Origin of the sequence: Streptomyces natalensis ATCC 27448, assembly GCF_000935125.1 — a bacterium.
Classification (GTDB): Bacteria; Actinomycetota; Actinomycetes; order Streptomycetales; family Streptomycetaceae; genus Streptomyces; species Streptomyces natalensis.
In genome coordinates this window covers 1-190114 of record NZ_JRKI01000002.1, presented here as the reverse complement: position 1 = coordinate 190114, position 190114 = coordinate 1, and the positions used below count along the sequence as shown (strand labels likewise).

174 protein-coding genes, 2 tRNA genes and 1 pseudogene are annotated in these 190114 nt (G+C 71.1%); 71 read left to right on the top strand and 106 right to left on the bottom strand.

The genetic code is table 11. The features are described from left to right. The first annotated feature begins 363 nt into the window (after positions 1 to 363). The gene (gene trpS / locus SNA_RS01005; protein ID WP_044362552.1) at positions 364 to 1398 is read left to right on the top strand and encodes a tryptophan--tRNA ligase; all 1035 of its coding nucleotides are present in this window, start codon (positions 364 to 366) and stop codon (positions 1396 to 1398) included. 72 nt (positions 1399 to 1470) lie between these two features. Here the strand turns inward: trpS and proC are convergent, their stop codons facing one another. The 3 genes from proC to SNA_RS00990 all read right to left on the bottom strand — a co-directional run bounded on the left by proC (position 1471) and on the right by SNA_RS00990 (position 4222). Next, a complete protein-coding gene (gene proC / locus SNA_RS01000) occupies positions 1471 to 2280 on the bottom strand; it encodes a pyrroline-5-carboxylate reductase (protein WP_044362550.1) in 810 nt (269 codons plus the stop codon). Between the two features lie 116 nt (positions 2281 to 2396). Further along, positions 2397 to 3182, bottom strand: coding sequence for an ABC transporter permease (locus SNA_RS00995; protein ID WP_030073979.1), 786 nt, complete (start codon positions 3180 to 3182; stop codon positions 2397 to 2399). A 221-nt stretch (positions 3183 to 3403) separates the two neighbouring features. Then, positions 3404 to 4222, bottom strand: a complete 819-nt coding sequence (locus tag SNA_RS00990; RefSeq protein WP_030066221.1) for an ABC transporter ATP-binding protein — start codon at positions 4220 to 4222, stop codon at positions 3404 to 3406. 397 nt (positions 4223 to 4619) lie between these two features. Between SNA_RS00990 and SNA_RS00985 the strand changes: the two genes are divergently transcribed. After that, positions 4620 to 6182 (top strand): SulP family inorganic anion transporter, encoded by a 1563-nt coding sequence (locus tag SNA_RS00985; RefSeq protein ID WP_078969591.1) that lies wholly within the window; start codon positions 4620 to 4622, stop codon positions 6180 to 6182. A 186-nt stretch (positions 6183 to 6368) separates the two neighbouring features. Continuing rightward, complete coding sequence (locus SNA_RS00980; RefSeq protein ID WP_030066218.1) at positions 6369 to 7781, top strand: M1 family metallopeptidase; 1413 nt, start codon at positions 6369 to 6371, stop codon at positions 7779 to 7781. Positions 7782 to 7848: 67 nt separating this feature from the next. Here SNA_RS00980 and sigJ read toward each other — a convergent pair whose 3' ends face one another. From sigJ to SNA_RS00960, 4 genes are all read right to left on the bottom strand, one after another. Further along, the gene (gene sigJ, locus SNA_RS00975) at positions 7849 to 8811 is read right to left on the bottom strand and encodes an RNA polymerase sigma factor SigJ (protein ID WP_078969590.1); all 963 of its coding nucleotides are present in this window, start codon (positions 8809 to 8811) and stop codon (positions 7849 to 7851) included. A gap of 37 nt (positions 8812 to 8848) precedes the next feature. Continuing rightward, positions 8849 to 9742 (bottom strand): class I SAM-dependent methyltransferase, encoded by an 894-nt coding sequence (locus tag SNA_RS00970; protein WP_063752602.1) that lies wholly within the window; start codon positions 9740 to 9742, stop codon positions 8849 to 8851. A 100-nt stretch (positions 9743 to 9842) separates the two neighbouring features. Then, on the bottom strand, positions 9843 to 10358 hold the full coding sequence (locus SNA_RS00965) for a hypothetical protein (protein ID WP_030066215.1): 516 nt from the start codon (positions 10356 to 10358) through the stop codon (positions 9843 to 9845). 48 nt (positions 10359 to 10406) lie between these two features. Next, entirely contained in the window at positions 10407 to 10742 is a 336-nt protein-coding gene (locus SNA_RS00960) for a hypothetical protein (protein WP_030066214.1), read from the bottom strand. Between the two features lie 232 nt (positions 10743 to 10974). Between SNA_RS00960 and SNA_RS00955 the strand changes: the two genes are divergently transcribed. Then, positions 10975 to 13389 carry a serine/threonine-protein kinase gene (locus tag SNA_RS00955; protein WP_044362544.1) on the top strand — a complete coding sequence of 805 codons (2415 nt, stop codon included), beginning with the start codon at positions 10975 to 10977 and terminating at the stop codon, positions 13387 to 13389. Here the strand turns inward: SNA_RS00955 and SNA_RS00950 are convergent. Together SNA_RS00950 and SNA_RS00945 are read right to left on the bottom strand one after the other, a co-directional pair. Beyond that, positions 13326 to 13739 carry a hypothetical protein gene (locus tag SNA_RS00950; RefSeq protein WP_030066212.1) on the bottom strand — a complete coding sequence of 138 codons (414 nt, stop codon included), beginning with the start codon at positions 13737 to 13739 and terminating at the stop codon, positions 13326 to 13328. The two genes, SNA_RS00955 and SNA_RS00950, sit on opposite strands and share 64 nt — an antisense overlap. Then, complete coding sequence (locus tag SNA_RS00945) at positions 13736 to 13951, bottom strand: hypothetical protein (RefSeq protein WP_030066211.1); 216 nt, start codon at positions 13949 to 13951, stop codon at positions 13736 to 13738. Before SNA_RS00945 ends, SNA_RS00950 begins: the two co-directional genes overlap by 4 nt. 170 nt (positions 13952 to 14121) lie before the next feature. Between SNA_RS00945 and SNA_RS00940 the strand changes: the two genes are divergently transcribed. After that, positions 14122 to 14964 carry a helix-turn-helix domain-containing protein gene (locus SNA_RS00940; protein ID WP_030066210.1) on the top strand — a complete coding sequence of 281 codons (843 nt, stop codon included), beginning with the start codon at positions 14122 to 14124 and terminating at the stop codon, positions 14962 to 14964. Beyond that, positions 14946 to 15158: a DUF397 domain-containing protein gene (locus SNA_RS00935; RefSeq protein WP_030066209.1), complete on the top strand. Its 213-nt coding sequence runs from the start codon at positions 14946 to 14948 to the stop codon at positions 15156 to 15158. The genes SNA_RS00940 and SNA_RS00935 overlap by 19 nt, the downstream gene beginning before the upstream one ends. Positions 15159 to 15216: 58 nt before the next feature. On the opposite strand, the gene ilvD is transcribed toward SNA_RS00935, so the two are convergent. The 4 genes from ilvD to SNA_RS00915 form a co-directional block, all read right to left on the bottom strand. Beyond that, complete coding sequence (gene ilvD, locus SNA_RS00930; RefSeq protein WP_030066208.1) at positions 15217 to 17067, bottom strand: dihydroxy-acid dehydratase; 1851 nt, start codon at positions 17065 to 17067, stop codon at positions 15217 to 15219. A gap of 209 nt (positions 17068 to 17276) precedes the next feature. After that, positions 17277 to 17930: a TetR/AcrR family transcriptional regulator gene (locus tag SNA_RS00925; RefSeq protein WP_030066207.1), complete on the bottom strand. Its 654-nt coding sequence runs from the start codon at positions 17928 to 17930 to the stop codon at positions 17277 to 17279. After that, positions 17927 to 18751: a sugar phosphate isomerase/epimerase family protein gene (locus SNA_RS00920; RefSeq protein ID WP_198534958.1), complete on the bottom strand. Its 825-nt coding sequence runs from the start codon at positions 18749 to 18751 to the stop codon at positions 17927 to 17929. The genes SNA_RS00925 and SNA_RS00920 overlap by 4 nt, the downstream gene beginning before the upstream one ends. 146 nt (positions 18752 to 18897) lie before the next feature. Then, the gene (locus SNA_RS00915) at positions 18898 to 19839 is read right to left on the bottom strand and encodes a Ppx/GppA family phosphatase (RefSeq protein ID WP_044362539.1); all 942 of its coding nucleotides are present in this window, start codon (positions 19837 to 19839) and stop codon (positions 18898 to 18900) included. A 57-nt stretch (positions 19840 to 19896) separates the two neighbouring features. Here SNA_RS00915 and SNA_RS00910 point away from each other — a divergent pair, with 57 nt between their 5' ends. Continuing rightward, positions 19897 to 20775, top strand: coding sequence for a DUF3109 family protein (locus SNA_RS00910; protein ID WP_044362537.1), 879 nt, complete (start codon positions 19897 to 19899; stop codon positions 20773 to 20775). Between the two features lie 60 nt (positions 20776 to 20835). On the opposite strand, the gene SNA_RS00905 is transcribed toward SNA_RS00910, so the two are convergent. Next, positions 20836 to 22572 (bottom strand): BACON domain-containing protein, encoded by a 1737-nt coding sequence (locus SNA_RS00905; protein WP_044362536.1) that lies wholly within the window; start codon positions 22570 to 22572, stop codon positions 20836 to 20838. Between the two features lie 183 nt (positions 22573 to 22755). Between SNA_RS00905 and radA the strand changes: the two genes are divergently transcribed. Together radA and disA are read left to right on the top strand one after the other, a co-directional pair. Continuing rightward, positions 22756 to 24168: a DNA repair protein RadA gene (radA, locus tag SNA_RS00900; RefSeq protein WP_030066201.1), complete on the top strand. Its 1413-nt coding sequence runs from the start codon at positions 22756 to 22758 to the stop codon at positions 24166 to 24168. Between the two features lie 130 nt (positions 24169 to 24298). Beyond that, the gene (disA, locus tag SNA_RS00895; protein ID WP_044362535.1) at positions 24299 to 25420 is read left to right on the top strand and encodes a DNA integrity scanning diadenylate cyclase DisA; all 1122 of its coding nucleotides are present in this window, start codon (positions 24299 to 24301) and stop codon (positions 25418 to 25420) included. A gap of 21 nt (positions 25421 to 25441) precedes the next feature. Here disA and SNA_RS00890 read toward each other — a convergent pair whose 3' ends face one another. The 3 genes from SNA_RS00890 to SNA_RS00880 form a co-directional block, all read right to left on the bottom strand. Further along, positions 25442 to 26434: an NAD-dependent epimerase/dehydratase family protein gene (locus SNA_RS00890; RefSeq protein WP_030066199.1), complete on the bottom strand. Its 993-nt coding sequence runs from the start codon at positions 26432 to 26434 to the stop codon at positions 25442 to 25444. A gap of 89 nt (positions 26435 to 26523) precedes the next feature. Beyond that, the gene (locus SNA_RS00885; protein ID WP_030066198.1) at positions 26524 to 27330 is read right to left on the bottom strand and encodes a hypothetical protein; all 807 of its coding nucleotides are present in this window, start codon (positions 27328 to 27330) and stop codon (positions 26524 to 26526) included. Between the two features lie 174 nt (positions 27331 to 27504). Beyond that, on the bottom strand, positions 27505 to 28104 hold the full coding sequence (locus SNA_RS00880; protein ID WP_037790083.1) for a pyridoxamine 5'-phosphate oxidase: 600 nt from the start codon (positions 28102 to 28104) through the stop codon (positions 27505 to 27507). Positions 28105 to 28271: 167 nt separating this feature from the next. Between SNA_RS00880 and SNA_RS00875 the strand changes: the two genes are divergently transcribed. From SNA_RS00875 to SNA_RS00845, 7 genes are all read left to right on the top strand, one after another. Continuing rightward, positions 28272 to 29225, top strand: coding sequence for an HhH-GPD family protein (locus tag SNA_RS00875; RefSeq protein WP_044362534.1), 954 nt, complete (start codon positions 28272 to 28274; stop codon positions 29223 to 29225). Positions 29226 to 29548: 323 nt separating this feature from the next. Continuing rightward, the gene (locus SNA_RS00870) at positions 29549 to 30100 is read left to right on the top strand and encodes a SigE family RNA polymerase sigma factor (RefSeq protein ID WP_030066194.1); all 552 of its coding nucleotides are present in this window, start codon (positions 29549 to 29551) and stop codon (positions 30098 to 30100) included. A gap of 248 nt (positions 30101 to 30348) precedes the next feature. Next, the gene (locus SNA_RS00865; protein ID WP_420823446.1) at positions 30349 to 31023 is read left to right on the top strand and encodes a hypothetical protein; all 675 of its coding nucleotides are present in this window, start codon (positions 30349 to 30351) and stop codon (positions 31021 to 31023) included. Positions 31024 to 31030: 7 nt separating this feature from the next. Further along, on the top strand, positions 31031 to 31741 hold the full coding sequence (gene cseB, locus SNA_RS00860) for a two-component system response regulator CseB (RefSeq protein WP_044362533.1): 711 nt from the start codon (positions 31031 to 31033) through the stop codon (positions 31739 to 31741). A gap of 8 nt (positions 31742 to 31749) precedes the next feature. Then, positions 31750 to 33051 (top strand): two-component system sensor histidine kinase CseC, encoded by a 1302-nt coding sequence (gene cseC, locus SNA_RS00855; protein WP_044362532.1) that lies wholly within the window; start codon positions 31750 to 31752, stop codon positions 33049 to 33051. A 141-nt stretch (positions 33052 to 33192) separates the two neighbouring features. Continuing rightward, on the top strand, positions 33193 to 34017 hold the full coding sequence (locus SNA_RS00850; protein ID WP_338059793.1) for a helix-turn-helix domain-containing protein: 825 nt from the start codon (positions 33193 to 33195) through the stop codon (positions 34015 to 34017). Next, a complete protein-coding gene (locus tag SNA_RS00845; RefSeq protein ID WP_030066188.1) occupies positions 33995 to 34216 on the top strand; it encodes a DUF397 domain-containing protein in 222 nt (73 codons plus the stop codon). The genes SNA_RS00850 and SNA_RS00845 overlap by 23 nt, the downstream gene beginning before the upstream one ends. Before the next feature lie 106 nt (positions 34217 to 34322). On the opposite strand, the gene SNA_RS00840 is transcribed toward SNA_RS00845, so the two are convergent. Further along, the gene (locus SNA_RS00840) at positions 34323 to 35954 is read right to left on the bottom strand and encodes an MDR family MFS transporter (protein ID WP_030066187.1); all 1632 of its coding nucleotides are present in this window, start codon (positions 35952 to 35954) and stop codon (positions 34323 to 34325) included. A 227-nt stretch (positions 35955 to 36181) separates the two neighbouring features. Between SNA_RS00840 and SNA_RS00835 the strand changes: the two genes are divergently transcribed. Further along, positions 36182 to 36799 carry a TetR/AcrR family transcriptional regulator gene (locus SNA_RS00835; protein WP_030066186.1) on the top strand — a complete coding sequence of 206 codons (618 nt, stop codon included), beginning with the start codon at positions 36182 to 36184 and terminating at the stop codon, positions 36797 to 36799. Here SNA_RS00835 and SNA_RS00830 read toward each other — a convergent pair. Beyond that, positions 36781 to 37509 carry a M23 family metallopeptidase gene (locus tag SNA_RS00830; RefSeq protein ID WP_030066185.1) on the bottom strand — a complete coding sequence of 243 codons (729 nt, stop codon included), beginning with the start codon at positions 37507 to 37509 and terminating at the stop codon, positions 36781 to 36783. The two genes, SNA_RS00835 and SNA_RS00830, sit on opposite strands and share 19 nt — an antisense overlap. A 520-nt stretch (positions 37510 to 38029) precedes the next feature. On the opposite strand from SNA_RS00830, the gene SNA_RS00825 reads away from it, so the two are divergent. Continuing rightward, the gene (locus SNA_RS00825; protein ID WP_044362529.1) at positions 38030 to 41284 is read left to right on the top strand and encodes an NACHT domain-containing protein; all 3255 of its coding nucleotides are present in this window, start codon (positions 38030 to 38032) and stop codon (positions 41282 to 41284) included. 28 nt (positions 41285 to 41312) lie between these two features. Then, complete coding sequence (locus SNA_RS00820) at positions 41313 to 43391, top strand: NACHT domain-containing protein (RefSeq protein ID WP_275041975.1); 2079 nt, start codon at positions 41313 to 41315, stop codon at positions 43389 to 43391. A 93-nt stretch (positions 43392 to 43484) separates the two neighbouring features. Here SNA_RS00820 and SNA_RS00815 read toward each other — a convergent pair whose 3' ends face one another. Then, a complete protein-coding gene (locus SNA_RS00815) occupies positions 43485 to 46010 on the bottom strand; it encodes an ATP-dependent Clp protease ATP-binding subunit (RefSeq protein ID WP_030066181.1) in 2526 nt (841 codons plus the stop codon). A 508-nt stretch (positions 46011 to 46518) separates the two neighbouring features. Between SNA_RS00815 and SNA_RS39045 the strand changes: the two genes are divergently transcribed. Continuing rightward, positions 46519 to 47217, top strand: a complete 699-nt coding sequence (locus SNA_RS39045) for an SCO3374 family protein (protein ID WP_078969589.1) — start codon at positions 46519 to 46521, stop codon at positions 47215 to 47217. On the opposite strand, the gene SNA_RS00810 is transcribed toward SNA_RS39045, so the two are convergent. From SNA_RS00810 to SNA_RS00765, 10 genes are all read right to left on the bottom strand, one after another. After that, positions 47148 to 47480: a histone-like nucleoid-structuring protein Lsr2 gene (locus SNA_RS00810; RefSeq protein ID WP_030066180.1), complete on the bottom strand. Its 333-nt coding sequence runs from the start codon at positions 47478 to 47480 to the stop codon at positions 47148 to 47150. The genes SNA_RS39045 and SNA_RS00810 overlap by 70 nt on opposite strands. 187 nt (positions 47481 to 47667) lie before the next feature. Then, positions 47668 to 48186, bottom strand: a complete 519-nt coding sequence (locus tag SNA_RS00805; protein ID WP_030066179.1) for an amino-acid N-acetyltransferase — start codon at positions 48184 to 48186, stop codon at positions 47668 to 47670. Between the two features lie 9 nt (positions 48187 to 48195). Then, a complete protein-coding gene (locus SNA_RS00800) occupies positions 48196 to 48657 on the bottom strand; it encodes a BlaI/MecI/CopY family transcriptional regulator (RefSeq protein ID WP_030066178.1) in 462 nt (153 codons plus the stop codon). A gap of 192 nt (positions 48658 to 48849) precedes the next feature. After that, a complete protein-coding gene (locus SNA_RS43055; RefSeq protein ID WP_030066177.1) occupies positions 48850 to 49026 on the bottom strand; it encodes a hypothetical protein in 177 nt (58 codons plus the stop codon). A gap of 49 nt (positions 49027 to 49075) precedes the next feature. Next, positions 49076 to 49750, bottom strand: a complete 675-nt coding sequence (locus SNA_RS00790) for a hypothetical protein (RefSeq protein ID WP_241779504.1) — start codon at positions 49748 to 49750, stop codon at positions 49076 to 49078. Positions 49751 to 49875: 125 nt separating this feature from the next. After that, positions 49876 to 50673: a type III pantothenate kinase gene (locus SNA_RS00785; protein ID WP_044362525.1), complete on the bottom strand. Its 798-nt coding sequence runs from the start codon at positions 50671 to 50673 to the stop codon at positions 49876 to 49878. A 5-nt stretch (positions 50674 to 50678) separates the two neighbouring features. Further along, positions 50679 to 51752, bottom strand: a complete 1074-nt coding sequence (gene nadC, locus SNA_RS00780; protein WP_044362523.1) for a carboxylating nicotinate-nucleotide diphosphorylase — start codon at positions 51750 to 51752, stop codon at positions 50679 to 50681. After that, on the bottom strand, positions 51749 to 53521 hold the full coding sequence (locus SNA_RS00775; protein WP_044362521.1) for an L-aspartate oxidase: 1773 nt from the start codon (positions 53519 to 53521) through the stop codon (positions 51749 to 51751). Before SNA_RS00775 ends, nadC begins: the two co-directional genes overlap by 4 nt. Beyond that, complete coding sequence (gene panC / locus SNA_RS00770; RefSeq protein ID WP_044362520.1) at positions 53518 to 54687, bottom strand: pantoate--beta-alanine ligase; 1170 nt, start codon at positions 54685 to 54687, stop codon at positions 53518 to 53520. The genes SNA_RS00775 and panC overlap by 4 nt, the downstream gene beginning before the upstream one ends. Next, the gene (locus SNA_RS00765; RefSeq protein WP_338059792.1) at positions 54684 to 55796 is read right to left on the bottom strand and encodes a Rossmann-like and DUF2520 domain-containing protein; all 1113 of its coding nucleotides are present in this window, start codon (positions 55794 to 55796) and stop codon (positions 54684 to 54686) included. Before SNA_RS00765 ends, panC begins: the two co-directional genes overlap by 4 nt. A gap of 303 nt (positions 55797 to 56099) precedes the next feature. Here SNA_RS00765 and SNA_RS00760 point away from each other — a divergent pair, with 303 nt between their 5' ends. Then, positions 56100 to 57377: a threonine aldolase family protein gene (locus SNA_RS00760; RefSeq protein ID WP_078969595.1), complete on the top strand. Its 1278-nt coding sequence runs from the start codon at positions 56100 to 56102 to the stop codon at positions 57375 to 57377. Between the two features lie 76 nt (positions 57378 to 57453). Here SNA_RS00760 and SNA_RS00755 read toward each other — a convergent pair whose 3' ends face one another. Beyond that, positions 57454 to 57648 carry a hypothetical protein gene (locus SNA_RS00755; RefSeq protein ID WP_030066168.1) on the bottom strand — a complete coding sequence of 65 codons (195 nt, stop codon included), beginning with the start codon at positions 57646 to 57648 and terminating at the stop codon, positions 57454 to 57456. A 441-nt stretch (positions 57649 to 58089) separates the two neighbouring features. Here SNA_RS00755 and SNA_RS00745 point away from each other — a divergent pair, with 441 nt between their 5' ends. Together SNA_RS00745 and SNA_RS43560 are read left to right on the top strand one after the other, a co-directional pair. After that, the gene (locus tag SNA_RS00745) at positions 58090 to 59031 is read left to right on the top strand and encodes a helix-turn-helix domain-containing protein (protein ID WP_044362519.1); all 942 of its coding nucleotides are present in this window, start codon (positions 58090 to 58092) and stop codon (positions 59029 to 59031) included. After that, on the top strand, positions 58988 to 59128 hold the full coding sequence (locus tag SNA_RS43560) for a DUF397 domain-containing protein (protein ID WP_241779506.1): 141 nt from the start codon (positions 58988 to 58990) through the stop codon (positions 59126 to 59128). Before SNA_RS00745 ends, SNA_RS43560 begins: the two co-directional genes overlap by 44 nt. Positions 59129 to 59131: 3 nt before the next feature. Here the strand turns inward: SNA_RS43560 and SNA_RS00740 are convergent, their stop codons facing one another. Beyond that, positions 59132 to 59371: a hypothetical protein gene (locus SNA_RS00740; protein ID WP_044362518.1), complete on the bottom strand. Its 240-nt coding sequence runs from the start codon at positions 59369 to 59371 to the stop codon at positions 59132 to 59134. Positions 59372 to 59517: 146 nt separating this feature from the next. On the opposite strand from SNA_RS00740, the gene SNA_RS00735 reads away from it, so the two are divergent. Beyond that, a complete protein-coding gene (locus SNA_RS00735; RefSeq protein ID WP_030066164.1) occupies positions 59518 to 60636 on the top strand; it encodes a DUF5937 family protein in 1119 nt (372 codons plus the stop codon). Between the two features lie 62 nt (positions 60637 to 60698). Here SNA_RS00735 and SNA_RS00730 read toward each other — a convergent pair whose 3' ends face one another. Together SNA_RS00730 and SNA_RS00725 are read right to left on the bottom strand one after the other, a co-directional pair. Next, positions 60699 to 61394 (bottom strand): response regulator, encoded by a 696-nt coding sequence (locus tag SNA_RS00730; protein WP_030066163.1) that lies wholly within the window; start codon positions 61392 to 61394, stop codon positions 60699 to 60701. Positions 61395 to 61455: 61 nt separating this feature from the next. After that, positions 61456 to 62661 (bottom strand): sensor histidine kinase, encoded by a 1206-nt coding sequence (locus SNA_RS00725; RefSeq protein ID WP_030066162.1) that lies wholly within the window; start codon positions 62659 to 62661, stop codon positions 61456 to 61458. Positions 62662 to 62844: 183 nt separating this feature from the next. Here SNA_RS00725 and SNA_RS00720 point away from each other — a divergent pair, with 183 nt between their 5' ends. Together SNA_RS00720 and SNA_RS00715 are read left to right on the top strand one after the other, a co-directional pair. Further along, positions 62845 to 63855 (top strand): SAM-dependent methyltransferase, encoded by a 1011-nt coding sequence (locus SNA_RS00720; protein WP_044362517.1) that lies wholly within the window; start codon positions 62845 to 62847, stop codon positions 63853 to 63855. 66 nt (positions 63856 to 63921) lie between these two features. Further along, complete coding sequence (locus tag SNA_RS00715) at positions 63922 to 65064, top strand: NADH-quinone oxidoreductase subunit D (RefSeq protein WP_044362516.1); 1143 nt, start codon at positions 63922 to 63924, stop codon at positions 65062 to 65064. Positions 65065 to 65118: 54 nt separating this feature from the next. Here the strand turns inward: SNA_RS00715 and SNA_RS00710 are convergent, their stop codons facing one another. The 5 genes from SNA_RS00710 to SNA_RS00690 form a co-directional block, all read right to left on the bottom strand. Further along, positions 65119 to 66006, bottom strand: coding sequence for a D-alanyl-D-alanine carboxypeptidase family protein (locus SNA_RS00710; protein ID WP_044362514.1), 888 nt, complete (start codon positions 66004 to 66006; stop codon positions 65119 to 65121). 253 nt (positions 66007 to 66259) lie between these two features. Beyond that, positions 66260 to 67480, bottom strand: coding sequence for a hypothetical protein (locus SNA_RS00705; RefSeq protein WP_104531872.1), 1221 nt, complete (start codon positions 67478 to 67480; stop codon positions 66260 to 66262). Between the two features lie 64 nt (positions 67481 to 67544). After that, a complete protein-coding gene (locus tag SNA_RS00700; protein ID WP_030066158.1) occupies positions 67545 to 68501 on the bottom strand; it encodes an ABC transporter substrate-binding protein in 957 nt (318 codons plus the stop codon). A gap of 21 nt (positions 68502 to 68522) precedes the next feature. Continuing rightward, entirely contained in the window at positions 68523 to 69362 is an 840-nt protein-coding gene (locus tag SNA_RS00695) for an ABC transporter permease (RefSeq protein WP_078969585.1), read from the bottom strand. Then, on the bottom strand, positions 69362 to 70096 hold the full coding sequence (locus SNA_RS00690) for an ABC transporter permease (protein WP_420823447.1): 735 nt from the start codon (positions 70094 to 70096) through the stop codon (positions 69362 to 69364). The genes SNA_RS00695 and SNA_RS00690 overlap by 1 nt, the downstream gene beginning before the upstream one ends. A gap of 196 nt (positions 70097 to 70292) precedes the next feature. Between SNA_RS00690 and SNA_RS00685 the strand changes: the two genes are divergently transcribed. Continuing rightward, positions 70293 to 71456 carry an ABC transporter ATP-binding protein gene (locus tag SNA_RS00685; RefSeq protein WP_044362510.1) on the top strand — a complete coding sequence of 388 codons (1164 nt, stop codon included), beginning with the start codon at positions 70293 to 70295 and terminating at the stop codon, positions 71454 to 71456. 57 nt (positions 71457 to 71513) lie between these two features. On the opposite strand, the gene SNA_RS00680 is transcribed toward SNA_RS00685, so the two are convergent. From SNA_RS00680 to SNA_RS00655, 6 genes are all read right to left on the bottom strand, one after another. Continuing rightward, positions 71514 to 72005 (bottom strand): DUF3180 domain-containing protein, encoded by a 492-nt coding sequence (locus SNA_RS00680; RefSeq protein ID WP_030066153.1) that lies wholly within the window; start codon positions 72003 to 72005, stop codon positions 71514 to 71516. A 130-nt stretch (positions 72006 to 72135) separates the two neighbouring features. Continuing rightward, positions 72136 to 72732, bottom strand: coding sequence for a 2-amino-4-hydroxy-6-hydroxymethyldihydropteridine diphosphokinase (gene folK, locus SNA_RS00675; protein ID WP_030066152.1), 597 nt, complete (start codon positions 72730 to 72732; stop codon positions 72136 to 72138). Then, positions 72729 to 73088, bottom strand: coding sequence for a dihydroneopterin aldolase (gene folB, locus SNA_RS00670; RefSeq protein WP_044362508.1), 360 nt, complete (start codon positions 73086 to 73088; stop codon positions 72729 to 72731). Before folB ends, folK begins: the two co-directional genes overlap by 4 nt. 322 nt (positions 73089 to 73410) lie before the next feature. Continuing rightward, complete coding sequence (locus SNA_RS00665; RefSeq protein ID WP_037790051.1) at positions 73411 to 73896, bottom strand: nuclear transport factor 2 family protein; 486 nt, start codon at positions 73894 to 73896, stop codon at positions 73411 to 73413. Positions 73897 to 73901: 5 nt separating this feature from the next. Next, a complete protein-coding gene (folP, locus tag SNA_RS00660) occupies positions 73902 to 74801 on the bottom strand; it encodes a dihydropteroate synthase (RefSeq protein ID WP_044362505.1) in 900 nt (299 codons plus the stop codon). Between the two features lie 76 nt (positions 74802 to 74877). After that, positions 74878 to 76725 (bottom strand): phosphatidylglycerol lysyltransferase domain-containing protein, encoded by a 1848-nt coding sequence (locus tag SNA_RS00655; protein ID WP_030066150.1) that lies wholly within the window; start codon positions 76723 to 76725, stop codon positions 74878 to 74880. A 141-nt stretch (positions 76726 to 76866) separates the two neighbouring features. Here SNA_RS00655 and SNA_RS00650 point away from each other — a divergent pair, with 141 nt between their 5' ends. Continuing rightward, positions 76867 to 78075, top strand: a complete 1209-nt coding sequence (locus SNA_RS00650; RefSeq protein WP_078969582.1) for an alpha/beta hydrolase — start codon at positions 76867 to 76869, stop codon at positions 78073 to 78075. A gap of 188 nt (positions 78076 to 78263) precedes the next feature. Here the strand turns inward: SNA_RS00650 and folE are convergent, their stop codons facing one another. The 6 genes from folE to dacB all read right to left on the bottom strand — a co-directional run bounded on the left by folE (position 78264) and on the right by dacB (position 86163). Then, complete coding sequence (gene folE / locus SNA_RS00645; protein ID WP_030066148.1) at positions 78264 to 78869, bottom strand: GTP cyclohydrolase I FolE; 606 nt, start codon at positions 78867 to 78869, stop codon at positions 78264 to 78266. A gap of 128 nt (positions 78870 to 78997) precedes the next feature. Continuing rightward, complete coding sequence (ftsH, locus tag SNA_RS00640; protein ID WP_030066147.1) at positions 78998 to 81013, bottom strand: ATP-dependent zinc metalloprotease FtsH; 2016 nt, start codon at positions 81011 to 81013, stop codon at positions 78998 to 79000. 260 nt (positions 81014 to 81273) lie between these two features. After that, positions 81274 to 81813 carry a hypoxanthine phosphoribosyltransferase gene (gene hpt / locus SNA_RS00635; RefSeq protein ID WP_030066146.1) on the bottom strand — a complete coding sequence of 180 codons (540 nt, stop codon included), beginning with the start codon at positions 81811 to 81813 and terminating at the stop codon, positions 81274 to 81276. 135 nt (positions 81814 to 81948) lie between these two features. Next, positions 81949 to 82956, bottom strand: coding sequence for a tRNA lysidine(34) synthetase TilS (gene tilS, locus SNA_RS00630; RefSeq protein ID WP_044362502.1), 1008 nt, complete (start codon positions 82954 to 82956; stop codon positions 81949 to 81951). Between the two features lie 216 nt (positions 82957 to 83172). Beyond that, positions 83173 to 84318: a zinc-dependent metalloprotease gene (locus SNA_RS00625; RefSeq protein ID WP_030066143.1), complete on the bottom strand. Its 1146-nt coding sequence runs from the start codon at positions 84316 to 84318 to the stop codon at positions 83173 to 83175. Between the two features lie 408 nt (positions 84319 to 84726). Next, entirely contained in the window at positions 84727 to 86163 is a 1437-nt protein-coding gene (gene dacB, locus SNA_RS00620; protein WP_078969594.1) for a D-alanyl-D-alanine carboxypeptidase/D-alanyl-D-alanine endopeptidase, read from the bottom strand. A 224-nt stretch (positions 86164 to 86387) separates the two neighbouring features. On the opposite strand from dacB, the gene SNA_RS00615 reads away from it, so the two are divergent. Then, complete coding sequence (locus SNA_RS00615; RefSeq protein WP_030065640.1) at positions 86388 to 86879, top strand: inorganic diphosphatase; 492 nt, start codon at positions 86388 to 86390, stop codon at positions 86877 to 86879. 199 nt (positions 86880 to 87078) lie between these two features. Here the strand turns inward: SNA_RS00615 and SNA_RS00610 are convergent, their stop codons facing one another. Together SNA_RS00610 and SNA_RS00605 are read right to left on the bottom strand one after the other, a co-directional pair. Beyond that, positions 87079 to 88827: a threonine/serine exporter family protein gene (locus tag SNA_RS00610; protein ID WP_044362500.1), complete on the bottom strand. Its 1749-nt coding sequence runs from the start codon at positions 88825 to 88827 to the stop codon at positions 87079 to 87081. Positions 88828 to 88960: 133 nt separating this feature from the next. Further along, positions 88961 to 89680, bottom strand: coding sequence for a DedA family protein (locus SNA_RS00605; protein WP_030065642.1), 720 nt, complete (start codon positions 89678 to 89680; stop codon positions 88961 to 88963). 239 nt (positions 89681 to 89919) lie between these two features. Here SNA_RS00605 and SNA_RS00600 point away from each other — a divergent pair, with 239 nt between their 5' ends. Continuing rightward, positions 89920 to 90288 carry a YbjQ family protein gene (locus SNA_RS00600; RefSeq protein ID WP_030065643.1) on the top strand — a complete coding sequence of 123 codons (369 nt, stop codon included), beginning with the start codon at positions 89920 to 89922 and terminating at the stop codon, positions 90286 to 90288. Positions 90289 to 90318: 30 nt separating this feature from the next. Here the strand turns inward: SNA_RS00600 and SNA_RS00595 are convergent, their stop codons facing one another. Beyond that, the gene (locus SNA_RS00595) at positions 90319 to 91077 is read right to left on the bottom strand and encodes a MerR family transcriptional regulator (RefSeq protein ID WP_030065644.1); all 759 of its coding nucleotides are present in this window, start codon (positions 91075 to 91077) and stop codon (positions 90319 to 90321) included. A 115-nt stretch (positions 91078 to 91192) separates the two neighbouring features. Here SNA_RS00595 and leuE point away from each other — a divergent pair, with 115 nt between their 5' ends. Further along, positions 91193 to 91858, top strand: coding sequence for a leucine efflux protein LeuE (leuE, locus tag SNA_RS00590; protein ID WP_030065645.1), 666 nt, complete (start codon positions 91193 to 91195; stop codon positions 91856 to 91858). Positions 91859 to 91941: 83 nt separating this feature from the next. Here leuE and SNA_RS42040 read toward each other — a convergent pair whose 3' ends face one another. Next, positions 91942 to 92172: a hypothetical protein gene (locus SNA_RS42040; protein ID WP_157879846.1), complete on the bottom strand. Its 231-nt coding sequence runs from the start codon at positions 92170 to 92172 to the stop codon at positions 91942 to 91944. A gap of 4 nt (positions 92173 to 92176) precedes the next feature. Continuing rightward, complete coding sequence (locus SNA_RS00585; RefSeq protein WP_030065646.1) at positions 92177 to 92392, bottom strand: hypothetical protein; 216 nt, start codon at positions 92390 to 92392, stop codon at positions 92177 to 92179. A 116-nt stretch (positions 92393 to 92508) separates the two neighbouring features. Here SNA_RS00585 and SNA_RS00580 point away from each other — a divergent pair, with 116 nt between their 5' ends. Beyond that, a complete protein-coding gene (locus tag SNA_RS00580; RefSeq protein ID WP_030065647.1) occupies positions 92509 to 93366 on the top strand; it encodes a helix-turn-helix domain-containing protein in 858 nt (285 codons plus the stop codon). Beyond that, positions 93344 to 93565 (top strand): DUF397 domain-containing protein, encoded by a 222-nt coding sequence (locus SNA_RS00575; protein WP_030065648.1) that lies wholly within the window; start codon positions 93344 to 93346, stop codon positions 93563 to 93565. Before SNA_RS00580 ends, SNA_RS00575 begins: the two co-directional genes overlap by 23 nt. Before the next feature lie 58 nt (positions 93566 to 93623). Here the strand turns inward: SNA_RS00575 and SNA_RS00570 are convergent, their stop codons facing one another. Then, entirely contained in the window at positions 93624 to 93983 is a 360-nt protein-coding gene (locus SNA_RS00570) for a MerR family transcriptional regulator (protein WP_338059791.1), read from the bottom strand. A 164-nt stretch (positions 93984 to 94147) separates the two neighbouring features. Here SNA_RS00570 and SNA_RS00565 point away from each other — a divergent pair, with 164 nt between their 5' ends. Next, positions 94148 to 94933 carry an amidohydrolase family protein gene (locus SNA_RS00565; protein WP_044362498.1) on the top strand — a complete coding sequence of 262 codons (786 nt, stop codon included), beginning with the start codon at positions 94148 to 94150 and terminating at the stop codon, positions 94931 to 94933. An 82-nt stretch (positions 94934 to 95015) separates the two neighbouring features. Here SNA_RS00565 and SNA_RS00560 read toward each other — a convergent pair whose 3' ends face one another. Continuing rightward, entirely contained in the window at positions 95016 to 95957 is a 942-nt protein-coding gene (locus SNA_RS00560; protein WP_030065650.1) for an RNA polymerase sigma-70 factor, read from the bottom strand. 183 nt (positions 95958 to 96140) lie between these two features. On the opposite strand from SNA_RS00560, the gene SNA_RS00555 reads away from it, so the two are divergent. The 4 genes from SNA_RS00555 (at position 96141) to gad (ending at position 99907) form a co-directional block, all read left to right on the top strand. Then, positions 96141 to 96626 (top strand): carboxymuconolactone decarboxylase family protein, encoded by a 486-nt coding sequence (locus SNA_RS00555; protein WP_030065651.1) that lies wholly within the window; start codon positions 96141 to 96143, stop codon positions 96624 to 96626. Between the two features lie 165 nt (positions 96627 to 96791). Continuing rightward, positions 96792 to 97625 carry an SDR family NAD(P)-dependent oxidoreductase gene (locus tag SNA_RS00550; protein ID WP_030065652.1) on the top strand — a complete coding sequence of 278 codons (834 nt, stop codon included), beginning with the start codon at positions 96792 to 96794 and terminating at the stop codon, positions 97623 to 97625. A gap of 132 nt (positions 97626 to 97757) precedes the next feature. Beyond that, complete coding sequence (gene wrbA / locus SNA_RS00545) at positions 97758 to 98390, top strand: NAD(P)H:quinone oxidoreductase (protein WP_037789428.1); 633 nt, start codon at positions 97758 to 97760, stop codon at positions 98388 to 98390. 98 nt (positions 98391 to 98488) lie between these two features. Beyond that, complete coding sequence (gene gad / locus SNA_RS00540) at positions 98489 to 99907, top strand: glutamate decarboxylase (RefSeq protein ID WP_030065654.1); 1419 nt, start codon at positions 98489 to 98491, stop codon at positions 99905 to 99907. Positions 99908 to 99961: 54 nt separating this feature from the next. Here the strand turns inward: gad and SNA_RS00535 are convergent, their stop codons facing one another. From SNA_RS00535 to SNA_RS00520, 4 genes are all read right to left on the bottom strand, one after another. Beyond that, positions 99962 to 100603 carry a PadR family transcriptional regulator gene (locus SNA_RS00535; protein WP_030065655.1) on the bottom strand — a complete coding sequence of 214 codons (642 nt, stop codon included), beginning with the start codon at positions 100601 to 100603 and terminating at the stop codon, positions 99962 to 99964. Between the two features lie 131 nt (positions 100604 to 100734). Continuing rightward, positions 100735 to 101283 (bottom strand): DinB family protein, encoded by a 549-nt coding sequence (locus tag SNA_RS00530; protein WP_030065656.1) that lies wholly within the window; start codon positions 101281 to 101283, stop codon positions 100735 to 100737. Positions 101284 to 101410: 127 nt separating this feature from the next. Next, positions 101411 to 102868 (bottom strand): aldehyde dehydrogenase family protein, encoded by a 1458-nt coding sequence (locus tag SNA_RS00525; RefSeq protein WP_030065657.1) that lies wholly within the window; start codon positions 102866 to 102868, stop codon positions 101411 to 101413. Positions 102869 to 102951: 83 nt separating this feature from the next. After that, a complete protein-coding gene (locus tag SNA_RS00520; RefSeq protein WP_078969581.1) occupies positions 102952 to 103827 on the bottom strand; it encodes a helix-turn-helix domain-containing protein in 876 nt (291 codons plus the stop codon). 399 nt (positions 103828 to 104226) lie between these two features. On the opposite strand from SNA_RS00520, the gene SNA_RS00510 reads away from it, so the two are divergent. Then, the gene (locus SNA_RS00510) at positions 104227 to 104754 is read left to right on the top strand and encodes an ATP-binding protein (RefSeq protein ID WP_078969580.1); all 528 of its coding nucleotides are present in this window, start codon (positions 104227 to 104229) and stop codon (positions 104752 to 104754) included. Positions 104755 to 104849: 95 nt separating this feature from the next. On the opposite strand, the gene SNA_RS00505 is transcribed toward SNA_RS00510, so the two are convergent. The 4 genes from SNA_RS00505 to rpmG form a co-directional block, all read right to left on the bottom strand. Continuing rightward, on the bottom strand, positions 104850 to 105140 hold the full coding sequence (locus tag SNA_RS00505) for a DUF397 domain-containing protein (RefSeq protein ID WP_044362491.1): 291 nt from the start codon (positions 105138 to 105140) through the stop codon (positions 104850 to 104852). A gap of 252 nt (positions 105141 to 105392) precedes the next feature. After that, positions 105393 to 106541: a CobW family GTP-binding protein gene (locus SNA_RS00500; protein WP_044362488.1), complete on the bottom strand. Its 1149-nt coding sequence runs from the start codon at positions 106539 to 106541 to the stop codon at positions 105393 to 105395. Continuing rightward, positions 106541 to 106792, bottom strand: coding sequence for a type B 50S ribosomal protein L31 (locus SNA_RS00495; protein ID WP_030065662.1), 252 nt, complete (start codon positions 106790 to 106792; stop codon positions 106541 to 106543). The genes SNA_RS00500 and SNA_RS00495 overlap by 1 nt, the downstream gene beginning before the upstream one ends. A gap of 6 nt (positions 106793 to 106798) precedes the next feature. After that, positions 106799 to 106963: a 50S ribosomal protein L33 gene (gene rpmG / locus SNA_RS00490; RefSeq protein WP_030065663.1), complete on the bottom strand. Its 165-nt coding sequence runs from the start codon at positions 106961 to 106963 to the stop codon at positions 106799 to 106801. Between the two features lie 77 nt (positions 106964 to 107040). Here rpmG and rpmB point away from each other — a divergent pair, with 77 nt between their 5' ends. The 3 genes from rpmB to tatA all read left to right on the top strand — a co-directional run bounded on the left by rpmB (position 107041) and on the right by tatA (position 107885). Beyond that, positions 107041 to 107277, top strand: a complete 237-nt coding sequence (gene rpmB, locus SNA_RS00485) for a 50S ribosomal protein L28 (RefSeq protein WP_030065664.1) — start codon at positions 107041 to 107043, stop codon at positions 107275 to 107277. After that, a complete protein-coding gene (rpsN, locus tag SNA_RS00480) occupies positions 107277 to 107582 on the top strand; it encodes a 30S ribosomal protein S14 (protein WP_030065665.1) in 306 nt (101 codons plus the stop codon). Before rpmB ends, rpsN begins: the two co-directional genes overlap by 1 nt. 123 nt (positions 107583 to 107705) lie before the next feature. Next, on the top strand, positions 107706 to 107885 hold the full coding sequence (tatA, locus tag SNA_RS00475) for a Sec-independent protein translocase subunit TatA (RefSeq protein ID WP_037789430.1): 180 nt from the start codon (positions 107706 to 107708) through the stop codon (positions 107883 to 107885). Positions 107886 to 107958: 73 nt separating this feature from the next. On the opposite strand, the gene SNA_RS00470 is transcribed toward tatA, so the two are convergent. Next, a complete protein-coding gene (locus tag SNA_RS00470; RefSeq protein WP_030065667.1) occupies positions 107959 to 108804 on the bottom strand; it encodes a nitrilase-related carbon-nitrogen hydrolase in 846 nt (281 codons plus the stop codon). Positions 108805 to 109487: 683 nt separating this feature from the next. On the opposite strand from SNA_RS00470, the gene SNA_RS00465 reads away from it, so the two are divergent. Further along, positions 109488 to 110108, top strand: coding sequence for a hypothetical protein (locus tag SNA_RS00465; RefSeq protein ID WP_051877247.1), 621 nt, complete (start codon positions 109488 to 109490; stop codon positions 110106 to 110108). A 335-nt stretch (positions 110109 to 110443) separates the two neighbouring features. Here the strand turns inward: SNA_RS00465 and SNA_RS00460 are convergent, their stop codons facing one another. The 3 genes from SNA_RS00460 to SNA_RS00450 form a co-directional block, all read right to left on the bottom strand. Continuing rightward, the gene (locus tag SNA_RS00460) at positions 110444 to 110746 is read right to left on the bottom strand and encodes a hypothetical protein (protein WP_030065669.1); all 303 of its coding nucleotides are present in this window, start codon (positions 110744 to 110746) and stop codon (positions 110444 to 110446) included. 282 nt (positions 110747 to 111028) lie between these two features. Next, on the bottom strand, positions 111029 to 111262 hold the full coding sequence (locus SNA_RS00455; protein WP_030065670.1) for a chaplin: 234 nt from the start codon (positions 111260 to 111262) through the stop codon (positions 111029 to 111031). A gap of 725 nt (positions 111263 to 111987) precedes the next feature. Further along, positions 111988 to 112242 carry a chaplin gene (locus tag SNA_RS00450; RefSeq protein WP_044362480.1) on the bottom strand — a complete coding sequence of 85 codons (255 nt, stop codon included), beginning with the start codon at positions 112240 to 112242 and terminating at the stop codon, positions 111988 to 111990. A gap of 368 nt (positions 112243 to 112610) precedes the next feature. On the opposite strand from SNA_RS00450, the gene SNA_RS00445 reads away from it, so the two are divergent. Together SNA_RS00445 and SNA_RS00440 are read left to right on the top strand one after the other, a co-directional pair. Beyond that, a complete protein-coding gene (locus SNA_RS00445; RefSeq protein ID WP_044362478.1) occupies positions 112611 to 114287 on the top strand; it encodes a bifunctional 3'-5' exonuclease/DNA polymerase in 1677 nt (558 codons plus the stop codon). 99 nt (positions 114288 to 114386) lie between these two features. Continuing rightward, entirely contained in the window at positions 114387 to 114863 is a 477-nt protein-coding gene (locus SNA_RS00440; RefSeq protein ID WP_241779502.1) for a RidA family protein, read from the top strand. Between the two features lie 62 nt (positions 114864 to 114925). On the opposite strand, the gene SNA_RS00435 is transcribed toward SNA_RS00440, so the two are convergent. The 4 genes from SNA_RS00435 to SNA_RS00415 all read right to left on the bottom strand — a co-directional run bounded on the left by SNA_RS00435 (position 114926) and on the right by SNA_RS00415 (position 119387). Then, complete coding sequence (locus tag SNA_RS00435) at positions 114926 to 115780, bottom strand: arylamine N-acetyltransferase family protein (protein ID WP_044362476.1); 855 nt, start codon at positions 115778 to 115780, stop codon at positions 114926 to 114928. Positions 115781 to 115924: 144 nt separating this feature from the next. Beyond that, complete coding sequence (locus SNA_RS00430; protein WP_044362474.1) at positions 115925 to 117244, bottom strand: acyltransferase family protein; 1320 nt, start codon at positions 117242 to 117244, stop codon at positions 115925 to 115927. Between the two features lie 304 nt (positions 117245 to 117548). Beyond that, a complete protein-coding gene (locus SNA_RS00425) occupies positions 117549 to 118346 on the bottom strand; it encodes a glycerophosphodiester phosphodiesterase (RefSeq protein ID WP_044362470.1) in 798 nt (265 codons plus the stop codon). Between the two features lie 567 nt (positions 118347 to 118913). Continuing rightward, positions 118914 to 119387, bottom strand: coding sequence for a hypothetical protein (locus tag SNA_RS00415; RefSeq protein ID WP_241779501.1), 474 nt, complete (start codon positions 119385 to 119387; stop codon positions 118914 to 118916). 225 nt (positions 119388 to 119612) lie between these two features. On the opposite strand from SNA_RS00415, the gene SNA_RS00410 reads away from it, so the two are divergent. Beyond that, on the top strand, positions 119613 to 121349 hold the full coding sequence (locus SNA_RS00410; RefSeq protein ID WP_241779500.1) for a CDP-glycerol glycerophosphotransferase family protein: 1737 nt from the start codon (positions 119613 to 119615) through the stop codon (positions 121347 to 121349). A 31-nt stretch (positions 121350 to 121380) separates the two neighbouring features. Here SNA_RS00410 and SNA_RS00405 read toward each other — a convergent pair whose 3' ends face one another. The 6 genes from SNA_RS00405 to topA form a co-directional block, all read right to left on the bottom strand. Further along, entirely contained in the window at positions 121381 to 123396 is a 2016-nt protein-coding gene (locus SNA_RS00405) for a tetratricopeptide repeat protein (protein WP_030065682.1), read from the bottom strand. A 385-nt stretch (positions 123397 to 123781) separates the two neighbouring features. Then, positions 123782 to 123855 (bottom strand) — tRNA-Thr (locus SNA_RS00400). Between the two features lie 82 nt (positions 123856 to 123937). Further along, positions 123938 to 125545 carry an alpha/beta hydrolase gene (locus SNA_RS00395; protein WP_030065683.1) on the bottom strand — a complete coding sequence of 536 codons (1608 nt, stop codon included), beginning with the start codon at positions 125543 to 125545 and terminating at the stop codon, positions 123938 to 123940. Between the two features lie 668 nt (positions 125546 to 126213). Beyond that, positions 126214 to 127464, bottom strand: a complete 1251-nt coding sequence (locus SNA_RS00390; protein ID WP_044362466.1) for a DNA polymerase III subunit delta' — start codon at positions 127462 to 127464, stop codon at positions 126214 to 126216. 245 nt (positions 127465 to 127709) lie between these two features. Next, positions 127710 to 130919 carry a dTMP kinase gene (tmk, locus tag SNA_RS00385; protein ID WP_044362464.1) on the bottom strand — a complete coding sequence of 1070 codons (3210 nt, stop codon included), beginning with the start codon at positions 130917 to 130919 and terminating at the stop codon, positions 127710 to 127712. A gap of 112 nt (positions 130920 to 131031) precedes the next feature. Then, on the bottom strand, positions 131032 to 133890 hold the full coding sequence (topA, locus tag SNA_RS00380; RefSeq protein ID WP_044362462.1) for a type I DNA topoisomerase: 2859 nt from the start codon (positions 133888 to 133890) through the stop codon (positions 131032 to 131034). 580 nt (positions 133891 to 134470) lie between these two features. Between topA and SNA_RS43050 the strand changes: the two genes are divergently transcribed. After that, a complete protein-coding gene (locus SNA_RS43050) occupies positions 134471 to 135019 on the top strand; it encodes a membrane protein (protein WP_030065685.1) in 549 nt (182 codons plus the stop codon). Further along, positions 135016 to 135456 carry a DUF2752 domain-containing protein gene (locus SNA_RS00370; protein WP_030065686.1) on the top strand — a complete coding sequence of 147 codons (441 nt, stop codon included), beginning with the start codon at positions 135016 to 135018 and terminating at the stop codon, positions 135454 to 135456. The genes SNA_RS43050 and SNA_RS00370 overlap by 4 nt, the downstream gene beginning before the upstream one ends. A gap of 2 nt (positions 135457 to 135458) precedes the next feature. Here the strand turns inward: SNA_RS00370 and SNA_RS00365 are convergent, their stop codons facing one another. From SNA_RS00365 to bldG, 7 genes are all read right to left on the bottom strand, one after another. After that, positions 135459 to 135863, bottom strand: coding sequence for a hypothetical protein (locus SNA_RS00365; protein WP_030065687.1), 405 nt, complete (start codon positions 135861 to 135863; stop codon positions 135459 to 135461). Positions 135864 to 136120: 257 nt separating this feature from the next. Then, positions 136121 to 136318 carry a hypothetical protein gene (locus SNA_RS00360; protein ID WP_030065688.1) on the bottom strand — a complete coding sequence of 66 codons (198 nt, stop codon included), beginning with the start codon at positions 136316 to 136318 and terminating at the stop codon, positions 136121 to 136123. A gap of 132 nt (positions 136319 to 136450) precedes the next feature. Further along, positions 136451 to 138001 carry a DUF7059 domain-containing protein gene (locus SNA_RS00355; protein WP_030065689.1) on the bottom strand — a complete coding sequence of 517 codons (1551 nt, stop codon included), beginning with the start codon at positions 137999 to 138001 and terminating at the stop codon, positions 136451 to 136453. Positions 138002 to 138094: 93 nt separating this feature from the next. Next, on the bottom strand, positions 138095 to 138706 hold the full coding sequence (locus SNA_RS00350; RefSeq protein ID WP_030065690.1) for a hypothetical protein: 612 nt from the start codon (positions 138704 to 138706) through the stop codon (positions 138095 to 138097). A gap of 206 nt (positions 138707 to 138912) precedes the next feature. Next, complete coding sequence (locus tag SNA_RS00345; protein WP_030065691.1) at positions 138913 to 141318, bottom strand: sodium-translocating pyrophosphatase; 2406 nt, start codon at positions 141316 to 141318, stop codon at positions 138913 to 138915. 630 nt (positions 141319 to 141948) lie between these two features. Continuing rightward, on the bottom strand, positions 141949 to 142392 hold the full coding sequence (locus tag SNA_RS00340; protein ID WP_030065692.1) for an ATP-binding protein: 444 nt from the start codon (positions 142390 to 142392) through the stop codon (positions 141949 to 141951). A gap of 107 nt (positions 142393 to 142499) precedes the next feature. After that, positions 142500 to 142841, bottom strand: a complete 342-nt coding sequence (bldG, locus tag SNA_RS00335; protein WP_004571875.1) for an anti-sigma factor antagonist BldG — start codon at positions 142839 to 142841, stop codon at positions 142500 to 142502. 80 nt (positions 142842 to 142921) lie between these two features. Between bldG and SNA_RS00330 the strand changes: the two genes are divergently transcribed. Continuing rightward, complete coding sequence (locus SNA_RS00330) at positions 142922 to 145366, top strand: DEAD/DEAH box helicase (RefSeq protein WP_078969578.1); 2445 nt, start codon at positions 142922 to 142924, stop codon at positions 145364 to 145366. A gap of 99 nt (positions 145367 to 145465) precedes the next feature. Here the strand turns inward: SNA_RS00330 and SNA_RS39035 are convergent. From SNA_RS39035 to ssd, 7 genes and pseudogenes are all read right to left on the bottom strand, one after another. Next, a pseudogene (locus SNA_RS39035) lies at positions 145466 to 145699 on the bottom strand (Rv3654c family TadE-like protein); the annotation flags it as partial. Positions 145700 to 145715: 16 nt separating this feature from the next. Then, entirely contained in the window at positions 145716 to 146093 is a 378-nt protein-coding gene (locus SNA_RS00325; RefSeq protein WP_030065693.1) for a TadE family type IV pilus minor pilin, read from the bottom strand. Further along, positions 146080 to 146268: a DUF4244 domain-containing protein gene (locus tag SNA_RS43555; protein WP_037789438.1), complete on the bottom strand. Its 189-nt coding sequence runs from the start codon at positions 146266 to 146268 to the stop codon at positions 146080 to 146082. Before SNA_RS43555 ends, SNA_RS00325 begins: the two co-directional genes overlap by 14 nt. Positions 146269 to 146459: 191 nt before the next feature. After that, a complete protein-coding gene (locus tag SNA_RS43045) occupies positions 146460 to 147287 on the bottom strand; it encodes a type II secretion system F family protein (RefSeq protein ID WP_044362441.1) in 828 nt (275 codons plus the stop codon). Further along, a complete protein-coding gene (locus tag SNA_RS00310) occupies positions 147284 to 148273 on the bottom strand; it encodes a type II secretion system F family protein (RefSeq protein ID WP_420823445.1) in 990 nt (329 codons plus the stop codon). The genes SNA_RS43045 and SNA_RS00310 overlap by 4 nt, the downstream gene beginning before the upstream one ends. Continuing rightward, positions 148270 to 149427 (bottom strand): TadA family conjugal transfer-associated ATPase, encoded by a 1158-nt coding sequence (locus SNA_RS00305; RefSeq protein WP_044362440.1) that lies wholly within the window; start codon positions 149425 to 149427, stop codon positions 148270 to 148272. Before SNA_RS00305 ends, SNA_RS00310 begins: the two co-directional genes overlap by 4 nt. Beyond that, positions 149424 to 150617: a septum site-determining protein Ssd gene (gene ssd / locus SNA_RS00300; protein WP_078969575.1), complete on the bottom strand. Its 1194-nt coding sequence runs from the start codon at positions 150615 to 150617 to the stop codon at positions 149424 to 149426. The genes SNA_RS00305 and ssd overlap by 4 nt, the downstream gene beginning before the upstream one ends. 541 nt (positions 150618 to 151158) lie before the next feature. Between ssd and SNA_RS00295 the strand changes: the two genes are divergently transcribed. Further along, positions 151159 to 152016, top strand: a complete 858-nt coding sequence (locus SNA_RS00295) for an HAD family hydrolase (RefSeq protein WP_044362437.1) — start codon at positions 151159 to 151161, stop codon at positions 152014 to 152016. Positions 152017 to 152514: 498 nt separating this feature from the next. On the opposite strand, the gene SNA_RS00290 is transcribed toward SNA_RS00295, so the two are convergent. Beyond that, positions 152515 to 153375 carry a Fic family protein gene (locus SNA_RS00290; RefSeq protein WP_044362434.1) on the bottom strand — a complete coding sequence of 287 codons (861 nt, stop codon included), beginning with the start codon at positions 153373 to 153375 and terminating at the stop codon, positions 152515 to 152517. 100 nt (positions 153376 to 153475) lie between these two features. On the opposite strand from SNA_RS00290, the gene SNA_RS00285 reads away from it, so the two are divergent. The 7 genes from SNA_RS00285 (at position 153476) to SNA_RS43550 (ending at position 162777) form a co-directional block, all read left to right on the top strand. Next, positions 153476 to 154462: an ATP-binding protein gene (locus SNA_RS00285; protein ID WP_030069468.1), complete on the top strand. Its 987-nt coding sequence runs from the start codon at positions 153476 to 153478 to the stop codon at positions 154460 to 154462. Positions 154463 to 154738: 276 nt separating this feature from the next. Beyond that, positions 154739 to 157060 (top strand): SulP family inorganic anion transporter, encoded by a 2322-nt coding sequence (locus SNA_RS00280; RefSeq protein ID WP_044362432.1) that lies wholly within the window; start codon positions 154739 to 154741, stop codon positions 157058 to 157060. A gap of 147 nt (positions 157061 to 157207) precedes the next feature. Next, on the top strand, positions 157208 to 159172 hold the full coding sequence (acs, locus tag SNA_RS00275; protein ID WP_044362561.1) for an acetate--CoA ligase: 1965 nt from the start codon (positions 157208 to 157210) through the stop codon (positions 159170 to 159172). A 365-nt stretch (positions 159173 to 159537) separates the two neighbouring features. Beyond that, entirely contained in the window at positions 159538 to 160935 is a 1398-nt protein-coding gene (gene nhaA, locus SNA_RS00270) for a Na+/H+ antiporter NhaA (protein ID WP_044362430.1), read from the top strand. 61 nt (positions 160936 to 160996) lie between these two features. Beyond that, positions 160997 to 161455 (top strand): phage holin family protein, encoded by a 459-nt coding sequence (locus tag SNA_RS00265; protein ID WP_030069477.1) that lies wholly within the window; start codon positions 160997 to 160999, stop codon positions 161453 to 161455. Then, positions 161452 to 162390, top strand: a complete 939-nt coding sequence (locus tag SNA_RS00260) for an alpha/beta fold hydrolase (RefSeq protein WP_030069478.1) — start codon at positions 161452 to 161454, stop codon at positions 162388 to 162390. Before SNA_RS00265 ends, SNA_RS00260 begins: the two co-directional genes overlap by 4 nt. Before the next feature lie 189 nt (positions 162391 to 162579). Next, positions 162580 to 162777 (top strand): hypothetical protein, encoded by a 198-nt coding sequence (locus SNA_RS43550; RefSeq protein ID WP_078969574.1) that lies wholly within the window; start codon positions 162580 to 162582, stop codon positions 162775 to 162777. Positions 162778 to 162835: 58 nt separating this feature from the next. Here the strand turns inward: SNA_RS43550 and SNA_RS00255 are convergent, their stop codons facing one another. From SNA_RS00255 to nth, 3 genes are all read right to left on the bottom strand, one after another. Beyond that, entirely contained in the window at positions 162836 to 164035 is a 1200-nt protein-coding gene (locus SNA_RS00255; RefSeq protein WP_030069480.1) for a MarP family serine protease, read from the bottom strand. Between the two features lie 13 nt (positions 164036 to 164048). Then, positions 164049 to 164777, bottom strand: coding sequence for an NUDIX hydrolase (locus SNA_RS00250; RefSeq protein WP_044362428.1), 729 nt, complete (start codon positions 164775 to 164777; stop codon positions 164049 to 164051). A 94-nt stretch (positions 164778 to 164871) separates the two neighbouring features. Further along, positions 164872 to 165807 (bottom strand): endonuclease III, encoded by a 936-nt coding sequence (gene nth / locus SNA_RS00245; RefSeq protein ID WP_044362427.1) that lies wholly within the window; start codon positions 165805 to 165807, stop codon positions 164872 to 164874. Between the two features lie 419 nt (positions 165808 to 166226). Here nth and SNA_RS00240 point away from each other — a divergent pair, with 419 nt between their 5' ends. Next, on the top strand, positions 166227 to 166901 hold the full coding sequence (locus SNA_RS00240) for a Crp/Fnr family transcriptional regulator (protein ID WP_006604164.1): 675 nt from the start codon (positions 166227 to 166229) through the stop codon (positions 166899 to 166901). Positions 166902 to 167142: 241 nt separating this feature from the next. Here SNA_RS00240 and SNA_RS00235 read toward each other — a convergent pair whose 3' ends face one another. From SNA_RS00235 to SNA_RS40985, 4 genes are all read right to left on the bottom strand, one after another. Next, positions 167143 to 167979, bottom strand: coding sequence for an MBL fold metallo-hydrolase (locus tag SNA_RS00235; protein WP_030069489.1), 837 nt, complete (start codon positions 167977 to 167979; stop codon positions 167143 to 167145). After that, positions 167976 to 168935 carry an NUDIX hydrolase gene (locus SNA_RS00230; protein WP_030069491.1) on the bottom strand — a complete coding sequence of 320 codons (960 nt, stop codon included), beginning with the start codon at positions 168933 to 168935 and terminating at the stop codon, positions 167976 to 167978. The genes SNA_RS00235 and SNA_RS00230 overlap by 4 nt, the downstream gene beginning before the upstream one ends. A 68-nt stretch (positions 168936 to 169003) precedes the next feature. Further along, positions 169004 to 169468 (bottom strand): RidA family protein, encoded by a 465-nt coding sequence (locus SNA_RS00225; protein WP_030069493.1) that lies wholly within the window; start codon positions 169466 to 169468, stop codon positions 169004 to 169006. After that, entirely contained in the window at positions 169465 to 169626 is a 162-nt protein-coding gene (locus SNA_RS40985; protein WP_003975360.1) for a Sp36 family protein, read from the bottom strand. The genes SNA_RS00225 and SNA_RS40985 overlap by 4 nt, the downstream gene beginning before the upstream one ends. Positions 169627 to 169799: 173 nt before the next feature. Here SNA_RS40985 and bagA point away from each other — a divergent pair, with 173 nt between their 5' ends. Together bagA and bagB are read left to right on the top strand one after the other, a co-directional pair. Further along, on the top strand, positions 169800 to 170801 hold the full coding sequence (bagA, locus tag SNA_RS00220; RefSeq protein WP_030069495.1) for an ATPase BagA: 1002 nt from the start codon (positions 169800 to 169802) through the stop codon (positions 170799 to 170801). Continuing rightward, positions 170798 to 172108, top strand: coding sequence for an ATPase BagB (gene bagB, locus SNA_RS00215; protein WP_030069497.1), 1311 nt, complete (start codon positions 170798 to 170800; stop codon positions 172106 to 172108). The genes bagA and bagB overlap by 4 nt, the downstream gene beginning before the upstream one ends. Positions 172109 to 172287: 179 nt before the next feature. On the opposite strand, the gene SNA_RS00210 is transcribed toward bagB, so the two are convergent. After that, a complete protein-coding gene (locus tag SNA_RS00210; protein WP_030069499.1) occupies positions 172288 to 172629 on the bottom strand; it encodes a WhiB family transcriptional regulator in 342 nt (113 codons plus the stop codon). A 384-nt stretch (positions 172630 to 173013) separates the two neighbouring features. On the opposite strand from SNA_RS00210, the gene SNA_RS00205 reads away from it, so the two are divergent. Then, positions 173014 to 175212 (top strand): transglycosylase domain-containing protein, encoded by a 2199-nt coding sequence (locus tag SNA_RS00205; protein ID WP_044362421.1) that lies wholly within the window; start codon positions 173014 to 173016, stop codon positions 175210 to 175212. Between the two features lie 587 nt (positions 175213 to 175799). Here the strand turns inward: SNA_RS00205 and SNA_RS00200 are convergent. After that, positions 175800 to 176264 carry a GatB/YqeY domain-containing protein gene (locus SNA_RS00200; protein ID WP_030069504.1) on the bottom strand — a complete coding sequence of 155 codons (465 nt, stop codon included), beginning with the start codon at positions 176262 to 176264 and terminating at the stop codon, positions 175800 to 175802. A gap of 239 nt (positions 176265 to 176503) precedes the next feature. Here SNA_RS00200 and SNA_RS00195 point away from each other — a divergent pair, with 239 nt between their 5' ends. The 3 genes from SNA_RS00195 (at position 176504) to SNA_RS00185 (ending at position 178450) form a co-directional block, all read left to right on the top strand. Then, complete coding sequence (locus SNA_RS00195) at positions 176504 to 177430, top strand: metallophosphoesterase (RefSeq protein WP_030073487.1); 927 nt, start codon at positions 176504 to 176506, stop codon at positions 177428 to 177430. 274 nt (positions 177431 to 177704) lie between these two features. Then, the gene (locus SNA_RS00190) at positions 177705 to 178364 is read left to right on the top strand and encodes a hypothetical protein (protein ID WP_030073485.1); all 660 of its coding nucleotides are present in this window, start codon (positions 177705 to 177707) and stop codon (positions 178362 to 178364) included. A 12-nt stretch (positions 178365 to 178376) separates the two neighbouring features. Next, a tRNA-Pro gene (locus tag SNA_RS00185) sits at positions 178377 to 178450 on the top strand. A gap of 517 nt (positions 178451 to 178967) precedes the next feature. Here the strand turns inward: SNA_RS00185 and SNA_RS00180 are convergent. Next, positions 178968 to 179486 (bottom strand): hypothetical protein, encoded by a 519-nt coding sequence (locus SNA_RS00180; RefSeq protein WP_044362419.1) that lies wholly within the window; start codon positions 179484 to 179486, stop codon positions 178968 to 178970. 692 nt (positions 179487 to 180178) lie between these two features. Further along, positions 180179 to 181450 (bottom strand): M6 family metalloprotease domain-containing protein, encoded by a 1272-nt coding sequence (locus tag SNA_RS00175; RefSeq protein WP_157879845.1) that lies wholly within the window; start codon positions 181448 to 181450, stop codon positions 180179 to 180181. A 465-nt stretch (positions 181451 to 181915) separates the two neighbouring features. Between SNA_RS00175 and SNA_RS00170 the strand changes: the two genes are divergently transcribed. The 7 genes from SNA_RS00170 (at position 181916) to SNA_RS00135 (ending at position 189471) form a co-directional block, all read left to right on the top strand. After that, the gene (locus SNA_RS00170) at positions 181916 to 182590 is read left to right on the top strand and encodes a response regulator transcription factor (protein WP_030073481.1); all 675 of its coding nucleotides are present in this window, start codon (positions 181916 to 181918) and stop codon (positions 182588 to 182590) included. Beyond that, positions 182584 to 183843, top strand: coding sequence for a sensor histidine kinase (locus tag SNA_RS00165; RefSeq protein WP_044362417.1), 1260 nt, complete (start codon positions 182584 to 182586; stop codon positions 183841 to 183843). The genes SNA_RS00170 and SNA_RS00165 overlap by 7 nt, the downstream gene beginning before the upstream one ends. A 441-nt stretch (positions 183844 to 184284) precedes the next feature. Further along, a complete protein-coding gene (locus SNA_RS42035) occupies positions 184285 to 184440 on the top strand; it encodes a hypothetical protein (protein ID WP_157879844.1) in 156 nt (51 codons plus the stop codon). Positions 184441 to 184803: 363 nt separating this feature from the next. Then, positions 184804 to 186090 carry a DUF6801 domain-containing protein gene (locus tag SNA_RS42030; RefSeq protein WP_338059790.1) on the top strand — a complete coding sequence of 429 codons (1287 nt, stop codon included), beginning with the start codon at positions 184804 to 184806 and terminating at the stop codon, positions 186088 to 186090. A 197-nt stretch (positions 186091 to 186287) separates the two neighbouring features. After that, the gene (locus SNA_RS00145) at positions 186288 to 186665 is read left to right on the top strand and encodes a hypothetical protein (protein ID WP_044362557.1); all 378 of its coding nucleotides are present in this window, start codon (positions 186288 to 186290) and stop codon (positions 186663 to 186665) included. Then, positions 186662 to 188992, top strand: coding sequence for an NACHT domain-containing protein (locus tag SNA_RS00140; protein WP_051877562.1), 2331 nt, complete (start codon positions 186662 to 186664; stop codon positions 188990 to 188992). Before SNA_RS00145 ends, SNA_RS00140 begins: the two co-directional genes overlap by 4 nt. A 185-nt stretch (positions 188993 to 189177) precedes the next feature. Beyond that, a complete protein-coding gene (locus tag SNA_RS00135; RefSeq protein WP_030073461.1) occupies positions 189178 to 189471 on the top strand; it encodes a hypothetical protein in 294 nt (97 codons plus the stop codon). Positions 189472 to 190114: the final 643 nt, after the last annotated feature.

Sequence of the window (190114 nt, the reverse complement as noted above, 5' to 3'; positions counted from 1 at the left end):
GTGACTCATAATCGAGTCCCGGTCCGAATTTCGGCATGCCGAAATTCATCCCGATGAGGGGCCGTGCAGTAGTGGTGTGCCGCGAAGCGGCGGGATGGCTGCCTGGGGCTTGATGGGCCCGTGGCAACTCGGAGAACACTACACGAGGGGGTGGGGTGCTTCAAATCCGTGCGGAGGGGTGGGGCGGGCGGTACTTTGTGGGGCATGACTGCGCATGCGCTCGTACAGCTGTGGTGGCCCGCCTGACGGCGGCCGCTCACTCTGCGCATGCATGACCACGGCCGCCGCTTCGGCGGCCGTTCTCGTATCTCCCTCGCGTAGCCGGCCGGTGAGGCGGCGTCCCACGACATAGGGGAGAGATCGATGGTGGACGTCACGACTGCCGGTGCTGCGGTGGGGCCCCGGATTTTCAGCGGGGTGCAGCCGACGGGGCATCTGACGCTGGGGAACTACCTGGGGGCCGTGCGGCGGTGGGTCGAGGTGGATCAGCTCCGGGGCGATGCGTTGTTCTGCGTGGTGGATCTGCATGCGCTGACCGTGGAGCACGATCCGGCGCGGGTGCGGCGGCTGAGTCGGCAGGCGGCGACGCTGCTGCTGGCGGCGGGGCTGGATCCGGAGCGGTGCACGGTCTTCGTGCAGAGCCATGTGGATGAGCATGTGCGGCTGTCGTATCTGATGGAGTGCACGGCCAGCGACGGCGAGATGCGGCGGATGATCCAGTACAAGGAGAAGTCCGCGGAGGCGGCGCGTCGGGGCGAGAGCGTGCGGGTGTCGTTGTTGACGTATCCGGCGCTGATGGCGGCGGACATCCTGGCGTACGGGACGCAGGAGGTGCCGGTCGGGGCGGATCAGACACAGCATGTGGAGCTGACGCGGGATCTGGCGGTGCGGTTCAACCAGCGGTACGGGGAGACGTTCGTGGTGCCGCGGGCCACGCATCCGGAGGTGGCGGCACGGGTCATGGATTTGCAGGATCCGACGTCGAAGATGGGGAAGTCGGGGCAGGGGAGGAAAACAGGGGTGGTGTATTTGCTGGATGAGCCGGAGGTGGTGCGGAAAAAGGTGATGCGCGCCGTGACGGACGAGGGCGGCGACGGTGGCGTGGTGTATGAGCGGGGTGCGCGGCCGGGGGTGGCGAATTTGCTGGATGTGCTGGCGGCGTTTTCGGGCGGTGAGCCGGCGCGGCTCGCCGAGGGGTATGCGTCGTACGGGGCGTTGAAGAGGGATGTGGCCGAGGCCGTGGTGGAGGGGTTGCGGCCGGTGCGAGAGCGGCATGCGGAGTTGGCCGCGGACCGAGGGTATGTCGATGCGGTGTTGCGGGGCGGGGCCGAGCGGGCCCGGGGGATGGCCCGGCCTCGGGTGGATGCGGCTTATCGGGCGGTGGGGTTGATGGGGTAAGGGCCGGGCCCCGCTCCCGTAGGGGTAGGCCCGTACGGGAGCGGGGCCCGCGGCAGGGGGCCGCGGCGGGTGTCAGCCGTTGCCGGTGGCCAGTTCGCGGCTGCGGTCCCGGGCGGCTTCCAGGGCGGAGATCATGGCCGCGCGGACTCCGTGGTTCTCGAGTTCGCGGATGGCGTTGATGGTGGTGCCGGCCGGCGAGGTGACGTTCTCGCGGAGTTTGACGGGGTGTTCGCCGCTGTCGCGGAGCATCACGGCGGCGCCGATGGCGGCCTGGACGATCAGGTCGTGGGCCTTGTCCCGGGGCAGGCCGAGGAGGATGCCAGCGTCGGTCATCGCCTCGACGAGGAAGAAGAAGTAGGCCGGGCCGGAGCCGGAGAGGGCGGTGGCGGCGTCCTGCTGGGTCTCGGGGACGCGGAGGGTCTTGCCGACGGTGCCGAAGATTTCCTCGGCGTGGGCCAGGTGTCCGGCGGTGGCGTGGGTGCCGGCGGAGATGACGGACATGGCCTCGTCGACGAGGGCGGGGGTGTTCGTCATGACCCGTACGACGGGGGTGCCGGCCGCCAGGCGCTCCTCGAAGTACGCGGTGGGGATGCCGGCGGCGCCGCTGATGACCAGGCGGTCGGCGGGGACGTGCGGGGCGAGCTCGGTCAGGAGGGCGCCCATGTCCTGGGGCTTGACGGTGAGGATCAGGGTGTCGGCGGACTTGGCGGCCTCGGCGTTGCTGACCGCCTCGACGCCGTAGCGCTCGCGGAGTTGGGCGGCGCGTTCCTGGCGGCGGGCGGTGACCAGGAGGTCGGAGGGGGCCCAGCCGCCGCGGATCATTCCGCTGAGGAGGGCTTCGCCGATTTTTCCGGTGCCGAGGACGGCGACCTTTTGGGGCATGGGGCGGGTTCACCTTCCGGGGTGGGTGGGCGGGTGCCGTGGTCATCCTTGCACCGTGGGGCCCGGGAGGGTGGGTGTGGGGCGGGGCGGCGGGGGGGTGCGCGGCCCGCGGTTCGCTACCTCGTACGTCTGCGCAGTGTGGCGGCGCCCAGGGTCAAGACCAGGAGGGCGCAGAGGGTCACAACGGTGGTGTCACGGAGGAAGGCGGCGGTGATGTGGGGGTGGGTGAGGGTCTCGGTCATGGCGTCCACGGCGTAGGACATGGGGAGGGCGTCGGAGAGGGCTTCCAGCGCCGGTTGCATGGTGGCGCGCGGGGCGAAGAGGCCGCAGAGCAGCAGCTGGGGCATCAGGACGGCCGGCATGAACTGGACGGCCTGGAATTCCGAGGCGGCGAAGGCCGAGACGAACAGGCCCATGGCGGTGCCCAGGAGGGCGTCCAGTACGGCCACCAGGAGCAGCAGCCAGGGTGAGCCGGTGACGTCGAGGCCGAGGGCCCAGACGGCGAGGCCCGTGGCCAGGGCGGACTGGAGGATCGCCAGGAGGCCGAAGGCGAGGGCGTAGCCGGTGAGCAGCTCGGCCTTGGCGAGGGGCATGGCGAGCAGGCGTTCCAGGGTGCCCGAGGTGCGTTCACGGAGGGTGGCGATGGAGGTCACCAGGAACATCGTAATCATCGGGAAGATGCCGAGGAGGGAGGCGCCGATGCTGTCGAAGGTTGCCGGGTGGGCGTCGAAGACGTAGCGGAGGAGGGCGAGGAGCGCGCAGGGGACGAGGAGCAGGAGCGCGAGGGTGCGGGGGTCGTGGCGCAGCTGGCGCAGGACGCGGGCAGTGGTGGCCAGGGTGCGGGACGGGGAGAAGGGCGGCGTTCGGGGGGTGTGGGCGAGGGCCGGTGGTGCGGTGGGCATGGGGTCGGCTCCTTGGGGGTGGTGAGGTGCGGTGATGGGGTGGGGTGGGGGCGGAGGGGGCATGGGGCGGGGGCTTGTCACGGTCACGGGATGGAGCTCGTCAGAGGCCGGGTGCTCGTCACGGGCCGCGTGCTCGTCAGAGGCCGGGTGCTCGTCACGGGCCGCGTGCTCGTCAGAGGCCGGGTGCTCGTCACGGTCACAGGGACAGCAGTCCATTCGCCCTACGAGGCAGGTGCCGCCCGCGCCTCGTCGACGAGGTGGAGGAAGGCGGCCTCGACGGTCGGGGTGCCGGTGCGGTCGCGGAGGGTGTCGGGGGCGCCGTCGGCGAGGAGACGGCCCTCGCGCATCAGCAGGAGTCGGTGGCAGCGCTCGGCCTCGTCCATGACGTGGGAGGAGACGAGGAGGGTCGTTCCGCGGTCGGCGGCGAAGGTGTGGAAGAGGTTCCACAGGTCGCGGCGGAGGACGGGGTCGAGGCCGACGGTGGGTTCGTCGAGGACGAGGAGTTCGGGGGCGCCGAGGAGGGCGACGGCCAGGGAGACGCGGCTGCGCTGGCCGCCGGAGAGGTTGCCGGCGAGGGCGGTGGCGTGGTCGGTGAGGTCGACGTCTTCGAGGACGCGGGTGACGGCGGCGCGGCGCCGGGCGCGGGCGGTGCGGCCGGGGTGGAGTACGGCGGCGAAGTAGTCGAGGTTCTGGCGGACGGTGAGGTCGTCGTAGACGGCCGGGTCCTGGGTGACGTAGCCGATGCGGGGGCGCAGCCGGGGGTGGCCGGCGGGGTGGCCGAGGACGTCGAGGGTGCCGCTGACCTTGGCCTGGGTGCCGACGATGGCCCGCATCAGGGTGGTTTTGCCGCAACCGGAGGGGCCGAGGAGGCCGGTGATGCGGCCGCGGGGGAGGTCGAAGGCCAGGTTGTCGACGACGGTGCGGCCGCCTCGTACGACGGTGAGGTCGTGGGCGTGGACGGCGGGGGTGGAGGGGGCGGAGGGCGTGGCCGGGGCGGGCAGGTCGGGTGGGCCAGGTGGGTCGGTCGAGTAATTCATCATGCGATGAATAATGCTCGGGCCAGGGTGGGGCGTCAAGCGGTCGTACGGGGCCGGCGGGCAGGAGGGGCGCGGGGCCGGGAGCGATGCGCGCCGGGCGGGCGCCGGGACGATCGGAGCTGATCATTCCTTTTCGGCAGTTCCGCGTTTACAGGGCGGTTACATGCCGAGTCGCCGCAGAGCATGGCGACTTGGACACAATGGAGGGCACTGACCAGCCAGCCGAAATGCGTCGGAGGAAGCGGTACGCCGTATCCCCGAGCGAGAGCCGCCCCAGGGCCTTCCCCGGCCCGCGCATTCCGACGGATCCAGCCGTCACGTCCATGGCGCCACGCCGCGTGCCCGCCTGCGCGCCGCCGCGGCGCGCGCCGCCGCGCCCCGTCACGCTGGAGGCACCCTCATGCAGAATTCGCCGAAAACACCGAGGCAACCCACTCCGTCACCGTCCTCGCGGCGCCTGGTCCGCTGGCGCGCCGACGTCACCGCGTCGCTCGTCGTCTTCCTCGTGGCCGTCCCGTTGTGTGTCGGGGTGGCCGTCGCCTCCGGTGTGCCGGCCGAACTGGGGCTGATCACCGGGATCGTCGGGGGGCTGCTCACCGGGCTGCTTCCGGGCAGCAGCCTTCAGGTCAGCGGGCCGGCCGCCGGGCTGACCGTGCTGGTCTACGAGGCCGTGCAGGAGTACGGGCTCGGGGGTCTGGGCGCGCTGGTGGTGGCGGCCGGAGTGGTCCAGCTGGTCATGGGGGCGCTGCGGCTCGGGCGGTGGTTCCGGGCCATTTCCGTTGCGGTGGTGCAGGGCATGCTGGCGGGGATCGGCCTGGTGCTGATGGCCAGTCAGGTGTACGCCCTGGTGGACGCCAAGGCGCCCGGGAACGGGCCGGCCAATCTGGGCGGGCTGCCGGGACTCGTCGCCGGGACGGCCGGCTCCGACACCGGGCCGGCGGCGCTGGCGATCGGCGCGCTGACCCTAGCCGTACTACTGCTCTGGCCGCGCTGGCGGCGGGCCGCGGAGCTGCTGCCCGCTCCCCTGGTGGCGGTGGTGCTGGCGACGGTTGCGGTGTTCGTCCTGGACCTGCCGGTGGCACGGGTCGAGGTGCAGGGGCTGCTGGAGTCCGTACAGCCGCCGGGCCTGGCCGATGTCGGCCGGCTCACCGAACTCGGCGCGGTCGGCACGGTCCTGGCGTTCGCGCTGATCGCCTCGGCGGAGTCGCTGTTCAGCGCGGCCGCGGTCGACCGGCTGCACGACGGGCCGCGCACCGACTACGACAAGGAGCTGATCGCGCAGGGCATCGGCAATACGGCGTGCGGGCTGCTGGGGGCGCTGCCGATGACCGCGGTGATCGTCCGCAGCTCGGCCAATGTGCGGGCGGGCGCGCGGACCAAGGCGTCGCGGGTGCTGCACGGCGTGTGGCTGCTGGTGTTCGCGGCGGTGTTCCCGGCGGCGCTGGGGGTCGTACCGGTGGCCGCGCTGGCCGGTGTCCTGCTGCACGCGGGCTGGAAGCTGATCCCCTGGCGCGAGCTGCGCCCGCTGTGGCGGGAGCACCGCGGCGAGGCGGTGGTGCTGGCGGCGACGGCGGTGGCGATCGTGGCGACCAATATGTTCGAGGGGGTGCTGCTGGGGCTGCTGCTGGCGGTGGCCAAATCGGCGTGGGAGACCTCGCACGTCCATCTGGAGATCGTCGGGATGGAGGAGTCCGCGCGGCCCGGGACCCGGCGCCCGATCCGCGTACGGGCCATCGGGTATGCGACCTTTCTGCGGCTGCCGAAGCTGCTGGACCAGTTGGAGGCGCTGCCCCTGGACCGGGAGATCGAGCTGGATCTGTCGGGGCTGCGGCATCTGGATCTTGCCTGTGCGGCCGCGCTGGGCAGCTGGGCGGAGCAACGGCGGCCGGCCGGGGCGGGGAGCGTCGGGGGCGGCTCCGCCGGCTCCGGTGGCGGGCGGCCCTCGGGCGGTGCCCTCGTATGACGGAACTCATTCGACGAACTCATTTGACGCAACTCACGTGACGGAAGGCATTCGACGGAGCGCATTCCACGGAACTCATTCGACGGAACTCATTGCGCCATAGCGCGCTCTGTCCGGAAGGGATCTGCCATCCCGTGGAAAGAACCCTAGGGTCGGAATTGTCCGATCAGTGACCCTGGGAGTGCTGTGACCACCCGTCGGCCCCTGCCGCACCGTCGTGTCATCGCCGCGCTGTCCGCCGCCCTGCTGCTGTCCTCCTGTACGGCCGGGGCGACGGCCGACGACGGGGTGGCGGGCAGCGGCGGGGTCGGCGATCCCCTCTTCCCGTCGCTCGGGAACGGCGGCTATCAGGTCATCCACTACGGGCTCGACCTCGCCTACGACGTGCCGAAGCGGTATCTGACCGCATCCGCCGACATCACCGCCAAGGCGAAGGAGGACCTGCGGTCGTTCAAACTCGACCTTCAGGGGCTGAAGGTGACCGGCGTCCAGGTGGACGGCGCACGGGCGGGCTTCTCCCGTAAGGGGCACAAGCTGACGGTCACCCCGGCAGCCGTACTGCAACGGGGTGCGACCTTCCACGCCAGGGTGACCTACTACGGGACCCCGCAGGAGATCACGGACCCGGACGCCTCGACGGAGGGATGGGTCAAAACCGCCGACGGCGCCTTCGTGACCGGGGAGCCGGAGGGGTCGATGGCGTGGTTCCCGGGCAACAACCACCCCAGCGACAAGGCCACCTACGACTTCACGATCACCGTGCCCGAGCCGTACACGGCCGTGGCCAACGGGGAGCTGCGGTCGCGCAGGACCGTCGGGGGCCGCACGACCTTCGTGTGGCACAGCGGGCAGCCGATGGCCAGCTATCTGGCGACCGCCACCATCGGGAAGTTCCGCGTCACCCAGTCCCGTACGCCCGACGGGCTGCCGCTGTACGAGGCCGTCGATCCGGCGGAGGTGGCGCGCAGCAAGGAGGCGCTGGGCCGGCTGCCGGAGATCATCGCCTGGGAACGCAAGCTCTTCGGCCCGTATCCCTTCCGCTCGGCGGGCGCGATCGTCGACAACACCCCGCCGCGCATCGACTGGCTGGCTCTGGAGAACCAGACCAAGCCGGACTACGCGGGGGCGCCGGACACCCTGACGGTGGTGCACGAGATGTCCCACCAGTGGTACGGCGACTCGGTGACGCCGAAGACCTGGCAGGACACCTGGCTCAACGAGGGCTTCGCGACCTACGTCGAGTGGCTGTGGTCCCAGCACGAGGGCGGCAGGACGCCCCAGCAGCTGTTCGACGCGCTCTACAAGCGGGGCAAGGACGACCCGCTGTGGGCGTTTCCGCCGGGCCGGCCGGGCACGGCGGCGAATGTGACGGGCCCTCCCGTCTACTACCGGGGCGCGATGGTGCTCCAGCAGCTGCGGGACGCCGTCGGCGACCCGGCGTTCTTCCGGATCCTCAGGGAGTGGGCCGCCAAGTACCGCTACGGCAACGCCGATTCGGCGGACTTCGTCGCCTTCAGCCAGGCGCGGACGCACAAGAACCTGAAGCCGCTCTTCGACGCCTGGCTGTACGGCAAGGGGAAGCCGGAGCGGACGTTCTGAGTCCCGGCCGGTCCGGCTGTTCTTCGTCCCGGCCGGTCCCCACAGTCCGCCCCCGCTTCCCGCCCCGTCACAAGCTGTCGAAGTCCAGGTGGCCGAGCTTGTCGGGATTGGTGACGGCGTCGACCTCCGTGATCCGGCCGCCGTCGACGGTGAAGGCGAGGACGCCCGCCTGCCGGCCGGCGGTGTCGAAGTAGACCAGCCCGGTGGCGCCGTTGACGTCCCGTACGGTGAACCGCGTCGTCGACGCATCGATGCTGCGGGTGATCAGGCCGAGCACGAAACGGGCGACCTTGTCGCGGCCCAGGACCGGGCGGCGGGCGGAGCTCACCTTGCCGCCGCCGTCGGAGCGCCAGACGACCTCGGGGTCGAGCACGTTCAGCAGCGCCGCGAAGTCGCCGCCCATGACGGCGGACAGGAACGCCTCGACGGTGCGCTGGTGTTCGGCCCGGTCGACGGTGCGGCGCGGGGCCTCGGCGCGGACCCTCTTGCGGGCGCGGGAGGCCAGCTGCCGTACGGATTCGGGGGTACGGCCGACGGCCTCGGCGATCTCCGGGAAGGGGACCGCGAAGACGTCGTGGAGGACGAAGGCGGTGCGTTCGGCGGGGGTGAGGCGTTCCAGGACGGTCATCAGGGCCATTCCGACGGATTCGTCGAGGGTGACCCGGTCCTCGGGGGCGGCGGGCCCGGCGGCGGTGGGCGCGCCGAGCAGCGGCTCGGGGAGCCAGGGTCCGACGTACATCTCGCGGCGGGCGCGGGCCGAACCCAGCAGGTCGTAACAGATGCGGCTGACCACGGTGGTGAGATAGCCGCGCGGATTGGCCACCGGAGGGTCGTCGGGCAGGGCCTGCCAGCGCAGCCAGGTTTCCTGGACGGCGTCGTCGGCGTCGGTGACGGTGCCCATGATGCGGTAGGCGACGGCCCAGAGGCGGGTGCGCTGCTCCTCGAAGCGGGCGAGGCGGTCGTCCGCTCCCGTTATCCGGTCCGCGCCTGGTGTGCCGTCTGTTTCTGGTGTGCCGTCTGTTTCTGGCATGTCGTCCGTCCCTGGCATGTCGTCCGTCTGCGCCGTCTCATGCGTTTCTGCCGTCTGACGCGTTTCTGCCGCCACGGTGCGCTCCTTCGTCCGTTCGTCCGGTGGGTGTGGGGGTGTCGGTTCGGGACGTGACCGTGAGCTGGACGCGGTACTCCTCCCGGACGATGCCGTCGGGGAAGACATCCAGGAGGGCGGCTCGTTCGTCCTCCAGGATGGCGGCGGAGACCGCGGGATCGAGGACCGCAAACCGGGAGTGGCTGCCGAGCATGGCGAGATGGGTGTCGAGGGGCACCGACCGGGTCCATTCGGCCACCCAGGCGGTGGGGTTGAGGCCCTGGCGGCGGACGAGGACGTCCGGGTCGGCGTCGGGGACCTCCGCGGCACGGCCGGGGTCGCGGCCGAGCAGCCGTCGGGCGAGCCGGGCGTCCTGTTCGGCGGCCCAGCCGGTGTCCCGGCGGGGGCTGTTCCACCACAGCGCGAGCGCACCGCCGGGGCGCAGCACTCTCATGGCCTCCGGGGCCGAGCGGGCCGGGTCGGTCCAGTGCCATGCCTGGGCGTAACAGACGAGGTCGAAGGCCGCGGCGCGGAACGGCAGGGCGTCGCCGCTCGCCCGGACCAGCGGGACGCCGGGGAGCCCGGCGCGCAGCTGGGCGGCCATTCCGGGGCCAGGCTCCACGGCGATGACCTCGGCGCCCCGGGCGGCCAGCAGCGCGGTGGCGATGCCGGTTCCGGCGCCGACGTCCAGGACCCGGGCGCCGTTGAGGGAGCGGCCCGAACGCTCCTCGATCGCGTCGAAGAGCTCCGCCGGGTATCCGGGGCGCGAGGCCGCGTACTGGGCGGCCACGCTGCTGAAGGAGCGGGCGCGGGCGGCGTGGTCGAACTGCTGGGGCGGCCGTTGCCGGTGGTTCTCCTGGTGGCTCTGTGGGGGCATACGCATCATCCTGCCTGCGGGGCGGCGCCCGGAAGCGGGGATTGCGGGGGCCGTGTCCGGGACGTGACGTCCGCGGTGCGCGGCGCTCGGGGCACCACCTCTAGCCGCGTTTCTTGCCCTTCGGACGGGACTTCTTCGCGGCCGGGTTGCCGGTGCGGGTGGTGCGCCGCCGTGCGTGGCGTTCGAGGGCCGCCTCGTACTCGGTGCGGCGCAGTCGTTCGCCGGGGGCTTCGATGAGGCTGCGGCAGAAGTAGGCCAGCAGCGAGCCGACGAAGCCGATCAGCATCAGGCTCTGGGCGGATTTGTCGACGGTGCGCTCGTCGGCGGGGTCGGGGCGGCGGACGAAACCCTCCCAGGTGCGGCGGAAGGCGAGGGCGCTGCAAATGGCGAACCCGCCGACGGCCAGGATGCCGACGAACGGGCCGACATCGCCGAATTCCAGGCCCTGGAAGCCGAAGCGGAGGATCAGCGCGCCGAGGGCGGCGAGCGCGAGCGAGCCCAGCGCGACGGCGATACGGCGCAGGGCGTAGCCGCCGTCGTGGCGGAGCCAGGTGGTGCCGAAGAAACGGATCTCCTCGGGCTCCGGGCCGCCGGGTGCCGTGTGCGTATCGCTCATGGCACCGATTATCCCCGGCGGCCCGTCATTCCCGGCGGCCCGCCGCCCTCAGCTGGTGCAGCTCGGCGCGACCGGTCCGTCGCTGCCTGTGTGCACATAGGCGTCGGAGACGTACTGGCCGGGGGCGATGTTGTCCCAGATGTCCGTGGTGCCGTACGGGCCGGTGATCCGCTGGCCGCGGCGCTGGCAGTGGATGCCGACCCAGGAGCCACCCGCCAGCTTGCGGACGACCGGATGGGAGGTGCTGGGGCCCGTACGGACCCTGACCTGCTGGCCGGGGGCGATCTGGAAGGAGCGGGTGGAGGCGGCGGCCGCCATGGCCGTGGCCGTGCCGGCGCCGGTGTCCTTCCCCGCGTCCGTCTCGCCCTTGACCGACCCGTCCATGTCCTCGTCCAGCTCGCCGACGACGGCGTCCAGGTCCAGGAAGCGGTGTGGCTTCTCGGTGGTCATCTCGTGTTCCCCCGTTTTGTGACTACTGGGCGCGGAAGCCCTGGGCATTTTCGGACGTGCGACGCGCACGCTAGCAAGCCTCATCCCTTTCGCACGTGTCATCGACTAGGCTCCGCGCGTCGCATCCGCGACCGCATTGCACAGGGCAGGACACGGGGGTGGAACGATGCCGCCGCTGCGTGATTCCGGGGCCGACCCGGAAGCGGAGCGTCCGGAATACGCCGGGCAATATCGCCTGGAGGCACGGCTGGGTTCCGGGGGAATGGGCGTGGTGCATTTGGCGCGCTCTTCTTCCGGGCTGCGGCTCGCGGTCAAGGTCATTCATGCCGAATTCGCCCAGGACCCCGAGTTCCGGGGGCGGTTCCGGCAGGAGGTGGCGGCCGCGCGGCGGGTCAGCGGGGCCTTTACGGCGCCCGTCGTGGACGCCGATCCGAATGCCGAACGGCCCTGGATGGCGACCCTCTACATTCCCGGGCCGACGCTTTCCGAGCATGTGAAGCGGAAGGGGCCACTGGCGCCCGATGAGGTACGGAAGCTGGCCGCGGGACTCGCCGAGGCGCTGCGCGACATCCATCGCGCCGGGGTCGTCCACCGCGATCTGAAGCCGGGAAATGTACTGCTGGCCGCCGACGGACCGAAAGTCATCGATTTCGGGATATCGCGGCCGTCCGACAGTGAAATGCGCACCGAGACCGGCAAGTTGATCGGTACGCCGCCGTTCATGGCGCCCGAGCAATTCCAGCGGCCGCGCGAGGTGGGCCCCGCCGCGGATGTGTTCGCGCTGGGGTCGGTGCTGGTGCATGCGGCCACCGGGAGCGGGCCGTTCGACTCGGAGAGCCCCTATCTGGTGGCGTATCAGGTGGTGCATGACGAGGCGGATCTGACGGGGGTGCCAAAGGAGTTGGCGCCGCTCGTCGAGAGCTGCCTGGCGAAGGATCCGGCGGACCGGCCGACGCCCGGCGAGCTGATGGAGCTGCTGCACACCGAGATCCATACCGAGATCCACATGCAAGCGGATCTCGGCATGGATCCCGGTATGCCCGGGCCGGCCACACACCCGTCCCCGTCCTCATCTTTGTCCTCATCTTTGTCCTCATCTTTGTCCTCATCCGTGCACCCGCCGTCGCCCGCGTCCGGCCACCCGCCGATGTCTTCGCCCGCCCACCCACCTTCGCCCTCGTGCTCGCCGGTACCGGCCCAACGCCGGCCCGTCGGCAGCGACATGGCACCCCCGCCCGCCGCCGAAACCACCCACGTCCGCCCCCACACCCCCCAGCCACCGGACCGTCCCGACTCCCCCAAGGCCGCCAAAAACCCCAGGGCTCCCAAGGCCCGCAAGGAGACCGGACGGCCATCACGCCGCGCAGCCGCGGTGCGCCGCTGGCCGGTATGGGCGGCCGTGGCGCTGCTGATCGCCGGGGGCGGCGCGTTCGTGGGCGTACGGGCGCTGTCGTCCGGCGGTTCAGGGCTGGAGATCCGGACGCCGGGGGCCGGGGTTTCCGTCCGGCCCTGGCACTCCACGGTCCTGGAGCGGCCGCACGGTCACCGCTCCGAGATGCCGTTCTGTACGGCCGGCTCGGGCGCCGTCTACTGCTCGCTGTCCGGACTGCGGGCCGGCCGCTTCGACGCGGAGACCGGCCGGGTGTCCTGGCGCCGCAGCGGCAAGGCCGTCCCGCTCACCGACACCGCCCCGAAGGCGCCGGTCCTGTCGGGCGGACTGCTGTACGTCTGGACCCCCGACGGCCGGCGGCTGGAGGCGCTCGACCCGTCGGCCAAGGGGAAGGGCGCCACGCGCTGGAGCCAGGAACTGTCCCGGTACGAGGGCGGCGCGGCCGTCGTCGGCGACCGGGTGCTGCTGTGCGCCGGGGACGGCACGGTCACCGCGCTGGACAGCGCCACCCACCGGCAACGCTGGCGCAAGCGGTATCCCGCCCACACCCCGGCCGCGTTCTTCTCGTACGGCGACACCCGCACCGCCTACGCCGTCGGCCTCACCGCGGACAGCAAGGCCACGCAGGTCACCGCCATCGCCACCAAGGACGGCAGCGTCCGCTGGAACAAGCGGCTGCCCGGCTCGCTCACCCCCGCCGGCGTCGGCTCCTCCGGCGCGCTCTACTTCACCGCCGCCGACCCCATGCACCCCTTCACCACCACGGCCGTCGTCCGCTACGACCCGCACACCGGGCGGCAGCGCCGTATCCGGCTGGGCTACCCGCTCGACGGAACCGTGACGGCGGCGGTCCGCGGCGAGACCGTCTACCTCCTCGCCGAGGGCGGCGCGCTCCAGGCCGTCGGCGAACGGAAATGGAACACCGAAACCTCGGTCAGCCGCGGCTCGGCCCCCGTCATCAGCGGCAACCACCTGTACTTCACCGCCGCGGACGGCCGCCTGTTCGCCGTCGACACCAACTCCGGCGCCGTCCTCGGCCAGACCCCGCCCCGCCTGTCCCCCGACCGCCACAACGGCTACCTGGAGTCCCTGCCCGCCCCCGTGGTCGACGCCCGGCACGGCCGTATCTACGCGGCGGCCCCCGACGGGACGGTGTTCAGCACGGACACAAAGGATCCGGCGGGGTGGTGACGCGCCTCCGCGTCGCCGCCCACATGGCAGGCACAGCAGCAGATCTCCCACCGGACTCCGGGGGCGGCCACGACCTCGGGCTCCGCCGCGCCCTTGTCGCAGGCCGCGTGGGTGCCGATGTGGCAGGCCGGTGAGATGTACGGCGCCGGGACGTAGGACGGTACGAGCCGCGGCGTATCCATGAACAGCCCGCCACAGGCCGCGTCGTGGGCATACGGGCTCTTGTGCCGCGGCAGTCGGTTGCGCCGTGGGGGTGGGGCGGGCGCCGGTTGCGGCACAGCGGGCGCGCGATGTCGCCCGTATCCGGGAAGCAGCAGCGCCAGGAAGGCCCGCACGAGCCGCCGGGTCATCGCTCCGCCGCCTTTTTGAGCACGGCGGTGAGCCGGTAGGCCGTCTCCAGGTTGCAGCGCCCCAACTCCAGCAGCACACGGGGCCGTTCGCGGCACAGCAACACCGGGTCGACACCGAGCGACGGCAGCACGATGCCGAGCTCGTGAAGTGCGGCGGCCAGTTCGTCGCACGCCGCCTGAGCTTGGGTATCACTGTGGGGTTCTGTGGTCATTTGGTGGCGCTCCCGTCTGCCGTTTCCCTGCGTGGCCTGCCGGGCGCTCACTACCGTGAGTGTTCCGGTCATTACGAGGATGGACCGGCGAAGGGGCACAACCTCCCATTTACGGGCCGTAGTTCGACGCCCTGGGCCGCAAATTCCACACCTTCCACGGAGGAGGCTCCATGCCGGCGAGGACGGCCGTCACCGGACGAAGCACGGACCCGCGCCGACGGTTCGCGGAGGAGCTGCGCTTAATGCGCACGCAGCGCGGGGAGAGCCTGCGGCAGCTCGGCAAGGCACTGGGCTGGGACTCGTCCCTGTTCGGGAAGATGGAGCGCGGGCAGACGATCGGCAGCCCGGAGGTCGCCGAGGCTCTCGACACGCACTACGGGACGCCTGGACTGCTGCTGGCGCTGTGGGAGTTGGCGGCTGCGGATCCCACCCAGTTCAAGGAGCGGTACCGCCGTTACATGTTCCTGGAGTCCCAGGCGGTGAGTCTCTGGCACTACGCCGTGAGTGTGCTTCCTGGACTGCTTCAAACGGAGGGATATGCACGCGCCTTGCTCACGGCGGGCGGCCTCAGCGGCAATGAGCTGACGCGTCAGGTCGATGCGCGCATAGGGCGCTGCCAGGTGCTGCATGCGGACAACCCGCCGCAGTTCCGCACGATCCTGTCCGAGGCCGTGCTGCGCACGCCGCTGGGTGACGCCACCGAGTGGCGGAAGCAGCTTGAGCACCTCGTGGCCACGGGAGAGCGTCCGAACATCACCGTTCAGGCCGTGCAGTTCGACGTCGGGCCCCATGCCCTGTCGAACACCGACACCATGTTCCTGCGGCTCCCGGGTGGTCGCACTGCGGCATGGGTGGAGACCGGGTACTCGGGCGAACTCGTCCAGGAATCGGAGTCGGTTGAGCGTCTGCAACACGCGTACGATGCGGTGCGGGACCTGGCATTGAGCCCGGCCGACACGCGGAAGTTCATCATCCAGACGTTGGAGGAAGTGCCGTGCGATCCATCGACCTGAGCACTGTTACCTGGCGAAAGTCCAGCTACAGCAACCAGGACGGCGGCCAGTGCATCGAGGTCGCCGACGGCCTCCCCGCCCTCGTCCCCGTCCGCGACAGCAAGATCCCCCACGGTCCCGCGCTCCTCATCGACGCGGCCGCCTGGGCCTCGTTCGTCACCGCCGTCAAGGGTGGCTCGCTGCTTGGCGCCTGACCGCCCCATATGAAAGGAGCCCCCACTTTCGTGGGGGCTCCCGCGCGACTGCGTCGGCTCAGCCGAGCTTGCTCACGTCCCGCACCGCACCCTTGTCCGCACTCGTCGCCATCGCCGCGTAGGCGCGCAGGGCTGCCGAGACCTTGCGTTCGCGGTTCTTCGGGGCGTAGGCGCCGCCGAGGGCCTCGCGGCGGGCGGCCAGTTCGTCGTCGCTCACGAGGAGTTCGATGGAGCGGCCCGGGATGTCGATGCGGATGCGGTCGCCGTCCTCGACGAGGGCGATGGTGCCGCCGGACGCGGCCTCGGGGGAGGCGTGGCCGATGGACAGGCCCGAGGTGCCGCCGGAGAAGCGGCCGTCGGTGATCAGGGCGCAGGCCTTGCCCAGGCCGCGGCCCTTGAGGAAGGACGTCGGGTAGAGCATCTCCTGCATGCCGGGGCCGCCCTTGGGGCCCTCGTAGCGGATGACGACGACGTCGCCTTCCTTGATCTGCTTGGTGAGGATCTTGTCGACGGCTTCTTCCTGGGACTCGCAGACCACCGCCGGGCCCTCGAAGGTCCAGATGGACTCGTCGACGCCGGCGGTCTTCACGACGCAGCCGTCCTCGGCGATGTTGCCCCTGAGGACGGCCAGGCCGCCGTCCTTGGAGTAGGCGTGTTCGGTGGAGCGGATGCAGCCGCCCTCGGCGTCCACGTCGAGGGATTCCCAGCGTTCGGACTGAGAGAAGGCGGTGGCGGAGCGCTTGCAGCCGGGGGCGGCGTGCCAGAGCTCGACGGCCTCGGCGGAGGGGGAGCCTCCGCGCACGTCCCAGGTCTTGAGGTGTTCCGCGAGCGAGGCGGAGTGGACGGAGTGGACGTCCTCGTTGAGCAGGCCGCCGCGGTAGAGCTCGCCGAGGATGGCGGGGATGCCGCCGGCGCGGTGCACGTCCTCCATGTAGTACGTGCCGCCGGGGGCGACGTTCGGGGCGACCTTGGCCAGGCAGGGGACGCGGCGGGAGACGGCGTCGATGTCCTTGAGGTCGTAGTCCAGCTCGGCCTCCTGGGCGGCGGCCAGGAGGTGGAGGATCGTGTTGGTGGAGCCGCCCATGGCGATGTCCAGCGCCATGGCGTTCTCGAAGGCGGCGCGGGTGGCGATGTTGCGCGGCAGGACGGACTCGTCGCCGTCCTCGTAGTAGCGCTTGGTGATCTCCACGACCGTGCGGCCGGCGTTCTCGTAGAGGGCGCGGCGGGCGGTGTGGGTGGCGAGGACGGAGCCGTTGCCGGGGAGGGAGAGGCCGATGGCTTCGGTGAGGCAGTTCATGGAGTTGGCGGTGAACATGCCGGAACAGGAGCCGCAGGTGGGGCAGGCGTTCTCCTCGATGCGGAGGACGTCTTCGTCCGAGACGCTGTCGTTGACGGAGTCGACGATGGCGTTGATCAGGTCCAGCTTGCGGACGGTGCCGTCCACGAGGGTGGCCTGACCGGCCTCCATCGGGCCGCCGGAGACGAAGACCACCGGGATGTTCAGGCGCATCGCGGCCATCAGCATGCCGGGGGTGATCTTGTCGCAGTTGGAGATGCAGATCAGGGCGTCGGCGCAGTGGGCTTCCACCATGTACTCGACCGAGTCCGCGATCAGGTCGCGGGAGGGCAGCGAGTAGAGCATGCCGCCGTGGCCCATGGCGATGCCGTCGTCCACGGCGATGGTGTTGAACTCGCGGGGGACGGCACCGGCGGCCCGGATGGCGTCGGAGACGATCCGGCCGACGGGGGCGAGGTGGGTGTGGCCGGGCACGAACTCGGTGAACGAGTTGGCGACCGCGACGATCGGCTTACCGATGTCCTCGCTCGCTACGCCCGAGGCCCGCATAAGGGCGCGGGCGCCCGCCATGTTGCGGCCATGGGTAACGGTGCGGGACCTCAGCTCGGGCACGATGGTCACTCCCTCGGGATACGGATGGACGGCAGCCGTGCCATCCATCAGCGCCTTACCTCAGCGGCGCTTTACCTCAGCGGCGTCATACAGCAGCTGATCCCGAGATTACGCTTCCGATCCAAGATCCGGACAGCGACTCCGGTATGTGAGATGTCTGACCGGAGTACGGACAGCCCGGACGGTGCGAAGGTGTCGCCGGGGCCGCCTCACGCCTGCGTGAGATACCTCTGCAACGTCGGCGCCACCATCGCCACGATCTCCTCCAGGTCCGCGGACGCCATCGGCTCCATCTTGATGACGTAACGGAGCATCGCGATGCCGATGAGATGGCTCGCGGCCAGCTGGGCGCGGAACTCCGGGTCGGGGACGTGCAGTTCGCCGGCCACGCGCGTAAGGAGGCGGCGTTCGACCAGACCGCGCAGGACGGTCGCCGCGGTCTCGTTGGTCAGTGCCGAGCGCATGATCGCCAGCAGCGGCGGGCGGCTGACCGGGTTCTCCCAGATGCCGAAGACGAAGCGGGCCATCCGCTCGCCCGCTCCGGCCTCGCCGCCGTCCGCGATCGCGTCGGGGATGGTCAGCGCGGGGGCGAAGGACAGCTCGATGGCCGCCGCGAAGACCTGCTCCTTGGTGCCGAAGTAGTGGTGCACCAGGGCCGCGTCCACCCCGGCCGCCTTGCCGATGCCGCGCACCGAGGTCTTGTCGTAGCCGCGGTCGGCGAATTCCGTACGGGCCGCGGCGAGGATCCGTTCGCGGGCACCGGGGCCTTCGGCGGCCTCGGCGCGGGCCGGGCGGCCCCGGCGGCGTACGGGCTTGTCGGGCTTTGCGGCCTTTGCGGGCTCCTCCGAGGGGTCGCGGCTCATGACCCCGGCACCCAGGTGGGCGACGCCAGATGGAGCCGGGTGAAGGCCAGCGCCTCGGCCAGATCCGCCTCGCGCTCGGCGGCGGACATCGCCCGGCGGGTGTTGACCTCGACGACGACATGGCCGTCGAAGCCGCCCGCCGCGAGCCGTTCCAGCACGTCGGAGCAGGGCTGGCTGCCGCGGCCCGGCACCAGGTGCTCGTCCTTGGCCGAGCCGTTGCCGTCGGCCAGATGGACGTGCGCCAGCCGGTCGCCCATCCGCTCCACCATCTCCAGCGCGTCGTTGCGCGCGGTGGCGGTGTGCGAGAGGTCGACGGTGAAGTGGCGGTAGTCGTCGTTGGTGGGGTCCCAGTCCGGGGCGTACGCCAGCATCTCGCGGTCCCGGTAGCGCCAGGGGTACATGTTCTCGACGGCGAACTTCACGTCCGTCTCGTTCTCCATGCGCCACACCCCGCGGACGAACTCCCGGGCGTAGCTGCGCTGCCACCGGAACGGCGGGTGCACCACGACCGTCGAGGCACCCAGCTTCTCCGCGGCGCTACGGGCCCGCTGGAGCTTGACCCACGGGTCGGTGGACCACACGCGCTGGGTGATCAGCAGACACGGTGCGTGCACGGCCAGCACCGGCACCCCGTGGTAGTCCGACAGCCTGCGCAGCGCCTCGATGTCCTGGCTGACGGGGTCGGTCCACACCATCACCTCGACGCCGTCGTAGCCCAGGCGCGCGGCGATCTCGAAGGCCGTCGCCGTCGACTCCGGATACACCGAGGCCGTCGACAGCGCGACCTTCGCATCGGGAATGCGCACCACTGGCTCCGTCACGAGGGACAGCGTACGGGCCGCGGCAGTGCCCGGGGCAGGAGGCCAGGGCGGATGCGGCCGAGGTCACCGTGCGGGCGGAGCGGGGCCTGCGCGCGGCCGGTGCCGGGCCACCGGGTCCTCCCCCGGCCGCCGCCGTCACCGGCGGCTCACTGCGCCGTCGGCGTCGGCAGATGATCCAGCCGCCGCAGGATGACGCCCTCCCGCAGCGCCCACGGGCAGATGTCCAGCGTATCGACGCCGAACAGGTCCATCGCGGCCTCCGCGACCAGCGCCCCGGCCAGCAGCTGCCGCGAGCGGCCCTCGGAGACACCGGGCAGCTCGGCGCGGTCGCCCGCCGCCATCGAGGCCAGCCGCGGCACCCACTCCTCCAGCTTCTTACGGGTCAGCTCCCGCTGGACGTACAGGCCCTCGGCACTGCGCGCCGCGCCCGCGATCCGGGCCAGCTGCTTGAAGGTCTTGGAGGTGCCGACGACGTGATCGGGGGTCCCGTAGCGGGTGAATTCGCTCACCACGCGGGCGATCTCGGCCCGTACGCGGCGGCGCAGCGCCCGCACGGCCTCCGGGTCCGGCGGGTCGCCGGGAAGGTCGGCGCTGGTCAGGCGGCCCGCGCCGAGCGGCAGGGAGACCGCCACGTCCGGGTCCTCGTCGAGCCCGTAGGCGATCTCCAGCGAGCCGCCGCCGATGTCCAGGACGAGCAGCCGCCCGGAGGACCAGCCCAGCCAGCGGCGGGCGGCCAGAAACGTCAGCCGCGCCTCGTCCCGGCCCGAGAGCACCTGAAGCTCCACGCCGGCCTCCGCGGTGACCCGGCGCAGCACCTCCTCGCCGTTGGTGGCCTCGCGGACGGCGGAGGTGGCGAACGGCAGCACGTCCTCGACGCCCTTGTCCTCGGCCACCTGGAGCGCCTCGATGACGGTGGCCACCAGGCGCTCGATGCCGTGGTCGCTTATGGCGCCGGACTCGTCGAGGAGTTCGGCAAGGCGCAGCTCCGCCTTGTGCGAGTAGGCGGGCAGCGGGCGTGCGCCGGGGTGTGCGTCCACCACCAGGAGATGGACCGTATTCGAACCCACATCGAGGACACCGAGTCTCATACGGGGAAACCTACTGCCGCGACGGAGGTGACTTGTCGGCCGCCTTAGTCTGGAGTCGTGGCTAAGACGAAAAAGGCGAAGAAGACGAAGCATGCCAAGCAGGGCGCGGCGGCCGGGGCGACGCCCGACGAGGTGGGTCTCGACTTCGCCCGCGCCTGGGTCACCTTCCCGGACCCGGGCGACGACGAGCAACTCTTCCGCTGCGATCTGACCTGGCTGACCTCGCGCTGGACCTGCATCTTCGGCAGCGGCTGCCAGGGTATCCAGGCCGGGCGCGCGGACGACGGCTGCTGCACGCTCGGTGCGCACTTCTCCGACGAGGAGGACGAGGAGCGGGTCGCCAAGCATGTGGCGCGTCTCACGCCGGATCTGTGGCAGTTCCACGACGTCGGGACGCAGACGGGCTGGACGCAGGAGGACGAGGACGGCGAGCGGCAGACCCGCCGCTGGCAGGGCTCGTGCATCTTCCAGAACCGCCCCGGCTTCGCGGCCGGCGCGGGCTGCTCGCTGCACATCCTCGCGCTGCGCGAGGGCCGCGAACCGCTGGAGACCAAGCCGGACGTGTGCTGGCAGCTGCCGGTGCGGCGGACCTACGACTGGATCGACCGGCCCGACGACACCCAGATCCTCCAGGTGACGATCGGCGAGTACGACCGCCGCGGCTGGGGTCCGGGCGGCCACGACCTGCACTGGTGGTGCACCTCTGCGACCTCGGCGCACGGCGCGGGCGAGCCGGTCTACATCACCTACCGGCCGGAACTGACCGAGCTGATGGGCAAGAAGGGCTACGCCAAGCTCGCCGAACTGTGCGAGGAGCGCCTCTCGGCGACGCTGCCGATGGCACCGCATCCGGCGGACCCGAAGCCGGCCCACCCGAAGCCGGAGAAGTCGAAGGCCAAGGCGGGGAAGGCGAAGGCGGGCGACGAGGAGAAGTAGGGCGCGGCCGTCGTGCCCGGAGCCGCCCGGCCGTCGCGCCCGGGGCCGCGCGGCCGGTGCTCAGTGGGTCTGCGGGGGCTGCGCGGTCGCGGGCGGCTGCGTCATGGGGGACGTGGGGGCCGGGGTGGGCCCGGGATGCGTGGGGGTCGGTGACGGAGCGGTCGGCGCCGGGGTCGGCCGCGGCGTCGGCGGGGCGGGGGTCGGCCGCGGCCTCGGCAGGGCGGTGGGTGCGGGGTCGGCCGGGGCGGGGTCGTCCGGGTCCGTGACGCCCTGGCCCTCCATGGTGACCGCGGTACCGCCGGGCTCGATGGCGATCTTGGTGTGCCAGGGGCCCTCGGGCTCCCAGTCGTGATCGACGTAGACCGTGATCGTGGTGGACTCCCCCGGGCGCAGCACCCCGGCCGTATGGCTCATCTGGATCCAGGACGCACCGGCCGACGCCGTCCAGCGCACCGGCTCCCCGCCGGACGCGGTGAGCGTGATGACCGTCGTCCCCCCGCTCGGCTGCGCCGTGACGGTCAGCCGGCCGGGACCGGAGGCGGTCCGCCGCTGGGCGGCATCCGACCCGATCACCTGGGCCGACACCACGGAGTCCGCCCCGCCGGGCCGGGCGCCGGGGCCGGGGGTCGAGTGGGCGCTGCCGGCGTTCTCGTAGCGGCGGCCGTTGAGCGGTCCGTCGTTGCCCGCGGGCTCGTTGGCCGTGACCGAGGGGGCGTTGTCCGACGCCTCCTCGGTGGCCGGGGCCTGGCGGTACGCAGCCCAGACGGCAAGGACCGGCGCGGCCAGCACGGTGGCGACGACGGTGCTGGTCAGGGCGCGGTTGCGCAGCCGACGGCGGCGGGCGGCCCGGTCGGTGGGGCCCACCGGGAAGCCGCTGCGGTCGTAGCGCGGAGCGCTGCCGGCGGCGCGGGCGGCCGCGCGAGGAGAACCGTTTGCCCCCTGTCCCTGGCTCCCGTGGCCCGTGCCCGGCACGCCCTCCGCGCGCCCCGACCGCGACCGCCGGGCCGCCGCCAGCGCGGCCGCCACCGCCTCCCGCGGCGCGGCGACCAGCGGCAGCGAGCCGGGGGCGGCGGGCGCGGTGCCCGGCCACGGCCCGGCGGCGGTGGCCCGCTCCGCCGTGCCGCGGCACTGGGCGCAGTCGTCGACATGCCGTACCAGCTCCCGCCGCAGCGCCGCGCCCAGCAGCATCCGGGAGTCCCCCGCCAGCTGCCGGACGTCGGGACATCGGCCGCGTTCGACGACGGCCAGCGCGGCCCGGGTGCGCTCGACCTCGCAGCCCGCGGCGGCCAGCAGGGCGCGGGTGGCGGCCACTTCGGCACCGACCACCGCGGCGACCTCGCGGGCCGGGAGGTGATGGCGTACCGACAGCTCCAGCGCCTCGCGCTGCTCGGGCGTCGTCCCGGCGGCCTCCGGCCAGGCCAGCGCGGCCAGTTCGCGCTGCCGTGCCGCGGCGTCCGGCGCGGCGGCGTCCCCCCGGCCGGTGGCGGCGCCCGCGGCCTGGGGGAGCTCGGACAGGCGCCGCAGACAGGCCCAGCGGGCCAGGGCGTAGAGCCAGGGGCGGTAGAGGTCCGGTTCGGCCGGGCGGCGGCCGTGGTGGCGTTCGGCGAGCGCCAGCGTCTCGCCGAGCACCGCGCTCGCCGCGTCGTGCTCGCACAGGACGGACAGGCAGTAGGTGAACAGCCCGTCCAGATAGGCGTCGTAACGGCCGCCGTGCGTCATGGCGGGCCGGTCGCGGCCGCCGGGGAGCGACCGGTGTGCGCCGGCGGAGTTCCTGGGGTGCTCGGGCCTGCTGCTCATCACCCGGCGACGGTAGGCGGATGATGCAGCCGCACTTGCTCCGCTTGGGCACTTTTAACCCTTACGGGTGACCTTCTCCCTCAAAAGGGGACACCAGCCCGGTTCACGCCACCCGCTCGGCCCAACCGTGGGCACCGGCCGCGAGCGTCCGGCGGTGTCAGTGCCCACCGATACGGTGACCTCATGGCAACCCGTAAAACGTCGGCCAAGGAGCGCCCCTCCTACCGTTGCACCGAATGCGGCTGGACCACCGCGAAGTGGCTCGGCCGCTGCCCCGAGTGCCAGGCGTGGGGCACGGTCGAGGAGTTCGGCGGCGCCCCCGCGGTGCGCACCACCGCGCCCGGCCGGGTCACCACCGCCGCGGTGCCGATCGCCCAGGTCGACGGCGCGCAGGCCGCCGCCCGCTCGACCTGCGTGGCCGAGCTGGACCGCGTCCTCGGCGGCGGTCTGGTCCCCGGCGCCGTCGTCCTCCTGGCGGGCGAGCCCGGCGTCGGCAAGTCGACGCTCCTGCTGGACGTCGCCGCCAAGGCCGCCTCCGCCGCCCACCCCACGCTCTACGTCACGGGCGAGGAATCCGCGAGCCAGGTGAGGCTGCGCGCCGACCGCATCGGCGCCCTGGACGACCACCTCTACCTCGCCGCCGAAACGGACCTCTCCGCGGTCCTGGGCCACCTCGACGCCATCAAGCCCTCCCTGTTGATCCTCGACTCCGTCCAGACCGTCGCCTCCCCCGAGATCGACGGCGCGCCCGGCGGCATGGCCCAGGTCCGCGAGGTGGCCGGCGCCCTGATCCGGGCGTCCAAGGAGCGCGGTATGGCCACCCTCCTGGTGGGCCATGTCACCAAGGACGGCGCCATCGCCGGCCCCCGCCTCCTCGAACACCTCGTGGACGTCGTCCTGCACTTCGAGGGCGACCGCCACGCCCGCCTCCGCCTGGTCCGCGGCGTCAAGAACCGCTACGGCACCACGGACGAGGTCGGCTGCTTCGAGCTGCACGACGAAGGCATCACCGGCCTCGCCGACCCCTCCGGCCTCTTTCTGACCCGCCGCGACGAGCCGGTGCCCGGTACGTGTCTGACCGTCACCCTGGAGGGCCGCCGCCCCCTGGTGGCCGAGGTCCAGGCCCTGACCGTCGACTCCCAGATCCCCTCCCCGCGCCGTACGACCTCCGGTCTGGAGACGTCCCGGGTCTCGATGATGCTGGCCGTCCTGGAGCAGCGCGGCCGCATCAGCGCCCTGAGCAAACGGGACATCTACAGCGCCACGGTCGGCGGCGTGAAGCTCTCCGAGCCGGCCGCCGACCTGGCCGTGGCCCTCGCCCTGGCCAGCGCCGCCAGCGACACCCCGCTGCCGAAGAACCTGGTCGCCATCGGCGAGGTGGGGCTGGCCGGCGAGGTCCGGCGCGTCACGGGCGTCCAGCGCCGCCTGTCCGAGGCCGCCCGCCTCGGCTTCACCCACGCCCTGGTGCCCTCCGACCCCGGCAAGATCCCCGACGGAATGCGGGTCCTGGAGGTCGCCGACGTCGGGCAGGCGCTGGCCGTCCTGCCCAAGCGCGTGCGCCGGGAGGCCCCGCGCGAGGAGGAGGTGCGCCGGTAGACTTTGCCCTGGTCTCGCCCGTCACCGCAGTCGCGTTGCCGGCCGGGATCCCGCGTACTCTCGCTGAGTACGTCACCGCAGCACGGGCCGGGCGGCCTGCGGACCGATTGACTTGCGACGGAGGAGTGCAGTGGCAGCCAACGACCGGGCATCGGCTACCGGCAGGTCCGGGAGTTCCGGCACCGAGCGCCTGATGCGCGCCTCCCTGAGCGCCGTCGCGCCCGGTATGGCCCTGCGCGACGGGCTGGAGCGGGTCCTGCGCGGCAATACGGGCGGACTGATCGTTCTGGGCTGGGACAAGACCGTCGAGTCGATGTGCACCGGCGGCTTCGTCCTGGACGTCGAATTCACCGCCACCCGCCTGCGTGAACTGTGCAAACTCGACGGCGCCCTCGTCCTCGACAAGGACATCACCAAAATCCTGCGCGCCGGCGTCCAGCTGGTGCCCGACGCCTCCATCCCCACGGAGGAGACCGGCACCCGCCACCGCACCGCCCAGCGCGTCTCCATCCAGGCCGGTTTCCCCGTCGTCTCGGTCAGCCAGTCGATGCGCCTGATCGCGCTCTACGTGGACGGCGAGCGCCGCGTCCTGGAGGAGTCCGCCGCCATCCTCTCCCGCGCCAACCAGGCGCTGGCGACCCTGGAGCGCTACAAGCTCCGGCTGGACGAGGTGGCCGGGACGCTCTCCGCCCTGGAGATCGAGGACCTGGTCACCGTCCGGGACGTCGCGGCCGTCGCCCAGCGCCTGGAGATGGTCCGCCGGATCGCCACCGAAATCGCCGAGTACGTCGTCGAGCTGGGCACCGACGGCCGCCTCCTGGCCCTCCAGCTGGACGAGCTGATCGCCGGCGTCGAGCCCGAGCGGGAGCTGGTCGTGCGCGACTACGTCCCCGAGCCGACCGCCAAACGCTCCCGTACGGTCCCCGAGGCGCTCGCCGAGCTGGACGCGCTCACCCACACCGAGCTTCTCGAACTCCCCGCCGCCGCCCGCGCGCTGGGCTACAGCGGCGCGCCCGAAACCCTCGACTCCGCCGTCTCCCCCCGCGGCTTCCGCCTCCTGGCCAAGGTCCCGCGCCTGCCCGGCACGGTCATCGACCGCCTGGTCGACCACTTCGGCGGCCTCCAGAAGCTGCTGGCCGCCAGCGTCGACGACCTCCAGGCGGTCGACGGCGTCGGCGAGGCCCGCGCCCGCTCGGTCCGCGAGGGCCTCTCGCGCCTCGCAGAATCGTCCATTCTGGAGCGCTACGTCTGAGCGGGCGTCCCGGCGGTACGTCTACGGCGCCAGCACCCTCGCCTCCTTCTCCGGTGCCAGGCCGGGCGCCGGGCGGTCCGGGCGCTGGGGTGCGCTGCCGCCGAGAGCGCGCAGCCATGCCCAGGTGTCGGTGACGGTTTCGTGGACGGGGCGGCAACGGAGTCCGGCGGCAAGGGCCTTGGAGACGTCCACGCCGAAGAGGGCGTTGTGGTCGTCGCTGCCGGGCGGGAGCCAGACGGGCAGCTCGGTCCAGGGTTCGATACCGGCCGCGAGGATGTCCTCGGGGGAGCGCCAGCAGAGCTCGGCGGCCGAGCCGGTCACCGTCACACAGCTTTCCAGCAGTTCGCCCATGGTGGCGTGGCCCGGCTCGCTGACCAGGCTGTAGGGGCCGCCGAGCCCGTCCCGCAGCGCGTCCAGGGTCCATTCGGCCAGATCGCGGACGTCCACGTACTGGAGCGGCAGATCGCGCGGGCCCGGGGCGAGCACGGGGCCGCCGCGGGCGATCCGGCCCAGCCACCACGGCAGCCGGCCGATGTTCTCGTACGGGCCGAGGATCAGACCGGCCCGGACCAGCAGCGCCCGGTCGCCGAAGGCGTCGACGGCGGCCAGTTCGCCGCCCCGTTTGGCCGCCGCGTAGTCCTCGGCGGACGTGGCGTCGGGGTCACCCGCCACCACGGGGGACCGCTCGGTGAGGGGTCCCGTCGGCGGAAATGCGTAGACCGAACCACTGGAGATGTACGCGTAGTTGGCGACCCGTCCGGCCAGCAGCCGCGCGGCGTCCCGTACGGCGACCGGCGCGCCGCTCCAGGTGTCGACGACCGCGTCCCACTCCCCCGACGCGAGCGCCGCGAGCCCGGCCGTGCCGTTGCCGCGGTCGCCGTGGAGCGCCGTGGCGCCCTCCGGCGCGGCATGGCGCCCCCGGTGAAACACCGTCACCTGCCAGTCACGGGCCAGCGCCGCCTCGGCAACCGCCCGCCCCACGAATTCCGTTCCGCCCAGGATCAGTAACCTCATGGCCGCGACTGTGCCGCACGGAGGCCGCCCGGGACAGCCGCCTTCGCTCACGGCAGAGCCGAATTCGCTGTCGGCCAGGGCCCGTCGGCTCAGTCCTTGGCGAGGGTGAACTTCGCCTTCGCCGGATCCAGCCCCGGCACCTTGGCCTCGATGACGTACGTCCCGGACGGCACGGCGGCCGCGCTCGGCGTCGCGCACTGGGGGGCGCTGGCCCGGCGGTCCCACAGCACGGTGCGCTCCACGGAGCCCTTGGCCGGGACCTTCAGCAGGGCCGGACCGGTGCCCGCGGGGCAGTCGTTGGAGGCCCAGACCCGGTCGTCGCCCGCGGTGTCCTTGATCGTCAGCACCGCGGCCTTACGGCCCAGGTCGACCTTGCAGGCCGAGCCCGCGGAATTCTTGACCTTCAGCTCGAACTTCGGTTTCTCGCCCGGCTTGTAGGAGTCCTTGACGCTGCGCAGCGTCAAGGTGGCGCCGCCGGTGGTGCAGTTGAGGAGCGGGGAGTCGGTCGGTACGAGGCTGACGCCCGAACCCTGGCCGATGGGGCCGCCGCCGGAACCGCCACCGCTGTCCGTGCCGTTGCCGCCGTCGTCCGCTCCGGAGGCGCCGCCCGAACCGTCCCCTCCCGACTCGCCGCCGCCCGATCCGTCGCGCCCGCCCGGCTTTTGACTGATCGCCGGGCCGGTGCCGGAGGGACCGGGCGTGATGGACGTCGCGGGACCCGAGCCGTGCCCCTTGCCCTCGTTGCCCCCGCCCCCGGTCTGTTCGGAGTCGCCGCCCAGGCTGAGGGCCCACGCCACCACCAGGGCGAGCAGGACGACGATGGCCAGCGCAACGGCCCTCCGCCGCCAGTAGATGGAGGAGGGAAGCGGCCCGATCGGATTGCGCAGTGATCCCACATGAAAACTCTACGAGAGATCCGCGCGCGGACCGGCCAGTACCCGCCGCATCGGACTGCAACTTTTCCCATGATCGGTCCGGAGTTCCCGGTGAACGGTCCGGAGTCCCCGGCCGTGCCCGCGTTTCCGCCGTAACGGGCCCGATGCCCCGTTAGGGGCGGTAGGCCGCATTCGTCAGCCGCGCCCCGCGTCCGCCCGCCATTCCTCCTTGTGACCGAAGCCCCGGCCGTTGTCGATCAGCCGCAGCCAGTCGGGGCGCAGTTCCCACAGCGTGGTGCGCTCCAGCGCCTCCCGCAGCCGTGCGCTCTCCTCGACGAAGGGGAAGCGCGCGGTGTAGACCCGCCAGCCGGCCGCCCGCTCGTCCGCGCCCAGCGGGCGGCAGTACCCCCGCCCCTGAAGGCCCGTCAGCGCGCTCCACTCCTGCCCGTCGCACTGCGCGGTGAACGCGACTCGCGCGGGGGCCGGTGCGGGCCCGGCCAGCGCCCGTCCGTGCCGCGTCCTGGTCGAGGTGACGAAGTACAGAACCGGCCCTCCGGCCACACCCGCCTCCGCAGCCCCACCCGTATCTCCGGCCGCACCCGCCTCCGTATCCCCGCCCGTATCCCCGCCCGCGCCCCCGCCGGTCTCCACCGCGTACAGCACGGCCGCCGCCTGCGGCCCGTCCTCGTCCGCATACGCCAAGGTCATCGTCGTATGCGCGATCAGCGCCCGCTGGATCGCCACCGGACAGACCTGCGCCGGCCGCGCGCCCGCCGGGCTTTCGCTCTCGCTCATCCCCCCATCCTCCATGCCGTCCGCCACGCCGGACGCCCGTTCGCCGACGTACCCCCGGTAGCGGCCACCCGTACGTATATGGCCGTCCCGCGTGCGGGTGGGCGCGCGGCGGCGCGGGGCCGGGGCGTTTCTCGGGCGGGGGGCAGCGTGCCAGGATCGGAGCTGCCATGACTTCCACGCCTGCCACATCCCCTGCCATGACCTCCGCCGCCGAGACCGCCTCCGCCGCTCCGGCCGCGGAGGCCGACGGGACCGCGCTGCACGGTCCGGTCACCGACTGGTTCGACGAGCACGCCCGTGATCTGCCCTGGCGCCGCCCCGAGGCGGGCGCCTGGGGCGTGATGGTCAGCGAGTTCATGCTGCAGCAGACGCCGGTCACCCGTGTGCTGCCGGTGTACGAGCAGTGGCTGGCCCGCTGGCCGCGCCCCGCCGACCTGGCCGCCGAGGCGCCCGGCGAAGCGGTACGCGCCTGGGGCCGGCTCGGCTATCCGCGCCGCGCCCTGCGGCTGCACGCCGCCGCCTCCGCAATACAGGAGCGGCACGGCGGCGACGTACCGCGCGAGCACGCCCAGCTGCTGGCGCTGCCCGGTGTCGGCGAGTACACCGCCGCGGCCGTGGCGTCCTTTGCGTACGGGCAGCGGCACGCGGTGCTGGACACCAATGTGCGCCGCGTCTTCGCCCGTGCCGTCACCGGCCGCCAGTACCCGCCGAACGCCACCACGGCCGCCGAGCGCAAACTGGCCCGCGCCCTGCTGCCGCCGGACGAGCAGCTGGCCGCGCGCTGGGCGGCGGCCACGATGGAGCTGGGCGCGCTGGTGTGCACGGCCCGCGGTCCGGAGTGCCACCAGTGTCCGATCGCGGCGCAGTGCGCCTGGCGGCTGGCCGGCTCCCCTGCGCACGAGGGGCCGCCCCGGCGCACCCAGGCCTACGCCGGTACCGACCGCCAGGTCCGCGGCAAGCTGCTGGCCGTGCTGCGCGAGGCGGTGGCGCCGGTGCCGCAGCAGGTGCTGGACGCGGTGTGGGACGAGCCGGTGCAGCGGGCCCGCGCGCTGGACGGGCTGGTCTCGGACGGCCTGGTCGAGCCGCTGGGCGGGGGCCGCTACCGGCTGCCGCACACGTAGGAGCCACAGATCCGGAAATTTGACCGGAACGGGCCCAACCCCGACGCGACAGACACGCTCTCACTAGGTGTACATCGCCGGGGAAGGGCCCATCGGCCTTTCGACGGGGGCCTCATCCGCCCCGAGGATGACCCAGGCCCCCCCGCCGTACCTCCGAGGTATGACCCCCTGCGGGCTGTTACACAACCGCAGGTTTTCCGTGCATCCGCTGTGGTGCCGACGCACATTTCGTCGCAACACCCCGTCCGTAGCGTCTTCCTCGTGCTGGAGATGACCACCAGCGCAGTCAACGTGGGGAACGCAAGCGGATCGGAGGCGTCGAAATGGCGACCAGCGGCGGCAAGGTACTGGACTTCGAAGAGTATGTGCGCACGCGGCAGGAGGCCCTGCTGCGCAGCGCCCGGCGACTGGTGCCCGATCCGGTCGACGCCCAGGATCTGTTGCAGACGGCCCTGGTCCGCACCTACGGCCGCTGGGACGGCATCGCGGACAAGTCCCTCGCGGACGCCTACCTGCGCCGGGTCATGATCAACACCCGTACGGAGTGGTGGCGGGCCCGGAAGCTGGAGGAGGTGCCCACCGAGCAGCTCCCCGACGCGAGCGTCGACGACGGCACCGAGCAGCGCGCCGACCGGGCCCTGCTGATGGACATCCTGGGGGTCCTGGCGCCCAAGCAGCGCAGCGTCGTCGTCCTGCGCCACTGGGAGCAGATGAGCACGGAGGAGACCGCGGCGGCGCTGGGCATGTCCACCGGCACGGTCAAGAGCACGCTGCACCGTGCGCTCGCCCGCCTGCGCCAGGAGCTGGAGAGCCGCGACATCGACGCCCGGATGCTGGAGCGCGGCGACCGGGACCGGGAGCGCTGCGCGGCCTGACCGGCGCCCCGGCCGCCCGGGCCACCGGCTCTTCGGGCACTCTGGAGGCCGCCCCGGGCATACGCGATGCGTTTCACAGCACGCTTCACGGATTCCCGCGCGACAATCTCAGACGAGCATGCACGCACGGGCACGGCAGGCACACGCACGACGGCACAGGCAAGACCAGCACACGCAACACGACCACGCACAACACGAGCAGCGGCGGGAACGGCGACTGCGCGAGCGGCACGGTGGGCAGGAGCGGATTGTCCAGGAACAGGTTGACCGGCGGGTTGACCAAAGGCGGCGCGGCCACGGCAGGGGTGGCCGCCGTCGGCCTTTTGCTGGCCGGCTGCAATCCCGGTGGTGAGGGCGTACGGACCGAGGGCTCGGCCACCAGCACCCCCGCGCCCCGAGGCGCGTCCAGCTCCTCCCCCGCCCCGACCGCGACCTCCGGCTACAAGAAGGTCAACGCCGTCGAGCTGCTCAAGCACGACCCCAATGTCGGCACGGATGTGAAGAAGTCCCTGGCCAAGCCGTGCTCGGCCGATGAGTACCCGGTCGAAGTGACGTACGCCACACTCACCGGCGGCGACTCCCCCGACGTCATCATCAACGTCATGACCTGCGGGGATTCCCTGGGCATCGGCGCCTACGTATTCCGCAAACAGGACGGCGGATATGAAAACGTATATGGCAACGAGCAGCCGCCGGTCTACGCCAGCGACAACAAGGGCGAGCTGGAAGTCACCCGGCAGACTTACGACGCGGGCGACAAGGTGTGCTGCCCCTCGGGTGAAGATGTCCTGAGCTACCACTGGTCGGACGACCACTTCACCCAGTACGACAGCGATCACACGGACTACAGCAAGACCACCGCAAGCAGGACCACCGTCGTTGACGGCTCCGTGTCCGCCGACGACACGGGATCGGAGGATTGAGCCACGCATGGCCGAGACCCACGTGCTCTTCGTCGAGGACGACGACGTCATCCGCGAGGCCACCCAGCTCGCCCTGGAGCGGGACGGCTTCATGGTCACCGCCATGCCCGACGGGCTCGCGGGCCTGGAGGCGTTCCGCGCCAACCGCCCCGATATCGCCCTGCTCGATGTGATGGTGCCGGGCCTGGACGGCGTCAGCCTGTGCCGCCGGATCCGTGACGAGTCCACCGTGCCCGTGATCATGCTCTCGGCGCGCGCCGACTCCATCGACGTGGTGCTCGGCCTGGAGGCCGGCGCCGACGACTACGTCACCAAGCCCTTCGACGGCGCCGTCCTGGTCGCCCGGATCCGCGCCGTCCTGCGCCGCTTCGGCCACGCCAGCGGCCCGGACGGCAACGGCGGCGGCGCGGCGGACGCGGCCATCCCCGACGAGCCCGTCCTGCGCTTCGGCGACCTGGAGGTCGACACCGAGGGCATGGAGGTCCGCAAGGCCGGCGTGCCCGTCGCGCTGACCCCCACCGAGATGCGCCTCCTGCTGGAGTTCTCCAACGCCCCCGGCACGGTCCTCTCCCGCGACCGCCTCCTGGAGCGCGTGTGGGACTACGGCTGGGGCGGCGACACCCGCGTCGTCGACGTCCACGTCCAGCGGCTGCGCGGCAAGATCGGCCAGGACCGGATCGAGACCGTCCGCGGTTTCGGTTACAAGCTGAGAGGCTGACACCACCGGTGGTCAGACTGGCCCTGCGAACGGGCCTGAGATGGAAGCTCAGTGCGGCGATCGCGCTCGTGGGAGCGCTGGTGGCGATCGCGCTGAGCCTTGTCGTGCACAACGCGGCCCGCCATTCCATGCTCGACAGCAACCGGGACGTCCAGGTCGAACGGCTCAACATCGCCCTCAAGAGCTACGAGTCCCAGCGCCATTTCCAGTTCGGCGCCCGTATCGACGACCCGGCCCTCCCGCAGGCCCTCCGCAAGGAGATCGCCGAGGGCGAGCGGGCCACCTACGTCCAGGACAACGGCGAGAACGCGCCCGAGGTCTGGGCGGCCACCCCCCTCGGCGACGGCCAGGTCTTCTCCCTCCACGACCCCTTCCTGGACCGCTTCGCCGTCCTGGACGACCTCGACCAGGCGCTGCTGCTCGGCTCCTCCGCGGTCGTGCTCGGCGGCTGCGCCCTCGGCGTGCTGATCGGCGGCCGGCTCTCCCAGCGGCTGCGCAAGGCGGCCGCCGCCGCGGGCAAGCTCGCCGACGGCGACACCTCGGTCCGCATCCGCGACGAGGTCGGCGGCCGGGTCCGCGACGAGACCGACGACCTCGCCTGGGCCGTCGACGCCATGTCCGACGCCCTCCAGCAACGCATCGAGGCCGAGCGCCGGGTCACCGCCGACATCGCCCACGAACTGCGCACCCCGGTGACCGGCCTGCTGACCGCGGCCGAACTCCTGCCGCCCGGCCGCCCCTCCGAGCTGGTCCGCGACCGCGCCCAGGCGCTGCGCACCCTCGTCGAGGACGTCCTGGAAGTCGCCCGCCTCGACGGTTACGCCGAGCGCGCCGAGCTCCAGGACGTCGCCCTCGGCGAATTCGTCGCCCGCCGCGTGCGCGCCCTCAGCCAGGACGTCACCGTCGACATCGTCCGCGACGCCGACGTCACCACCGACCCCCGGCGCCTGGAACGCATCCTCGGCAACCTGATCGCCAACGCGGCCCGGCACGGCAAACCGCCCATCGAGGTCACGGTCGAGGGCCGCGTGGTGCGCGTACGCGACCACGGCCCCGGCTTCCCCGAGGCCCTCCTGCGCGAGGGCCCCAGCCGCTTCCGCACCGGCAGCAGCGACCGCTCCGGCCGCGGCCACGGCCTCGGCCTGACCATCGCCGCCGGCCAGGCCCGCGTCCTCGGCGCCCGCCTGACCTTCCGCAACGCGAACGAGGCCACGGACGGCTCGACGGGCGCGGTATCGGTCCTGTGGCTCCCGGAGAACGCGCCGACGAGCACGGGGAGCTTCCCGGTTATCCACCTGCCGGATCGTTAATACGACTGGCGTCGCGGATTGTGCACACCCGGTCACGGAGCGATGCGGGTCGGCGTAGCGTTGCGGCTGGTGGGGTTGCAGCGGGCAACCTGCAAGCAGCGGCGGTGAGTTATGCCTCCTCGGAAGGATCCCGACGCGTCGGTGAGCGTCCCGTGTTTTTACGGCTCGGAGTTGCGCTACCTGAGAGATCAAGCGGGCCTCACGCTCGAACAGGTGGTGGAGGGCACCTATCGCGGCATCTCGTTCCTCAGCGCGATTGAGCGCGGCGAGCGGGGGATGCCGATGGATCTGGCCGTCCACTGCGACAAGTTGCTCAAGACGAACGGCTTCTTCACGCGCCACTGTGAAGCTGCGGCACGGGCGCGTCGGACCGGGCATCCGGCGTACTTCGCGGATCCCGCCGAGCTGGAGAAGGCCGCGCTTACGATCGATGACTGGGCACCCCTCGTCGTCCCGGGCCTGTTCCAGACCGAGGCGTACGCCCGGAAGATGACGCAGACCTCAGGCAAACCTGCACCGCCCAAGGTCGTCGAGGAGCGTGTCCGCGCCAGAATGGCGCGCGCCGACCTCTGGAAACGCGACGATCGCGCCACCCACTGGGCGATCCTCGCCGAGTCGGTGATCCACAGGCCGCTCCTCCCGGCAGCGGAGATGGCCGAGCAGCTGGAGCACATCGCCGAACTGGCCAGGTCCCAGCAATCCGTTGTACAGATCCTTCCGGAATCGGAGGTCGACCACGCCCTGCTGATGGGCCTCCTCAAGCTCATGACCTTTGCCGATGGCCCACCGGTGGCCTACACAGAGGGTGTATACAGCGGCCACATCATCGACTATCCACCCCATGTGGCGGGCTACCGAAGGTCCTACGATCTGGCTAGGGCCGCCGCACTGTCACCCAAGGCGTCCCTGGCCATGATCGAGAAAGCGGCAAGGGGCTACAGAGATGAAGCGCAGCAAGGGAATTGACCCGAGCTCTGCCACCTGGCGCAAGAGCAGCTACAGCAATCACGAGGGCGGCGAATGCATCGAGGTCCGCGACGACCTCCCCGGCCTCGTCCCCGTCCGCGACAGCAAGGACCCGTACGGGCCGGTGATCGTCTTCTCGGGCACCGGCTGGGCCTCCTTCATAGCCTCCGTCAAGGGCGGTGAACTCACCGGTCACTGAAGGCCGTTGGGGCACAAGGGGCGAAGCCCGTGGGCACAACGGGCGGAGCCCGGCGTCACCACACGGTGACGCCGGGCTCCGCCCGTTTTTGAAAGCCGGGGCCGGATCAGACCGCGGCCTCAGCCATCGACACCCGCTCCGCCTCCGGGGCGGCGCCGTTGTCGTCGGACTTGGCCGACGGGCCGCCCCGCAGGGGGACCTCCTTCAGGAACCAGGCCGCGGCGAAGCCAACGACGCTGATCGCCGCGCCCCACAGGAAGACCTGGTGCGTACCGGTGGCCACCGCGTGCGCATAGGCGTCCTTGACCGCCGGCGGCAGCTTGGGCAGGCTCTTGGGGTCCATCTGGGCGCCCGCGCCGGACATCTTGCTGCCGGCCGCCGCGCCCAGGCGCTCGACCATCACCGTCTTGACCTGGTCGGTGAAGATCGCGCCGAGGATCGCCACGCCGAACGAGCCGCCGATCGTACGGAACAGCGTGGCCGAGGACGAGCCGACGCCCATGTCCTTCATCTCGACGCTGTTCTGCGCGACCAGCATCGTGGTCTGCATCAGGAAGCCCATACCGGCGCCCAGCACGAACATGAACAGGCTGGAGGTGAGCCGGGTGGTGCCGACGTCCATCAGGGACAGCAGCGCCAGGCCGATCGTGAGCACCGCCGCGCCGACGACCACGAACATCTTGTACTTGCCGGTCTGGGTGGTCACCCGGCCCGCGATCAGCGAGACCACCAGCAGGCCGCCCATCAGCGGCAGAAGCAGCAGGCCCGAGTTGGTGGCGGAGGCGCCCTGGACGCTCTGCTGGAACAGCGGCAGGAAGGTCATCGACCCGAACATCACAAAGCCGACCAGGAAGCCGACGACGGTGATGAGCGAGAAGTTGCCGTTGCGGAAGATGTGCAGCGGCAGCACCGGCTCGCTGACCTTGCGCTCCACGAAGACGAACGCCACCAGCGCGACGATGCCGACCGCGCCCAGGCAGAGGATCTGGCCCGAGAGCCAGTCGTACTCGGTGCCACCCCAGGTGGTGATCAGCACCAGCGCGGTGATCCCGATGGTCAGCAGCGCCGCGCCACCGTAGTCGACCCGGCCCCGGGCGCGCTTCTTGGGCAGATGCAGGACGGCGGTGATCATGGCCAACGCGACTGCACCGAGCGGAAGGTTGATGTAGAAGGTCCAGCGCCAGCCGAGGTGGTCGGTGATGGTGCCGCCGACCAGCGGGCCGCCGACCATCGCCACGGCCATGACGCCGGCCATCATGCCCTGGTACTTGCCGCGCTCCCGCGGCGGAATCAGATCGCCCATGATGGCCATGACGCCGACCATCAGGCCGCCCGCGCCCAGACCCTGCACCGCGCGGAAGCCGATCAGCTGACCCATGTCCTGGGCCATACCGGACAGCGCGGAGCCGATCAGAAAGAGCACGATGGACGTCAGGAACGCGCCCTTGCGTCCGTACATGTCGCCGAGCTTGCCCCAGATGGGGGTCGATGCGGCGGTGGCGAGTGTGTAGGCGGTGACCACCCAGGACAGGTGCTCCATCCCGCCCAGTTCACCGACGATGGTGGGCATCGCCGTACCCACGATCATGTTGTCCAGCATCGCGAGCAGCATCGCGATCATGAGCGCGAACACCACCACCCGCACGCTGGCGGGCTGCTTCCCCGCGTTCGCCCCGTCCTTCACCCCGCTGGCTATGGCGGTCTGTCTGTCCCCCGCTGAGGCCGCTTTCTGCGACATCCCCGTCCTCACTCCCGTACTCCGGTCCTCACGTACGCGTGCACTGCCACTGATGCCGGCACTGCACTTACTTGCCGCCCGGCTAGTTCTGTACAGTACGGAAGGTAGATGGGAAACTAGCCGGGCGTCAAGTAAGTTTCCGGGGCGCTCCCCGGGGCACCTCACCGACCAGCACAATCACGCGCCGACGACGACGCGGCTACGCAGCAACCACGCAGGAGAACACCATGAGCACATCGCACCCGCGCCGCGGAAACACCCGCCAGCGCATTCAGGACGTCGCTCTGGAGCTGTTCTCCGAGCAGGGCTACGAGAAGACGTCACTGCGCGAGATCGCCGAAAAGCTGGAAGTCACCAAGGCGGCGCTCTACTACCACTTCAAGACCAAGGAAGACATCGTCATCAGCCTGTTCGAGGACCTGCGCGGTCCGATCGACACGCTGATCGCCTGGGGTGAGCTCCAGCCGCGCACACTGGGCACCAAACAGGAACTGATCCGCCGCTACAGCGATTCGCTCCGCGACGCCGCCCCCCTCTTCCGCTTCATGCAGGAGAACCAGGCGACCGTCCGCGACCTCGCCATCGGCGACACCTTCAAGGAGCGCATGCACACCCTCTTCGACCTCCTGCGGGAGCCCGAGGCGGAGCTGACGGATCAGGTGCGCTGCATCACGGCGCTGTTCTCCATCCACGCGGGGATGTTCGCGATGCAGAACGTGGCGGGCGACCCCGAGGAGAAGCGCAGGGCCATCCTCGAGGTCGCCACAGAACTGGTCACGGCGGCAAACCCGCCAAGCCACCGCCGGCCAGCCCGTCCGGATTCAGCTCAGACGGCGTCGTCGTGAGCCCGCAGGAATCCGGTCGGTTCGATGCCCGACCCGTAGTCGGGGCCGGTACGGACCTCGAAGTGCAGGTGCGGGCCGGTGGAGTTGCCCGTGCTGCCGGAGAGTCCTATCTGCTGGTCCGTGCCGACCTGCTGGCCGACGCGGACCTGGATCCGTGAGAGGTGCGCGTACTGGGTGTACGTACCGTTGTCGTGCTTGATCACGATGGCGTTGCCGTACGCCGGGCCGTCACCGCCACCCCAGGGACCGGCCTTGACGACCGTGCCGTGGTGGACGGCGTGGACCTGGGTGCCGGTCGGCACGACGAAGTCCTGACCGCTGTGCTTGTGCGCCCAGTGGCTGCCGGGGATGCCGAACGGCTCGCCCAGGGCGTATCCGTCGACCGGCTTGACCCAGGCGTTGGGCTTCTTGGCCGCGTCCTTCCGCGCCTTCACCGCCGCCGCCTTGGCCTTCGCCGCAGCCGCCTTGGCGTCCTTGGCCGCCTTGGCCTGGGCATCGGCCTGCGCGGTCACCGTCGAGCCGATGTCCACGCTCAGATCCGTCAGGCCCGGGTCCGCGGCGTGGGCGATACCGGCGCCGAGCGAGGCGGCGACACCGAGGCCACCGGCGGCGACGGCGACGCGGTTGCGCAGCACGGACTTCAGGGCGGAGTTCCGGGCGGACTTCCGGGCGGAGTTCTTCGGCTCACGGATCGCGGCGAACTTCTGCATGCGGGTTTTTTCCTCCAGGAATCAGGAATCTGCTACCAGGAATCTGGAATCACGAGTGAATGCGCTTCCCCGACTGCGGTCCGGTTCGGCCATTCCTTGGTAACCCGCATTCGACGGCTCGCCAAGCGCCGCCCGCTACTACCGAAGGCCGTATTCGACGAGGGTGTAATCCAGGCCATAGCGGGCAGGCGCCACCCTCTGCACCGTCGACTCCCAGACCCTCGTCTACCCTCTGACCTGGGCCTTAGCCATATCTGCCCGCCCCACCCTCCCCTCTCGTCACTCCCTCCCCCTATCGCGCACACCGCGTCCACCCATTTCCCTAAGGGAGCTAGTAGACGGCGAATTCCGTGTGCGTCATGTCACCGCCGAGGGGAATTCCGGCCGCCATTTGTGACGCGTCTGACGTGACCTGGATTACCCGGTCGCCCGAGAAATGGTGAAAGGGCTCACCCGGCGGACGCCCGGCGCGTAACCTGGTTCACACGAGTCAGCAGCCACGGGGGAGGCCGCCCGCACGATGGAACCGTCAGCAGTCGGCATACGGCTCGCTTCCAGCGTGGTCGCGCCGCTCGTGAAGAAGCTGTTCGTCAAGGACGGGCCGGGCGCCGGGCTGGTCTCCGCGCCCGTACGGATCTCCGGCCTGGTCTCCTTCAAGGGCGAAAAGGCCACCCTGACCGACCGGGACCTGCACAAACTCGCCGCGGAACTCGTACGCCGGGCGGTGGACGCCACCCTCCCCGGCGAGCGCCCGTGCCCCGAGGACGAGGAAACGGCCGTGGCCGACGCCCTGGCCATCACCCTGCACGGCCTCGGCGAGCTGGCCATGGACGACGTACAGGCCGTCCTGCTCGGTCACAGCGCCCTCGCCGAACGCCTGACGGCCGCCGCCCCGCACGCCACCCGCGGCCTGACCCGCGACGCCGAGCTGATGCACCACACCCTGCTCGCCACCGCCTGCCTGCACATCGTGCACTTCTTCACCCAGCGGTCGACGTTCGTGGCACGCACCCTCGTCCAGCAGAGCCGCAGCCTGGACGGCGCCATCACCAAGATCGACGCCTTCCTCGAAGGGCATCCGTCCCCGCGCGCCGCCGACACCGCCTTCGAGCGCTCCTACCTCACCTACATCGCCCGCAAGCACAGCCGCCTGACCATCTACGGCATCGACCTGGCCCACTCGCCCGACCGCTGGCCGCTGGATTCGGCGTATCTGAGCCTGGGGGCGACGAGGCCGCGCCCGGACGCCTCTTTCCCCGGCCTGGGGGACTTCAGGGCGCCCATCCGCCGTGAGGATGGCTCCCTCCCCGGCCTGGAAGAACTCACGCCCCGCCCGCCCCAGCGCGCCGACCAGGCCCTCGCCGACTTCGACCAGGTCCTGCTGCGCGGCGTCGCCGGCTCCGGTAAGAGCACCCTCATCCAGTGGCTGGCCGTCTCCTGCACCAAGGACCCCGCCGACACCCCGCTCCCCCACCTCCACGGCCGCATCCCCTTCGTCCTCCCGCTGCGCACCCTCACCCGCTCCGGCGCCGCCCTGCCCACCCCCGGCCACTTCCTGTCCGCCGTCTCGTGCCCGGTGACCGGCTCCCAGCCCGACGGCTGGGCCGAGCGCGTCCTGACCTCCGGCCGCGGACTCCTCCTGGTCGACGGCCTGGACGAGATCCCCGAGGCCGAGCGCAGGCCCGCCCGCGCCTGGCTGCGCGACCTGCTGGACGCCTTCCCCGACAACCTCTGGCTGGTCACCACCCGCCCCTCCGCCGTACGCGAGGACTGGCTCGCCGCCGATGGCTTCGACGAGCTGACCCTGACCCCGATGGGCCACGACGAGGTCGCCGCCTTCATCGGCCGCTGGCATGCGGCGGCGCGCGAGGACGCCGAGGACACCGCGCAACTGGACGCGTACGAGCGGTCCCTGCTCACTGCCGTCCGCACCAAACAGGACCTCGGCCGCCTGGCCACCAACCCCCTGATGTGCGGCCTGATCTGCGCCCTCCACCGGGACCGCCGCGGCTATCTCCCGCGCGGACGCAAGGAGTTGTACGACGCGGCGCTCGGCATGCTGCTGTCCCGCCGCGACCGGGAACGGGACATGGGCGCGCCGACGGGCATCGAGCTGGCCGACGAACCGCAGGTACAGCTGCTGCAACGGCTCGCCTACTGGCTCATCCGCAACGGCCGCACGGAACTCCTCCGCGACCGTGCCGAACGCATCATCGGCGACGCACTGCCCGCCGTCCCCGCCGCCGCGGCCCAGGGCGACACGGCGGCCGTCTTCCGCCATCTGCTGTTACGCAGCGGCCTGCTGCGCGAACCGACCCCCGGATCCGTGGACTTCGTCCACCGCACCTTCCAGGACTACCTGGGGGCGCGCGCCGCCGTCGAGGAGGGCGACTTCGGGCTGCTGGTGGAGCACTCCGTCGACTCCCAGTGGGAGGACGTCATCCGCATGGCGGTGGCCCATGCACGGCCGCGCGAACGGGCGGAGATCCTGCGGGGGATGATCGAACACGGGGACGGGATCCGCAGTCCGCGCAGCCGGCTGCGGGTGCATCTGCTGGCGATGGCTTGTCTGGAGCATGCGACGGAGTTGGATCCGCGGGTGCGGGGGGAGGTGTACAAGCGCGCGGATGTCATCCTGCCGCCCTGTCGCTTCGACGAGGCGGAACTGCTCGCCGAGGTCGGACCCATCGTCGTGGAGCTGCTGCCCGGCCCGGACGGGCTGGAGGACGACGAGGCGGAACAGGTGGTGGCCACCGCCGCGCGCATCGGCACGGACGCCGCCCTGGAAGTCATGAAGGGCTTCCGGACGCATCCTGCGCCGACCGTACAAGCCCGACTCGCGTCTTCCTGGCAACATTTCGACACCGAGCGCTACGCCGAGGAGATCATCCGGCATCTGCGCGACGATACGCCTTTCACGGTGACGACCCCCGCCGAACTGCGCGCCCTCAAGGCCCTCGGCGGCCGACCGCACACCATCGTCGTCGGTGCTTACGGCGCACAGGAACTCCTCAACGGTGTGGAGCGCCGCTCGCTGACGCATTTGGTGCTGGTGGACAACCCGAAGATCGACAGCCTGGCGTTCCTCAGGAACTTCCCGGCGCTCACGCTGCTACGCCTCCAGGGCTGCCCCGCCCTCGACGGCGTCGCCCCGCTCGCGGATCTGCCCCTGCGCAGCCTGTCCGTCAGCGGGTTGAACGATCTGCGCGGACTCGACCGGCTCCACCATCTCGACGTCCTGATGGTGCAGTCCCCGCTCCCGCCAAAGGGCCTGGCAGCCGTCCCTGCGGGCGCCCCCCTCACCCACCTCAACATCGACGAACCGATCGGCGCCGACTTCAGCCGAGTGACCGACTGGCTGCATCTGCAACACGTACTACTACAGCGCATTTTCGAAAACTTCAGCGAGAACCAGTGGCAGGCACTTACCAGCCTCACCGAACTGGAGGACTTCGGGTTCGGCCTGGCCACCGAAGGGGGCGCCCTGCATGTTCCCCCCGGTCTTCGCTTGCCGCAGGTAAAGACCCTCAGCCTCCTCAATACGGACCGCCGCCCCGTCCCCGAACTGCTCCGCAGCCTGCACGCCGTCCTCCCGGCGTTCCCCAGCACCCGCGTCCTCCGGCTGTACGGCATGACCGACGCCCCCATAGAGCTCCCTCCCCTGACCGAACTCCCCGACCTCCAGGAGGTGTTCCTCTCCCTCCTCCGCCCGGAAAACCCCCACTCCCTCCCACCCCACGTCACCCTCACCCTCTACCCCCGCCCCCGCACCTGACCGCAGCCACACCCGTTACGGGGAACCCATGGATCCCACGAACACCGCCCCCAACACCACCGCCGACAGCACCCCCGACGCCACCCCCAGCACCACCACCGACACCGCCTTCGAAGCCCGCTACGCCCACTCCACCGCCACCACCCACAACCACCTCACGATCTTCGGCATCGACCTCGCCCACTCCCCCGACAGCTGGCCCCTCGATGCCGCCTACCTGGGGCTTGAGTGCGAGCCGGACCCCGGTACGCAGGACGACGAACCGCCGACGCCCGCCGAACAGGCCCTCGCCGACCGCCCCCGCATCCTGATCCGCGGCGTCGCCGGCTCCGGCAAGACCACGCTGCTCCAGTGGCTGACCGTGGCCACCGCCAGGGACGAACTGCCCGAGGCGCTCGCGGGGTTGCGGGGACGGGTGCCCTTCCTCCTGCCCGTGCGCCGCTTCGCCCGCGACGGCATCCCCGACCCGGCCGCCTTCCTGGCCGCCGCCGGCTACCGCGACGCCGCGGCCCAGCCGCCCGGGTGGGCCGAGCGCATCCTGGGCGAGGGCCGGGCGCTGCTCCTGATCGACGGGATCGACGAGGCGCCCGAGGAGGCCCGCGAGGAGGTGCGCGAGCGCCTGCGCGACTGGACCACCCGCTATCCGGGCACCGTCTGCATCGTCACCTCCCGCCCCTCCGCCGTACCGCACGACTGGCTCACCGGCGAGGGCTTCGCCGAGCTGTCCCTGGCGCCGATGAGCCGGGAGGACGTCGCCGCGTTCATCCAGCGCTGGCACCGCGCCGCCGCCCAGCAGAGCCCGGCCGACCTCCACCGGCTCGGGGAGTACGAGCACACGCTGCTCACCGCCGTACGCATCACCCGCGATCTGGGCCGGCTGGCGACCAATCCGCTGATGTGCGGTCTGCTGTGCGCCCTGCACCGCGACCGGCGCGGCTATCTGCCCAACGGCCGTAAGGAGCTCTACGACGCGGCGCTGTCGATGCTGCTGGAGCGGCGGGACCGGGAGCGGGCGATGGTGGCCACGGACGGCGTGGAGCTGACCCGGCAGCCCAAGATCCAGCTGTTGCAGAAGCTCGCCCACTGGATGCTGATCAACGGGCGGTCGGAGATCGACCGGGAGACGGCCATCGCGACCCTGGCCGCGCATCTGCCGGCCATACCGGTCGCGGCCCGACAGGGCGGTCCCGAGGAGGTCTTCCGGCATCTGCTCAACCGCACGGGCCTGCTGCGCGAGCCGACCCCGGGCACGGTCGACTTCGTGCACCGCACCTTTCAGGACTATCTCTCCGCGCGGGCGACGATCCAGCGCCACGATTTCGCGCTGCTCCTGGAGCACGCCCACCACGACGACTGGGAGGACGTCATACGGATGGCCGTGGCCCTGGCCCGGCCCGATGAGTGCGCGACCCTCTTGGACGGCCTGCTGGCCCCGCACGCGGGCATCAAGGCGGCCGAGGCCCGCCACCGCAAGCTGCTGGCCGCCGCCTGCCTGGAGCACGCCACCGAGCTGGATCCGGACGTCCGGGCCCGCGTCCAGCGCTTCACCCGGGACATGGTGCGGCCCAGTACACCGTCCGCGGCCCGCGCGCTTGGCTGGATCGGGCCGATTGTGCTGGAAATGCTGCCCGATCCCGCCACGGCCTCCGACGAAGAGGCATATCTTCTGGCCATTACCGCCACGTCCATCGCGGACGATATGGCCATCGATTATCTGACGGGGCTGCGCGACCGCGCGCACCACGACATCCGCGCGCAGCTCGCGGGGGCCTGGCGGCATTACGACACCGCCCGCTATGCCCGCGAGATCATCGCCCATCTCGAACCGGCCGAGCTGTATTTCCCGGTGGCCGATCCGGAGGAATTGCATACTCTTCGCCGTTTGGGCGGACGGCCGCATCTGCGGATCGCCGGCTATTTCACGCCGGAACAGCTGATCGAGGCCATTGTTCCGGCCGAAGAGCTGACCCGGCTGTGGCTCGCCTACGACCTGGGCGTTTCGATGGAGTGGCTGTCGGCCTTCCCGAAGCTGGACACCTTGCAGATCGGACGGCGTATCCCGCCGGTGACGGGGGTGCCGGACGGTATCCGGGTCGTGCAGCTGTAGCCCGTAGGCGCCGGGCACGCCCGGATACGGCGCTGCCCCGGACCGTATGTGACGGTCCGGGGCAGCGCCGCTGTGCGAGAGCCTTTTGTGCTGCTACGCGTCCTTGCTCAGGTTCGGGCCCGAGCCGCCGGTGGCGGACTCGATCGGCGGGGCGTCCGGCAGGGCCGCCTTCTCCTCGCCGCGGAAGGTGAACTTGGCGCTGTCACCCTCGCCCTCGACGTCGACGACCACGATGTGGCCCGGACGCAGCTCGCTGAAGAGGATCTTCTCCGAGAGGGCGTCCTCGATCTCGCGCTGGATCGTGCGGCGCAGCGGACGGGCGCCGAGCACCGGGTCGTACCCGCGCTTGGCCAGCAGCGACTTGGCGGTACCGCTGAGCTCGATGCCCATGTCGCGGTCCTTGAGCCGCTCGTCCACCTTGGCGATCATGAGGTCGACGATCTGGATGATGTCTTCCTCGGTCAGCTGGTGGAAGACGACGGTGTCATCGACACGGTTGAGGAACTCGGGGCGGAAGTGCTGCTTGAGCTCTTCGTTGACCTTGTTCTTCATCCGCTCGTAGCCGGTACGGACATCGCCCTGGGCCGCGAAGCCGAGGTTGAAGCCCTTGGAGATGTCCCGGGTGCCGAGGTTCGTCGTCATGATGATGACGGTGTTCTTGAAGTCCACGACCCGGCCCTGGGAGTCGGTCAGGCGACCGTCCTCCAGGATCTGCAACAGGGAGTTGAAGATGTCCGGGTGGGCCTTTTCGACCTCGTCGAAGAGCACCACGGAGAACGGCTTGCGGCGCACCTTCTCGGTGAGCTGGCCGCCCTCTTCGTAGCCGACGTAGCCGGGGGGCGAGCCGAAGAGCCGCGAGACGGTGTGCTTCTCACTGAACTCCGACATGTCCAGGGAGATCAGCGCGTCCTCGTCGCCGAACAGGAACTCGGCGAGGGTCTTGGACAGCTCCGTCTTACCGACGCCCGACGGGCCCGCGAAGATGAACGAGCCACCGGGACGCTTGGGGTCCTTCAGCCCGGCACGGGTACGGCGGATGGCCTGGGAGAGCGCCTTGATGGCGTCCTTCTGGCCGATGACGCGCTTGTGGAGCTCGTCCTCCATGCGCAGCAGGCGGGACGACTCCTCCTCGGTGAGCTTGAAGACCGGGATGCCGGTGGCCGTGGCCAGGACCTCGGCGATCAGCTCCTCGTCCACCTCGGCGACGACGTCCATGTCGCCGGCCTTCCACTCCTTCTCCCGCTTCGCCTTCGCGGCCAGGAGCTGCTTTTCCTTGTCGCGCAGGCCCGCGGCCTTCTCGAAGTCCTGCGAGTCGATCGCGGACTCCTTCTCCCGGCGCACATCGGCGATCTTCTCGTCGAATTCGCGCAGGTCCGGCGGCGCGGTCATGCGGCGGATGCGCATTCGGGAGCCGGCCTCGTCGATCAGGTCGATCGCCTTGTCCGGCAGGAAACGGTCGGAGATGTAGCGGTCGGCCAGGGTGGCCGCCGCGACCAGGGCGGAGTCCGTGATGGAGACGCGGTGGTGCGCCTCGTAGCGGTCCCGCAGGCCCTTGAGGATCTCGATCGTGTGGGGCAGCGACGGCTCCGCGACCTGGATGGGCTGGAAGCGGCGCTCCAGGGCCGCGTCCTTCTCCAGGTGCTTGCGGTACTCGTCGAGCGTGGTGGCACCGATGGTCTGCAGCTCGCCTCGCGCCAGCATGGGCTTGAGGATGCTGGCGGCGTCGATCGCGCCCTCGGCGGCGCCCGCACCCACCAGGGTGTGGAGCTCGTCGATGAACAGGATGATGTCGCCGCGGGTGCGGATCTCCTTGAGGACCTTCTTCAGGCGCTCCTCGAAGTCACCGCGGTAGCGGGAGCCGGCGACCAGGGCGCCGAGGTCGAGGGTGTAGAGGTGCTTGTCCTTGAGGGTCTCGGGCACCTCGCCCTTGACGATCGCCTGAGCCAGTCCTTCGACGACCGCCGTCTTGCCGACGCCGGGCTCGCCGATGAGGACCGGGTTGTTCTTCGTACGGCGGGAGAGCACCTGCATGACCCGCTCGATTTCCTTCTCGCGCCCGATGACCGGGTCGAGCTTGGTCTCGCGAGCGGCCTGCGTGAGGTTGCGGCCGAACTGGTCCAGGACGAGGGAGGTCGAGGGCGTGCCCTCGGCGGGGCCGCCGGCGGTGGCGGCTTCCTTGCCCTGGTAACCGGAGAGCAGCTGGATGACCTGCTGCCGCACCCGGTTGAGATCGGCGCCCAGCTTCACGAGGACCTGGGCGGCGACGCCCTCGCCCTCGCGGATCAGGCCGAGCAGGATGTGCTCCGTACCGATGTAGTTGTGGCCGAGCTGGAGGGCCTCGCGGAGCGAAAGCTCCAGGACCTTCTTGGCACGGGGGGTGAAGGGAATGTGGCCGGACGGGGCCTGCTGGCCCTGGCCGATGATCTCCTCCACCTGCTGGCGGACCGCCTCGAGCGAAATCCCGAGGCTCTCCAGGGCCTTAGCGGCGACACCCTCACCCTCGTGGATCAGGCCCAGGAGGATGTGCTCGGTGCCGATGTAGTTGTGGTTGAGCATCCGGGCTTCTTCCTGAGCCAGGACGACAACCCGCCGCGCACGGTCGGTGAACCTCTCGAACATCGTTAATCGCTCCTCAGAGCGGTCAGGCAGTTAGGGGTCGGTCCCCTCCCTGTCCTTCCGCATGCTAGTCCCGCAACACGGGACAGCTCATTCCAACTGCCGACACCCGTCCGGATCACCCCGCTCCGGCGGGGAAATTTACTGCCGAACAGCTGACATCTGCTCCAACTCGATGGTGCGAGACGATGTTCCCGCAGGCCAGGCATATACGCTGTTCGCCACTACGCCCGTGGCGAACGCACCCCGGCCCGACACGCCCACCGCATCCGGCCATCCGCTGGTGCAGAGCGCCTCTGGCGCCGGTCACACGGTCTTTTCCCACTGTGACTGTCTTACCCGCTGCCACTGACACTCCATGCGGCGCGGGCCGCTTCCATCCGCTACGGGCGAACACCCACCCGCTGCCGAATGCCCCGGCACGCCCCCGCCCGATCACGGTGCGTATCCGCATCGGATCGGGACTTCCACCCTGCGTAACTTCCCGAGTTCGTTGGCCGTTGCACCGGATATGGCCCGCGCACTTCCGCGACCCCGCAGCCCCCTGTCCGCCGTCCGCCGGTGGTACGAGCAGGAGATGGGCTGGCCGACCACCGCCACGGAGCCCGTGGAGCTGCTCGTGGGGCCGCATTTCGACGTGCTGGAGATGCCGGCCGACGCGGGGCGGGCCGTACTGCGGCGGCTGCCGCACACCGGGCCGGTGGCGCTGCTACGGCCCTCATGCGACGGAAATCGCCGCCTGGAACGGCCGAAAGTGCTCATGCTCATCGCGGCCGGCGGCGCCGAGGAACTGCCGGAAATCCTGCAATGGCTCGAGTGGGGTGCGCTCACGCCTGATCTCGGTGCGCGCGGGGCCGGGGAGCGGATGCCCGCACCGGCCGTCCCCGCCCGTGCCGCTGCCGCCGACACGCTCTCGGCCTGCGAATTCGGCGGGCGGGAGGCCGCAGGATGGTTGCGACCTCCCCGGCCGGGGCGCGCGGCGGAGAATTTCCTGCCCAGTACGGGGTTCGGGACAGGAATCGGCGGAGACGGTGGGGGCGCCCCCAACCTCATTCGGCTGGTGAGCGCGGCGGCAACGGAGTGCCACCGGGCCCGGTTGCTGCGTGCTCGTAATGCCCAATCCGATCGCGCTTGCGGCGATCAGCCGTTGGCCTTCTCGAATGCCTCGCGAATGTCGGCGGGGACGCGGCCACGGTCATTGACGTTGTAGCCGTTCTCCTTCGCCCACGCGCGGATCTTCGCGGTGTCGCCGGAGCCACCGGAAGCGGCGCGCGCCTTGCCGCGGGCCCCGGAACGGCCACCGGTACGACGGCCGGCCTTCACGAAGTCCGTGAGCGACTCACGAAGCTTCTCGGCGTTGGCATCGGAGAGGTCGATCTCGTAGGACTTACCGTCGAGAGCGAACGTCACCGTCTCGTGCGCCTCGCCACCGTCGAGGTCGTCAACAAGAAGAACCTGAACCTTCTGTGCCACCGGTTTCCCTTTCATCGAATGTGGATTACGACGGAAAGCAAACCGCTTTTCCGGGAAAAACACAAACCCTTGGGTAGGGTTCACTTGCCCGCAGAGCGGGGAACACATGCTTCCGTAGCGCGGCATAGGGGCGCGATAGGGATCGATAGGGGAGCGATAGCGGAGCGATTCGGACATAGAACGCTGTTCACAGGTGCAGAAGCATCCGGCTGTTACCCAGGGTGTTGGGCTTCACTCGTTCGAGCCCGAGGAACTCGGCAACGCCCTCGTCATAGGAACGCAGCAGCTCGCTGTAGACATCACGCTCAACCGGAGTCTCGCCGATCTCCACGAAGCCGTGCTTGGTGAAGAAGTCGACTTCGAAGGTGAGACAGAAAATGCGCCGTACTCCGAGCCAGCGCGCGGTTCGCAGCAGCTTGTCGAGGACGAGATGGCCCACTCCGTGGCCCTTGAGCTGCGGATCGACCGCAAGGGTGCGGACTTCGGCCAGGTCTTCCCACATCACATGCAGTGCGCCGCAGCCGACGACCTCGGCGTCTTCGTCCCGTTCGGCGACCCAGAACTCCTGGATGTCCTCGTAAAGCGTGACGGTGGCTTTGTCGAGCAGGATGCCGTGCCGTGAGTAGGAGTCGATGAGGCGGCGTACCGCCGGGACATCGCTGGTCCGGGCGCGGCGGACGGTGAGGCCTTTTGAATGCACGGGCATGGCGGGACGCTATCGCCCCGTGGCCCCCGAGCCCGCCCCGGGTTCCTCTTCCCTTCCCGCTTCCGATGTCCGTTCGGGCACCCGTTCAGGAGCGGCGGCGGCTTCGGACTCTTCGGCCTCTTGCGCGCTCCCGGCGCTTCCCGGTTCGTCGATCTGCACCATGTGAACGGCATCGCGCAGGGCCTGTCGCTGTTCCGGCGACATCATGCCGAAGAAGGCCACGAGAGCGGCCGCAGGGTTGTCGCTGGTGGACCATGCCTCGTTCATCAGTGCGGCCGAGTACGCGGCCCGAGTGGAGACCGCCTCATATCGATAGGCGCGGCCTTCCGCTTCGCGGCGCACCCAGCCCTTCTGATGAAGGTTGTCCAATACGGTCATGACCGTTGTGTAGGCGATCGACCGTTCCTTCTGGAGATCTTCCAGGACTTCCCGAACGGTGACCGGGCGGTTCCACTCCCACACCCGCGTCATCACCGCGTCTTCCAGATCACCCAATGGTCTCGGCACACAAGAACAATAGTGGGAGATGTCGCGAATGCCCGTTGATCTCGTTGCGTTTGGGCCGGAAAAAGGCGTACGGCCCGGGACGGTCATTCCCGGGCCGTATCGGCCGTGGTGTGCGGGCGGCGGGTGCGCGCCGGGCCGGAAAAGGTGCCGGGGCGGTCAGGCGCCCTGCGTCTTGGCATCCGCGGGGGAGTCGGAACGGGCGAGCATCGCGTCCGCGGCGGCGTCCTCCTTGGCCTTGTTCGGGCCGCCCTGGCTCTTGATGATCGTGACGATCAGGCAGGTGAAGGCCACGGCCATCACGACGGGCGGGGTGAGCGCTGCGAGGTAGTCCACGGCGTATGGCCTCCTGTTCGGGCGTGAGGCATCCCAGAGTACGCAGCGCTCAGGCGGTACGGGTCTCCGGGGGCGGGGCAGGCTTCTTGCGGCGGGGCGGGAAGACCTCGCCCGGCGTGGGGATGGGGCGGCCCGGACGGGACGGCCTGGGCGCGGGCGAAGGCGACGGCGCGGGCCGCCGCTGGGGCTCGGTGGCCGGTTCGGTGGCCGGTTCGCGCTCCGGCTCGCGCTCCCGCTCACGCTCCGGCTCGGGCGCCGCCGCGCGGCCGCCGGCGAGGGCCCGCAGCCGGGTCCGTACGGACCGCTCGGCCAGCCGCTCGCAGTGGCGCAGCAAGGCGGCGCGGCGTTCGCTCTCGGCCGCCCCGGTGCCCCGCGCGACCAGCGAGCGCAGCGCGGCAAGGTCGTCGGAACCGGGGACGTAACCGGCCTCCAGGGCCTCCCTGAGCTGGGCGAGGTAGCCGGCGGCGGAGCCCGGCAGGGCGTCGCGGTAGCGGGCCAGGTCGGCGACCAGGAAGGCGCGCAGCCGGCCGCCCTCGTGCACCGCCTCGTCCACCTCCTCGGCCAGCCGGAGGTACTCCTGGGTGTCCTCCGGCCACTGGAGAGCGACGCCGAGCGGGACGGAGCGGGACGTCGACTGGTGGGCATGGGCGAGAGCGCGACGGAGCACTCGCAGCTCATCGGCGCTGAACGTCATGCCACCGCGGGATCCGTTTGGCATAGGCATGCGGCGACTTTACGACCATTTCAGACAAAAGCCACTTAACTCGTGCGCGATGGCGCGGCTGGGCGTACCGACGCCCAGGACCGGGCCACGCTCAGGACCGGGCCACGCTCACGACCAAGCCACGCTCACGACCGGGCGACGTTGCGCTCGTAGACCATGCGCAGGCCGATGAGGGTCAGCCACGGCTCGTGGCAGTCGATCACCGAGGACTCCCCCAGGACCATCGGGGCCAGGCCGCCGGTGGCGATCACGGTCACCTCGTCCGGGTCCTCGGCCAGCTCCCGGGCCATCCGCTGCACCACACCGTCCACCTGGCCCGCGAAGCCGTAGAGGATGCCGGACTGCATCGCCTCGACGGTGTTCTTGCCGATGACGCTGCGCGGCCGGGCCAGCTCGATCTTGCGCAGCTGGGCGCCCTTGACGCCCAGCGCATCCACCGAGATCTCGATGCCCGGGGCGATCACGCCGCCGACGTACTCGCCGCGGGTGCTGACCGCGTCGAAGGTGGTGGCCGTACCGAAGTCCACCACGATCGCCGGGCCTCCGTAGAGCTCGACGGCCGCCAGGGAGTTGATGATCCGGTCGGCGCCGACCTCCTTGGGGTTGTCCATCAGGACCGGCACGCCCGTCTTGACGCCGGGCTCCACCAGGACGGCGGGCACGTCCCCGTAGTAGCGGCGGGTGACCTCGCGCAGCTCGTGCAGGACGGAGGGGACGGTGGAGCAGATGGCGATGCCCTCGATGCCGTCGCCCAGGTCGTCGCCGAGGAGCGGGTGCATCCCCATCAGGCCCTGGAGGAGCACGGCCAGTTCGTCGGCGGTGCGGCGGGCGTCGGTGGAGATGCGCCAGTGTTCGACGATCTCGTCGCCGTCGAAGAGGCCGAGGACGGTGTGGGTGTTGCCCACGTCGATGGTCAGGAGCATGGCGGTCAGTGGTCCTCGTCCCGGGCGTCGGCCCCGGCCTGGTGGGCGTCCTCGGCCTGGCCGTCGTCCTCGCGCAGGTCGAGGCCGATGTCGAGGATCGGGGAGGAGTGGGTGAGCGCGCCGACGGCCAGGTAGTCGACGCCGGTCTCCGCGTAGGCGCGGGCGGTCTCGGGGGTCAGGCGGCCGGAGGACTCCAGCATCGCGCGGCCCGCGACCAGTTCCACGGCCTGCCGGGTCTGCTCCGGGGTGAAGTTGTCCAGCAGGATCAGATCGGCGCCCTCGTCGAGGATCGGCGGGATCTGGTCGAGCCGGTCGACCTCCACCTCGATGGCCAGGCCCGGGAATTCGTCCCGTACGGCCCGGAACGCCGCGGCCACGCCGCCCGCCGCGACCACGTGGTTGTCCTTGATCAGCGCGGCGTCCGACAGCGACATCCGGTGGTTGACGCCGCCGCCGCAGCGCACCGCGAACTTCTCCAGCGACCGCAGCCCCGGCGTCGTCTTACGGGTGTCGCGCACCTTGGCCTTGGTGCCCTCCAGGAGGTCCGCCCAGCGGCGGGTGGCGGTCGCGATGCCCGACAGGCGGCACAGGATGTTCAGCGCGCTGCGCTCGCCGGTGAGCAGATCGCGGGTGCGGGTGGTGACGGACAGCAGCTTGGTGCCGGCCTCGACCCGGTCGCCGTCCTCGACGTGCCGCTCGACCTCGAACTCGTCGGTGCACACGATGGACAGCACCGCCTCGGCGACCCGCAGCCCGGCGACCGTACCGGCCTCGCGGGCGGTGAAGTCACCGGTGGCGACGGCGTCTTCGGGGATGGTGGCCACGGTGGTGACGTCCACGCCCTGGTCGAGGTCCTCCTCGACGGCCATGTGCGCGATGTCCTCGACCTGTACGGGGTCGAGCCCGGCGGCCACCAGGAGCGCGGCCAGGTCGGGGTCGAGGCCGCAGGTCAGCGGGTCCAGCTCGTACGCGTCCTCGTCGCCGGCGCAGCCGCAGGCATCGCCGCAGCCGCCGGTCGGTTCGCCGGAGGGCCGTCCGCCGATCTGGAGGAGGGGGAGGTCGTCGGGGATGCTGCTCACGGGTTCGGCTCCGTCTCGGGCTGAGGGGTGGGAAGGCTGTCGGGCTGGGTGGCGGGGAAGCCGGCGGAGTCCGTGGCGCGGAACTCCACCGTGTGGGGCGGCCGGAAGGTGACCACGGAGTGGCGCCGCCAGGCCGCATCGTCGCGGTCGGGGTGGTCCTCGCGCCAGTGGCAGCCGCGGGTCTCCTCGCGGCTGCGGGCACCGGCGACCAGAACGCGCGCCACCAGCAGCAGGTTGGTGGCCTCCCAGGCGTCCACACCGGGCTCCGCGGCCTTGCCGTCCGCCGAGTCGGCAGCGGTCTTGGAGGTCAGCCGGACGAGCGCCTGGTACGCCTCCGCCAGGCTCGCACGGGAACGCAGCACTCCGGCGCCCGCGGTCATGATCCGCTGGATCTCGAAGCGCGCCTCGGGCGGGAGCAGCGGGACGGGCGGCGCGTCGGGCAGCAGGTGCTCGCCGGGCCGCCGCACCGGACCGGCCGCGATGTCGTCGGCGATCCGCTCCGCGAACACCAGCCCCTCCAGGAGGGAGTTGGAGGCCAGCCGGTTGGCGCCGTGCACACCGGTGCAGGCGACCTCACCGCAGGCGTAGAGGCCGGGCACGGTGGTCCGCCCGTGCAGGTCGGTGCGCACGCCGCCGGAGGCGTAGTGGGCGGCCGGGGCGACCGGGATCGGCTCGGTGACCGGGTCGATGCCGTGGGCGCGGCAGGCGGCGAGGATGGTCGGGAAGCGGTGCTCCCACATCTCGGCGCCGAAGTGCCGGGCGTCCAGGTACATGTGCTCGGCGCCCTGCTCCTGGGCCCGCCGCGTGATCGCCTTGGCGACGATGTCGCGCGGTGCCAGTTCGGCCAGTTCGTGCTGCCCGACCATGAACCGGGTCCCGTCGGCGTCGACGAGATACGCGCCCTCGCCCCGTACGGCCTCGGAGATCAGCGGCTGCTGACCCTCCGCGTCCCGCCCCAAGTACAGGACGGTGGGGTGGAATTGGACGAATTCCAGGTCGGAGACCTCGGCCCCGGCGCGCAGGGCGAGCGCGACGCCGTCCCCGGTGGAGACGGCCGGGTTGGTGGTCGCGGAGAAGACCTGGCCCATGCCCCCGGTGGCGAGGACGACCGCCGGCGCGTGCACGGCGCCCACCCCGTCGTGCTGGCCCTCGCCCATGACGTGCAGGGTGACGCCGGACGTACGGCCCTGCGCGTCCGTGAGCAGGTCCAGGACCAGGGCGTTCTCGATGGTGCGCAGTCCGGCGGCGCGGACCGCCTCGACCAGGGCGCGGGAGATCTCGGCCCCGGTGGCGTCGCCTCCGGCGTGCGCGATCCGGCGGCGGTGGTGACCGCCCTCCCGGGTGAGCGCGATCTCGTCGCTATCAGGCGCGGTGTCGAAACGGGCACCGGCCCCGATGAGGCGGTGGACGGCGTCCGGCCCCTCGGTCACCAGGGTCCGTACGGCCTCCTCGTCGCACAGTCCGGCACCCGCGACGAGGGTGTCGGCCAGATGCTGCTCGGGGCTGTCGCCGTCACCGAGGGCCGCGGCGATACCGCCCTGGGCCCACCGGGTGGAGCCGTCGTCGAGGCGGGCCTTGGTGACCACGACCGTACGGCGCCCGGCGGCGGCGCAGCGCAGGGCGGCGGTCAGCCCGGCCACCCCGGAGCCCACCACGACCACGTCGGCGTCGATGGCCCAGCCGGGGGCGGGGGCGGTCAGGCGTATGCCGGGTGCGGGGGCGGCGGCTATCGCGTGGCCGGGGCCGGTTCCTGTTCCGGTGGCGGTCATCGGGGCGCTCCGAGGGGGCCTTGGGGAGTGGTGGTGGGTGTGGGGGTGGCGGGGGTGCCGGAGGTGGTCTCCGTCTTGTCCGGTGTGGACGCGGAGGCCGTTGCAGCGGCAGTGGCAGTGGCCGTAGCTGTGCCCGTGCCCGGCGCCGGGCGGAAGACCAGGCGGACGTTGTCGATGAGGCGGGTGGTGCCGACCTTGGCGGCCACCGCGAGGACCGCCTCGCCCTCGTACGTGTCCGGGACCTCGGTGAAGTCGGACGGATCGACCAGGGCCAGATAGTCCAGTTCGAGCGGCGGATCGAGGTGGGCCGCGTCCGTCAGCACCGCTTGCGCCGCGGTGCGGGCCACGGAGGGGCCGTGCGACGGGCCGGCGGCGGCGCAGGCCACGGCATGCGCGTCGGCGGCGGCCCGGTCCTCCCCCAGGGCCGCCAGGGCCGCTGCCCGGTCCTGTGCGGGGTGCCCGACGGAGGCGGCGCGGGCGCGCAGCGCCTCCTCGGCGGCGAGCCGGTCGCGGGCCGCGTACAGCGCGGCGGACAGCGCGAGCGCGGTGCGGCGCTCGGGGGCGGACAGATAGCGGTTACGGCTGGAGAGGGCCAGTCCGTCGTCCTCACGGACCGTCGGCACACCCACGATCTCCACGGGGAAGTTCAGATCGGTGGCCATCCGGCTGATCACCGCGAGCTGCTGGGCGTCCTTCTGCCCGAAGAAGGCGATGTCGGGGGCCGTCAGATGCAGCAGTTTGGCGACGACGGTGAGCACCCCGTCGAAGTGCCCGGGGCGGCTGGCGCCCTCCAGGAGCGTGCCCATCGGCCCCGCGGCGATCCGGATCTGCGGCTCCCCGCCCGGATAGACCTCGTCGGCCGACGGCGCGAACACCACGTCCGCGCCCGCCTCCGTTGCCAGCACCACATCCGCGTCCAGAGTCCGCGGGTAGCGGTCCAGGTCCTCCCCCGCCCCGAACTGGAGCGGATTGACGAACACCGTGACCACGACCTGCCCCTGCGCCCCGACCCGCGCACGGGCGGCCCGGACCAAGGTGGCGTGCCCCTCGTGCAGCGCGCCCATGGTCATCACGACGGCACGGGCGCCGGTGTGGCGGGGCAGGTCGCGCAGGGCGGCGGCGGTGTGGAGGAGGCGGCCGGCGGGAGGCGGGGGCGAGGTGGTCATCGGTCGCCTCCGGTGGGGCCGTTGTCGTCGGGGGCGGTGCCGTTGCCGTCGGAGTTGGTGTGGCCGGGGTCTTCCTGGTCGGCGGCCTTGTCGCTGGGGCCGTTGCCGCTGGGCCCGTCGGCGTCCTTGCGGCCGGGGCCGTTGCCATCGGCGCGTGGGGTGTCGGGGGCGGGCCCGGCGAGCACGCCGAGGAGGTCCTCGGCCAGTTCCGGCTTGAGCAGGCCGTGGGCCAGCGCCCGGTCCGCGGTCGTACGGGCCATCGCGAGATACCCGGCCACGCTCTGCGGCGCATGCCGGCGCAGCTCCGCGACATGGGCGGCGACCGTGCCCGCGTCACCGCGCGCCACCGGCCCGGTCAGGGCGGCGTCACCGGAGCGCAGCGCATTGTCCAGGGCCGCACCGAGCAGCGGGCCGAGCATCCGGTCCGGGGCCGTCACACCGGCCTTGCCGAGCAGCTCCATGGCCTGGGCGACCAGCGTGACCAGGTGATTGGCGCCGATGGCGAGGGCCGCGTGATAGAGCGGACGCGCCGATTCCGCGATCCACTCGGGCTCCCCGCCCATCTCGATGACCAGCGCCTCGGCCGCCATCCGCAGCTCCTCGGGCGCCGTCACCCCGAACGAGCACCCGGCCAGCCGCTGGACGTCCACGGAGGTGCCGGTGAAGGTCATGGCCGGGTGCAGCGCGAGGGGCAGCGCACCGGCTCGCGTGGCCGGGTCCAGCACGGCCGTGCCGTAGCGCCCCGAGGTGTGCACCAGCAGCTGGCCGGGCCGTACGGCACCGGTCTCGGCGAGGCCGCGCACCAGGTCGGCGAGGGCATCGTCGGGGACGGTCAGCAGCACCAGCTCGGCGCGGGCGAGCACCTCGGCCGGGGTGACCAGCGGGACGTCGGGGAGCAGCTCGGCGGCACGGCGTACGGAGGCGTCGGAGACCCCCGAAACGGCGACCGGACGGTGCCCCGCAAGCCGCAGCGACGCGGCGAGGGCGGGCCCGACACGGCCCGCGCCGACGACTCCGACGGTGAGCCGGGCGGGGCGTTCGTGGGGCGCTGGGGGTCCCCCCTGTTCGAGCGGAGCCGAGAACTTGGGGGAGGGTGGGATTGCGTTCACGCGGCGATGGCCTTCCGTTCCAGTCCGCGGGGGGTACCGGACGATTCCTCGCCATGCTACGCGAGTGTTTCCGCCTGGTTCGGGGGCCGTACGAAGCGTGAGACGGGTCATATCCGGCGGACCTTCCGCTCGCCGTCCGCACGCCGGCACGCCCCCGTCCCGCATGCCGTTCCGCACACACCCCACGCGTTATCCACAACTTTATCCACAGGGGTCGCGTGAGCGCCCGAGCCTGCGCCATGCTCACTTCCACGGCACGAACGGATGGCCGGAAAGTCAACGGAAAGGCAGGTGGAGGCCGTGATGGGGGACGTACGGAGGCCGGGCACGGAGACCGGCGGGCCGGGAGTCGGAGAACGGGGAACCGGAGAACCGGGAACCGGGGAGCCGGGAACCGTCGAGATCGGGCGGACCGGATCCGGCGCGGCGGCGGCATCAACGCGGGCACGGCGGATGGCGGCCTGGCGCGGATCGAAGCGGGTCCTCTCGGGCGGCGCCCCCGTCGCGACGCTCCGCGAGCGGCTGGACCGCCTGCTGGCCGAGGCGCCCGCCGCGTACGACCTGGACGACTGGACGGACATCTACGGCAACGACAACGGCATCGTGGGCGAGCTGGAGCGCCGCACCGCCGAGGTCCTGGGCACCGAGGCCGCCGCCTTCTTCCCGACCGGCACGATGGCCCAGCAGGTCGCCCTGCGCTGCTGGGCGGGGCGCACGGGCAGCCGGACGGTCGCCGGGCACCCCCTGTCCCATCTGGAAGTGCATGAACGCGACGCGTATGCCATGGTCAGCGGCCTGCACATGGTGCATCCGACGCGCGCACCACGAATGCCGACCCCGGAGGAGATATACGACCTTCAGGAGCCGTTCGGCACCCTGGCCCTCGAACTGCCGCTGCGGGAGGCCGGGTTCGTCCTCCCCGCATGGGAAGAACTGACGGCCACGGTGGCGGCCGCACGGGACCGCGACGCGGTGATCCACTTCGACGGCGCGCGCCTGTGGGAAAGCGCCCCGCACTTCGGCCGCTCGCTCCCGGAGACGACCGCCCTCGCGGACAGCGTCTATGTCTCGTTCTACAAGTCGCTGGGCGCGACGGCGGGCGCCGCCCTGGCGGGCACGGAGGACTTCATCGAGGAGGCCCGCGCCTGGCGGCACCGCTACGGCGGCCAGCTCTTCCAGCAGTGGCCGACCGCGCTCACCGCCCTCATAGGGCTGGACCGCGAACTGCCACGCCTGCCGGAGTACGTGGCGCACGCCAAGGTCGTCGCGCAGGCCCTGAGCGACGGATTCGCGGACGCCGGCGTGCCGTGGTTCACGGTCCATCCGGCGATCCCGCACACCCACCAGTTCCAGGTGTGGCTGCCGCACCCGCCCGAGGTCCTGAACGAGGCCGGCATACGACTGGCGGAGGAGACACGGACCACCTTGTTCCGCCAGTGGTTCACGCCAGACGCCGCCGCGCCTCCCGGCCTGTCGATGACAGAGGTGACGGTCGCCGCCCCGGCCTTGGAATGGACGGCCGAGGACATCCGCACGGCCACGGCGGAGTTCGCGGCGCGGGTGGCGGGGCTCGGTGGGTGAGCCGTAGAGGGGGCCCGCGCAGGTCGGCCGATTCGGGCATGCCGACGCCGACCCTCCGCCGACCACCGGCCGCCCCTCACCGCTCCCCCGCCGCGCTGCGGTGAGGGTGGCGCCGGATCTCGACATTGCAGTCGGTCGCCCTCGACTTGTCCCCGATGGCGTATGCCCCCGAGCGCTGCCGGTCCAGGGCCCCGCACACATCGCACCCGGCAACCGGCTCGGGCTCCCGTCCCGGTTCCTGGAGGTGAACGGGGCCGCCCAGGCGCCCCATCAGCCCGCCACCTCCATGTCGCGAAGCGCGGGGACGTACGGGCGCACGAGGGGAGAGTCCTCACCGCGCAGCAGCTCCGTGTGCGGTACGGGCCCGCGACGCCGCGCCGCCCTCGGCACGTCCGCGTACCCCGCGGCGGGCGGTACGCAGACGGGCCGATGACGCCCCGTCGCAGGCAGCCAAAGGCGTAGCAGCGACTCGAAGAGCCGGATAACGTGGTGCATGTTGTCGATCCCCACTCTGGGTTGATGGCCACGCCCCCGGACGTCCACCAACGTCGCGGGGGTTTTGTGTGTGGCCGGGTGCTCTCACCGGGCATGCGAAAACAGGCCGAAATCGGCCCAACAGCCCCTTACTCTGGGTGCGTTCATCGTTGCTCAGTGAGAGGTTCGGTCACCACGCTGAGCGCGTGACAATTGCCAACTGTCACGAAGGGATGCCGTGAACCGACGCAATGCCACGGGGGGATCGGCGGCCACCACGGCCGCCGTGTTCGGCGAGGTGCTGAAGCATCACCGGGAGGCAGCGGGCCTCACCCAGGAAACCCTGGCGCGCAAGGTTCCGTGCGACCGCTCGCACGTGGCGCGCGTCGAGGCGGGCACGCGCGTACCGCAGGACACCTTCGCCAAGGCGTGTGACGAACTGCTCGGCACGGGTGGGGTGTTACTGCGGCTGTGGGGGCGGATCGACTGGTATCCGGAGGTGGAACATCCGGACTGGTTCGAGCGCAGGGCCGAGATGGACGCTGAAGCGGTGGCTCTGCGGGAGTATCAAGAACAGGTCATCCCGGGTCTGTTGCAGACCCGGGACTACGCGCACGCGTTGTTCTCCCAGATCGCCAGCGGCAATGAGGTAGACAAGCGCGTTCGGGCCCGCATGAGTCGCCAACCTCGCTTTTTGGTCGACGATGGCCCGCTGTACGTCGCCGTCCTGGACGAGACGTGCCTGCGCAACGCGGTAGGCAGGCCGGAGGTCATGCGTGCCCAATGCGCGCACCTGCTGAGCGTTGCGCAGCGCCCCAACATCCGTATCCAGGTGGCCCCAGCGGAACTTTTCGGGCTCGTTCGCCCCCGTAGCTCCATGTCACTGATCGACCTGGCCAACGAGCGGTGGGTGTATTCAGAATCGCTGGACCGCGGCCATTTCAACAACGATCCGACCGCCTACACGCGCCACAGCCACACATATGATGTGCTACGGGCGGACATCCCGTCAGCCCGAGAGTCCGCCGCTCTGATCAGCGACGCGATGGAAGGGTACGAGCAGCATGGACAGGCACGAACTCAGCGCGGCGTCCTGGACCAAGAGCAGCTACAGCGGCAACAACGGGGGCAACTGCATCGAAGTAGCCCCCGGTACCCCCGACTTCGTCCCCGTCCGTGACAGCAAGGACCCGCACGGCCCCGCGCTCGTCTTCCCCACCGCCGACTGGTCCTCCTTCATCACCGCGGTCAAAGGCGGGGAGTTTCCCCCTGCCTGACCGTCAGCGGCACCGCGCGGGCGCCTCCTGGGCGAGGCCCAAGGCCGCCGCCGTCCGGCGTACGGTGCGGGCCAGGCGGCCCGGGAGTCGGTCGGTCGGCGCCGTGACGACGGTCCGGAAGCGCAGCCACCCCTGGATTTCCCGGGCGGTGCTGACGGTGCCGGCGCCCGGCAGGATGGGGGCCGCCTCGCCCCGTTGGGCGGCGCGGTACGTGTCGAGCATGTGCTGCTGGGATGCGTTCATGGCAGTCAGCCTGCGCCGGTGCCGCCCTCCGGGGCCCGTCGATTGACGGGAGCAGTCAAATGACGTCGCCGCAGGTCGGGGCACACGCATGATGGACCATGAAGGCAGGAGCGCAGCCGGCGCCTGAAACGAACGGGGGCAGGTTCATGAGTGTGTGGATCGACATCGCGGGGCTGCCCGACGAGCGCATCGTCTTCGCCCCGTCGCCGCTGTCAGAGCTGGGCTTCGCCCTGCACACCCTCGCCGAACCCGCCCACCACCCGGGGCTGCACGGCTGGACCACCGCCACCACCGCAGCCCTCAAGCCCGACCTCGCCGACCGGCTGCACGAGGCGGTCTTCCTGTGGGGCTCGACGTTCTCCGACATCACCACCGCGTTCGCCGCACTTCCGGACCGTGCCGGGCAGCCGGGCACCACGCTCGCGGAGGACCTGGACCTGCTGGACCGGATGGAGGACGAGCGGTATGTGGCCGCCGCGCTGGAGATCTCCTGCTCCAGCGCGTACTGCGACGGCGGCCCCTCGCCGCTGGTCGACGCCCGTGCCCGGGAGCAGGCGCTGGCGCGGGCCACCGCCCGTGGCCCGCGGCAGGCGGATTTCGCCCGGCGGCTGCTCGCCGACCCGCCCGGCGTACGCGCCTGGATCCGCCGCCTGTTCGAGGACTGTGAGCAGGCGTTCTTTGCGGACGTCTGGCAGCGCGTGCGGGTGCAGCTGGCCGCCGACGCCCGGCACAAGACCGAAGTGCTGCGCCGCAAGGGGCTGGCCGAGGCGCTGGCGGAGGTGTCGCCCGCGGTGTCGCTGGACGAGGAGCAGTCCCGCATCGTCGTCGACAAGATGGCTCACGGCCGCACCACGGCGGTGGACCCGGCGGTCGGCGCGGGCGTGACGTTCATACCGTCGACCTTCGGCTGGCCCCATCTGCTGTCGCTGCACGCGCCCGGCTGGCGACCGGTGATCATTTACCCCGCCGCGGCGCCCGAGATGTCCAACCCGCCCTCGGTGGAGCTGCTGGAGAGCCGGCTGGCAGCACTGGCCCACCCGATGCGGATCCGGATCTGCCGCGCTCTGGCGCGTACCGCCCACACCACGGGCGAGTTGGCCGCGGCGAACGGCATCAGCGCGCCCGAGGTCTCCCGCCATGTCGCGACGCTGAAGAAGGCCGGGCTGATCCAGACCCGGCGCCGTGGCCGGTATGTGCTGCACCAGCTGGACCTCCAGGTGGTGGCCCGGCTGGGCAGCGACTTCCTGGAGGGCGTACTGCGCTGAGCGGGCGGGCCGCCGTCGAGGCGATCGGGAGCCGCAGCCGATCCCAGCCGTCGCTCGCGCCCTTACGCCGCCCCGCCGCCCCCGGCCCGTACCAGCCCCGTCTCGTACGCGAGGACCACCGCCTGCACCCGGTCGCGCAGGCTCAGCTTCGTCAGGATGCGGCCCACATGCGTTTTGACCGTAGCCTCCGACAGCACCAGCCGCGCCGCGATCTCGCCGTTCGAGAGCCCCTGCGCGACCAGCAGCAGCACCTCCCGCTCGCGCTCCGTCAGCCGTTCCAGCTCGGGCCGGGCCGGGCCGGCGGAAACGGTGGGCAGCATCGGTGTGAAGCGGTCGAGAAGGCGGCGGGTGGTGGACGGCGCGACGACCGCATCGCCGCTCTCCACTGCGCGGATCGCGGCGAGCAGTTCGCCGGGCGGTACGTCCTTGAGCATGAAGCCGCTGGCCCCGGCCTTCAGTGCGGAGAAGGCGTATTCGTCGAGGTCGAACGTGGTCAGGATGAGGACCTTCGGGGGCTGCGGCGCCCCCTCCTGCTGTCCGCCCCCGCAGATCTGCCGGGTCGCCTCCACCCCGTCCATATGCGGCATCCGGACGTCCATGAGGATCACGTCGACCTGGGTGGAGCGCAGCACCTCCAGGGCTTCCCGCCCGTTGCCCGCCTCCGCGACGACCTCCATGTCGGGTTGCGCGGCGAGCACCATCCGGAATCCGGTGCGCAGCAGCACCTGGTCGTCGACGAGCATCACACGGATGGGCATGGCGGAAAGATCCCTTCAACGGTGGGACTACAGGGTACGAACCGGAGCGAGCCCCCGCCCCTCACCTCTCCGCCTTCAACGGCAGCACCGCGCTGATCCGGAACCCGCCCCCCGGCCGCGGCCCCGCGGTCAGGCTGCCGCCGACCATGCCGACCCGTTCGCGCATGCCGATCAGGCCGTGGCCGAGGCCGTCCGCCCCGCCGTCCTCGTAGAGCTCGTGCTGGGCGCCGCGGCCGTCGTCCTCGATGAGCAGGTCGAGGTCGTTGTCCCGGTAGGCGAGACGGACGGTGGCCGAGGCGTCGGGTCCGCCGTGTTTGCGGGTGTTGGTGAGCGCTTCCTGGACGATGCGGTAGGCGGTCAGTTCGATGCTGCTGGGCAGCGGGCGGGCCTCGCCCTCCACCCGGAAGTCGACGGGCAGTCCGGCGCCGCGTACCTGGTCGATGAGGTCGGCGAGCTGGTCGACGCCCGGCTGGGGGACGTATTCGCCGCCTTCGGCCTGCTCGCCGGTGCGCAGCACGCCGAGCAGGCGGCGCATTTCGGCCAGTGCCTGGCGTCCCGTGCCGGAGATCGTCTCCAGCGCCTGGCGGGTCTGTTCCGGGGCGGCGTCGAGGACGTAGGCGGCGCCGTCGGCCTGGACGACCATGACGGAGACGTTGTGGGCGACGACGTCGTGCAGCTCCCGGGCGATGCGGGCGCGTTCGGCGGCGACGGCGATACGGGACTGTGCCTCGCGCTCCTTCTCCAGGCGGGTGGCCTTTTCCTCCAGTTGGGCCCAGTAGGCGCGGCGGGTGCGCATGGAGTCGCCGAGGACCCAGGCCAGGACGAAGGGGACGGTGAGCAGGGTGGTGAAGAAGACGCCCTGCCATACCGGTGCGCGTTCGGGGAAGTTCTGGAAGCGCCATACGGACAGGGCGGGGCCGAGGAGGGCACCGGCAAGGGCGCACCGGGAGGCCCAGCGGGCGGTGGTGGGGGCGGACGCGACGGTGTAGGTGATCGCGAACATGGCGGCGTCGGGGATGCTGGCGGAGATGCCGAAGATCAGCTGGCAGACGCCGATGACCGCGGTCAGCAGCAGCATCTTGACGGGCGCCTTGCGGCGCAGCGCGACGACGAGGCAGAGGCCGACCGTGAGGACCGCGGCGATGGCGGTCTTGGCGCCGGGGATGCTGGCCGCGATCCACAGACTGCTGAACCCGAGGAGGAGGACGGCCCAGAAGGTGTCCACTCCCGTCGGGTGCCTGCGGAGGAAGTCGTAGAGGCGCTGCACGTAACCCAGCGTAGGCAGGAGGGATACGTGTATGAGTCAACCGGAGGGGCGATCCTGCGCGCCGGGCGTACTCCCCAAGGTGGAGACCGTATGCGCCGGTGCGTCGGCCCTGGGGTCGGCGCCCGGATCAGCCCCTGGGTCCATGCCGGTGGGCCCGTGCCGGGCGGGCCGTACCGTGGGCGGGTGACGAATGAGTGGCAGGGCTGGCGGGACGCGATGGAGCGGGCGCTGTACGGCCCGGACGGTTTCTATACGCGTCCCGGCGGTGCGGGGCCGGCCGGTCATTTCCGTACGTCCGTGCATGTCTCGCCGCTGTTCGCCGGTGCCGTCGCCGCGCTGCTGTGCCGGGTGGATACCGCGTTGGGGCAGCCGTCGGAGCTGGCGCTGGTCGATGTGGGCGCGGGCCGCGGTGAGCTGCTGACGGGGGTGCTGGGGGCGCTGCCGGAGGAGGTGGCCGCGCGGGTGTGTCCGTATGCGGTGGAGCTCGCCGGGCGTCCCGAGGGGCTGGACCGGCGGATCGTGTGGGGCGCGGAGCTGCCGCCGGAGGGTTCGCTGAGCGGGCTGCTGTTCGCGAACGAGTGGCTGGACAATGTGCCGCTGGAGGTCGTCGAGACGGATGGGGACGGCGTGCCGCGGCGGGTGCTCGTAGCGGCCGACGGTGCGGAGCGGCTGGGTGCGCCGGTGGCGGGGGCGGATGCGGAGTGGCTGGCCCGGTGGTGGGCGGTGGCGGGGTCGGGTCCGGGGGTGCGGGCGGAGGTCGGGCGGCCGCGGGATGCGGCCTGGGCGCGGGCGGTGCGCACGTTGCGGGGCGGGCTCGCGGTCGCCGTGGACTATGCGCACCAGGAGGGGGGCCGGCCGCCGTTCGGGACGCTGACCGGGTTCCGCCAGGGGCGGGAGGTGCGGCCGGTGCCGGACGGCAGCTGTGATCTGACGGCGCATGTGGCGATGGATGCGTGCGGGGGGGCGTCGGCGCGGCGGCTGACCCAGCGGGCGGCGCTGCGGGCCCTGGGCGTGGCCGGCCGGCGGCCCCCGTTGTCCCTGGCCTCGGCCGATCCGGCCGCGTATGTGCGGGCCCTGGGGGCGGCCGGTGCGGCGGCGGAGCTGACGGATCCGGCGGGGCTGGGTGCGTTCGGGTGGCTGCTGGAGCCGGTGGGCGGGGCGTGCACTCGGCTGCTCACGGAGTGGGACGAATAAGGCCGAGGGGTGGGACGGCCCAGGGTCAGGGCGGGTGCCGGGCGGGCGTCCTGCGAGACTGGTGCCATGACGGAGACGACGGTCGGCATCGGCGGCGCGGCGGAGAGCACCGACATGGTGCTGAACATCGGCCCGCAGCATCCCTCCACGCACGGCGTGCTGCGGCTGCGCCTGGTGCTGGACGGCGAGCGCATCCAGCACGCCGAGCCGGTGATCGGCTATATGCACCGCGGCGCCGAGAAGCTCTTCGAGGCGCGCGACTACCGCCAGATCATCATGCTCGCCAACCGCCACGACTGGCTGTCGGCGTTCTCCAACGAGCTGGGCGTGGTGATGGCCGTCGAGCGGATGCTGGGGATGGAGGTGCCCGAGCGGGCGGTGTGGACCCGTACGCTCCTGGCCGAGCTGAACCGCGTCCTGAACCATCTGATGTTCCTCGGGTCCTATCCGCTGGAGCTGGGCGGCATCACGCCGGTGTTCTACGCGTTCCGGGAGCGCGAGGAGCTTCAGGAGGTCATGGAGGAGATCTCCGGTGGCCGGATGCACTACATGTTCAACCGGGTCGGCGGCCTCAAGGAGGATCTGCCGGCCGGCTGGCTGGGCCGCGCCCGGCAGGCCGTCGCCGATGTCCGCTCCCGTATGGACGTCTTCGACAATCTGGTCCTGGGCAACGAGATCTTCCGTGGCCGTACCCGCGGCGTGGGCCGGATGACGCCCGAGACGGTGCACTCCTACGGCGTCTCCGGGCCGATCGCCCGCGCCTCGGGGGTCGACTTCGACCTGCGGCGCGATGAGCCGTATCTCGCCTACGGGGAGCTGGGCTCGGTCCTGAAGGTCGTCACGCGCCAGGAGGGCGACTGCCTGGCCCGTTTCGAGTGCCTGCTGGAGCAGAGCCACAACTCGCTCGATCTGGCCGATGCGTGCCTGGACCGCCTGGCCGGGCTGGCGCCGGGTCCGATCAACCAGCGGCTGCCCAAGGTGCTCAAGGCCCCGGAGGGCGCCACCTACGCCTGGACCGAGAACCCGCTCGGCATCAACGGCTACTACCTCGTCTCCAAGGGCGACAAGACGCCCTACCGCCTCAAGCTGCGCTCGGCGTCGTACAACAACATCCAGGCGCTGACAGAATTGCTGCCGGGCACGCTGGTGGCCGACATGGTGGCGATCCTGGGCTCGATGTTCTTCGTGGTCGGCGACATCGACAAGTAAGCGGCACGTAGGGCCCCGGCGGGGAGCAGGGTCGCCCCCAGCCGGTGGACGGCGTCAGCGGCGGCGGAAGGCGTAGTCGAGCATCCGTGCCGCGTCCCGGAAGCGGTAGGGGTCGTTGAGGACGGCGCCCACCACCGTCCGCCCGCCCCGTTGGGCGGCGAAGACCAGACAGTCGCCCGAGCGGCGGGCGGTGCCGGTTTTGATGCCGAGGGCGCCGCGGTAGGACCCGAGCAGCCGGTTGGTGTTGTACCAGGTGTAGGTGCGGTGGACGTTGGCCGCCTGCTGCCGGGTACGGGCCGTCTTGACGATGGCGGCGAAGAGGGGGTGGCGCAGCGCGTGCCGGGCGAGCCGGACCAGGTCGCGGGGGCTGGTGTAGGTGCGGCCGTGGGCGATGCCGTCGAAGGAGTCGTAGTGGGTACGGGTCAGGCCCAGCGTCCTGGCCCGAGCGTTCATCCGGGCGATGAAGGACTGGGTGCGCACGGTCATGGTGCGGCCCGTGCCGAAGGCGTCGGCGAGCGCGTACGAGGCGTCGCAGCCGGAGGGCAGCAGCATCCCGTAGAGCAGCTGACGGATGGTCAGCTTGTCGCCGGTGCGCAGATCGGCGGTGCTCGCGCCGTGGCGGGCGACGTAGTCGCGGTAGGCCCGTTTGACGGTGATCGTCCGGTTCAGGTTCAGCCCGCGGGCCTCCAGGACCACGATGGCCGTCATGACCTTGGTGGTGCTGGCCATCTCGCGCGGGGTGTCGGCGGCCCTGCTCCACAGTGAGCGGCCGGAGCCGCCGTCCTGGAGGTAGGCGCCCTTCGCTTGGATCCCGGGCGGGGCGGCCGCGGCCGCGGCCTGGGCGACGGGGGCGGGGAGGGCGACGGCGAGGGCCGCCGCGGCCGCCGTCAGGGCGGCGCCCACTCCCCCGCGCCGGACCGCAGTGCCCGCGAAAAGCTTCATCGACGCTCCGTCCGCAGGGTGCCCCGCGCCATCGGCGGCGAGGGCCGCCGTCGGCGTGGGGCACCAGTGGTGAAGGGAGCCGCATCCTGCCACCCGGGGGCCCGCAACGGAACGTGGGCGGCGCCGGAATGTCACCCGTGTCGGCGCATATGTCGCATTGCTTGCGCAGTACGGCCGATTCCGGTGGGTCGGCGCCGGGGGGGGCGCGGGGGTCGGCCTCGCGGGGCGCTGTGCCGCGCGAGCGCCGGGTGGCTTACGAGAGCGCGGTGCGCAGCTCCGCCATGTCGAGCTGCTCGGTCTCGTCGTGCGCCGTCAGGTCGATGACCTCGCCGACGCCGCCGGTCGTCGCGCCGTCAGGGGCCGCGCTTCCGGGGGCCGTACGGTCGCCCTCCCGGCCCGCGTCCGCCGCACGCTCGCCGTCCCCCAGACTCTCGGCTCCGCTCGCCGCCCCTGCTGCCCGGGCGCGTGCCGACTGCTCGGCCACCGCCTCGTCGCCGACGACGTCCGCGAGGTCCTCCTCCAGGGGCGCGGTCAGCTGGCGGGGCTGCGCCGGTGCCGCGTTGCCGAAGAAGTCGAAGCCGCCCTGGGCGCGGGACACCGTGGGGCGGGGCGGGGGCACGGCAGCGGCGGCGGCCGGGACGGGGCGCAGGGCCGGCGTGGCGGCCGCTCGGTGCTTGTCCCGGCCCTCGCCGTCCTGGGCGGCCTCGCGACGGCTCTCGGCGCCCTGTGCGGCGTCGCGCTGGCAGGCGGCGCTGCGGGCCAGCCGGCGCAGTGCCTGGTCGGCCCGGGCGTAGAGGGCTGGAGCGGGGACCGCGGCACGGGTGTGGGCGCGCGCCGGGGACGTGGCGGACTCGCGGGCCGGAGACGCCACGGAGCCGCGTGCCGAAGACTCGGCGGAGGCGCCGGCCGGGGACGAGGACGGGGACGGAGACGGCGCGGAGGCGCGCGACGGGGCCGTGGCGGCCGCCGACTGCGGCTTGCGGAGCCCGGAGGGCACCGGCAGGGCCTTGGCCGGGGCCGACGCCTCGATCGCGAGCAGCCGCCGCCCCTCCAGGGCGCTGGCCCGCTCGGTCTCCGCGGTGGCGTAACGGCGCAGCAGTTCGGCGTGCTCGCTGCGCAGCCGGGCCAATTCGGCGCGCTTGGCGCGCAATTTCGTCTCAAGTGCGAAGCGAATCTCGCGGGACTCCTCGACGTCCGTTTCGAGCTCGGCTATCCGCTCCTCGGTGCGCCACTCGTCGCGCACCCGGGCGCGGGTGAGTTCGGCGACCTTCCGGCCGGCCTTACGGTCCCAGGCCCGCATCATGACGGCGCCGCCGATTGCGGCTGCGGCCGCGCCCGCGGCAAGGACCCGTTGCACCAGATCGTCGCCGATGAACCACGCTCCGGTGGCGCACGCTATCGATACACCGGCGACCGTCGACGGAGGAAGCAGCCGGTGGAGGGGTGGGGAATGGCGGTGGCGTCCTCGTGGCATGGCCAGAAACTTACCGTGCGTGCGGGACCTTTGGGGCCCCGCCCGCCAATCCGTTTCTCGCTGGTTACTTCTTGAGCAGTCCCTTGGACTCCAAATATGTCTGCGCCACATCCGCCGGCTTGAGCCGCTGGGCATCAACCTTGCTGTTCAAGTTGATCAGATCCCGGGTGGTGAGCGTACGGGTGAGCTTGCCGAGGGCCGCCGCGATCTCCTTGTCGCCGGCGCTCTTGGCATTCACCACCGGCAGCACATTGTCGGCGTTCTGGAGCTTCTTGTCGTCCTGGAGAAGCACCAGTCCGAAGTTGTCGAGCGTGGCGTCCGTGGTGGTGGTGAGCACCATCTGGTCGGTGCCGTCCTTGACCGCCTGCTTGGCCTGCGGGGTCCCCACACCCTTGGGGTCCAGGCCGGCGATGTCGATGCCGTACCGGGTCTTCAGGCCCGGCTTGCAGAACACCCGGGTCTCGCACTCCTCCCCGGAGGCGAGAGTGATCTTCTGTCCCGAACGACCGAGGTCGGAGAGCGTCTTCAGCTTGTGCTTCGCGGCGAATTCCTTGGTGACCGCGAAGGCGTTCTGATCGGTGGCCGGGCCGGACGGCAGCACCTTGAGCCCGTAGGGGCCGGCGAGCTTCTTCAAGGCCGCCACGGTCTTGTCGATGTCGCTGGAGGCGACGGGCTTCGCCTTGACGCCGTTCTTCTTGGCGTTGAGGAATTCGGCAAGGGTGGAGGCATATTCCGGAACGACATCGATCTGGCCCTTCTCCAGGGCCGGTTCATACAGCTCGCGATTGGACAGCGTCTGAACCCTAGCGGAGTATCCGGCGGCATTGAGGATCTTGGAATACATCTCGGCGAGCACCTTGGACTCCGTGAAACCCGCCGAGCCGACGACGATCTCCCCCTTCCCGCCGCCGTTGTTCTTACCGCCCTTGTCCTCCAGGCTCTGCCCCTGACATGCGGCCAGCCCGGCCACCAGCGCGACCGCGGTCCCTGCGACAACCGCGGTACGCACCCCGCGCGACATGCTGCTCATGGAATTCACCATTCAGTCCGTTCGGATGGGTTCGGATGACGTCGGATCGGATCGGATAACGCCGGGAGAGGCGGGAGCGCCGGGTGAGCCGGTTGTGGCCGGGCCGGTGGCGGCGAGGGGCCGGCGGCCGGGCGAGGGTGCCCCGCTCCCCGCGCTCCCCGCGCGCCGGGCCGTACGGCCCGCACGCCGCCGCCCCCGCATCGGATCGAAGGCCCGGTCCGCCAGCACCAGGAGCCCCTCCACCAGCAGCGCCAGTACGGCCACCAGCAGCGCGCCGGCGACCACCTGGGCGGTGTCGTAGTTGCCGAAGCCCGCGGTGATGATCCGGCCCAGGCCCCCGCCGCCCGCCAGCGCAGCCAGCGTCGCCGTCGCCACGACCTGGACGGCGGCCGAGCGGATGCCCGTCATGAGCAGCGGATAGGCGAGCGGTATCTCGACCCTCAGCAGCAGCTGCGGCCCCGACATTCCCATCCCCCGGGCCGCCTCGACCGCATCGCGGTCGGCCTCGCGCATGCCCAGATAGGCGTTGGTCAGCAGCGGCGGCACCGCGAACAGCACCAGCGCGATCACGGTCGGCCAGTCCCCCGCCGTACCCAGCGGGCTGAGCGTCAGCAGCACCAGGACCGCGTAGGTCGGCACCGCCCGGCCGATGTTGGAGACATTGACCGCCAGCGCCCCGCCCTTGCCCAGATGCCCCAGCCACAGCGCGACCGGCAGGGCTATCAGGCACGAGAGGACCAGGCACAGCCCGCTGAGCCACAGATGCTCGCCCAGGCGATGCCACACGCCCTTCTCCCCGGCCCAGTTGGCCCCCGTCGTCAGCCACTGCCACGCCCCCGCGACCGGCCCCATCACTCAGCCCCCGCCCGCACCGTACGCACCCCGCGCCGCGCCGCCCCGGCCCTCGTCCGCTTCTTGTCCGTCCGCGTCCAGGGCGTCAGCAGCCGCTGAAGCCCCATCAGCAGGACATCGGCCACCAGCGCCAGCAGCACACACAGCACCGACGCCGTCAGCACCTCCGCCTTGAAGAACCCCTCCATACCGCTGGCTATGAGATTGCCCAGGCCGCCGTAGCCGATCACCGAGCCGATGGTCGTCATCGCGACCGTGGAGACCGTGGCGATCCGCAGCCCGGCCACCACGGCGGGCAGCGCGAGCGGGAGTTCCACCTCGAACAGCAGCCGGGCGGGGCCGTAGCCCATCCCCCGGGCGGCCTCGCGCACCTCGGCGGGCACCGCTTGCAGACCGGCGAGGACGTTGCGGACCAGGATCGTCAGTGCGTACAGCACCAATCCCGTGATCACGACCGCGGGCGAGACCCCGAAGACCGGTGTCAGCAGCGCGAACATGGCCAGCGACGGCACGGTGTAGAGCACCGTCGTCAGCCCCAGGATCGGCCCGGCCGCGCCCCGCCTGCGCCGGGCGATCAACGCCAGCGGAAAGGCGATCAGCAGCCCCAGGAGCACGGAGACGGCAGTGATGCCGATGTGCTGGAGCGTCGCGTCCACCAATTCCTGGCTGCGGGTGCGCAGATACTCCCCGCAGATCCAGTCGTTGGCCGTCAGGCAGTTGTCGGTGACCGCCATGGCCATCGGTGCCCCCACCCGTCGCCACCTCCCCCACCCCGGTCGCTGCTTGATTACGGTGACTGTCTGCGACCCTAACCCCCACCACTGACAATCGGTCCGGCGCCTGTCCTTTCCGGGCCCGTATCGCCATTGATCCGCAACACCGTGTTCACGACCGCCCGTCCACAATGGGACCGTCCACCCAGGGGAAAGCATGATCCGCTTCGAGCACGTCACCAAGCGCTACCCGGACGGCACCACCGCCGTCGACGACCTCTCCTTCGAGGTCGCCGAGGGTGAACTCATCACGCTCGTCGGCCCGTCGGGCTGCGGCAAGACGACGACGATGAAGATGGTGAACCGGCTCATCGAGCCCACCGACGGCCGCATCCTGCTCGACGGCGAGGACATCGCCACCGTCGACCCGGTCGCCCTGCGCCGCCGCATCGGCTACGTCATCCAGCAGGTGGGCCTCTTCCCCCACAAGACCGTCCTGGACAACACCGCCACCGTCCCGCATCTGCTCGGCAAGCCGCGCAAGCAGGCCCGCGCCCGCGCTGCCGAACTCCTCGACCTGGTCGGCCTGGACCCGGCCACATACGGCGACCGCTACCCCGACCAGCTCTCCGGCGGCCAGCGCCAGCGCGTCGGCGTCGCCCGCGCGCTGGCCGCCGACCCGCCCGTGCTCCTGATGGACGAGCCCTTCGGCGCCGTCGACCCGGTGGTCCGCGAGCACCTCCAGAACGAGTTCCTGCGGCTCCAGTCCACGCTCCACAAGACCGTCCTGTTCGTCACCCACGACATCGAGGAGGCCGTCCGGCTCGGCGACCGGATCGCGGTCTACGGGGCGGGGCGCATCGAGCAGTTCGACACCCCCGCGACGGTCCTGGGCGCCCCCGCCACCGAGTACACCGCCGAGTTCGTCGGTGCCGACCGCGGGCTCAAGCGGCTGTCCGTCACCCCCGTGGAGACCGGCGATCTCGAACACCCGCCGGTGGTGCGCCTCGACGACCCCGTCGGCCGCGCCGCCGACCGGCTGTCCGCCGACGGCGCCTCCTGGGCCGTCGTCCTGGACGCCGACGGGTCCGTCCACGGCTGGGTCGCGGCCGACGCGCTCGCCGAGGGCTCCGGCGGACCCGCCGTCCGCGACCGCGCCCGGCCGATGGCCGCCCACCTGCCGCTCGGCGCACCGCTGCGGCAGGCGCTCAGCGCGATGCTCCAGCACGACGCCGGCTGGATCGCCGTCCGGGACGGCGACGGCTTCCTGGGCGTCCTGACGCCCGCCCGGCTGCACGCGGCGCTGCGCCGCTCCACCACGGCGGACGCCGCGAACATCCCGCGCGGGAAGGTCACCCTCGATACGGTCCCCGACGCCTGACCGCACCGGCCGTACGGGCCCGGGCCGCCGCGGCGCGCCGAGCGGCGCCCGGACCCGTCAGGCCCGCGACGCTCCCCGGTGGTCGTGATCGTCGTCGACCTCGGGGAGCTTGCACACCCGCTCCAGGAAGAGCGCGGCGATGACCACGGCCACCCCCGCCAGGACCGAGAGCCCCGCGTAGATCGCCTGCTCACGGCGCGGTGCGACGTCCAGGCCCGAGGTCAGCAGAAAGACGCCGACCCCGCCGTAGAGCCCGGCGACCAGCGCCGCCACCAGGGCGCTGGCCTGCCCGAAGACCACCGCACGGGCGGCCACCAGGGGGTCGACGCCCTTGGCGTCCGGCCGCCGCTCACGCTGGGCGCGCAGCCGCGAACGCAGCGAGAAGGCCGTGGCGGCCAGGACGGCGGCGATCAGCGCCAGCACGACCGGCGCCGCCTTCGGCACGCTCGGCAGCGTGCCCAAGGAATCCCACAGCCGGGCGCCGCCCCAGGCCAGCACCCCGGCCGCCAGGAACAGCCCGACCAGCACCTTGATGTGTAGCTGCTTCACCGAGCCTCGCCCCTCCGCCCTCGTGGCCGTCGTGGCCGTTGCGTACGGATGCATGCCATACGGAGGCGCCGTCTACGCCTCGCCCCGCAGCGGGACGCTGCCGTATGCACCCGCCCCGTCACCCTAACGACTACTCGGGCAGCCGCAGTTCCAGGTCGGCCCGCGGACGCACGCCCTCGTGGCCGAGCGAGGCGAGCAGTTCGGCGACCGCGCCGTGCCCGGGGACCTGCGCCTGCGGGTCCACGTCGTGCCACGGCACCAGCACGAACGCGCGCTCATGGGCGCGCGGATGCGGCAGCGTCAGCCGCGGGTCGTCGGAGACGACGTCCTGGTAGGCCAGGATGTCGACGTCGATCGTGCGCGGGCCCCAGCGCTCGTCGCGCACCCGCTCGAAGGCTTCCTCGATGGCGTGTCCGCGCTCCAGGAGGGAGTCCGGCGGCAGGGTCGTCTTGATCAGCACCACGGCGTTGAAGTACGCCGGCTGGGAGGCGGGATCGACGCCCCACGGCTCGGTCTCGTACACCGGGGAGACCGCCTTGACCCGCAGGCCGGGGGTGTCCTCCAGCGCATCGATGGCGCCCTGGAGGGTCTCCAGGCGGTTGCCGAGATTGCTGCCGAGGGAGATCACGGCGCGTTTGGGGTTGGACAGCGTCACATCGGCGGCGTCCACCTGCTCCACGACGGAGGCGGGCACCGGCTGTACGGTCGGGTCGCTGCTGGTGTTCATGCGGCACTCCGGGTAATGGTGATGGTCACGTCGTCGAAGGGGACGGTGATCGGGGCATCCGGCTTGTGCACCACCACCTCCACCTCCTTGACCCCCTCATGCTTGAGGCACTGGTCGGCGATCCGCTCCGCAAGGGTCTCGATGAGGTCGACCGGCTCGCCCTCCACGGCGGCCACCACCTCTTCGGCCACGACGCCGTAGTGCACGGTCTTCGCGAGGTCGTCGGACGCCGCGGCGGCACGGGTGTCCAGGCCGAGCACCAGGTCGACGATGAAGGTCTGGCCTTCCTCGCGTTCCCGGGGAAACACCCCGTGGTGCCCTCGGGCCTTGAGCCCACGCAGCGCGACACGATCCACGCGAATCACTCCCACTGGTCCACTGGCACCGCCGGCGCCACCGATCTTCGAAAGCGGGCAGGCTCCGGACTCATCCGGCACACCGCTCCACACTCGAATCTACCTGCGAGCACCGACAGTGCTCGCCCAAGGGGGCTATGGACAAGTCCCCGTCCTGCTGCTAGGCGGGCCGCGAGAGGTCATCCGCGCGACGTCTTACCCCTTCGCCCACGCCCCACCCCTACCCGGCCCGCACTTGGCTCGAACGGGTGCCCCCGGGGCCGCCCCGCTGACGTACCCGAAGGGCCCCGGATCCCGCCCCGGACCGGCCCGGTAGCCGCGCTCAGATCCCGGCGGCCGGACCGTTGCCGTTCCCCTCCGCCTCGCCGTCTTCCTCGTCCTCGTCGTCCTCGCGGTCGGCCAGCACCGGCGACCCGTGGTGCGACCACAGCCGCCAGCCGTCCTCCGTGCGCTTGAACACATTCGTGGCCACGACAAGCTGGCCGATCAGCGGCCCCACCGTCTCCCCGGCCTCGGCCGGGCCCCCGCTGAGGATGTTCTCGGTGCAGGTCACCAGCGCGGTGTCCCCGATGACGTCGATCTCCACATCCGTCAGAAAGAACTGGATGTACTCGGTGTTCGCCATGATCAGCGCGTATGAGCGCAGCACCTCGCCGCGTCCGCGCAGGACCGGCCACCCCGGGTGCACCACGCTCACCTGACCTTCGAGCCACAGCTCGGACAGCGCCTCGTGATCGCCGCGCTCGATGGTCTCGTACAGGGTGGTGTTCGCCTGCTCGACCAGCTCGATGTCCGTTTGTGGCCCCAAGCCGCTCACACCGCTCCCGTCGTCTGTTCCGTCGTCCCGCTCGTCCCCGCCGCCGCGGCCTCCACCGCGCGGGCCACCCGTACCGCGTCCGCGCTCGCCCGCACCTCGTGCACCCGCACCGCCCAGGCCCCCTCCCGCGCCACGATCGCCGATACCGCGGCCGTGGCCGCGTCCCGCTCCCTGGCGGGCGGCGGGGCGGCTCCCTCGCCGCCCGCCAGCACCCTGCCCAGGAACCGTTTCCTCGATGCGGCCACCAGAAGGGGACGCCCCAGCGCCCGCAGCCGGGACAGCCCGGCGACCAGCGCAAGATCGTGCTCGGCGTTCTTGGCGAAGCCCAGGCCCGGGTCGACGACGATCCGCTGCGGGTCGACGCCGCCGGAGACCGCCCGATCCATGGAGCGTCCCAGCTCGTCGACGACCTCGCGCACCACGTCCCCGTAGACCGCGCGGTTGTTCATGTCGATCGACCGGCCGCGCCAGTGCATCACCACGAACGGGACCTGTGCCTCGGCCACCAGCGGGATCATCGCCGGGTCGGCGCCGCCCGCGCTGACGTCGTTGACCAACTGCGCCCCGGCCGCCACGGCCTGCTCGGCGACGGACGCCCGCATGGTGTCGACGGAGACCACCGCGCCGGCGGCGGCCAGCTCCCGTACGACGGGGACCACCCGGCGCAGTTCCTCGGCCTCGTCCACCCGCGCCGCGCCCGGCCGGGTCGACTCGCCGCCCACGTCCACCAGGTCGGCGCCCTGCGCCACCAGATCGAGCCCGTGTTTGACGGCGAGCTCGGGGTCGAACCACTCGCCGCCGTCGGAGAACGAATCGGGCGTCACATTGACGACGCCCATCACCGCGCAGCGGTCCCAGTCCGGCAGTCCGGCCACCCGGCCACGCAAGGTACTCATGACCCCAGCGTAGGCCGTGTGCCGACCGGCCGGATGGGGGGTGTTCGCAGGGCGGCGCGGGGCCCCGAGGCCCCCCTCACGCGGCGCTCTCGACCGCCTCCGGCTCCGCGGCCCGCTCCGCCGTGTGCGCGCAGGGGCGCGGCTCGGCGCTCTTCGTACGGCGCAGTGCGCGCGGCAGGCCGAGCTCCAGATAGCCCTCGGCCTGGAGCGCCGCCAGACCGATCCGGGGGATGTCACGGCTGTTGCGGAAGACCACGAAGCGCGGCTCCCAGCGCGGCCGGAACTTGTCGTTGAACTTGTAGAGCGATTCGATCTGGTACCAGCGCGACAGGAAGATCAGCATGCCCCGCCAGATCCGGATGACCGGCCCGGCGCCGAGCTTCTCGCCGCGCTCCAGGGAGGAGCGGAAGACCGCGAAGTTCAGCGACACCTGCTCGATCTTCAGGTCCGGCGCCGCCTGGAGGGCGGCGACGATCAGCAGCTCGTTCATCCCGGGGTCCGCGCTGCGGTCCCGGCGCATCAGCTCCAGGGAGATCCCGTTGTCGCCCCACGGCACGTAGTGCTGCATCGCCTTGAGGTCACCGTAGGGGCCGGCCGGCTCGCCCTCGGCGGCCGGCAGATGCGCGGTGGCGATCACCGCATCGCCGTCCGTCTGCGCGTCTATCCGACCCAGCGCCATGGAGAAGCCGCGCTCGGTGTCGGTGTCGCGCCAGGCGTCGGCGGCGGCCTGGACACGGGCCAGCTCCTCGGGCTCCAGATCGCGCACCCGCCGCACCCGGGTCTCGTACCCGTTGCGCTCGATGCGCTTGACCATCTGCCGTACGTTGCGCATCGCACGGCCGGTCAGGGTGAAGTCGGCCACGTCCACGATCGCCTCGTCGCCCAGCTCCAGCGCGTCCATACCCGTCTCGCGCGTCCACACCTGGCCTCCGGTCTCGCTGCAACCGGTCACCGCGGGCGTCCAGGAATGCGCCCGCGCCTCCTCCATGAAGCGTTCGATGGCGCCCGGCCAGGCCTCCACATCGCCGATCGGGTCGCCGCTGGCCAGCATCACGCCCGAGATCACCCGGTAGCAGACGGCGGCCTTGCCGGTCGGCGAGAAGACCGCGCCCTTGTCGCGGCGCAACGCGAAGTAGCCCAGCGAATCGCGGGCGCCGTGCTGGGCCAGCAACTCGCGCAGCCGGTGCTCGTCGTCCTCGGTGAGGCAGGCGGCCGGGTGCTCGGGGCGGAAGGCGAGATACGCGGTGGTGGCCAGGGTCAGCAGGCCCAGGGCGCCCAGCGAGTAGCCGACGGTGTAGTCGACGCCCTGGGTGTAGGAGACGGGCCCCTCGAAGCCGAACAGGCCCCACAGGACGTGCTGGGTGCGCTCCCAGAAGGACGGCGAGCCGATGGTCTTGTGGGGGTGGGAGCTGACGATCACCATGCCGATGCCGAAGCCGGCGCCGCCGAGGACGACGAAGTTGGCGACGGCCTTCCAGCGGCTGCGCGGGTCGGGCAGGGCCGCGAACTCCTTGCGGTGCCACACCAGGAACACCAGCAACGCCATCGAGAGCACCGCTCCGAAAACGGAGTGGCGGTACACGAGTTGTGCGGCGATCCCCACCGGGAGCAGCGCCACGGCCGCCACCCAGGTCCGCCGCTTACGCCGTTTGAGCCCGTGGGCCAGCAGAAGCAGCAGGATGCCCACGACGATGGACGCGGCGGCGGCCAGCTGGCTCACCGCACCCGGCAGCACCTCGGCCAGGGCATGCATCTTGCTGTGCCGGAAGCGGGGGAAGACCCCGGCCGTCAGATTCAGCAGGCCGACGACCACGCCGGCCGTTCCGACGAAGCCGGGAACCTTCTCGGGCCGCGGGCCTCGGAGCCAGCGTGGCGAGCGCCACGCAACCTTCCCCGACTTTTCGCCATCTAGCCTGTCAGACATCACTTTCCCGTCGCCCCGGTCGAGAGAACGTGCGAGCCTTGTCGCAGCATCTGGACTTTTTGCGCCCTGTATGACGGCGTTTCAGGGCTCGGGGTTCCACCAGCGGCCCGGCTGGACCGGCCGCCCGGCAGAAAGCACCGAATGGGCCTCACCAGCAAAAAAGTGCTGCTCCTTGCCGTCCTCGTAGCGGTAGCACTTTTCGTCGTCACCATCTGGCTCTGGCCGCGCCTGTCCAAGGGAAACTGGCGCACCGTACTCGGCCGTATCGGTCTACTCCTGGCCACCCAGATATCCCTCTTCGCCGTCGTTGGCCTCATAGCCAACAATTCCTTCGGTTTCTACGCCTCGTGGGCCGACCTCTTCGGCCAGGAGCAGGCGCCGGGCGTCGTCACGAATTACCAGACCGGCCCCAACGGAACCAAGCTCCAGATGCTCGGCTCGGAGCGGATCAGTATCCCGGGCGGCTCCCGGCCCACGAAGGGCGGCCGGCTCGAAAAGGTTCTGGTCCGCGGCGAGCAGTCCGAGATCAGCAGCCCAGCATATGTGTATCTGCCGCCTCAGTATTTCCAGGCGAAATACGCGAAGAAGAAGTTTCCGGCAGCGGTCGTCCTCACCGGCTACCCCGGCACCGCCGAGGCTCTCTACAAAAAGCTGGATTACCCCCAGACCGAGCACGATCTGATCAAGAAGCACAAAATGCAGCCGACCATTCTGGTGATGATGCGGCCGACGGTCGCCCCGCCCCGCGACACCGAGTGCGTGGACGTCCCCGGCGGGCCCCAGACCGAGACCTTCTTCACCCGCGACCTGCGGGCGAACATCGCCTCGCATTACCGCGTCGGCACCTCGGCCAAGAACTGGGGCATCATGGGCGACTCCACCGGCGGCTACTGCGCGCTGAAGATGACCATGCGCCACCCCAACGCGTTCTCCACCGCCGTCGCCCTCTCCGGGGAGTACAAGGCCCCCATCGACGCCACCACCGGCGACCTCTTCGCCGGCAACCCCCGGCTGGCCCTGGAGAACAACCTCCTGTGGCGCCAGAACCACCGCCCCGCCCCGCCGGTGAACCTGCTGGTCACCAGCAGCAAGGTGGGCGAGCACAACTACAAGCAGACGCTGCGCTTCATCCAGCAGACCAAGTCGCCCTCCCGTGTCGCGTCGATCATCCTCGACAGCGGTGGCCACAACTTCAACACCTGGCGCCGCGAGATTCCGGCCGCGCTGGAGTGGATGGGCGGCCGCCTGCGGGCCGACACCCCCAGCGCCCCGAAGAAGGAGCACCACCCCAAGCGGGGCCCCCTCGCCAGGCCGCACCACACCGCACCAGAATCCCGCCACGCCGTCTGACACGCCCCCCGGCCCCACCGACCGTCTTTCCCCACCTCCGACGGGGAGACGCCGGGCCGTAGGGCGGAGCCGTGCAGGCCCGGCGCCGCTGCCGAACAGTCCCGCGCAGCGGACCGGCCCACGCAACGGCGACACACCCCCACGGCGGCACAGCCGACAACGTGGGGAGAGACCGGCAAAGCGCTGCGTCAGCGGGCCATTATCAGGCTCATCGCCTCGGCCCGTGTGGACGCGTCCCGCAGCTGGCCGCGCACGGCCGAGGTCGTCGTCTTGGCGCCGGGCTTGCGGATACCGCGCACCGACATGCACATGTGCTCCGCCTCGACGACCACGATCGCGCCACGCGCCTCAAGGATCCGCATCAGCGAATCGGCGATCTGCGTCGTGAGGCGCTCCTGCACCTGCGGGCGACGGGCATAGACCTCGACCAGCCGGGCCAGCTTGGACAGCCCGGTGATCTTGCCGTTCTCGGCCGGGATGTAGCCGACGTGCGCCACGCCGTGGAACGGCAGGAGATGGTGTTCGCACAGGCTGACGATTTCGATGTCCTTGACCAGCACCATCTCGTCATGCCCGAGATCGAACGTGGTCGTCAGCACGTCCTCCGGCGTCTGCCAAAGCCCCGCCAGAATCTCCTTGTACGCCCGCGCCACCCGCGCCGGTGTCTCCAGCAGCCCCTCACGGTCCGGGTCCTCCCCGACCGCGATGAGCAGCTCGCGCACGGCGTTCTCGGCGCGCTTCTCGTCGAATACGCCGATCGTGCCGTCGCCGTCCAGGGTCACGGGGTCCGTCATGTGGTGCCTCGTTCTCTCTGCGCCCGTGCGGCGCCCTCAAAACGCGGGATGCCGCGCCCCCAGGCTAAAACCTGCGGGACGCGGCATTCATTCCGGGTCCGGTACGGGCCCGCCGCTGCGGACCTGCGTCAGCTCTCGGAAGCGGTGTCCTCGGGAGCGGCTTCGGTCTTCTCGGTGGAGACCGTCGCGGTGGTCGGCACCGAGCCGTTGGCCGGGGTCAGCTCCCTGGGGGAGAGCACCGGCGGCCGGCTGGAGGGCGTACGCCGCGAGGAGCCGGTCCACGCCGGGCGGGCCGGACGCCTGACCACGTGCTTGAAGATCTCGGCGATCTCCTCCTTGCCGAGGGTCTCCTTCTCCAGCAGCTCCAGCACCAGGTTGTCGAGGATGTCGCGGTTCTCGACGAGGATCTCCCACGCTTCGTTGTGGGCGGTCTCGATGAGCTTCTTGACCTCCTCGTCGACCAGGGCCGCGACCTCTTCGGAGTAGTCGCGCTGGTGACCCATCTCACGGCCCAGGAACGGCTCGGAGTTGTCCGTGCCGAACTTGATCGCGCCGAGCCGCTCGGTCATGCCGTACTGCGTGACCATCGCGCGGGCCGTTGCGGTGGCCTTCTCGATGTCGTTGGCGGCACCGGTGGTCGGGTCGTGGAAGACCAGCTCCTCCGCCGCGCGCCCGCCCAGCATGTACGCCAGCTGGTCGAGCATCTCGTTGCGGGTGGTGGAGTACTTGTCCTCGTCGGGCAGAACCATGGTGTAACCCAGGGCCCGGCCGCGGGACAGGATCGTGATCTTGTGGACCGGGTCGGAGTTCGGGGACGCCGCCGCCACCAGGGCGTGTCCGCCCTCGTGGTACGCGGTGATCTTCTTCTCCTTGTCGGACATGATCCGGGTCCGCTTCTGCGGTCCGGCCACGACGCGGTCGATCGCCTCGTCCAGGAAGTGGTTGTTGATCAGCTTCTGGTCGCTGCGGGCCGTCAGCAGCGCGGCCTCGTTCAGGACGTTCGACAGATCGGCACCGGTGAAGCCGGGGGTGCGCTTGGCGACGGCCGACAGGTCGACATCCGGAGCGACCGGCTTGCCCTTCTGGTGGACCTTGAGGATCTCCAGCCGGCCCTGCATGTCCGGGCGGTCGACGGCGATCTGCCGGTCGAAACGGCCGGGCCGCAGCAGCGCCGGGTCGAGGATGTCGGGGCGGTTCGTGGCGGCGATGAGGATGACGCCGCCCTTGACGTCGAAGCCGTCCATCTCGACCAGCAGCTGGTTGAGGGTCTGCTCGCGCTCGTCGTGACCGCCGCCCAGGCCCGCACCACGGTGCCGGCCGACGGCGTCGATCTCGTCGACGAAGACGATCGCCGGGGCGTTCGCCTTGGCCTGCTCGAAGAGGTCACGGACCCGGGAGGCACCGACACCGACGAACATCTCGACGAAGTCGGAGCCGGAGATCGAGTAGAACGGCACGCCGGCCTCGCCCGCGACGGCGCGTGCGAGCAGCGTCTTGCCCGTTCCGGGCGGGCCGTACAGCAGCACACCCTTGGGGATCTTGGCGCCGACGGCCTGGAACTTCGCCGGCTCCTGGAGGAATTCCTTGATCTCCTGGAGTTCTTCGACGGCCTCGTCCGAGCCCGCGACGTCCGAGAAGGTCGTCTTGGGCGTGTCCTTGGTGATCAGCTTGGCCTTCGACTTGCCGAAGTTCATCACCCGGGAGCCGCCGCCCTGCGCCTGGTTCATCAGGAACAGGAAGATCACCACGATGGCCACGAAGGGGACCAGCGAGATCAGCATCGAGACGAACGGGTTCTGCTTCGACGGCGAGACGGTGTAGCCGTCCTTGATGTCGCCCGTCTGGTATTTGGCCTGCAGGTTCTTGGCCAGATCGACGCCCTGGTCGCCGATATAGCTCGCCTGGATCTTGTTGGAGCCGTCGACCTTGTAGGAGCCCGACAGCTCGACCTTGATCTTGTTCTCGTCACCGGTCGTCAGCTCGGCGGACTTCACCTTGTTGTCAGCGATCGCCTTGACGACCTGACCGGTGTCCACCGTCTTGTAGCCGCCGGACGAGCCGACGACCTGCATCAACACGACCACGGCGAGGACGGCCAGCACGATCCACATGACCGGCCCACGGAAGTATCGCTTCACGTCCATCCATACGGAGCCGTTTGAGGCCCCGTCCCTCCTGCCACAGTGAGGCACAACGCCCTGGGGAGGGCTGGTCGTGCGTACGGTGTATTACTGGCCCGAAAACGAACTGCCTTCGGACGGTACCCCAGCATTGTCACCCGGCGCCTGTGCCGACCGTGAAGCCGACAGTGAACACGGGGCCGGGAACATACTGCCGGGGAATGCGCTCTCCCTGCTCCAACGGCGGGAGGCCCCGAAGGGTTCCCGCCGGGCCGCGGCAGCGGTCAGCCGCCGTAGACGTGTGGCGCGAGGGTACCCACGAACGGCAGATTCCGGTACTTCTCCGCGAAATCCAGCCCGTAGCCGACGACGAATTCGTTGGGAATGTCGAAGCCGATCCACTTCACATCGATGGCGACCTTCGCCGCGTCGGGCTTGCGCAGCAGCGTGCAGACCTCCAGGGAGGCCGGCTCGCGCGAGCCGAGGTTCGACAGCAGCCACGACAGGGTCAGACCCGAGTCGATGATGTCCTCGACGATCAGGACGTGCTTGCCCTTGATGTCGGTGTCCAGGTCCTTGAGGATGCGGACGACACCGGAGGACTGGGTGCCCGCGCCGTAGGAGGACACGGCCATCCAGTCCATCGTGACGGGGGTGGACAGGGCACGTGCCAGGTCCGCCATCACCATCACGGCGCCCTTGAGGACGCCGACGATGAGCAGGTCCTTGCCCGCGTACTCCGCGTCGATCTTCGCGGCCAGCTCGGCCAGCTTCGCGTCGATCTCTTCTTTGCTGATGAGTACCGACTGAAGGTCGGCGCCCATGTCCTTTACGTCCACCCGTGCCACTCTCGCTCGGTTCGGTGTTCCTGACCGGTCAATTCATGATCCGCCGTACGGCGCACTCATGAGTCGTACGTCTCATGAAGCGACTGCCGGAGCCGGGCAGCGCGCTGCGGCTCAGCCCTGCCGGATGACCAGTCTGCCACCCTGCCGGCGGACTCCGACGCGCCCGGGGAGGTTGATGGCTCCCTGACCGCGCCAGGCGGTGATCAGACGGTCCACTTCTTCGATGTGGCGGGCGAAGAGCGAACCGGCCGGTGAACCGGCGGCGATGACGGCCCGGCGCAGCACCCGTCGGCGCACCGCGGGCGGCAGGGCGTAGAGCGCGGCGACGTCCATGGTGCCCGCGTCGTCGAACACGGCGGCCTCGGCGTCGGCGGCCCAGGCGTCGAGCGCGTCGGCGTCGTCACGGGAGAGCTGGGCGGTGCGGGCGAGCGCCTCGACGACGCCCTTGCCCAGCGCCTTCTCCAGGGCGGGCAGTCCTTCGTGGCGCAGCCGGGAGCGGGTGTAGGCGGGGTCGTTGTTGTGGGGGTCGTCCCAGACGGGCAGGGACTGCATCAGACAGGCTTTGCGGGCGGTCTGGCGGTCGACGTCGAGGAAGGGGCGGCGGTAGCGCCCGTCGGTGCCGCTGGTGACGGCCATGCCGGACAGCGAGCGGGTGCCGGACCCGCGGGCCAGGCCCAGCAGTACGGTCTCGGCCTGGTCGTCGCGGGTGTGGCCGAGCAGGACCGCGGCGGCGCCGTGGCGTTCGGCGGCGGCGTCGAGGGCGGCGTAGCGGGCGTCACGGGCGGCGGCTTCGGGGCCGCCGTCCCGGCCGACCTCGACGGTGAGGGTCTCCACGGGATCGAGCCGCAGGGCCCGCAGGCGCAGGGCGACCTCGGCGGCGCGGAGGTCGGAGCCGTCCTGGAGACCGTGGTCGACGGTGACTCCTCCGGCTCGTACGCCGAGTTTGGGGGCTTCGAAGGCGAGGGCGGAGGCGAGCGCCATGGAGTCGGCGCCGCCGGAGCAGGCGACGAGCACGAGCGGCGGGTCGTGCCGCCCCTGCGCGTGGTGGTGGGTGAGCACGTCGTGGAGTACGCGGCGGACCGCCAGGCGTATCGCGGCGACCGCTGGATGGGGACCCATGTCCGTTTCCAATCGTTCAGCTGGAGCCTCGGGCGCGGAGGGCGACGTCGCGGGTGTGGTTGGTCACGTCGTCGCCATCACACAGAGTGCCTAGATGGTGACAGAGGCGGGAGGTTCCCCGAGCATTGCACGCCTATCCATGGGCCACGGTCCCTCAGACGGGTGATTGAAGGGGCGCTCTTCTGCCGCACGGCGCGCCCGGTCGACGGAACATGCTCACGACGCCCCGTCCGCCTTGCGGTGCACCCGCGCGATCCAGTCCGCCGGTTTGGCGATCTCCTGTTTGGTGGGGAGGGTGTTGGGTGAGGTCCACACACGGTTGAAACCGTCCATGCCGACCTCTTCGACGACGGCGCGCACGAACCGCTCGCCGTCGCGGTACTGGCGCAGCTTGGCGTCCAGCCCGAGCAGTTTGCGCAGCGCCTGGTCGAGCCGGCCCGCGCCGCTGGCCCGGCGCTTCTGGAACTTCTCGCGGATCTCGGCGACGGAGGGCACCACGTCGGGGCCGACGCCGTCCATGACGTAGTCGGCGTGGCCCTCCAGCAGGGACATCACGGCGGTCAGCCGGGAGAGGATCTCGCGCTGGACGGGCGTCTGGACGAGGTCGACCAGGGAGTGGCCGCCGTCGTCGCCCTCCTCGCCCTCGGGCTTGGCGCCGGCCAGCGACTGGGCGGCCTCGCGCAGGCGCTCCAGGAGGGTGCCCGGGTCGATGTCGGTCTCGCCGAGGAACGACTGGATCTCGCCCTCGATGTGGTCGCGCAGCCAGGGCACGGCGGTGAACTGGGTGCGGTGGGTCTCCTCGTGGAGGCAGACCCACAGCCGGAAGTCGTGCGGATCGACCTCCAGCTCGCGCTCCACGTGGACGATGTTGGGCGCCACCAGGAGGAGGCGGCCGCCCTGGGAGGCGGCGGGCAGGTCCCGGGAGGCGGGCGCGAAGGTCTCGTACTGACCCAGGACGCGGGAGGCCAGGAACGACAGCAGCATGCCCAGCTCGACGCCGGTCACCTTGCCGCCGACGGCACCGAGGACGGCGCCCCCGGGGACGGCGGCGCGCCGGTCCTCCATCTTGGCCAGCAGCGGCTTGAGGACGGCGCGGAATCCGGCGACGTTGGCTTTGATCCAGCCGGGGCGGTCCACGACCAGGACCGGCGTATCGAGCGGCGTCTCGCCCAGCGCATCGGGCTGTGCCATGCGGGTGAAGGCGCGGACGTGGGCCTCGGAGGACTTGGCATGCCGGCGCAATTCGGCCACGATCGCCCGCGCCTCATCACGGCTCACCTCTGGGCCGGGGCGTACGAGGCGGGTCGCGGTCGACACCGCGAGATTCCAGTCCACCATCTCGGTTCCACCGATGCGCGTCATGGGTTCACCGTATCGCTGCGCATTTGGCTTCTCCCCACGTTGTCGGCTTTCCCGCCGCGGGGGTTCTTCGCCGTGGCGCCTGCGGCGGGCGTTGCCGCTGGCGCGGGGCTGTTCGGCAGCGGGACCGGGCCTCCGAACTTCGTCCTGCGGCCCGGCCCCTCCCCGTTGGGGTGGGAGAAAACCAGTGGGGGATCCGTGGGCGGTCGAGTGCCGTTTGTCGAGTGAGTCATACGGGGCCGGACAGATGGCGCACGCCCCCACCGGCCCCCTCCCCCCACCCACGGGAGGGGCCGCGCCGCAGGACGAAGTCCGGAGGCGTGGCACCGCACCCGTACAACCCACGCCCGCCGCAGGGGCTACGGCGACAAACCCCCGCGGCGGGAAAGCCGAAAACGTGGGGAGAAACCCCTACCGGCACCCGCAATTGGCCACACTCGTGGCCAGGCTGTCCAAGGCCCTCTGCGCCCCCGCGGGGTCCGTCGTGCCGCTGGTCATGAAGGCGAAGACCAGGAGGCGGCCGTCGGCGTCGACGACGGTTCCGGCCAGGGTGTTCACGCCGGTCAGGGTGCCCGTCTTGGCCCGTACGGCGCCGGCGCCGGCGGTGTGGGCGTAGCGGCCGCTGAGGGTGCCGGTGAAGGCGGCCACGGGGAGGCCCGTGACGACGGGGCGGAGCGTGGGGTGGGCGGGCGAGGAGGCGTCCAGCAGGAGGCGGGAGAGGAGGCCGGCGGAGACCTTGTCGTCGCGGTTGAGGCCGCTGCCGTCCTTGAACGTGGCGCCGGCGAGGGGCAGATGGCGGGCGGCGAGGGCGGCGCGGACGGCGTCACCGCCGCCGGTGAAGCTGGCGGGCCGGCCGGCGGCGAGGGCGGTCTGGCGGGCCAGTGCCTCGGCGATGTCGTTGTCGCTGTTGGTCAGCATCCGCTCCACGAGGGCGCCGAGCGGCAGGGAGTGGGCGCGGGCGATGCGGACGGCCTTCCGGGGCGCCCGGGCGGACTTGGGGGCGCCGCTGACGGTGATGCCGCGCTGGTGCAGGAGGCGGGCGAAGGTGCGGGCCGCGGCGGCCGCCGGGTCACCCGCGCGGGGTGCGGGGCCGTGGTCGGAGCGGTCCAGGCGGGCCTCGTCGGCCATCAGGGCGGTGACGGGGGCGAGGTTCTCGTTGCGGCCGATGGGGTGCAGGGCCGGGCCGGTGTAGGCCGAGGTGTCGTAGCCGAGCGTGATCGTGGTGGTCTTGCGGCGCTTGAGGGCGCGGGCGGTGTCGTCGGCCAGGGTGCGCAGGCCGGCGGGCCGGTCGCCGGTGCCCGTGCGGGGCGGGCGGGCGGTGAGGGTGGGGTCGCCGCCGCCGACCAGGACGATGCGCTTGGCACCGTCGGCGACGACCGTGGTGTCGATGCGGTGGTCGGGGCCGAGGAGGGAGAGCGCGGCCACGGCGGTGGCGAGCTTCACGGTCGAGGCGGGGGTCGCGGGCGTGCCTTGTTTGACGCCGAAGACCTCGCGGCCGGTGGCGACGTCCAGGACGGAGGCGCTGCGCAGGGGGCCGAGTTCGGGGGCCTTCAGGAGCGGTGCCAGCGCATCGGCCAGCCCGGCCGCGGTGGGTAGGGGGGCGGCGCCGCGTCCGGAGACGGGGCCGCCCAGCGCGGCCAGGACGGCCGGCGCGTGGGGCACCGCCCGGCCCGCCGCGTCGTGGTGGCCGCCGTTGCTGCCGTCGGCCGCGGCCGCCAGCGTCCGCTCGGCCGTGCGCTGCCCGGCGTCCCAGGGCCCGGACACGGCGATGGCGCCGGCGGCGACCGCGAGGCCGCTCACCGCGGAGCCGGCCGCCAGCTGCCATGTCCGCTTGCGCTCGCGCGGCATCTTGCGCCACCGCTGGCACGCGAAGAACCACTCGTCGGCGACGAACTCCGCAGCACCCTTGCCCGCGCCGGCCACCGCCCTCGCCGCCGACCGGCCCCAGCCGCCCACTTTGACCTGCCATGACCTGGTCTCCGGCACCTAGGACCAGCCCCTTTCGCGATCACACACCTGCGTGGGGGACACTTAATCACCAGACCAGTGTGTTGATCATGGAGGAGCCACCCGTGGAGTTCGACGTCACCATCGAGATCCCGAAGGGTTCGCGGAACAAGTACGAGGTGGACCACGAGACCGGTCGGATCCGCCTGGACCGTCGACTCTTCACCTCGACCAGCTACCCGGCCGACTACGGCTTCGTCGAGGACACCCTGGGCGAGGACGGCGACCCGCTGGACGCCCTGGTCATCCTGGACGAGCCGACCTTCCCCGGTTGCCTGATCAAGTGCCGCGCCATCGGTATGTTCCGGATGACGGACGAGGCCGGCGGCGACGACAAACTGCTGTGCGTCCCGGCGTCCGACCCGCGTGTGGAGCACCTGCGGGACATCCACCACGTCTCGGAGTTCGACCGCCTGGAGATCCAGCACTTCTTCGAGGTCTACAAGGACCTGGAGCCGGGCAAGTCCGTCGAGGGCGCCAACTGGGTCGGCCGCACCGACGCCGAGGCGGAGATCGAGCGTTCCTACAAGCGCTACGAGGCGCAGGGCGGCCACTGAGCCGATAGCCGACAGGCGAGGCGTGCGGCGGTTTCCGGGCCGTCGTGCGCCCGCCTGCGCGCTCCGTTTTCCGTACAACGGTTTCGTGGGTCATGCCGTACGAAATTGACGTCGGAAAATCATGCGAACGGGCGGCACCGTGTCGGGGTGCCGCCCGTCATTCGTGTTCCGGAGCCGTCCGGCGGCCGCGGGTCCGCCTCTAGAAGCCGCGGGTCCGCTTCGCCGCCCGGCGGCCGCCGCTCGGCTCCTCCCGCTCCTTCGGGGCCCGCAGGAACAGCCGCGCCACCTCGCTTCCGAGGTTCACGCCGACGGCGATGGCCAGCGCCAGCGAAGCGGCCTTGATCAGCTTCGAGAAGCCGTCGATCAGATGGCCCTGGGCGAAATTCAGCAGCCCGAAGTAGGTCGCGCTACCGGGCAGCAGCGGGCCGATGGCCGCGGTGACGTACGGCAGCGCGGAGGCGTAGCGGTAACGGGACAGCAGCTGGCCGAAGAGGCCGACGAGCCCGGCGGCGATGGCCGTGGCGGGCACCTCGTTGAAGTGGGCGGTCACCGCGAGGGCGCCGTAGACGACCCAGGCGACGCCGCCGTTTATCGTCGCGAACGCCACGGTGTGACGTTCTTGCTGAAGCAGCACACAGAACGCCAGCGCCAGCAGCATCGACGCCATGATCTGCACCGGCGGCTGGTTGTAGAGCGAGAACGACTGCTCGGGGTTGAGGTGCTTGAGGGCGGGGTTGAGCTGGAGTCCGATGTAGAGCACCGACAGCACGCCGACGACGATGCCGACGACCAGATAGCCGACTTCCAGCAGACGCGCGGAGGCGGTGATGTAGTAGCCGGTCAGGCCGTCCTGGACGCCGGCGACCAGCGCCCGCCCCGGGATCAGCGCGAACAGCCCACCGGTGATCGCGGCGGACGCCGAGACGGTGGAGTGCGCCAGCCCGAAGGCCAGGCCGACCGCCGCGGGCGGCATCGCCGCGACGACGAACTGGTAGAACTCCGGCAGCCCGCGCCCGGACGCCAGCCACGCCAGCCGGTCGCCCAGCATCGAGCCCACCGCGGCCGCGACGAACACCAGCGCCCCGCCGCCGACGAGCATCGAGGCGGCGCCGGACAGCAGCCCGGAGGACAGCGTCAGCGCCCAGCTCGGGTACGGGTGGCGGTTACGGCGGATCTCGGCCAGGCCGCGGTAGGCCTCCTCCAGGGTGATGCCCTCGGAGGTGATGTCGTCGACGAGCCGGAAGACCGCCGACAGCCGGTTGTAGTCGACGCCCCGGCGCCGCACCGTCCGGCTGGCCGTGAGCGGATCGTCCACCAGCGAGGGCTGGTACGAGATCGACAGCAGGGTGAAGGTGACGGTCGGCTCGACCCGCTCCAGTCCGTACGCATGCGCCACGCCGAACATCGCGGCCTCGACGTCCTCCGCGCCCTCGCCGCCGGCCAGCAGGATCTCGCCGATACGCAGCGTCAGGTCGAGCACGCGGGGAATGGCCGGGCCGGTCTCCTCGCCGCCCCGCTCGATGCGCTCGGGCACCGGCCGCTCGTGGACCGGCATCCGCAGCATGGTGCGCATCCGGTCCTGCCAGGGCGCCTCCTTGGTGAGGCGGATGACGGGTATCCCGTGCGGCGGGGTGAAGGCGCTCATCGCGGTCGCGCCGACCGGCAGCGGGGTCTGCCCGGTCGTGCTGCCCGGCGGAGCGAACGCCGACCCCTCCTGCTCGGCCGGCGGCTCCGGCCTCAGCCCCTGCGGCAGCGCGAATTCCGAGGTCGGGTGCTCCTCCTCCGGGACCGGCGGATACGGCACTCCCAGCGGCGGTGTGAAGGCGCTGTGCGCCTCGTCCGACTGCGGTTTACGGTCCTCGCCCGCGCCCTGGTCCGCAGGGCCACCGCCGCCGTTGCTGCCCGAGCCACCGCTGCCGCGCTGGCCGCGCTGTGGGTCCACCGCCACTTGTCCTCGCTCCTCGTCCACGCCTCCGGCCCACCGTCAGGGACACAATGCCTGATGCGGTGGGCGGGCAGCACACGGGAGGGTGGGTGTCGGCCGCGGTGGGCGGTCCGTTGGGCGGGCCGTTCGGGGGCGTCTACCGCTTGGCGTGCCGCCCCCGGCGGCCGTCGGCGGCGGGCTGGGGCCGGTCGGCGAGGGGGCGCTGCGCGGCGGGCACCCCGGCCGCGGCCTCCTTCTTGGCCTTGCTGCGGGCCCGCAGGAACTCGATCGCGATCGGGATCACGGAGATCAGCACGATCGCGATCAGGATGGCCTCGATGTTCTTGTGGACGAACGGGATGTTGCCGAGCAGGGAGCCCAGCACCGTCACGCCCACACCCCACAGCGCGCCGCCGACGAAGTTGAAGGTGAGGAAGGAGCGGTAGTTCATCCGGCTCACGCCCGCGATGATCGGCGTGAAGGTCCGCACGATCGGCACGAAGCGGGCGAGGATCAGCGACTTGGGCCCGTACTTCTCGAAGAATTCATGCGCTTTCTCGACGTTTTCCTGCTTGAACAGGCGCGAATCGGGGCGCTTGAACAGCGAGGGCCCCACCTTGCGGCCGAAGAGGTAGCCCACCTGGTCGCCGAGGACCGCGGCCAGCAGGACGAGCCCGCACACCGCCCACAGCGGCGCATGGATCGCATTCGTCGTCACCAGCAGCCCCGTGGTGAACAGCAGGGCGTCACCCGGCAGGAAGAAGCCGATCAGCAGGCCCGACTCCGCGAAGACGATGACCAGGACGCCGATCAGGCCGAAGGTGGAGATCAGATAGTCCGGGTCCAGCCATTGAGGGCCGAGCGCGAGAGTATTCACGGGGTGAAGGCTCCAGGGTCGAGGGCGCCGGATCATGCGGTGCGACACGGGGTGCGACGGGGATGCAGGCGCTGTGTGCGGCCCAAAGCTATCAACGCCGGGCGGCCGGCCACGGTTCCCGTCACGCCGCGGGACGACCCCGTACGGCCCCGTACGACCCTCCGGCTGGCAGCGCCCTGCGCCCCGGGTGATCCTGACCACAGGCCCGAGCGCAGGCGCGACCGCAGGGAGGTCCCCATATGGGCATCGAGGAATACGGCGGCGGGCAGCCGTCCCAGGCCGACGTCATGGTGGTCACCACCAACGACGTCCCGGGCTTTCATGTGGAACGCGTCATCGGCGAGGTCTTCGGCCTCACCGTGCGCTCCCGCCACCTCGGCAGCCAGATCGGCGCCGGCCTGAAGTCCATGATCGGCGGCGAGCTGCGGGGCCTGACCAAAACCCTCGTCGAGACCCGCAACCAGGCCATGGACCGGCTCGTGGAACAGGCCCGTTCCCGCGGCGCGAACGGGGTGCTGATGTTCCGCTTCGACGTCACGGAGGCCGCGGACGTGGGCACGGAGGTGTGCGCCTACGGGACGGCCGTCGTCCTGGCCCCCATGAGCTGACCCCCGCACCCACCGCGTCGCGTACGACCGTCAGGTATTCCGTACGGCGTTGGCGAGCATCGCATCCCTCATGTACACGGCAAGCCCCGGCCGGATCGCCTCGTACGTCGCCGTGAACCGCTCATCGGCCACATACATCTCCCCCAGCCCCGTGTGCATCTCGTACGAGCAGTCGTAGTAGCCGCCGCTGATGAACCGCCGGTGTTCCTCGGCCACGTCCATCGCCGCCTCGGAGTCCGCCGCCACACCCTGCGCCAGCAGATCGGCCATCTTCTGGTGGATGGCGTCGAATCCCTCCTTCAGCCGCTGCCAGTCCTCCTTCGTGTACGAGGCCGCCGCCCGCTGCGACGCCTTGTACGCGTCGGTATGACCCCAGCGCTCCCTGACCTCCTCCTCGTAGACATCGGGGTCGAAGTCCCCGAAGACCTCGAACTTCTCCTCGGGCGTGAGATTGATGCCCATCTTGCGTGCCTCCATGGCGTGTTCGACGGCCGCGGCCATCCGCTTCAGCTTCTCGATCCGGGCGGCCAGCAGGTCGTGCTGGCGCCGCAGGTGTTCCCGCGGGTCCGCGTCCGGGTCGTCGAGCAGGGCCGCGACCTCGTCGAGCGGGAAGCCGAGCTCCCGGTAGAACAGGATCTGCTGGAGCCGGTCCAGGTCCTCGTCGCCGTAACGCCGGTGGCCCGCATGGCTGCGTTCGCCGGGCTGGAGCAGCCCGATCTCGTCGTAGTGGTGCAAGGTGCGCACCGTCACGTTGGCGAACGCCGCGACCTGCCCTACCGAATAGCTCACTTCCGCTCCCTTCTCGGTACGCACTCCACGATGTGTCCTCACGCCGCGTGAGGTGCAAGTCCGGATTCTGGAATTGCGGTGAACCGGCGACACGGGCGGTGAGATCCTTCCGCCCATGCTGGGAATAACCGATCTGTCCACCTACCTGGTGGGCCTCGCGCTGATCATCCTTCTCCCCGGTCCGAATTCGCTCTACGTCGTCTCCGTCGCCGCCCGCCGCGGCCCGCGCACCGCCTACCGCGCCGCGCTCGGCGTGCTGTGCGGCGACACCGTCCTGATGACCCTGTCGGCCGGCGGCGTGGCCTCGCTCCTCCAGACCACCCCGGTCCTCTTCGCCCTTGTGAAATTCGCCGGCGCGGGCTATCTGACCTGGCTGGCGTTCGGCATGCTGCGGGGCGCCTGGTCCCTGTGGCGCGGCCGCGAGACCCGGCGCGCGGAGCGGTCCGGCAAGCCCGCGGCCCCGAAGGAAACGGTCGAACGCCCCTACCGCCGCGCGCTGGTGATCAGCCTCCTGAACCCGAAGGCGATCCTCTTCTTCATCTCCTTCTTCGTGCAGTTCGTCGACCCGTCCTACGCCCACCCGGTCCTGTCCTTCGTCACCCTCGGCGCCTGGGCCCAGCTCTTCAGCTTCACGTACCTCACGGTCCTGATCTTCAGCGGTACGTACCTGGCGGCCACCTTCCGCCGTCGCCGCAAGCTCACCGCGGGCCTGTCGGCGGGCGCCGGCGCGGCGTTCCTCGCCTTCGCCGCCAAGCTGTCGCTGGCCAGCGCGAGCAGCTGACGACCGGGCTCAGCCGAGGGGCGGCGGCCGCCGCGGCCGTGGCGTGCCGCCCGCTCGGGCACACTGCGACCTGCGCCTGGTCGTCAGACGCGCCCGCCCCCGCTCGACGACCACCTGTTGAGCCGCCGAACGTGCTCCGCCAGCTCCTGGCGCCGCGCGTCCCATTCCCCGCCGGTGAGGACGTACGGCCGTACGGTGCGGGCGTCCGCGCCGCACATCAGCCGGAGGGCCGATGGGACGCGGCGTAGGTGCACGAGGCGGCGGCGCGGGGGCGGCGGCAGGGGTTCGGAGGTCGTCCGGACACGGTCGCTCACGTCGTCAACTCGCCTTTTTCTCCGCAGCCTTACGGAGCGCCTCGGCCAGTTTGCGGGCGGTGGCCGCATTGCAGTTACCGAGGGCGACGAGCGGGATGCCGTAGCTGCCCGCAAGGCTCGGCAGGTCGATACCGAGCGACGGCAGTGTGATGCCGTTGTCCTGGAGCGCGGCGTGGAGCGCCTCGGTGCTCTCGTATACGTCGTCGTGGTGGTCGGGCATGCGGGGTACGCCTTCCTGTGCGCTATGTGACGAATCCCCTACAGCGTGGTGTCACAGCGCCTAGCGTGGAAGTCAGTTGGGTTGCACAAAGCAAGCCCCGAAAGTGGCGGTGATCCATGCCCCCTCGAAAGGAACCCGACGCGTCGGCGAGTGTCCCCTGCTTCTACGGCGCCGAGTTGCGCTACCTGCGGGAGGAAGCGGGCCTGACGCTCGAACAGTTAGCGGAAGGCAGCTTCCGTGGCATCTCGTTGCTCAGCCAGATTGAGCGGGGCGAGCGAGGGATGCCGATGGACCTGGCGCTCCATTGCGACAAGGTGCTGAAGACGAACGGGTTCTTCAAGCGGCACTGTGAAACGGCGGCGAAGGCGCGGCGGGCCGGGCATCCGGCGTACTTCGCGGATATTCCTGACCTGGAGAAGCAGGCGACGACGATCGAGGAATGGGCCCCGTCCGTCATCCCGGGGCTGCTCCAAACCGAGGCGTACATCCGCGAACTCATCCGGGTCGCGAAACCGTGGGAGGACCCTCAGGATGCCGAACAGAAGGTCCGTGCGCGGATAGAGCGCGCGAAGCTCTGGAAGCGCAAGGATCGGCCCGCGTACTGGGGAATCCTGTCTGAGGACCTGATCCGCAAGCCGCTACTCCCCGCCAGTCTCATGGCCGAGCAACTGGAGCACATCGCCGAAGTGATCCGGTCCACGCGCAGCGTTGTACAGATCCTCCCGAGCACAACCTTCGGTCACCCACTCATGATGGGGAGCGAAGTGCGGGTGATGACGTTCGCGGATGCCCCACCGCTGATCTGGGTCGAAGGCACTTTCAACGGAGAATCCATCGACTATCCACCGCTCGTGACGGATCATCGAAGGTCGTACGATCTGCTGAGGGCCGCCGCATTGCCGCCCGAGGCGTCCCTGGCCCTGATCGAGGAGGCGGCAAGGGGCTATAGAGATGAAGCGCAGCAAGAGGATTGACCTGAGCTTCGCCACGTGGCGCAAGAGCAGCTACAGCAACCCCGACGGCGCCAATTGCCTGGAGGTCCTCGACGACCTCCCCGGTCTCGTCCCCGTCCGCGACAGCAAGGACCCGCACGGCCCGGCGCTCGTCTTCCCGGCCGCCAGCTGGTCGGCGTTCGTCACCGCCGTGAAGGGCGCCGAACTGCCGGGCGCCTGACGGCAATTGCGCGTCCGCACACCGCACGGCCCCCGTGAACCACTCACGGGGGCCGTCGTCACTTCCCCCGCTCCGTCGTCGCGATCGCCCGTCGCAGGGTCTGGCGGGCCCGCGTCAGCTCGTCCGCGCGCTGGTCGAGGTGGGCGAGCTGCGCGCGGAGGGCGTCCAGCACCCCCGGGCACGGGCGCAGCGAGCCGTCCGCGAGGCCGCACGGCAGTACCTGGCGGATCAGGGTGGTGGACAGCCCGGCCGCCAGCAGGGCACGGATCTGGCCGACCGTCTGTACGGCGGCCTCGTCGTAGTCGCGGTAGCCGTTGGCGCGGCGGTTCGCGGTGAGCAGGCCGACGCGCTCGTAGTACCGCAGCAGCCGCTCGCTGGTCCCGGTGCGCCCGGCCAACTGTCCGATCAGCATCGTCATCCCCGCCCCCGGTCCTCGTCTCTCCGGTCGCTTGACCTTGGCATGGTGTCAACCCTCAACACTGGGCTCCGCGGCCGCATTCCGCCGCCGTCACCACAGCCGTCACCACAGCCGTCACCGTCACCGTCACGGGCACGGTCACGGTTCATGACCAGGGGATTCCATTGATCATCGATGCGCACAGCCATGTCCACGATCCCGTACGCAGCCACCTCGCCCTGCTGGACGAGGCGGGAGTCGACCGCGCCGTGCTCTTCGGCACCCGGCCGCATCCCGAGCGGGCCACCGATCTTGCCTCGTTCCGGCGCGAGATGAGCGTGCTGGAGGAGACGGTCGGCGGACGTGCCGAGGGTGCGGACGGCTACGAGGCCGCGTGGCGGGAACTGGCCGCGGCGTGCGCGGCGCACCCCGACCGGTTCATCGGCTTCGGCAAGGTCCGCCTGGGCCTGCCGGCGCAGCAGATCGCGGCGGACGTCGAGCGGGAGGTCGTCGGCCGGGGCTTTCGCGGCATCGGTGAGCTGACCCCGCCGCCGGGCGAGGCGGGCCGCATCGAGCCGGTTCTGCGGGCGGCCGCCGACCATGGCGGGTTGCCGGTCGTCGTCCACGGCTTCGCGCCGACGACGGCGGGCGACCTGGCGACGCTGGCCGCCCTCGCGCGCCGCCATCCGACCGTCCCCGTCGTGGTCAGCCAACTCGGCGGACTGAACTGGCTGACGGCCATCGAGCTGGCCCGGGACGTCCCGAACATGTACCTGGAACTGTCGACGGCACACGTCATCTTCGCCGTACGACTGGCCCTCAGGGAGCTTCCCGACCGCACCCTCTTCGGCTCCGACGCGCCCTACGGCGACCCGGTCCTCGCCCGCGCCACCGTCGAACGCGTTACGGGCCCGGGTCCGCTGCGCGACCGTGTTCTCGGCGGCACTCTCGCGGAACTGCTGGGCCTGTGAGGGCAGTTGTGCGCCTTTCCGGGCGGTCGCGGATCCGAACGGCCCCGGATCCGAACGGCCGCGGCTCCGAACCGCCCCGGCCTCAGCGCCGCAGGGCCGTCTCCCGCTGCATGTGTGACAGCTTCTCGGGGTTGCGGACGGCGTAGAGCCCGGTGATGAGGCCGTCGTCGATGCGCGCCGCCACGACGGTGTCGAGTTCGCCATCGAGGTGGATGATCAGCGCCGGGTGGCCGTTGACCTGCGTCGGCCGCAGCGAGACCGCGTCGGCGATCCTGCCCAGACCGCCGAGCAGCAGACGGCCCACCTTGTCGGCCCCCACGATGGGCCGCGGGACGGCCTGCTTGATTCCGCCGCCGTCGCCCAGGAGGACGACGTCCGGCGAGAGGATGTCGAACAGGCCCTGGAGATCGCCCGTTTCGATCGCCCGCTGGAAGGCATCGAGGACGTCCCGGGTCTCGGTCGGGGACACGACACCGCGCGGCCGGCGCGCCGCGACATGTGCCCGTGCCCGGTGCGCGATCTGGCGGACCGCGGCCGGGCTCTTGTCGACGGCCTCGGCGATCTCGTCGTACCCGAGGTCGAAGACCTCGCGCAGCACGAACACCGCCCGCTCGGTCGGCGTGAGCGTCTCCAGCACCAGCAGCATCGCCATCGATACGCTGTCGGCCAGCTCGAGGTCCTCGGCGACGTCGGGCGCGGTCAGGAGCGGCTCGGGCAGCCAGGGGCCGACGTAGGACTCCTTGCGGCGGCCGAGCGTCCGCAGCCGGCTCAGCGCCTGGCGCGTGGTGATCCGGACCAGGTACGCACGCGGCTCCCGCACCACGGGGAGATCGACACCCGCCCACCGCAGCCAGGTCTCCTGGAGGACGTCCTCCGCGTCGGCGGCCGAGCCGAGCATCTCGTAGGCGACGGTGAACAGCAGGTTGCGATGGGCGATGAACGCCTCGGTGGCGGGGTCCGTGCGGCCGCCGCCGTCGAGCTGCCCGGCCGTGCCCTCTGTGCGCTCGCTGTCCTCGCTCTTCACCGGCTGCTCCTGCCTCATCGCTCTCGACGGTGCCACGCGCACAAGACGCCGGTCACCCCGGCTTTGTGACACCCCTGGGCGGTGGCGCAGGTCACACCGTCGCCGCGTCACACGGCGCGGGTCGCCGGCATCTCGTGTTCGTCCAGTGCAACACCACGGAACACCACGAGTGAGGACCACGTCATGGACGCCCGATTCAACCTGCTCGAGAACGACCTCTCCGCCAAGTTCGCCAAGCGGTTCGCCAACGCCGGCCTGGTGATCCACCAGTCGCCGCTGCCGAAGTCCACGCAGGAGCTGGTGTCGCTGCGGGCCAGCCAGATCAACGGCTGCGGTCACTGCATCGACATGCACACCAAGGAGGCCGCAGCCGCCGGGGAGACCGCGGTCCGGCTCCACCTGGTCGCCGCCTGGCGCGAGGCCACCGTGTTCACCGAGGCCGAGCAGGCCGCGCTGGCACTCACCGAAGAGGGCACCCGGCTCGCCGACGCCCACCAGGGCGTGTCCGACGAGACCTGGGCCCAGGTGCGCAAGCACTACGACGACGACCAGATCGCCGCGCTGGTCGCGCTGGTCGCCCTGATCAACGCGGCCAACCGGCTCGCCGTGATCACGCACCAGAAGGGCGGTTCCTACGAGCCCGGCATGTTCGCCGCCATGGCCAACTGACCCGCGGCGGTCAACCGACCGGCAGTCGCCTCCGGCCCGGCCCAGGATCACGCGATCCGGGCCGGGCCGCGTGCGGCGCCCCCGCCCCGCCCCACCCTGGTGGCCCCACCACCAGGCGCACCACACACTCCCCACCCCCCGCACCGGACCGCCAGGCTGAGCCGCATGAACCAACACACCACACTGATCACCGGCGCGACCCAGGGCATGGGCCGCGGCCTCGCCCTCGGCCTCGCCGCCCGCGGGGGCACCGTCCTGCTGCACGGCCGCGACCGGGCCCGTCTCGACGCGGTCGCCGACGAGGTACGGGCCGCCGCCCCCGGCGCCACCGTACGGACCTACCTCGCCGACCTGGCCGATCTCGACCAGGTGCGTGTCATGGCCGCCGAGATCCGCGCGGCCGAGCCCCGGCTGGATGCGCTGATCAACAACGCCGTCGCGGGCGGCGGCTCCGACCCGCTCAAGCGCGAGCTGAGCCGGCAGGGCCACGAACTCCGCTTCGCGGTGAACCACCTGGCCCCGTACGCCCTCATCCGCGGCCTGCTCCCGCTGCTGACCGCCTCGGCGCCCGCCCGCGTCGTCAACGTCGCCTCGATCGGGCAGGAGACCATCGACTTCGACAACGTCATGCTGGAACGGGACTACGAGGGCCTGCGCGCGTACTGCCGCAGCAAACTCGCCCTGATCATGGCGACGTTCGAGCTCGCCGAAGAGCTGGCCGGCACCGGCGTCACCGTGAACACCCTGCACCCGGCGCATCTGATGGACACCAACGGGGTGCGCGAGTACGGCCTGACCCCGGCGACCGGCATCGAGGAGGGCGTCCGGCCGACCGTACGCCTGGTCACCGACCCGGAGCTGGCAGCGGTCACCGGCCGCTACTTCGACCGGTTCACCGACACCCGGGCCCACGAGCAGGCGTACGACGCGGACGCCCGCGCCCGCCTGATGGGGCTGACCCGCGCCCTCCTCGCCCAGGGCCCGCGCCGGACGCCCTGATGCCTGCGGGCCCGCGCCGGACGCCCGCCCGCCCAGGGGCTCTCGGCAGACGCCCGCCCGCCTCCCTCTGGCCGAATCCTGGAGGCCCCGCGCCGCCGGTGCCCCTATCGTCGGCTTCCAGGAGGTATGCCCATGTCCGCACACGCGCCGCCGGTCCACGTGGCCGTCATCTACTACTCCTCCACCGGCACCATCGCCGAGCTCGCGCGGGTGATCGCGGACACCGCCGAGCACGAGGGGGCGGAGGTGCGGCTGCGGCGGGCGGCCGAGCTGGCACCGCAGGTGGCGATCGACTCCAATCCGGCGTGGGCGGCCAATGCCCGCGCGACCGCCGACATTCTGGAGGCGGCCGCCGAGGACATGCTCTGGGCCGATGCGGTGATCCTGGGCACCCCCACCCGCTTCGGCAATGTGTCCTCACAGCTCAAGCAGTATCTGGACACCCTGGGCGGGCACTGGCAGCAGGGCCATCTGGCCGACAAGGTCTACAGCGGCTTCACCGCGAGCGCCACCCGGCACGGCGGGCAGGAATCCACCCTTCTCGCCCTCTACCACACCGTTCACCACTTCGGCGGCATCCTCGTCCCGCCCGGTTACACCGATCCGGCGAAGTTCCGCGACGGGAATCCGTACGGCACCTCGCACGTCGGCGGTCCGGACACCCCGGTCGACGACGACGCCCGTACCGCCGCCCGTATCCAGGCGAGGCGCGTCGTGAAATTCACCCGGGCCATCAAGACCGGCCTTGCCGGTCAGGCGAGTTGACGTACGGATGACAGACCCGACGGCAGACCGATGGACGAAGGCGGACGGACCCCGACGGACGAAGGCGAACGCACCCCGACAGGCGAAGGCGAACGCACATGACCCTCCACAAAGGCGCATCCGACCGGGACCGGCAGCGCACCGTCCGCCGCCCGGTCAACCCCTTCTACGGCGAGGCCGACCCGGTGGCCGGCCTGATGGCCTCGCCGCCGCAGCACACCCTGCCCGAGGGCCCCCTCTCCCCGCACACCGCCTACCAGTTCGTCCATGACGAACTGATGCTGGACGGCAATGCCCGGCTCAATCTGGCCACGTTCGTCACCACCTGGATGGAGCCGCAGGCCGGCATCCTGATGAGCGAGTGCCGGGACAAGAACATGATCGACAAGGACGAGTACCCGCGCACCGCCGAACTGGAGAAACGCTGCGTGGCGATGCTCGCCGACCTCTGGCACGCGCCCGCCCCGGCGGCCGCCGTCGGCTGTTCCACCACCGGGTCCAGCGAGGCGTGCATGCTCGCCGGAATGGCCCTCAAGCGGCGCTGGATGCGCAGGAACGACGACCGGTATCCGGGCCACGCCCGGCCCAACCTCGTCATGGGCGCCAACGTCCAGGTCTGCTGGGAGAAGTTCTGCACCTTCTGGGAGGTCGACGCGCGCCAGGTCCCGATGGAGGGCGACCGCTTCCATCTGGACGCGGAGAACGCCGCCGGCCTCTGCGACGAGAACACCATCGGGGTCGTCGCCATCCTGGGCTCGACCTTCGACGGATCGTACGAGCCGGTGGCCGATATCTGCGCCGCCCTCGACGAGCTCCAGGAGAAGAAGGGCTGGGACATCCCGGTCCATGTCGACGGCGCGTCCGGCGGGATGATCGCGCCGTTCCTCGACCCGGACGTGGTGTGGGACTTCCGGCTGCCGCGGGTCGCCTCCATCAACACCTCCGGGCACAAGTACGGCCTCGTCTACCCGGGCGTGGGCTGGGCACTGTGGCGCGACGAGGAGGCGCTGCCCGAGGAGCTGGTCTTCCGGGTCAACTATCTGGGCGGCGATATGCCGACCTTCGCCCTCAACTTCTCCCGCCCCGGCGCCCAGGTCGCCGCCCAGTACTACACCTTCCTGCGGCTGGGCCGGGCCGGCTTCCGCGCCGTCCAGCAGGCGACCCGCGACGTGGCCCGCACCATGGCCGGCCGGATCGGCGCCCTCGGCGACTTCCGCCTCCTGACCCGCGGCGACGACCTGCCCGTCTTCGCCTTCACGACCACCGACGAGGTGAAGGCCTTCGATGTCTTCGATGTGTCCCGGCGGATGAAGGAACGCGGCTGGCTGGTGCCCGCCTACACCTTCCCCCCGAACCGCGAGGACCTTTCCGTCCTGCGCGTCGTCTGCCGCAACGGCTTCTCCCACGATCTGGCCGAGATGTTCCTCACCGACCTGGAACAGCTCCTGCCCGAACTCCGCGACCAGCCGGGGCCGTTGCAGCGTCCGGAGAGCATGGCCACGGCCTTCCACCACTGAGAACACCGGGACCGGCTGCGGCCCACCGAGGCCCTTGAGCCGCTCCCGAGCCCGTCAGCGTGCGTCCCCGGGATGCCGCTCCCCCGTCGCGTACGGGTTCGCCTCGCCCTCCCTCAGCACGCCCACGAACGGCTCTCCCTCCCCCGCGAAGACATACGCCCCGTCCTCGATCCGCGCGATCAGCCCCCGGGTCCACTCCGCGCCGCTGTCCGCGGAGTGCACCCACATGTTCATGATCTCGCCGATATGACCGAGCTGACCGGGCCCGCCCTCGGGCGTGTAGTACTCGGTGACCGTGGCGCGCCACTCCTCCAGGCCCCGCACCCGTTCCCTGAGCAGCGCCACCGCCTCGGCACGCGGCAGATCGAGGAGGAAGCCGATACCGGCGCTCAGGACGTCGGCCTTCTGGTCGTGCCGGGACAGGGCCGCCCGCAGCAGCGCGAAGAATTCCTCCTCGCCCGCCGCGGTCGGCTCGTACTCGGTACGGGGCGGGCCGCCGGCCGTACTGGGCTCGGTCTCATGGGCGACCAGCAGCCCTTCCTTCGCCATCTGCTTGAGCGCGTGATAGATCGAGCCCGGCTTGGCGTTGGACCATTCGTTGGCGCCCCAGTACTCCAGGTCGTTGCGCACCTGATAGCCGTGCGCCCGCCCGTGCTGCCGCACGGCACCCAACACCAGCAGCCGGATCGCCGACATCGCCCGATCAACCCCTTCCCCAGCTCACGCCGGGCGGTACCCCACGCCGCCAGCCTAGACGGGCACGCGGGGCCGGGGTCCAGGGCGTGTCCGATGGGTCAGGGCCCCGGCCATGACCCATCGGACACGCCCTAGCTCTCCTGCGCCTTGCGCTCCTCGTCCACCAGCGCAAAGGCCGTCCGGCCGTCGAGGGACTCGCGAATGATGTCGGCATGCCCGGCGTGCCGGGCGGTCTCCTCGATCAGGTGCAGCATCAGCCAGCGCATCGAGTGGCGGGTGTTGGGCGGGAACCACGGCGCTTCGGGCAGCGGGAAGGTGTCGTCGAGGCTGGGTACGGAGCGGATGAAATCCTCGGTGCGCCGGGACACCACGTCCCAGAACTCCAGCATCCCGGCGAGCGTCTCGCCGTCCTCCAGCTGGAAGCTCAGATGCCAGTTGTCCTCGTTGCGCTCGATGGACGGCGGACGCTGCTGGGCCTTCTCCACCCAGCCCTGCTCGACCTGGGCGACATGCTTGACCAGCCCGCCCAGCGACAGCTCACTGGCGCTCGGCCGCTTCGTCACCTGCTCCTCGGTCAGCCCCAGAACCGCCCGCCGCAGACCGCCGCGCTGCGCCTCCAGGAACGCCAGCAGCGCTCCGCGCTCGTCACCATGGGCCTCGGAAGGAACGTGAGTGGGCATAACAGCCGCCTTTCATGGCGTCCACCGGCGGACGGCCCCTCGCCGCCCGCCTTCCGACATCTCTCACGCTACGGACCAAGGAGGACGGTAACGGTCCTATATCCGGCCCGGCATCCTCCGGAGGTCCTCAGAACGGGAACCGCGACCGACCGTGCTGAATGGAGATCCACTTCGTGGTCGTGAACGCCTCCACCATCGCGTCCCCGTTCAGCCGCCCCACCCCGGAGCTCTTCTCCCCGCCGAACGGCACGATCGGCTCGTCGTGCACCGTCGCGTCATTGATGTGGATCATCCCGGTGTCGATGCGCTTGGCGAACCGCACGCCGCGCTCGATGTCCCCGGTGTGCACGGCGCCGCTGAGCCCGTACGGCGTGGAGTTGGTGATCCGTACGGCCTCGTCGTCGCCGTCGAAGGGGATCAGCAGCACCACCGGGCCGAAGATCTCCTGAGTCAGCAGCGGGGAGCCCTCCGGAAGGTCACTGAGCACGGTCGGCGCCACCAGGGTGCCGCGGGTCGTGCCGTGCAGGAGCGCCGAGGCGCCGTCGGCGATGGCCCGGTCCACGACGGCGGTCACGGCCTCGGCCTGGCCCTCGTTGATCAGCGGGCCGATATGGGTGCCGGGGTCGGTGGGGTCGCCGACCTTCAGCGAGGCGACCTTGGCGACGAATTTCTCGGTGAATTCCCGCTCGACGGCCCGGTCGACCAGCACGCGGTTGGCGGCCATACAGACCTGGCCCTGGTGGACGAAACGGCTGAAGACCGCGGCGTCGACGGCGTAGTCGATATCGGCGTCGTCCAGGACGACCAGCGCGCTGTTGCCGCCCAGTTCCAGCACCGCGTGCTTGAAGTGCGAGGCGGCGACCGTCGCGACATGCCGGCCGACCTTCTCCGAGCCGGTGAAGGAGATCGTCTTCGGCACCGGGTGCGCGATCAGCGCATCGCCGATCTCGGCGATATCGGTGACGACGACATTGAGCAGCCCGGCGGGCAGCCCGGCCTCCTCGAAGAGCCTGGCGACCAGCCCGCCGCCGCAGATCGGGGTGTTCTGATGCGGTTTGAGGACGACGGCATTGCCCAGCGCGAGGGCGGGCGCGACGGACTTGATGGAGAGCAGGAAGGGGAAATTGAAGGGGGAGATGACGCCCACGACGCCGACCGGCAGGCGGTAGAGGCGGTTTTCCTTGCCGTCGATGGGCGAGGGCAGAATCCGCCCTTCGGCGCGCAGCGCCAGCTGGATCGCCTCGCGCAGGAATTCCCGTACGAGATGCAGCTCGAAGCCGACCTTGGCGAGCGTGCCGCCGACCTCCGCGGCGATGGCCTCGCCCAGCTCCGCCTCGCGCTCGTCGATGATCCGCAGCGCCCGTTCGAAGACCAGCCGCCGGGTGTAGGGATTGGTGGCGGCCCATTCCTTCTGGGCGCGTTCGGCGGCGCGGTAGGCCCGGTCGATCTCCTCGACCGTGGCAACGGTTATCGAGGCCAGTTTTTCGCCGTTGTAGGGATTGAAATCGACGATGTCCCAAGAGCCGCTGCCCGAGCGCCACTCGCCGTCGATGAACTGATACGCCAACTCGTCGAAGTAGGACATCTCATCCCGATCTGGAGAACAGGGCGCTCAGGGCGCCGCAGTGGGGGTGCTGACTCCTGACGGTTTTTCATCCTACCCACGCGTCACATGAGTTGGAGCAGACCACGCAACACATCACGGCTCTCGGCCGGATTGGGCGCCTCTTCCTGGAGACGGTCCATCGCCCGCGCGTACTGCGCCACTTCCTCGGGCTTGTCCACATACAGCGCGCTGGTCAGCTGCTCCAGATAGACGACGTCCGGCAGCCCCGACTCCGGAAAGCCGAGCATGGTGAACGCACCGCTCTCCGCCGCATGCCCGCCGTAACTGAACGGCATCACCTGGAGGTGCACATTCGGCCGCTCGGACAGGTCGATCAGATGTTTCAACTGCTCGCGCATTACCGCGCGTTCACCATAGGGACGGCGCAGCGCCGCCTCGTCCAGCACACACTGGAATTCCGTCGGCCGCTCGGCCACCAGCAGCTTCTGCCGCTCCAGCCGCAGCGCGACCCGGCGCTCTATTTCGGCGGTGCCGGCTCCGGGCATTCCGCTCTTGACGACGGCATGCGCATAACCCTCGGTCTGCAACAGCCCGTGCACGAACTGCACTTCATAGTTACGGATGAGCGAGGTCGAACCCTCCAGACCGACATAGGTCTGGAACCATCCGGGCAGCACATCGGTGTAACTGTGCCACCAGCCGGTGGCGTTGGCCTCGCGGGCCAGGGAGAGCAGCGCATCGCGCTCCTGCTCGTCCCCCACGCCGTACAGCGAGAGCAGATCCTCGACATCGCGCGCCTTGAAGCTGACCCGCCCCAACTCCATGCGGCTGATCTTGGATTCGGAGGCGCGGATCGAGTAGCCGGCCGCCTCGCGGGTTATGCCGCGCGATTCGCGGAGCCTGCGGAGCTGCGCCCCCAGCAGGATCCGCCGTACCACCGAACCGCTCGACTCCTTCGCCGACTCACTACCGGACACCTCTCAGCCCCTCCTGTGACCCCACCCCGTCCAACGGTGGGCCGCAGTCTGCCACGTTCGCACTCCGTTGAGTGCTCGTGCGGTTACTGATATGTGACTTCCTCCCAAGCCCTCCACAAGAACCCGCGCACGTGCCCCCGCAAAACCCCCATACGCCCCCTGCGAGCCGCCCTGCGCCCCTCGAGAATCCGCACGTCCCGCAGGAATCCGCAGGAAAAATCGCAGCGTACCGCCATCGGCCGCCTCAAACAGGGCGCGTGCACGTGCATCTGCCCTTGCATCTGTCGTGGTCATTGGGAACCATAGGCGTCGCACGCATGCTCACTCGCTCGTGAAAGATCCGCCAGATCCGGCAGACCGGCCAGATCATGACGTCCGCGAACGCCAGGAGTGCCTCGCATGGGGACTACGGTTTTGACCATGCTCGAGCCGTTATGGCAGGGCCTTCCTCCCGTCGACCCCTTGACCGCCTCCGGATCCGTGTCCTGCACGCTCCCGCCGCGGTACGAATCGGTCGGCGGTGCACGGAAGTTCACGCGCGACACACTGCGGGACTGGGACCTGGACGAACTCTTCGACGGGGTCGCCCTGGTGGTCTCCGAGCTGGTCACCAACGCCCTGCGGCATGCGGTCCTCGCCCCCACGGAGCCGCTTGCGGTCGAGCCCCGCGTCCCCGAGCAGCGGCTTGCGGAACCGTCCCCGGCCGCCGCGCCCGCCCGGCTCCATCTGATGCGCTGGTCCTCCCGGCTCATCTGCGCGGTACGCGATTCCAGCGACGCCTCACCGGTCGCCGGCGAGGCCGATTCGGCCGCGGAATCCGGCCGCGGGCTCTACCTCGTGGAGTCCTTCAGCGACAGCTGGGGCTGGCACCGGCTGACCGGCACGATGCACGGCAAGATCGTATGGGCGCAGTTCCGGCTGCCGTAGCCACCGACCCCGCACCACCCGCGCACCCAGGCCCTGCCCGGCGGACATCCGCCCGGACAGGGCCTTCGTCGTACGCCCGGCGCGTGGGCCGCACGTCAAACGTCAGACGTCGGACCTGAGCAGCCAGCCGTGTACACCGCCGAGCGCTCCTCGCGTACGAGGTGGTCGAACTCCCCGTCCTTGACGCCCAGCAGCATCGCCTCGACCTCGGCCGGCGTGTAGATGAGCGCCGGACCGTCGGGGAAACGGGAATTGCGTACCGCGATCTCGCCCCCGGGCAGCTTGGCGAACTCCACGCACGAGCCCTGGGAATTGCTGTGCCGGCTCTTCTGCCAGGCCGCATCGCGGAGATCCGTTGCGGCCATGCCGTTGTATGCGTGGGGCACAGGGCTCTCCCGGTGAGAAAGGGCGTCAACTGCCGGGGATCATAGCCGTGTTCACATGCAGATGCATGCGCAGATGCACGTGCACGACAGGCCGTGCCGCCCCGGTCACTGCTTGTCGAGCGCCTGCCCCCAAAGCTCCGCCACAATCGACCGCCAGGTGGCCGCGTCAGCGCGAGGCGTACGGCAGCAGCGCCATCTCCCGGGCGTGCGGGTGCCCGGGGCGGGGCGGCGCCCGGCGGCCCCGCCCCGCCTCTACGACACCGGATCGAGCAGTTCGTCGAACGCCGGCGGCAGGCTCTTCCAGGCGTGCGGCCCGCCCGCGTACTCGGCGTCGGTGAGCAGGCAGGACTCCAGCAGGGAGGTCAGGCCCTCGCGGTCCAGTCCGGGGGAGGTGAAGACCAGGTGCTGGGCGCGGTCGCCGTGCTCGGGATGCCAGTCCAGCGCGGCGGCGGCCCGGCGCATCGGAGGCACCATCTCCCAGGCGGCATCCGGCAGCGAGGCCAGCCACGGCCCGGTGTTCTCCACGCACAGCGCACCGCCCGCCGCGTCCCAGGACAGCAGGGTGTCCGGCCGGTCGGCCAGCCAGAACCGGCCCCGGCTGCGCGCGGCCGCGCAGGTCAGATCCTCCAGCGCCGCATAGAGCCGCCCGGGGTGGAAGGGCCGGGTGCGGTGCCAGACGAGGGTGGCCACGCCGTCGGCATCGGCGTCCTGCGGCAGCAGCGCACAGGCGGGATGCTGGCGCGCCGCGGCCGCCTCCGCATCGAATCCGTCCGTCGCGGCCGCCGCCAGCTCTCCCGATGCGACGGCGACCTGGCGCGCCATGGGGTGCAGCTGCGCCAGCAGGGCGAGGTCCGCGGGGTCGGCCGCTTCCTCTCCCTCGGCGATGGCCAGCACCGGCGCGTACTCCAGCTGCCGCGCCCAGGTGTCGGCGACGGTGCGCTGGTCGGAGGCGGCGGCCGCGAGCCCGGCCTCGGCGAGGTCGTCGCCGCAGGCGAGATACGGAAGCAGCAGCGCCGGATCGACGGCCGTGATCACCCCGGTCAGCGCGAGGTTCGCCGAACCGCACGCGGTGACCACCTCGGCCATGGCCTTCGGCTCGACCGAATCCCACAGCTCGACGACGGCCAGCCGGCAGGTCCGCCCCGCGGCCAGCCGCTCCAGCTCGGGCACCAGATCCTCGCGCAGTGCGCAGCAGGCGCAGTCGTTGACCAGCGGGGCGTGGCCGGTGTCGAGGGTGCCGCCGGCATCGCGGACGGTGCGCCGCACGGTGCCCGCCGCCGCCGGGGCGAGGTCGTGATGGAGGGCGACGCTGCCGGGCACGGAATGCAGCAGCCGCTCGACGGCGGTCCGCCGCGCCTCCGCGTGCAGCCCGCCCACCAGCACGACAGGGAGTGGATCCATCAGCGGGACCTCGTGCCGTAACGGCGCTCGAACCGCTCGACGCGGCCCGCGGTGTCCAGCACCTTGGCGGTGCCGGTGTAGAAGGGGTGGCTCGCCGAGGAGATCTCGACGTCGACGACGGGGTAGGTGTTGCCGTCCTCCCACTCGACGGTCTTGTCGCTGGTCGCGGTCGACCGGGTGAGGAAGGCGAAGTCGGCGGACCGGTCGCGGAAGACGACGGGGCCGTAGGCGGGGTGGATTCCGGGCTTCATCGGGGCTCAGCGCTCCTCTCGGAAGGTGACGTGCCGGCCGGCCAGGGGGTCGTACTTGCGCAGTTCCAGGCGGTCGGGGTGGTTACGGCGGTTCTTGCGGGTGACGTAGGTGAACCCGGTTCCGGCGGTGGACCGGAGCTTGATGACCGGGCGGAGTTCGTTGCGAGCCATGCCAGGTAGTATACGTAAATGAATTCCATTTTCAATAAACCCTCACCTGGGGCTCCGACCACCGGAAGGACCGCACCGTGTCCGCCCACTGCCAGCTGACCGGCCGCAAGCCCGGCTTCGGCACATCGATCTCGCACTCGCACCGCCGCACCTCACGCCGCTTCGACCCCAACATCCAGCGCAAGCGCTACTGGCTCGAAAGCGAGGGCCGGCACATCCGGCTCACCCTGAGCGCCAAGGGCATCAAGACCGTCGACACGATCGGTATCGAGGCGGCCGTCGCCCGCATCCGTGCCCGGGGGGAGCAGGCCTGATGGCCAAGAAGAGCAAGATCGCCAAGAACGAGAAGCGGCGGGTCGTCGTCGCCCGCTACGCGGCCCGCCGCGCCGTCCTCAAGGCCGTCATCCGCCATCCGCACACCCCCGAGGAGGAGCGCTACGCCGCCCAGCGCGAGCTGTCACGCCAGCCGCGCGACGCCAGCGCCACCCGGGTCCGCAACCGCGACGGCGTCGACGGCCGGCCGCGCGGCTACTTCCGCGCCTTCGGCCTCTCCCGCGTACGGCTGCGCGAACAGGCCCACCAGGGCTATCTGCCGGGCGTGCGCAAGTCCAGCTGGTAGCGGCCGGCAGCCGCCCTCGACGGCCGCCCGGTGCCAGGCGCGTCCCCTGGGCGGGGCGGCCGGAGGGTTCGGGTCATACTGGGCAGACCGCCCCCGGATACCGCCCCGACGAAAGCGAGCCCCATGCTCCGCAACGCCTTCGAACCCTGGCACCTCCTTGTGATCCTCGCGGTCCTCGTACTGCTCTTCGGCGCGAAGAAGATGCCCGATATGGCCCGCGGCCTGGGCCGCTCGATGCGGATCCTCAAGTCCGAGGCCAAGGCCCTCAAGGACGAGCAGCCTTCGGAGGCGTCCTCCCGTTAGCACCGGGAGGGGCGGGCCCCGGCCGACGCCGCCCTCGTGAGGCGTCGCCGCCCTCGCCAGCTGCCCTCGCCCGTCAGCTGTCGCCGCCCTCGTCGATCAGCCGCCGTACCTCGCGGTCGATCAGCCCCAGCCGGGCCTCCGCCACCAGCGGCACCGCCCGCCGCTGCCGGCGCGCCTCGGAGGGGTCGATGTCGACGGTGACCAGCGCGGTCTCCCACTTGGGCGCCTGCGCCACCACCGTCCCGCGCGGATCGACCACCCGCGAGCCGCCCCAGAAGGCGGCCCCGAGCTCATTGCCGACCCGGTTGACGAACACCACCCAGCACTGGAGCATCCGCGCCGTATAGGAGAGCAGGGTGTCCCAGTACACCTCGGTGTCCATCGCCTCCGGATCCAGACTGGCCGCGCTGTTGGTCGGCACGAACAGCACCTCCGCACCGTCCTGCACCGCCAGCCACGGGAGCACCGGCTGCCAGGCGTCATTGCACACCAGCGTGGCCCCCCGCCCGCCGCTCGCCGACTTCGTCAGGTCGTACGCACGCAGCGACTGGCCGGGGCTGACGTGCTTGCGCTCCTCCCAGGCAAGGTAGTTGGGCAGATAGAGCTTGCGGTGTGCATGCCGCATCGCACCGTCCGCATAGGTGGCCGCCGTGTTGTAGGCCCGCAGGCTGGTGTGCTCATGGAAACCCACCAGCACATCGGGCCCCAGAAGGCTCAGCTCCAGCAGCCGCGGATCGCGCGCCTCGATGGAATCGTCGCGCTTGAGTGCGCCCAAGTGATAGCCGTGCAGGCTGAGTTCGGGAAAGACGACAAGATCGGCGCCCTGGTCCGCCGCCTGCTTGATCTGCTCGCTGGCGAGATCGACATTCTCCGCCACCTCACCCAGCACACAGTCCGTCTGCGCCAGTGCGATTCGCATGGCCCACACCTCACCGATCAGTCGGCTTTGCGGCTTTTAGCCAATATTGCCAGCTCCCGGCCGCACGGGCGCCCGCATCGGGCCCCGTACCCGGAAACCGGGTCAAACGCCCAGGCAGAGAGGCCCCCACCATTGGGCGAAAGAACAATCCCTTCCGTGCCGGACACGGCTTTCCCGCGTTGATCTCCACGGTCCGTCGTACGTCGCCGGGCGGCTTCCAGCCGCAGCTCAGCCCGGCCGCGGAGGTACGACGGCGCCCGGCCGAGTCGTCCGGCGATGCCGACGGCCGCCTCGGCCGGGCGGCCCGGGCCGAGCGGACCGCCGGACCCGCTCGGCCGGCCGCCGAGCAGGCGCGCGCCCCTTCCCCTCCGGTCCTCCGCACACAGCGCCCTTCACGGTCGAGAAAGGCCACCCCCGATACGTACGGGACCGGGTACGTACGGGGCCCGATGCTTACGGGACCCCGATGTCTACGGGCCCTCTCCCACAACCCCTTCCACCGCCGCGAGTTCCGGCCCCTCACCCGAACAGCGGGAAATGCGCCGGGAAAGCGCGCCGCCCCCGGACCGCCCGCCGGCTCGCCCATCTGCCGCAGCACATCTTGCGGGCCGTCAATTCCGTTCGCAGGGTGGCGATGAGCCGCGTATCGCGCGGCTCCTTCGCATCACGGAAAGGAGCCTTCCATGCGGATGTCCCGGAAGGCCGGTCTGCTCGTCTCCGCCGCCGTGTGCGGAGCCCTGGCATGGGGCGCCGCGGGAAGCGCCCTCGCGTCCATCGAACACTCCCCGGCCCCTTCCCGCGGCGCCGCCCCGCACAAGGCACCGCTGCCGAACACCGGGGAACTCAAGGCCCAGGCCAAAAGCCTCGCCGAAATCTCCGGGGTGCTCGGTCCGGTCACCGACCTGATCAATGACGTCCTCACGACCGCCGACAACGGCAAACTTCCGGCGGATCGCATCACCGAGCACAGCAAGGCCGTCCGAAACGCCATTTCCGCCGTCCGCCAGGCCGGTCCCGAGGCGCCGTCCGCGCCGTCGATCTCCCAGCCGGACAACGGTTCCCGGCTCGTCACCGGCAAGTCCGCCGACGATCTGCGGGCCGCGGCCCTCACCGGCCTTCAGACAAAGACCGACGCGCTGCTGAAGGCGATTGCCGCGGACGGCCCGGCCGCCATCACCAGTTCCGTGACACAGAGCGTCACCGCCCTGGCGAACGTCATTCTCAGCATCACGCTCGGCGGCCTGCCCGCCCCCGACCTCCCGGGCCTGCCCGCCATCCCCCGGCTCCCCGGCGGAATCGCCTGACCGAAAACGCCTCCGGGCCCGCACCGCCGACGACGGCGGCGCGGGCCCGGAGCTTCGCCATGACCTTCACTTTTCCGGCCGGCATGCCAATACCCCGGCAGCCCCATCAATCACGCAAGGGCATTGGCATGCTTCCCTCCACACGCCGTGCACAACGAACCGGGACGCCCCACCTCGGTCACAACCGAATAACAATACCGCGCGAGTCGGCCGATTATCGGATATCGACGCGGTGATCGGGCCAGGTAATCGGCGCAACAGAAACCCGGGCCGCCCAGAAGGGGAAATCTGGGCGGCCCGGATTTCTCAGCGAAGTCCGGAATGCGTGCCGGACATTACTTCCCGATCTGGAGTCCGCCCAGGAGCGACCCCGGGTTGCCGTTGCCGATCTTGTTCCCGGTGAGCAGGAACTTCTTGCCGCCCTGTACCTTCTGCGTCGCACCCTTGACCGTCTTGACCACCGGCGCGAGCCGGTGACCATCAAGCGGCTTGGCGTGCAGCACGTTCGACAGCGTGCTGCTGGGGCCGGTCTGCGGGAGCGCGTGCGGGGGCGTGGGACCGGCGGCAAAAGCGGGGGCGGCCGCGCCGACGGCCATGAGGGAACCGGCAACGATCGCGGCAGACTTCGCGTACTTCACTTTGTGCTGTCCCTTTCTCAGAGCGGTGGTCGATGAGATCACGGCACCGGCGCCGCGTGAGCAATCACTTCGCTGCTCGGATCACCGCTTTCGCCCTGACTAACGAGACCCGCCTTCCGGGGAAACTCTGGATTTCCGCCTTCTTGGCAATGTCATCCGGCGGCAGCGCACCGCCGGGATTTCGCCGCGCCCCGCGGCCGGACGCCGACGGCCCCGGCGCACATGGACTGCGCGCCGGGGCCGTTCGGAGCTACTGAGCGATATGGCTCGGATTGCTGTGTGTTACTTGTTGATGCAGACGTTGCCGAACGCCGGGTTGAGTAGACCGACGAACTGGACGGTGTTGCCGCAGACGTTGATCGGAACGTGGATCGGCACCTGGATGGCGTTGCCGGAAAACACGCCGGGGGAACCCTTGGCACCGCCCTTGGCATGCGCGTCGGCGAACGCCGGGGTAGCGGCACCCACTGCCATGAGCGTTCCGACAGTAACTGCAGCGACCTTCGTGTACTTCACTTTCAGCCCTTCCTGCAGCGGGTCCGTAGCGGACACGACCGTCGTGCCGCACGGGCGGGAAACTGCTCGCCCGTAACTCCGCTGCCGCTATTGGTAACGACTTCTCCTCGTCGGCCAAACTCCCACGGCAGAGTTTTCGGAAGAATCGCCCGAACGATGCAAGGTCGATTCGGGAGATTGCCGCCGCGCATACGACGCGAAAAATGCCGCCGGAGTTCGAACAGACGAGGGGCCCTCCGAATACAAATTCCTACCGAAAGGGGGATGGGGAATTCCGCCCCGACGATGGGTGACGCATGGCCCGTATCGGTGGTTACGGACTCGTTCTCCGTGCACTGCTGCTTCTGCGGTGAGGGCAGGGCAGCGATGCGCAATGCGCGATGCCCTGAACCATGATCGGGATTCCGATCGACAGGGGACCGTTGCCATTGACCGAGGAAGTGCCATTGCGGTCACCGATGGCCGCCAATATGGCGAGGGCCTTCTTGATCACAATTTACCCTTCTCGAGGCGGCGTGCCCGTATCCGGAACGCACCCTGATCAACTCGCCCCGGAGAGTGCGGTTTCGCCCATTCACCCGAATGCCGCGATTCCATAAACCCATATCACTGTTCCTGGGCGCCACCGGGCCACGGCCGAATTCCGGGCAGCGGCCCCGCCCCCGGCAGGCGCAAGGCCGGTACGGAGAGCACGTACCGGCCTTGCGACCGACGCCGAGTGGCGGTCAGGCGTTGATGCACTTGTTGCCGAACGCCGGGTTGAGCAGCGCGAAGGCGTCGGCGGTGTTGCCGCAGACGTTGATCGGGACGTCGATCGGGACCTGGATCAGGTTGCCCGACACGAAGCCGGGGGAGTGGGCTGCGCCACCGTAGGCGTGAGCGCCGCTGCCGTGCCCGCCGGCGGTGGCCATTCCGGCCCCACCAATGACGGCCACGCCCGCGGCGGCGGACAGGACGACGGCCTTGGATACAAGCTTCACTGCGAACCTCTTCACTGAGCAGCATTCAGGGATCTGTACGCGCCGCTTAGAGCGACAAGCTGCTCAACGCATCACCCCGGAAAGAGATACCGAAGCATTCGGGTGAAATGGGATTGAAGCGGCACGAGGGAACAACCATTTCCCATCGTCGCATATAGCGCAGTTATACCCCCCGAACCCGCTTCTCGCCGTCAAGCCCCCGCCACCCAGGGCGAGTTGCCACGGCCGGCGTGAGAGCACCGAGAGCCGCAACGGCACCCTCCCTGCGTGGCCTGCCCGCCGCCGCAGCGCGCACCCGACGCTCCCACGTACGGCGCCAAACGCGCAGGTCAGGGCGATTGTCAGACCCTGGTGCCAGACTCAGGGACATGAGATGGGCAGTGGCAGAGACGGGCGACGGGGGTGCTCGTCTCTGCCCGCTCACCCCCGACGGCCGGGCCGCCGGCCGGGTGTTGGAGGAGCCCTCGTTCGCCGAGGCGATCCGCTCGCGCCCCGAAGTCGACCGGTGGGTGTGGCGCTCCACCGCCGAGCTCTACCGCCGCCTGCTGGCGGCCGGAGTGCGGGTCGAGCGCTGTTACGACATCGAGGCCGCCGAGGCGCTGCTGATCGGCCACGAGGAGGGCCAGTGCGGGCAGCCCCGCTCGCTGGCCGCCGCCTGGGCCCGGCTGCACCGCCTGCCGGTGCCCGACGACACACCCGCGCGGGCCGCCGAGACCCAGCCGTCCCTCTTCGAGCCGGGCCCGGTGCCCCTGCCGCCCGGTACGGACGAGCTGACGGCCCTGCTGGAGGTCTACGCCGGCCAGCTGGCCCGTACGGCCAGGGCGGCACATCCCGAGCGGATGCGGCTGCTGATCGCCGCCGAATCGGCGGGCATGCTGGTCGCCACCGAGATGACCCGGGCCGGGGTGCCCTGGCGGGCGGATGTGCACCGTGAGGTGCTCAACGGCCTGCTGGGCGAGCGCTATCCGGGCGGACTCGAACCACGCCGGATGGCGGAGCTGGCCGAGGAGATCTCCCGCGCCTTCGGACCGGGCGAACGCATCCGCCCCGATCTGCCGCACGACATCATCAGGGCCTTCACCAAGGCCGGGATCCCCCTCGCCTCCACCCGCAAAGGGGAGCTTCAGCAGATCGACCACCCCGCGGTGGCGCCCCTCCTCCGGTACAAATCCCTCTACCGCCTCCACACCGCCCACGGCTGGTCCTGGCTACAGCAGTGGGTGCACGACGGCCGCTTCCGCCCCGAGTATCTCCCCGGCGGCACGGTCACCGGCCGCTGGACCACCAACGGCGGCGGCGCACTCCAGATCCCCAAGGTCATCCGGCAGGCCGTACGTGCCGACCCGGGGTGGCGCCTGGTGGTCGCCGACGCCGACCAGATGGAGCCCCGGGTGCTGGCCGCCGTCTCGCGCGACCCGGGCTTGATGGAGGTGGCCGGCAGCGGCGCGGACCTCTACGCCGACCTCGCCGCCCGCGCCTTCCGTGGCGACCGCGCCCAGGCCAAACTCGCCCTGCTGGGCGCCATTTACGGCCAGACGTCCGGCGATGCCCTCAAGCACATGGCCGATCTGCGCCGCCGCTACCCCGCGGCGGTGGCCCATGTCGACGATGCGGCCCGCGCCGGCGAGGAGGGCCGCCTGGTCCGCACGTGGCTGGGCCGCACCTGCCCGCCCGCCTCCATGGCTCCCCCCGACGAAGCGGGCCTCCCCCAGGACGAAGCCCCGTCCGGCTACGGCAGCACCTCGGCGGCCCGCGCCCGCGGCCGCTTCACCCGTAACTTCGTCGTCCAGGGCAGCGCCGCCGACTGGGCCCTGCTGATGCTGGCCGCCCTGCGCCATGCCCTGTCCCGCGCCGCCCTCCGTGCCGAACTCGTCTTCTTCCAGCACGACGAGGTCATCGTCCACTGCCCCGCGGACGAGGCCGCCACCGTCGCCGGAGCCATCACCACGGCGGCCGCAGCGGCGGGCCGTATCGCCTTCGGCGACATACCGGTCCGCTTTCCGTTCACGACGGCGGTGGTGGGGTGCTATGCGGAGGCGAAATGAGGCGGCGAGTGAGGGGTGCGTGCTTCCCCGGGAGGAACGGGGAGCGTTTCAATCCCTGGGAGTGCGATACCGGTTGACGGCAGTGGGAGGGCATCGGAGATGAGCGAGAACGGCATGGGGGATGCGGGCGGCGGGAGCAAGGCCGGGGGTGGTACCGGGAGCGGAGGGGAAGGCGTCGCGGGGCTGGAGCGGATCAATCCGGGGCATCTTGCGCCGCCTACGGGGTTCAGTCATGCCGTCCGGGCGGGGTCCGGGACCATGGTTTTTCTCGCCGGGCAGACCGCGCTCGACGGCAACGGGCGGATCGTGGGGGACGGCATCGTCGCGCAGTTCGAGCGGGCGCTGGCCAATCTGCTGGATGCGGCGGCGGCCGCCGGCGCGGGGCCGTCCGACCTTGCCAAGCTCACCGTTTTCGCCGTCGATATCGCGGACTACCGCCGCCACGCCAGGGACCTCGGGCTGGTGTGGAAGCGCCTGGTGGGCACGGACTTCCCCGCCATGGCCGTGATCGGCGCGACGCGGTTGTGGGATGCGGATGCCCTGGTGGAGATCGAAGGGATAGCCGTGGTGCGCTGAGGTCGCGTACCGGGGGGCCGGGGCCGGTGGATGGTTTCAGGAGCCCAGGGGGGTGACACAGGCTAGGGAGCGTCACCGGCGAGGCTGTTGCGCTGGAAGGCCACCAGGGCATCCGCATCCGCGGCGGACAGGGTGATGCCGAATTCGGACGCCAGGACCTGCGGGGTCTCCTGGGGCGGGATGTCGCGGACCTCGGTGGTCCCGTCCGGGCGGGTGTGGATCAGTTGGCGGCCGATCAGGGCGGTGCGGAGGTCGGGGAGGGGGCGCTGGGCCACCAGGCGGCGGACGAACGGGGAGCGGGGGTGGGTGGATATGTAGTGGTTGAAGACGGTGTAGTCGACCGGGTAGCGCTGCTCGGTGCCGAAGGCGTACAGGTCCATCCAGCCGGTTTCGGTGCGGGAGCGCAGCGCCCAGGTATGGGTGTCCTGTTCGAGGGCCAGAGCGAAGGTCCAGCCGCCCTGGCGGACCTCGGTTCCGTCGCGCAGAGGGAGCGGTTCGAGCAGCCCCGCGCCGCCGAAGCCGACGTCGGTGACGAAGTCCTCGCCGTCGATCTCGACCCTGAGCAGGGCGTGGGTGACCGGGCGCAGACGGTCGTCGCCCATCCGGATACGGGCGCCGAGGCCGGAGACGCGGAAGCCGAGGCGGTCGAGGGCGGCGGCGTAGAGGAGGTTCTGTTCGTAGCAGTAGCCGCCGCGGTGGCGGTGGACGAGCTTGGTCTGGAGGGATTCCAGGTCGAGCGGGAGGGGGCGGCCGAGGACCACATCGACGTTCTCGAAGCCGATGCTTGCGGAGTGACGGGCGTGCAGGCGGCGCAGGGTTTCGAGGGTCGGCTGCCGGTCGCCCTGGAAGCCGATGCGGGCCAGGTAGGCGTCGAGGTCGAGTTGACTCCCGCCCCAGAGGGAACCGGGTTCGGGCATGGTGGCTGACTCCTGTCGCTCTGGTCGCTCTACGGTCGGCGCTCGGCCGTCGCCCTCACCGATACGGCCGTGAGACGAGCTCAGGCGGGCCCGCGGGCGGGCGCCCGCGCACCCCGCGCCGGACGGCGCGGGGCGCACGCGGTGCTACGTCCCCACCGGATCCTTCTTGAAGGCCCAGGTCATCTTGGGTTCCATCGCCCACCGGAACGCCCGCTGCACCGGTGGCGTGCACAGCAGCGTGATGAAGGTGCCCGCGCCGAGGGTGATCAGGACCATGCCCCAGGGCTTGTGCACCCACGGGGTGTCGTACCAGTTCCAGAAGCGGGAGCCCTTGGCGATGAAGCCGTGGAGGAGGTAGCCGTAGAGGGTGCCTGCCCCCAGCGCCGTGCACCACATGGTGCGGCCCGGGACCCAGGCGAAGAAGCAGGCCACCAGGACCAGCGAGCAGCCGAACATCGCCAGCGTCATAACCGCGCCGCTCCACCAGGGGGCGGCCAGTTCCTGGGCGCTGTCGCGGTGGTAGAACCACGCGGCGTTCATCCGCGGCGCGGCCCAGTACGCGAAGACCAGCGCGCAGGCGAAGACCGGTACGGCGGCGATCCGCGCCCGCTTGTTGCGTACGAGCTGGAAGTGCTCGGGCTTCAGGCACAGGCCGAGGACGAAGAACGGGAGGAATTGCAGTACGCGCTGGAGGTCGAGGTCGTTGCCTATGTTCGGCGAGGTGGCGGCGAGCGCGGCGACGGCCAGGGCGAGCGGCACCGGCCAGCGGACGATCTTCCACATCGGGGTGGTCAACCGCCAGATGAACAGCGCCAGCAGGAACCAGGTGAGGTACCAGGGGTCCGTGAGGCTGATGGGGTAGTGCGGGTCGTTGTCCGCCCACCGCTTGAAGAGCGAGTACGCGACCTCGAAGAGGATGTAGGGGACGGCGACGCCGGTGATCAGCCGCTGGAGGCGGTCCTTGCGCATGTCGAAGCTGCGCGAGAAGTAGCCGGAGATGATGATGAACGCCGGCATGTGGAAGGCGTACACGGTGATGTACAGCGCCGCGGCGGAACGGCTGCCGTCGCGCAGCGGCTCCCACGAGTGCCCCATCGCCACCAACACGATGGCCAGGTACTTCGCGTTGTCGAAAAACGCATCGCGCGACGTGCCCTTGCCGTCCGCGGCGGGCTGGGCCTTACCGCGTGCCCGCTGCGCCTTGTGCCGGCCGTGCGCCGCGCCGCCGGACCTCGTAGGTGTCCCCGGGGCCTGCGGGTCTTCCGGGTGCGTCTGCGGAGCCGGGCGTTCGGCGGTCCGTAGGCCCGTCCCGGCGGTGGCCCCGGCGGACTGCGCGGCCGTGGCGGGCATGGTGACGGTCGCCGCGCCCGCGCCCAGCGGGTCGTACGGGTCCTCGTCGGGCACCTGCCGCTGCGGGGGAAGCGGCGCCCGCCGCTGGCCGTACGCCGGAAAGTCGTTCGTCAAGGGCGCTCCCGGAATGAACCCTGAGGAGAAGCCGGACGCGGGCCCGCACCGGGCGCCGAATCGGAACCCAAAAGCCTCATCCTGCGTCTTACATATTTTACGGGGGGTGTGGCGGCGTCGAACATCTCAGGCACCATATCCGCGCCACGGGAATCCCGTAAATCCCCGCCTGGTGCGGCTCATCGGGCTCCTGTCCGGCTTCCACAGCTCCTTCACCAGCACCTGAACCTACCGTGCGACGGGGGCTCGGGTGCGCCCGGAAGCGGCGCCGCACAAAATCACGACAATGCCGCAGCATTGCGCCCTAGGTGACGACCCCTTCAATCCCCCGGGCCCGCGCCCATTTTACGGTCGTGTTCTTGCCCACATCCCAGGCGTAGATCTCCAGCGGCCTGCCGTGCGGGCCGCGCAGCCGGTGCACGGCCTTGATCCAGCGCGAACTGAGCGTCGACATACGGGGGTTGATCTCGTCGGCGAAGCGGGCGTATCCGGCCAGCCGGTCCAGCGGGGGCGATCCCAGAATTCCCGTACGCACCTGGGGCACCAGCCCATGGAACGTCTTGATGCATGGCACGCCGAAGCTCTGGACGACGAGCCGGTGCCGGACGTGGTCGCGGTCCAGCCAGCCGTGGTGGCGGAGTTCGCGGACGACGTCCCGCTCGATTCCGGGATAGGTCCCGGGGGATTTGATCTCCAGCAGGAGGCGCTGGCCGTTGGCGTCCAGCCGGCGCAGATAGGCGGCGAGGGTGGGCACCCGCTCCCCCGCGAACCGCCGACCGAACCAGCTGCCGGCGTCGAGCCGCGCGATCTCGGCCGCGGTGAAGTCCCGTACGCGCCAAGGGGCCCGCCCCGGGAACACCGCTTCGGCGTCGGTGGTCCGGCGCAGGGTGGTGTCGTGCAGGACGACCAGCTTGCCGTCCTTGGTGCGCTGGACGTCGTTCTCGACCCAGAGGAATCCGCGATGGTGGGCGGCGTCGACGGCGGCGAGGGTGTTTTCGGGGGCGTACCGGGAGGCGCCCCGGTGGGCGATCACCAGCGGCGCACCGCCGCCTGCCGTGGGCACGGCCCCCGCCGGGGACAACGGGACGGCGGCCATGGCCATGAACGCGATACCGGCAGCGGCGGGCCGCAGGGGGGCGCGAAGCGGCCGGTGCGGTAGGTGCGGTCGGTGTGACCGCCTCCGGTCACACCATCGCTCCCGTCCGCGCAGCCACCTACGCACTCGTCTCCGCTGCATGGGGAGCCTCCTGGTCGCTGGCCTCACGATGCCTCGCTCTCCTGAGGGGCGCCATGTAGGGCGGGCATTCGGGGTGGTCCGCCGCCGCCCCGGCCTCCGTCGCCGTCCTCGGCATGCTCGCGACCGCGCAGGCGGCAGACGCCACCACCACCCGGCACGCCACCGCGAGCCAGGCTCCCTCCGCCCCCTCCGCCCCCTACGTCATCAACCACTACGGCGAGCAGAACGCCGACAACGGCCACCCCGAGCGCAGCCCCAAGAACCTGGTGCTGTCGGAATTCACCTCGGCCCACGGCCTCGCCTGGAAGCAGTGGGGCGCGCGGACGGCCGTGGCCGCCCGGTGCGTGCGATGCCGAAGACCTGCACGGCAGGCGTCCGCTCGCCACCGGCTGACGCGGCGCCACCGGCTGACGCGACCCGCCCCGACGTTCATCAGGTCGACGTCGGGTCGTGCAGGCACTCCTGGGCCGCCGAGACGAACGCCTGCTTCGCGTGCTGGAGATCGTCCGGCGGCTCATGACGTCGCAGGCAGTCGACGAGATGGTGCGCTGCGGCGGCAATCTCGGGCGGGCCTTCCAAGGCCACCCCGCTCAAGGCCCGTTGCAGAAGGGCCTCGTCGTCGGAAGCTCCCCTGCCTGTCCGATCGGTCAGGATTCTGGCTTCCGCGGCACCGAGGAACTCCACGTAGGTCTGCCGCCGCAGGGCGAGTGAGCGCTGGCGCGCCTCGGCCTGGGTCGTGAGCCGAACGGACTCGACCAGCGCGTCTGCTTGTCGGTCGCCCGCATGCCGTGCCGCCTCGGCCTGGCGGATACCGGCGCTGCGGCTGTACCAACCGGTGACGACGCTGCCGGCGATCGCCGATCCTGCGGCGATCAGCGCAACTCCCCATTCACTCATCCCACTCATCCGCCCGTCCTCCCCCACTCCCCCATCCCCGCTCCCCCATCCTCCCGGTCCTACGGAGCGATTCGACGAGCTCTTGCAGATGTGGGCCGGAGATCACTCCCCGTTACGGCACTCTCCGTTACGGCACGCACCGGGCGGTACGATCGGATCATGTCGCCGGAGGAAGCAGGGAAACCCACCTCTACCTGCGAAAACACCCCATCTCGCCCGCCCTTCCCCACTACGATGAACGATCGGGCGACGGGCGACGGGCGACGGGCGACGGGCGACGGGCGACGGACGACGGACGACGGACGACGGACGACGGACGACGGACGACGGGTCGTGCTGTTCGCCGCTCGGTCGGCGGTGGCGCTGTATCGCCTGCTCGACGTGTCCCCGGTTTTCTCCGGCGATCACCGGATCACTCGTCTCTTCACGTTGGTACCGGGCTCCGACTTCGGCGTCGACGTGCTGTCCGCCATCGAAGCCGTCGGCGGCCGGACGGTGCCCTGGAGCGAAGCCTGCGCTGGCACCTACGACCTGGTGGTCGCCGCAAGCCCCAAGGGCGATGTGCCCATGCTCCGCGGCACACACGTACTGCTGCCGCACGGCGCGGGCTTCAACAAATCGCTCCCCGAGGAAGGTTCGGCCGACTCGGCATCCGGCCTCGACCCCGCGTATCTGCTCCGGGCGGACGATGCGGCGCCGATCGCCCTGCACGCGGTGGCCCACCCCGAGCAACTGGCCCGCCTCGCCGCCGTGGCCCCGCAGGCCGCCCGGAACACGAAGGTCATCGGCGACCCCACTCTCGAACGCGTCCTCGCCTCGTATCCCCGCCGCGACCACTACCGGACCGCGCTGGGCACCGGCCCCCGAAAGCTGCTCGTCCTCGCCTCGACATGGGGACCCGATTCCCTGATCCGGCGACGACCGGAACTGCCCGCCCAGCTCGCCGCCCATCTCCCCCACGACGCATACCAGTTGGCGCTCATCGTCCACCCCAACGAGCGGAGCCTGCTCGGCACGTATGAGCTGACCGAGCGGCTGGCACCGGCCCTCGACGCGGGGATGATCCTCGCGAACCCGCACGAGGAGTGGGCTTCCGTGCTGATCGCCGCCGACGCCCTGGTCACCGACCACGGATCGACGGCTCTGTATTACGCCGCCCCTCAGGACCGGCCCCTCGTCAGCGTGAGCCGGGACTGCGCGGAACTGATACCGGGCAGCCCGATGGACGTACTCCTCGGCCACATACCGGAGTTGGGGTCCGCCGAAGCGATAGAGGATGCGGTGCGGGCGTACCGGCCGGGGACCGGACGCGCCGCCGCCCAGGCCGCCTTCGCGTATCAGGGCAGCGCCCTGAACCGGCTGCGCGGCGAACTGTACGCGCTCGTCGGTCTCACCCCACCGGTCCTCGGCAACCCCCTCCGGCTCCTGCCCGACCCCGCCCCCGCCGCCCGGGCGGCCACCGCATTCGACGTCCACGCCGAGGTCACCGCGGAGGGCGCCCGTATCGTGCGCCACCCTGCCGGAATGGGCCCACCCGGCCACCACCTGGCCGTGGAACACGGCGCCGCGACCGAGCAACTCACCCGTTCCGCGGGGCTGTTGTACCGACACTCGGCGCCCTCTACCGCGGCCCCGGCGGACCTGAGCTGGTCTGCGGGCGGTTGGACGCGGCACGTCCTGGCCGAGTATCCGGGCTGCCGCGCCGCCGCAGCCGTACGGCGCGACGGACCGTGGCTGCTCGACGTCCGCGGCCACCCACAGCCCTACACCGTTCAGGTGGAGCCGCGGCCCGAAGGCGGCCGCATCGCGCGTATCGACCCCGCCGCCGCCATATCGGCCGTTCACGCCTGGCTGATCACCCACCGGACGAAGCCCGCCGCACCGACCGTGCTGACGTGCCACATCGGCGAACGGTCCGTTCGCGTCCTGCTCCGCCCGGCCACGGCCGACGAGACCGGGCGAGAGATCTAGGTCAGGGGCAGCGATCCAGGTCCAGGTACGGTCAGACCAGCCCGTTGCGCCGCCGGATGTCGTATGCGGCCGCACGGTGTTCCCCTGCCGCCGCGCCGCGCCCTTCCGCCCCCTCCTCCAGTTGGGCCATCGCGTCGTGGATCCGTGCCTGATCGAATCCCGAACGCCGCTTACGAGCACCCCGCAACGACTGCTCGTAGAGTCCTCGGGCCTCCTCCGTACGGCCGAGGCGGCGCAGAACTCCGGCGAGTGCGAAGGCCGTTCGCCCGGTCATCCGCTCGCGTTGCAGCGTCACGGCGGCCTCGTGCGCTTCGGACAGCAGGCGGTGTGCCGTCTCCAGCTCGCCCAGTTTCGCCCTGGCTTCTCCCGCCCGGTAGGTCTGGAGCATGACGCCGTAGGGGTTGGAAATCGCCAGGTGCAGATCGCGGGACCGGGCGAAGGCGTCGGCGGCGGCGCGCCACTCGCCCCGTGCGCCGGCGAGCATGCCCCAGGACTCGATCACCGAGGCACGGAGCTTGCCGTCGTCCTTGCCGTCCCCCAGCAGCCCCACGGCGGCGTCGGCGGCGGTGAGCTCCCGCTCCGCGTCGCTCAGTTCTCCCGCCTCCCACAGTGGACGGGCGAGCTGACAGCGCGTACGCACCAGCCACGCCGCGTTCTGTCCGTGCCGGACCGCGGCGGCCACGGCGAGCCGGAAGACCTGCACGACGTCGGACTGGTGGGGATGGTCCAAGGCGTAGGTCCACACCGGCTCGGACAGGGCCACGGCCTCGGCGTCCATGCCGCGCCCGTAAGCCAGGCGCACGCACGCGAACAGTGCGTGGCGTTCGTCATGGAGCCAGCGGGAGGCCCGTTCGGCGCGCTCGGCCCGGACCGCGTCGTCCGCCGCCTCCTGTGGATCCTCCAGCGGAACGTCCGGTGCGCCGGGAACAGGGTCGAAGACCTCCGAGACGACGAGCCGCCGACCGGCGGAAAACCCGTCCGCCCGTTGGGCCTGACGGACGAGCCAGCGCAGCACCCGTGTCTGCGCCGCGGCCACCTCACCGTCCTCGGCATCGCGACGGGATCGGCGCAGGGCGTGCGCGCGCAGTGGTCCCGGCAGCCTGATACGGCCGTCCTCCACCCCCGGAACGGCGCGCAGATCCAATAATCCGGCCCGGTCCAGCTCCTCAAGAGCCTCCTGACATGCGTCCTGTCCCAGCCCCAGCAGCGCGGTGGCGGAGTCCGGCGTGAACGTCGCCCCGGGATGGTGGGGCAGCAGCCGGTAGAGCAGACCCGCCGGGCGGGACAGGCCACGGCACACCGTGTCCCAGACCCGCTCGACGCCGGGCACTCCTTCCTTCTCCCACTCGCCGTGCAAAGCCGAGATCAGGCGGGGCAGCGGCCGCAGCCGGTGCGCACGCACCCATCGGCCCGCAACGTGCAGAGCCGCCGGCAGGCCGTCGCACAGCCGCACCAGCGCCCGCACCGACTCCGGGTCGGCGGCCAGCCGGTGATCGCGGACGATCAGCCTCAGCAGCTCCGTCGCCGCCAGCTCCTCGAGCGGCGGCAGCGCCAGGTCGACGGCCGCCCCGTCCTCCAGGTCGTAGAGCGGACCGTGGCTCGCGACGATCACCACGCTCCCGCCCGACGCCGGAAGCAGGGGGACCACCTCCGAGGCATAGCGCGCGTTGTCCACGATGAGGACGAACCTGGCCTCGGCGGTCTTGTTCCAGTACTGCCGGCACCGCGCCGTGAACTGCGCCTCCACCAGCTGCGGCTCCACCCCGAGCGAACCCAGCAGCTGCGCCACCACGTCCCCGGGATCCACTACCCCATCCAGCCGAAAATCGTCGAGGTCCACCGACAGCACGCCCTCAGGGAAACGGTCGAGCAAGGTCCGCGCGAGCAGCCGCGCCAGCTCCGTCTTCCCCAGACCGGCCGGCCCGCTCAGCGCCAGCACCAGCGGCCGGGAACGCCCCCGCCATTCCTCCACCGCGCGAAGAGCCCGCTGCCGTTCCTCGTGACGGTTGACGAAGTGCACCGGCTCCGGCGGAAGTTCCACCCTCATATGACCCCTCATACGACCCCTCTCAGTCCCTTCGCCCCAACAACCCACTCTAGAGCGGGCCGTTCGCGGTTCCGGGCGACCGGGAGGAGTCGCTGGAGGCTCGTCAGATGCTTGCCGCGCGATCCGGATACGTGCCGATCAGCGGCCCATCGCCCCGCGGGCCGATGGAGAGGGAGCCAAGGGGCTGTACGACGGAAGCCGTCACACCGCCGGTACGAGCCTCGACGAACTTGGCACGGACATGCTCACGACCACAGACCACAGACCACACCTGAGCCCAGAACTGAGACCGCCATCACCCACACGGAACGCCCCCGGCACCGAGGCCGCCTCCACTGAACGAAAAACCCCAGGTCGAAATGGTTCCGACCTGGGGCTTTCACTGAGCCGCCTTCGGGATTCGAACCCGAGACCTACGCATTACGAGTGCGTTGCTCTGGCCAACTGAGCTAAGGCGGCGTGGTGCGCGGCCCAGTCTACACATTGCCAGGGGGTGCTTCGGTCCGGGTTTAGGGGCTGGTCAGCGGGTGGGGCGGGGAGGTCAGGTGCAGCGCTTGTTTTTGGGTGGGGTGGTGCCGTCGAGGAGGTAGGTGTTGATGGCGGTGTCGATGCAGTCGCTGCCGCGGCCGTAGGCGGTGTGGCCGTCGCCCACGTAGGTGAGGAGGGTGGCGCCGGAGAGCTGGCGGGCGAGGCCCTGGGCCCAGGTGTAGGGGGTGGCGGGGTCGCGGGTGGTGCCGACGACGACGATCGGGGCGGCGCCCTTGGCCTCGATGCGGTGGGCGTTACCGGTGGGCTTGACGGGCCAGTAGGCGCAGTTCAGGGCGGCCCAGGCGAAGGAGTCGCCGAAGACCGGGGAAGCCTTGCGGAAGCCGGGCAGGGCGGCCTGGACCTGGTTGGGGGCGGTGAAGGCGGGCGGGAGGTCGAGGCAGTTGACGGCCGGGTTGGCGTACATCTGGTTGGCGTAGTGGCCCTCGGCGTCGCGTTCGTAGTAGCTGTCGGAGAGGGCCAGCAGGCCGCGGCCGTTGCCCTGCTGGGCCGTGGCGAGGTAGGCGCGCAGGGTCGGCCAGGACCCCTGGTCGTACATGGCGGCGATCACACCCGTGGTGGCCAGCGATTCGGTCAGCTTGCGCTCCTCACCGGTCGGGAGCGGGTGGGCGTCGAGCCGCTTGAAGAAGGCGGAGAGCCGGTGGCCGGCATCCGCGGTGTTCTTGGTGCCCAGGGGGCAGTCCTTGCGCTTGATGCAGTCGGCGGCGAAGGCGGTGAAGGCGGTGTTGAAGCCGGTGGTCTGGTTGATGTTGATGGTGCGGGAGTCGAGCGCGGGGTCCATGGCGCCGTCGAGGACCAGTCGGCCGGAGCGGGTGGGGAAGAGGCCGGCGTAGGTGGCGCCGAGGAAGGTTCCGTAGGAGGCGCCCACGTATGTCAGCTTCTTGTCGCCCAGGAGGGCGCGCAGGACGTCCATGTCGCGGGCCGCCTCGATGGTGGAGACGTGCGGGAGCAGCTTGGCTGAACGGGCCACGCAGCCCTTGGCGAAGGAGCGGTAGGCGCTGGTGAGCTTGTTGACCTCGGCCGAGGTGTCGGGGGTCTGGTCGGTCTGGGTGAAGCGGTCCATCTGCCGGTCGGAGAGGCATTCGACGGGGGTGCTGCGGCCCACACCCCGGGGGTCCAGCCCCACCATGTCGTAGCGCGCACGGACCGCCGCCGGCTGGGGCGCGTACTGCTCGAGGTACTCGATCGCCGAACCGCCCGGGCCGCCCGGGTTGACCAGGAGGGAGCCGAGGCGGGTACCGGGGCCGGTGGCCTTCTTGCGGGCCACCGCGAGTTTGATGTCGGTCCCCGCGCTGGGCTTGTCGTAGTCCAGCGGCACCTTCATCGTGGCGCACCGGAAACCGGAGACGCTGCACGCGTGCCAGGTCAGCTTCTGGTCGTAGTACGGGCGGAGCTTGGCCGGGATGGCGGCCGGGAGCGGTGCGAGGACGGACGAGCCGCCGTCGGCGGTGGAGTGCTCGTCACCGGCGTCGTGCGCGCTGCCGGGGGAGGGCACCGGGCCGGTGGCGGCCGGGCCCGACGATGAGCAGCTGGAGATCAGCAGTGTGGCGGCCGCGAAGACGGCGGCGGCGGTGGTGCGGAGCAGGCGGCGGCTGGTGGCCATGGGCGATCGGTCCCTCGGTCTCGGTCCCTGGTTCGGTCCCTGGTGTGGTCCCTCGTGCGGTTCCTGACGCGGTCCCTGATGCGGTCCCTCGTACGGTCCCTGGTTCGGCGAGGTGGGGAGATGGCGTGGCGTGCGGGGTGGGTGGGGTGGGCGCCACCGCCGGATGCGGTGGTGGCGGCGGGCTGCTGCGGTTTTGGTGGTTGCGGCGGTGACGGGTGTGGGCTCGGGGGTGCGAAGGTGATCTGGAACGGAGCGTATCCAGGGTGGGACGGTATGTGCGCTCTGATTCGGTCCGTTCCGGGGCGTTCGCGTTGCTCCGCGCGTCCGGAGAGTGCGGGGCGGTTTCCTTGCTGCCCACGTCAGCGGATGCCCTGACGGGTCCGGAGCAGGGGCGGGAGAGCGGTGGAAGGGCGTGCGGGGTCGTCGGGCTGATCGGCGTATGGCGGGCGGGTAGGCGGGGTGCCGGCGGGCGGGGCGGGTGCGCACGGCGGTACGGCGGTGGCGAGGCCCCCGGCCTGGTGGCGATCCGGCCTCACGGCGATGCGGCCCCGTGCGGCAGCCGTCCCGTGCGTGCGAGGTGGAGTGGTATCTGTCTGCACGGCTCCTCTCGGTGGTGGTGCCGAAGAAGCGGGTCGGTGAGGGTGCGGAAGCGCGGGCCCGCCCGGTGCTCAGCCGGCCCGCAACGCTGCCGTCATGGCCTCCACGGCGAGCAGCGGGGCCACGTTGCGGTCCAGGGCCTCGCGGCAGGCGATCACGGCTTCTATACGGCGCAGGGTGCGTTCGGCGGTCGAAGCGGCCGCGATGCGCTGGAGGCTGTCGCGGACCTCGTCATTGGCCAGGGGCACGGCGGCGCCCATCTGGAGGGCGAGGACGTCGCGGTAGAAGCCGGTGAGGTCGACGAGGGCCAGGTCGAGGCTGTCGCGCTGGGTGCGGGTGGCGCGGCGCTTCTGCTTGTCCTGGAGTTCCTTCATCACGCCGGCCGTGCCACGAGGTAGCCGGCCGCCGGTCCCGGCCGCGGCGCCGAGGGCGGCGCGCAGTTCCTCGGTCTCCTTGGCGTCGACCTCCTCGGCGACCTGCTTGGCGTCCTCCCCCGCGGCGTCGATCAGCTCCTGGGCGGCTTTGAGGCAGCCGCCGATGTCGTCGATGCGCAGGGGGAGTTTGAGGACGGCGGCGCGCCGGGTCCGGGCGCGCTCGTCGGTGGCCAGGCGGCGGGCCCGGCCGATGTGGCCCTGGGTGGCGCGGGCGGCGCGGGCGGCGGTCTCCGGTGCGATGCCGTCGCGGCGGACCAGCACCTCGGCGACGGCGTCGACCGGCGGCGTGGTGAGGGTGAGGTGGCGGCAGCGGGAACGGATGGTGGGCAGAACGTCCTCGATCGAGGGGGCGCACAGGAGCCAGACCGTACGGGGCGCGGGCTCCTCCACGGCCTTCAGCAGGACGTTGCCGGCGCCTTCGGTGAGGCGGTCGGCGTCCTCCAGGACGATCACCTGCCAACGGCCGCCGGCCGGCGAGAGGGAGGCGCGGCGGACCAGGTCGCGGGTCTCCTTGACGCCGATGGAGAGCAGGTCGGTACGGACGATCTCGACGTCGGCGTGCGTGCCGACCATGGAGGTGTGGCAGCCGTCGCAGAAGCCGCAGCCGGGAGCGCCGCCCAGCGCGCGGTCGGGGCTCACGCATTGCAGGGCGGCCGCGAAGGCACGGGCGGCGGTGGCCCGGCCGGATCCGGGCGGGCCCGTGAACAGCCAGGCGTGGGTCATCTGGCCGGCGCCGCGCTGCCCGGCGGGCGCCGGTGCGGCCAGCGGGGCCTCGGCCGCCGCGCCCGCCGCATTGTCGGCGGTCACGATGGCGTCCGCGTCGCGGGCGGCCGCGGCGAGCTGTTCGGTCACCCGGTCCTGGCCGACCACGTCGTCCCACACCGTCATCGCGCTGCCCGCCGTTCCTGTCCGTCCTGCTTCGTGCCCGGCCGCGTCATGGCCGGGCGGTACGCACCGTGCGCCCCGAACCATCGCTGTGCCCCATTGTGGTCCACCCCGCTGACAACCGACCCCCGAACGGGTGCCGGGTCCGCCCCTCCGTAGATCGGCCGCCCCCGCCCCCACGCACACCGGCCGCGTCCGCAGAGCGTTCTGCGGGCGCGGCCGGTGCCGTACGGCAGGGCGGCGGGGGCTCAGCCGCGGCGGCGGCCCCGCCCCCGGTGGCCCTCGTCGTCCGCCGCCTCGTCCGGGCGCGGGCCGAGGAGTTCGTCGGCCAGGGTCGGCAGATCGTCCAGCGGGGTCTCCTCCGCCCAGTCCGGGCGGGGGCGGCTGCGCTGCGGCTCCGCCGGGTGACCGGTGGCCGGGTCGATCTGCGGGAGTTCGCGGGTGCGCTCGGTGCCCGATTCGGCGGGGGCGGGCTGCTGCGCCGCGCCGTCCGCGTCCTCCTTGCGGAACATCCACGACGGCACCCGGTCGGCGGGGTCGCCCCCGTCCCGTACGGGCGGCAGCACGCTGGTCTCCTCCGCGTCCGGCCCAGAGCCGTACCGCGGCAGCACGCTGGTCGCCTCGGCGTCCGGTGCGGCGCCGTACCGCGGCAGCACCGCCGTCTCGTCCGCCGTCTCCCGCGGGGCCTCGGGCTGCGACAGCGATTCCGTACGCTCCGTGTCGGAGGCACCGCTTTCCGTTGTTTCACGTGAAACATCGGCCGAATCCGGCGCGCCGTGCTCGACATAGCGCTTCCGCAGGTCCGCGACCGGCGTCTCCTTGGTCGGCGCATCCGCCGCCGCAGCGGCCTCCGCCTCCGCGGCGGCAGCCGCCTCGGCCGCCTCCTTACGGGCCTGCTCGGCGCGCAGCAGGGCCTCCTCGGCCTTGCGCTGCTTCTCCAGGCGGCGTTCCTCGGCCTCCCGGCGCAGCCGCGCCTCTTCCTCCGCGCGCTTGCGCAGCCGCTCCTGCTCGGCCAGGCGGGCGCGCTCCTCGGCCTCGCGGCGCTGCCGCTCCGCCTCCGCCGCCTGCCGGGCCTCCTCGGCGCGCTTACGCGCTTCCTCGGCCTGGCGCGCGGCCTCGCGAGCCCTGGCCGCCTCTTCCTCCTGCCGCTTGCGCTCCTCTTCCTCGGCGCGCAGCTTGGCCAGCTGCTCCTGGCGCTCGCGCTCCAGCCGCGCTTCCTCCGCCTTGCGCGTGGCCTCTTCCTCGGCCCGCCGGCGGGCCTCCTCCTCGGCCGCCTTACGGGCCTCGGCCTGGGCCTTGAGCTCGGCCTCGGACAGCGGCAGGACCTGGTCGAGGCGGTGCCGTACGACGGTGGCGACCGCCTCCGGCTCCTGTCCGGCGTCGACGACGAGGTAGCGCGCCGGGTCGGCGGCGGCCAGGGTCAGGAACCCGGCCCGTACCCGCTCGTGGAACTCGGCGGGCTCCGACTCCAGCCGGTCGGGGGCCTCGGTGAAGCGCTCTCGGGCGGCCTCGGGCGAGATGTCCAGCAGGACGGTCAGATGGGGGACGAGACCACCCGTCGCCCAGCGGTTGATCCGGGCGATCTCGGTGGGGGCGAGGTTGCGCCCGGCGCCCTGGTAGGCGACGGAGGAGTCGATATAGCGGTCGGTGATGACGATGGCGCCGCGTTCGAGGGCGGGGCGGATGACGCTGTCGACGTGCTCGGCGCGGTCGGCGGCGAACATCAGCGCCTCGGCGCGGTCCGAGAGCCCGGAGGTGGACACGTCCAGGATGATCGAGCGCAGCCGCTTGCCGATGGCGGTGGCGCCCGGCTCCCGGGTGACGACGACCTCGTGGCCCTTGGCGCGGATCCACTCGGCCAGCGCCTCGACCTGGGTGGACTTCCCGGCGCCGTCGCCGCCCTCCAGGGCGATGAAGAAGCCGGTGGCGGCGGGCGTCTGGTCCGGGTCGCCGCCGCGCAGCGCCTCGCGCAGATCGCGCCGCAGCGGTACGCCGTGCCGGTCGTCGGCCTTGCCCAGCACCCAGGCGGCGACCGGCAGCAGCAGCGCGCCGACCAGCATCAGGGTGAAGGCGGCGCCACCGTGCGAAAACGTGAAGCTGCCGTTCTCGAAGCGGTGCGGGCCGATGACGGCGGCCAGCAGCGGAGCGACAATGGCGGCCAGCGCGACCGCGAGGCGGACGACGGCGTGTAGATGCTCGGTCGTCCGCGCCCTGCGGGCCTCCTCGACCTCCTGCTCCAGCAGCACATGGCCGGTGTTGGCCGCGATACCGGCGCTCACCCCGGCGACCAGCGCCAGCAGCAGCACCGTCGTGGTGTCCGGGACCAGTCCCATGGCCAGCAGTGCGAGCCCGGTGAACGCCACCGCCAGGGCGAGCAGCCGACGCCGGGAGAGCGCGGGCAGCACCTTGCGGGCGCCGCGGATGCCGACGGCCGTACCGCCGGTCAGCGCGAGCACCAGCAGCGCGAAGGAGGCCGGGCCCGCGGCCAGGTCGTAGGCCATCAGGACGGCCAGCGCGACGGCCGCGGCAATCCCGGCGGCCACGGCGGCGCAAGCCGGCACCAGCAGCGGGATCGCGCCCGTACGGCCCTTGTCGGCGCCGGATCCGGCGGCCTTGGGACGGCGCAGCCCCTCCAGCGGGGAGCGCGGCCGCGGCGTCTGCCCATCGGGCAGCTCGAGGAAGTAGAGGATCGACACGGACGCGGCGAACAGCCCGGCCGCCAGATACGAGCCCAGGGCCGCCTGGTGGAGCTGGAACCACGCCACGCCGGCGCCCAGCAGCTTGCTGACGAGGGTGATGACCACCAGCGCCGCGGCCGCGGTCGGCAGCGCGAGGAAGGCGGTGCGCAGCGAGAGGCGACGCAGCGCCTCCATGTTGTCCGGCAACGGCCGTACGGCGGCGCCCTCGGGCGGCGGCGCGGGCAGCAGGGCGGGCGCGGCGCTCTCCCGGGCGACGGTCCACAGGCGTTCGGCGACGCCGCTGACGAAGACCGTGACCAGCAGCCAGGCCAGCGCATTGGCGGGCGTCCAGTCGATCCACAGAGGCGCGACGACCAGCAGCGCCAGCCGCACACCGTCCGCGCCGATCATCGTCCAGCGCCGGTCCAGCGGCCCCGAGTGCGCCGTCAGCGCGGACAGCGGCCCCAGCAGGACGGCCCCGAAGAGCAAGGTGGCCAGCATCCGCGCCCCGAAGACCGCGGTGACCGCAAGGGCGGCACCCCGGTATCCGCCGCCGAAGACGGCCTGGCCGCCCAGCGGGACGTACAGCGCCGCCTGAAGGGCGAGAAGGACCAGGACAAGCATGGACAGGGCATCGCCGATGCCCCCGACAAACTGGGCGCTCCACAGCCGCTTCAGCGGAGGAAAGCGCAGCAGCGCCCGTACGGCGCGCTCGCGGGAGTCCGCGGCGAGGGCGTCTGAAGTGGGGGGCACGACCGTTGGCTGCTCGGCTCGCGTCATCCTGCCAGCCTATCGGGACGGTACGCACTCCCGGGCGCCCACCCGAACAAAGAGGCGGGCCCGACGGACCGTGGTCCGCCGTGCCCGCTCTTGTCCCGGCAGTGGGTGACGCTCAGTCCTCGGACGACGCCGACGCCGACGTCTTGGCGGCCGCCTTCTTGGCCGGGGCCTTCTTGGCGGTCGTCTTCTTCGCCGTCGTCTTCTTGACGGCCGTCTTCTTCGCCGCGGTGGTCTTCGCCGCGGTCTTCTTGGCCGTCGTCTTCTTGGCCGTCGTCTTCTTCGCGGCCGTCTTCTTGGCGGTCGTCTTCTTCGCCGGGCCCTTGGCGCGCTTCTCCGCCAGCAGCTCATAGCCGCGCTCGGGCGTGATCGTCTCGACGTCGTCGTCCCGGCGCAGCGTCGCGTTGGTCTCGCCGTCGGTGACATACGCGCCGAAGCGGCCGTCCTTGACCACCACCGGCTTGCCGCTGACCGGGTCCGTGCCCAGCTCCTTCAGCGGCGGCTTGGCGGCGGCCCGCCCGCGCTGCTTGGGCTGGGCGTAGATCGCCAGCGCCTCGTCGAGGGTGATGTTGAAGAGCTGGTCCTCGCTCTCCAGGGAGCGCGAGTCCGTGCCCTTCTTGAGGTACGGGCCGTAGCGGCCGTTCTGCGCGGTGATCTCCACGCCCTCGGCGTCCGTGCCGACCACCCGCGGCAGTGACATCAGCTTGAGCGCGTCCGCGAGGGTGACGGTGTCCAGCGACATCGACTTGAACAGCGAGGCGGTGCGCGGCTTGACCGCGTTCTTGCCGGTCTTCGGGGTGCCCTCGGGCAGCACCTCGGTGACGTACGGGCCGTAGCGGCCGTCCTTGGCGACGATCTCGTGGCCGGACTCCGGGTCGGTGCCCAGCGCGAAGTCGCCGCTCGGCTTGGCCAGCAGCTCCTCGGCGTACTCCACGGTCAGCTCGTCGGGCGCCAGGTCGTCGGGGACATCGGCGCGCTGATGGCCCTCGGTGTCCTTCTCGCCGCGCTCGACGTACGGGCCGTAACGGCCGACCCGCAGCTTGATGTCGTCGCTGACCGGGAAGGACGAGATCTCCCGGGCGTCGATCGCGCCCAGGTCCTCGACCAGCTCCTTCAGGCCGCCCAAGTGGTCGCCGTCGCCGTTGCCGGCGTCCGCCGCGCCGCCCTCGGTGCCCTGCCCGAAGTAGAAGCGGCGCAGCCACGGCACGGCCTGCGCCTCACCGCGGGCGATGCGGTCGAGGTCGTCCTCCATCTTGGCGGTGAAGCTGTAGTCGACCAGCCGGCCGAAGTGCTTCTCCAGGAGGTTGACCACCGCGAACGACAGGAAGGAGGGGACCAGCGCGGTGCCCTTCTTGAAGACATAGCCGCGGTCGAGGATCGTGCCGATGATCGACGCATACGTCGACGGGCGGCCGATCTCGCGCTCTTCCAGCTCCTTGACCAGCGTGGCCTCGGTGTAGCGGGCGGGCGGCTTGGTGGCGTGCCCGTCGGCGGTGATCTCCCGCGCGGCCAGTGCGTCGCCCTCGGCGACCTGCGGCAGCCGGCGCTCGCGGTCGTCGAGCTCGGCGTTCGGGTCGTCCGCGCCCTCCACGTAGGCCTTGAGGAAGCCGTGGAAGGTGATGGTCTTGCCGGACGCGCTGAACTCGGCGTCCCGCCCGTCGGAGGCCCGGCCACCGATCTTGACCGTGACGGAGTTACCGGTCGCGTCCTTCATCTGCGAGGCCACGGTCCGCTTCCAGATCAGCTCGTAGAGCCTGAACTGGTCGCCGGTCAGCCCGGTCTCGGCCGGGGTGCGGAAGCGGTCGCCGGAGGGGCGGATCGCCTCGTGCGCCTCCTGGGCGTTCTTGACCTTGCCGGCGTAGGTACGCGGCTTGTCCGGCAGATAGTCGGCGCCGTACAGCTGCGTCACCTGCCGCCGGGCCGCGGCGACCGCGGTGTCCGAGAGCGTGGTGGAGTCCGTACGCATATAGGTGATGTAGCCGTTCTCGTACAGCTTCTGCGCCACCTGCATGGTCGCCTTGGCGCCGAAGCCGAGCTTGCGGCTGGCCTCCTGCTGGAGGGTGGTCGTACGGAAGGGGGCGTACGGCGAGCGGCGGTAGGGCTTGGATTCGACCGAGCGCACCGCGAAGTCGGTGTCCGCCAGGGCGGCGGCCAGCGCGCGGGCGTTGGCCTCGTCCAGGTGGAGGACGTCGTTGTTCTTGAGCTGCCCGTTGGGGCCGAAGTCGCGGCCCTGCGCGATACGGCGGCCGTCGACGGTGTTCAGGCGGGCCACCAGGGTGGACGGGTCGCTGGCGTCGCCCGCCCGGCCGGTGGCAAAGGTGCCGGTCAGGTCCCAGTACTCGGCGGAGCGGAAGGCGATGCGCTCGCGCTCGCGCTCGACAACGAGACGGGTCGCGACGGACTGCACCCGGCCGGCCGACAGCCGCGGCATGACCTTCTTCCACAGGACCGGCGAGACCTCGTAGCCGTAGAGGCGGTCGAGGATGCGGCGGGTCTCCTGGGCGTCGACCAGCTTCTGGTTGAGATCGCGCGGGTTCTCGACGGCCTCGCGGATCGCGTCCTTGGTGATCTCGTGGAAGACCATCCGGTGGACCGGGACCTTGGGCTTGAGGATCTCCTGGAGGTGCCAGGCGATGGCCTCGCCCTCGCGGTCCTCATCGGTGGCGAGGAAGAGTTCGTCGGACTCGGCCAGCAGCTGCTTGAGCTTCTTGACCTGGTCCTTCTTGTCACTGTTGACCACATAGATCGGCTGGAAGTCGGCGTCGACGTTCACACCGAGGCGGGCCCACGGCTCGCCCTTGTACTTCGCGGGGACCTCCGCCGCGCCGTTGGGAAGGTCGCGGATGTGCCCGACGCTGGCTTCGACCACGTAGCCAGGGCCGAGATAGCCCTTGATCGTCTTCGCCTTGGCAGGCGACTCGACGATGACGAGTCGGCGGGTGCCGCCCTCTGCGGTCTCGCTGGTCGCGGACAACTTCGCTCTTCTCTCCGGTCGACGCTGAATAGGCCCCCGGCCGGACGCCGGGGTCGCACTGCGGTGACGCTTGACGCTGCGGAGTGTGACGGTACCTCCCGCCCCCGTGTCAAACGGAAAAACCCCGCAACGCCACTCGAACGGTAACCCGACTACATGTCTTCCTGCCGCCCCGGACCGCAGCGGGCGTTCCCCGAGGGGCCCCGATGATCTCCATCGCCGGGACGCCACTCCGTGCGTACCCTGCCGCGATCCCGCTCCGGGCGCCATAGCGCGGCCGCCGGTGATCTCTCACAGTGACGATCCCCACGGCGGTCTCCGTCTGACGGGGGTCATTCAAGGACCCGGCGGTCCCGGAGATCCGGATCCCGCCGTCGTGAAAGCGCTTCCCCGGGAGACGTGTCCCGGCGGCGTTCTCGCGGCGGCATTCTTGTGACGGCTTCTGCGGCGGCATTCTTGTGACGGCGTCCGACGGCTTCTTGATACGGCGTGTCGGGTGGCTGGCAGGATGGACGCGGCACGGCCCGCCGCGCGGGCCGGCGACCGGCAGAGCGCGCACGCACCTTCGGGGGGACCACTCATGGCGCAGCAGTACCCCGCACCGCCACCGGACGACGAGCCCGGCCACCCTGCGTACACCAAGCCCGCCGATGGCGGCCCGGCCGCCGACAACCCCTACGCCGCGCCGCAGACCCCTCCGGCATACGGCTACCCGGCCGCCGGCCCGCCGCAGCCCGCATCCCTGGCCATGCCCGGTCCGCTCACCGTGCCCGGTGCGGTGCCCGCCGGGACGGTGCTCACGCTCGGCGACATCGCGGTGGCGGACGACACGATCGTGACGCCGGCCGGGCCGATGCCGCTCAAGGGCGCGGTGTGGACGTGTACGGACATGTCGCGGACCCAGGAGAAGATCCAGACGGCGGGCATCGTGCTCGCCGTCGTCTTCGTCTCCTTCTGCGCCATCGGCCTGCTCTTCCTGCTGATGAAGGAACGCATCACCACCGGGTATGTGCAGGTCACGGTCGACGGCGGCGGGCGGCACCACGCCACGCTGATCCCGGTGCAGTCGCCCGAGCAGGTCATGTACGTGTTCCAGCAGGTCGCCTACGCAAGGTCGCTGAGCGTATGAACCCGGCACAGAGCGAGCCCGTGGGCCCCGTGACGGCCCCCACCGCCGCGGCCATCCGCCGGCGCACCGTCCGTGTGGCCGCCCTGGGGCTCGCCGGCGGTGCGCTCGGCTCCGTCTATCTCTGGCACACCGATCCGCACCGGCCCGGTCAGGTGCTGCTGCCCTGCCCGCTCAAAATGACCACTGGGATCCTGTGTCCGCTGTGCGGCGGCACGCGGATGGCGTACGACCTGCTGCACGCCGATGTCGTGACGGCTTTCCACGACAACATGGTGCTGCTCACCCTGGGCGTGCCGGCCCTGGCCTATGTCGTCGGGAGCTGGCTGAACGCGGGACTGCGCGGGCGCTACTTCCGGCCGCGGCTCTCCGCCCGCGGCAATGCCGTGGTGCTGGGCATCGCCGCGGTCTGGATGATCGCGCGCAATCTCGTCGGCTGAGCTCAGCGGACGGTGACGCTCACCACCGGGGATATGGCGCTGCCCGCGCCGATCCGGAGCTGATTGACGCCCTTGAGGCCGAGCTTGACCCGCACCGAGTACGTCCCGCTGGCGTTGACCGGAGCCTGGGCGGGGAGCACGACCCACTTGGCGCCCTGCTTCTGCTGGACGGTGACCTTGCTGCCCGCCTTGATGCCCTTGGCTGTGCCGGAGATCCGGAACTCCTGCCAGGCGTGGACCGTGGTCGCGCTCGCCTTGGCCGTCAGCTCGGCCGTGACCGGGGCGGTGGCCACGATCGGCTTCGGCGCATGCAGCTGGGCCGGCTCGGCGAAGGCGGCGGCCGTTCCTCCTCCGAGCAGGGAGACGGCGATCACCACGACGGCGGCGGAGCGGACTGCACGGTTCATGGGGGTTCCTCACTGTCGAGCCGGTTCGTGCCCTTCACCGAGGAACACGGTCGGCGCGACAGCGAGGTTCCCCGCCCACCCGCGTGTCGGCCACCCGACTCACAACTGGCCGGAAGTGAACGCCCGGCATCCGTCGGGCAGTTGCTTACCCCGGCACCCGTCGGGCTGTTGATGCCCCCGGCGCCCGCCGGGCACTTGATGCACCGGAGCCGCCGGGCGGTTGGTGTCCGGGCCGCGGCCACTCCCCCGGCCCGGCGCTACAGCAGCGTCAGCATCCAGCATCCCGCGCCCAGGAACACCGCCCCGAACAGCAGCGCCGTCACTGGCCCCACCACCCGCCCGGTGCCCTCGGCGACCGGCGCCCCCGTCCGCAGGCACACACCCGTCCACAGCAGCAGTGCGGCGCCGAACAGCGCAAAGGCCGCGCCCGCGAACACCTCGGGTCCACTCTCCATATGGGCAGCGTGGCACCCGCGGGCGGCATCCGGGAGAACGCCGGATGAACGACATCCGGTTGTCCCGTACGAACCAGCCCGCCATGCGCCCCGCATGTGCCCTCGCCGTGCGCCCCGCGGTGCCCCGCCGCGTCAGTCCTCCGCCGCCACCGGCTCCAGGAACCCCTGCTCGATCAGCGTCCGGATCGAGGCGGGCGTACGGTCGCGCAGCAGTACCGGGTCCTCGCCGACGAGTTGGGCGATGGCGTCCAGGATCCGCCCGGCGGGCAGTGAACCGTCGCACACCCCGGCGAAGCCCGCGCCGACCGTGTCCACCTTCGTGGCCCGCCGCATGCCGCGGTTCTGACGCAGCACCACATGCTCGGGGTCCTCCGAACCGGGCAGCCCGACCTGCTCCTGGACCACCTCGTCGGCGAGCCGGAAACGGCCGGCCAGCAGCGCGGCATCGTCCGTGGCACGCAGATAGTCCTGGCGCTCGAAGTGCCGCACCACCGACTCCCCCAGCGGCTGTTCCACCGGATGCGGCCATTCCTCGACCGTGATGGCGGGACTGTCCGCGCCGGACTTGCGCAGGGTGATCCAGCCGAAGCCGACGGCCTTGGTCTTTCGCGCCTCGAATTCGTCGAGCCAGGCGTCGTACCGCGCGGCGTACTGCTCGTCACCGGCGCGGTGGTCGCCCGCATCGCGCAGCCACAGCTCGGCGTACTGCGTGATGTCCTGCACCTCGCGCTGCACGATCCAGGCGTCGCAGCCGCTCGGCACCCACGAGCGCACCCGGTCGTGCCATTCCTCGCCCTCGACGTGCTGCCAGTTGGCCAGCAGCTGGCAGTACCCGCCGTCGGCCAGATGCGCGGCGCTCTGCTGGACGAGGGTGCGGCACAAATCGTCGCCGCCCATCCCGCCGTCCCGGTAGGTCAGCCGAGACCCCTCGGGAAGAAGGGGTGAGATCACGAACGGCGGGTTGGACACGATCAGGTCGTACGTCTCCTCCCCCACCGGCGCGAACAGCGAGCCCTCCCGCAGGTCCGCCGGGGCCGCCCCGGAGAGCGCCAGCGTCAGCGCGGCGATCCGCAGCGCCCGGGGGTTGAGGTCGGTGGCCGTGACCCGGGTGGCGTGCTGGGCGGCGTGCAGCGCCTGGATGCCGGAGCCCGTACCGAGATCGAGAGCCTTGGCGACGGGCGTGCGCGTGGTGATCCCGGCCAGCGTCGTGGACGCGCCGCCCACACCGAGCACCAGCTGCGCGCGGTCGGCCTCCCCCACGCCCCCGATGCCGCCCGCGCCGCCGACCGCGCAGCCCAGGTCGGAGACGATCCACCAGTCCTGTCCCTCGGGGCCGCCGTACGGCCGCACGTCCACCGTGGCGCGCACCTCGTCGCCGTCCCGTACCAGCCAGCCGTCGGCGAGGCAGTCGGCCACCGGCAGCGCGGCCGCGGCCCGCCGCCCGGCCACCGGGCGCTGGAGCAGGAACAGCCGCACCAGGGTCTCCAGCGGGCCGTCGCCGCGGGTCGCCCGCAGCGCGGGCACGGTCTCGCTGCGCGCGAGCGCGGCATAGGCCGGCGCGCCGAGCAGGTCCAGCAGCCCGTCGGCGGTGAAGTCGGCGGCCAGCAGCGCATGGCGCAGCCGCTCGGTGCGGGCGCTGCTGTCGGGGTCCCGGTCATCTGCGGTGGGGAGGTGCGTACTCACGCTCCCATTGTCGCGGCAACCACTGACAATCGGCGACGGCCCGGCGCCACGCCCCTTCCGGGCGCGTCGCCGGGCCGCTGCGAGGGTCCGGGCCTAGGACGACTTGGGCGACTTGGACGGCTTGGCCGGTGTGGACGGCTTCGCCGACGGCGCACCCGAGGCGCTCTGGCTCTGGCAGCCCTTCTGACGGGCCATCGCCTTGCCGACGTCCCCGGACTCGAGGTTCTTGAACGCCTGCTCGCTCTGGGCGTTGAGCTTCTTGATGCCCTTGGACAGCTCGTCCAGGCCGGCCGCGAACTTCATCTTGTCCTGGGTGCTCAGGCTGTCGATCTGCTTCTTCAGGTTCGCGTAGCCCTTGGAGAGCGAGTTGAGCTCGTTCACCGCGTTCTTCTGGGCGTCCTGCCCGCTGTCGCTGGGCGGGGCGCCCGCCTGGTCCAGGGACTTGGCCAGCGAGGCGTAGGCGCTGGAGATCTTCTGGAAGGCAGCCGAGTCCGTCTGCTGGACCTTCTTGGAGTCGGTGTTGCTGCCGCCGGCCGTCTGCATGGCGGCGTTCGCGTCCTGGATCGCCTTGAACTGTGCCTGCGCGGGATCGCAGAACTTCTTCGCCCAGCTGTCGAGTTCCTTGTTGTTGTTCTCGCTGCAGCCGGTCAGCGCGAGCAGGAGTGCCGCACCGCCGGACAGTGCCGTCACAAGCTTCTTGTTCACCGGATTGGTCCCTTCCATGGCTCTCGGCCCCGGAACATACACGCCCAAACGGCCTGGTCGACGGGTCGGGCGGGCCGCCTTGGCCGCATTGCAGCCATTTGCACCAAGGAGCGCGGGGCCGGCCGGGCACAACGACGGCGGGTGGCCGGCGCCCGCAAAATACGCCGTCCACCCGCCTGTTGAGCCGCTTTCGGGGTCCTCCGGTACTAGGACACCGCGGCCGTTTCTGTCGACTTAGCGACCTTTTCCGATCCTCCGGAGTTGGATTCGTCACCCACGGCGATCCCGCGCCGCTTCGAGACGTAGACCGCGCCGACGATGACCACCAGGGCCAGCACCGCGACCCCGATCCGTACGCCGGTGTTCTTGTCGTCGCCGTAGGAGAACTTCACCACCGCCGGGGCGATCAGCAGCGCCACCAGGTTCATGACCTTCAGCAGCGGGTTGATCGCCGGTCCTGCGGTGTCCTTGAACGGGTCGCCCACGGTGTCGCCGATGACGGTCGCGGCGTGCGCCTCGCTGCCCTTGCCGCCGTGGTGGCCGTCCTCGACCAGCTTCTTGGCGTTGTCCCAGGCGCCGCCGGAGTTGGCGAGGAAGACCGCCATCAGGGTGCCGGTGCCGATCGCGCCCGCCAGGAACGAGCCGAGCGCACCGACGCCGAGCGAGAAGCCGACCGCGATGGGGGTGAGCACCGCCAGCAGCCCGGGGGTCGCCAGCTCGCGCAGCGCGTCCTTGGTGCAGATGTCGACGACCCGCCCGTACTCCGGCGTCTCGGTGTAATCCATGATCCCGGGCTTCTCCCGGAACTGCCGGCGCACCTCGAAGACCACCGCCCCCGCCGACCGCGATACGGCGTTGATCGCCAGCCCGGAGAACAGGAAGACGACCGAGGCGCCGAGCACCAGCCCCACCAGGTTGTTGGGCTGCGAGATGTCCAGGCTCAGGCCCATGCCCCGCGCGGCGCTGCCGACGTTGCGCACCGCCGTGGCGATCGCGTCGCGGTACGAGCCGAAGAGCGCGGACGCCGCGAGGACGGCGGTGGCGATGGCGATGCCCTTGGTGATGGCCTTGGTGGTGTTGCCGACCGCGTCCAGGTCGGTCAGGACCTTTGCGCCGTCGCCGGTGACATCGCCGGACATCTCGGCGATGCCCTGGGCGTTGTCGGAGACCGGGCCGAAGGTGTCCATGGCCACGATCACGCCGACGGTGGTCAGCAGACCGGTGCCGGCCAGCGCCACCGCGAACAGCGCCAGCATGATGGAGGAGCCGCCCAGCAGGAACGCCCCGTAGACGGCCAGACCGATCAGTACCGCCGAGTAGACCGCGGACTCCAGGCCGACGGAGATCCCGGACAGGATGACGGTGGCCGGGCCGGTCAGCGAGGTCTTGCCGATGTCACGCACCGGACGCCTGCTGGTCTCGGTGAAGTAGCCGGTCAGCTGCTGGATCAGCGCGGCCAGCACGATGCCGACGGCGACCGCCACCAGGGCCAGCACCCGCGGGTCCCCGGAGCGGCCGAGGATGTCGGGGTCGCTGACGCCCTTGAGGTCGCTGTAACGGGACGGCAGGTAGGTGAAGACCGCGGCGGCCACCAGGACCAGTGAGATGCCCGCGGAGACGAAGAAACCGCGGTTGATGGCGGTCATCCCGCTGCGGTCGCGGCGCCGGGGCGCGACGACGAAGATGCCGATCATCGCGGTGAGCACGCCGATGGCCGGGACCAGCAGCGGGAAGGCGAGTCCGGCGTTGCCGAAGGCCGCGGTGCCCAGGATGAGGGCGGCGACCAGGGTGACCGCGTACGACTCGAACAGGTCGGCCGCCATCCCGGCGCAGTCGCCGACGTTGTCGCCCACGTTGTCCGCGATGGTCGCGGCGTTGCGCGGGTCGTCCTCGGGGATGCCCTGCTCCACCTTGCCGACGAGGTCGGCGCCGACGTCCGCGGCCTTGGTGAAGATGCCGCCGCCGACCCTCATGAACATCGCGATCAGCGCCGCGCCGAGGCCGAAGCCCTCCAGCACCTTGGGCGCGTCGACCGCGTAGACGAGCACCACACAGGAGGCGCCGAGCAGGCCCAGTCCGACGGTGAACATACCGACGACACCGCCCGTGCGAAATGCGATCTTCATGGCCTTGTGCGAGACCGCCGTAAGATCCTTTTCTCGCTTGTCGCCTTCGGCCGGTGTGGCCTCCCGGGCGGCGGCGGCCACGCGCACATTGCTGCGCACGGCGAGCCACATCCCGATATAGCCGGTGGCCGCGGAGAATCCGGCACCGATCAAGAAGAAGGCGCTGCGTCCCACGCGCTGCGTCCAATTGTCCGCGGGCAGCAGCATGAGCAGGAAGAACACCACCACGGCGAATACACCGAGGGTCCGCAACTGCCGGGCCAGGTAGGCATTTGCGCCTTCCTGTACGGCCGCCGCGATCTTCTTCATACTGTCGGTTCCCTCGCCGGCCGCGAGCACTTGGCGGACCAGCACCGCCGCGACGGCCAGAGCGGCCAGCGCGACGACGGCGATCACCAGCACGATGGCGCGGTTGCCCGACGTCAGTGACGGTGCGGCCAGATAAGAGGGGGTGTCCAGCAACTGAGGGGTGTAAGGCCCCGCCATTCGTCCTCCTTGACGTTTGGCACATGGGCGCGCGGAAGCACGCTCAGGCGTCCTGAGCAAGATGTGGACGGATTGTAGGGAGCCGCACCTGATCAAAACAGGGCGCCTCAAAGGGAATTCGCCGGTGGCCGCGATGATCAAAAGGATGTCGTCCGCAGAATTCGCCCGGATGAAGGAAAGCGGCGAATTCGCTGACCGGTGACCGATGATCTCCCTGTCGTACTGATCACTGCCCGCTTGCCGGCCGATCGCCGCTGATCAAAGGCGATATGCGATCCCTCGCGCCGGGTGTGTCGCGCGTGACGGGGGAGGGAATTGTTTCGGCCCGCTACCGCCGAATGGGTGAGCCGGGGCGGCCGTCCGGCTTCCCGGCCGGAGTTGAAGTGGAGTCAGATCACGGCTTGATCGGGACTCTGGGTGACGCGAAGGGCGGGGTTGCCATGAGGTACCGCGAGGGGCTGCATACGGGGCTGTGACGCGGGGGCCGATACGGAGCCGTCAGGGGGGCTGTGGGGCCGCCTGCACGGCCGTCAGCGGCGGGGTGGTCGGGCGGGGCGCGGGCGTCACCGGGGCGGCCTTCACCGCGAGGGGTGAGCAGTGAGGGGTGAGCGGTGAGACGGGCGGGCCGCGCTACGGAACGACCGCCGCCGGTGCCGTCGGCCAGCTCATCCGGATCACGCCGCCGTTCTCGCCGGAGGTCACCTCGACGTCGTCGACCAGTCCGCTGATGACCGCGAGGCCCATCTCGTCCTCGCCCTCGGGCTCGCTCTCCGCACCGCCCTCGGGCACGCCCCCGGCACGGGCGCCGGCCGGGCCGGACGCGGTCGGCACCTCGTCGCCCACCTCGATCGAGAACTTCTTCTCGTCCTCGATGAGCAGCACCCGCACCGGGGCCGCGATGTCATTGCTGGTGTGCAGGCCCACGGCGCGGCTGCACGCCTCGCCGACGGCCAGCCGCACCTCGTCCAGCACGGCCTCGTCCACCCCCGCGCGCCTCGCCACGGCAGCAGCGACCAGACGTGCGGTCCGGACGTGCTCGGGAAGGGCGCTGAAGCGAAGTTCGACGGTGGCCATGCCATCCCCCTCGATATGCGGGCGTGCAACGCAGGGGGCCGGACGTGTCGTCCGGTACCCCCCACTCCTTCCTTCCCCGCGCCGGAGGCGCGGGGCACCACCAACCGTCAGTCGGTCGCCGCGACGGCCTCGTCGACCGAGGTGTGAATCGGGAACACCTTGGTCAGACCGGTGATACGGAAGATCTTGAGAATGCGCTCCTGGTTGCAGACCAGGCGCAGCGAGCCCTCATGGGCACGCACCCGCTTGAGCCCGCCGACCAGCACGCCGAGCCCGGTGGAGTCCAGGAAGTCGACACGTTCCATGTCCACCACGAGGTGGTAGCTTCCGTCGTTCACAAGCTCGACCAGCTGCTCGCGCAGCTTGGGCGCGGTGTATACATCAATCTCGCCACCGACCTCGACGACCGTACGGTCGCCAACGGTCCGGGTCGACAGGGACAGGTCCACGGATCCTCCAGCACCTTGCTATCGAGCGGTCGCCCCCCTGGGGCCTCCCCACCGAAGTAGGGGCGGATCTGGCAGCCGCGATGGCATTCAATCACTTACGAGCAGGCGTGCACGACGCCTTGTCAGCATTGTCGGTCAGTCCGGTGACACACTCGGTGCCGATGGCCTCCAATCGACTGCCGCAGGACGCGGGTGCGCGACCCTCCCCAGGCATGATTCTCGACCGTCTCGCCCGGGGCGCGACCCGCGCTGCGCGCATCACTCATACGGAGCACTTGCCCCCGCGTATCGGCAGCCATGCCGACTGGCCGGAAGAGATCCGCCCGGAAGTGATCGATGCCATCCGTTCGGCCGGAATCGATCGTCCCTGGGCTCACCAGGCACGCACGTCCGAACACGCGCTGCGCGGCGAGTCGGTCGTGGTGGCCACCGGGACCGCCTCCGGCAAGTCCCTCGCGTATCTCGCGCCGGTCCTGTCGACCCTCCTGGACGGCTCCGAGGCTCCCAACGGCCGGGGGGCCACGGCCCTGTACCTGGCGCCCACCAAGGCTCTGGCGGCCGACCAGCGGCGCGCCGTACGCGAGCTGGCCGCCCCGCTGGGCACGGCGATCCGGCCCGCGGTCTACGACGGGGACACCCCCGTCGAGGAGCGCGAGTGGGTGCGCCAGTACGGCAACTACGTTCTGACCAACCCCGACATGCTGCACCGGGGGATCCTGCCGGCCCACCCCCGCTGGTCCTCCTTCCTGCGCGCCCTGCGCTACGTCGTCATCGACGAGTGCCACTCCTATCGCGGCGTCTTCGGCTCCCATGTGGCGCAGGTGATCCGCCGGCTGCGGCGGATCTGCGCCCGCTACGGCGCCGAGCCGGTCTTCCTGCTGGCCTCCGCCACCGCCGCCGAGCCCGGCGAGGCCGCCACCCGGCTCACCGGGCTGCCCGTCGTGGAGATCACCGAGGACACCTCGCCGCGCGGCGAGCTGGTCTTCGCGCTGTGGGAGCCGCCGCTGACCGAACTCCACGGCGAGCAGGGCGCCCCGGTGCGCCGCACCGCCACGGCCGAGACCGCCGATCTGCTGACCGACCTCGCCGTGCAGGGCGTGCGCAGCGTGGCCTTCGTCCGCTCCCGGCGCGGCGCCGAACTGATCGCCCTGATCGCGCAGGAACGGCTCGCCGAGGTGGACCGCTCGCTGCCCGCGCGGATCGCCGCCTACCGGGGCGGCTATCTGCCCGAGGAACGCCGCGCCCTGGAACGCGCCCTGCACACCGGCGAACTGCTGGGCCTCGCCGCCACCACCGCCCTGGAGTTGGGGGTGGATGTCTCGGGCCTGGACGCCGTGGTCATCGCCGGTTATCCGGGCACCCGTGCGTCCCTGTGGCAGCAGGCCGGGCGCGCCGGCCGCGCCGGGCAGGGCGCCCTGGCCGTCCTGGTGGCCCGCGACGACCCGCTGGACACCTATCTCGTCCACCATCCCGAGGCGCTTTTCGACCAGCCGGTCGAGTCCACCGTCCTGGACCCGGACAACCCCTATGTGCTGGCCCCGCACCTGTGCGCGGCCGCGTCCGAACTTCCGCTCACCGAGGCCGACTTCCCGCTCTTCGGCCCCGCCACGGCCGGTCTGCTGCCGCAGCTGGAGTCCGCCGCGCTGCTGCGCCGGCGCGCCACCGCCTGGCACTGGACGCGCCGCGAGCGGGCCGCCGACCTGACCGACATCCGCGGCCAGGGCGGCTCGCCGGTGCAGGTGGTCGAAACCGGCACCGGGCGGCTGCTGGGCACCGTGGACGCCGGTGCCGCGCACACCACCGTCCACGACGGCGCCGTCCACCTCCACCAGGGCCGCACCTATCTCGTCAAACGGCTCGATCTGGACGACGACGTGGCGCTGGTGGAGGAGGCCAATCCGCCCTATTCCACGACCGCCCGCGACACCACCGCCGTCTCCATCCTCGAAACCGACACCGAGGTCCCCTGGGGCGACGCCCGGCTGTGTTTCGGTTCGGTCGAGGTCACCAACCAGGTCGTCTCCTTTCTGCGTCGCAAGCTGATCACCGGCGAGGTCCTGGGCGAGACCAAGCTGGATCTGCCGCCCCGGACGCTGCGCACCCGCGCGGTGTGGTGGACGGTCACCGAGGACCAGCTCGACGCCGCCCGGGTCAATCCCCAGCAGCTGGGCGGCGCGCTGCACGCCGCCGAACACGCCTCGATCGGCATGCTGCCGCTGTTCGCCACCTGCGACCGCTGGGACATCGGCGGCGTCTCCGTGCCGCTGCACCCGGACACCCTCCTGCCGACCGTGTTCGTCTACGACGGCCACCCGGGCGGCGCGGGCTTCGCCGAGCGCGCCTTCCACACCGCCGCCGACTGGCTCACCGCCACCCGCAGCGCCATCGCCGCCTGCGAATGCGAGGCCGGCTGCCCGTCCTGCATTCAGTCCCCCAAGTGCGGCAACGGCAATGATCCGCTCCACAAACGGGGCGCGATACGCCTGCTGGGCGAGCTGCTGCGCGGGGCGCCGAAGGGGGCGTAACCGGTGCGCCGCGGCGGGCGCGGCGTCCGTCATGCCCGGCGGCCCGGCCCTGGCCCGTACCTGCGCCGTATACGGTCCGCGCCCGGCCTCGGCCGATACGTCGGCGACGGGCCCGGCCACGGCGCAGCGCACCAGACGGGTGTGCTGCGCCGCGGCCACCCGGCGGGCCGCCGCGCAGGCGGTGGGCCTGCCCTGGAGGGCGTGATCCGCGGCGGCCAGCGCCGCCAGGTCCGCGGCGGCGGCCGCCTGGTGGCGTGCCGTGACGGCCTGGGCCACGGAGATCAGGGCCGCGAAGACCGCGCACAGCGCCGCCGCCGCGAAGACCGTCCACACCGTCGCAGAACCTTCGTCACCTCCCCACCGTTTCCTCCGCACGAGCCACCGCCTCCCCTCTGACGTGGGCCGAAAGCCGCCCCGGGCCGGGCAGTGGGGCCTCGACCCGTACGCGCACCAGATCGCCCTCGCGCGCCAGCGCGGCCCGGGCACCTTCGGGGGCGGCCTCGCGCGCCACCCGAAGCACCGCCGCCCGCGTTTCCCCTCGCGCAGCCGCCCGCGCCCCGGCGCGCGCCGCGTCCACACATTCGATCCGGGCGCAGGCGGCCATCAGGCCCCAGATGAGGGCTGCTGCGACCGCCACCAGCAGCGGCAGCACCACGGCCGTCTCCGCCGTCACCATTCCCGCATCGCGGACGATCCTCCGGCGCGGCGCGGCGTCAGAGCCGGACATGGAACGCCTTTTCCAACGCCCCTTGCAGCAGTTCGGCCACCGTGCCGCTGGTGACGAGCTTGTAGAGCACGGCCGCCAGGGCACAGGACGCCACCGTGCCCAGGGCGTACTCGGCCGTTGCCATCCCCCGGTCCGCCCCGGCGGTGCGCAGCCGGCGCCACCACCGTCGGGACACACCGAGGACCTTCCCCGGGGCAGTTCCTCGACCGCTCCCCTGACCGCTCCCTCGACGGCCCCCGCGAAGACTTTTCCGAAAGGGTTCCTGAAAGGTTCCTTGAGACATGCCAACCCCCCCGAATTTGATGACTCGTTGAATTGATGACCTTCCTGAAGGCGCGAGCCGTACGAACTCCGCGCCTTTCCTTCTCAGTTACGGCCCAGCAGTCCGCCCGCCAGCCCGATCAGCACCGGCGCCACCCCGAGCGTCAAAAACGCCGGCAGGAAGCACGCCGACAGCGGCAGGGTGACCAGCACCCCCGCCCGTCGGGCCCGCGCGGCCGCCGCTCTGCCGTGCTCCGCACGCAGCTCCGCAGCGATCCGCGCCACCGGCTCGACGGCCGGTACCCCCGATATCCCGGCGCGCTCCAAACAGCGGGCCAGCCCTTCGGCGCCGGGGAGGGCCGCCAACCGTGGCCATACGGCGGCCGGTTCGCCGCCCAGCCGCAGCTCCGCGGCCACCTGGCGCAGGCGCGCGGCGACCACCCCTTCCAGCGACCGGCCGACCACCTCGGCCGACTCCTGTGGCCCGGCCCCGGCGGCCAGTGTGGCCGCCAATAGGTCGGCTACCGGCGCCAGTTCGGCGCGCACCGCGGCCTCGGTCCGACGTCCGGCTTCCGCGGCCCGTTGCCGTACGCGCCACAGGTGGGCGCCGTAGCCCGCGGCCGGGCCCAGGAGGACACCGGCCGCTCCATCGACCAGAATGATCACGAAAGCGGCCACACCCAGTGGCCCCAGCCACTCCTTCAGCCCCCGCCACAGCCGCCCGCCATCCTTCGCCGCACGCCCGCCACGACCCGCACGCCCCGTACGGCGGGCCGACCGCCCACCGCCGTCCCCGAACAGCGCCCGCGCCCGCGTCCGTACGGTCCGGCCGCGGCATGCGGCCCGTAACAGCGACAGCAGCGAGACCGTACCCACCACCACAGCCCCGGCCGCAACCGTCATCCCCACCCTGTGGACAACTTCCGCGCTCATCGCGCGCCCCCTTCTTCGCTCGTTACTTCGTCTGCTTTTCCGATGGCTTTTTCGCTGCTTCCGGCGCTGATTCCTGCGCTGATTCCGGCGCTGGTTCCGGCGCCGGTTTCGCTCGTTTCTCCGCTCGCCTCCGCGACGATCCGTGCCGTCCAGGCCACACCGGCCCACTCCAGGAGCCCGCCGATCACCAGGCAGCCCCATCCGGCCGGGGTGTGCAACAGCACCCGAAGCGGATCGGCGCCCAGTGCGCCGCCCATGGCGAGCCCGGCCACCGGAAGCAGTGCGAGCATCAGCGCCGTGGCCCGCGGACCGGCCAACTCGGCTCGTAATTCCTCCCGTTGGTCGCGCCGGGCCCGGAGGCCGGCCGCGATCCGCTCCAGTCCACGGGCGAGCCCGGCGCCGCCCTGGACCGCGACCTGCCAGCAGGCGGCCACCCCGGTCAGCCCCTCGGCCCCGGGCAGCCGCGCCGCCCCGCGCAGCGCCCGCGGGACGTCGCCTCCGTAGCGCGCGGCCGCCAGCAGCGCCGACCCCTCGGCCCCGAGGTCCGGCGCCCCGGCGGCGAGCAACGCCCGGTCCGGCTGCTGTCCGGCCCGCAGTTCGCCCGCCACCGCCGCGCACAGGCCGATCACCGCCGCCGCGCGCCGGTCCCGCTCGCGCTCCGCAACCCGCGCGGCCAGCCGTCGGCGGACGGCGAACGCAGCGGCCACCGAGGCGAGCACAGGCACGACCGACTCGCCCAGCACCCCGAGCCCGATCCCCACCGGGAGGCACCAGATCTCCCGCCCGATACGCCCATTGCCCCGGCGTCCGGCGCGCCACCACCGCTGCCACCACACCGGCCTCTCCGGCGCGCCCCCGATCAACTCCCACGCCCGCCGCCGCTGCCCGGCGCCCGGCCGTCCGCCGATCAGCCACCCCGCCACGCCCGCGCAGCACACCGCCACCATCGCCGCCACGACCGCCATCGGCCCCACCGCCCCCGTCACCGCTCGCCACTCCGCTCGCACAACTCCGCCAACCGCCCCCAGCCACGCGCCTCCTGGAACCCGCCCGGGGCCCAGAGCGCGGCCGGTACGGTGACCACGAAGCCCTCGCGGTCCCGTTCGAGTACGTGGATCTCGGCAACCCGCCGGCGGCCGGACCGGTCGCGGACGAGATGGATGACGACCGAGAGCGCGGCCGCCAGCTGGCTGTGCAGGGCCGCACGGTCCAGCCCTGCCGTCGAGCCGAGGGCCTCCAGCCGCGCGGGTACGTCGCAGGCGGCATTCGCATGCACCGTGCCGCACCCGCCCTCATGGCCGGTGTTCAGGGCCGCCAGCAAATCGGTGACCTCGGCGCCGCGGACCTCCCCGACCACCAGCCGGTCCGGCCGCATCCGCAGCGCCTGCCGGACGAGATCGCGCAGCGTCACCCGCCCGGCGCCCTCCTGGTTGGCGGGGCGGGTCTCCAGCCGCACCACATGGGGGTGATCCGGCCGCAGCTCCGCCGAGTCCTCCGCCAGGACGATCCGCTCGGCCGGGCCGACCAGCCCGAGGAGGCTGGTCAGCAGCGTCGTCTTACCGCTGCCCGTCCCGCCGCTGATGACGAAGGAGAGCCTGGCCGTGAGGACGGCGGCCAGCAGCCGGTCGCCGCCCGGCGGGAGCGTCCCGGCCGCCACCAGGTCCGCGAGGGTGAAGGCCCGTGGCCGCAGGACCCGCAGGGACAGACAGGTCCCGCCGACCGCCACCGGGGGCAGCACGGCATGCAGCCGGGTGCCGTCGGGAAGGCGAGCGTCGACCCAGGGGCGGGCGTCGTCCAGACGGCGCCCGGCCACCGCCGCCAGCCGCTGGGCGAGCCGCCGCACCTCCGCCGCGTCCCGGAAGCGCACCACCGTCCGCTCCAGCCCGCCGCCCCGGTCCACCCACACCTCGTCGGGCGCGGTGACCAGCACATCCGTCACCTCCGGCGCGGCCAGCAGTGGCTCCAGCGGCCCGCTGCCCACCATCTCGGACCGCAGCGCGGCCACCACGCCCAGCACCTCCGCGTCCCCCAGCAGCCGCCCCTCCTCGCGCAGCGCCACCGCCACCCGGGCCGGCGTCGGCTCCGCCCCGGCCTCGGCCAGCCGCCTGCGCACCGCATCCAGCAGGTCCCGTCCGGTCATCGCCGCACACCTCCCCGGACCGCCCCGAGCGCCGGCCCGCCGACGGCCGGGCCGCCCTGCCGCGGAGGCGGGCCGGACGGCACCGGCACCCGCCGCCAGAACTCCGTACCGAACCGCGCCAGCGCCCCTCGCGGCTGCGCTCCGGGCGGAACGTCCCGCGCCAGGTCCCCCACCAGGCCGGTGTCCCAGGCCAGTTCACCGGCCAGGGGCAGCTTCAGCAGGTGGGCGATCTCGTCGGGGGGCAGCCCTGGGTCGGGCCCGGGGACGCCGCGCGCCACCACCCGCAGATCGCCGAGCACCGGGCGCACACCGGCCGCCACCCGCTGCGCCGCCGCGACCGCGCGCAGCTCGGCGGGGACGATCAGCAGCCCCACGTCCACCTGGGCCAGCGCCTCCGCCACCGCATCGTCGACCCGGCGGGGCAGATCCACCACCACGACGCCGCCCCGCCGACGCGCCGCCGCCAGCACCGCCCGCATCGCCTCCGGCGGGATCGCGGCCTCACCGGCGCGGTCCCAGCTGAGCACCCGCAGGGAGTGCAGCTGCGGCAGCGACTCGGCCAGGGCGTCACCGGCGACCCGGCCCCGGGATTCCGTGAACGCCGGCCAGCGCAGGCCGGGCTCCTTCTCCCCGCCCAGCAGGACATCGAGCCCGCCGCCGAGGGGGTCGCCGTCCACCAGGAGCGCGGGTGCTCCCGTACGGGCCGCCGTGACGGCGAGGGCGCAGGCCAGGGTGCTCGCACCGGCCCCGCCGCGGCCGCCGATGACGCCGACCGTGCGCGCGGGCGGCCCGACGCCCTCGACCGCGTCGGCGATCCGGTCGACCAGCCAGCGCTCGCCGTCGGGCAGGGCCAGCACCCGCTCCGCCCCGATGGCCACGGCCCGCCGCAGCAGCGCGGGATCATCTGCGTCCCGCCCGGCGAGGACCACTGCCGCCCGGCGCCCGACGCCGCGCAGCCGGTCCGCGCAGTCCTCCCCGATGACCACCAGGGGCGCCGCTTCCCAGGCCCCTTTACGGGCCGGCGGGCCGTGCCCCACCTCCGGCAGCGCACCGGCCGCCGCGCACAGCCGCAGCAGATCGTCGAGGAGGCGTTCGTCCTCGGTGAGGATCAGCGGGCCGCCCCGCTCCTCCCCGCTCCGGTCCGCCCGGTCGGATCCCGTCGATCCCGTCGATCCCATCGATCGCGTCATGTTCCGTCCCCCTATCGCTGCACAACTCGGTCGCTCCGCGAACGCGCGGACTTTTACGGTGCAGCGATCGGAGAAATCGCGTGGATCTTGACCCGAAACTGTGGACAACTCCCCGCCTGTGAATATCCCCGTCACCTATTCCAGCGACGAAGGCGCGCCTTACGGGGCGCAGAGCGGGACGAAGCCCGACAAGGAGATCGCAGCGGAGAAGACAGGAAGTGCGAACCCTGAGAGGGGATTTCGCAGAGCACTGCCACGACCACGGTGCGTTACGCGTGGAGTGCGTCGAGAGGCACCGCATCACAGCGGAACAGGAAGGGCCGGTTTCGGGTTTGGCGGCGCAAAAGGCGTCCGGACATGCGACGACCCCCGCCGGGGGGGAGAGCGGGGGTCGTCCCCACGGCCGACTCGGGGGGGGAGGAGCCGGACCGGGTTAGCACGGTCGCGAACGATCCGTGACTTCCATGGTGTACCCGAGAGCCTTCTCAGGCAAACCCACGCGCCACACCTTACGCCGAATGGTTGGCCCTATGCTCGCCCCGTGGAAAACCACTCCGTGCCTCACTCGACACCCCGTACTGCCGCGTTCTTCGACTTGGACAAGACCGTCATTGCAAAGTCGAGCACGCTGACCTTCAGCAAGTCCTTCTACCAAGGCGGCCTGATCAATCGCCGTGCCGTCCTGCGTACCGCATATGCCCAGTTCGTGTTCCTCGCCGGCGGCGCCGATCACGACCAGATGGAGCGCATGCGCGAATATCTCTCCTCGCTCTGCCGGGGCTGGGATGTGGCCCAGGTCCGGGAGATCGTCGCCGAAACGCTGCACCGTCTGATCGACCCGATCATTTACGACGAGGCGGCCTCGCTGATCGAGGAACACCACGCCGCAGGGCGGGACGTCGTCATCGTCTCCACCTCCGGGGCGGAGGTCGTCGAGCCCATCGGCGAACTCCTGGGAGCCGACCGCGTGGTGGCCACCAGGATGGTCGTCGGCGAGGACGGCCGCTTCACCGGTGAGGTGGAGTACTACGCCTACGGCCCGACCAAGGCGCAGGCCGTCCGGGAGCTCGCCGCATCCGAGGGCTACGACCTGGAGCGCTGCTTCGCCTACAGCGATTCGGCGACCGACGTCCCGATGCTGGAGGCGGTCGGCCACCCCTTCGCGGTCAATCCGGACCGGGCGCTGCGCCGCGAGGCGGTGGCCCGCGGCTGGCCGGTGCTCTCCTTCAACCGGCCGGTGCCGCTGCGGCAGCGGCTGCCGGCGCTGTCGCTGCCGCCGCGGCCGGTGCTCGCGGCCGTCGCGGCGGTGGGCGCCGCGGCCGCCACCGCGGGTCTGGTCTGGTACGCGAGCCGCCGCCGCAGCGCGCCTCGGATCCTGGCCTGCAATACCCGCATTTGAGGCCAAACGTAAATATCTGCGGCACGGGGTTCCACTTACCCCGTATCAGTAGTACAAAGGACTTAACGGCCCGCGAGACCAAGGACATCCGAGAGGACTACCTAGAAACGCAGCAAGGCCCCACGGACCGATGTATGAAAGTCGGGCACCCACGCGACGCCGACCCGTCGATTACGGGCCAGCCGCACCAGGTGACGGACAAAGTTTCCGACCTGATGGGCGAAATATCGTGCACGCATGGTCACCTGACGGACATGCCAGCGGCGGTACCAAGTAGCACGGGTACCGCCGCAGCCCCTTTTCCGGCAATTGCGTTGATCCCGGCGGAAGACTGGCCGAAGACCGATTAAGGGACACCGCCCATTAGGGACGAGCGCCCTTAGCCGCGCTTATACCGGGGCCCGGCACTTATCAGTCAGCGCTTACGCCGACGGCCGAAAATCGGCGCGCCGGGCGCGGTGTTACCGAGTCGGCCCTCAGCCAACCGCTGTCCCGCCGTTAAGCCGCGCCCCGCTGCAACGCCTCACAGACCGCGGTGCTCTCCCGCGCCCCCAGAGCCACCGCGCGGCCGCAGTGCACAATCCATGCCGCGACGCCGTCCGGGGTGCCCGAGACATAGCCCTCCAGGGCGGCCGTGTAGGCCGCGCGCCCCAGTTCCGCATGCCCGACCTCGCCCGGGCAGATGGCCTTCGGGTCCAGTCCGCTGCCGATCAGCACGACCCGCTCGGCGGCCCGCGCGACCAGCCCGTTGTACGAGCCGAAGGGCCGCAGCGCCAGCAGTTCGCCGTGCACCACCGCCGCCGTCACCAGGGCCGGCGCCTCACTCCCGGCCAGCAGCAGCCGCGACAGCCCGTCCAGGCGCCCCGCGACCTCCTCCGCACCCGGCAGCGGCAGCTCGACCAGCGGCTCGTCCACCGGCTCGGCCCCCAGCCGCGGCCGCCCCACCGTCTCGTCCGCGGCGTCGCGGCCGGCCGCCACCAGATGCAGCCGCGCCAGCACCCGCAGCGGCGACTGCCGCCAGACGCTCAGCAGCTGCCCGGCCTCCGCGGTCAGCCGCAGTGCCGCGCCGACCGTCCGCGGCTCGCCGGCCACGCCGAAGTCGCTGCGCCGCCGGACCTCTTCAAGCTCCCAGTCGGCCCCCGCCAGCGCTGCGGAACCGCGCGCTCCGCGCAGCGCCGCCTCGGAACTGACCTCGTTGCTGCGCCGCCGCATGATCCGGTGCCCGTAGACCCGGTCGACGCCGGTACGTACGGAGTCCACGGCCTCGGTGACCCCCGGGAGCGACGCCAGGGCGGCGAGCGGATCGTCGCTCAGGGCGGGAGATGATGCGGGGGCCTGGCCCCGGGAGTGTGCAGCCATGGGTACGACCCTACGCACCACCGGGCCGGACCCCTCGAAGGAGTGGTCTTCTTCACGTATAGCCCTCGTCGGCCGCGGTCCGCCGCCTACCTTGGTGAACATGAAGATCGCTTTCGTAGGCAAGGGCGGCAGCGGCAAAACGACCCTGTCCTCCCTGTTCATCCGGCATCTGGCCGCGTCCCGCATTCCCGTGATCGCGGTGGACGCCGATATCAACCAGCACCTGGGCCCGGCCCTCGGCCTGGACGAGGAGGCGGCCGCCGCGATCCCGGCGATGGGCGCCCATCTTCCGTTGATCAAGGACTACTTGCGCGGCGGCAACCTGCGGATCGCCTCCGCCGAGACCATGATCAAGACCACTCCGCCCGGCGAGGGCTCCCGCCTGCTGCGGGTGTGCGAGGACAACCCCGTCTACGACGCCTGCGCGCGCACCGTGCCGCTCGACGACGGCTGTGTACGGCTGATGGCGACCGGCCCGTTCACCGAGTCCGATCTGGGCGTGGCCTGCTACCACTCCAAGGTGGGGGCGGTCGAGCTGTGCCTCAATCACCTGGTGGACGGCCGCGAGGAGTACGTCGTCGTCGACATGACGGCCGGTTCGGACTCCTTCGCGTCCGGCATGTTCACCCGCTTCGACATGACCTTCCTGGTGGCCGAGCCCACCCGTAAGGGCATCGCCGTCTACCGCCAGTACAAGGAGTACGCCCGGGACTTCGGCGTCCCCCTCAAGGTCGTGGGCAACAAGGTGCAGAGCCCCGACGACCTGGAGTATCTGCGCTCCGAGGTGGGCGAGGACCTGCTGGTGGCCGTGGGGCACTCCGACTGGGTGCGGGCCGTGGAGAAGGGCCGCCAGGCACCGTTCGCGCAGCTGGAGGGCGTCAACCGCACCGCGCTGGAGCGGCTGCACCGCACGGCGGACGCCTCGTACGAGCGCCGCGACTGGGAGCGCTACACCCGCCAGATGGTGCACTTCCACCTGAAGAACGCCGAGAGCTGGGGCAACGCCAAGACCGGCGCCGATCTGGCCGCCCAGGTGGACCCCTCCTTCGTCCTCCTGGAGGGGGCGGCCACCCCGCAGCCCGCCTGATCCGCGCCCCCTTGCCGACGGGCACCACCGGGCGGCAGCCCCGCCCGTCGGCCCATCCAGCCCCCGCCTTCACCCCGCAGGGGGAATAACTGGCTCTTTTGCACCAAAAAGCTTCTCTTTGTCTTTACGCGACATTACGGTCCATTTACCGATGCTTGAGAGTCGCCGGACCTTCACCCTCAGCAAGGGGGCGTCCGGCCGACTCGCGTCCCGCCGCAGTACACCGCCGCCCACGATCGCGCCCCGCGCGACCGCGTCGCCCCGGAGGAGACGGGAATGCCGCAGATCGAGAAGTCGCCGCCGCCCAAACCGCGCGCCCCGCATCCCGCCGAGATCCATACGAAGACCGTGCCCGAACCGCGCGCCAAGAAGGCCCGCAGGGGCCTGTGCCGGGATCTGTCCGCCTCGGTCGTCGTCTTTCTGCTCTCCGTGCCGCTCTCGCTCGGCATCGCCCTGGCCACCGGGGCGCCGCCGCAGGCCGGCCTGATCGCCGCGGCCGTCGGCGGGATCGTCGCCGGTCTGCTCGGCGGCGCCCCGCTCCAGGTCACCGGCGCGGCCACCGGCCTCCTGGTGGTCACCGCCGATCTCGTCCAGCGCTACGGCTGGCGCGCCACCTGCGCCGTCACCGTGCTGGCCGGACTCGCCCAACTCGCCCTGGGCGCACTGCGGGTGGCCCGGGCGGCGCTGGCCATCAGCCCGGCGATCGTGCACGGCATGCTCGCCGGGATCGGGGTGACGATCGCCGTCGGCCAGCTCCATGTGGTGCTCGGCGGCAGCCCGGACAGCTCGGCGCTCGACAACGCCGCCGCGCTGCCGCGCCAGTTGGAGCACCTGCACGCCGTAGCGCTGCTGATCGGCGCCGTCACGGTCGCCGTCCTGGCCGGCTGGAAGCGGCTGCCGGGCCGCGGCGGGCGATGGGCGCGCCGGGTCCCGGCCCCGCTGGCCGCCGTTCTCGCCGCCACGGCGCTCAGCGCGGGGACGGCGGTGCCGCGGGTCGATCTGCCGTCCTGGCGGGCACCCGAGCTGCCCGTGCTGCCGCACGCCTCCTGGCCGGCCCTCGCCGCCGCGGTGCTGACCGTCACCCTGGTGGCCAGCATGGAATCGCTGCTGTCGGCGCTGGCCGTGGACCGCCTGGCGGCCGAGCGGCCCGGCGCCCCCACGGGCCGGGCGCAGCTCGATCGGGAGCTGGCCGGGCAGGGCGTCGCCAACGCCGTCTCCGGGCTGCTGGGCGGGATGCCCGTCTCCGGGGGCGCGATGCGCGGCTCGGCGAATGTGAAGGCGGGCGCGGCGACCCGGCGCGCCACCGTGCTGCACGGCGTGTGGGTTCTGTTCTGCGCGGGCCTGCTGGCCGGGGCGCTGGAGCTGATCCCGCTGGCCTCGCTCGCCGCGCTGGTGATGGTCGTCGGCGTACGGATGGTGAGCTTCGCGCACATCCGCCATGTGCACCGCCACCGCGAGTTCCCGGTGTACGCCGCCACGTTGGGCGCGGTCGTGGTCCTCGGCGTCCTGCACGGCGTCGCAACCGGTATCGCGGTTTCGGTGTTTCTTGCTTTGAGGAGGCTGACACACACCCGTATCGCCGTGACCGAGGAGGAGGACTGCCACCGGGTGCGGGTCAGCGGGCAGTTGACGTTTCTGGCGGTGCCGCGGCTGACGCGGGCGCTGGCGCTGGTCCCGGCCCACGCCAATGTCGTCGTCGAGCTGTGCGGTTCGTTCATGGACCACGCCGCCTACGAGGCGCTGCGGACCTGGTCCACCGCGCATCGGGCGCACGGCGGCTGGGTCACCCTCGGGGGGCGCTCCGGCCGTCCGATCGCCGAGCCGGCCAGCGCGCACTCCTGCCGTCCGTGGACGCCCTGGCGCAACCACCACTGCACCCGGCCCGCCCCGGGAGACCGGCCCGCCCCGGCCAGCAGCGGCAGCCAACTGCTGGGCGGGGTCAGCGCGTTCCAGCGGCATACGGCCCCGCTGGTGCGCGAGGAGCTGGCCCGGCTGGCGCGCGAGGGCCAGCGGCCCACCCAGCTGTTCTTGACCTGCGCCGACTCCCGGCTGGTCACGAGCATGATCACCTCCAGCGGTCCGGGTGATCTGTTCACCGTGCGCAATGTCGGCAATCTGATGCCGCCGCCCGGCTCGGACGCCTCCTGCGACTCGGTGGCGGCGGCGATCGAGTACGCGGTGGAGGTGCTGCGGGTCGGCTCGATCACGGTGTGCGGGCATTCGGGGTGCGGGGCGATGGGGGCGCTGCTGGCCTCCGCCGCCCCGGAGGAGGTCGAGCCGACCCCGCTCGCCCGGTGGCTGCGCCACGGCCGCCCGAGCCTGGCCCGGATGCGGCGCATCGGACGGCTGGGCCGGGGCGAAATCGCCCTCGACAACCGCCCGGTGGCCGACGACCAGGAGCGGCTGGCGCTCGTCAACGTTCTGCAACAGCTCGACCACCTGCGGGCGCACTCCTGCGTGGCCCGCAGGGTGGCCGAGGGGTCGCTCGCGCTGCACGGCATGTATTTCCACGTCGGCGACGCCCAGACCTATGTGCTCGACGAGGCCACGGGGCGCTTCTCGGCGGTGTCCGGCGCGCCGGCGGCGGCCCGGGCCTGACCTGCGCGGGGCCGTCGAACGGCCCCGCGCACCACCGGGGCTTGACAGGTCTACACCAATAATTGTCCACAGCCCTTGTCACGGCCGGGCACGGGCTGATGAGCTATGGCATGGGACATATCGCACGCCCGGGGAATGGGAGAAGTCGTGAGCAACGAAAGCCTGGCCAACCTGCTCAAGGAGGAGCGGCGGTTTGCGCCGCCCGCCGATCTGGCCGCGCATGCCAACGTCACGGCTGCCGCGTACGAGAAGGCCGCGGCGGACCGGCTGGGCTTCTGGGCCGAGCAGGCCAAACGCCTCAACTGGGCGGTGGAGCCCACCGAAACACTCGACTGGTCCAACCCGCCCTTCGCCAGGTGGTTCGCCGACGGCAAGCTCAACGTCGCCTACAACTGCGTGGACCGGCATGTCGAGAACGGCCTGGGTGACCGGGTCGCCATCCGCTTCGAGGGCGAGGGCGGCGACACCCGCGCGCTCACCTACGCCGACCTCCAGCGCGAGGTCTCCAAGGCCGCCAACGCCCTGATCGAGCTGGGCGTGCAGACCGGCGACCGGGTCGCGATCTACATGCCGATGATCCCGGAGACGGTCGTCGCCATGCTGGCCTGCGCCCGTCTGGGCGCCCCGCATTCGGTGGTCTTCGGCGGTTTCTCCGCGGACGCGCTGGCCACCCGTATCGAGGACGCCGACGCCCGCGTGGTGATCACCGCCGACGGCGGCTACCGCCGCGGCAAGCCCTCCGCCCTCAAGCCCGCCGTGGACGAGGCCCTGACCAGGCCCGGCGCCCAGAACGTCCGCAGCGTGCTGGTCGTGCGCCGTACGGGTCAGGAGGGCATCGGCTGGCACGAGGGCCGGGACGTGTGGTGGCACGAGATCGTCGAGCGGCAGAGCGAGACGCACACGCCAGAGGCGTTCGACGCCGAGCACCCGCTGTTCATCCTCTACACCTCCGGGACGACGGGTAAGCCCAAGGGCATCCTGCACACCACCGGCGGCTACCTCACCCAGGTGTCGTACACCCACCACGCCGTCTTCGACCTCAAGCCGGAGACCGACGTCTTCTGGTGCACGGCCGACGTCGGCTGGGTGACCGGTCACTCGTACATCACCTACGGCCCGCTCTCCAACGGCGCGACGCAGGTGCTCTACGAGGGCACGCCCGACACCCCGCACCAGGGCCGCTGGTGGGAGATCGTCCAGAAGTACGGCGTGACGATCCTCTACACCGCGCCGACCGCCATCCGCGCCTGCATGAAGTGGGGCGATGACATCCCGGCGAAGTTCGATCTGTCCTCGCTGCGGGTCCTGGGGTCGGTCGGCGAGCCGATCAACCCCGAGGCGTGGATGTGGTACCGCAAGCACATCGGCGCCGACACCACCCCGATCGTCGACACCTGGTGGCAGACCGAGACCGGCGCGATGATGCTCAGCCCGCTGCCGGGCATCACGGAGACCAAGCCGGGCTCGGCGCAGCTGCCGCTGCCCGGTATCGCGGCGACCGTGGTGGACGACGACGCCCGCGAGGTCCCCAACGGCTCCGGCGGCTATCTGGTCCTCACCGAGCCGTGGCCGTCGATGCTGCGCACCATCTGGGGCGACGACCAGCGCTATCTGGACACCTACTGGTCGCGTTTCGAGGGCAAGTACTTCGCCGGCGACGGCGCCAAGAAGGACGACGACGGCGACATCTGGCTGCTGGGCCGGGTCGACGACGTCATGCTCGTCTCCGGCCACAACATCTCCACCACCGAGGTCGAGTCCGCGCTGGTCTCGCACCCCAAGGTGGCCGAAGCCGCGGTGGTCGGCGCCACCGACCCGCAGACCACCCAGGCGATCTGCGCCTTTGTCATCCTGCGCGGCGGCGCGGCCGAGGACGAGGGCCTGATCGACGAGCTGCGCACCCATGTCGCCCACCAGCTCGGCCCGATCGCCAAGCCCAAGCGGATCATGGCGGTCGCGGAGCTGCCCAAGACCCGCTCCGGCAAGATCATGCGGCGGCTGCTGCGCGATGTGGCCGAAAACCGCGACCTCGGTGATGTCACCACGCTCACCGACTCCTCCGTCATGGACCTGATCCAGGCGAAGCTGCCGAGCGCGGCGAGCGAGGACTGAGCGACCGCTCACCAGGGGCGCCGGGCCGATACGGCCCGGCGCCCCTCGTCGTCTTCCGGCGCCCTTCCGCCCTACGGCCCTCGGGGCCGGCCCGGCGCCGTACGCACTCCGACGGCCGAACGTCCGGTATGCCCGTAAAGTGGAGGCCCATGGATCACCGTTCGCACTCGCCCGGTACAGTGGGAAGCGCGTTAACAACACGCAAAGAATTTCAGGGTGCGCCGGGAAGTCTGGTCGGCAACGTCAACAGCCGTCGACAGCTGCCGAACTGACCGGAGGTCACCCGTGAGCGCGCGAAGCAAGCGAACAATCAAGAGGTCCGCGCCGCGCGCATGCCGGCGGACCGAGCGTAGCGAGGTCGGCGCATGAGCGCGCCCTCGAAGATCCGTCGTCCCCCGTTCCTCGGGCGGCTCTCGCTGCCCGAGCGGAACTTCGTCGCGGACGCGCTGCGCACCGAGACCGTCGGCGGCGTGCTCCTTCTCGCCGCCGCCGTTGTGGCCCTGATCTGGGCAAACACCCTCGGCGGCAGCTATGCGGCAGTCCGCGACTTCCACTTCGGTCCGGCCGCGCTGGGCCTGGACCTGTCCGTCCAGCACTGGGCCGCCAACGGCCTGCTCGCGCTGTTCTTCTTCGTCGCCGGCATCGAGCTCAAACGCGAGCTGGTCGCCGGTGAACTGCGCGACCCCAAGGCCGCCGCCCTCCCGGTGATCGCCGCGATCTGCGGTATGGCCATGCCCGCGGCCGTCTACGCCGTCGTCAACGGCATCGGCGGCGGCTCGCTCCAGGGCTGGGCGGTCCCCACCGCCACCGACATCGCCTTCGCACTCGCCGTCCTCGCCGTCATCGGCACCTCCCTGCCCGCCTCGCTGCGCGCGTTCCTGCTCACCCTCGCCGTCGTCGACGACCTCTTCGCGATACTGATCATCGCGGTCTTCTTCACCTCGCAGATCAACTTCCTGGCGCTCGGCTGCGCCGTCGTCGGCCTGCTGATCTTCTATCTGCTGCTCCGCAAGGGCGTCCGCGGCTGGTACGTCTACGTCCCGCTGGCCCTGGTCATCTGGGCCCTGATGGAGAACAGCGGGGTGCACGCCACCATCGCGGGCGTGGCCATGGGCCTGATGCTGCGCTGCCGGCGCCGCGACAGCGAGGACCGCTCCCCGGGCGAGCACATCGAGCATCTGGTCCGCCCGCTCTCGGCCGGCCTCGCGGTACCGCTGTTCGCCCTCTTCTCGGCGGGAGTGTCCGTCTCGGGCGAGGCGGTCCACGAGGTCTTCACCCGCCCCGAGACGCTCGGCGTCGTCCTCGGCCTGGTGGTCGGCAAGGCACTGGGTGTGTTCGGCGGCACCTGGGCCACCGCCCGCTTCACCAAGGCCGAGCTCAACCCCGACCTGAAGTGGCCGGATGTGTTCGCCGTCGCCACCCTGGCCGGCATCGGCTTCACCGTCTCGCTGCTCATCGGCGAACTGGCCTTCGCCGGTGACCCCGCGCTGGCCGCCGAGATCAAGGCCGCCGTGCTGATCGGCTCGCTGCTCGCCGCCGTCTGCGCAGCCGTCCTCCTCAAACTGCGCAACGACAAGTACCGCACGCTGTGCGCGGACGAGGAGCGCGACGAGGACCAGGACGGCATCCCCGACATCTACGAGCGCGACAAGCCCGAATACCACCTGCGGATGGCCGCGATCCACGAGGCCAAGGCCGCCGAACACCGCCGTCTCGCCGAAGTGGCCGCCGGGCGCCACGCCGAGGACGATGGTCCGGCATGATCTGAGAGGCTTTGCCATCCGGGCGATTTGCCATCCGGGCGAAAAGAAGAGGGAGACGGCGATGAGCGCAGCCGACGGCAGCACGGACCGCAGCCTCGGGCAGTTGGTGGCCACGGCCACCGCCGAGATGTCCGCACTGGTCCACGACGAGATCGCGCTGGCCAAGGCGGAGCTGCGGCAGGACGCCAAGCGGGCCGGCATCGGCGGCGCCGCGTTCGTGGTGGCCGGCGCGCTGGCGCTGTTCGCGCTGCCGGTGCTCAGCTTCGCGGCGGCCTACGGCATCCACAACCTCGGCCTGGGGCTCGCCTGGTCCTTTCTGATCGTGGGCGGCGCCTTCCTCGTCGTGGCCGCGCTGCTGGTCCTGATCGCGCTGGCCAAGATCAAGAAGATCAAGAAGCCGGAGAAGTCGATCAACTCCGCCAAGGAGACCGCGGCCGTACTGCAGAAGGCCAAGCCGCACCCGCGCGTCGCGGCGGAGGACCACCCGGTCCTGGAGTCTGTGACACGCTCATCGGTATGACAGTCCCTGACAGCACCGCCTCGGTCGTACGCCTGGGCGTCCCCGGTGACCACGAGGTGACGCACCGGGACGTCGCGGCCAACGGCGCCCGTTTCCACATCGCCGAGATGGGCGACGGCCCCCTGGTGCTGCTGCTGCACGGCTTCCCGCAGTTCTGGTGGACCTGGCGCCACCAGCTGCCCGCGCTCGCCGAGGCCGGCTTCCGGGCGGTCGCCATGGATCTGCGCGGCGTCGGCGGCAGCGACCGCACCCCGCGCGGCTACGACCCGGCGAACCTCGCCCTCGACATCACCGGCGTCGTCCGGTCCCTGGGCGAGCCGGACGCCGCGCTGGTCGGGCACGATCTGGGCGGCTATCTGGCCTGGACCGCGGCGGTGATGCGGCCCAAGCTGGTGCGCCGGCTCGCGGTGTCCTCGATGCCCCATCCGCGGCGCTGGCGCTCGGCCATGGTCGCCGACGTACGGCAGAGCGCCCGCAGCTCGCACATCTGGAACTTCCAGCGCCCCTGGCTGCCCGAGCGGCGCCTGACCGCGGACGATGCGGCGCTGGTGGGCCGGATGATCCGCGACTGGTCCGGGCCCCGGCTGCCCGAGGACGACGCCGTCGAGGTCTACCGGCGGGCGATGAGCATCCCCTCGACGGCGCACTGCTCGATCGAGCCGTACCGCTGGATGGTGCGCTCGCTGGCCCGCCCCGACGGCATCCAGTTCAACCGCCGCATGAAGATGCCGGTCCGCGTCCCCACCCTGCACCTGCACGGCTCGCTCGATCCGGTCATGCGCACCCGCAGCGCCGCCGGCTCCGGCCAGTACGTGGAGGCCCCCTACCGCTGGCGGCTCTTCGACGGACTGGGGCACTTCCCCCATGAGGAGGACCCGGTCGCCTTCTCCACGGAACTGATCAACTGGCTCAAGGACCCCGAACCCGACCGCTGAGCACCGGCGCACACGCGCCCGTACGGACCGCTGAGCGGACGGCGTACGCGGCTGAGCGGAGAGTGGGCGCGCGAGCGTTCGTGGGCACGTCGAACGTTCGTATGACGAACGGCCAATTGCCCGGCGCATAGGCCAATTGGCGGCTCCCGGGGCGGTTACGGACCTTGGGGCACGGGCAGTGTCGTGGGTATGGGCTGGACGCACGACTACCGTGACGTGGCACGCAACCGCCGCAGCAGTGCCGCTGCCGTGGGCACTCGCGAGAGGGAGACCCCGGATCTCGGATCCGACGGCTCCCCCGCACCCGCCCACCCGATGGGCATCCCGCGCATCCTGCGCCGCAGAGCGCGCTGGATGAGTGCGCGCCTGCGCCATCCCCGCGGCTGAGCCCCCCAAGCCCCGGCGCGCGCCCGGCGCGGGAACGTCCGTCCCCGCGCCGCCCGCCTCAGATCGCGCAGCCCTGGCTGCTGACCTCCCGCACCGCCGTGCGCCCCTTGGTGATGTCCTCGTGGATCTCGTCGGCGGTCAGTGCGTAGCCGGTGTGGGAGTCGTCCAGCGACTTGGCGAAGACGACGCCGTAGACATCACCCTTGGGGGTGAGCAGCGGGCCGCCGGAGTTGCCCTGCCGCACGGTGGCGTAGAGGGAGTAGACGTCCCTGGCGACCGTGCCGCGGTGGTAGATGTCGGGGCCGTTGGCCTGGATGCGGCCGCGGATACGGGCCGCGCGGACGTCATAGCCGCCGTTCTCCGGGAAGCCGGCGACGATGGCGCTCTTGCCGCTGCTCGCGTCCTGGCCGGAGAACCTCAGCGTCGGTGCGTCCAGCGAGGGCACGTCCAGGACGGCGATATCGCGCCGCCAGTCGTAGAGCACGACCCTGGCGTCGTACTGCCGGCCCTCGCCGCCCACCTGGACGGTCGGGCGGGTGACGCCGCCGACGACATGCGCATTGGTCATCACGCGGTGCCTGCCGAAGACGAAACCGCTGCCTTCGAGGACCTTGCCGCAGCTGGGCGCCGTACCGACGATCTTGACGATGCTGCGCTTGGCGTCCTGCGCCACCGGGCCGCCCGTCAGCCGGGGATCGGGCGCGGGCACGGAGGTGATCGGTTCGTTGGAGAACGGCGTGAAGACCTGCGGGAAGCCGTTCTGCGCGAGCGCGGAGGAGAAGTCCGCGAACCAGCTGTTGGCCTGCTGGGGCAGCACCCGGGACACCCCGAGCAGCACCTTGGAGCTACGCACCTCCTTGCCGAGCGTCGGCAGGGACGTGCCGGCCAGGGCGGAACCGATCAGCCAGGCGACCAGCAGCATCGCCATGACGTTGACCAGCGCGCCACCGGTCGCGTCCAGCGCCCGCGCCGGTGACCAGGTGATGTACCGGCGGAGTTTGTTGCCCAGATGGGTGGTGAGCGCCTGGCCCACCGAGGCACACACGATCACGATGGCGACCGCCGCGATGGCGGCGAAGGTGCCGGGCGTCGCATCCCCGGTGATCTCGTTCCAGATCACCGGCAGCAGATAGACCGCGATCAGACCGCCTCCGAGGAAGCCGATCACGGACAGGATGCCGACGACAAAGCCTTGCCGATAGCCGACGATCGCGAACCACACGGCGGCGACCAGCAGAAGGATGTCCAGGACGTTCACGCCGGACACCGTCTCACGAGCGCCAGTCGAGCGGGACCTGCTTGTCACGGTCCCACGGAATCTCCCAGCCCGCGAAGTGCAGGATCCGGTCGATGGCACCGGCCGTAAATCCCCAGACCAGGGCATTCTCGACGAGGAAGGCCGGACCGACGTGGCCACTGGGGTGGCGGGTGGTGACCCGATGTGCGGGATCCGTGAGATCCGCCACGGGGACCGTGAAGACCCGGGCGGTCTCCGCCTCGTCCACGGCACGCACCGGGCTCGGCTCGCGCCACCAGCCCAGCACCGGTGTGACGACGAAGCCGCTGACCGGGATGTAGAGCCGCGGCAGCACGCCGAAGACCTGGACGCCCGAGGGATCGAGGCCGGTCTCCTCCTGGGCCTCGCGCAGCGCCGCCCGTACCGGGCCGGACCCGTCCGGATCGCCGTCCTCGGGGTCGAGGGCGCCACCGGGGAAGGAGGGCTGGCCGGCGTGGGAGCGCAGGGTGCCGGCGCGTTCCATCAGGAGCAGCTCGGGGCCGCGGGGGCCCTCGCCGAAGAGGATCAGCACCGCCGACTGCCGGCCACCGCTCTCGGGCGGCAGGAAGCGGCTGAGCTGCCGCGGCTCTATCGTCGCGGCGGCCCGGGACAGCGGTGCCAGCCACTCGGGCAGGCCGTCGTCCGTGACGGTGATCTCCCGGCCGTACACCGTGGCGGCGCGGGCCGCGCTCTCCTCGCCGTACTGCTCCCGTGCTCTCGTCATACGCGCCCCCTCAGGCCCTGGCATCTGTGGTCGGTCCCCCAATCGGGGTCGCCGTGTGGTGGGTGGCGTCACCCGGTGGTCGCCGCGGCTGTGGTCATGGGGCCGCCAGCGGGGGCGCCGGCTGCCCCGGATAGCCGGGCGGCGGCTTCAGACGCTGCCCCGGCTGGCCGCCCAGCTCGTACTTCAGCAGCTTCTTCGCCTTGTCCGGGTCCGTCTCGCCCTCGCCGTACGCGGGGCACAGCGGGGCGATGGCGCAGGCGCCGCAGGCGGGCTTACGGGAGTGGCACACGCGGCGGCCGTGGAAGACGACGCGGTGCGAGAGCATCGTCCAGTCGCTCTTGGGGAAGATCGCGGCGACCTCCGCCTCGACCTTCTCGGCGTCCTCGGCGGTCGTCCAGCCGAAGCGGCGCGCCAGGCGGCCGAAGTGCGTGTCGACCGTGATCCCCGGGACGCCGAAGGCGTTGCCCAGCACCACATTGGCGGTCTTGCGGCCGACACCGGGGAGCGTGACGAGGTCCTCCAGGCGGCCGGGCACCTTGCCGTCGAAGCGGTCGCGCAGCGCCGCGGACAGCCCCAGCAGCGACTTCGTCTTGGCCCGGAAGAAGCCCGTCGGCCGGATCAGCTCCTCCAGCTCCTCCGGGGGCATCGCGGCCATGTCCTCGGGCGTCGGGCAGACGGCGAACAGGCGCGGGGTGGTCTGGTTGACCCGCAGGTCGGTGGTCTGGGCGGACAGCACCGTGGCGACCAGCAGTTCGAAGGGGTTGGTGAAGTCCAGCTCCGGGTGGGCGTACGGATACAGCTCGGCCAGCTCCCGGTTGATCCTCCGCGCCCGGCGCACCATGGCGGTCCGCGACTCGGGCTTACGGGCGGGGGCGGTCTTGGCCGGGGCGGACGTCTTGGCGGCGGACGTCTTGGCGGCGGACGTCTTGGCGGGAGCCGTCTTCTTCGCCACCGCCTTCTTCGCCACGGCCTTCTTGGCGGCCGGCGCCTTGGCCGTCGCCGTCGTCTTCGCGGGCGGGGTTTCCTTCACGGCGGCCTTCTTCCCTGCCGAGGTCTTGCCTACCGGGGTCGTCTCCCTGGCTGTGGGCCGCGACGCGCCGGAGCCTTGGGTCCCAGCCTTCCGGCTGGACGTCACCCTGGAGAGGGATTTGCTACTTTTATCCGTATTCGACGCATTGATGGACGGGTGTTCGCCCACAGCGGAATCGCCCACGGCGCTCACTCACTCAGCCCCCCAGTCCCGTGCTCTCACCGGCGTATTGGACACTCGGCCAGACTAAGGCCACCCACTGACATCCGCCCCGGCCACTGTGATTCGTGACCCCAATCGGCCCCCTGCCTTATGGCGCGCGGCACCGGTCCGGCAAACTTGTGATTGATCGCACTGTTTTGCATTCCGGCATGATGGGGACCACAGTCCCCCGGAGCATGTCGACAAGGAGAGATCTCGTGGACGACGTTCTGCGGCGCGCACCGCTCTTCGCGGCGCTCGATGACGAGCAGGCGGCCGAGCTGCGCGCCTCAATGGGAGAGGTCACGCTCGCCCGCGGCGACGCCCTGTTCCACGAAGGGGACCCCGGCGACCGCCTCTACGTGGTCACCGAGGGCAAGGTGAAGCTGCACCGCACTTCCCCGGACGGCCGCGAGAACATGCTCGCCGTCCTGGGCCCCGGCGAGCTGATCGGCGAGCTCTCGCTGTTCGACCCGGGCCCGCGTACGGCCACGGCCTCCGCGCTCACCGAGGTCAAGCTGCTCGGCCTGGGCCACGGGGACCTTCAGCCCTGGCTCAACGCGCGCCCCGAGGTCGCCACGGCCCTGCTGCGCGCGGTCGCCCGCCGCTTGCGCAAGACCAACGACCAGATGTCCGATCTGGTCTTCTCCGACGTGCCGGGCCGCGTGGCCCGCGCCCTGCTGGACCTGTCCCGCCGCTTCGGCGTGCAGTCCGAAGAGGGCATCCACGTCGTGCACGACCTCACCCAGGAGGAGCTCGCCCAGCTGGTCGGCGCCTCCCGGGAGACGGTCAACAAGGCCCTCGCCGACTTCGCCGGCCGCGGCTGGCTCCGCCTGGAGGCCCGCGCCGTGATCCTCCTGGACGTCGAGCGGCTGGCCAAGCGTTCGCGCTGACGCACCGCCTTCAGACGGCCTGGAAGGGCCCCGCTCCGGCGGGGCCCTTCGCCGTTTTTCCCTCGCGGGCCGCCCGCCGCCCCATCCCGAGCAGCTGGACGAGCTGCTCGACGGCCTCGCCTCCTGACCGGCCGGCGAGGCGAATACCTCGCCGTCCACGGGGCCAAGACCCCTCGCCCACAGGACCGGTGACGGGGCCTCCCACCCATCTGACGGCGTCTGACCGCCCGCCGGGCCCCGTTCAGTCCTCGATCAGCCCGTGCTCGCCCAGATAGTCCAGCTGCGCCCGTACGGACAGCTCCGCGGCCGGCCACAGCGACCGGTCGACATCGGCGTAGACGCTCGCGACGACCTCGGCGGGACTGCGATGGCCGGCCTCGACCGCGGTCTCCACCTGGGCGAGCCGGTGCGCCCGGTGCGCCAGATAGAACTCCATCGCCCCCTGGGCGTCATTGAGCACCGGCCCGTGGCCCGGCAGGACGGTCGTCACGCCGTCGTCCACCGTGAGCGAGCGCAGCCGGCGCAGCGAGTCCAGATAGTCGCCCAGCCGTCCGTCGGGATGCGCGACCATGGTGGTGCCGCGCCCCAGGACGGTGTCGCCGGTCAGGACCGCGGCATCGGCCGGGAGATGGAAGGAGAGCGAGTCCGAGGTGTGCCCCGGTGTGGGCACCACGCGCAGCTCCAGGCCCCCGGTGGTGATGACATCGCCGGCTCCCAGCCCCTCGCCGCCGAGCCGCAGCGCCGGGTCCAGCGCCCTTACGGCCGACCCGGTCAGCTCAGCGAACCGGCCGGCGCCTTCGGCGTGGTCGTGGTGACCGTGGGTCAGCAGGGTGAGCGCGATGCGTTTGCCGGCCCGTTCGGCGGTCTCGATCACGGCCTGGAGGTGGGTCTCGTCGAGCGGCCCGGGATCGATGACGACCGCGCGATCGGAGTCCGGTTCGGCGACGATCCAGGTGTTGGTGCCGTCCAGGGTCATCGGCGACGGGTTCGGCGCCAGCACACAGTGGGCGCGCGCCGTGGCCTGCCCCGAGAGCGCTCCGCCACGGGGCCGGCCCGGGAGGGCGGCTGCTTCGGTCATGCGGGGGTCCCTCCCGGGGAACTCGTGGTGCCGGAGGGGCCGTCGGTGCCGCCGTCCCCCGGGTCGTCGTCGGTGGCGATGTGCTTGGTGAACTCGTCGTGCCCCGGCCAGCTCAGCTCGATCCGGCCGTCCACCAGGTGCGCGCGGGCCAGCACCGGTGTCAGGTCCTGGGCCTGGGCCCCGGCCAGCGCGTCCGCGACGGTCCCGTACGGCTGGAGCGAGCGCAGCGTGGCGATGGTCGGCGGCATCATGAGCAGCTCGCCGCGGTCGTAGCCGGCCGCGGCCTCCTCCGGGCGGGTCCACAGCGCGAGGTCCGCCTCGGTGGAGGCGGCGGAGCTTGTCTGCGGCCCTTGAGGGAGCGTGCGCTGGCCTTCGGGGAGCGCGGCGACGAAGAACCAGGTGTCGTAGCGCCGCGGCTCGAACTCCGGGGTGATCCAGTGCGCCCAGGCGCCGAGCAGATCGGAGCGCAGGACCAGGCCGCGGCGCTCCAGGAAGTCGGCGAAGGACAGCTCATGGGCCACCAGGGCGGCGCGGTCGGCCTCCCAGTCCTCGCCGGTGGTGTCCGCGACGACCGTGTCGGCCGACGGGCCGGCGAGCAGCACCCCGGTCTCCTCGAAGGTCTCGCGTACGGCGGCGCAGACGATGGCCTGCGCGCCGGCCGGCTCGACGCCCATCCGCACCGCCCATTGGGCGCGCGACGGCCCGGCCCAGGCCACCGGGCGCTCATCGCGCGGATCGACGGAGCCGCCCGGATACGCGTACGCGCCTCCGGCGAAGGCCATGGAGGCGCGTCTGCGCAGCATATGGACGGCGAGTCCGCCGTTGTGGGAGTCCCGCAGCAGCAGGACGGTCGCGGCCCGCCGGGGTGTGGCGGGGGTCAGCCGGCCGCTCGCGAGCGCCCGGATACGGTCCGGCCACTCCGGCGGGTACCACTGGCCGTTGGTCGTCGACGACATGGCCGGATGCTATGCGCTCGCGCGCTGATGTTCGAGGGCCCTTTGGGCCTTCCGGCCGCCACCGGCGGTTATTCGGCGATTTCCACCTGGATCTCGACCTCTACGGGGGCGTCGATCGGCAGCACCGCCACGCCCACCGCGGAACGCGCGTGCACGCCCTTGTCGCCCAGGATCTCGCCCAGCAGCTCGCTGGCGCCGTTGATGACGCCCGGCTGCCCGGTGAAGTCCGGTGCGGAGGCGACGAAACCGACGACCTTCACGACGCGCTGGATCTTGTCCAGGTCGCCGGTCACCGACTTCACGGCGGCCAGCGCGTTCAGGGCGCAGGTCGCGGCGAGCTCCTTGGCCTGCTCCGGGCTCACCTCGGCGCCCACCTTGCCGGTGGCCGGCAGCGATCCGTCCACCATGGGCAGCTGGCCGGAGGTGAAGACGTACGCGCCGGAGCGCACGGCGGGCTGGTACGCGGCCAGCGGCGGCACGACCTCCGGCAGCTTCAGGCCCAGCTCCGCGATCTTGTCCTCGACGGCGCTCATGCCTGCTTCTCCCGCTTCAGGTAGGCCACCAGCTGCTCGGGGTTGTTCGGGCCCGGCACGACCTGGACCAGCTCCCAGCCGTCCTCGCCCCAGGTGTCCAGAATCTGCTTCGTCGCGTGCACGAGCAGCGGCACGGTCGCGTATTCCCACTTGGTCATGGGCCGAGCGTAATACGTGCGCGGGGCTGCGGCGGACGCCGTCCACGCCCGGCGGCCGGAGCCGGTTCCCGGCGTGTCCCTGAGATGTCCCGGAGATTTCTTCTCCCGATCTCCGGGGCATCCCGGGCGTATCCCGTGCGTGGCGGCCACGCGGACTGGTTAGGCTCCTTGGCGTGAGCAGGCTCCATGTCGTCAGCGGCAAGGGCGGCACCGGCAAGACCACGGTCGCCGCCGCCCTCGCGCTCGCCCTGGCCACCGAGGGGCGCCGCACCCTCCTGGTCGAGGTCGAGGGCCGGCAGGGCATCGCCCAGCTGTTTGAGACCGAGGCGCTTCCGTACGAGGAGCGCAAGATCGCGGTGGGACCGGCATCGGAAGGTGGCGGGCGACGGGCGGGCGGGGAGGTCCATGCCCTGGCCATCGACGCCGAGCGCGCCCTCCTGGACTACCTCCAGATGTTCTACAAACTGGGCGGCGCGGGCCGGGCGCTGAAGAAGCTCGGTGCGATCGACTTCGCCACGACCATCGCCCCGGGTCTGCGCGACGTCCTGCTGACCGGCAAGGCGTGCGAAGCGGTCCGCCGCAAGGACAAGACCGGCAGGTTCCTCTACGACGCGGTGGTGATGGACGCCCCGCCCACCGGCCGCATCACCCGCTTCCTGAACGTCAACGACGAGGTGGCGGGCCTGGCCAAAATAGGCCCCATCCACCATCAGGCGCAGGCCGTGATGCGGGTCCTCAAATCGCCCGAGACCGCGGTCCACATGGTGACGCTCCTGGAGGAGATGCCCGTCCAGGAGACCGCCGACGGCATCGCCGAACTGCGCGCCGCCGGCATCCCGGTGGGCGGCATCGTCATCAACATGACCCGCCCCGCCCTGCTGGACAACGGCGACCTCGAGGTCGCCGCCCGCGGGGCCCGTACGGGCATCGCCAAGGCGCTCTCCCAGGCCGGCCTGGGCGGTGCGCGGCGCGGCGGTCTGGCCGAGCGGCTGATCGACCCGCTCCTGGAGCAGGCCCGCGAACATGCCGAACGGGTCGAGCTGGAGCGCACGGAGCATGCCGAGCTGAAGGCGATCGGCCTGCCCACCTACGAGTTGGAGCTGCTCCCGGAGGGAGTGGACCTCGCCGGGCTCTACCGCCTGGCGAGAGACCTGCGGAAACAGGGACCCATATGACCGCGGACGACACGACCCTGGACGCCTCGGCCCCATGGCTCGAGGTCGACGCGCTGCTGGACGACCCGCGCACCCGCATCGTGGTGTGCTGCGGCTCGGGCGGCGTCGGCAAGACCACGACCGCCGCGGCGCTGGGCGTGCGCGCCGCCGAGCGGGGCCGCAAGGCCGTCGTGCTGACCATCGACCCGGCCCGGCGGCTGGCGCAGTCGATGGGCATCTCGGAGCTCGACAACGTCCCGCGCCGGGTCAAGGGCGTCGACGAGACGGCCGGCGGCGAACTGCACGCGATGATGCTGGACATGAAGCGCACCTTCGACGAGATCGTCGAGGGCCATGCGGACGCCGAGCGGGCGCGCGCCATCCTGGAGAACCCCTTCTACCAGTCCCTGTCGGCCGGTTTCGCGGGCACGCAGGAGTACATGGCCATGGAGAAGCTCGGCCAGCTCCGCGCCGGCGACGCATGGGACCTGATCATCGTCGACACCCCGCCGAGCCGCTCCGCGCTGGACTTCCTGGATGCGCCCAAGCGCCTGGGCTCCTTCCTGGACGGCAAGTTCATCCGGGTGCTGATGGCCCCGGCGAAGGTCGGCGGCCGGGCCGGGATGAAATTCCTCAACGTCGGCATGTCCATGATGACGGGCACCCTCAGCAAGCTGATGGGCGGTCAGCTCCTGCGGGACGTCCAGACCTTCGTGGCCGCGATGGACACCATGTTCGGCGGCTTCCGCACCCGCGCGGACGCCACGTACCGGCTGCTCCAGGCACCCGGTACGGCGTTCCTGGTGGTGGCGGCGCCGGAGCGGGACGCGCTGCGCGAGGCGGCGTACTTCGTCGAGCGGCTGGCCGCCGAGCAGATGCCGCTGGCCGGCCTCGTGCTGAACCGCGTGCACGGCAGCGGCGCTGCCCAACTGAGCGCAGAGCGCGCGCTGGCGGCCGCCGAGGCGCTCACGGAGCGCGCCGCGGAGGAGGACTGCGCCGAAAATCTTGAACCGGCCGGCATTGTCGATCATCACAACGGGAAGGCTGACCCAGGAACCGCCGGCAGCCTCTCCCCCGCTGCCACGGCGGAGCAGGAGCCACCCACCTCGGCCTCAGCGGCACACCTCGCCGCCAGGCTGCTACGACTGCATGCGGAGCGCATGCAGGTCCTCGCCCGCGAACGGCGCACCCGCGATCGCTTCACCGCGCTGCATCCCGAGGTCCCGGTGACCGAGGTCGCCGCGCTGCCCGGTGACGTCCACGACCTCGCGGGCCTGCGCGCAATCGGCGACCGCCTTGCCCTGAGCCGCGCCGAAGCCGACCGCTGACCATCGACGGCCGTACGGCACCGGCCTCACAGCGAAGGCCGAACGACAACGGCCGCTGAACGACGACGCGATCAACGACAGTGATCAACAAGGGCGATCAACGGCGCCGCAGAGCCGGCGCCCACCACCCACGCATACCGAACGTCCGTGACGGCCCAGCCACGACCGCCCGACCGCGTCTATCCCACCGCGGCGTACTCCTCGAAGGTCTCGTCCTCGCAGTCCACCGGCAAAATGCCCGTGCTGCGCTCATATTCCGTGCGCGCCGTCTCCAGCAGTCGGCGCCATGACGTCACGGTCGGCCGGCGGCGCAGCAGCGCCCTCCGCTCCCGCTCCGTCATACCGCCCCACACACCGAACTCCACCCGGTTGTCCAGGGCGTCGGCCAGGCACTCCGTGCGCACCGGACAACCGGTGCACACCGCCTTGGCGCGGTTTTGCGCTGCCCCTTGCACGAACAATTCATCCGGATCTGTCGTCCGGCAGGCTGCCTGTGCGCTCCAGTCGGTTACCCAGCTCATGCTGGCGCCGTCCTCTCCCGAAATCGAGGCTCCCCCACGGCGGCAAGCGGCATATTCACCGTTGCCAGTTGAGGACGTTACGGAAGGCAGGCAGGGCGCAACACCCCCTTCGGGCCCAATCTTGAATGGCCCGAACGGACTATGCGTACGCGGCAGATCACCCAACGGAGTGACCGGACGACATACGTCACTTTCCCCCCAAGTCCGGACAATTCACCGCGGACACATGGGACTTCCGGCGGCACAAGCGGGCAAGGGGGACGGGCGTCGTACAGGGAGAGGGGGTTGACGAACCGAGGCGAACGATCCCGCTGTGACAGGTGAGAACAGGCTAAGCGAACAGGTGCACCCCTGTCCGGCGATTCAGAACGTAGGCTTGTCCGCATGGCTAAGAAGCGCGAGGGCGGGGGTCTGTCCAGGACCCAGATGGCCGCCAAGTTCCTCGGTGTCAGCGTCCTGGCCGGAGCCGTACTCGCCGGCATCGCGCTGCCCGCCGCCGGTGCGCTGGGCCTGACCGCCAAGGGCTCCGTCGAGGGCTTCGACGACATCCCGGCCAACCTCAAGACGCCCCCGCTCAGCCAGCGGACCACCATCCTGGACGCCGACGGCGGCGAGATCGCCAAGGTCTACTCCCGCGACCGCACGGTGGTGAACCTCAAGCACGTCTCGCCGTATATGCAGCAGGCGATCGTCGCGATCGAGGACGCGCGCTTCTACCAGCACGGCGCCATCGACCTGAAGGGCATCCTGCGCGCGCTCAACAAGAACGCCCAGTCGGGCGGCGTCGCGCAGGGCGCGTCCACGCTGACGCAGCAGTATGTGAAGAACGTCTTCATCGAGGAGGCGGGCGACGACCCCGACAAGGTCGCGCAGGCCACCCAGCAGACGCTCGGCCGCAAGGTCAAGGAGCTCAAGTACGCAATCCAGCTGGAAAAAGAGCTCGGCAAGCGCAAGATCTTGCAGAACTACCTCAACATCACGTTCTTCGGCCAGCAGGCGTACGGCATCGAGGCCGCCGCCCAGCGCTACTTCAGCAAGCCCGCCAAGGACCTGAACCTGGAGGAGTCGGCCCTGCTGGCCGGCATCGTCCAGTCGCCGAGCCGCTACGACCCGGTCAACGACCCGCAGGAGGCGAAGCGGCGGCGTAACACCGTGCTCCAGCGGATGGCCGATATGAAGGACATCACCCAGGCCCAGGCCCATGCGGCCGCGCAGCGCCCGATCCGGCTGGAGGTCAGCCGCCCGCAGAACGGCTGCATCACCGCCGTGGACGGCGCGGGCTTCTTTTGCGACTACATCCGCAAGGTCTTTCTCAATGACAAGGCTTTCGGAAAGACCCGCAACGACCGTTCCAAGCGGTGGAACCAGGGTGGGATGACCATTCACACCACCCTCGATCCGCAGACGCAGAAGGCGATCCAGAAGTCGGTCGGCGACCACGTCCGCGAGGACGACCAGGTCGCCAGCGCCGCCACCATCGTCGAGCCGGGTACCGGCAAGATCCTCGGCATGGGCCAGTCCCGCCCGTACGGCTTCGGCCCGCACCAGACCCAGATCAACCTCTCGGTGGACCACGACATGGGCGGCGGCGCCGGCTACCAGCCCGGGTCGACCTTCAAGCCGGTGGTCGCGGCCGCCGCGCTGGAGCAGGGCACCAGCCCGTACCAGAAGTACTCCTCGCCGTACCGGATGCAGTACCCGAGCCCGGTGCAGACCTGCAACGGCGAATGGCAGGGCACGGACGCCACCCAGAACGAGAACCGGTCCGAGGTCGGCCCGTACGGGATGAAGGAGGCGACCGCCAAATCGGTCAACACCTACTTCGTGCAGCTGATCTCCGACATCGGCATCTGCCCCGCGGTCAAGATGGCGCAGAAGATGGGCATCGAACGGGCGGACGGCAAGCCCTTGCAGCAAGTTCCGTCGATGACGCTGGGCGTGCAGGAAATGTCGCCGCTGACCATGGCAGCCGGTTACGCCGCCTTCGCCAACGGCGGCGAGTACTGCTCGCCGGTCGCCATCGAGTCGATCACCGACGCACGCGGCCGGCAGATGCAGGTCCCGCAGAGCAGCTGCCACAGTGCGATGTCCAAGAAGACCTCGGGCACCATCAACACGCTCCTGCGCGGCGTCGTCCAGGACGGCACCGGCAAGAAGGCGGGCCTCAAGGGCCGCGACAGCGCCGGCAAGACGGGCACCAGCGACAGCCGCTACGCCGCCTGGTTCGTGGGCTACACCCCGAATGCGGCCGGGGCGGTCTGGGTCGGCGACCCCCTGCACCAGCGCAAGATGTACAACATCACCATCGGCGGCGTGTACCACGACAAGGTCTACGGCGCCGACACCCCCGGCCCCATCTGGCGCGACGCCATGACCGGCGCGCTGGCGGGCCGCCCCGCCCCGGCCCTGTCCACCGTTCCGATCGACGACCCGGGCAAGGGCCGGAACAACGGCGACGGCGGCCAGAACAAGGGCGGCAAGCACCGCCCGGGCGGAAACCACGACGGCGACAACAAGCCGGGCGGCGGCTGGCACATCCCGGGCTTCCCGGATGTTCTGGGGGGCGGCAACGGGGGCTGGTGAGTGGGTAGTTGGCTGCGCTGGGGTGCGGGACGGCCTGGGGCGGTTGGTCGGGGCGGGGCCTTTGGCCGGGGCGGGGCCTTTGGCCGGGGCGGGGCCTTTGGCCGGGGCGCGGGGGGGGTGGCCAGGCCAGGGCGGGTGACTGAGCAATGGCGGGTGACCGGCCCGGGGCGGTTGGCCGGTCCAGGGCGGTTGGTCGGGCCAGAGCGGTTGGCTGGCACAGGGCGGCTGGTCGGGCCAGAGCCGTTGGCCGGCACAGGGCAGCTGGCCGGCTCACGGCGGCCGGTCGGTCGGCAGCGACGTGTGTGGCGGAACGGGGAAGGGGCGCCCTCTGAGAGGGCGCCCCTTTTCGTGCGTCCGCCGTGCGCGTCGGCCTTCGCGCATCGGCCTTCGCCCGTCCGCCTTCGTGCGTCCGTTTATCTTCGCGTTCGGGCGTGGACGGGGGCGTGTGGGCTGGGCCGCACGGGCAAAGCCGTGTGAGCCACGTCACCGGCGGGAGCGGGCTGCCCGGGCTACGGAGCCACGGGCCACGAAACCGACCAGAGCCGCGCCCGGCCGCGCCCGGCCGCGCCCGGCGGCCGCCAGCCGCCTCAGCCCGCCAGCAGCTTCTTCACCGTCGCGGCCACCCGGCCGCCGTCGGCGCGCCCCGCCACCTTCGGGTTGACGATCTTCATCACGGCGCCCATCGCCTTCGGCCCCTCGGCGCCCGCGCCCTTGGCTTCCGCCACGGCCTCCGCGACCAGCTGCTCCAGCTCGTCGTCGGTCAGCTGCTTGGGCAGATAGTCCGCGAGCAGCTCGCCCTCGGCCCGCTCCCGCTCCGCCGACTCGCTGCGGCCGCCCTTCTCGAAGGCGTCCGCGGCCTCCCGGCGCTTCTTCGCCTCCCGCGCGATGATCTTCTCGACCTCGCCGTCGGACAGCTCGCGCGCCTCGGTGCCCGCGACCTCCTCCTTCTGGATCGCGGTCAGCGTGAGGCGGAGGGTGGAGGAGCGCAGCTCGTCGCGCGCCTTGATCGCGGTGGTGAGGTCGTCCTGAAGCTTGGACTTGAGCGTGGTCATGCCGTCGAGTATGCCCCCACCCACCGACAACCGCCGCGCCTTTTCCCCGCAGGCCATGCCACACACGGCGCCACGTCCCGTACCCGGACGCCCGCCCGCCCCCAGCCTCCCGGACCACCGCCCCGTCCCTTGCCCATCCCCTCCCCCGTCCTTTCCCCTCCCCGTCCTTTCCCCTTCCCCGGTCGCCCCCCGACCTTCCCCATTCCCCCCTCTCCCCTCCCCTCTGCAACGATGGGGACATGCGCGCGCGATACGGAGTACCCCTGACCCTGACCGCAGTCGGCGCGGCCGGCCTGGCCTACGCCGCCGGCTTCGAAGTCCGCTCCTTCCGCCTCCGGCGCGTCACCGTGCCCGTACTGCCCCGCGGAATGCGACCGTTGCGCCTGCTCCAGGTCTCCGACGTCCACATGGTCGGCGGCCAGCGCAAAAAGCAGCGGTGGCTGCGGTCGCTCGCCGGTCTGCGCCCCGACTTCGTCATCAACACCGGCGACAATCTCTCCGACCCTCACGCCGTCCCGGAGACCCTGGACGCCCTGGGCCCGCTGATGGAGTTCCCCGGCGCCTACGTCTTCGGCTCCAACGACTACTACGGCCCCAAGCTGCGCAACCCCGCCCGCTATCTGCTCGAGCGGGCCCAGGGCCGCCACGGCCTCAACGGCAATGCCCCCGCCGTGGGCGTCGTGCACAACCCGTGGGAGGACCTCCGCGACGCCTTCGACGCCGCCGGCTGGGTCGGCCTGTCCAACACCCGCGGCCGGCTGAAGCTGGACGGTTTCGAGATCGCCCTGACCGGCCTGGACGACCCGCACATCAAGCGCGACCGCTACGCCCAGGTGGCCGGCGGCCCGGAATCCGGCGCCGACCTCTCCCTGGCCGTCGTCCACGCCCCGTACCTGCGCTCCCTGGACGCCTTCACCGCCGACGGCTACCCGCTGATCCTGGCCGGCCACACCCACGGCGGGCAGCTCTGCATCCCCTTCTACGGGGCCCTCGTCACCAACTGCGATCTCGACACCGACCGCGTCAAGGGCCTGTCCACCCACACCGTCGCCGGCCGCACCTCCTACCTCCATGTCTCCGCCGGCTGCGGCACCAACCGCTACACCCCGGTCCGCTTCGCCTGCCCGCCCGAGGCGACGCTGCTGACACTGACCGCACGGGACTGAGCCCGTCCCCGCTCGGGACCCGGCACCCCGGAGGCCGGCACCACGAGGGCCCTGCCCGATGCCACTGTTCCGCCGGCGCGCGGCGGGGCCGCCCGCGAGTACGGACCTCACGGGGCGGGGCGGCCCGTGTGACACGCACCCCCGCGGGGCAGGCCCGGCCGCGGGATCCCGTACGCACCCTCACGGGGCGGCCCGGCCGCGATGGCGGATACCGACGCCCCGGCCCGGCCCCGCCCCTCCCGCCTCCAAGGGGTCCGCCCCCTAACGTGGAGGAATGTCCGACCCCACCCGGACCTCGCAGTCCACGCGCCACGCGACCGGTCCGGCCGGCGCCGCCGCCCGGACCCCGGCAGCGGCCGTCGCCCCCACCGTCCGCCGCCCCCTCGCCGCCAGCGTCCGCGCACTGATCGCCGCGGCCGCCGCCACCGGCCTCGTCCTCGCTGCCCTCCGCGCCCCCGACCCGCCGCGCCTCCTCGCCGACTTCACCCTCCAGGCCAACCTCGCCGCGGCCGTCGTCTTCACCGTCTGCGCCCACCGCGCCTGGACCGGCCGCCGTCCCGTGTCCCCCCGCCTCACCGGCGCCGTACTCCTCTTCCTCACCCTCGCCGCCCTCACCCCCTGCCTCACCTCCGCCCCCGCCGACCCCCTCCTCACCACAGCCGCCCCCGCGGGCGCCCTGGCCGACTGGCTCCTCCTCACCCCACCCCGCGACTTCCGCCTCCCCTACACCTGGCAATGGCCGCTCTACCCCCTCCTCCACCTCTCCCTCACCGCCCTCCTCGTATCCCCCTCCCACCCCCTCCACACCACCCTCACCCTCGCCGCGGCCGCCTGCCTCCTCCCCTTGATCGCCCTCGCGATCGACCAGGTCAGGCCCGCTCCCCACCTCCACAGAAACCGGATTTCGCCTACGCGGATCAGTCCGCTAAAGTAGAGTTCGTTGCTTCGGGGTGTAGCGCAGCTTGGCAGCGCGCTTCGTTCGGGACGAAGAGGTCGTGGGTTCAAATCCCGCCACCCCGACTGAAGAAACAACAGGTCAGGGGCCTGATCCGCGAGAGCGGGTCGGGCCCCTGATGCGTTTCCTGGGCCTCTTGGGAGCCATTTGGGAGCCGACTTCGAGATCCGGCTCCCGGAGCGACGCACAGCGGCGAGCCGTCAGCCAACCCCAACGGCCCAACTCGCCCATGCGCTTGTGAGCTGAGCCACATCCTCGGCCCCCTCGGACTCCCGTTCGCTGCCCGGTGACGGGCATCTATACGTGTCGTAGCCTGTCCATCACCACGTTGGGGAGGGACATATCGTGCGTGCGGAGTGCCTGTGACGGTGATCGACACTCGACTGATACAGACAGCCGTGATCGGGAGTGCCGTCTCTGCACGGGCTGGACCCGCTGGTCAGACGGGTAGCGTCGTGCTGATGTCGAACAGGCGTTGTCCAGGCCACCCCAGCCGCCGCCTGACCGGCGCACCGGACGGACTGCCGCCCCCGGCCCCTGAACAGGGACCGGGGGCGGTGTCGTTCCGGGAGGCGGGACCGGCTACGCCACAGTGAGTGCCTTGACGCCGGAGAGCAACGGGACGAGCGAGTAGTTACCGTCCCCCGCACCGCAGGACACGCCCGTGTCGGCGGTGTTGGAGACGTTGGTCCCAGCGGCGAACCGACCGTCGCCGCCCGTCACCACGGTCGTGAAGTGGTTGGTCGCCGAGCCGGAGTAATACACGCACTGATGCAGATTCAGGTAACGCCCATTGCTCAGGTTCAGTGCCTTGACGCCGGAGAGCAACGGGACGAGCGAGTAGTTACCGTCCCCCGCACCGCAGGACACGCTCGCGTCAGCGGTGTTGGAGACGTTGGTCCCAGCGGCGAACCGACCGTCGCCGCCCGTCACCACGGTCGTGAAGTGGTCGGATGCCGAGCCGGAGTAGTACACGCACTGGTGCAGGTTCAGGTAGCCGGAAGCGGCGAAGGCCGGCGTCGACATCCCCATGACGGCACACACGCTCACTGCGGCCGCGACTGCCAGCGTCCACAGCTGTCTGACCATCGATCGCGTCATCTCGTAGTCCCCTCCTCACGCCGAGACGGCGCCGGGACGAGCCCCGGCCCCGCGGCGGAACCCCAGGAAACCACTGACGGCCACGGCGGGTATCGGGATGAACACCCTCATCATCCAAAGAAGTGATGAGTCGACCGCGTTTGCGTACATTGCATGACCGGCCAGCGACCTTACTGTCACAGCTCCGGGCTCCACCATGCGCAGTGCTTCAGCGCCGCAATAGCCGACCCGGCGACGGGTGGTGGTACGACGCCGACGAGACAGACGAGGGTGGGGTTGCCGTGACCCAGCTCAGGCCGCCCCACCTGCACGACTTCCCCCGACCGGACAAGCCCTGAGCAGGGGCTAACGTGTCCGGCCTAAGCCGACGGGCTTAGCTCCGTGCCCCTCCGTCCAGCGGGGAGCGTCCCGGGCGGCTCCCCTGAAGGATGCCGCGCCACGACAACGCGGTGAGGGAAACAGGTCCCGCCCCTCCGCTGGGGTTACCTGGGGAGGCGGGACCACCCGGCAGCCCCGCCAACCTCCGCTCCCCGTCCCTGCTGGTCGTGGCGGGGCCAAGTACCGCGAGTGGGTCGGCCAGCGCGGGTGTCCGGCCGTGGGCCGGCGGGCTACTGCCCCCGCGCTCGTTGACGCCTGCTGGCCGGGGTCTCTTCCTGCCGGCCGGCGCCGAGGCCCGTAGGTACCGCGTGTGGTCAGGTTTTGGTGACGGTGACGTTGTAGCTGCCGTCCTGGTTCTCGTTCCGCACGGTGATCGTGGTGCCGGTGGCGGCGTCCTTGTACTGCTGGGGCGAAGACGGCTTTGTGTCCAAGGTGGGTGCTGCGCTGCAGGGGTCGGCGCCCGGGGTGCGGGGGCCGAGGATGCGGATGGGGCCTTGTCCCATGGGTGTGGTGGTGTCGACCGAGTAGACGAGTAGGCCGGTCCGGCAGGCATCGTGGTCGACGCCCTTTTTGGCGCGTACTTCGACGGCAACTGCCTTATTGGGTCCGGTGGTTATCACTGCCATCTTGGTTCCGTCGGCCGTTTCCACGGGGGAGATGCGGTGCTCGGTGGTGCCGGGAGCGGTGACACAGTCGATCTGCTCCGGTGCGATCCAGCCCAGTTTCTGTTTGTGCCAGGCGAAGAAGTCGGGCTGCGCGCCGACTTCTTGGCCCATGATGTCGTACTCGCCGACGTACTTGCCGTTGCCGCTGCCGTCGCTGCTTTCGGCATAGAGGTCGGGCAGGCCGAACAGGTGGCCTGTTTCGTGGGCCACGACCCGGTACTTGAGTTCGTTGTCGTCGCCGAAGAAGGTGGCAGCGTGACGGACTTGGGCGTCGCCCACGGTGATGGGATCGCCGGCGTAGGCCGCGGTCGCGCCGGTGTCTATGGCTTTGGTGTTCAGGGTCGCCACGATGTCGACCATCGGGTGAGCGGCGAGGTCGATCGACGGGTCGGCGGCTTTGGCCGCCGCGACCGCGTCGTGGATGTAGCGGGCCTGTGTCTCGGCGGAGTAGCCGCGCTTCATCCCGTACGCCGTTGAGGGTTTCGGCATCCGGACCCACCGCAGCACTGGGTCGAGCCGCAGGTCCAGCCGGTTGTAGGAGGCGGTGCGGTACCAGTCCTGCGCCGGCGCATAGGTGTCGTACCGCTGCTGGACGTTCTCGGTGGCCGGTGCGTCGGGAAAGTCCACGAAGATCATCAGGGCCTTGACCTTGCCCTGGGGGCGAATGGCCGTGGTGAAGTCCGTCGGCCCCTCGGCGAGGTCCGTCGGCCCCTTGTCCGTGGACCGCAGACGACAGGGCGCTGCCTTCGGCGCGGCCACTCTGGGCAGGGCGGAAGCCGTTTCCCGGTCCTGTTTTCCCGGGGTCGGCGGTGCCGAGGCAGTCCTGTGCAGGAGCTGGCCGCGGTGACCGCAGCCCACGAGTGAGGCCGCGAGCAGTACGGCCAGGACAAGGGCACCGCAACGCGCGGTGGGGTGGTTCATGGGTGCTCCAATGCAGTGGGGCCGACGTCGTCGCCATCGCTGTGCGGCCCGAAACGTGCTTGCGTACGACCGGTGCCGCCGGACAGTGACACTCCGTACGACCGCCCATGGCAGCCCGTCGGCGGTGTTACGGCGCGTCCCGGTCCGGAGACGCGGGCCACTGGCGGGTGAGGCTGGGGCCCTCACTCGCGTCAGTCGCTCCGGCGCTGCTGAAGAGTGCCCGAGGAAGGGTGAGGATTTCATGAGGCCGCTCATGACCTGCGGGCCTGCGAACCGAGCCGGTGCTGGATGAGGTGGCGGGGTGATGCGGGCGCCGCGGTCAGCTGCCCTTCCCGGCTTCCACGGGTTTGAGGTCGACGAGGTAGGCGTCGACGGCGTGGGTCACACACGCGTTACTGCGGACGTTGGCGAGGACAGGAATTTGACGAGGTCAGGACAACTCGTACCCCGGCTATCCTGGCCTTTGTGCGTGTACTGGTGGTCGAGGACGATGACAATCTGCGGTTCGCGGTGGCCGCGGCACTGCGCGCAGACGGCCTGGCCGTCGACGAGGTCGCGGACCTGCCCGCTGCCGACGAGGCCCTGTTCATCACCGGCTACGACTGCGCAGTGTTCGACCGGATGCTCCCGTCCGGCGACTCCCTCGACTACGTGCAGGACCTGCGCCTGACCGGACGGACGGTGCCGGTGCTGTTTCTCACCGCCCGCGACCAGGTCGAGGACCGCGTCGCCGGATTCGCCGCCGGCGGCGACGACTACCTGGTCAAACCATTCGCGCTGCCCGAGCTGACGGCCCGGGTCCGCAGCCTGTGCCGCCGGGCCGGGACGGTTCGCCCGCCCGTGCACCGGCTGGCCGATCTGGAGATCGACACCGCCCGCCGGCAGGTCCGACGGGGCGGCGTGCTGCTGATCCTGACCCGCAAGGAGTTCGCCGTCCTGGAGATCCTGGCGGCCCGAGCCGATCACGCCGTGCCCCGCGCCGAACTGATCGAGAAGTGCTGGGACGAGATGGCCGAACCGAACTCCAACGTCGTCGACGTCCTCATGTCCCAGCTTCGCCGCAAGCTCGGAGATCCGCCCCTGATCCACACGGTCCGCGGGGTGGGCTACCGACTGACGTCCGACGGCGCCGGATGCTGACCGCGGCGGCCCGCATCCGCAGGCTGCGATGGCGGCTCACCGCGCTGTTCACCCTGACCAGCGCGCTGGGCCTGATCGCTCTCGCCGCCTTCGCCATCCACAGCGACAGCGTGGCCCGACACCGCCAGCTCGACGCGTCCCTGGAACTGCAGGCCAGCCAAGCCATCCCCCAACTCAGCCAAGACGACAAGGGCCTGGCCACCGTCGGCCAAATGCTCGACGTCATCGACGCCAACTGCCCGACGCTGACCGTGTTCGACACAGCGGCAGGGGACCTCACCACCATCTACACCCCGCCCAAACCGTGCGCCAAGGCCCGTACCGCCGACCTCCGCGATCTCGCCGCCGCCACGCTACGCCAGCAGAGCTACGCCTGGAGGGACACCCGCGCCAAGGACGGCCACCCGCTCAGGCTCCTCGCCGTAGGCTTCACCGGGCCTGACGGCCACACCTACACCGGCGCGGTCGTGACGGCCACCGACACCTCCCAAGACCAGGCAGCCCACCGCGAGCTGGCCCTCCTCCTGGCATCCGGCTGCGCGGTGCTGGTGCTGGTGTCCGCCGTCGTCGGTCATCTCCTCTCCGGCCGGGCCACCCGACCCGCCCTGACCGCACTCCACCAGCAGGAGACCTTCCTCGCCGACGCCGCCCACGACCTGCGCACCCCCACCGCCTCGCTGCGCACCCTCGCCGAGACCGCCCTGCGCGACGACAGCTCGCGCACCGCGGCACTGGAGCGCACCGTGCGCCTGGCCGGCCGGATGGGCGACCTCATCGACGGCCTGCTCACCCGCGCCCGGCTCATGGCCGGCGTGGGCGCACTCGCCCGCGAGCCACTGCGGCTCGACCAGCTCGTCGAGTCCGTGGCCGACGAGACCCCCACCGAGGCGCACCACGTCACCCTCCAGGCCGAGCCGGTCATCGTCAACGCCGATCCAGACCTACTGCGCCGGGCCATCGCCAACCTGCTCGGCAATGCGCTCGCCCACGGCCACTCCCCGGGCCGACCCGCCGAGGTCGAACTCACCGTGGCGGCCGACGGCACCCTGACCGTCGACGACGCCGGGCCAGGCATCCCGGCCGAGCTGACCGACTCCCTGTTCGAACGCTTCCAGAGCGCCTCTGGATCCAGCGGCCTCGGCCTGTCCATCGCCTCCTGGGTCGCCCACACCCACGGCGGCACGCTCGCCGTCGGCACCAGCCCACGCGGCGGTGCCCGCTTCACCCTCCGCCTCCCCGCACACCACCGGTAGCCGGACCCGTACAAGAACACCGCCATCCCTCCCACCGAATGCTGGACTCGCACGCCCCTTCCCGCAAGCAATCCACGTACCGTCGACAACAGCGTCCGATGGCACACCACGATCTACGCCCCGTGAAATCGCTCCTTACGGAACCGCGCCGACTGCCGTGCCAGTGTCGTGCCAGATGGAGCGGTAAACCGCGGTCAACAAGGGTCAGAGACGCAACCCAGTGCGCCGACCCAAGCTGCGGCATCTTCGCTGGTCAGGCAGGCATAGGGCACTCGAAAGCCCCCTGATTCCCAAGCTCAGAGTGCGAGTTCGATTCCCGTCACCCGCTCCATAGCGAAGGCCCTGGTCAGAGACCGGGGCTTTGCTTGTTGTCTAGACCGTTTTCAGTTCGGCCAGCCCTCCACCAGCCCTATCTGCTGGCGCGAGTACAACATGGAGCGTATGCCCCAGAGCGCCAACCGCCGGGGCCAGACCCTGCTGTGCGGCTCCTCCAGCAGCGACTCCCTCGTCATCTTCGTCGCCATCAGCGAACAGCCGCTGCCGCCCTCAACACGCCCACAGCTAAGGGCGATCGCCACCGCCGTCCGCGCCACATGACCTTCCCCCGCGCCAGGACCAGGGCCAAGTGGTCCGAGCCGTCGACTGGCAGCCCAGCACAGTGCACGAACATCGGCAAGCGCAGATGCACGGTTCCTGATGTTCAGACAGCTGTGAAGCGGATTCCTGGAAGTCGCCCACCAGTAAGGTGGTTTGGGGCGTGTCCGAGCGGTGCGCCAAGTTCCTCAGGCAACCACAGCCGCCTGAGCCGCGTCTTCCAAGTAGCGTTACGTGCCCCGCCGACCGAAGCGTCCGGGCGCCGCAGATCCCGCACGGGGCACGCGATCCGAGCAGCATGCTGAGCTTCAGGAAATGAGAGTCGTTCTCTCATCGCACACCCGAACAGTGGACGGGGGCTAACTCATGAGCATCAGGTGCGGCAGGCCAAGGATGAGGATCATCCTTGCGGTCGCCACGGCTTCGGCAGCGGCAAGCGGGTTGGTGGGAGGTATCGGAGCCGGAACGGCTACCGCGCAACCGCCTTCTCGCACGTTCGGCTATACGTGCTCGTCTCTCGTGATCGGCGATCAGCCATTCACAGCAGAGATCGACTCGGACATCCCGAAATCGGTCGCAGTCGGCGCGCCCAGCAAGACCATCACCGTCAAGGCGGTGGCGACGGTGGGCGCGGGTTTCACCCAGTGGCTCGCCAGCGCCGGCATGAAGACCCTCGGGGGCACGGTGGACGCGAGGGCCCATGTGGCCGCGCCACAGAATGACTTCGACGTCACGGTCCCCTTCCGCATGGCCGCGACCAGCGTCCCGGCATCCGGTCCCTTCAAAGTCACGGCAACCGCCAGCGCGACCACGGGCACCTTCAGTCATCCGGGCAAGGGGGCGGTCACCGCCGGCGGCCTCACCCTCCACCTCCTCGCGAAGAACGCGAGCGGCACCGTGACACTGGCGGGTGATGCGCCGTGCACCCTGAACGCCGGCCAAAGCGATGTCGTGGCGTCCTTCGACATCACGACGCCGAGCCCGGCGCCCTCCACCACTCCGAGCCCTTCGACCGGATCGGCGGCCTCCACTACTCCGAGGCCGACGACCGGATCGGTGGGCGCTGCCGTTCCCAAACCGACGATGTCACAGGGCGCGGGGCCCGCAAAGGACAGCGCGGCCACGCCCGGCAATCCGAGCCCCAGGGCTTCCAGCACCCCAACGGTGACGAACCCCACCCGTGCGACGCCGAGGTCGACCGAACCCACGATCGTCGGTAAGAGCTCGGCCGCTGGGCAGGACACTGGGGATCTCATCCTGCTGGCCGTGGGTGCGCTCGTCGCATGCGCCGCCGCCTTCCTCCTCGGCATGCGGCTGAAAAACCACCGCCGCACCGGTGAGGACGGAGGAGATCAGCGGTACATCACCCCGAAGCCTGACCGGCCTACCGAAGGTGTCAAGGCCGAGAGGGGCGACGTCAGTTGCCACCGGAAGGACTTGATTGCCGCTGCCCCCCAGCGTCGAGGGTGTGATGGTAGGGCAACATCGCACGGCAGCACGGGCCGGAAGGCTACGGACGGCCGGAATCTCCTGCCGGCACGTCATGTTCCGCACCAGGCTGGCCAACAGGGCGTCAGTGCGCGGGCTGGCAGTGGCGCCGATCTGGACAGCCAACTCGCGGGCTTGCTCCAGGGTGAAGAGTCGATGTCGTGACCGACGAGAAGCCCAGCACCGAATACGTTCGACAGGTGTAGTGAGCGACCACCGCCTGTGTAACGGAGGCTCAAGCAGGGCGGCGGGCAGGCACAGGCACCTGCCTGCCGGGGCGAGGACGGCCACGGAAACCGACTATCCGCGTGAAGAGGGAGGTACCTCTGTTGACTGAGATCGACACTTTACTTGGACAGGTCATGCCTGCGGTTGAAGCGGCGGTGGGTGCGTACGGCGTCGGCGTGCTGACCAGGGCCGAGGACGAGGCGGCCGGAGCGACAGTGCGGCCGGGACAGCGGCTGCTCGCCCGGATCCTGCACCGTGGCACCGACGCCGCGTCGGTTGAGGCCAGCGTCACCGACCTGGCGGGGAGGGGTGAGGACCCGGACGTACGGGCCGCACTGCGCGGGCAGCTCAAAAGGGCACTGAGGGACGACCCGCAGTTCGCCGGCGAGTTGTCGGCGATGCTGCCCGAGCGCCCGGCCGCACAGGCCACGGGGGCGCGCAGCGTCTCCGTCACGGACAATACCGGGATCATCTCCGTCGGCGATGGCGCGACGAACATCCAGTACCGGTGAGCGTCGCGCCGGATCCGCAGGAGTCGGGGCCCGTCGCACATACTCCCGACCAGGCGGGCGGCGAACGGCAGGTCACGTTCGGAGAGGTCTCGGGCATTGTCAGTTTCGGAGACCGCAATGTCATCGTGCAATTCGCCAAAGGAGCCCCCACCGAGCACGCGCTGGCCGAGTTGGTCGAGCAACTCGTGCATGCAGTGCGCGACGAGCGCGGCTCCGTTGATGACGCGCTGGCCAACATGGCCGATCTGCTCGCGAATGAGGTCCACGCGCGCCTGCGGAATGAGAAGGCACAACTGAGACTACGGGATCGGGACTCGCTGCCTGTGCGCTGGCAACCAGTGCCTGGGAAAGTGCTCGGCCGTGGGGAAGACATCCGCAACGCCCCGGCTGGGGCAACGGATGCTCCCCCGCTGGACCTGGCCGGTTCACTGGACGAGATCACGGCAGGCGTCCACGAACAGGCGGAGTCGCCCTGGCTGTTGGTGCTGGGGCGGGGAGGCTCAGGGAAGAGCGCCCTGGCCCTGCATTTCGCACTGACCCGCCTGAAAGCGCGTCGTCGCGTCCGTGAAGCGCCAGTGCCGGTGATCTTCAGTCTCGGGTCATGGAATCCTCAAACTACCTCGCTGCGAAACTGGTTGATCACCCGGTTGGAGCGGGATCAGTCCTTTCTCGCCGAGGCTGGCCCCACCGGTAATAAGACGTGGGCCGCCACGCTGGTGGATGCCGACTACGTGCTACCGATCCTGGACGGGTTCGACGAGATCGCCATCGGCCTGCGCAAAGACGCGCTGATAGCGCTCAACAGCTGCGCCATGCCACTGCTTGCGACCAGTCGCCGCGCCGAAATCGAGGCCGTCAGGAAAGAAGCCAACGTGGTGCCCTCCGCCACCGCTATCGAACTGATCGACCTCACGCTGGACGACTCCGTCAAGTACCTGCAGAAGGCCACCGGCACAACTCCCCCCGACGGTAGGGACGTCGCCCCCGAGGACGGGTGGGCTTACGTCCTGAGTGAGTTGCGCCGCCGTGACCGCACACAGGCCGCCGCCAATCTCGCCGCCGTGCTGACCACCCCCTTGATGGTCACACTTGCCCGGTTCGTCTACGAATCCAAGCGCAACCCATCGGAGCTGCTGACAGCCGAGGAGCTCGACACCCAAGAAGCCCTTGAAAATCACCTCTTGGCCATCTTCATCCCCACCGCCTACAAGCGCTTTCTCAGCACCGAGCCCGCAGCAGGAGAACCCCGGCGCTGGGACCCCGAACGCGCCCAGCACTGGCTCGGTTACCTCGCCGCACATCTGACGGAACTCAAAACGCCCGACATCGAATGGTGGCGGCTGGGGACCACCGTGAAGCTGCGGTGGCTCATGCTGCGGGTCGGGGTCACGGTCGGAATCGCCTCCGGACTCGTGGCCGGGCTCGTTTACGGCTCCGAGGCCGGGCTCTTGCACGGGCCCGCGTACGGGCTCATGGCGGCAAGTCTCACCGGCCCGGCGAACGGGCTCGCGATGGGTCTGACCTTCGCTCTCATGCATGGGTTCGTCACGAAGATGAAGGTCGGCGGCCCGAAGTTCGAACCGTCGCTCATGGAGATCAGGCTTCGGGGCTGGACGAAGAACGGGACGAAGACAAGACTGCGGGAGAGCTTCCGCCCCAGAGTCACGGGCGGGCTCGCCGGCGGTCTCCTATTCGGACTCCTGTGGGCGCTCGGAAGTGCGGCCTTTACGGCCCTCCTGGGTTATCCCGGGCCCGTGATCGCGCTGAATTCGGTGGTGCTGCTCGCGGCGGGGACCGGCCTGGGGTTCGTGATGGGGCTCATCGCCGCGCTCGGGGCCGGGTTCGAGACTGTCATCCCGAGAGAGAAAAGAGAGGAACTCGCCCTTCCGTCCGACCTGTTGAACACGAACCGCGCCACCGTACTCAAGCAGATACTCACTATCGGGCTCGTGATCGGGTCCGGGTACGGGATCACGTTCGGGCTCGCGAACAGTGCCCTGACCGGACTCGGCGCCGGACTGGTGGCCGGATCCGTGATCGCGCTCGGGGCCGGCACCATGACCGCCTGGGGGCGTTGGGTAATCCTGGCTCGAATCTGGCTGCCCTTGACAGGATGGTTGCCGAGGGACCTGGACGCGTTCCTGCAGGACGCCTGCGAGCGAAGGGTCCTGCGCCAGGTCGGCACGGTCTACCAGTTCCGCCACGCCCAGCTCCGGGACCACCTGTGCGCGACCACCGACACCCGGCCCGAGCGCATCCTTCACCGGATCGGCGACGGCAACCTGGACCGCCCGTTCGACGTCGCGGACACCGACGGCCACGGCTAGGTCGACGGGGCCGACTACCAGCGGAACGTCGATCGCTACCGCACCGCCTACAAGTTCGCCGCGGACGCCCCCGAGGCGAAGCGTTCTTCTACCAGGCTGGGCCAGTATGCAGCGCCACGCGAAGACCGATGGCCGCCTGTCCCGCGCTCCGCCGAATGCACAGCGCGGTGAAGGCAGGACCGGTGTTGCTGACCGGTCCTGCCTTCACCGCGCATGAAGAACGTCGCCTCCACCTCATAATCCCCTTCGATCGCGAGAAGCAGGACTACGTCGACTACAGCACCTTGCGGTTGTTCGCCGCGGTCTATCCCGAAGACGTCACCCTCGCCCCGCTGATCGCCTCGTCCTACTGGCGACGACTGGCCGACGGCTCCGAAACCGAGCAAGCCCGCTTCTTCGCGGAGGTCGCCACCCGCGTCTCCTCAGCCGCCGCAGCCGCCGGGACCAGGGCCGCACGCTCCTCTTCCACGGCCGTCTGAAGCCCGTGCTGCTCCGTGACCGCGAACCTCGTTACGTGAAGTGGTAGGGCACCATCTGACACAGCACCCGCACCGACGACCTCATGAAGCAAGAGGTTGTGAGAAAGCGACAAGAGCTCGAACGCACAGGAATGGAGTGGGAGGCGGGCCGTGTGGGCCCGGGCGGGGTGGTGCGTCGGGGTGTGGGTGAGTTATCGCGTTGCACGGACGCCGGAGGGGCCTTTACCCTGTTTGACTTCCGCCTGTGCCCGTTCCGGGGCCCGGCGCTGTGTTTCGAGGTGACGACTTATCTCCCAGGCCAAGTAGCCGTCCGCAGCTCCCCACGTTCTGAGGCTTCGAACGTGTCCGGGGGCGGACGTCGCGCTGGCCTGAGTTGCGTCACCCACCCCCGCGTTTCCCTGTCATTTTCCGGGTGCAGCTCTGCCGACTGCCTCGGGTTTCGTGTTCTCCAACCCCAGCGCGGCTGACGGCAGGGCTCCCCGACTCCTTGAATCAGGAGCCCCACAGTGCCTTCCCCCGCGCTCGGCAACGAGCCGCAGCACACCGCCGAGCCCCCGGCTCACCACGTACTGGACCGGTCGCCGAAGATGACCCGGGCCGCCCGGATCGCCCTGGTGGTCGTCCTGGTCGCCGAGCTCATGGA

Coding starts and splice junctions, on each gene's coding strand:
- trpS (WP_044362552.1), top strand. CDS start 364: ATGGTGGACGTCACGACTGCCGGTGCTGCGGTGGGGCCCCGGATTTTC.
- proC (WP_044362550.1), bottom strand. CDS start 2,280: ATGCCCCAAAAGGTCGCCGTCCTCGGCACCGGAAAAATCGGCGAAGCC.
- SNA_RS00995 (WP_030073979.1), bottom strand. CDS start 3,182: ATGCCCACCGCACCACCGGCCCTCGCCCACACCCCCCGAACGCCGCCC.
- SNA_RS00990 (WP_030066221.1), bottom strand. CDS start 4,222: ATGATGAATTACTCGACCGACCCACCTGGCCCACCCGACCTGCCCGCC.
- SNA_RS00985 (WP_078969591.1), top strand. CDS start 4,620: ATGCAGAATTCGCCGAAAACACCGAGGCAACCCACTCCGTCACCGTCC.
- sigJ (WP_078969590.1), bottom strand. CDS start 8,811: ATGCCAGAAACAGACGGCACACCAGAAACAGACGGCACACCAGGCGCG.
- SNA_RS00970 (WP_063752602.1), bottom strand. CDS start 9,742: ATGCCCCCACAGAGCCACCAGGAGAACCACCGGCAACGGCCGCCCCAG.
- SNA_RS00965 (WP_030066215.1), bottom strand. CDS start 10,358: ATGAGCGATACGCACACGGCACCCGGCGGCCCGGAGCCCGAGGAGATC.
- SNA_RS00960 (WP_030066214.1), bottom strand. CDS start 10,742: ATGGACGGGTCGGTCAAGGGCGAGACGGACGCGGGGAAGGACACCGGC.
- SNA_RS00955 (WP_044362544.1), top strand. CDS start 10,975: ATGCCGCCGCTGCGTGATTCCGGGGCCGACCCGGAAGCGGAGCGTCCG.
- SNA_RS00950 (WP_030066212.1), bottom strand. CDS start 13,739: ATGACCCGGCGGCTCGTGCGGGCCTTCCTGGCGCTGCTGCTTCCCGGA.
- SNA_RS00945 (WP_030066211.1), bottom strand. CDS start 13,951: ATGACCACAGAACCCCACAGTGATACCCAAGCTCAGGCGGCGTGCGAC.
- SNA_RS00940 (WP_030066210.1), top strand. CDS start 14,122: ATGCCGGCGAGGACGGCCGTCACCGGACGAAGCACGGACCCGCGCCGA.
- SNA_RS00925 (WP_030066207.1), bottom strand. CDS start 17,930: ATGAGCCGCGACCCCTCGGAGGAGCCCGCAAAGGCCGCAAAGCCCGAC.
- SNA_RS00915 (WP_044362539.1), bottom strand. CDS start 19,839: ATGAGACTCGGTGTCCTCGATGTGGGTTCGAATACGGTCCATCTCCTG.
- SNA_RS00905 (WP_044362536.1), bottom strand. CDS start 22,572: ATGAGCAGCAGGCCCGAGCACCCCAGGAACTCCGCCGGCGCACACCGG.
- radA (WP_030066201.1), top strand. CDS start 22,756: ATGGCAACCCGTAAAACGTCGGCCAAGGAGCGCCCCTCCTACCGTTGC.
- SNA_RS00890 (WP_030066199.1), bottom strand. CDS start 26,434: ATGAGGTTACTGATCCTGGGCGGAACGGAATTCGTGGGGCGGGCGGTT.
- SNA_RS00880 (WP_037790083.1), bottom strand. CDS start 28,104: ATGAGCGAGAGCGAAAGCCCGGCGGGCGCGCGGCCGGCGCAGGTCTGT.
- SNA_RS00875 (WP_044362534.1), top strand. CDS start 28,272: ATGACTTCCACGCCTGCCACATCCCCTGCCATGACCTCCGCCGCCGAG.
- SNA_RS00870 (WP_030066194.1), top strand. CDS start 29,549: ATGGCGACCAGCGGCGGCAAGGTACTGGACTTCGAAGAGTATGTGCGC.
- cseB (WP_044362533.1), top strand. CDS start 31,031: ATGGCCGAGACCCACGTGCTCTTCGTCGAGGACGACGACGTCATCCGC.
- SNA_RS00845 (WP_030066188.1), top strand. CDS start 33,995: ATGAAGCGCAGCAAGGGAATTGACCCGAGCTCTGCCACCTGGCGCAAG.
- SNA_RS00840 (WP_030066187.1), bottom strand. CDS start 35,954: ATGTCGCAGAAAGCGGCCTCAGCGGGGGACAGACAGACCGCCATAGCC.
- SNA_RS00835 (WP_030066186.1), top strand. CDS start 36,182: ATGAGCACATCGCACCCGCGCCGCGGAAACACCCGCCAGCGCATTCAG.
- SNA_RS00830 (WP_030066185.1), bottom strand. CDS start 37,509: ATGCAGAAGTTCGCCGCGATCCGTGAGCCGAAGAACTCCGCCCGGAAG.
- SNA_RS00825 (WP_044362529.1), top strand. CDS start 38,030: ATGGAACCGTCAGCAGTCGGCATACGGCTCGCTTCCAGCGTGGTCGCG.
- SNA_RS00820 (WP_275041975.1), top strand. CDS start 41,313: ATGGATCCCACGAACACCGCCCCCAACACCACCGCCGACAGCACCCCC.
- SNA_RS00815 (WP_030066181.1), bottom strand. CDS start 46,010: ATGTTCGAGAGGTTCACCGACCGTGCGCGGCGGGTTGTCGTCCTGGCT.
- SNA_RS39045 (WP_078969589.1), top strand. CDS start 46,519: ATGGCCCGCGCACTTCCGCGACCCCGCAGCCCCCTGTCCGCCGTCCGC.
- SNA_RS00805 (WP_030066179.1), bottom strand. CDS start 48,186: ATGCCCGTGCATTCAAAAGGCCTCACCGTCCGCCGCGCCCGGACCAGC.
- SNA_RS00800 (WP_030066178.1), bottom strand. CDS start 48,657: ATGACGCGGGTGTGGGAGTGGAACCGCCCGGTCACCGTTCGGGAAGTC.
- SNA_RS00790 (WP_241779504.1), bottom strand. CDS start 49,750: ATGCCTATGCCAAACGGATCCCGCGGTGGCATGACGTTCAGCGCCGAT.
- SNA_RS00785 (WP_044362525.1), bottom strand. CDS start 50,673: ATGCTCCTGACCATCGACGTGGGCAACACCCACACCGTCCTCGGCCTC.
- SNA_RS00775 (WP_044362521.1), bottom strand. CDS start 53,521: ATGACCGCCACCGGAACAGGAACCGGCCCCGGCCACGCGATAGCCGCC.
- panC (WP_044362520.1), bottom strand. CDS start 54,687: ATGACCACCTCGCCCCCGCCTCCCGCCGGCCGCCTCCTCCACACCGCC.
- SNA_RS00760 (WP_078969595.1), top strand. CDS start 56,100: ATGGGGGACGTACGGAGGCCGGGCACGGAGACCGGCGGGCCGGGAGTC.
- SNA_RS00755 (WP_030066168.1), bottom strand. CDS start 57,648: ATGGGGCGCCTGGGCGGCCCCGTTCACCTCCAGGAACCGGGACGGGAG.
- SNA_RS00740 (WP_044362518.1), bottom strand. CDS start 59,371: ATGAACGCATCCCAGCAGCACATGCTCGACACGTACCGCGCCGCCCAA.
- SNA_RS00735 (WP_030066164.1), top strand. CDS start 59,518: ATGAGTGTGTGGATCGACATCGCGGGGCTGCCCGACGAGCGCATCGTC.
- SNA_RS00730 (WP_030066163.1), bottom strand. CDS start 61,394: ATGCCCATCCGTGTGATGCTCGTCGACGACCAGGTGCTGCTGCGCACC.
- SNA_RS00715 (WP_044362516.1), top strand. CDS start 63,922: ATGACGGAGACGACGGTCGGCATCGGCGGCGCGGCGGAGAGCACCGAC.
- SNA_RS00710 (WP_044362514.1), bottom strand. CDS start 66,006: ATGAAGCTTTTCGCGGGCACTGCGGTCCGGCGCGGGGGAGTGGGCGCC.
- SNA_RS00705 (WP_104531872.1), bottom strand. CDS start 67,480: ATGCCACGAGGACGCCACCGCCATTCCCCACCCCTCCACCGGCTGCTT.
- SNA_RS00700 (WP_030066158.1), bottom strand. CDS start 68,501: ATGTCGCGCGGGGTGCGTACCGCGGTTGTCGCAGGGACCGCGGTCGCG.
- SNA_RS00695 (WP_078969585.1), bottom strand. CDS start 69,362: ATGGGGCCGGTCGCGGGGGCGTGGCAGTGGCTGACGACGGGGGCCAAC.
- SNA_RS00690 (WP_420823447.1), bottom strand. CDS start 70,096: ATGGCGGTCACCGACAACTGCCTGACGGCCAACGACTGGATCTGCGGG.
- SNA_RS00685 (WP_044362510.1), top strand. CDS start 70,293: ATGATCCGCTTCGAGCACGTCACCAAGCGCTACCCGGACGGCACCACC.
- folK (WP_030066152.1), bottom strand. CDS start 72,732: ATGAACACCAGCAGCGACCCGACCGTACAGCCGGTGCCCGCCTCCGTC.
- folP (WP_044362505.1), bottom strand. CDS start 74,801: ATGAGTACCTTGCGTGGCCGGGTGGCCGGACTGCCGGACTGGGACCGC.
- SNA_RS00655 (WP_030066150.1), bottom strand. CDS start 76,725: ATGTCTGACAGGCTAGATGGCGAAAAGTCGGGGAAGGTTGCGTGGCGC.
- SNA_RS00650 (WP_078969582.1), top strand. CDS start 76,867: ATGGGCCTCACCAGCAAAAAAGTGCTGCTCCTTGCCGTCCTCGTAGCG.
- folE (WP_030066148.1), bottom strand. CDS start 78,869: ATGACGGACCCCGTGACCCTGGACGGCGACGGCACGATCGGCGTATTC.
- ftsH (WP_030066147.1), bottom strand. CDS start 81,013: ATGGACGTGAAGCGATACTTCCGTGGGCCGGTCATGTGGATCGTGCTG.
- hpt (WP_030066146.1), bottom strand. CDS start 81,813: ATGGGCGCCGACCTTCAGTCGGTACTCATCAGCAAAGAAGAGATCGAC.
- tilS (WP_044362502.1), bottom strand. CDS start 82,956: ATGGGTCCCCATCCAGCGGTCGCCGCGATACGCCTGGCGGTCCGCCGC.
- SNA_RS00625 (WP_030066143.1), bottom strand. CDS start 84,318: ATGACGCGCATCGGTGGAACCGAGATGGTGGACTGGAATCTCGCGGTG.
- dacB (WP_078969594.1), bottom strand. CDS start 86,163: ATGCCGCGCGAGCGCAAGCGGACATGGCAGCTGGCGGCCGGCTCCGCG.
- SNA_RS00600 (WP_030065643.1), top strand. CDS start 89,920: ATGGGCATCGAGGAATACGGCGGCGGGCAGCCGTCCCAGGCCGACGTC.
- leuE (WP_030065645.1), top strand. CDS start 91,193: ATGCTGGGAATAACCGATCTGTCCACCTACCTGGTGGGCCTCGCGCTG.
- SNA_RS00585 (WP_030065646.1), bottom strand. CDS start 92,392: ATGCCCGACCACCACGACGACGTATACGAGAGCACCGAGGCGCTCCAC.
- SNA_RS00580 (WP_030065647.1), top strand. CDS start 92,509: ATGCCCCCTCGAAAGGAACCCGACGCGTCGGCGAGTGTCCCCTGCTTC.
- SNA_RS00575 (WP_030065648.1), top strand. CDS start 93,344: ATGAAGCGCAGCAAGAGGATTGACCTGAGCTTCGCCACGTGGCGCAAG.
- SNA_RS00570 (WP_338059791.1), bottom strand. CDS start 93,983: ATGACGATGCTGATCGGACAGTTGGCCGGGCGCACCGGGACCAGCGAG.
- SNA_RS00555 (WP_030065651.1), top strand. CDS start 96,141: ATGGACGCCCGATTCAACCTGCTCGAGAACGACCTCTCCGCCAAGTTC.
- SNA_RS00550 (WP_030065652.1), top strand. CDS start 96,792: ATGAACCAACACACCACACTGATCACCGGCGCGACCCAGGGCATGGGC.
- wrbA (WP_037789428.1), top strand. CDS start 97,758: ATGTCCGCACACGCGCCGCCGGTCCACGTGGCCGTCATCTACTACTCC.
- gad (WP_030065654.1), top strand. CDS start 98,489: ATGACCCTCCACAAAGGCGCATCCGACCGGGACCGGCAGCGCACCGTC.
- SNA_RS00535 (WP_030065655.1), bottom strand. CDS start 100,603: ATGTCGGCGATCCGGCTGCTGGTGTTGGGTGCCGTGCGGCAGCACGGG.
- SNA_RS00530 (WP_030065656.1), bottom strand. CDS start 101,283: ATGCCCACTCACGTTCCTTCCGAGGCCCATGGTGACGAGCGCGGAGCG.
- SNA_RS00525 (WP_030065657.1), bottom strand. CDS start 102,868: ATGTCCTACTTCGACGAGTTGGCGTATCAGTTCATCGACGGCGAGTGG.
- SNA_RS00510 (WP_078969580.1), top strand. CDS start 104,227: ATGGGGACTACGGTTTTGACCATGCTCGAGCCGTTATGGCAGGGCCTT.
- SNA_RS00500 (WP_044362488.1), bottom strand. CDS start 106,541: ATGGATCCACTCCCTGTCGTGCTGGTGGGCGGGCTGCACGCGGAGGCG.
- SNA_RS00495 (WP_030065662.1), bottom strand. CDS start 106,792: ATGAAGCCCGGAATCCACCCCGCCTACGGCCCCGTCGTCTTCCGCGAC.
- rpmG (WP_030065663.1), bottom strand. CDS start 106,963: ATGGCTCGCAACGAACTCCGCCCGGTCATCAAGCTCCGGTCCACCGCC.
- rpsN (WP_030065665.1), top strand. CDS start 107,277: ATGGCCAAGAAGAGCAAGATCGCCAAGAACGAGAAGCGGCGGGTCGTC.
- tatA (WP_037789430.1), top strand. CDS start 107,706: ATGCTCCGCAACGCCTTCGAACCCTGGCACCTCCTTGTGATCCTCGCG.
- SNA_RS00470 (WP_030065667.1), bottom strand. CDS start 108,804: ATGCGAATCGCACTGGCGCAGACGGACTGTGTGCTGGGTGAGGTGGCG.
- SNA_RS00465 (WP_051877247.1), top strand. CDS start 109,488: ATGCGGATGTCCCGGAAGGCCGGTCTGCTCGTCTCCGCCGCCGTGTGC.
- SNA_RS00445 (WP_044362478.1), top strand. CDS start 112,611: ATGAGATGGGCAGTGGCAGAGACGGGCGACGGGGGTGCTCGTCTCTGC.
- SNA_RS00440 (WP_241779502.1), top strand. CDS start 114,387: ATGAGCGAGAACGGCATGGGGGATGCGGGCGGCGGGAGCAAGGCCGGG.
- SNA_RS00435 (WP_044362476.1), bottom strand. CDS start 115,780: ATGCCCGAACCCGGTTCCCTCTGGGGCGGGAGTCAACTCGACCTCGAC.
- SNA_RS00425 (WP_044362470.1), bottom strand. CDS start 118,346: ATGGCCATGGCCGCCGTCCCGTTGTCCCCGGCGGGGGCCGTGCCCACG.
- SNA_RS00415 (WP_241779501.1), bottom strand. CDS start 119,387: ATGAGTGGGATGAGTGAATGGGGAGTTGCGCTGATCGCCGCAGGATCG.
- SNA_RS00410 (WP_241779500.1), top strand. CDS start 119,613: ATGAACGATCGGGCGACGGGCGACGGGCGACGGGCGACGGGCGACGGG.
- SNA_RS00405 (WP_030065682.1), bottom strand. CDS start 123,396: ATGAGGGTGGAACTTCCGCCGGAGCCGGTGCACTTCGTCAACCGTCAC.
- SNA_RS00395 (WP_030065683.1), bottom strand. CDS start 125,545: ATGGCCACCAGCCGCCGCCTGCTCCGCACCACCGCCGCCGCCGTCTTC.
- SNA_RS00390 (WP_044362466.1), bottom strand. CDS start 127,464: ATGACGGTGTGGGACGACGTGGTCGGCCAGGACCGGGTGACCGAACAG.
- tmk (WP_044362464.1), bottom strand. CDS start 130,919: ATGACGCGAGCCGAGCAGCCAACGGTCGTGCCCCCCACTTCAGACGCC.
- SNA_RS43050 (WP_030065685.1), top strand. CDS start 134,471: ATGGCGCAGCAGTACCCCGCACCGCCACCGGACGACGAGCCCGGCCAC.
- SNA_RS00370 (WP_030065686.1), top strand. CDS start 135,016: ATGAACCCGGCACAGAGCGAGCCCGTGGGCCCCGTGACGGCCCCCACC.
- SNA_RS00365 (WP_030065687.1), bottom strand. CDS start 135,863: ATGAACCGTGCAGTCCGCTCCGCCGCCGTCGTGGTGATCGCCGTCTCC.
- SNA_RS00360 (WP_030065688.1), bottom strand. CDS start 136,318: ATGGAGAGTGGACCCGAGGTGTTCGCGGGCGCGGCCTTTGCGCTGTTC.
- SNA_RS00345 (WP_030065691.1), bottom strand. CDS start 141,318: ATGGCGGGGCCTTACACCCCTCAGTTGCTGGACACCCCCTCTTATCTG.
- SNA_RS00340 (WP_030065692.1), bottom strand. CDS start 142,392: ATGGCCACCGTCGAACTTCGCTTCAGCGCCCTTCCCGAGCACGTCCGG.
- SNA_RS00330 (WP_078969578.1), top strand. CDS start 142,922: ATGGCATTCAATCACTTACGAGCAGGCGTGCACGACGCCTTGTCAGCA.
- SNA_RS00325 (WP_030065693.1), bottom strand. CDS start 146,093: ATGTCCGGCTCTGACGCCGCGCCGCGCCGGAGGATCGTCCGCGATGCG.
- SNA_RS43045 (WP_044362441.1), bottom strand. CDS start 147,287: ATGAGCGCGGAAGTTGTCCACAGGGTGGGGATGACGGTTGCGGCCGGG.
- SNA_RS00305 (WP_044362440.1), bottom strand. CDS start 149,427: ATGACCGGACGGGACCTGCTGGATGCGGTGCGCAGGCGGCTGGCCGAG.
- ssd (WP_078969575.1), bottom strand. CDS start 150,617: ATGACGCGATCGATGGGATCGACGGGATCGACGGGATCCGACCGGGCG.
- SNA_RS00290 (WP_044362434.1), bottom strand. CDS start 153,375: ATGGCTGCACACTCCCGGGGCCAGGCCCCCGCATCATCTCCCGCCCTG.
- SNA_RS00285 (WP_030069468.1), top strand. CDS start 153,476: ATGAAGATCGCTTTCGTAGGCAAGGGCGGCAGCGGCAAAACGACCCTG.
- SNA_RS00280 (WP_044362432.1), top strand. CDS start 154,739: ATGCCGCAGATCGAGAAGTCGCCGCCGCCCAAACCGCGCGCCCCGCAT.
- nhaA (WP_044362430.1), top strand. CDS start 159,538: ATGAGCGCGCCCTCGAAGATCCGTCGTCCCCCGTTCCTCGGGCGGCTC.
- SNA_RS00265 (WP_030069477.1), top strand. CDS start 160,997: ATGAGCGCAGCCGACGGCAGCACGGACCGCAGCCTCGGGCAGTTGGTG.
- SNA_RS00260 (WP_030069478.1), top strand. CDS start 161,452: ATGACAGTCCCTGACAGCACCGCCTCGGTCGTACGCCTGGGCGTCCCC.
- SNA_RS43550 (WP_078969574.1), top strand. CDS start 162,580: ATGGGCTGGACGCACGACTACCGTGACGTGGCACGCAACCGCCGCAGC.
- SNA_RS00250 (WP_044362428.1), bottom strand. CDS start 164,777: ATGACGAGAGCACGGGAGCAGTACGGCGAGGAGAGCGCGGCCCGCGCC.
- SNA_RS00235 (WP_030069489.1), bottom strand. CDS start 167,979: ATGACCGAAGCAGCCGCCCTCCCGGGCCGGCCCCGTGGCGGAGCGCTC.
- SNA_RS00230 (WP_030069491.1), bottom strand. CDS start 168,935: ATGTCGTCGACGACCAACGGCCAGTGGTACCCGCCGGAGTGGCCGGAC.
- SNA_RS00225 (WP_030069493.1), bottom strand. CDS start 169,468: ATGAGCGCCGTCGAGGACAAGATCGCGGAGCTGGGCCTGAAGCTGCCG.
- SNA_RS40985 (WP_003975360.1), bottom strand. CDS start 169,626: ATGACCAAGTGGGAATACGCGACCGTGCCGCTGCTCGTGCACGCGACG.
- bagB (WP_030069497.1), top strand. CDS start 170,798: ATGACCGCGGACGACACGACCCTGGACGCCTCGGCCCCATGGCTCGAG.
- SNA_RS00210 (WP_030069499.1), bottom strand. CDS start 172,629: ATGAGCTGGGTAACCGACTGGAGCGCACAGGCAGCCTGCCGGACGACA.
- SNA_RS00205 (WP_044362421.1), top strand. CDS start 173,014: ATGGCTAAGAAGCGCGAGGGCGGGGGTCTGTCCAGGACCCAGATGGCC.
- SNA_RS00200 (WP_030069504.1), bottom strand. CDS start 176,264: ATGACCACGCTCAAGTCCAAGCTTCAGGACGACCTCACCACCGCGATC.
- SNA_RS00195 (WP_030073487.1), top strand. CDS start 176,504: ATGCGCGCGCGATACGGAGTACCCCTGACCCTGACCGCAGTCGGCGCG.
- SNA_RS00190 (WP_030073485.1), top strand. CDS start 177,705: ATGTCCGACCCCACCCGGACCTCGCAGTCCACGCGCCACGCGACCGGT.
- SNA_RS00180 (WP_044362419.1), bottom strand. CDS start 179,486: ATGACGCGATCGATGGTCAGACAGCTGTGGACGCTGGCAGTCGCGGCC.
- SNA_RS00175 (WP_157879845.1), bottom strand. CDS start 181,450: ATGAACCACCCCACCGCGCGTTGCGGTGCCCTTGTCCTGGCCGTACTG.
- SNA_RS00165 (WP_044362417.1), top strand. CDS start 182,584: ATGCTGACCGCGGCGGCCCGCATCCGCAGGCTGCGATGGCGGCTCACC.
- SNA_RS42035 (WP_157879844.1), top strand. CDS start 184,285: ATGCCCCAGAGCGCCAACCGCCGGGGCCAGACCCTGCTGTGCGGCTCC.
- SNA_RS42030 (WP_338059790.1), top strand. CDS start 184,804: ATGAGCATCAGGTGCGGCAGGCCAAGGATGAGGATCATCCTTGCGGTC.
- SNA_RS00145 (WP_044362557.1), top strand. CDS start 186,288: ATGCCTGCGGTTGAAGCGGCGGTGGGTGCGTACGGCGTCGGCGTGCTG.